Source organism: Alteromonas aestuariivivens (genome assembly GCF_003367475.1).
GTDB lineage: Bacteria > Pseudomonadota > Gammaproteobacteria > Enterobacterales > Alteromonadaceae > Alteromonas > Alteromonas aestuariivivens.
Genome location: NZ_QRHA01000001.1, coordinates 403,701 through 634,386, shown reverse-complemented (window position 1 = coordinate 634,386; position 230,686 = coordinate 403,701). Strand labels below are relative to the sequence as shown.

The following is a 230,686-nucleotide window of genomic DNA, read 5'->3' as shown; positions in this document are numbered from 1 at the left end:
GCCAGAAAAAACGGCTGTTCCTTAGGTAAAACAACCTGCTGAATTTGTCCGTTCACATCCTTGCGGGTGGCCTGCCCATCGACCATCAGATTGGCAATATGACTGGCGTTAAGGTAATCGTTCGACAATTCCGTCGGCACCTGTGTGACGCCAAACCGCGTGAAGGCGGGCTTACTGCCATCGTTGTGCCAGTAACGACTCAACTGTTCGGAATTGTCCTGCACAGAATCATGCTGTGAGGAAGTACCAGAATTCACTTCCACCCAATGACTCCAGGAATAAATCTGATCCGGCCAGTCACTAAAGTAACCACGATCCAGATAGCTGCGACCTTTATGAAAAACTTTGCCGATGCCGCTGGTAAAGTACCCATTCTGCTTCAGATACTGGGGCAGTGTAACTGTGTCGGTTAAGCTAGAATAAGCCCTGAAATGTCTATCATGCTGATAATAGCCAGACACATGGGGCGGCACTCCTGTTAGCAGTGCGGTGCGGGAAGGTCCGCATAAGGGCGCGGCACTGTACGCGTTGGAAAAGGTTACTCCCTGGCGGGCCAGTTCCTGCAGATTTGGAGTCAGCCGCCCAATCACGGACTGGCGAACAGAGTCATCCGGGTACACTTTGCGCAAAAAGCTGGTTTCATGATCCCCAAGAACCGTGTTGTAAACATTGAGGTCGTCTACCGCGATGAACAGAAAATTGGGTTTGTCGGTGGCGCTTTGCGATGACAGTTGCTCCTGGGAGGTTGGGCTGGCACAGCCTCCAATGACCAGACCTACAGACAATACAAAGCATTGAATACGAACTATAAAATTCACATCAACTCCTTCACAAACACACTTTTAGTGAGGCCTGAAATGCACACCGGGGCGTTAAACCCCGGTGATTTTCAGGATGAGGCGCTTAGAAGAAACGCCAGTAAATAAACAAGGTAATCCCCAGAACGGCACCGGTATGAATCACATCCCAGATATCTATACCGGCTCTCACTTCGCTTTTAAGTTCTTCCGGCATGGTCTGGAAAGTAAGGCCCTGAAGATCCTCCGTTTTGGCCTGAGGCGTAAACAGGCTGATCAGCACCATAAGTGCACACACCAGAATGAACAGGCTTACACAGATGTACAGCCAGTTGGCGTTGGCGTACCAGCCCAAAAGCGGTATGTGCGCTAACTGGTCAGCGAAGAACGACATCACCAGCCTTGCCATTCCCAGAATAAAACCAATCACCAGGCCCCAGAAACCGGCGGCTTCAGTGATTTTCTTGCTGCAAATTCCTAACAGGAACACCGCTGCAATCCCCGGAGCAATCAAAGCCTGAACCTGCTGCAGATACTCAAACAGATTGGCCGACAAAGCCAGCATAAGTGGGATCCACAGCATCCCCAGCACCACAATCACCACTGTGGCAAGCCGGCCGATGTGCAGAAGGTGTTTCTCGGACGCTTTGGGATGAAACTTCTTGTAGAAATCGATGGTAAACAGAGTCGCCGATGAGTTGAACAGGGATGCCAGTGACGACATCAGGGCGGCCAGCAAACCACCAATTACAATGCCTTTCACCCCAACCGGTAACAGCTCAGAAACCAGCGTTGCGAAGGCCGAATCGGAAGAATCGTAGGAAATCAGCCCTTTTTGCTGCAGCGCAAAGGCGATCATTCCGGGCACCAGAAAGATGAACACTGGCAACAGCTTCAGATAACCGGCGAACATGGTTCCGCGACGGGCTTCTTTTATCCCCTTGGCGGACAACACACGCTGAACAATGTACTGGTCGGTACACCAGTACCAAAAACCAATAATGAAAGAACCGAATATGACGCCCGGCCAGGGGAATTCCGGATCATCCCAGGGGCGGATAAGGTGCATGTTGGCGGCATTCAGGCGCTCTACTTCAGCCCAGCCTCCAACCTTGTCCAGGCCTACCCACAGGATCACAATGGAGCCAATCAGCAATACCGGCGTTTGCAGCACAGATGTCCACATGATGGCTTTCATGCCCCCCAAAACGGTGTAGATACCTGTCACTACCACCATACCGATGGCGGCAACCCAGAAAAAGTCAATTCCCCAGATGGTGTCGATACCCAGCAACGTCTGCAGAACCAGCGCACCGGCATACACAGTCACCGCCACTTTGGTCAACACATAGCTAATGATCGAAACGGCCGCCAGGAAGGTTCGCGTGCGTTCGGAAAAACGACGGTGCAGGAATTCAGGCATGGTGTATACGCCGGAGCTCCAGTAAAACGGCACGAAAACCCAGCCCAGTAATAAGATGATATAGGACTGCAGCTCCCAGTGCGCCAGCGCCATTCCTGACGATGCACCGGCACCGGACAGGCCAACCAAATGCTCTGAGCCAATGTTCGAGGCAAAAATCGACGCCCCTATCGTCAGCCAGGTGGCGTTGCGCCCGGCCAGAAAGTAATCGGTGGTGTCTTCCTCTTTCTGGCGCATGGAAAAATACACCACGGCGACCAACAGGGCAAAGAACCCAGCCAGCACCGCCCAGTCAACAGAACTCAGTTCAATCATAAAATACTTACCTTATTGTCATTATTCTCTAGTCACGCCCTGCTGCACCGGCAGACGGTGTCCAGCGAGGATCAGGGACATGGGCCTTATCCATGAACGTTGCAATCCGCGCCACAATCTCAGGATTCTGCCCGGCAATGTCCAGCTGTTCCTTGGGATCGTCGACCACATTGAATAGCTGGATCGGGCCGGTGTGGAACGGTGTACGAATGGCTTTGTAATCGCCATAACGCACTGCCTGAATGCCACCCATTTCGTAAAATTCGAAGTACAGCATTTCGTGTTGCTGCTGGGCTTCTTCCTGGCCGGTCACCACTGGCAGGAAAGAAACACTGTCGAGATTGGCTGGCGCCTCAACGCCTGCGGCTTCGGCGGCAGTAGCCATCAGGTCACCAAAGTAACCGATATGATCGGAAACCTTGCCGGCAGGCACAATTCCCGGCCCCCAGGCAATAAACGGCATGCGGATGCCCCCATCAGTCAGCGCCCGCTTGGTACCGCTGAACGGGCCAGACGAATTAAAGAAGTACGGATCGTTGCCGCCTTCCTCATGCGGGCCGTTATCCGAGGTGAAAATCACCAGTGTATTTTCCGCCAGGCCTTGCTGTTCGAGTGTATCCAGAATCTGTCCGACCCCTTCGTCAATACGGCTGACCATAGCCGCGTAGCCTTTGGCGGGTTCCGGCCAGTCAAGATCGGCGTATTGTCCGTAGTCATCAATTTCCATTCCGTGGGCCCAGTCGACCTTCTCAGCTTCGTTATTGGCGTGCGGGGAAGTCAATGAAACGTATAGGAAAAACGGCTTTTCTCCGGCATTCTGAATGAACTCAACCGACTCCTGATAGAACAGATCGCTTGAATTCACCTTGCGGTTTTCCGGCCTTACCACACCGCCGTGGAACGACATATAACCAAAGGGTGCAGGCTCAACAACGTTTGGCAATGGCACTTTTTCCTTGTTGCGCCACAGAAAATCCGGGTAGTGATTGTGGGCATGAACCTGGTTCAGGTAACCGAAGAAATAATCAAAGCCCTGGTCATTGGGTAGTCCGGTATTGCCATCATCCCCAAGCCCCCATTTGCCAATCAGTGCGGTTTGATATCCGGCATCCTGAAGCAACTCGGCCACAGTAAAATCATCTGGCACCAGGGTTTGAATGGTTTTGTCTGCGTTCCCTCGCACCGGTGTATGGCCCATGTGCAAACCGGTCATCAATACCGAACGGGACGGTGCACATACGGTGGTACCGGCATAAAAATCAGTAAACTTCATGCCCTGCTGGGCCATTTCGTCCAGATTGGGCGTTTGGATTTTCTGCTGTCCGTACACACCCAAATCGCCGTAACCCATATCGTCTGCCATGATCCAGACAATATTCAGCGGTTTGTCGGCAGACGTTTCTGAAGCGGGTTCGTTTATCGTCGACTGGCTGCACGCGGCAAGGCTGACTGCCCCAGCCAGCAGGCACAACCGACCTATTAAACTGTAACTGTTCATGTACTCTCCTTATTCTTCGGATGCCAGTTGACGACGCTTGCGGTCAGGGCTCATATCACTGGTACTTACCGGCCAGTTGGGATGGGGGAAATGGTTCGCGTCCATTATCGCGGCAAACTGCTGCACCAGTTGCGGATGCTCGGCAGCCACATCATGGGTCTCACCCGGGTCAACGCTGAGATCATACAGTTCGATTGGACCGGTTTTCAGCGGTAATCGAATAGCCTTCCACTTACCCTGCCGCACGGCCTGGGAAGACCCGTGCAGATGAAACTCCCAGTACAGATAGTCGTGTTGCTCTGTTTGCTCTTGCCCGAGCAATTCAGAAGCAAAGCTGATGGAATCGAGGTTGCCAGGCAACTGCCCGTTGGCCAGTTCGGCATAGGTTGCCATTACATCACCAAAGTAAGCCATGTGGTCGCTGGTGCGCCCGGAAGGTACCAGACCGGGCCCCCATGCAATGGTGGGCATACGAATGCCACCTTCGTACAAATCACGTTTGATTCCGCGCAATTCGCCGTTTGAATCGTGGAAATCCGGATCATTGCCGCCTTCTGCGTGCGGCCCGTTGTCACCGGTAAAGATTATGATGGTATTGTCTGCAATTCCCAAAGCTTCGAGCTTCTCAACCACCGCCCCCACAGAGTTGTCGATATGACGCATCATGGCTGCATACCCCTTGGCGGTTTCTGGCCAGGGTTTATCAGCGAATTCACCATAGTCCGGCACTTCAAGGCCATGGGCCCACTCCACCTGATCAGCTTCATTATTGGCGTGGGGAGAAATAAGTGAATAGAACAGGAAGAAGGGCTGATCCGAGGTCGCACTGCGCTCGATAAACGACAAGGCTTCTTCACGCAAGCGCTCGTCTACGTATTCGAAACGCTCTTCCTCGGGCGTCACGGTGCCCTCAAAATCAAATTTGTAGCAATAGGCACAATCCACTTTTTTGGGCTTGTTGTTTAACGGCACCTGTTCATCATTGCGCCAAAGGAAGTCAGTAAAATGATTGTGGGCGTGGACGTGGTTCAGAAAACCAAAGAAGTAGTCAAACCCTTGCTTATTAGGATGACCGCTGTCATTGGCCTCACCGAGTCCCCACTTTCCGACCAGTCCGGTTTGATAACCGGCATCCTTGAGCACTTCGGAAACCAGGATTTCCTCGGGTTCAAAACTGCGCCCTTTGTAAGTCTCGTTGCCTTGTTCGTCAGTCAGGGTCATAAAATTCGCGCGCACTGGTGTGCGACCGCTGTGCTGACCTGTCATCAATACGCTTCGAGAAGGAGCACAAACGGCAGAGCCTGCATAAAAATTGGTAAACCGGGTCCCCTGCGCGGCCAATTGATCCAGGTTGGGGGTACGGAAATGCAGCTGGCCATTGACTGACAGATCGTTAAAACCAATGTCATCCGCCAGAATAAAAACCAGATTCGGCTTTTCATTTAGAGAAGAAACCGTTTGCGTGCTAATTTGTTGGTTCACAGCCGACTCAGGCTCGGCGGAACAAGCCGAAAGAACGGAGGTTGCCAGCAACCATAAGCCGACCATCCGTATGCGGTTTTGCCCCATTTCAGGTGCTCCCTATATCACATCATTAAACATATCTTTAAAGATATTATATTACAATTAACTCAGCAACCATTATCTGTTACCGGAATGTAAAAAATCGGGAGTTCCAACAACTACCTGAAAGAATAACCGCGAGGCTAGCGACGCAGAGAGCGGCATACATACCTGAAGACCGCGCCCAGTCTCCCAGTACGCCGAAAACCATACGCAGCGCTAACTGAATAATACGCAAGGAGATACTAAGTTAATTACTACCCTGTGTACAGGGGAGGCGGGTGACCGTTGCGGCATGTCGGAAAGAAACTTTCTGATGCTCCTGAGAGACCCGCTTGAAAAGCCTGCAGTGAACGGGTGTTATCTGGGGCGATCACTTTGGCATCAAACCGTTAACAAATGGCTGGACGTCAGTAAAAGTATTTGTAATATTATATCTCATTTTAAATTTCCAGCGTGGGATAACGGAGTCGTCATGCAAGAAATCATCAGCCTGCAACTTACCGACTGGGGTTTTTTCTTTGCTTACTTTTTGATTATTAGTCTGGTTGGCTACCTGGCCGGCCAGCGCCAGAAATCGGCGGTTCAAACCAGCACAGAAGACTATTTTCTTGCCGGTCGCTCGCTACCCTGGTATGTGGTGGGGTCCTCCTACATTGCAGCCAACATCAGCACCGAACACTTTATTGGGCTGGTCGGGGCTGCGTTTATCTACGGCATTGCAGTCGCCACGGGTGAATGGAGTACAGTCATAGCCTTCACCTTCATGGTGTGGATCTTCATTCCCTTTTTGTTCTCCGCCAAGGTATTCACCGCACCTGAATTTCTGGAACGTCGCTTCAACCGTCAATTAAGAGTATTTTTTGCCACGGTTACGGTTATTGCCAACGTGTTTGCTTTCCTGGCCCCGGTTATCTATGGCGGAGGGCTGGCGTTGGACGCCATTCTGGATATCAACAGCCTGATGGGCTGGGAACCCGGCCCCCAAGGGCGTTATGTCGCTATTGCACTCATCGGCATCCTGGCCGGGATCTGGGCAATCTGGGGTGGGCTAAAGTCCGTCGCCTGGATGGATTTTATAACCATAATGGTGATGATCATCGGCGGTACTTCGGTGACCGTATTTGGATTACTGGCTCTGGGTGACGGAGACGTGCTGAATGGGATCAGCGTTATGCTGGAACGTAACCGCGCTGAAACGGGTATCTGGTCTAGTGCGGTCAGTCATATCAGTGAGGAAGCGATTGGAACCTCCGGTTATGACAGGCTATCTGTGATCCAGCCACTCACCCACCAACTGGTACCCTGGACCCACTGGATCCTGAGTTTCTTTTATATCGGGCTGTGGTACACAGTCATTAACCAATTTCTGATCCAGCGGGTGTTTGCGGCCCGGGACATGTACCACGCCCGAATGGGCATTACCTTCGCTGGCTACCTGAAGCTATTGTTGCCGTTTATCGTGGTAGTTCCCGGCCTGATTTACTTTGCCATGCACCCCCAGATCATACTGGGCGGCAGCAGCATCAATGACATTCGCCAAACTGCCGACCAAACCTACGTTGCGCTGGTGTCAGAGGTTATCCCACTTGGCCTCAAAGGGTTGCTGATAGCGGCACTGTTTGGAGCCATTCAGTCAACCGTAAGTGCCGTGCTGACTTCAACCTCAGCGGTGATTACTATGGATTTCTACAAGCGTTTCTACGCACCTGAGGCAGACGAAAAATCACTGGTCAAACTCGGGCGTGTCACCACCTTTGTGCTGCTGGTCAGTGCAATTGCACTGGGCATCTGGCTAAGCACGCAAAAAATCAGTTTGTTTGCCTACATTCAGGAACTCTTTACCTTCTTTGCCCCACCGTTTTCAGCGGTCTTCCTGCTAGGCACCTTTTGGAAGCGCCTTGGAGGTTCAGCGGCACTGATAACCGTCTGCAGTGGCTTTGCTTTTGGTATTGGCATTAAAGTGCTGGTCAACACCGGCTCGGCGCCGGACATTCTGATCCCGTATGCAAATCAGGGGGTCATCAATTGGTTGTTCTGTATGTTTTTGTGTGTGGCTCTGGGCAAACTGCTTGCACCTGCCCGCCCGGAACAGGTAACCGACGACCTGACTTTCAATATCCATGGTCTGAATATTCGTGAAGGACTGGGTAATCGCTGGTACAACAGCGTCACTACATGGTCAGGTCTCTGCATCCTGCTGATGCTCGGTTTTATTGGTTTATTCTCTGTCTATCTTTGATGCAAATTATTATGAAATCACATTTTAACTCTCGATTGGCCAGCACCCCGCCGATGGGCTGGAACAGCTGGGACGGGTTTTCCGTTACCATTAACGAACAAGAGATGCGTGAGAACGCAAAATTTATTGCCGAGCACCTTAAGCCTTTTGGCTGGGAATATGTGGTTCTGGATCTGGGCTGGTATGCACCCGGCGCCGATCGCTACAACTACAAGCAGGATGATATTCCGGTAGTCATCGACGAGTTCGGCCGCTTTTTGCCTTGCCCGGAGAAATTTCCCTCATCAGCAAATGGACAGGGATTAAAACCCCTCGCCGACTACGTGCACAGCCTGGGCCTTAAGTTCGGCCTGCATATAATGCGCGGCATTCCCCTGCAGGCGGTGAAGCAGAAAACCCCGGTCAAGGGCACACGGGTCACTGCTGATCAAATTGCCTACGACCGGGAAAACTGCCCCTGGTTTAACAGCATGCAAACCCTGAATTTTGCCCTGCCGCAAGCCCAGGCCTACTACGATTCTATTTTTGAACTCTACGCCCAATGGGGTGTTGACTACATCAAAGCCGACGATGTCAACGCCTGGCATGAAGTGCATAACAGTGACGGTTCCCCGACCGGAACAGGCTCCCCGTACCGGGTTGATGACATTGAAGGTATTGCCTCAGCGATCAAGTCCTGCGGGCGGGACATGTTGCTCAGCCTGTCCCCCGGTGGCCCCGAAACAACGCTCATCAATCACCTGCGAAACCACGCTAACCTGTGGCGTATTTCAGCAGATTTCTGGGATGAATGGGGATCCCTGAAAAAGCAGATGCAGCGCTGCGCAATTTGGGCACCGTTCGCCATCAGCGGACACTGGCCGGATGCGGACATGTTGCCGATTGGGTTCATGCCAAGAGGCGAATCGGGTGAGGCCAATCGCCATTCCAACTTCAACGAGGCCGAACTGCATACCCTGATGACCTTATGGTGCATCTGCCGTTCTCCGCTCATGATTGGGGGCGATCTGCCTCGCAGCCGCGCGGAGATTCTGCCGCTGCTGACTAATTCGGATGCCATCAGCGTGAACCAGCATTCCACCAACAACCACCGGCTGTTTTCCCAATCCGGCGGTGAATTCTGGTTTGCCCAGAGTACCCTTACCGATGCCGCCTATGTCGCCATACTCAATACCAACGACATACAGCACACGTTTACATTTGAATTCAGCGCCCTGCCAGGCAAACTTCGCCAGAGTGCGCAGGATGTCTGGCAACGCTACAGCGTGAGCGCCGACAATCAGCACGTAAGTGTGACTCTGGGCGCACACGATTCGGTGCTGTTGAAACTGGCCTGATATGGCCAGACCGCCTTACCGGCTCTGAAACTCCTTCCAGGCCGGTAAGGCGAAAAATTAAGTCAAAAACCCGCCGCAGCAAAAAGCTGCGGCTGCTTTTCTCAGTTGCACAGGGGGTTGTACTCAGTTAGAGGCAGAGTATCCCGGGTAGCTAATGGAGCTGCATCAAACCAGTCAAATCCGGCCCAACTGCCAGACAAGCTCCCAGTATGAAACACGCCCGCGTAAGCACCAATAAATCCACCACTGTGATTGGTACTGATAGCATCCACACTTTGGAGTTCACCAAGCGGTTGCAAACTTTGCCTGTCTTCACCGAACAGAAACTGAATGTCATCACCGGTCAGTTTTGCCCACAGCTGAACCGAGGGCTCGCGGTAATCGGCACTAGCGACAACCGTCTCAGCCAGTTGCTTGCGATCTGTGTTGTAGGCTCGTATCAGGCGAACACCGCCGACAAACCGTTCCAGCCGGTAGTGAAACCGATCGTTTTGGTACAGGGTCAGTCCTGCCGCCTCATGCTCTGCTTGCGGCTGAAAATCCAGTTGAGTGCCAAATTGCTGATAGTGTGAAGTAATGCGCTGAGCTACCAGCGCCGGATTGTCCTGCTCGGTTAACGCTACAGGCTTGGCTTTCAACAGCAACTGACCGTCACTGATACGGTAAAAATCCGATTGTGGGGTACGCAAGAAATTCCAGTGCAGCGCCAACTCGGTGCCATCAAACTCGTCTCTGTGGTTTTTTACCCACATCTCGGGTTCTAAATCCGGGCGTTGCTCACGCAAAAACACCCGCCCGAATCCGGGATTAAAAATTGGCGTGGTGCCCTGCCAGGACACCGACGTCAGAAAAGTCTCCCTGCCAAGATAATAATTGCCGTTGGAACGGGGCCTCACACCCAACATAACTGCCCACCAGTCTCCATCAGGCGTATCTACCAAATCAGCGTGGCCCAGGGTGGTAATTTGGGCGTCGTTGCCGAGGTGACGATGGGTCAGAACCGGGTTAATTTGCTGCGGTTGATAGGGACCGAGCAGCTTATCAGATTCAAACACCGTTATGGCATGTGAGTTCCAGGTTCCCCCTTCGGCAATCATCACAATGTATTTGCCATCCCGGCGATACAAATGGGGCCCTTCAGCAAAACGGGCATTCTGAGCGTGGCCGTTCAGCAAAATGGTTGGCTCACCGGTAAGATAGCCAGTCTCAAGGTCAATCGGCTGAATGTAGACTCTGTCTTCGGTTGGCCATTTACGGGGCCCGCCGATGCTTTCATCATGAGTTGTTCCCAGATAGTAGGGCTTGCCATCATCGTCCCAAAATAAAGTGGGGTCGATGCCTTTGGCGCCCTTTATCCAGACAGGTTCCGACCAGGAGCCCGCCGGATCTTTGGCGGTAACAAACAGATTGTTACTCTCATGCTCACTGTTCTGGCATTGTTTACAGGTCACCACCACGTAAAAAAGGCCGTCTTGATAGCGAATGGTTGGCGCCCAAATCCCGGAGGACGGCCGGTTTTTTACCATATTCAGTTGGGACGGGCGGTTGAGCACATGGCCTATCTGACGCCAGTTAACCAAATCCTTACTGTGGAAGATTGGGACACCGGGAAACCATTCAAACGAGGAGTTAACCAGATAAAAGTCGTCTCCAACACGCACGATGGAAGGATCAGGATGAAACCCAGGCAATACCGGATTTTCAAAGCAAACCGAAGGCAAGGTTTCATTTGCTTCAACCGGCAGCAAACATGCTGCCATTAGAGCACCAACCCCTGCCCATCGGGCCACTCTCACACAATGTCTTCCAAAACCTATCACGGCGGCAATCCTTTATTCTGGCCTTATAGTTAATATTGTATTATATATAACATATCATTAACCTTTTCAACCTGATTGCATGTGCATGCTGGCTGCGCAGAAACCACCATTGGAATAAAGATCATGAGAAGATCGCTGCTACATTTCCGGGCATGTTGGTCAGCCTGCTTGCCTTTCTGTTCGTTTTCAAAACGGAGCCGTCTGGCCTGGCTGGTCGTGGCCTTACCGTTAGCCACACAGGGGGCAGACTGGCAGCCACTGTTTAATGGCTGCGATCTTGAGGGCTGGGACGCGATTCTTATCAAGCACCACCAAGCGGACGACAGCGCAGAAAATTACTTTAAAGTGGAAAACGGCGCCATTCATGTGTACGCCGGTAAGGAAAATGGCAGTGCCCAGCCGTTTGCGGCATTGGTGAGCAAGCAGTCCTTTTCCCACTATCATCTGTCACTTGAATACCGCTGGGGTGTAGCCAAATTTCAGCCAAGGGTTGAACTTCTGCGTGATGCAGGCCTGCTCTACCACGTGCATGGCCAGGGAAGGCCCGCCTGGCCTCTGAGTGTGGAAAGTCAGATCCAGGAGGGAGAAACCGGCGATACCTATACCATTGGAACCCAGGTCAGCGCCTGGCTGGACCCGGGGAGCCATACACCGGCTGCTAACGGTCAGGTGGCACACTACAGCTACCTTCCCCACGCCGTCGAGCAACGCTGGATTGCAACCGGTGTAGCCGGGAAAATCCTGCGCATTCGACATAATCAGCCGTCTGAGGTATCTGGCTGGAACCGTCTCGAAATTATCGTCGAAGGCGATAGAGCTATTCATAGGGTCAACGGCATTACCGTAATGCAGATTGCGGATTTTCGGCGCTGGGATGATTCAACACAGCAATGGGCCCCACTCACCTCGGGCAAATTGCTGCTACAAGCTGAAGGCGCAGAGGTATTTTATCGCAACATACGAATACGCTCGCTGCCTACATCGGGGCAGTAAGCTCAGTAGCAGAAACCTGCGACACGCTTATTCACAGGCACCGGTAATGCTTTGAATTAGCCCATATAACCGGGTTATTGGAATGAAAAATCCTCACCATTCTTCGCCCTGCTCATTCAATAAGGCCGCTGCGGTGAGGAAATGCGCGGTGATCCACAAAACTGTCCATTCCTCCGAATATCCACCCCGAAAGGTGCCAGGGTCTGGCTGCGCTCCGGCCAACTTGATATTGTGTTTGCTCTGCACAAAGTTGGTGTGCTGGATCTGTTCACCCTGCTCACCGGTGGGAGCAATCAATTGCCCGCAACTGAGATACATCACCCGGGCCAGTTGTTGCAGCCTGGCATCGTTGGTCAATTGCCCCAACCGATTGAGCCAGGGGGTGGTCAGCACACCGTAAACATCCAAATGCTGGTTTTGCGGCGACACTGCCGTCCAGCCTGTGGATTTGAACCCCTGATCGGAGAGTCGCCCGGCTGGCATGGGGATGTCCCACACCACCGTGTAGCTGAGCATAACTTCCGCAGCATGCTGTGCGTATTCCAGATATTGCTGCTCACCAGTTAAATCGTAGACCGCCATGAATGCCTGAAACCCGGCCCAGGCCCCTTCCTTGTCCTCACCTTTGGCATCCAGGGTTCCGCCCCAGTAGGGTTCATCCATACTCAAATGACGCTTGGCGTAATGGTCAGCTGCCTTTACTGCCGCCAGCCCAAGCTCTTTGTTGTCAAACAGTCGTGCCCCTAATGCAAGCGGCGCTACTAAAAAACCTTCATTGGTAGACAACGGCGACCACTGAGGCTTAAGAATATTTTGCGCGTGCCATTGAGCTCCGCGTAAGAAGAATTGCTCCCATTTGGCCGTATCTAGCCCCTCAATCTGCCGGCCAGTTTCGATGGCCTTGGCAAACATATACAGCGCCTGGCCCTGCGAGACATGGTCATAATGAGACCATTTGCTATCATCAACAGCGTAACGCAAGGCAAAGCCCTGATTTGGGTCAAACGGGGCCTGGGTCAGAAAATCGAGCGCCTGACGCCCCTGCTCTATCCAGTCCTGACGTCCGTGCGCTTTACCCAGTGCGAGCAGGTAATAGCCTGGTGCATCAGACTGGCCGGCCCAGCCCATGACAATCTGGCGCCGAAACTGATGATCAAACATATTGAACCCGCTGTACCCCTCGCCCTGCATAAAGCGCTTTTCACTGAACGCCAGTTTGGCGCCGACTACTTCGTCAAAGGTCGGGTAACGGCGGGTGTCAAAGGGCTGAAAAATATCCATTGAGGTATACATGGGCAACCGGAATCCACTTCCTGGCTGGGCAAAAGTGTCAGCCTGAAGGTAGTAAGTTTTTTCAATCACATCGCCGGGCCTTACCTGCATGGTGGCGTTAGGATAGGGCGCGTTTTCCTTTTGATACAACTTGACGACGTCAGCTGTCCGGTTGAAGCCCACCGGCCCGGACAACAGGCGAATTTCACTGTGCCCGGCTGCGGTAGCGGTACCCAGCGACCACCATAAATCGGCCCGGTTACCACGCGCTACGGCAGAAGGCAGTGAATGCACCGCAGCTCCTGCGTAGTGCTCCTGCTGTGGCCATTCAAGATAGGCAAAGGGCATGGGAAAACGATGCTCTTCAAACTGCACAAACTCTCCGGCCTGCTGACTCATGTGCGCAATCCGGGATGGGTCCATTTTCTTCGCAGCCGGGTTACCGTAATACACCAGCCCGGGCAAAAATGTCTTGGCCTGCGCCGAAGGTGACTGCCAGCGTACACTCAGTACTACCTGTTCCAGGGTATGGGTCCCCTGCCACTCGAAACGTCGGATACATTTGATCCTCTGCTCCTGGGGTTGGCAACTGTCTCGCAATAACCAGTTGCCACCTTCCATCTCAAGCCGCCCTGCGTAGACGGTCCAGTCCTCATACTGACTGACTTCGCTGATTTGCGCATGCAGGAAATTAAGCTCGTCCAGACCACCGGCGTTCACGCCTACAGACCAGAAGCCTTCCCGCGGAGCCTGCAACATCGGAATGTCCTTCTGCATCAGTGTCAGACGGCCCTCTACCTGATCAAGCTGCAGTTCCGATGTACCATTGGCCCCTGCCGCAAACAGTGCAGCCCAGGTTAACAGCGCAATACGCAATTGGCTTCTGCTCATCGAAAGGTTACTCCCTGAATATTTCGCGCCTCCAACGGCTCGAGGTCCTCAAGACTCTGCAGCGGCTCACCTTCAACTGTCACATTGTCAAACACCATACCATCTATAATCTGCCCCCCGCTCAGTACATTCACTACATTCTCGTAGCTGGGTGATTTGGCAAAATGGATGTCCTTAAACGTAATATTCTGGTAAGACACCTTTTCAGATCGCGAACCCAGATAGAATAAACGATTCACCTGCGCGTCAATCACAATGTCCTCAAAATGCTTGTTGCGCACCGTGTATGCTCCGCCCGTCCGGTAAGTTCCGGCAAATACGCCCCGGTTGGCGCTTACGGTTTTCACATCGGGCCGTGGCACACCTTCAGGTGCGCCGAGCATATCCAGGCCGGTATCGACCGTGTTGTCCCACTCTCCGCGCAAAATGTTGGAGCGGCGCACATAAACGGTTGCGTCATTATCTGCTTTCAGCCCCCAGCCCAGCTGAAAGGCCGCGCCGTTGACCATACCCCAATACGAATTGTCTTCAATCAGCCCCGAACTGGCATAAGTGGCGTCGTCATTAACCCGCATAAACGAGCCTCGTTTGATATGACCGTGAACGCCATCACTGGAAAAGCGCCAGCCAAAAGTTTTGAGATTTTCATTCAGATAGGCCCAACCCACGCAAAAATGGTAAGGATGGGCCACCAGCACACCTTCAAAATAGCTGCGCGGATCATCGTCTCCCTCATTCGCCTTAAATGACAACAGGGGTCTGACCCACTCACCTTCAGGGCTGATGTAGGACGGGTAACGGTCACGCCAGCCTGGTGTAGACTTTGCGAACGGCCAGCGCGAACCTATGATCATTCCCCGGCCGGTAACCTTGAAACCCGGTTTGCGGATATCCACCCGACCGTCAATGATGGTGTTCTGGGGAATGTAAAGGCCATCCCATGGCGAGTTGGCGTCTACAAGCAGGCGATTAAGTTCATCCAAATAGGGCGACTTTTCATTGATAACCCCGGCGGGCAACACCAGAATTTTTCCTGCCGGAGGCCTGGAAGGGGGGTTCAGAAAAAACATCAGCCCATCCTGCAGGGCGTCGGTGTCTTTTTCAGGCGGGTTCACTTCCACCAGCACATGTCGGGTTACCTCATACGGGTCCAGTTCGAATTCCACCCAGTCCTGCCCGGATTGACGGCTTTGATGCATTTCCTTATAACGACTGGGTTTGAGCACCAGTTTTCGTACTTTCTGGCTGCCCAGCCATTCCACCCTAACCCGTAAACGCACGTCGGTGTCTACCTGGGCAACGTGTACAGCGGTATTCTTGTGTTTGGCGGGCAGGGTTTCCGGGTCAACGTAATCCGGCCACAGCCGATAGGTAGCCGTTTGGTGCAGTTCAGCCTGCCAGGAAGCGGGATCGGAAGCCGGTTTGACCAGCACCCGGTAGGTATCGGAAATTTCCACTCCCCGGGGGTAGTCTTGTGCCCCGGGCACAGGGGTAAATCGCTGTAGCTCCTGACTACAAAGAGGCATTGATATTAACAGGCCGACAAGGCCCATCATCAGCATCCGTTTCATGTATTTTTCTCCTGAGAGACAAGACCCATTTGAGTCAAAATTTCATTCAGACTAAGAGACTCGGCGGTACCAGGAAACGGCAAGGACTGCAGCTCCCAACGCTCAAAAAACTCGGCCGATTCAGCGGGCGCGAGGGTATAGGCAGGGCTGAGGGGCTCAAGCTCGGCAACCGAACGGCCCTTAAAATTGGTGTTGTAGTAAAGCGAGTAACGGCCTTCAGCGGGCATGACATAGTTCCCATCGGCAAACACCGGATAGCTGCCGGAAAACATCAATCCATTTGGGGTCCAGTAGTAATGCTCCGGGGCAAGTGAATCGAAACCAAATTTAAAAAAGGGCGGTTGCCCTTTAACCACCAGATAGTCATCGCTGCGCAGTATATTCGGATCTCTGGGGAGCGTAGATATGTTCCCGGCATGGTCCCGAACTACCACTCCGCCGTCAAACAGATGGCCTTTTTTGAGCGCTTTGACAAAAATTCCACCTCCCTGTGCCAACGGGCGGCTCCAGAAATGGGCTGTTTGTTCTGCCGCGCTTTCGTTGCGCATGCTGAACCGAATGGTAAGCCCACTACCCTGCTCATCGAGCTGATATTCCCGGGTGAGCCGAAGCCCGCGTTGCGGGTCATAGCTGCTGACCAGGCGAACATGGCGATCGCCCAGTATTTGCGGTTGCCAGGCTCCGTATATAAGGCGGGCACGATCAGGATGGTTCCGGGTATCTCCAACATCAAAGCGGCCACCACCGTTAAACGGTGGTGCCTGCTCACCACTGGCTAACTTTTCAGGCTGTAACTGCCAGCCATATTCACCGGGCTCCTGCTGCAACAGTTCCACATTATTGAGCGCGTAGCTGACGAGCTTGGCGCCAAAATCCGGCGCGATGTGCACCCGGGTAGAATTATTGTGTAGTTCGATTAGGTTATCGTAACCGTAGCCGCTCACTTTGCGCACGCCTTGGGGGCAACGAAACTCAATTCTTTCGGTATGCCTGAATTCAAAATTGGCTAACGTTCGCGCTGTCTCGGCAGTAAGGCATTCGCCGTTCATTCTCACATTATCAAACAGGATATCGGTTATTTTTGCCTCTTCACTGAAACCCACTATCCGGTTCACCACATCCTTCCCAGCCTTGAACTCTATATTGCGAAAGGTGACATTCTTGATGATGTGAGGCACATCATTGGGCTGCAGATTCACAAACACCTTGATGGGGTTTTCAATCACGATATTCTCGAACAGATAGTCCTTCTGAACCTTAACCTGCCCTCGTAACGCACTGCCTCTAAGATTGAACACCCCCTGGTTACGGCCGTCGTGTGGCCACTCGCCATGCAGAATGTCGACATTTCGCACCTCAACATCCTGGGTATCAATGGTGGTCCACGCCCACTGAAAGCTGCCACCGTTGGTCAGGTGCCAGATCACCAGGTTATCAATCTGCTGATGGTCCCGGTACAGCTTGATGGCATCGTCGTTGGCCCAGACAAAACTGTTGCTGATTCGGGTATTTTCATACCCCACCAACCCATCGTTATTGAAGCGCCAGCCTCCGGGTGTTTTCACCCAATGAATGTCATTGTTCTTTCCCAACAGTCGCACCGCAAAGGCCGAAGGCTGGGAAATGATGATACCTTCTACGGTTATGTCCCGGGTATCACCCGATGCCTCCACCATATGAAACTTGGTGCTGCGCTCACTGCCCTCTCCAAACATGCGCCCGTCAAGATGACCACGCCCGTACACCCGGGAACCATTGTTAGCAGCATCGTTAAAATGGATAGCCCCATGCACAACGGCGCCACCTGCAAGATAAATATTTTTAACATGACCTTTGGGGTACCAGTTCCCAATGTGATGAGCCACCGGTTCGAAGCGCACCGTATGGTAGTCTTTTGAAATCCCATTCAATCCTTCCAGGGTACAAGGGGCACAGCTGTAGACCCCGGCGGCTGTCGGCTCGGGCACATCCTGTTCCAATGGGTCGGCAAACAGCAGCAAACCATTCTTGTACCCTTGGGCCCCCATTTCCACCGAGTACTGTCCCGGCTCAAACAGGGTAAATGAGATTTCACGTTCTGACCGGCGCTGAACGCTCACGTGTTTACGGGTAGGTAAAACAGTGACAGGTCCGGACGTGTCACCAGGCAGGTTTGTACGCAGTGTTACCGTAACTTCGACCGGTGCCCCCATTGAAAAATTCGCCCATGAGATGGAGTCGTTTGCTACCGGTCTGTTGCGGTTGTTGGTTGCACCGCCGTTTGAGCGGCTCATGTACACGATCAGTGAACGGGATACCTCCCCCTGCCGGACCTCCACTTCATAGTAGTCAGAGGCTGGTAACAACTCGCTGGTGTTGCCAGCCGGATACGTCACCAGATTCCCGGTCGCTGTCGCCATAAACGGCGCGATCAATGCAGACAACCACAAGCAGGCGTAACTCAGTGTGCGCATACGTCCTCCTACTTATCCAGCAGAATATCACCGTCCTGATCGGACAGGCTGACTACCTGAATGGTTGTTCCTGAAGCCTGCGAACGATAGGTCTGGTTAAGCTCCAAAGTTACCGCTCCATTTCCCTGTGGATTGTATATAACCAGGCCATTTTCAAACTCTCGTGTCACCGCGCCATTAGGCAAAACCTGCATGGTACTCACAGGCTTACCCAGTGACGCATCCCAAAAGCCATACCAGTCGTGCATATGGTCTGGAGTGGGTAGCGGATTGGGATCGGCAAACAGTACATAACCGTCGCTATGGGTGAGGCCCAGCGTGGTCAAGGCTCGCATTGCCTGATCATCACTGCGCGCTCCCCAGGCTTCCAAAGCATTTATGGTCGGCTTACGGAAATTCTGCTCGTAATAGCTAAGCGCTTCGGCCATCGACTCCCAGCTGCACAACTTTTTGGGATTTTCCGGCGTGCGGCCGTTCGGCGCACACTCCATAAAGGCCCCGTTGATGTAATCCTGATACTGCTTACCTTTGTCGATTTCATCGTGAATGTTGACCAGAAGTAACCCTGCCTCGCCCATGTGTTCACGAACCTGCCTGACAATCGGTAGGTAGCCACTCCAGTCGAGCATTACGCCGTCGTAAACTCCGGATGCCATAACTGCTTTGGCCTGCTCCCCCAGACGTTTTTGAAAATCCGGATTTTCATAGTTGAGCATGTAATAAGGTTCCGGGCCGCCATCCCAGCCCAAGACCCGATTCCCCTGATCATCCCGTGCCCAGAAGTCGCTGTCCTCCGGTAAGTAACTGCCGGGGGCGTCGCGCCAGCGTATTTCAAACAAAGTGACCAGATTGGGATTTTTGTCGTGCAGATAGTTCAGATTCTTGCGCGCTACTGTCAGTGTTTGCCGGGTAAACCCGGTGGCCAGCCCGGGATACTGATGATCCCACTCAAGCCCAATCACCAAGCGGGTTCCAAAGCCTAACTGACTTACCGGCTCTTCCCATAACAAACTGTGCTTTGCCGCATTGTCCAAAAACTGGCGCTGCTCTGTGTCCGGAAACGCATGGGGCATGTCCAGCGGGTTCCAGGCCTGAAAAATGGCCGGGTACTGTTTATCTGCTACGCGCTCAGATATGGATTTTGGTAACACTTGCTCCGATGCATGAGCACTCTGCCCAAGCCAGGTGACCGCGTGGTAGCCTGCAATAGCGGCGCAGATTGCCACCGGCACCAAACCCATTGTTTTTTTGCCAAAGATATTCATCTTAACCTCATTAAGAAATCTGTGTTTGCCACCGGTGAAAGATGGAGCATCGATTAAATATTAAAGTGATATTATAATACTTTTAATTCGATAACAATAAAGTAACAAGTGTGCACTCAGGTTTCGTGGAAAATCAGTAAAGTGTATTAAACGGGGAGTGGGCCCGGCTCAGAGCCCGGCAGGTTTTAGGCCAAAACCAAGGCTGGTCGAAGTTGCGCTGCCAGTGGCTGACAGCGCAACATGCGTACAAAGGATTATGGAGTTTAAGAACAGTGTGATGACTGGCGGATTAAATCATTCCACCGTCGACAATAAAGTTCTGTGCCGTGCACATGCGGCTGTCGTCGGAGGCCAGAAACAGTGCCATTGCAGTAACGTTTTCTGGTTTTACAAACTCATGCAAACACTGCTCTGCCAGAATGCTTTCGCGGGTAGATTGGTCTGCCAGGTTTGTTTCAATTTGCCGCTGGGTCATTACCCACCCCGGGATCAAAGTGTTGACACGAATACCATCGTGCCCCATGTCCCGGGCAAGCCCTCGGGTTAAACCCTCTACCGCGGCTTTTGAGCTGGTATAACCGGGCATTCCACCATATCGGGCGTACCAACTGATTGAACCAAAGTTGATGATGGACCCGCCACCGGCTTCCCGCATGCCAGAATAGACTGCCTGCGCAGCAAAAAAGTAATGGCGCAAGTTCAACGCCACACGCTCATCCCAGTACTCAACGGTTACCTCACGAAAATCGTGACGTTCATCGTGGGCGGCATTGTTGAGAAGCACATTGACAGGCCCCAATTCGGCAATGACCTGTTGAATGGTTGATTGCAAAGCAGCGACATCCACCAAATCACAAGGGAAAAAAGCCAACTTGCTGTGGCTGCCATAGCGTGTGGTCAAACGGGCGTGCAACGCCTCGCCGTCATCATTTTTTCGATCCAGAAAAGCTACGTTTGCCCCCTGGCTGAAAAAGGCTTCAACCAGGTTGGCGCCAATACCCGACGCACCACCAGTAACAAGCACAACTTTGCCTTCCAGGCTAGGGTATCTATTGGTCAGATTCATTACGATTTTTAACAAACTACATAACTTTGCACATCATATTAACGTAATGACTTTAAATGTCATTAACTAAATCGACTTGAAATTAAGGGTGTCTCCATGTTAACGGGACAACAGAATCAGCCAGTCTTCGTCTGCGTTTTCCGGTGGTTTTCCCAATGAAACACGCTCGCCGCCTGACACGCGCTTAACATTACTTTGGCGCAGGACACCGCCGTTTCGAGGGTCGAACCACTGTACCTGAAAGGTGCCAGAATCGACGCTTAAATCCAGAGTAGCCTGGCCTCCCTGAGGCAAATACACCAGGTACATCTCGTTTTCAGCACCCATTGCCCAAGCAATTTTGTCGGGATGGTTCACCGCCGCACGTGCGTCAAGATTACGCATCCGCTGCAGTGGGATCTGATGCCGTTGAAAAAATCCGATGGCCGTTGCCGCGTAGTCCCAGGAGCGGTCACGACTGCGAAAATCCTCTGCCAGCAAATCGTTCTCAGGTAACCGATAACCAAAATAATACTCTACCCCGGCTCCACCTGCCATCAGGTTGCCCCACAACGTCATCTTGCGAATGTCATGCAGGTTGTACTGGCTGTCACCTTCCTTAACCCAACCGTCAAAGCCCTGATAGCCCGGGTCCGGTGGGACTCCTGCTCCGGCCGGGTTTTGCTCATCGTTTGCCACTACCCACGGCTTCCCTGCTGCTTCAGATGCATCCACCCAGCGTAAGGTCTGACGGTGTGCCGAACGCCAATGATTTTGCAGGGAAGCACCGGTCAGAACCGACTGGGCTCCAAGCAACTGAAGGTAAACCGATTCCTGCTGGGAAGGGAATGAGTGGATCACGATTAGATGGTCGTACGGGTCCAGCTCTTTAAGATAAGCTGCCATATCACGCTGCTCTTGATAGCTTTGGGTATTCTCCTCACCCAGATTCCAGTTCAGCGCCAGATGATGGCCAAAACGGGCCACCAGTTCACGTAAATACAGCTTACGCTCAATACCCAGTTTGCCTGCATCAAGGGCTTCAGGAATGATTCGCGGTTTTTTGGCCGCCCCATGACGATGATCATCACTTTCGTTTTCCTGCAGTTTGAAGTGCAGGAACAGGCCACGTTGCTGGGCATGAGTGAATACCATGTTCCACTGGTCCAGCTTGGATACATCAAAGTGCAACTTGCCGTTGCGTTCAACATACGGCCACACGTTGTCGCCATCCCCTGCCGCGTTATACGTCAGGAACGACAAGGCATTAAGCCCTTTGTCAGCCAGATAATTGAGCGCCCCTAAAAGGTTCTTGCCTTTGTCACCCTGCCAGCGCAGATCATCGGCTTTGGCATCCTTGGCATGTGGCTGCCAGGTTTTCAGCGGCAGATTGGGCTTCATACCCAGGCTGTTGTCAAAATCTTCGTAGGCCAGCAGTGTCTCGGGTGCATCGGTACCAGCTTTGATAAAATACTCACCGCTTCCAGCGTGGCGAAGGTAGCGAGCGCCAACATATTCCAGACGTCCCTTGGCCCGAAAATCCCGCCCCTGTTTATCAGTCGGTTCAACTACAAAAATACCGCTCTGGCCCTGATACGGCACTACATAATCCCCAACTGATGGCTCTATTGCAGCGTTTTCTCCCCGCACAAAGGAAACCCTGTAGAACCAGCGCCCGGCTTTGTCAGGGGACAAATGAGCCCGCCACAAAGTACCGGATTGAGCTGAACTCTCAGCAGCGTTGCCATCAGCGGCAAAGTAGCCGGGTACCGTGTAGCTCGGAACTCCAGACTCATGGCTGAAGGTTACTGACATCCGGTAATCCAGAAACGGGTTTGGTGTCAGGTCCATTTCGTGGGCAAACGGGCCACTCAGGTTAAGCGTGACCGGGTGCCACTGCTTCAATTCGCCGCTGATGGTCACTTCGCCGTTTCCATCGTCCATTCTGGGCAGCTGCAATTGCGGGCCTGCTTCGATTTCCTGTTGGGTACGTATAGTCTGGTAGCTTACGCTCTCTTTGCCCGGGTCCTTGTCCAAGGGTACAAAACGCAGCTTGTCCCACAGAGCACGGCTGAATCGCTCGCCATCGAGCGTGTCATTTTCAGCTCGCAGCGTGAAGCGCTCACCCTCATTAATTTCTACCGAACGGAAATGAGCCACAAACCGGTCACCTACCTGGGTGGTTTCGACTGCCACAGGAACCGTAAATTGCCCAACCAACCGGTCAGCAATTTTGAGGGTAAAATAGCTCTGCCCGCTCGGCTCTCCCACCGTATGCAAATATATGTCAAACCGACCATTTCCGGCCGGAACCACAGACTCGATAGCAGCATGGTGCCGCTGATCCGGAGCTACGCCGATTCGCCCCTGGTCCATAGTATGAAAACCACTGCCCTGAACCATTAAATCAGTTGCTTGTACGGTGAAGTCCCCGCTATCAGGAACTGCAGCCTTTGCCGCAGTAAAAATTGAACTGCAAAAAATCAGACTGACAATCAGCTTGGTCATCAGGGCAACTCTCAATGAATTAACAAATGGGTAACCAGTTTTTCAAATTTCATTTTGTAATACAATATTTTTATTTTACAATCAGCACCAATTATGATGACAGGTATGGGGAATCCAATATTCACCCGTGGCACCAAGGCAGTCATTAATAACCACAGGAATCTGACATGAAAACATTGATGTTACTGATTGCAGGCACACTGCTTACCTTGTCGGCCCTCGCCAACCCACCTCCGCCCAACATCCTGATGATATCAGTCGATGATCTGAACCACTGGGTAGGTCACCTGGGGCGCAATAATCAGGTCAGAACGCCCAATATTGACAAGCTGGCTGAACGTGGCATGAGCTTTCACCGAGCCTATGCGCCATCTGCCATTTGTAATGCCACCCGAACGGCCATGATGAGCGGCATGCGCCCGAGCACTACCGGGGTGTATGAAAATGGCCGGGACTGGCGCTCCATTATCGGGCCTAATCGTTCTTTGCCAGCGTTTTTCAAACAACAGGGCTATACCGTACTTGGCGGTGGCAAAATTTTCCACAATGACAAGGTGATCCGCCCGCAGGAGTGGGACAACTACTTTACCCGCAGCCAAATCAAGCACCCCTACCAGTTAGAAGGACAGGATCTCGCAGATGCACAACTGGCAAACCAGAGCCGCACCAAACGCTATACCGTCGGCGAGATGAGCATTGCGGAAGTCAATGAAGGCGACGATGCTGTGTGGGATTACCATGTCGCCCGTTGGGCTGCAGAGCAAGTTGGACTTGAGCACGACAAACCGTTTTTTATCGCCGCCGGTATTTTTCGCCCGCACCTGCCCTGGCATGTACCCAAAAAATATTTTGACATGTACCCGCTCGAATCTATTGAGTTGCCTCCTTATCTTGAGGACGACCTGGATGACCTGCCTTATCCGCCCAGCAATGCGAGCGAGCACGACATGGTGTTGGAGCAGGATGGCTGGAAGCAGGCCATTCGCGGATATCTGGCTGCCATCACCTACGCGGATGTGCAGGTTGGGCGAATTCTGGATGCACTGTTCAATGGCCCAAACAAAGACAACACCATTGTGGTGCTTTGGGGCGACCATGGCTGGCATCTGGGTGAGAAACACCGCTGGCGCAAATTCGCCCTGTGGGAAGAATCCACCCGTACTCCCTACATTTGGTATGTGCCGGGTGTAACCCAGGCCAATTCATCCACGCAGACCGCAGTGGATCTGCAGAGCCTTTGGCCAACCCTGTCAGAACTCACCGGCAAGGCAGCTCCAGACTTTGTTGAAGGGCACAGTATTGTGGATTTGATGAAGACACCAGACAAAGAATGGCGCATACCAGCCATCACCACACAGGGTTACAACAACCATGCTGTGCGCTATGGCCCTTATCGCTATATTCGTTACGACAAAGGTGGGGAAGAATTTTATGATCACAGCTCAGACCCGTACGAGTGGCATAACCTGGCAGGCAGTGCTGAACAGCGGCCCCAAATGGATGAATTTCGCGCTTGGTTACCCCAGGTCAACCGGCAGAATGAAGAGGGCCAAAGCCTGTTTGGCGGCGAACAGCGTTACAGCGGCCTGAAGCCCACCGGCCTGACAAAAGGAGAGGATTCAGGCAAAACCGACTAAGCCACGGTTAAGTGACTTTTTACTGAACCTCCGTGAGATTCATTGCAGTGTCATAACACTATCCGGGAAACGCGCTATTCTTTTTGCTGTGTTCTCCCGGATACTCAAGGCACCTGCCCCATGAACGCTTACGACCCGAATTTTCTTGACGGATTTAACCTGCCACTGCCTTCCTTTGCCCCGCATCTTCAAGCTGACATTGTTGAGGACCTCGATCTTACCGGTGCCATCATCGCTGATTACGTCCACTATTCACTGGCAATGAACGGTGCCGAAGAGCGCCGCTCACCGGTATTTGTAGCCCTCAACATCGACCAGAATCTGCTGAAAAAAACCAACAGAACGGACCGATGGCGCATTGACCCAAGGATCGCGCCAGAGTTTCAGCTCGACAATGCCTATTACCGCAATAACGACTGGGATCGCGGCCATATGGCCAGACGAACCTCGGCAGCCTGGGGGGCTAATACCCCGGAAGCCCAACGAGCGTCCAACGAAACCTTTTACTACACCAATGCCTGCCTGCAACACGCAAACCTGAACCAGGACGAGTGGCTTGGCCTGGAAGACTGGGTTTACGCACTGGAGCTCGACAAAGACGGTAAAATCACCTCCTATTCAGGCCCTTTCTATGCTGACTACGATCGTTCCGTACACCCCAGTGGTCAGCCTCTGGCACTGGTACCTGCGGGCTTCTTCAAAATCGTCTGCTTTGTCAACAAGCAGGACAAACTGGAAGTTCGGGCTTTTATCATTTATCAGGATGAAAAAGCACTGGCCGACAAATCTGGCCGAAAAAAATACAACAACCAGGTTTACCAAACCACAGTGGCACAAATTGAGGAGCTGACAGGCCTGCAGTTTGAACCTGAGGTATACCACGCAAACCCCATGAAACATTGCACCAGGCCAACCAACACCACATCGGAAAGAACCGTAAACGGTGAACCGGTGCTGGTTCCGGAAATGATTGAGGTTGCCAAACCTTCAGACATACAAAACGAGATTTCCGCCAGGCAAACCATTAAGGACGATGTTGTGGATATTTTCATCAGCGCCGCACTGGTAAACCCCAGGGGTAAAGACAGGGGCAACGAATGGATAGCGCTAATCAACCTCGGAGCCGAGGATGTGGACCTTACCAACTGGACACTTACAGACAACCAGGACCATCCTGTTGCGGTTGGCAATGTTACCCTGGCCCCCGGCGAATCGGTTGTTATTAAGCAACTGGGCAAGATCCAGTTGGGCAACAACGGGGATGTGATCAAGCTGTATGACGATCAGGGAGCCAGAATTGACTGGGTTAATTACACCGACAAGATGGTAAAACCCGGAGTCCCGGTGTTGTTTCTCTCGCCCCGGGACACCCTTGACCTCAGAGTCTGAAGTCAGTTTCCCTGGCTCGACAGGCAACGGCCAGACACATTTAGCTCCGGCCTAGGCCCGACATTAACAGTAACATCAGTACAAACACCACACCTTGAAACAATACATAACGCATACTTTTCATGTTTCACTCCTTGATGACAATTAAGCCGCACTCTGTGCGGCTTAACCAGTCGACGGCCTGTCAAATCAGGGCTGATATTCAAACCAGTCGAATTCCGCATGACTCGAAGACGTCACACCGTTAGCACTGGCGTACATACCAACCATCGGGCCGTTGAAACCACCAGCGCTGTCATCGCTGGTATAACTGGCGTCAACATTTTCAGCCATTACTTTTAGTGCAGATTCAGATTCTCCCACATAAAAAGTCAATGCATTGCCGGTGTCTTCGACCTTAATCACCGCATCAGCCGGTTTGTAGGGAATGCTGGCCAGAACGTTTACCTCGCCATCATTTACGGCGGTCAACTCCAACGAATTGGCCTTTTTTGCCACGCTGTAGTAATGCTGGTAATCGCGGTAAATCACCAGCCCCGCTTCCTCATTTGCGTTTTCAGAGCTGAATTTCATCTTCAGCGAAGCCGTATACTGGGGATGCTGGATCCGTCTCACCAGCATTGCTGGCTGCTGAAATTCCTGCCCCAGCTGATCGGGTTTCAGGGTGATGCTCAACATACCGTTATTCGCCTCAGCCCAATCCTGCGACTGCGCGCGTAATCGATTGTACTCTTTGCGCAAACCAGCCTGGTCAAAGTCATCTCTGGCTGACTTGGTATCAAGCGGAGTCCAAGGCAGATTAGGACGAACTTCTTCCAGTTGCAGTAAACCTACCCCTGGATTAAACACCGGCCAGCCATCTTCCCAGCTGACCGGAGTCAGAAACGATTCTCTTGCCAGGGGAGACAAACCGTCAAACCGACGCTTACCCAGCATTACCGCATACCAGTCACCATTCTGGGTTTCTATCATGTCTGCATGGCCCGTAGAATGGATGGCACTGTTGGAACCCAGATGACGATGAGTCAGCAAAGGGTTCTTGTAATTTGCAACGTAGGGGCCGGTTACCGATTCGCTGCGGAAAATGGTGACCGCGTGGTCCTCTCCGGTTCCACCTTCCGCCACCATCAGGTAGTAATAGCCATCTCGTTTGTAGATATGCGGCCCTTCAGTCCAGCGGGCATTCACAGCATGGCCGTAGGTAAGCTGCTTTTTGCTGCCGAGCAGCTTGCCGGTTTCCAGATCAATTTCCTGGATCCAGATCCCGTTTGCGTTTATCCAGTCGGCTTTGCTTTTATCCAGGATCCCGGTTCCAGTGTAATAAACTTTTCCGTCATCATCCCAGAACAGTGAAGGATCGATTCCACGATCCCCTTCTATCCAGACTGGCGCACTCCACTCCCCCGCCGGGTCCTGGGTTTTTACATAAAAATTGTCGCCACACTTTACACAGGTGGTGATCATGTAATACCAGCCATCGTGATAACGCAATGTGGGGGCGTAAATACCGCGGCTTTTTTCAACCTCATTGAGGGCCGACAAATATTCCGGTTTTGAAACCGCATAATTGATGAGTTCCCAATTGACCAAATCCTTGCTGTGAAAAATTGGCACAGCCGGAAACCATTCAAAACTGGAAGTAGCCAGATAGTAATCATCGCCGACCCGAGTAACGGAAGGATCGGGGTGGAAACCAGGAAGAATCGGGTTGCTGAAAGTTTTTTGCACGTCGGTTTCCGCGCTGTTGCCCAGCGCCGATGCACTCGTCAAAGCCCCAGCGACAATAACCATGGTTGCCAATAATCTCATTAAATACCTCCGTATTCGGTTTACGTCAGCCGGAAATGTGGGGGATAAACTCCACCCAGCCCGGTTTGACTGATATCAAGTTCAAATAATTTTCCGGCATCGGGAAACGCCTGTTTTTCCGATGACGACATTTTCAGAGTCGACGTTGTCACATACAACCGGCCCGGACTGCTGGCAACAAAGGATGTATTGGTCACATAGGGCGCGGGAAGTGCAATCCGCAGGTCCGGTGTTCCATCAGGCTGAAATCGAACAATACCGCCGCCTCCCCACTGAGCCACCCACAATCCGCCCTGATCATCCACGGTGAGGCCATCGGGGTAGCCCATTGTTTCGGAAAATCGGGCAAATACTCTTTTACCTGTAATATCGCCCTGCTCTGTTATGTCAAAGACGTAAATCAGCCGCTCGGTTGAGCTGGCGTGAAACAGACGGTTGGTTCGCGCACAGTGCGCCGGGCCGTTGGTGACTGTATAACCGGTATCTTTTATCTCAGGCGACTTTCCACGCCCAAGAAAGTACAGACTTCCAGTGGGTTTTTCCTCATTGTCATCCATTGAGCCAAACCAAAGGTTTCCGTAGTGGTCGACAGTGGCATCATTGAGGCGGTTGTGCCCAGGTTCGTCCGCGAGCCTGCACCAGGGTTTGCTTTCGCTGCTGTGGGTATCCAACAAACAGAGCCGGGATTGAAAACCTGCGAGCAACTGTTCAGATTCGGTTTCCACCACCCAGCACAGGCGCTCAGCTGTAGCCAATGTTTCAATGCGCTGGGACGCCAGGTCCATCCAGTGCAATTTGTTTCCAAAAATATCAACCCAATAGAGGCGCTGATGGCTACGATGATAATACGGATTTTCTCCCAGAAGGCAGGCGTTACCCAGGGCTCGAATGGGGACTTCCCAATGTGTAAACTGACTCATATCTTTTTAATAAAATACTGCGGCTATACCGGCCAAAAAGGCGACGGTCAGGATCAGAGGTCGTATGATATTGCCATCTATCCTGCGATTAACAAACCGTGAAAGCCACCAGCCGAACAGCACCGCAGGTGCACAAAGTAAAAAATTAATCAGATCATCGGTGGTAGCGTATCCTGAAACCGCCAGCCCCAGGGCACCGGCTGCATTGATGTAGATAAAGAAAACACTGAGATTGGCCTTAATGGTGTTACGGGATTCCTGTTGGTACAACAAACCCATCGGCGCCCCTCCGGCTGACGTAAGCGTCCCCATTACTCCCGACAAAGCCCCCACCCAAGCACTGGCCTGGTTGGTGACTTTGGGGCGAATTCCAATCAGAGAAAGCAGTACGGCAACAATGATTATGCAGCCAAACAAAAAACGATAGGTCTGATGGTCAATATAGACCATCGCAACACTTGCCAGAACTACGCCCGCCGTACCTCCGAGAATGGCATAACTGACCTGGCGTTTTTCAACGTGCTGATGGTGCCGCCACGCAATAATCAGAGTAATCAGCAGTGCATTAAGTATCATGGGCACCGGCACCAATTCGGGAGACAGGTGCAACAAAATGGGTGCACAGAGTAACCCAAGCCCAAATCCAATGGTATTCTGTAGTACTGCGCCCAGTATGAGAAGCAGATAAATACTTGCCCACTCTAGCAAAATCGTTGCTCACTTGTTTTTATTGTTAACCAGATGCGGGTCAATCCGCCTTTACTTAATGTATTATAATATCATTAATATTGTCAATGTTTTGTAAATGTCTGAGTGGAATGAGTTTAATACTATTGACTGCCTTATGCTTGAGCGCCCGACAAAGGCGCGTCAGCAGTGGGTTGAGATCCAGCCAGTTAGCCATTCCGGCCCCCCAGAGATTCCGCCCAGATATTGGGTTTAAACGCGGCAAGCCGTTTCTTCACCTCAATAAATTCGGCCTTATCTGCCAGATTGCGGAATTCGTGAGGGTCAAGTTGCAAGTCATAAAGCTCCTCGCTGCCATCGGGGTACTGGATATAACGGTAACGATAGTCCCTGGCTGAATATACGTTTTCCCCATAGGTGGTGATTGCCGGGCGGGCCCACAGTTGTCTCGGCTTTTCCAGCAACGGCCGAAGGCTTTCACCATCAAGCTTGTGAGCCGGACCAGCGAGCCCAGTGTAGTCCAGAATAGTCGGGTAAAAATCAATGTTGCTGACAGGCTGAAGCACGTGCTGCCCTGCATTATGATGGCCGGGTAAACGAATTAGCGCGGGGATATGAGCGGAGCGTTCCCAGACTGTTGCCTTTTCGAAGTGATTTTTTTCTCCGAGATGAAAACCGTTGTCAGACCAAAACAGCACCAGGGTGTTGTTGGCGTAGGCACTGTTGTCCAAGGCTTCAATCACTCTGCCCACATTCCAGTCAGCAAAGGAAGTCGCAGCCAGATAACCGTGGAGAATACGCCGCCAGTTGTCAGTGTTGGCAGCGCCCGAACTTTGCCAGCGTTGTCCCCAAATCTGGCTGAGTTTATGGCCATAATACGGCACATCATCCAGATCTTCGCTTCTATAACCGGTTGGAAGCTGAATCTTTGCCGGATCATACAAATCAAAGAAGCGTTTGGGTGCAGTAAAGGGCGTGTGGGGGCGCCACAGACCATATACGGCCATAAATGGTTTTTCATGTGACTGCTGAAAAAAATCAATCAGTCGATTTGCGTTAACAACGTCGGGAAAGTCCTCATCCGGCCCGGACCACTCCTGAACACCCCAGAATTTTGCCCCCACGGTATCCGCCGGCTCGTCCCGACCCGCAATGCGGTGGGCTTCCTCGGGATAAGGGCCAAATCCACCATGGAAAGGCGCATTATCCCAGACGTTGGCTTCTCTGCCCTCGTTCAGTTTGGCGTGAAACAGCTTTCCGGCCCCCAACGTCATGTAACCGTTGCGCTTAAACAGTTCCGGCAAGGTTTCTGTAGTTTGCAAACGTCCCTGTCGCCAGGGATCCGCGCCGTTCAGGTACGCACCGGTTGAGTGAGGATAAAGGCCGCTAAAAAACGCTGCCCGGGAAGGACCACATACGGGGCTGGCAGTGTAGGCATGATCGAGAATCAGCGACTGGCGAGCCAGCGCATCCAGTGATGGCGTCACTACCCCTGGATATAACTGATTAAAACTCCAGTCGTTTTGGTCATCCGTAATGATGACAACCACGTTTAAAGGTTGAGCCCCGGCCGATATCGAAAGCAACATGAAGATGGCGGCCAGTACACCACCAAAAGCGGCATTGTGGCCTTCAGGCCTCGGCCCCCTCCGACTGGACAGGGCCAAGCCGTTAACAATGTGCGGCCAGGCTGCCGCCGCTGGAACTGGTATGCTGCGAACAGGCTCCACTTTCTTCTCCTTGATGCACTTCGATCACGGTTGTTCCACCAACAAGTCTCGCTCGCTAACGGAAGTCACCTGCCAACGCTATTCCCGCAGACGGGAAGAAAGCAAAAGCACCGCAACCCAATTCCGGTCAATCGTGAATTTGTAATATAATAATTATTAAAGTGCAAGTCACAAACCCAACATATCGCTAACATCTGATGACTACGAATTTTTGCGCGGGTGTGTGATAAAGAAAGTGGGCGTCAGGCCCAAGGCACCAGGATGCGCTTTTATGCCAGCGCTTCCAGGGCCTCATTCAGCTGATTGACAGGAATAACCTGCATGCCAGGTATGGGTTGTTTGGGAGCATTTGCTTTGGGCACGATGGCCTTTTTGAAACCATGCTTAGCGGCCTCACTGATGCGTTCCGTACCGTTGGGAACCGGGCGGATTTCACCGGCCAGGCCAACTTCGCCGAACACGATCAGGTCCCTGGGCAGTGACTGGTTGCGAAAACTGGACACCATTGCCAGCAATAGCGCCAGGTCTGCGCTGGTCTCGGCCACACGCACACCACCCACCACGTTGACAAACACGTCCTGATCATTCATTTGAACGTTACCGTGGCGGTGCAGCACCGCCAGCAGCATGGCGAGACGGTTTTGCTCCAGCCCAACTGCAATGCGGCGGGGGTTTGCCATTTGCGAATAATCCACCAGCGCCTGGATTTCCACCAGCAATGGCCTGGTGCCTTCCCAAATAACCATCACGCTTGAGCCGGGTGCCTGATGCTCGCCGCGACTCAGAAATATCGCCGACGGATTACTGACTTCCTTCAGGCCCCGCTCCGTCATCCCAAATACCCCAAGCTCATTCACCGCGCCAAAGCGGTTTTTGTTGCTGCGCAAGGTGCGAAATCGGCTGTCGCTTTCCCCTTCCAGCAGCATTGAGCAGTCAATGCAGTGTTCAAGAACTTTGGGGCCAGCCAGGTTACCTTCCTTAGTGACATGGCCAACCAAAAACATCGCAATGTGATTCTGCTTGGCAAAACGGGTCAGATAGGCTGCACTTTCCCTTACCTGCGATACACTGCCGGGTGCGGACTGCACATCAGCAACATGCATGACCTGTATTGAGTCGATCACCATGATTTTTGGGGATTTGGTCAGCGCCAGCTGACAAATGGTTTCCACATTGGTTTCCGCCAGCATCATCAGTTTGTCGTCCGGCAAACCCAGTCGGCGGGCACGCATGGCAACCTGTTGCAACGATTCCTCACCAGTGACATACAGTGCACTGTGCCCCTCGGCCAAATGGCACATCACCTGCAAAAGGAGTGTACTTTTCCCTGCCCCGGGGGAGCCTCCGATGAGCATGGCTGATCCTGGAACGATCCCACCACCCAATACTCTGTCCAGCTCCTTTAAGCTGGAACTGAAACGGGGCAAAGCCGCAAGATCTATGGTGTTCAGTGTCTCAATCTTCGCGCTGGTTTGCCCTGCATATCCGGACAGCCCGCTTTTGGCAGCCGTTGCTGGACTTACCACATACTCCGAAATGGTATTCCAGGCTTTGCATTCACTGCATTGCCCCTGCCAGCGCGGAAATTCTGCACCACAGTCCGAGCACACGTAAGCGGTTTTGCGTTTTGCCATAATCGTTTAAAAATTGTAAATTGCTGAAAGTTGGGTATTCTACACTTCTACCAGAACGAGTTCATGCTGTTCTCACACAACAGTTTTCCCTGGTTACTAAATCCACAGTTGGTTTGGTCGATAACAGTTAAATGGGTGTTGATTGGGGTTTGTCCCCCTCCAATTAGAGATGTCATGAGTCACGACCTGCAGCAGTACGCAGCGATCATCGAGAAACTGAAGTCTGTGGTGAAGGAACCGGAATTTGATCAGGTTCTCACCCAACTGACCACAGATTTGCCTCGTGAAAAGCGCTTTCTGATTAAAATGGAACTTAAGCGTCTGGCCCGCCCCTGCATGCGTTCCGTTGACCTGCGAGGCCAGGTGGACGGAGACTGTCAGTTATACGAACATCAGGGCATTCGTCATTATCTGGATGCTGTCGCCCTTGAGGTTTTTGAACAACAGATTCGGCTGTTTGGCTATTACTGCTTTGGTGTCTATGAAGCCATGCAACACACCGAAAACAATTTTCGGGTAATGCGTGATAAAGCACTGGAAACGGAAGAAACCAAAAATCCGGATAGAACTGCAGCTACCCTCGAACGCTATGACGTACCCCAGCTCAACATGCTGGATTACGCTACACGTCAGCACGAACGTATGAACTTTGCCGTCAGCATTGAGGTGGTGAGCGAGGGCGGGGTCAAGGTGCGGGGTAACACCGTGGACATTTCCACCAGCGGCCTGAGGATAAAAACGGGCCAACATCATCTGTTTCAGCCCGGCGAACACGTGCAAATTCTGTTTCGTGGCCTTGAAGATGAGTTCTCCCTCGACAAAAAAAATGGCATTGTCTATCAGGTGATAAAAATCATTCCTGGGGAAGACGTCCAGTACCTGCAATTAAAGCGGGCCACTGAGTTCGCCAATGGTCCGTTTGATCGCTTTCTGGAAAACTTTATCCATGGCAACAAGCGGCGCTACAAGGTCAATATTTCTAACACCATCGAGGCCATCGTCAATAAATCGATGGAACAGTGTTTTTCGCCGCTCTCACCAGAACTACCGGTGTTCATTGACGACACTGACGGAACCTTGTCGCCCCGGTTTGCCATGTACAACACTGTTAACCGCGACATTCTCTCTTACTGGAGCGATGAAACCGAGGAACTCCGGCTGGGTTATCTGCTGAATCCAAATAGATTACTGTGGCTTAAAAAGCGCCCTGAAGGACAACGTCAGACCTTTGTTTACTGCTTCAGCCATCTGCAAAACGAAAAGACCTATTTTTACTCTGCCACCAGCGAAGAGCTTATACAAAAGGATATCCTCAAAAAGGTCTTTCTTGGGTTTGGCTCGCGCAAAGCCAGCTGGCGAGTATTTAAGCTGTCAATGACCGAAATGCAGCCTGAACAGGCCCACAGCCCCCTCTCCATTCCCGATTCTGTGGGCAACAAAATCAAACGGCAGAATTCACCACCATCCCCCCGACTGATGTCCCGGCTTAAAAACCTGGGTTTAATTGTACACATTTGCGATGTAACCAGCGAAGAAGGTCAGGAGCGCTACTCAGAAAACAAATTTAACCGCTCCAGCCTCAGTCATCTGCGCCTTTTTGGTCACCCACGCAACCGACCTCCGGTCAAGATTGAAACTTTTCGCTATAAATTTGAAGATCAGCGGCTGGAAACCCGTTACCTGCTGCGTTCAAAAATCACCCTGGAGGCGCTTGAAAGCGGGCAGAAACTCGGAGGGATCAGTGAAGACATTTCCATCAGCGGGCTGAGAATTGAATTAAACGGCGAATACCGCGGTGACATTGACAGCCAGGTCGCCATCGGTTTTCCCGCCCTTCAGGCCATGACGCAGCAGCACCAAATCATGGACATGCAATATCAGGTTGTCCATTACAACCGGGATAAAAACATTCTGCACCTTAAAGCCGTTCCGGGTAATGCAGGCCAGAGCGCAAGGCACTTCTTCGAAACGCTTATCAAGCAGAATCGAGGTGCATTGAAACCTTACCCCGATGAAGAGGAAATTCCGGGTATGGGCCACGCCTTGCGATGTATCAATGCGCGCAATACCCCTTCAGTAGCGTTCGCCATGAGCAAATCCGGCCGCCATTATGAGCCTCAGGGAGGCATTGTCGGCCAGCATGAAACGAGACTGCGACGGTTGCTCAGCCACTTTTCCGAACCCGGCAGAATGAACCTGGAATTTATGTATCGTGACCGTAACCTGGACGCGCCCTTTATTCAGCAAGGGGTTAAACAGGTGCGTACGGAACACCAGGTAGTACGCCGTGAAGTATTTATTGCCTTTGACCCTTCACAGAAAGAAAGCCGGCTGGCGATAATGCCAAGATTTACCCAGCGTTTTCTTTCTGACGACCTAAAACAGAATTTTATCCGCGAGGCATTGCATCGGGGAAATTTTGTTGCCTTGCACGTCGTTCTGGCCACAACCGGAAAACCCGATTTGGAAATGCTGCTGACAGAAATCAATTACGTCAGCGTTTACGCCATTCACAGGGCCAAAGAACTGGAAGAAAAACTCTGGAGCATTGCAGCCTGTGCGCATCTGGTGGACATCACGGATGAGGTACTCATGCGCTACCGCTACGACAGCCAGACCATTCAGCGCAATCGCAAACTTGCGGGTACATCGGACACCGAAATACTGCCACAAATCACCGGCGCAGACGCCTGACTTCGCCGGTCAGCAGTTGAGGTAGTAAAGCAAGCCCTGCAATCCTGTATATCGAATGGCGACATCGGCCTTTTCATTCACTATGGGTTTGGCGTGACAGGCCACTCCAAGCCGGGCGGTTTCCATCATCAGCAAATCGTTCGCGCCATCGCCCATTGCAATAGTCTGGGAATCAGCAATCTGCCATTTCTGCTGTAATTCCTGCACCGTTAAAGCTTTAACCTTAGCGTCAACAATGTTTCCAAGTACCCGGCCGGTCAGATTGCCATCCTGCACTTCCAGAGTATTGGAACGGGCTTCATCCAGGCCGAGACGCAGGCACAGATAATCGGCAAAATAGGTAAAACCGCCTGAGGCGATGGCCACCCGCCAGTTGTGCTGTTTGAGTACAGCTATCAGCGTGGCGACACCGGGCATCAATGGGATTTGGTTACGGATCTGTTCAAGCTGGGCCACAGGTACGCCTTTCAGACACGCCACCCTGGAAATCAAACTCTCGCTGAACGCAAGTTCTCCACGCATGGCTTGCGCTGTAACCGCAGCAACCTGCTCACCCAGGCCGGCCAGTTTGGCAATTTCGTCAATGCATTCAATTTGGATCACGGTCGAATCCATGTCCATAACCAGCAGGCCCGGCTCTGTTAGCAAAGGAGAATCATTCACCACTGCAATATCAGCGTGATAGGTTTCCGCTACGCTTCCGAGCGCCTGTTGCAAACCGCCCTTTCGGGTCTGCCTTACCGGGGCGCTCACCACAGTATCGCCAAATCTCTCGCTGAATGGATGTTTAACCAGTGGACCGGCCACGCACCAGGATTGCAGAGCAGTGAAAATCCCCTCGAGTTGATGCAGGGTAAGTGCCTGCGCCGCAACCACAATACGAGGCATTGAGCCTTTTTCTTCAACGCGGGGCTGAACCATCCAGCCCTGCGCCGTGAAGCTTAAGGATTCATCTTCACGTTGCAGTAATCCGGATAAAAAAGACGCACTATGATACGAGGGAGCAGCACTATCAATCTTGGTCACAGCGATTTGGTTTCCATTTACATCAAAATTACCCGCCATCCTAACGAATCTTTTCCGCTTGGGAAATAACCCCTTGGCAATAATCACCAATTCACTTAAGGTGAAGAGAGTCAAGGCATTCCTGATCCCTATCACTGTATAGTATGGTGCACAGTAAATCTGACACGACGACAATGACGCAGGCCCCTGGCATCAGTTCAGCGGAAGCCAGTGCGGACGAGCGACGAAATTTGATCTCGGCCACTCACAGTGGCTACCGGGCGGTAAAACGCATCTTTCACACCGTAGTGCTAATCCTGACCTCTGTATTAATGGCGTATGCGTTGCTTATGTACCAGCAACAACAAAGCAACTGGCTGGAATTTGAATCAAAGCAAACCGGCCAGATCCTGGCCAGTCAGTACAGCCGTATCATAGCCCCCAGTGTTGCCAATTCGGATTTGCCTGCACTGAACAACCTGCTTGCCATACTGACACGGGAGGCCAGTGTTAAGGAGGCCACGGTCTATGACAGTCAAGGTATCGTGCTGGCTCCGGCAGAAAACACGGTATCGATGGTGAGTGAGGCCTACCTGAGCACTAAACCACCGGTCACCCACGTTGCAGACATTAAAAACAGCAGTGACCAGGTAATTGGCTACTTACGCATTCTAATCGACAGCAGTGTAGTGCTGGATCCACCAATTCATTATGAGCAGCTACGCACCCGCATTACCGCCGTCGCGGCGCTAATCGCGTTTATTCTGGGTGTATATCTGACCCGGGGGTTCTACAAGATGCGTCACACTCTGAGTTTTAAGGCAAACCGTGTATCTGCCCGAACGTTTTACCGCAAAACTCTGAACAAGCGGCAGTAATTGTCAGTGGTTTGGCGGATGATTTCCTGCTCTTCCACGCCGCTCAACTGGCTGAGGCTACTGACCACCTGACTCAGAAACTCAGGGCTGTTGCGCTGCCCCTGTCGGCCGCACATTGGCATATCCGGCGCGTCTGTCTCCAAAAGCAGATGCTGTAACGCCAGCCGGCTTATAGTGTGTCTTGTTTTTGCGGCTCTCGCATAAGTTATGGTTCCACCTATCCCGAGCAAAAAGCCTTTCTCAATAAATGCATTGGCAACCTGCTCACTGCCTGAAAAAGCATGCACCACTCCCCCTTGGTCAAAACCAGTTTTGCGGATGATGGAAAGTAATCTGTCCTGGGTTTTGCGGTGATGAAGGATGACCGGCAGTCCACAATCTTTAGCCAGCAACAATTGGCGCTCAAGCCAGTGTTCCTGTTCCCTTGCAGGCATTTTAACCGTTGCATCCAGGCCAATTTCACCTACTGCCAGCACTGAGGGCTGCACTGCCTCAAATTGCCGTTGCAATTGCTCAAAGGCATCGTTCGGCTGAAGATGCAGAAAATAGGGGTGGAGTCCCAAAGCCAAATCCACTTCAGGATAGCGCTGGGCTACAGAATACTGGCGATGCCAGCGACTGACTTCGGTGCCCGGTAGCATGAATCGCTTGACGCCCTGCGCCAGACTGGCCGCGATCACCGAGTCCAGATCATTGTCAAAATCAGGAAAATCCAGATGGCAATGACTGTCAATCACAGAAGTCTGAACCTTAAGAGATCACGGCATCAGCCGTTGTGCCTGCCAGAGGCCGTTGTCCTGAAGGTTATATTCAAAGCGGTCGTGCAGGCGGTCTTCTCCACCCTGCCAGAATTCGATCTGATGGGGCACGACTCGATACCCACCCCAAAAATCCGGAACCGGTAACTCCCGGTTGGCGAATTTCTGCTTGAGCTGATGAAACTGGGTCATCAGCAATTCACGGGTAGAAATGGGCTGGCTTTGTTTGGACGCGTATGCGGCAATCTGGCTGTCTTTAGGGCGGGACAGAAAATAACGGGCATTCTCTGCTGCACTCAAACGCTGAGCCTTGCCACAAACCCGCACCTGCCGCTCCATGAAATGCCAGGGGAAATGTAACGATATCCGATTGTTAACCGAGAGTTCCCGGGCTTTACGGCTGCCCAGATTGGTGTAAAACACAAATCCGGACTCAGACACATCCTTAAGCAACACAATGCGCTGCGAAGGCTGGCCGTCTGTGTCCACTGTAGCCACAGTCATGGCAGTCGGGTCTGGTATTCCGGTGTTGATAGCATCTTCAAGCCATTGCCTGAAAAGCGTAATGGGGTGGTCTGTCAGATCGGCCTCTTTCAGGCTGGACAGAGAATATTGTCGCCGAATGTCAGATATCGCCATGTTGTCTCCCTTGCCGGGCAAATACAAAATCAGTCTTCGCCGTAGCCCAGTGATCGTAACGCGCGCTCATCGTCCGCCCAACCCTGTTTGACTTTTACCCACATTTCCAGAAAAACCTTGGTGTCAAACAGCCGCTCCATATCCAGCCGGGCCTGTTCCCCCATGGTTTTCAAGTGCTGACCACCCTTACCGATGATCATCCGTTTCTGCGATTCACGTTCAACAAGAATCAGCGCGTTGATTCGAAATACGCCATTTTCGGTTTGCTTGAACTGTTCAATTTCTACGGTGGTCGAATATGGCAGTTCATCGCCGGTAAAGCGCATGAGTTTCTCGCGAATGATTTCCGCAGCCATAAAGCGGCTAGAGCGATCGGTAACATAGTCTTCAGGAAAGTAAAATTCACTTTCCGGCAAGGAGTCCATAACCAGCTTGCGCAATACATCTACCTGCTTGCCCTGCTTTGCACTGATGGGCACAATCTGCTCGAAGTTATGCTTTTGCGACAACTCCTGCAAATGATCAACAAGGGATTCTCTCTCTTTGACCTTGTCGACCTTATTGATGACCAGATAACAGGGAAGATTCGCGCCCTTCACCTTTCGCAGCACCATTTCGTCGTCTTCGGTCCAGCGTGTACCTTCAACCACAAACAGTATCAATCCGACTTCTGCCAACGAGGAAGACGCCGCCCGATTCATGTAACGGTTAATGGCCCGCTTTTCGTCCTGGTGCAAACCGGGGGTATCCACGTAAACGGCCTGACGATCATCTTCGGTGTCAATACCCAGAATACGATGACGGGTGGTTTGTGGTTTGCGCGAGGTAATACTGATTTTTTGCCCTAAAAGGCAATTCAATAGTGTGGATTTGCCCACGTTGGGGCGCCCGACTATGGCAACCAGACCACAGTGGGTTCCGACCTCATTTGGGAGCATGTTCTAGTTTCTCCAAGGTCAATTGTGCCGCATGCTGCTCAGCTTTGCGGCGGCTGTTGCCCTGCCCGCAAACCGGGCTTTCCAGCCCCTCTGCGCTGCATTGCACTTCAAATGTCTGCGCGTGATCCTTACCGGAAATATTCACCACTTCATATACGGGCAACGGCAGCTTACGGGACTGAAGATACTCCTGTAACCGGGTCTTGGCGTCTTTTGGATGCTCATTGGGATCAAGGCGGCGAATTCGCTCATTCCACAATGAGAGGATAACGCCACGAACCGTGTCCAGCCCCGCTTCAAGATACAGCGCGCCAAGAATGGCTTCAACCGCATCGGCCAGAATTGAACTGCGCCGGAACCCACCGCTTTTCAGCTCCCCGGGACCCAATTTCAGTAGGTCCCCGACCCTGGCTTCCTTGGCAAGCTCCGCCAGCGTATCCCCTTTCACCAGGGTGGAACGCATACGCGTCAGTTTGCCTTCTGGCACATCCGGGAAGCGCTGGTAGAGCGCTTCAGCGATGACCATACCCAGAACAGCATCGCCGAGAAATTCCAGTCGTTCATTGTGGTTTTTCGCCGCACTGCGATGCGTCAGCGCCTGTTGAAGCAATTGATCATTCTTGAATGCGTAGCCCAACACCTTATGCAGTTGAGCATACCTGTCGATACCATTCATTAATGAATGCCACCCACACGACTGAAGCGCACGCCTGTTGGCACCCAGGATGGAAGCCAGCTGTCCGGCCCCCGCTCAAATTCAAAGCTGATCCAGATAGCGACGGCTTTTCCTACCAGATTATCATCGGGTACAAAGCCCCAGAAACGGCTGTCACGGCTGTTATCACGATTGTCGCCCAGGACAAAATATTGCCCTTCGGGGACCACCCATTCATTGCTGCGGGTCCCCGGCTGAGTGTAGTAATTGGACGGATGGACGTCACGCATTGGGTGACGCAAAATGTCATGGCTCACATCACCCAGCTTTTCGGTGTAGCGCAACAGCGGCGCCATATCCTGAACAAACTCACCCCGGGCCTGAAATTCTGCCGGTACCGGTGTTAGCTTGGGGCATTCGGATTGCTGCAGGCCCTGGCATTTTGGCTTGATGTAAATCTGCTTATTCTGATAAATCACGGTGTCACCCGGTAACCCTACCACACGTTTAATGTAGTCAATATTGGTGTCCTCCGGGTACTTGAATACCACTACATCGCCCCGCTGTGGTTCACCGGTCTCTATCATTTTACTTCTGAATACCGGGTCTTTAATCCCATAGGCAAATTTCTCAACCAGAATAAAATCCCCTACCAACAGCGTAGGCATCATTGAGCCAGAAGGGATCTGGAACGGTTCGTATAAAAATGAACGTAATACCAGAACAAACGCGATGACCGGAAAAATCTGCTGGGCCGTGTCGACCAGATAAGGCAACTCGGCGGGAGGGTCGATGGCTGAACTGCTGCTTCCGGAACCGATAGCCTGAGCCACTTTCGCACGGCGCTTAGGCGCGAAATAGAGAGAATCCAGCAGCCAGATCAAACCGGTTGCCAGCGTCAGCACCACCAGCAGTATAGAAAAATAGTTAGCCATTACTTACTCACCTTGAGTACTGCCAGGAACGCATCCTGAGGTAGTTCAACATTACCAACCTGCTTCATACGTTTCTTTCCTTCCTTTTGCTTCTGTAGCAATTTTTTCTTACGACTGACGTCACCACCATAACATTTTGCGATAACGTTCTTACGCAGCTGTTTCACCGTACTGCGGGCAATCACATGGTTTCCGATTGCCGCCTGGATAGCGATATCAAACATCTGGCGAGGAATCAGTTCACGCAGTTTGTCGACCAGATCACGGCCCCGTGACTGGGAATTCTCCCGGTGAGTTATCACCGCCAACGCGTCAACCCGTTCACCATTAATCAGAATGTCTACCCGCACCATGTCGGAGGTTTGGAAGCACTTGAAGTTGTAGTCCAGTGACGCAAATCCGCGGCTGGTCGACTTAAGGCGATCGAAGAAATCAAGCACCACTTCCGCCATCGGCAGTTCATAGGTCAGCGCCACCTGCTTGCCGTGATACGCCATGTTGGTCTGCACACCGCGCTTTTCAACACACAATGTGATCACATTTCCAAGATAATCCTGTGGTACCAGAATATTGGCTTCCACCATTGGCTCACGAATCTCGGCAATGTCGTTCACTGCCGGCAGTTTTGAGGGGTTATCCACCTCAACAGTTTCACCCTTGGTGGTGAGTACCTGATAAACCACGGTAGGTGCAGTGGTGATAAGGTCGAGGTCGTATTCACGCTCCAGACGCTCCTGGATAATTTCCATGTGCAGCATACCAAGGAAACCAATACGGAAACCGAAACCCAGTGCTGCTGAGCTTTCCGGCTCATAAAACAGTGAAGCGTCATTCAGGCTCAGTTTGGCCAGCGCGTCACGGAAATCCTCGTAATCGTCGGAACTGATTGGGAATACACCAGCATAAACCTGCGGCTTTACTTTCTTGAAACCCGGTAATGGCGTTGTGGCCGGCTGCTTGGCCAACGTAATGGTGTCTCCCACCGGTGCCCCATGAATTTCTTTAATGCCGGCTATGATGAAACCCACTTCACCGGCCCGCAGTACACCGGTTTCCAGCGCTTTGGGAGTAAATACCCCCACTTTATCAGCCTGGTGAACCTGACCGTTGGACATGATTTGGATACGATCTTTAACGTTCAACTGGCCTTCCATGATACGCACCAGTGACACTACGCCCTGATAATTATCAAACCAGGAATCAACAATCAGCGCGCGCAAAGGAGCCTCGCGATCTCCCTGGGGAGGAGGGATCTGATTAACAATCACTTCCAGCACGTCTTCAATGCCCACACCGGTTTTGGCCGAGCAGCGCACTGCGTCAATAGCGTCAATGCCCACGATATCTTCAATTTCTTCGGCAACACGTTCTGGCTCAGCCTGTGGCAGGTCGATTTTGTTCAGTACCGGCACCACTTCCATTTCCATATCAATGGCGGTGTAACAGTTTGCAAGAGTCTGGGCCTCTACACCCTGGCCTGCGTCCACTACCAGCAAGGCACCTTCACAGGCGGCCAGCGAGCGGGAAACTTCGTAGGTGAAATCCACATGTCCGGGAGTATCGATAAAATTCAGCTGGTAGGTCTCACCATTTTTTGCGTTGTAATTTAACGTTACACTCTGTGCTTTAATGGTGATCCCACGCTCTCTTTCCAGATCCATGGAATCCAGCACCTGCTCCGCCATTTCACGCTCTGAGAGCCCACCACAATGCTGAATCAGGCGGTCGGACAGAGTAGATTTTCCATGATCAATGTGGGCGATAATACTGAAGTTACGAATGTGCGATTGTTGCATAATGCTGGAAATAACCTGCAAAGAAAGTCAATTAATATTACCTTGCTCGGGCAAGGACAGAGCCTGTCGCCGGATTGCCGGCACGTTGCGGGCCATATTTGGGCGGCAAAGCGTGCGGATTTTACCTATTTATTGCCCGAAAAGCGAATGGACTTGCACCCCGGCAACCAGATTCTGGAAACCTGGGTGATTACCGCGTCAGGTCTGAAGCTGCGTTTGAGACTGAAGTGTTAAGCAATACTGGCTGGAAGCGACTTTTGTCCAGTTTTTTCAGGTGACCTGAAATAAGTACGAACCCAGCAAGGGTAACAAGCGCGCTGCCCAATAACACCCACAGCTCACTCGACAGTCCCAGCGTAGGAAGCCAACTGTTCAAAATCATTGCACTGAAGAGAAAAATCATCAGCGGCACAAGGTATAACCATGCGGAAGCCGAAACCAGCCCAGCCTCAGGTAACCCAATTTGAACCATATCTCCAACTTTGACCGGAACCGGTGTGGACACAGTCAACTGTTGAACTTTGGGAGCCAGTGCCCGGGAGATAACCCCGCTACCGCAATCACTCTGCGCCTGACAGGAACTGCAGGTGGTTTTAATGGCAGCCTCAACCGTTACCCTGTCGCCACTGACGGCGACGACCCGGGCTGACTCGGTGATCATTCCCCTTCCCCTTTAAGGCGCAATGAAGTAGCGATGGCATTGGCAGTTTTCAGTGGTATTTCACCCACTACCGTTACCTGTGCCTGACCATCAGTCAGAGTCAAAAAGGTGTTCAGTTCGTGTCGCAACACCAAATCGCTGCCCAGCGCCTCTGCCGCAGACTGAACGTAAACCGACACATCAACCAGCCCATCACTGAACATCTTGTACTCCACGACCTGACCAGTCAAAGCCAGTCGGCGTATATCCCGCCGCACTTCTGTCATACCGCTGGGTAAATAATCCACCTCCCACTGATGCTGACGGGGTTGTTTAGGCACAATCGCCATCGGTCTGGGTAAAGACGCCTGGTTTACACTGGTAAAATAGGCCGGCGGTTCTTCCTGTATTGACAGGGAGGTAATTTGAATCTGTTCCAGCAGGCTGCCCTGAAGGTCAAGCATATTGAGCTTGAGTGGCATACCGGTGGCTTCGTCCAGCCACAGCTGATAGCTGAAACGACTGTTGTCACGACTGACTATTCGCAATTGCTGGGCCGGACGGCCTGCAATCCGGGCCCTACCCACCAGCACAAACTCGTATCCGGTTCGCAGGGAATCCGGTGCGTACAGAAGCTCGCTGGGAATTGGGCCATTGATTACCGGTGAGTGCAGACTATAAGGCGGGACATCCGGTTCAAACACGCTCACAACATTCCCGACCCGAATCAGCTCACGGCCGGGCCCGTTCTGTAAGCTCAATTGCTCCATGGTTAGCCCTTCTTCCATCACTCCGTGACGCCACAAAAAAGGAATGGTTTCCTGTCCGGCGCGACTTTGAACCAGGGTGGCCTGAAAATTGAGTTGCCGGGTGGCATGGGTAAGCCTGAGCAGCCAGTCACGGGCGGTCATAACCGGACGGCTGGCCACTCCCTCTTCGGTAAAAGGTTCTACCGGTGCAGCCTGAGATTCACTGACAACAGAATCGGGGTAGTCCGCTGTCTGAGCACCAATGGGCAGTGACAAGGCCAAAAAACTGGCGGCAAAGAATTTACTGCCACGCAAAAACACATGTACCAGCCGGTTGAGGGCTGGTACACAAAAACAAAGTGGTATATTCATTAAGACTACTTGGGTTGGTCCTGCTGCTGATGTTCTTCCGCAGCGGCACTCTGTTCTTCCGCCTGCTTCAGTTGAACCTGCTGTTCATGGTCCGCTATCAATGCATTGATTTTGCGTTTTTTCTCCAACAACAAAGCCATGTCATTGCGTGGCAACGCCCTGGTTTGCTCCAAACTTACCGGAGCCAGGCCCCCCTGCGGTCCAACGACAGTAGGTGCAGTCAAAAACGGCTCTTCCGGGGTTGGCTGATGATTGTATTGCTGAACCCCCAGAATAACTGCTGCGGCAACTGAGGCTGCCATGGCAAACTGGCCAGACTGTTTGAAAAACGGAACAATATTGCTCACTACAGGTACGGCTTTCCAGCCGGATTTCCTGGGCGCCATAACCGTAGGTTCATCAGCCAGCGCTGCAGCTACACTGGCAGTAATGTCCAACTCGGGTAAAACAGACGCCTCACCACGCAGGCCATTACGAATGACATGATAACGGTGCCACTTGGCCTTAAGCAGAGCGTCCTCTTTGATTGCATCAATGATGTCACTGCCATCTGTCTCGCCGTCCATAAAAGCAGACAGTTTTTCTTGCTGTTGCGTCATAAACCTTTTTCCTGATCCTTCGATCATTTACCACCTTAACACAGCCTGTTAGGGTTCTTCATCTGCAAAAAGTTCCAGATTTTTTTGATCAACTTTCCAACAATGGCTGTATAACCTTGTCGATTGCTTCACGGGCACGGAAAATCCGTGAACGCACCGTCCCTACCGGGCAATCCATTACACTGGCAATTTCCTCATAACTCAGGCCTTCAATTTCCCTCAATGTAATTGCCATTCTCAAATCATCCGGCAACTTTTCCACCACCCGAAACAAGGTGGCTTCGATCTCTTCAGACAACAAGCTGCGCTCTGGCGTGGAGTGTTCCTTGAGCGCATCACTGCCTTCATAGAAATCAGCCTCCTGCGCGTCAACATCTGTAGCCGGAGGCTTACGCCCCTGGGCAACCAGATAGTTCTTTGCACTGTTTACTGCGATTCGGTACAGCCAGGTATAAAACGCGCTGTCGCCCCGAAAATTGGGTAACGCACGATACGCTTTGATGAAGGCATCCTGAGTAACATCCGCAACATCACCGGTATTTTTCACATACCGGGATACCAAATTCATGACTTTGTGTTGATAACGGGTTACCAGCAGGTTGAAGGCATTCTTGTCACCACACTGAACTCGTTCCACTAACTGCTGATCGGTAATCTGCTCGCTCATTCGAGCCATTTCTCCTCTACTGCCTACTTCTCAATAGCTCATGCAAGCAACGAGATAGACTGTGTGACTGCTAAAAAGTTCGCAACAAATTGGCATATATAGGTAAATTCACTCTCGGAATGCAATTTTGCCCATTGTGTTTTGGCGGCCATCCTTTAGACTTGCCGAACCTTAGCTAAAACTGTAATCGCTAAACAATACATGAAATCAGTGGCTTCTTCACTATCTTCCAGGGCAGCGTCTGCCATTGAGCACCGTTGTGATGTACTGATTATCGGCAGTGGTGCCGCCGGGCTCAGTCTGGCGCTCAAACTGGCCGATCATTGCCAGGTTATAGTTCTCAGCAAAAGTGATCGCAATGAAGGGTCTACCCGCTACGCGCAGGGGGGTATTGCCGCCGTCTTTGATGAGCAGGACTCCGTAGATGCCCATGTCAGCGACACGCTCAATGCCGGTGCAGGCCTGTGTGATGAAGCCGCCGTTCGGTTCACCGCCGAGCGGGCCAAAGACGCCCTCAACTGGCTTATCGGTTATGGGGTGCCCTTTGATACCGAAACCGACGCTCAAGGGGAACAGCGTTTCCACCTTACTCGGGAAGGCGGCCACAGTCACAGACGCATTCTCCATGCCGCCGATGCGACCGGTGAGGCATTGCAGATTACCCTGAACGATGTGGTGTCTGTCCACCCCAACATTCACTTTTTTGAACGCTACAACGCCATTGATTTAATTGCTTCCAAGGAAAACCCCGGCAGCTGTACAGGTGCGTATGTCTGGAACCGGCAGAGGGAACAGGTTGAGGTGATCCGCGCCCGTTTTATCGCGCTGGCGACCGGGGGCGGCAGCAAGGTCTACCAGTACACCTCCAATCCGGACGTATCCAGCGGTGATGGAATTGCTATGGCATGGCGGGCGGGCTGCCGGGTTGCGAATATGGAATTCAACCAGTTCCACCCTACTTGCCTGTATCACCCACAGGCGCGCAATTTTCTAATCACTGAAGCCTTGCGCGGTGAAGGCGCCCATTTGTGTCATGCCGACGGTTCCCGCTTTATGCACAAATTTGACGAGCGAGGTGAACTGGCTCCCCGGGATATTGTTGCGCGGGCCATCGACTATGAAATGAAGCGCATGGGCGCAGATTGCATGTATCTGGACATCAGCCACAAGCCTGCGGATTTTATCGTAAAACACTTTCCCAATATCTATCGGCGTTGCCGGGCGCTGGGGATCGACATTACCCGCCAGCCTATCCCGGTCGTCCCTGCCGCCCATTACAGTTGCGGTGGGGTGATGACCGACTTCAATGCAAGGACCGATCTCAATAACGTATACGCCATCGGAGAAGTGGCATACACCGGCCTGCACGGTGCCAACAGAATGGCCTCAAACTCCCTGCTGGAATGTGTGGTATTTGCCTCTGCGGCGGCGGAGCATATTATCCCTCAACTCAGCACTTCCGGCCAAGAGGAACCCATTGCTCCGTGGGATGAAACCCAGGTCAGTAACTCAGATGAAGAAGTCATTATCCAGCACAACTGGCATGAATTGAGGCTGTTTATGTGGGATTACGTTGGCATAGTGCGAACCAACAAACGCCTGGAACGCGCCATGCGCAGGATCCAGCTTCTGGAGCAGGAAATACAGGAATATTACGCCCACTTCAAGGTTAGCAACAATTTGCTGGAGCTTCGGAATCTGGTGACTGTCGCCGAATTGATCGTTCGGTGCGCAATGAACAGAAAAGAGAGCCGGGGCCTGCATTTCAACCTCGATTACCCTGACACCCTGGATTCGGCTGAACCCACAATACTCACTCCAGATAGAAGAAGGGCCCGGATAGCTCCGGGATCGTTATCAACCTGAGATAACCGGAACTGTTCCGGCAATCGTCATCAACGATCGAAATGGGAAAGCGACCCCACCAGATGAGTTGTTACGCGCTTGGAATCCGTCAGTGCAAAATGTAACGGTAACGCTACCTGCGACTTATCCCGCAACAGCTTACAGCTTGCCGGCAGAAATAATGGCCGGCGAAATTCACAGTCCAGTGCAACATTTCGGTGAGCAACTGACATGGCAGAATCCAGCGCCGAGTAGCATCGGGCCAGACTCCACATACCATGGGCAATGGCACGCTTAAAGCCAAACATTTTTGCACTGATACGGCTCAGATGTATAGGGTTGAAGTCACCGGATACTGCAGCATAACGGCGACCGAGATCCTGACTGGCATCAATTTCTGCCACGGTTGAATAATCGGCAAACGCGTCTGACTGGTGTGTGGCGCCCTTCACTTTGGGAGCGACATGTGGTGCCGGAGTTCGCACCAGATATATTCCGGACGCTTCATAAACTGTATTTCCGCTCTGTTCACCGCTGACGACAACTTCAATGTCCCAGCCTCTGGCATGAGGCACCACCGAACGATAATAGGCGGTTAGTCTGACTGCTTCCTCAAACTGGCAGGCTCGCCATTGGCGGATACGATTGGCCCTGTGCACCAGCCCCATGACCGGAAACGGACTGTTCGGTGCAGTCAGGCACTGGATCTGCAAAGCCATGGCTCGCATCTGAAAATAACACGGGTGAGTGTGTTTTTCAGAAGACCAGCCGACCATTTCACAGTACCGCTGATAATGCTCAGAGTCCGGCGTCACTTCCGCACTGAATTTTTGTTCAGGAATCGGAGGCGGTTTGAACTGATTCAACTGCTGCGGGTTCCCGCGTTGAAAAAGACTGCGCAGATAAAGAGCTATCATAGAAACATTTCCTGTTCCGGTAAGCCCTGCAGGCCATATATGATTCGGGCGACTCTTCGGTAGTCCGCTTCACTGCATTCCCCTTTGAGGAGCCACCAGGATTTAACTCCAACAGTGGGCTGATAAACCACCATATGCAATGCCAGAGGTGTCACCCGGCAATTTTTATGAAGACAACCACCAGGCATTTCTACTGGCTTGTTATCGATCATCAACGTTTGCCATGCACCATTTTCAGCTAGCCTGAAGACCATTGAGCTGGGACTGGCTGACACACCTTGCCAAATTCCAAGCGCCACGGCAAGCCCCAATACCATCGCAAAGTAACACCAGGGGTCCAGCCAGGTCCAAACGGTATAGAGGTATAAGGGAAAGTTTATTGCCAAAAGTAACGGTGGGATCAGGAATGTCCATTTCCGCCATGCTGAGGGAGTATAGACAATCCTATACTTTGACACGATTTAGAATGATCGCGACCATCTCTGCCAGCTCGGGATCTTCGCATTTCTGATGCCCCATGAACCAGGCAAACAGATCCGGATCGTCACAGGTCAGCAGACGTTCAAAAGTTTCCTGCTGTTCATCGTCAAGTTGCTCAAACGCCTCATCCACAAAAGGCATAAACAGCACATCAAGTTCAAGCATACCCCGGCGGCACGCCCACTTTAAACGGGCTAATCTTTTTGGTGAAAACATGATTCATCACATCCAGTTTTTTTATAGCGGCACTATACCACGGGGGCAATCGTTGGATCACTGCCCTTTTTTACAGACTCGCGCCCTTAATAACCGGAAGAGAAACATAATTCTCAGCCTGACCTTGCATCCTGCCAATCTTCCCCCATGTTATCGGACATTGGCTTAATTCGGAGAACAACCTATGCCACTGCCTGCGGGACTGGACCGGTTACCAGACAATCTGGTGATTGAACTCGATCACTATGGCGTTATCAAGTTGGAAGGCGAACAGCAGGATGAATTTCTGCACGGTCAGCTGACCATCAACATCAAAGCTCTGCCGGATAACCAGGCCCGTCGTGCTGCACATTGTGATTTCAAAGGCAAAACCTGGTCACTCTCCGTGGCTTGCCGTCATGAAGGCGCGCTGTTGCTCTCCATCAATGGCGATGCTTTGCCGCACTCACTCGCTCAGTTTAAAAAATACGGTGTGTTTTCCCGGGTGGAAATCACTGACGAAAGCACACACTGGGCGCAATACTGTGTTTCTGGTCCTCTTGCTTCAGAATTCATTAAAAATTCATTCGGTTCCCTGCCCCAAACACCTTTAGCGCTGGTGCAAGGTGCATTGGGACTGGCGGTGAAGCTGGAAATGGCTGATTCACACTGGCTGCTTCTCCTCAATCCCGATGGAAAAAAAGCATTCGATGAATATTGTTTAGTAAACAGCCTGGAACTGTTCCCTTCTGAAGTTTTTGAGGCCTTGTCAATTCAGGCAGGAATTCCCTTGGTTAGCGGCCCCAATATCAATGAATTTGTCCCGCAGATGATGAATGTTCAGGCCCTTAATGGCATCGATTTCAACAAAGGTTGCTATATGGGGCAGGAAGTTGTCGCCCGAACCCGATACCTGGGGAAAAACAAACGTGCAGCCAGGATCTTCAGACTCTCCCAGGCGACAAATATCAGCCCGGGTGATATGGTAGAAATGCAACTGGGTGAAAACTGGCGCCGCGCAGGAACCGTGATCAGAAGTGCTGAACTGGGAGCGGAAAGCTGGTTGCTGGCAGTTTTGCCCCTGGAGGCAGAGGAAACAACTTGCTTTCGGCTCGCACAGTTACCAGATGTAACACTTGAAAAGGTGGCTTTGCCCTATTCCATTGACGAGCCAAAAGCACCAAAATCTGCCGGTTCCTGAAAACCTCAACCCGATGAATTACGCGCCAAAAGGCGAAAAAAATTAGGATTTACTATGACCATTACCCCGAACAGTGTGGTAACACTGCACTATAAAGTGTCCTCTGAAGATGGCACCGAACTTGATTCGTCATTTGGCAAAGACCCAATGACCGTATTGCTGGGCCGCCGATTTTTGATTGAAGGGCTGGAAGAAGCACTGCAGGGCAAGCAAAACGGCGAATCGTTCAGCGTCACGGTTGCACCGGAAAAAGCCTATGGAGAACGAGTTGATCAACTGGTTCAGGCGGTGCCCAAATCCATGTTCGAGGGAATGGAAGTAGAAGTCGGCATGTCATTCCGTGCTACCACCGAGCAGGGTGAGCAATCTGTGATGATTATTGATACTACCGATGAAGAAGTGGTGGTAGACGGCAACCACCCACTGGCAGGGCTGCCACTCACCTTTGAGGTGGAAATCGTCAATGTTCGCGAACCCACTGCCGATGAACTTGCTCACGGACACGCCCACGGAGCTGACGGATGCGGTCACCATCACTAATGTGACCTGCACGGGCTGAACGGCACTGCCGTTCAGCCCGTGTGCTTGAAGTCAGCTACTAAATGGCGTCTTCGCCCTGCTCCCCGGTGCGGATACGATAAGCACTTTCCACATCGTAAACAAATATCTTACCGTCACCAATTTTACCAGTTCTGGCTGAATTCTGGATGACCTCAACGGCCTGCTCGACCAAATCATCCGCAAGAATCATTTCCACTTTCATTTTCGGCAGGAAGTCGACCTGATACTCAGCACCACGATAAAGTTCGGTGTGACCTTTCTGACGCCCAAAGCCCTTCACTTCCGTAACCGTCATTCCCGCAATTCCCACTTCAGCGAGGGCTTCGCGTACGTCATCCATTTTGAATGGCTTAATAATGGCTTCTACTTTCTTCATTGCAGGCTACTCATCATAAATGGTTGGAATGGGAACCCGCTTATGCTGGGTCCGTTGATAAATGTACAGCAGCTTTTCTTCCACTTCAGCCGGTACCGGCTTACCTTCCAGAAAATCATCTATCTGGTCGTAAGTCATACCCAGTGCCTGCTCATCAGCTTTCTGGGGCGTAAGACTTTCAAGATCAGCCGTTGGGGCCTTGTGAATAATTTTTGCAGGCGCTCCCAGATGCTCAGCCACCTGGCGAACCTGACGCTTACTCAACCCAAACAAGGGAGCCAAATCGCATGCTCCATCACCATATTTGGTATAAAACCCGGTGATGTTCTCCGCTGAATGATCCGTACCCAATACCAAACCATCCACCATGCCAGCGATTTCATACTGAATCACCATCCGGGTTCGGGCCTTGACATTGCCTTTGACAAAATCCTGCTTCGCAGCGTCGTCCGGCAATAACCCTGCTCCGGCAAGAGACTCACAGGTTGCTTCATGAATGGCATCGGCTCCTGGCTTAACATTCACTGTAACCGACTGACTGGGCTGAATAAAATCTACAGACATTTGCGCATCCGCTTCATCTGCCTGCACGTCAAAGGGTAATCTGACAGCGACAAACCGATACTTTTCATGATGCTCCTGATTGAGTTCATCTACAGCCAACTGAGCCAGACGACCCAGTGTACAGGAATCTATTCCTCCGCTGATGCCCAAGACCAGAGCGTTAAGCCCGGAAGCTTTGAGCTGTTGTTTTATAAAAGAGACCCGGCGAGCCACTTCATACCCGACATCAATGGAAGGTAAAACCTTCATCTCCTGAATAACGTCTTGTTTCTGCATCATTAAGTCCAATAGTTAGTGATGGCGTCCTGATTTAAACAGAGTTTACGCTATTCGAGTAAGGCCTGTCAGCAGGAGGAAGAAAATTCCCGACAGGCGCACCTGAGAGCGGCGTGATTGCCCCCTAGGCATTATTGTAAATCCGGAAGAAGCCGGATGAGTTTACACAAGGTACTAAGTCATCTAAGTTTAGGCCAATGCCCGGGTAAGTACAGGTAATCAGTCAAAAATTTTCCTTCTCCAGCCCTGCATAACCTGACGCAACGCCTTAACGTGGCCAACAATCGGCAGGACTCCGTTGCGCCTGATGATTCATTGTAATGCGAGTACAATGGGCCGGAACCGCTCCGGCAACACCAGTCGCCACGAGGGTAAAACTGTGCTCGGTCAAATTTTCCAGATTCCACTGAAATCCGGGCAACTGTACGCTGGGCAATGCTGACTTTTCAGCGTACCGGCCCGTTTGCAAATAGAAATTTTGCTGGGAAGCGTATATCTCCATCATTTTTAACTGGGTTTCGTGCAAACGGCCCGATTGGAGCTGACTCCGGTAAGCAGGTACTGCAACCCCGAACAAGATCCCACATATGGCAACCGCAATGAGCAATTCCAGCAGTGTCATTCCCTGTGTTTTTTGAGTCATGATGGATTCCTTACCTTTGGCCAGCTTACACCTTACTCTCACTGCAGTTAGGCTGACATCAGACTAACAAGTGGCAGGCTCGGTTACTGCCGGACTCAAGGACGGATCCTATGGCCCAAAGAGGTCTGACTCTGATGGAATTGATGATCACCCTGGCACTGACAGCCATTCTGCTTATGACGGCCATACCCTCCTATACCGACTACCAGCGTAAACAGGCGCTGCGAGGCTCCTTGTCGCAACTTTACTTCTTGTTTCGCAAAGCTCAGAACCTTGCCCTGGCCCACCAAAAACCCGTTTATGCCGTTATTCAAACTCAAAACAGCTGGTGCATTGGCCTTACAGAGGAACCCGATTGTGACTGCCGGGTAGAACGGCATTGCCAGGTTGAGGGGGAATCCTGGCAGGTCAGTGCGCCTGCTCCGATGCGGGTCACGCTGGATTCCCTGACTTTTGCCAACCACAGAACCCGGTTTGATCCGGTTCATGGCCGGGCTTATGGCTATGCAGGAACCCTGATTCTCAGTGATGGCCAGCGAAAGGGAAAAATCGTCATCAATAACCTTGGCCGGGTAAGGATGTGTATGAGCCAGGGGCTGCTGGGAGGCTACCCGTCATGCGACGCCTGAGTCTGGGTTTTACTCTTACTGAATTGATGATTGCCTGCGCGCTGGGGCTTGGAATGTATGCAGCGGTGATCAGCTATTCAGTAAAACTGATGCAAAATCATCAGAAACTCGCTGAACGTTTGCAACTGGAAGAAGAACTCAGTGCCCTGACCGATTCGATGCAACGGGAACTGAGAAGGGCGGGATACCACGGTACCATTACCAGCATGATGGCGCCGGACTCCAATTGGCCTGATAACCTGTTTGCAAAACATACCCGAATTGAAGCACATGCCCAGGAAGCTCCAAACAGTTGCATCCTGTTCAGCTATGATGTCAATCATAATGGTTCACTGGACACAGAAGATCCCAATGAGCAGATGGGATTTCGTCTCAAAGACCGTGCAGTAGAGTTGCGTCAGAATGGTTTGGGTTGCCAGGCGGGAGGTTGGCATGACCTGACCAATTCCCGTATTGTTCAGATAGAGGAGCTTTCATTTTCGTTGCTGCCCTACTCTCCCTCTGAGGGCAGCCTGCTGACCATCCGGGTGCAGGCTTCGCTGAAAAAGGCCCCCGCCATTTCACACCTCAGGATCCTTTCGGTAAGGATGCGCAATGTACCGGTATGACACAGTTCCCCGGGGAATGGCTCTGCTGATCCCGATTATCCTACTATTGGGGGTAAGCGTCAGCAGCGCACTGATGGTGAGTCTGGCTCTGAATGACCGGCTGCAAAGCCAGAATAATTCCGTAGAAATTGAAACAGCCCGTCAGATGGCACAAAACCAGATTGACTCACTCAAACTCCGGCTCAGTTCAACAACGGACTGGCAGCAAAATCTGACTGCCGATGAAATATCAATGATTGAATCGATAAACAGCTTCCAGATGCAACAGGCACAGTTAACCCTGGCTACATTATCCTCCACCGGAACCGGCGCATCTGGAAGACTTCAGGCCGCAGTCACCCAGGCTGTCCTGCACTTGCCAATATTGCTCAACCGTCCTCCCGCAGCACTTATTCTCACCACTGAACCTGCCGCTTCTGCCGGATTTGAGCTCGCTGCGGAAACAGCACGGTTGGCATTGTGGAGTTCACAGCCCGTCAGCTTCGCCACCGGCAACCGCTTCACATGCAGCACAGAGTCACTCCGCCTGACATTATGTCAATCACAGGCGCGCTCTGGACCGCTGTTAGTAAGTGGGGATGTGATTACCTCTGATGTGCATGCGCCTGACGATGTTATCGACTATCTGTTTGGGGTCCCACACAACGAGATGGATTTACTCAGACCACTGGCCCACCGGTTTTACGAAAACGATTGTCCAACTGAACAGGATGGCGGGTTCATCTGGGTTACCGGAAACTGCAGCTTGCCAGCGGACACCCAATTGGGCAGTGAACAGGAGCCCGTTTTGATTCTGATCAAAAACGGGAGCCTGGAAATGCAGCAGGGGGCGGTGATTTTCGGCTTGGTAGTCAGTCTTCGCCACGATTCAGGCTTTAGCTATGGATTGTCCATGTCTGTGAATGCGAAGATCAAAGGTGCACTGCTCGTCAATCATTCAATGTCCGAAGACTCAGCCATCACGATTGAGTACGCCCCTGACCTGTTAGCGAACTTGCAAAACCACCCTGACTTACAACGACTGTTACCACTGCCCGGCAGCTGGAGAGATTTCCTATGACCATACCTCATCATAAAGCAGGAGGTTTCAGTCTGATTGAAGTCTGCCTGTCAGCCTTGCTGGTAACCTCTGGAGCTCTTGCCGGGGTAAAACTTACCCTGGTATTTCACGCCAGCCTGAACAGCCTGCATGAGCGGCAATTGCACTATCAGGTGCTCACCTCGGAGTTACATCGTCTGGAAATATTAAGGCAACAGACCTTTAATACAGGACTTCCCTTCGTGCCTCCGGCAAATGATATCCCACTTTGCCCCGATGCCTGTGTGGTTAGCAGTGAGTGGGCACATCCGCGCTTAAGTGTGACTTTGTCCTGGCCTTCCGCCGCAGGATCCGAGCTTGAATTGACACGGGAACGAACAATCACCCACACTGCATTTGAACGTCCTGAATTGTGGTTTCAAGTCAACCAGTGGGTCGCTCCACAAGTAGGGCAACCCGGCCTGTAAGACACAAAAAAAGGCCACCAGAAATCCCTTTCTAACGGCCTTTGGCTTAGTTCACGTCACTTGCTTTATCGAACCAGTTCAACAACGATGCTGTAATCCTGATTCGAGGTATCGGACAGTCCTTCACCCAATACTAATTTGTCGGTTTCCACTACACTTCCGTCAGGATAGCGAATGGAGATAGTGGTGGTGTAACCCGGTACGCTGAGAGCAAAGTTCACGCTGCCGGCCCAGTTTTCAGACACGTTACTGCAACTGAAGAACGGCGTGGACTTCCCTTTTGGAATGGTGATCGGGCAACTAAACTGGCTCGGGGTATTGGTAATTGTGATCAACGTCAGATCCACATAGGTAGACCTTTTATCATTGTTGGTTTCACAAGCCTCAGTAATGCCATCAATGGTAATCAAACAGTTGATGTTACCAATCAGGGCATAAAACTTTTCAGAGGCCGACTTACTGTCTACGGTAACCAGCATGCTGTCATCAAAAACAGCGTTATCTACTTCCTTCTGGGAAATCGCCCCGGTTCCGGTAATACTGCCGTTGTACGCCATACCGCCGACGGTTACCGTTGACGTTCCGTCAGTAATGGCTTCAACCCTGCCCCGGCTGTAGGTTCCGTAGAAGTCGTTGGATGGGTCGAGAATCGTCTGAATGTCCTCGTTAGTTACCGTTGCAACCGTCTGTGTATCAGAATCCCATTCAGTCAGCAGCGTAAGATTGACATCGTAGAACGGGGCAGCTGCTTTCCAGTCAGCTTCACCGGAACTGATCATGGATCTGAGTTCTGTCAGATGAGAAGACTTCATGCGGTCGAGGTAAATACCCCTGGATATCAACTGGTAGCCACCCGGCGTAACGGTAATATTGCGGTCTGTTGGTTTTGCCGGCAACGAGTTGCCCTGTACGGCTGCTGATATGACGGCTTCGGTGTAGGTACGATAATTATTCAGCGTGGTTTCAGACAGCAGATATTTGTCAGAAAACTGGATGATGTCGATCAGTTGCCAGTCCGGATAAATTTCAAAGTATCCATCCACTCGCTTAAACCGACACACTTCATCGTATGGGTCGCCAACGTAATCCGCATCAACAAAGCTTCCGTCGGCCTGACGCTTGTAATGCTGATGGGGTGAGCCATTTTCATCGCGGAAATACTGTTCTTCCGAGATCATCGTCGATGTGTCATGGTGGTCACGACAGCAGGCAGTGCACTGGGCTGGCTGCTGGTTGTCAGCCACCACACCGTAAGCTTTGGTAACTTCCTTACCCGGTTCAACTGTGAGTTCGCCATCTTTCAATACCGTCATATGCGGCGTTTTGGCTTTTCCCCAGCCTCCGAGCTTACAGGAGCAGTTTACGGTTAGAAAATCTTCCTGCTCCAGTTTGTCAGTCTGTCCGGGCAAGTCTATGTAACGAATGGTTTCAAACTGAACAATATTGTTGTCGCCTTGATTATCTATCTCAGGTACGGGTTTGCTGGTTTCAATACTTTCACCATTTCCCAGTTCGTATGAAATCACATCCGGTGCCTCTCCGGGGGTATAAGCCACTTTGGGAGTGGTTTTGGCACCATCGGTTTCATTCACTGCCTGGAAGCTTCTGGATGCAGGAACTGGTGCGAGGCTGCCCTCGACAGTCACCGATTTCACCTCGCCTTCCAGGTCTGTCCACTGAATAGTGACTGCTACCTGCTTTTGACTCGAAACAGTGGGAATGTTCAACGGCAGTCCAGCGTCCCCTTCATCCAGCCAGGTGTCGGCATCACCGTCGTTGTCGGTATCAACGAAGTACTTATCCAGTATGGTCCAGTTGCGGGTAAACTGGTGAGTGCGACCATTGTCGGTGCCAACCGCTACCGTCAAATCACCTGCCGGTAAAGTGCCCCCCAGATTGTCGTCAATGTCGTTGTAGGCCAGTTCCCCGGCCGTGACCTCCAAAACGTCAAAGCGGCGAAGATCATCGAGCTTTTCTTCAGCTAACTGAATGGCAACTGCACGCAAATTCAAGGCTGCATCACTGCGCATGAACTCACCCTGCAGGGTAACAAATCCGGTGACCCCCAGCATAACAATCAGTGCGGCGATCAATACTTCAATTAACGTAAATCCACGGGATTTTTGCATGTGATACCTCTTAAAAATCCTTCCAGCTGCCAGGCACCCTGGCCACGCGCAAAAAGTCTTCGTTTTCGATTAATTCAGCCACTATTTCAGCGTCATAAACGGCGTTATAAGTACCGTTGGCGTGCCCTACAGGGTGGTTTGAAACCACCACACCATTTACTTTTGCTCCACCTATCATATTCATTTCGAAATCTGCAGTGGTTGTGGGTTTACGAAAGGAAAACACCATTCCATTAATTTCCGCTCCCCCGTTCATGGTCAGATCACCATCGGTTACAACTAGAATTACCGGGCTATCCACTGCACCGACAACCACGTTTGAATTCAGTGTACAATCGCCGTCTACCCATATCATGCCCCTGGAGGTTGCGCCCAGGCTGGAACAGTCAGACAAGTGCAGATTGGCATCAGCACGCAAACTTGCCCAATCCTCAGTGGGGTAATTAAACAGATATTCCATGAGATCCGGCGGGAAATTGGTGTCGTTATCCAGGATGTCCAAATCCTGAAATCCTTTTTCAGAGTAAGGCGAACCGCTGCAGTTACCGTCGCTGAACTCCTGCAGCCCGCAGGTAGTGCCGCTACCGTTTTGCATATCCACATCCAAATCGGTCCAGATAGACAAAGGCACCCCTTCTCCGCCTCCATTGGGATTGGCAACAACCTCAAAATTACCGCCTACATCCAGACCGCCCGCTACGATAAGGGGAACATCCGGCGGGTTAGCCAGCAATGAATATTGCAGCGCCTGTTCGCTCAGCGTGACCGTGGAAATGCCATCCGGAGAGTCTGCGACCGATGTTAGCGTGATCAGTGTCATGGTGGTGGACTCCCTGGTCACGGACTGCCGGTTACCGGTGACAGTGAAACTTCCCTGCTCTGGCAGCACATCGGTGATGGCACTGCCATCCCAGTCGGGGTCTTCGCCCAGCCAGCCAAGTGCACGGGCAAGGCCTGCCTCCGCAACGGAAAACGCCAACTGGTGGCTTTGGGTATTGAGCAAAATCTTGTGCTCAAAACTCTTAACTCTGCCGGCATAGAGGGTAACCAGTAGCGCCAGCACCAACAGCAGTACAACGGTAGTCAGTACCACCATGCCCCGTTGAGATGAAGGGCGAATCATTAGGGAGCCATTAACCATCGAAATTCCTTACCAGAAAAGAATGGGTGTATTGACGGGAAATTTGGTCTTTGGCCACCAGCTCAGCCTGCAGCGTAATGGTCATTGTGGTGGTGGTTACATTGCTCTCAACAGTTTCAGTGAGCGCAAAATTCAACCCTGTTACATTGATAACCCCAGAGTCGGTGAGATCTAACCAGTCGGTTGCCTCGCAATCACTGCCATTCTGACGCATTTCAATCTGCTGGTTATTCAGCCGATATCCAAAACTGTCGCCATTGACACCGCCATCCAGCACGCCATCACCATCAGCGTCATAGGAGAACAAAACGCAACTGTCCGCCGCTTCTCCTGTGAATTCGCTCACCTGAAGGGAATCTGAAAATGCGGATGGGCTGCCTGCGGGATCGGCAACAGTCGCAACAGTCGCGCCGGAATACCCAGCCCGTCTTATATCACGCTGCATCAGCGACAACACAGAAGAGACTTCCTCATTCAGCCGGGCACTGGCAATCAGATTGGCGTTAGTGCCGATGCCATAGCCGATGAGTGAGGCAACCGCAACCAACGCACTGGCCCCAAGTGCCAGTGATATCAGCAATTCCATCAGTGTCACACCGGTTTGTTTCGCCATTTTTAACATGCCTGATAGGTCCCCACATTGCCCGCCACCACGCACACGTTTGCACGCCCGACATTATTCAGCTGAACCCGGATTTCGCGATCACCGTCTGACAGTTCGATACTACCAGCGCTGCCCAGAGACAGGCCCCGAACACCATCAAAGGTGGCCTGGTTATTGGCACCAAAATTGAGGTTTTGCATGGTAATGCTGGTATAGTCATCGCCCCGTATGACTTCTTCAACGCCGTCTACGGTACAGGAATTCGCGGTGCCGCAATCGCAGTCACCCTGGTCAGTAATGCCAATGCACCAGTTGGTGCCACCGGAAAAATCCACCACTATGTCATTGGATTGTCGTACTGCATGGCTGCGGGCCTGTTGAAGGGTGTAGTAGCTGGATTCGGCCGCACCTTTAAGGACCAGATTTTTCTGTGCTGTAATTATGGAGGGAGCACCAATGCGAACCACAATTGCAATTATGGCAATGGTTATCATCAACTCCAGCAATGTGAAACCTTGCTGCCTATGGCAATGCATCATTACCTATACCTTCGAATAAATCATAAAACCTTACCACTTCCCAATTTCACCTATCATGAATCAGGTCTTCGAAAGTGAAACACGTAACACTTACGAAGTTATAGTAAGCGATTATTTTTTTAACCGACGTATTGGAAGTGATCATAACGTATGAAGCATTCACACCTGGCAACAAAGGAAAAAGGTTTTACTTTAGTGGAACTTATGATTGGGGTGTTGATTGTGGGCATTCTTGCCGCGATCGCCATGCCTTCTTATCAGAGTCAGATGCGGGAGTCGCGACGAAATGACGGCCAAAGCGCATTGATGCAGTTAAAAATGCAACAGGAAGCATATCGGCTGGAAAACAACAGTTATGCAGCAACTGCCAATTTGGCACTGCCAGCTTCCGATTATTACACCTTCACAGCGGGTGACGTTACTGCTACTACCTACACGCTAACCGCCACAGCCAAGGGCAGTCAGACTGACGATACCGGCTGTACCACGCTGACCCTTGATCAGTCGATGAACCGCACTCCGGCGCAGTGCTGGCGCTAGGGCAAAAAAATGGCGCCGAATTCAGCGCCATTTTTGTTCCATACCGGTTAGCTAACCTGCCGAATTCGCAATTCCTTGGGCACGGCAAACTCAACATTTTCTTCCCGCCCAGGGCGCTCGCTGGCTTTTACCGCACCCCATTCCATCAACCGTTCGACAACTCCCTGCACCAGCACTTCCGGTGCTGATGCACCGGCAGTTACGCCTATGTGTTCAACACCGTCCAGCCATGCTTTCTGAATACAGTTGGCGTCAGCAATCAGGTGTGCCTGCGCCCCAACCTTTTCAGCCAGTTCACGCAGGCGATTGGAGTTGGAACTATTCTGTGCTCCTACCACCAGCAACACCTGGCAATCGGAAGCCAGTTCCCGCACAGCATCCTGGCGATTCTGGGTCGCGTAGCAGATGTCATCTTTACGCGGACCATGAATATCCGGAAAACGTTCGCGCAGGGCATCAATCACATCGGCAGTATCGTCCACCGACAAGGTTGTCTGGCTGCAATAATACAGTTTGGCCGGGTCCTTTACTTCAAGACGTGCTACGTCTTCAATAGACTCAACCAGATAGATGCCCCCTTGAGGGTTATCGTACTGGCCCATGGTGCCTTCCACCTCAGGGTGTCCAGCGTGGCCTATAAGAATACATTCCGTGCCGGTTTTGCTGGCACGGGTAACTTCCATATGCACTTTGGTTACCAGAGGGCAGGTTGCATCAAACACTTTCAGCCCACGACTGCTGGCTTCATTTCGCACCGCCTGGGAAACACCATGAGCAGAAAAGATCACAATGCTGTCATCCGGCACTTCATGAAGTTCATCCACAAATTTGGCGCCGCGCTGTTTCAGCCCGTCGACTACAAAACGGTTGTGAACCACCTCGTGACGCACATAAATCGGCGGCTTGAACATCTCTAGCGCCCGCTCAACAATGGTTATAGCCCGATCTACACCAGCACAAAAACCACGGGGGTTGGCCAAATGTATTTGCATCGATATGCTCCTTACTCGCCTGTAATCAACCGGGCTAGGCCACTGGTTGGTTGGATGGACCCGTGGAACTGACATCCAGGATTTCAACATCGAAAATCACCGTCTGCCCGGCAAGTGGATGATTAAAATCGACGGTTACAGAATCGCCGGCAATACTGCGGATAATCCCCGGCACTTCCGAGCCGTCCGGCTGCGAAAACGCCAGAATCATACCTTCTTCGATACCGAGCTCAGATCCAAAACGGCTGCGATCCATGTGATGAATATTGTCCGGGTTCGGCATGCCGAATGCGTCATCCGCATTCAGCGTAAATGCCTTTTTCTGGCCCTTTTTCAGGCCAAGCAAACAGGCTTCAAAATTCGGCGTCAGGCTGCCGTCCCCCATCACCAGCTTGGCAGGCTTGTTGTTCACTCTTGTGCTGTCGGCAGCGGAGCCATCTTCCAGCTTGAGGTCAAAATGCAAAAGCACTTCGCTGTTTGACCCTATCACATTTTCAGACTCAGTCATTCCCGTACTCCTCTTTGTTACAGCTTGTCCGAAGACGCCTGAGACGGGCTGGACTCGGAAGGCTCGTTATTCCTGAACAGATCCACAAGCAGCAGGGCGGCACCGATGAAAATGGCGCTGTCTGCCAGGTTGAAAGCCGGCCAGTGCCAGTTACCAACGTAAAAATCCAGAAAATCGATGACATACCCATGAACCAGGCGGTCGTAAACATTACCCAGGGCACCACCAAGAATAAAGTTAAACGCCACCGGTAATAAGGTTTGCTCGCGGTTTGTCCCCTTGAGCCACCATAAAATCAGCCCACTAATAGCAAACGCAATTATGCTGAAAAACCAACGCTGCCAGCCATCCGCGTCATGCAGAAAACTGAAAGCGGCACCGTAATTATGTACATAGGTCAGATTGAAAAGTGGCATCACCTGAATGGACTGGTACAGGTGCATGGCATCCACCACCGCATACTTGGACCATTGATCAAGAATGAAGACCACTAACGCCAGCCACAAAAAACGCAGGCCGGTCTGCGACAACAACTTAAGCATAATGGCGAACTTCTCCGCTTCCGTCTACGTTGGTAACACAGCGCTGACACAGTTCAGGGTGTTCGGTCTGTGAACCCACATCTTCACGATGATGCCAGCAACGCACACACTTGGCACCTTCACTCTTGGACACTTCCAGCCACAGCCCTTCAACTTCGGTAGCCTGTGCCGAAGCGGGTTTATCGGCGGCCTTTCCGACCACCGCCGCAGAGGTAATCAACACAAAACGCAACTCATCCTGCAGACGGCTCAGAGCATCATAAAGTTCACCCTCGGCATAGAGGTTAATCTGCGCTTCCAGTGAGCCTCCGAGCTGCCCGTCCTTTCGGGCCTGCTCCATCGCCTGGTTAGCCGCGTCTTTAACCGCCAGGATTTGTTCCCAGTAGCCATCATCAAACTGGCTGTCTGAAACAAAAGCGCTAAAACCGTCGTACCAGCTTTCAGTAAACACGAACTCACTGCGTTCGCCTGGCATTTCCTGCCAGATTTCCTGGGCAGTGAAACTGGTGATAGGCGCCATCCAGCGTACCAGAGCCTCTATAATATGATAAAGCGCAGTCTGGCATGAGCGCCGCGCAACACTGTCCTGTTTGGCGGTGTACTGGCGATCCTTGATAATATCAAGGTAGAAACTGCCCAGCTCAATGGAACAGAAGTGGGTCAGCTTTTGCGTCACCACCAACAGGTCATAACGCTCAAACGCTTCCACCAGTTCCTGTTGCAAAGTGTTGGCACGAGCGACAATCCAGCGGTCCAGCGCCACCATATCGTCCTGTGCGACCACGTCTGAAGCTGGGTCAAACCCATTCAGGTTGGCCAACAGGAAGCGCGCCGTGTTGCGCAGTCGGCGATAGGCATCAGCGGCACGTTTCAATATTTCATCCGAAACCGCAATTTCACCACGATAGTCGGTAGAAGCCACCCACAGGCGCAGAATATCAGCGCCCAGTTTGTTGGTAACTTCCTGAGGCGCAACCACGTTGCCCACCGATTTGGACATTTTCTTACCGTGGGCATCCACGGTAAAACCGTGAGTCAGTACTTCTTTGTAAGGCGCATGTCCGTGCATGGCAGTAGATGTCATCAGTGACGACATAAACCAGCCGCGATGCTGATCAGAACCTTCCAGATACAGGTCGGCACTGGCAGGCAGGTCTTCTCTGCGGTCCACCACAAAATAATGGGTTACACCGGAATCAAACCACACATCCAGCGTATCCAAAACTTTTTCGTACTGGTCCACATCGGTATCCAGCAATGCTGAATCATCCAGATCCCACCAGGCCTGAATTCCGGCTTTCTCGACTTCCAGTGCCACCTGCTCTATCAGTTGGGCGGAATCAGGATGCAATTCACCCGTTTCCTTGTGGACGTACAATGGAATTGGCACACCCCAGGTACGCTGGCGGGAAATACACCAATCCGGACGACCTTCAACCATTTTTTCGATACGGTTCTGGCCCCAGTCAGGGATCCATTTGGTCTGCTTGATTTGTTCCAGTGACGACTCTCGCAAACCTTTTTTGTCCATGCTTACAAACCACTGTGGCGTAGCACGGAAAATTATCGGGGTTTTGTGCCGCCAGCAGTGCGGATAGCTATGCTCATAAGCGACATTCAGCAGCAGGTTGCCACGCTCAGCCAGGGTTTCAATAATGGCATCATTGGCCTTGAACACAAACTGACCGGCGAACAGCGGCGTGTTATCCAGATATACGCCATTATTGGCTACCGGGTTATACACTTCGATGTTGTAACGCTTACCTACGTTGAAGTCGTCAACACCGTGCGCGGGTGCCGTATGCACGCAGCCAGTACCTGACTCGGTGGTAACATGCTCGCCCAGAATCAAGGGAACCTGTATATCCAGAAACGGATGATTTACTTCAAGGGTATCCAAAGACTGCCCCAGACAACTGGCTACCTCATTAAAATTGTTAGTGCCATATCGCTTCATACAGCTTTCCAGCAGATCCTGGGCAACAATAATCCAGTCTCCGCTGTCTTCCAGTTCCACCAGCGCATAAGTGAGCTCAGGATGCAGGCTGATGGCCCGATTCGCCGGGAGCGTCCAGGGTGTGGTGGTCCAGATAACCACTGAGGTCCTGTGTTCGGCCAGATGCTGTGGATCCACACCAAACGCCTGGGCAATGGCTTCCACATCGGCAACCGGGAATTTCACATCTATCGCTGGTGAAGTTTTGTCTTTATATTCTACTTCGGCTTCAGCCAGCGCCGAACCGCACTCGGTACACCAGTGCACGGGCTTAAAGCCTTTTTCCAGATGCCCGGATTCGACAATTTTCCCTAACGCACGAATGATGTCCGCTTCAGAGCGGAAATCCATGGTCTTATAGGGGTTATCCCATTCACCCAGCACCCCTAGGCGCTTAAAGTCGGCCATCTGGCCATCAATTTGCTTTTGAGCGTATTCACGACATTTCTGGCGAAACTCGGCCGCAGTTACCTTTTTCCCGGGTTTGCCAACTTTCTTTTCAACCATCAGTTCTATGGGTAAGCCATGGCAGTCCCAGCCCGGTACGTACGGGGCGTCGAAGCCTGACAGGGTTTTGGACTTTACGATAATGTCTTTGAGGATCTTGTTCACCGCATGACCAATGTGAATATTGCCATTGGCGTAAGGAGGACCGTCGTGCAGAATAAACGGCTTGCTGCCCTGCCTGGCCTGGCGAATGGCCTTATACAACCCTTTATTCTGCCAGTCTTCGAGCATTTTTGGCTCCCGCTGGGCCAGATTACCGCGCATGGGGAATGGCGTTTCGGGGAGGTTTAATGTGGCTTTGTAATCACTCATAAAATTGTTCTATCCGTCCACTTTGTCAGGATTACCTGAGGCTGCATGGGTGCAGCACTTACTTCACTATCTCAAACACCTGCCGCGCCTGATGGGCGTCGAGCTCAATTTGATGTTTCAATTCTTCAAAAGAGGCAAACTTTTGCTCTTCACGTAATTTTTTAACCGGCCGTACGTCAATCAGTTGGCTGTACAAACTGCCTGCATAATCAAACAAATGCACTTCCAACTGAGTACGAACACCGTCTACTGTCGGCCTCGCTCCGACATTGGCAACACCATCAAAGCACTGCCCCTGAACTTCTGCTCTCACAGCGAATACCCCCTTAATTGGGGCCTGACACCGCTTTAACAATACATTAGCGGTGGGAAAACCAATGGTGCGACCTTTTTTATCGCCGTGAATTACCCGCCCGCAAATCGAGAACGGCCGCCCCAGCATGCCTTGCGCTTTGGAAAAATCCCCAAGGGCCAGTGCCTGGCGAATTTCGGTAGAGCTGATGCGGCAATCCTGCATACGAAAACTCTGCGTGCTGACCACGTCAAAGCCGTATTTCGCGCCTGCCTGCTCCAGCATGTCAAAGTTCCCCTGCCGTCCACGACCAAAATGAAAATCGTCACCCACCACCAGAAACTTAACGCCCAGACGGGCGACCAGCAAATCTTCAATAAAGCGGGAAGCAGACTGGGCAGCAAATGCACGGTTAAACTGAACGCAAAGTAATCGATCAACGCCTTGGGCTTTCAACAGCGTATATTTGTCCCGCAAGGTACTAATGCGCGCAGGTGCCTGCTCAGGCGTGAATACTTCCTCAGGCTGAGGCTCAAACACCATAACGGTGGCAGGCAGGCCCAGTGCCCTGGCCTGCCGGATAACATTGGCCAGTACCGCCTGATGGCCCAAATGCACGCCATCAAATTTGCCAATCGTCAACACACAACCACGATGTTGCTCGCGGAGATTGTGAAGACCCCGTATTAATTCCACCTGATGCTCTTGCCTTTTTGCTGCTGCCAGTAACACAAAGCTGGCGATTATAAACGACCCGCCGCCTAATACCAATTGTTGACCGGGCCTTTCTCAACCAGCCGGCATCATTCCTTCACAATATTCGGCCAGGCAGCCTGAATTTGGTTGCTATCCTCCCACCGTACGGAAATGTCTGGGGCGGGTACCCAGTAAAATCACCACTCCGGAAAAAGTGACAACAGCCGCTACGATAACCAAAACCAAGTGGTATATTTTGCCGCTTAAATCCAGTAACTCAAAAGGCTCTGTTCCATACACCCACAGGATCACTGCAGCCATTGCAGCACAGGCTGCCACAATGCGTACAACAAACAAAATTGTATCCCTGCTGGCCCGGAATACACCCTGTTTGTGCAGGGTAAAATACAACAGCCCTGCATTGAGCGTTGCCGACATACTGGTGGCCGTCGCCAGACCTATATAGCCATAAGGTATTGCCAGGACCAGATTGAAAACCATATTGGCAACCATACACCAGATACCGAATTTGACCGGCGTCCGGGTGTCCTGGCGGGAGTAGAACCCGGGAGCGAGTACCTTCACCAACATGAAACTGAGCAATCCGAACGAGTAAGCAATCAGTGAGTAGGATGCCATTCTGGCGGTTTCAGCAGTAAAAGCCCCTCGCTGGAAAATCACCGTCAGGATTGGCTCGGCGAGCACCGCCAGCCCGACGGCAGCGGGTAGCCCCAGAAAACATACCATGCGTACCGCCCAGTCCATGTTACCAGCAAACGCTGTGGGGTCCTTGGCCACATGATTGCGTGACAATGTCGGCAGGATAACGGTGGCGATCGCAATCCCGAACAGACCCAAAGGAAATTCCAACAGACGATCCGAATAATAGAGCCAGCTGATTGAACCGGTCATCAGAAAACTGGCGATAAATGTGTCAAACAGCAAATTTATCTGCCCCACGGACACCCCAAACAATGCCGGTATCATAAGAGTGCGCACTTTTATAACCCCCGGGTCGCGCCAGCCCCACCGGGGCTTGACCAGTAAACCGGCGCGATACAGAAACGGCAACTGAAAACCCAACTGGACAATGCCGCCCACAAATACTCCCCAGGCCAGGCCATAAGCGGGTTGTTCCAGGTGGGGTGAGACAAATACGGCAAAGGTAATGATGCAAACGTTCAGTAACACCGGCGTAAATGACGCCACTGCAAATTTATTCAGGGTATTGAGAATGGCACCGGAAAGGCCGGTCAATGAAATAAATGCCAGATACGGAAACGTGATTTTAAGCATGGCGGAGGCGAGGACAAATTTCTGCCCGGCCGGGTCGTCGTCCAGCCAGGCCAGAAACCAGCCGGTTCCAAATAACGCTGCCAGTACCGGTGACGCCAAAACGCCCAGCAGCGAAACCACAAACACAATCGCGCCCAGGGTACCGGACACTTTGGCAACAAATTCCCGCAAATGCTGCTTGTCGCCTTCGTGATGCACTTCCGTTAGTACCGGTATAAAAGCCTGCGCAAATGCCCCCTCGGCAAACAGGCGGCGCAGAAAATTGGGAATTTTGTTGGCGAAGAAAAAGACGTCAGCGGCGGCTCCATCCCCCATAAGGCGGGCCACAAACACATCGCGAACCAGCCCCAATACCCGCGAGACCAATGTCATGACACTGACAATGATCCCGGATTTGATTAACTTCCCTGACACACGACCTCTTTGCTTGCTGCTTGGTGATAATGACTTTAGCCAACCATAATAGCCGATTGCCCGGCCCGGTGAAATCTCCCACTGTGGCGATTTTAGCCGCAAATTAAACGCTTTTACGAAATCCGCCCCGGAACCTGCATCTGATAGCTCCGTTCTGTTATACTCCGGGCATTTCGGGGCAAATCTGCGGATAAATTGAAATTGGCTTCAGACGCCAAAAACGTTTGACATTTGGCCGATTGGTAGGCACAATCCGCACCCTCGTTTTTGACATGAATTTATTTTGGGAGTTACACCTTGGCTAACATTAAGTCTGCTAAGAAACGTGCAATTCAAGCCGAAAAGCGTCGTCAGCATAATGCCAGCCGCCGCTCCATGACTCGTACAAGTATCAAAAAAGTAGTAGCGGCCATCGCTAAAGGCGATAAAGAAGGTGCTCAAGCGGCACTGGCTGCTGCCACTCCGATTCTTGACAGAATGGCTACCAAGGGTTTGATTCACAAGAACAAAGCTGCTCGTCATAAGAGCCGCCTGGCTGCGCAAATTAAAGCGCTGTAAGCCTGTCGGCTGCACTTATTTTGCAGCAGTAAAAAAAGCGCCTTTGGGCGCTTTTTTTGTGTCTGCTGTCATATTCACGTCAATAAATTTTCATTCAATTGTCAACAAACTGACTCACCTCCTTCAAGCTTCCTGACTAGATTGGCCTTCCAATGATGCAAATTGGGAAACGCCAACATGCAAGACACTCACTTTCGCGCTTTATGGCTGTCTGACATTCACCTGGGTCATAAAGACTGCAAAGCCGAGTACCTGCTGGATTTTCTGGATCGGCTCAGCGCCGATACCGTTTATCTGGTCGGCGACATCATCGATATTTGGCAAATGTCCAGGCAGTTCCGCTGGCCGGAAGCACACAATCAGGTTCTTCATCGACTGATGAAATTAAGCCGGCAGGGCACGCGTGTGGTATACCTTCCTGGTAACCACGACGCTCCCCTGCAACGTTATTGTGGAATGGAGTTCGGCGAAATCGAACTGCATCGGGAATACGTTCATACTACTGCGGCCGGAAAACGTTATCTGGTACTGCATGGTGACCAGTTCGACGCTGATGTTACGCTAGGCAAGCTTCACCGCTTTATGGGCGACAAGGGCTACGAATGGTTGCTGTTCGCAAACCGTTGGTACAACCGCCTGCGCGCATGGAAAAAAATAGCTACTGGTCGCTGGCCGGATACCTTAAACAACATATCAAAGGCGCCAATCTGGCCATAGCTCGTTTTAGAGAAGCCTGCTGTAAACGGGCCCGCGTGATGCAACTGGACGGTGTGATATGCGGCCACATTCATCACCCCGAAGACTGCTATCACAATGGTATCCATTACATCAATGACGGCGACTGGATAGAAACCTGTTCCGCACTGGTTGAGGATGCAAACGGCAACCTCAACCTTATTCATTGGATGGACCCGCACTGGCAACAGAGCATTCCGACCACCAAGGCGATTCACAGTATCGGCTCCCGGGCGGCATGACCATTTACCTAACATGACCTGTAGCACCTCCCATAAGTGCATGACCAACAAAAATAACCAGAGAAAGCCATGTTTACCGTAGAAGACGTACTCAGCAAACATTACCCGAATGTAGCGAATAACCCGCTATTGTTCCGCCCCTTGTCCTTCGCTCTGCGACATCTGTTGCACGAACGGGAAATTTGCGAATTCGGTAAGGCCTATCCTCATTACGAAGGCATCGATTTTGTTGAGCAGGTATTGGATTATTTCAATGTCAGCTACTCCATACGCGACATTGAAAAGGAACGCATTCCCAGTGAAGGGCGGGTTGTGATCATAGCCAACCATCCACTGGGTTCGCTTGATGGGCTGGCACTCATCAAGCTGGTCAGTGAAGTGCGCCATGACCTCAAAGTGGTTGCCAATCAGATGCTGATGACCATCAAACCGATGCACAGTATGTTGTTGCCGGTAAACACTTTACATGGTGGTACCCACAAGCAGCACCTCGATGCCATTCATCGTCATCTTAACCAGGATGGCGTACTGCTGATATTTCCTGCCGGTGAAGTCTCCCGTCTGCGCCCACAGGGTGTGCGGGATACCCATTGGCATACAGGCTTTCTGCGCATTGCCAGGGTAACCAAGTCACCAATCCTGCCTGTCCATATCGACGCCAAAAACTCACCGCTGTTCTACAGTATTTCCATGCTCTGCAAACCGTTGTCCACTTTGCTGCTGGTGAAAGAAATGTTTCGGCATAAACGCCGTCACCTGCCCATAAGAATTGGTGAAATTATCCCGTTGCAGTCCTATCAGCAATTGCCCTTTGAGCTGAAAGATCAGGTCAAGCTGTTCAAGCGACACCTTTACCGCATCGGAAGTAACAAAAAAGGCATATTTACTACTCAGGCCCCAATCGCGCTGCCGGAAGACAGGAAGTTACTGACCGGAGCAATCAAACAAAGCTGTGAGCACCTCGGGCAGACTACCGACGGCAAGCACATCTATCTGTATCAGCACAACTCCAGTTCCCCGATAATGAGAGAAATCGGGCGTTTACGGGAAATTGCATTTCGGGCCGTCGGTGAAGGCACTCACAAACGACGAGACATTGATCCCTATGATTCGCACTATTTCCACCTGATCCTTTGGGATGACAAAGCATTGGAAATCGCAGGAGCCTACCGCTTTGGAAACGCGGCAACCCTGACCGCAGCGGGCCACCCCACCGGATTGTACTCTGCCAGTCTGTTTCATTACCCACAACAGGAAAATAGAGAACTGTTCGAGTCCGGCCTCGAGCTTGGTCGCAGCTTTGTGCAGCCAAAATACTGGGGAAAACGCAGTCTGGACTACTTATGGTTCGGAATTGGCGCGTTCCTGAACCGATACCCGCACTATCGCTTCCTGTTTGGTGCGGTCAGTATCAGCAACGCCTACCCCCAACCTGCGAAAGACCTGCTGGTTGAGTTCTACCGCTGCTATTTTCCGGCCAGATTCGGCGCTGCTTCTGCCCGTGCCCCCTACCAGATAACTTCTCCTTTGCTGCCCATCTTCCACGGCCATGACTACAAAAGCGAATTTGCATTGCTCAAGCACCTGTTGGCAAACATGAAAGTGAACGTTCCTACGTTGTATAAGCAATATACGGAAATTGCGGAACGTGGCGGTGCGGCGTTTTTAGATTTCAGCGTAGATGCGGGGTTTAATGACTGTATAGACGGATTGATCGTCGTGGACTTACACGCGCTCAACGACAAAAAGCGTCAACGCTATCTGCAGAACCAGACCTCTTAGTCCAGTGATTACCCTGTTCACCTCTGATTTTAACGTGACTGTGATATGCTGTAGACCAGTCACATCAACTCAGGAGTACCGCATGCCTGGCAATAAGCTTACCGCGGCATTAATTTTTGTTTTTTTCTCTGCCGTCGTTATTGTAAGTACCGCATTCTTCTGGAACGAAGCGCGAAATGAGATTAAGTATCTGTGCAAAAATTTTGTTCCGGGTATATCAATGAATAACGTGGCCGAACAACTCCAAACGGCACAACACGCCACCTATTCCCTGACCCAGACGTCCAAAGGCACATCCATTGTCTTCTCCAGCCCGATACATTTTCACTTCTATAAGTGCGTCATCGAACTGGATGCTAACAACGTAGTCAACAGTGCAAGGCTATACTGATCTCTGAATGAATTTCAGGGCGTGACATCATTGCGCTAACCTCCAGCAGATTGTTGCTTTGCTGACTCCCTGAATGCATCGCAGATCAGGAGCTTTTTAATGAGTGAAGAACAACAGGCCCCCCTACTGTGCCATCGGAACTTGAGTGTTCAACACGGTTGTGACTTCCCGTCTCTGCAAGACAAGTCTGAATATAAAAAACAGTTAAAGTTGTGGCAAAAAAGGCTGCTGCACGTTCAACAGGCCTACTACCATCAGAAACGCCGCGCGATTATCGTATTTGAAGGCTGGGACGCTTCGGGGAAAGGCGGGGCCATTCGCCGGGTAACAGAACATCTGGACCCAAGAGGATACCAGGTGCATCCCATTGGGCCCCCAAGTAAGGAGGAACAGGGCCGGCATTACCTTTACCGGTTTCAGACTCGGCTGCCGTTACCCGGAAGTCTGTGCCTATTTGATCGCTCCTATTATGGGCGGGTATTGGTCGAACGGGTGGACTCGCTAGTCACCGTGGACGCATGGCAGCGCGCCTATCGGGAAATCAACGAATTTGAACGACTGCTAATTGATGACGGAGTTAAAATCATCAAATTATTCCTGCACATCAGTGCCGGGGAGCAACTGAAGCGGTTCGAGGAGCGGCTGCACAATCCGCACAAACGCTGGAAGTTAACGTCCGAAGATCTGGTAAACCGCGCCAAACGTGACCAGTATATCGAAGCCACTGACCAGATGTTTGCGTTGACCGATACCTTTCAGGCACCCTGGCAACTCATCCCTGCGGAACACAAGTGGTTTGCCCGGGTAGAAGTTCTAAAAACTCTGGTTAGCCGGTTAAGTGAAGGCGTTACGGTTGAACCTCCGCCGATTGACGAACGGGTGGTCGCCATGGCGGAGTCACAGCTAGGCATACGAAGGCCGCATAACTAACCGGTGAAGGCTCACAGATTGTCTGCACCGGCGGTTAAAACTCATCCAGAACGTCAATGATTTCGTGGGTGCTCTCAAGCAAACGGATAACTTTGTCATCCACTTCGATGGCAATTACGCCTTTCTCATGATCCCGAAAAATCACATTGCCAGCTTCATACACTGACTGGTCCAGCCTTTCCCCCTTGTGCAGCTTTTTCTGCCAGCCTGGTGGCAGTTCCTTCCCTTTCTGGGCTTTTTTATGTAAGCCTTTTGGCAACTTTTCCGCTTTGTGCGGCGGTTCACTGAGCACTGGAGTACTGAATACACCCAAAAACACCGACAACAAAACTATTCGACTCAATTGCATAACTTCTCCATTGATAGTGCAGTATTTATTTGCCTGATGACAAACCATAATGACAGTATAAGTTGTCGCAATGAATCACATGGTTATAAGATGTAGTACAAACGAGTGAAATTGGATGCCAATACCGTTGGCCCAAACCCGTGATGCAAATAAAGGTGGCCGGTGCTTAAAATTATTATTCTTATTCCTCTCATCCTCTGCGTACTGTGGTTTGCTTATCTGAAAATGAACCAGTATAGCGTGGCACAAGGTAAGCAGGGATTTACATACATTTTGGTGCTGTCTTTGGTGATCGGTGCTTTCTACTCTCTTATGCTGTTTCTAACTCACTGACCCCAGAACAGGAACTGATTTGAACAAACCCGAAAAATGCCTCAATCACCGTTAAACAGGGCATAAAAAAAGGTGCTGAATTCAGCACCTTTTCAAATCTACGTTACAACGACGCTTTTACAGTTGCTCGGAGATCGAGATGTCCGCATCTGCGCGCAAGGCGGCAATGTAATTTTCATAGTCACTTTGGCTGTGCTGCATGGAAATACGCTGGCGCAAACCAGTTTGCTGAGCTTCTTCCATTTCGGCTGGCGGGTTAATCTTTAGCAGTTCTACAATTCCCACATCACCAGATGCCAATGGGCTGATTTCAAGGCTATTGCCAGCTTCAGGAGCCAGTCGGAACAACGCAGATACCAAGGCTCTTGGAACCTCGCTGGTGTTTCTGGTTACGGCCTCAGCGGTTTGCCAGCTCAAATCACGTTCGGCAAGCAGCGCTTCAGCATCTTCACCAGCCTGAATTTTTTCGACCAGTGCAGTTGCCCAGTTTTCTGCTTCCTGCTGGGCTTTTTGAGCACGTAGCGTAGCCACTATGCCGTCTTTTACTTCTTCAAGTGCCTGAGTGCGCTGAGGCTCATGGGCTACTACGCGCATAACCGCCACCTGGCCGTCATCCAGCTCAATCACCTCACTGTTAACACCTTCTTCTATCAATTCAGGTGAGAAAGCGACTTCAATGGCTTGCGGCACATTGAGTGGCGCTGGCGCACTTTGGCGGGAGAAAAGGCCTGTCTGCTGAATACGACCGTCTATGGCACCGGCCACATCTTCCAGCGTGTCCGGCATTTCAAACGCAATTTCCGCCATGGTATTTTGCAGCTCGTAGTAGCGTTCCATGGCTTTGTCAGTCAACAGAGTGTCGCGAATTTCTTCACTCACAGATTCAAGCGCGGTAATTTCCTCCGCCTTGATATCGGTCAGTTTAATGATATGAAAACCAAAATCAGAACGCACCACGCTACTGACATCGCCAACCTGCGCCAGGGCAAATGCGGCTTCGTCAAAAGCCGGATCCATCTCGTTAGCTGAAATGAAATCCAAATCACCACCGTTTTCAGCACTGAATGCATCGGCTGAATTCTTCTCGGCAACTTCGGCAAAGTCGGCGCCGTTATTGATTTCCGTCAGTAATGATTCGGCCTGCTGTTTAGCCGCCTCTTCATCATCACCGAACTCTACCAGAATATGGGAAACACGACGTTGCTCAGCGGTACGATAGCGATCCAGATTGTTCTGGTAGAACTCGGCTATGTCTTCATCTGTCACCTGCACATCGTCTTTCAATTCATCTGCTCTCAGAAGTACAAAAGCAACATCGACCAATTCGTCCGTATCAAACGCCGTGAGATTAGCCTGATAATAATTAAAAATTTCGTCATCCGACACAGTTACCTGTGCTTCAAACGGGCCGGATTCGATGGTCAGGTATCGTGCATCACGGGTCTGCGACTGCAATTGATATGCCTGGTCAATTTCTCCAGGCAATGCGAAAGCGGTGGCGCTAAGGCCGCGGGCCAGTTGCTCACGGGTCATCTGAACACGAAGATAATCTCTGAAATCACTGGGCTGAAAGCCACTTTGACGCAAAACAGCCTGATAACGCTCATTGTCAAACTGACCTGCATACTGAAACTCAGGCATTTGAACAATAGTTTGCTTGATTTGCTCATCACTGACACGCAAACCCAGATCGCGGGCCTTTTGCTCGATCAGTTTTTCGTTGATCAGCCGCTCAAGGACATTACGACGAAACTCACGAGTGTATCCCTCGCTGGCAAACAGGCTGGCGACGGCTTCTCCGTACTGGGATTCCATCCGTGCGCGCTGATTTTGATAGGCGCGTTCCAGACTGCTCAGACTGATTTCTTCACCATTGACAGTGGCTGCCGCTGAACTTCCTGATGAAGTCAGATAACTGCCTACACCGGCAAACACGAAACTCAATACAACCAGGCCAATAATGACCATGGCCCAAGGGCCTTGAGAGCCTTCTCTGATTCTTTCTAGCATGACTCGATTTCAACTCCGTTGCTTACAATGAAGCGCCTGGGTACATTTCCCGGCCCTGGCATGATTGCCGACCGCCCCAGACAAAAATAGGGCCGAATTATAGCTTATTCCTCAACACAAAGGCGAAAGTTTTACCTCCCGCTACAGTATGAACAGGTTAACTAAGTCCTGAAAATAAAACCCTATTTTTCACTATGGCCAACTTAAACGCGAATAAGGCATTGAAGAGGGAGGATTTGCTCCCAACAGATAAAAAGCGCTTAAGCTAAAGACCTGTGCACAAATAAAAAAGGCGATGGCATAGCCATCGCCTTTTTCAGGTATAAGTAGCTTAGTTACAAGCGTCTTTCAGAGCTTTACCAGCTTTGAAAGAAGGTACTTTAGCTGCGGCAATTTCAATCGTCTCACCAGTTTGAGGGTTACGACCACTGCGAGCAGAGCGCTCACGAACCGCAAAGGTTCCAAAACCTACCAATGCAACCTGGTCACCATCTTTCAGAGCGCCAGTTACTGCGTCGGTGAATGCGTCAAGAGCGCGTCCAGCAGCAGCTTTAGAAATGTCAGCACCAGCAGCGATTTGGTCGATAAGTTGAGACTTGTTCACTATTATAATCCCCTTCGATTGTTATTATACTATCTGTCCGCACTACTCTCGTAGATTGCCCGGACTTTATAACAAGCTTGAATAGTTACATCAAGCCACATGTTACAGTTTGTTAATTTTTAGTAGGTTCGCCACACCCCTTGATATACAAGGCTTAGAGCGAGTACTCAGCTAAGGTATCACAACTCCTGCGACTTGGAAGCCCCAAATTTAAAAAAAAATGGTAAAAGCCGCACCTAATGGTTATTTTTTATACAAATTAACGTAAAAAAAAGCTGCAACCCTTTAAAAAAGCGAGTTGCAGCCCTGCTGTCCGGGTTTAAACCGCACCCACAACCTGGAACGACTCTACCGGCTCCTGCAATGCTATATCCAAAACCTCATCAATCCACTTAACCGGGTGGATGGACAGATCCTGCTTCACGTTTTCCGGAATTTCCTCCAGATCCCGCTCATTTTCCTTAGGTATCACCACAGTTTTGATTCCACCACGATGAGCGGCAAGCAGTTTCTCTTTCAAGCCACCAATGGCCAGCACTTCCCCACGTAAGGTAATTTCCCCTGTCATGGCAACGTCGCACCGAACAGGATTTCCGGTTAGAGAAGAAACCAGCGCCGTACACATTGCAATACCAGCAGAGGGGCCATCTTTCGGTGTCGCACCTTCGGGTACGTGCACATGAATATCGCGCTTCTCGTAAAAGTCTGCATTAATGCGTAACTTCTCCGCACGACTGCGCACTACGGTCATGGCAGTTTGAATGGACTCCTGCATAACATCACCCAAAGAACCGGTGAAAGTCGTTTTCCCTTTACCTGGCACCGCCGTGGTTTCAATCGTCAGCAAATCTCCGCCCACCTGGGTCCAGGCCAGGCCAGTGACCTGACCAATCTGGTTGTCCTTATCGGCCTTGCCATAATCAAAGCGCTGCACGCCCAGAAAGTCCTTCAGATTTTCCTGAGTCACAACAACTTTGCTTTTATTCTTCGACAGCAGAATGTCTTTTACCGCTTTCCGGCAGATTTTTGAAATCTCACGCTCCAGACTGCGTACACCGGCTTCGCGAGTGTAATATCGAATGATTCCGATAATCGCAGACTCGGTAATATCCAGTTCATTCTTTTTAAGGCCATTGCGTTCCATTTGTTTGGAAATCAAATGACGGGTAGCAATATTCAGTTTTTCATCCTCGGTGTAGCCAGACAGACGAATGACTTCCATCCTGTCGAGCAGCGGCCCGGGAATATTCATGCTGTTCGAGGTAGCAACAAACATCACATCTGAAAGGTCATAGTCCACTTCCAGGTAGTGGTCGCTAAAGCTGTTGTTTTGCTCCGGGTCCAATACCTCCAACAGTGCGGAAGCCGGGTCACCACGCATATCGGAAGACATTTTATCTATCTCATCCAGCAGGAACAGCGGGTTCTTTACTTCCACTTTAGCCATTTTCTGGATCAGTTTGCCTGGCATGGAGCCAATGTAGGTTCGGCGATGTCCACGAATTTCCGCTTCATCCCGCACTCCCCCCAAGGCCATGCGCACGTATTTCCGGCCCGTTGCTTTTGCAATCGACTGGCCCAATGACGTTTTACCCACACCTGGTGGACCTACCAGACAGAGAATGGGGCCTTTCAGCTTTTTCACCCGCTGCTGTACTGCCAGATATTCGATGATCCTTTCTTTGACCTTATCAAGACCATAGTGGTCGGCATTCAATACCTGTTCAGCCCGCGCCAGGTCTTTTTTCACCGCGCTACGCTTGTTCCAGGGCACCGAAGTCAACCAGTCAATGTAACTGCGCACTACCGTCGCCTCAGCTGACATGGGTGACATCATCTTGAGTTTTTGCAATTCGGCTTTGGCTTTGTCCTCTGCTTCCTTGGGCATTTTAGCATCGGTGATTTTTTTGGTCAGAGTCTCAAATTCATCCGGCGCTTCATCCAGTTCGCCCAATTCTTTCTGGATGGCTTTCATCTGTTCGTTGAGGTAATACTCGCGCTGGCTTTTCTCCATCTGCTTTTTCACACGGGTACGAATTTTCTTTTCTACCTGCAGCAGATCAATTTCGCCTTCCATAAGTGCCATCAGGTATTCCAGACGTTCATTGACGCCCTTCATTTCCAAAACTTTCTGCTTCTCGGCAAGTTTCAGCGGCATATGGGCTGCCATTGTGTCAGCCAGTCGGGCAGCGTCGTCAATACCATTGAGAGAGGTCAGTACCTCAGGCGGGATCTTTTTGTTGAGCTTAACGTAACCTTCAAACTGCGATACCGCGGAGCGGATGAGTACTTCCTGTTCACTTTCTCCCAGCGGTTCGTCACTAATACGGCTTACCTCTGCAACGAAATAAGGTTCTGCCTGTGTGTAGCTGGCCACTTCGCCACGCACATTCCCTTCGACCAAAACCTTAACCGTCCCATCCGGTAACTTCAGTAACTGCAAAATGGTAGCAATCGTACCAACTGTATAAATGTCTTCATTTTCCGGTTCGTCAATGCTGGCGTCTTTCTGGGCAACCAAAAAAATCTGCTTGTCGTTTTCCATCGCAGCTTCCAGGCAACGGATGGATTTTTCGCGACCGACAAACAGTGGTATGACCATATGGGGGTACACAACCACATCCCGAAGTGCAAGGACGGGAATTTCTATGCGATTTTCACGCTCAACTGTCATACGTGTTCTCTATTTGTTAGTTATGTCGATGTATATGGGGATGGCGATTCAAAGTTCAAACCAATTCTGAGTACTGGGATCCTTTCTCTCTTCAGAACCTATACCATTATCGAAAAGCCAGACCAAGGCAAGTCATTCAGGAATTACGGGCACAAAAAAAAGGCCCTCAGGCCTTTTTTGGTTAAATTTCAGACTACTCTGCAGCAGCCTTTTTGTCATTGCTGGCGTAAATCAAAATAGGGTTAGACTCACCTTTGATAACGGTTTCGTCAATTACCACTTTGGTCACGTTCTCCATGGACGGTAATTCATACATGGTATCCAGCAAAACGGCCTCAACGATAGAACGTAACCCACGGGCACCGGTCTTGCGCTGCATGGCCTTTTTGGCAATAGCATGCAGGGCGTCTTCACGGAACTCCAGTTCAGTATCTTCCATGTTAAACAGCGCTGCATACTGCTTGGTGATTGCGTTTTTCGGTTCACGCAAAATCTGAATCAAGGCTTCTTCGTTAAGCTCTTCAAGGCTGGTTACCACAGGCAAACGACCGATAAATTCCGGAATCAAGCCATACTTCACCAGATCTTCCGGTTCTACCTGCTTAAACAGTTCACTGATGGCCTGTTTAGAGTCCTTGGATTTAACCTGCGCACCGAATCCAATACCGCTGCCGATGTGTGCACGCTGCTCAATCACTTTGTCCAGGCCGGCAAATGCTCCACCACAAATGAACAGGATCTTAGACGTGTCAACCTGCAAAAACTCCTGTTGAGGATGCTTACGGCCTCCCTGGGGCGGAACAGAAGCAACCGTACCCTCAATCAGTTTCAGCAAGGCCTGCTGAACCCCTTCACCGGAAACGTCGCGGGTAATAGAAGGGTTATCTGATTTGCGTGAAATCTTGTCGATCTCATCGATGTAAACAATGCCTCGCTGGGCTTTTTCCACATCGTAATCGCATTTTTGCAGCAATTTCTGAATGATGTTTTCAACGTCTTCACCCACGTAGCCGGCTTCGGTCAGTGTTGTAGCATCAGCCATGGTGAAGGGAACATCCAGCAAACGGGCCAGCGTCTCGGCTAACAGGGTTTTACCACTGCCGGTAGGGCCGATCAGCAGAATGTTGCTTTTACCCAGTTCAACTCCGTCATGCACGTCACCATTGCGCAACCGCTTATAGTGATTATAAACCGCGACGGAAAGCACCTTCTTCGCATGCTCCTGACCAATCACATAGTCATTCAGATGTGCATGGATTTCGTGGGGCTTGGGAAGTGCGTCCTGTTTTTGCCTGGGCGCAATTTCCTTGATTTCTTCACGAATAATGTCGTTGCATAATTCAACGCACTCATCACAGATGAAAACCGAAGGCCCTGCGATTAACTTTCTAACTTCGTGTTGGCTTTTGCCACAAAACGAGCAGTACAATAATTTATTGTCACCGTCTCCGCTCTGTTTATCACTCATTATTCATTGCCTCTGCCTTGCCTGAACCACCAAAATTAGCGGGGCCACCCCATTGGCTCAGGTTGTCTATAAACTATACTACTTAGTAGCGGCTGCGTCAGATCGATTTGTCAGTACCTGGTCAATTAGACCATACTCTTTGGCTTCCAGGGCACTTAAAAAGTTATCTCTGTCAGTATCACGGGCTACGGTTTCATAATCCTGCCCAGTGTGCTGTGCCATCAGACGGTTCAGTTTCTCTTTGATAGACAGGATTTCCTTGGCGTGAATTTCAAAATCAGAAGCCTGCCCCTGAAATCCACCCAAAGGCTGGTGAATCATCACTCGCGCGTTAGGCAGACAATAACGCTTACCTTTAGCCCCCCCTGAAAGCAAAAATGCTCCCATACTGGCCGCCTGGCCTACGCAAACAGTGCTCACATCTGGCTTGATGAAATTCATGGTGTCATAAATTGCCATGCCGGCCGTTACCGAACCACCAGGGGAGTTAATATAAAGATAGATATCCTTTTCCGGATTTTCCGCTTCCAGGAACAACATTTGAGCCACAATCAAATTGGCCATATGGTCTTCCACCTGGCCAACCAGGAAAATGACGTTCTCTTTCAGTAATCGAGAATAAATATCGTAGGACCTTTCGCCTTTGGACGTCTGCTCGACAACCATGGGGACCAAAGCGTTCTGTGGGTCAAATGGGGTATGTATCATAGCTACCTTGGATTCTTAGCGTTAAAAACAAAAATGCTCGGAGGGCTCCGAGCATTTAAGCAGTTGCTGACAGGTTAAGTCAATCAGGCAGTGAAAAATTACGCCTGTTTGTTCATAACCTCGTCAAAACCTTTGCTGACTTCCTGAGTTTTGGCTTTTTCCAATACCCATTCAATCGCCTGCTCTTCCAGAGCCACGTTTTGCATTTGCTGCATCAGTTCCTGATTATTTTTGTAATATTCAATAACTTCCTGTGGATCTTCATAAGCAGAAGCGGAGGTTTCGATCAGTTCGTTAACCTTGTTTTCGTCAGCTTTCAGTTCGTTAACCTTGATGATTTCACCTAACAGCAGACCAATGCTAACACGGCGCTTGGCATTGTCAGCAAACAGTTCCGCTGGCAGTTCCGGCAGGTTCTGACCACCGCCCTGCTGGCTGAAACGCTGCTTGGCCTGCTCACGCAGGGCGTTAACTTCCTGGTCAATCAGTGCCTGAGGAATATCAAATTCGTTTTTCTCAAGCAGCTTGGCAATTACGTCTTCTTTAACTTTGGCTTTCAAAGTCTGATCAAGTTCACGCTGCATGTTCTTGCGAACTTCAGTTTTCAGCGCGTCAACGCCACCTTCGTCAACACCGAACAGTTTGGCAAATTCATCATCAACTTCTGGCAGTTGCTGGCCTTCAACCTTTTTCACGGTAACGTCAAAAACGGCATCTTTACCTTTCAATGCTTCGGCGTGGTAATCTTCAGGGAAAGTCACTTCGACTTTCACTTCTTCGCCAGCTTTGGCACCCACCAGTGGCTTTTCGAAACCAGGAATCATTCGGCCTTTGCCCAATTCCAGGGTGAAGTCTTCTGCTTTGCCGCCGTCAAATTCTTCGCCGTCAATTTTTCCAACGAAATCAATAACGATACGATCATCTTTCTTGGCTTTGCGCTTAACTTCTTTCCAGCTGGCGTGCTGCTTCTGCAGAGTTTCCATCATGCTATCGAGGTCAGCATCGGTAATTTCAACTACCGGCTTTTCAATTTCGATCTCATCAACACCCTTAACTTCTACTTCCGGGTAAACTTCAAACGCAGCCACAAATTCCAGGTCTTCGCCATCCTGATCTTTGGTCAGTTCGAATTTTGGCATACCCGCCGGGTTAATTTTTTCCTGCACGATAGCCTGATAGAAATTACGCTGCATAACGTCGCCAGCGATTTCCTGACGGACTGCCTGGCCGTAACGCTTTGCGATTACACTCACTGGCACCTTGCCAGGACGAAAACCATTAATGCGCTGTGTTTTCGCCAGTTGCTGCAAACGGGATTTAACCGCAGAGTCAATGGACTCAGCAGGTACGGTAATAGTAAGACGGCGTTCTAAACCCTGGGTCGTCTCGACTGAAACTTGCATTGTGTTACCTCAACTTGACGCCTTATCAGACGTTTATATTCCCCTCCCTGCCCAGCCAGGCTCTTCGCCCACCACAACCGGGAGAGAGGCATAATTCAACGATAATAAACCGCTGGTATAAACCGTAGGTTAACTACATTGGTTAAAAAAAGACGCAGTAGTATACAGTCAGCACTTTGCTGAGTCGAGTATATTTATGCATTGACAACTGTCTCGCCCTGTAGGTAAATAACAAACTGTTTACATGAAACTCACGCGTTGTCTGACAACGATTCCCGCGAACGCTTAGTAACCTCATGCAGTTAAGGATGAAACGTGCGGCCAGTAGATGTATGTCAAGCGCACCTTGAGAACATTCGATTTTCCGCTAATGCGCTGGGCGCGGTGCTGGAATGTCCAGCCCTTTCTGCTCACCATCCACGATTATGGGCCCCGCCCCACATACCTCAGCCCCCTGTGTGTGTGCGTGTGGAGTCGCTGCTTTATAAAGCCGAGGAATACTACGTTTCCCCATGCAAAAATTACCGTTTTTACCGCTGTCAGGATAATCTGCTGCTTGTTGAGATAGGCCAACAGGCGCCACCTCGACCCAACCTTGTCAAGGCAGAGGAATATCCGCATTCCAGGCGCCAGACTCCGGCACAGCATACTTCATCCAGGCCATGCTGGCTGTGTCTTACTTTTGATGGCCCTCCGCCAGGGTGGCTGCTAAGCGGCATTGATCATCCGGAATTCGCACACCAGCGGCAAAATTTTTTGCGCCTGCTCGACACTCATACCCAGCTTCTCAGGCTGATGGTGAGCCACAACAGTCTGCTTTCAGATCCCCTTACGCAACTCAACTCCCGTGTAGTACTGCAAAGTGAACTGGGGTTATTGTGTGAGCATCATTCAGTGGGGCTGATAATGATTCACTGTCGGGACTTTCACAGCATTAATCAGAAGTTTGGCCATGCAGCCGGTGACCGGGTTATCACGGAAATTTCAGCCCAGCTCAAACGGGTTACCCGCAATGAGGACCTGCTGTGTCGATTTGGCGGAGCCCTGTTTGGCGTGGGTTTGCCGGTAAACCACGCCGATGAAACTGAACAGGTTGCCCGCAAGCTCCAGGACAGTCTTCAAAGCCAGCAATACCTCGACAATGCCGTCTCACTTTGCTTCAGCACGGGACTGGCTACCCTTATGTTTGACGAGAGCATTAAATCAAGCAGCGAGAAAGCCGGGATCCTGATTTCACGCGCCGACCAGGCCCTCAAGGCGGCCCAGCAACAATCTGAGCCTTCCATTACCAGTTGGAAAAGCGGACACTTTTCCCTGGAAGCGACACAATTTGGTTATTTAGGCGGAATATTCACCGCCGACACCGTGACCGATTACCGCAATATGTTGCTGTTATGGGATATATCTTCAATCATTGCTGACGAGAATGACTTCCAGGCGTTACTGCAACAGGTCATCCATCGTTTGGCACAAACCTTTGATTTTCATATTGCAGGGCTTTACACCCCCTCGCAGCACCCCGATTCCCTGTTGCTTTATGAAATCAACAATAATGATGAAGCGGTTCCTTTTGCTGCGGAACATGCGCATCATCACGCAATACTTGAGTCTCTGACCTCAAATCTCACCCAGTCTCAGCAAATTGCAGAATTCGAGGATAACGACGTGATTGCCGTGCTGATCCCGTTAAGCATGGAAACCGAAGACTTCTTCTATTTCAGAGCTCACCCCAACCGCTTCAGTGTTACCCAGGACACCAAAGTTCTGCTTTGCGGACTGACCCGGCAAATGGGTAAGGCATTGCGGCGAGCCCGGCTGGAAGCCCAGTTCAACAAACAACTGGTGACCCAAAAAGAACGCCTGCAAACTGAGCTGGAAGAACTGAAAGAAAATATCAAATCCAGCCTGATGGTGTTTCGCTCTGAGTCCATGCATCATCTGATGCGTCAGGCCAAGCGCGCCGCACTTACCGACACCACAGTGCTGATTTTGGGCGAAAGTGGAACCGGCAAAGAACGCCTTATGCACGCCATACACAAATTCAGCCCACGACGTGAAAAACCTTTTGTGATTGTGGATTGCGGTTCCATCCCGGAAACCCTGATTGAGTCTGAATTATTCGGTCATGCCAAAGGAGCTTTTACTGGTGCGCAAAAAAGTAGCCGCGGAAAATTCCAGGAAGCGGATGGAGGCGTTCTGGCACTGGACGAAATTGGCGAGTTGCCTCTGGCGATGCAAACCAAATTACTGCGCTTTGTTCAGGAAAAGCATTTTACTCCCGTGGGCAGCCACGAGTATATCCGGGTTGATGTAAAAATCATTGCAGTAACCAACCGGGATCTGATGCATGAAGTGCAGCAGGGGCGTTTTCGCAAAGACCTGTACTACCGGCTGAATGTAGTCACCCTGCACTCACCGCCACTGCGCGAGCGCAAGGAAGACATACCGCTATTGGCACGGCATTTTTTAAATCGCTACGCCAAGCAGTACGATAACGAGAATAAATTTCTTTCTGAACAGGCTCTGGCCAAAATGCAGCAGTACGATTGGCCCGGAAATATTCGTGAACTGGAAAACAGACTGATGCAAGCCGCATTGCTCACCGACACCCAGGAAATTCGTTGGCAGGACCTGAATTTAGATCCACAGACTGCAGCTACGCTTCCCTCCAACTCAGATAATCCAGCCCTTTTTACTTCAACAAACCACTTTCCACCGCCAATCCCATCAACGGGGAAAACGCAGGAAATACAACAGGCGCCCTGTGATGTGGCTGCTGGGTTCTCACTGCCGGAAGCTGACTCTCAAGCCTGCCTCACCAAAGTCAGTGAGGCACTGAAGGAGGTACTTCAGCAGATACAAAGCAGCGCCGTATTCTTCCACTCACCCGTTGGAATCTGGCTGGAGGACGAAATCCTCCAGCAAACCTTTGTTCAGCAGCAAGGTAATGTGAAGGCCACCGCCATTCAGTTGCATATGTCACAAAGTACAGCGCGTCGCAGGATTGACAAGATTGGTCAGAATGGAAGCGATCGCCCGCCGGCCTGGGCTGAGGTTCAAAAAGCCCTGGCTCCCATAGCCCAAGGCAAGTGTATTATTGACGGATGCTTGGACACCCTGAAATTGTGCCTGTTGCAACAATTACTGGCGTCCAACCCCAGCTCCATGTCACTGGCAGCGGAAATCCTTGGTGTAAGTGAGCCCACACTTTACAAATGGAAAAAAAAGCTCACTCATAGACAGCAGAATAATCCGGTCTTCACTGCCAAAGCCCTGAACTGATTCAGCTAACAAGTTTGCCGCTATTTGCCGTTTTATAGAGCCGGGCAGGCCGAAATTCGCGTTTTGTGAGGTGTAAAACAGGTGGCCGCCTGCAATGCAGGAAGGGGCCGGCTGTACAGATACCCCTGATAAAAATCGCACCCTTTGGCCTGCAAAAAGGCCAGTTGCGCGGGCTCTTCAACACCCTCGGCAACCACATCGAAATCCAATCGGTTCGCCAAAGCAAGTATGGCTTCAATAATTGCCAGGTCAGGCGCATTTTCCGCAATCTGAGAAACAAATGATTTTTCGATCTTGAGCGTATCGATTGGCAAATGCTTAAGGTAACTTAATGAAGAGTAACCGGTTCCGAAATCGTCTATCGCAAGGGTGATCCCCAATTCCTTCAGACTTTTAAGCCGGCTTATATTTTCATTCACATCACTCATAATAATGCTTTCGGTCAGTTCCAGCTCAATAAAACTGCCGTCAACGCCATAAAATTTCAGCGTATTAGCGACTTTCTCAACGAAATCCGACTTAAAAAACTGCAATGCCGACACATTCACCGCCACCCGCTGACAGTTCACCCCCTCAGACAACCAGGTTCGAATCTGCCGACAAACCTGAGCCAGAACCCAGTCCCCCAGCATCGCGATCAAGCCCGACTCTTCCGCTATGGGAATAAATTCATCCGGAGGAATAAAGCCAAATTCCGCATGTTGCCATCGGCACAAAGCTTCCATACGCGTCACATCACCGGTGCTGGCGTTAACCTGCGGTTGATAGTGCAGGGAAAACTGGCCGCATTCCAGCGCTTTACGCATTTCCGATTCCAGTAGTAAGCGGGTTCGGGCCGCAGATTCCATATTCGGGTTATAAAATGTGATTGGATCCCCCGGGCAGGATTTTGATGCGTACATCGCCTGTTCGGCTTTGCGCAACAAGGTATCCACCTTCTCACCATCTTCATAAAAGACTGCCACACCAATACTGGCCGACATCACCATCTCGTAACCGTCTAACACCAATGGAACAGAAATCGCTTCCAGCAATCGGTTAGCAATTGACAGCAAGGTACTGACCTCACTCACCCCATCTATGTATAACGTAAATTCATCCCCCCCCATTCGGGCCAGGATTTGTTGCGACTGCACGTGGCTGACATCGCGCATAATCATGTCGCTGTCGCGGATCACCGAAGCCAGCCTGCGCGCCAGCACTTTAAGAATATAGTCACCGGTCTGGTAATCAAAGGAACTGTTGACCCGTTTGAAGTCGTCCACATCCACCAGCATCACTGCGCCACCGATACGTTGATCCGAGGCCTGTTTAAGACATTGTTCAAACTGGTATTTGAAATGTCGTCGATTCAACAGACCGGTTAGCGAATCAATATGGCGGGTGTCTATTTCTTCCACTTGCGGGGACTGCTGATGCCGGGTCCGGGCACACCTGAGCATCTGTTCAATGCGAAAGCCCAACGCCGAAGGTGACCCGTAATTGAGGGCATAAAATTCTGAGGCTCCACTTTCCCGCAATGCCTCAATGGTGTTGTTGTCAGCCTCGTCCACCAGCATCAAAACCGGCTGTTCAGCGAAACCACGCTTACCACGGATTTCACGGCAGAATGCAAATCCATTGCCATTGAATGCCTGATCAATCAATACCAGCGCAGGATATTCCCCTTCGAGGTAACTTAAGGCTGTTGCTGCGCAGAAGACATGCTCAGCCTCCCAGTTTACCGGCGTGCTCAGTAACGCAGCGAGTTCCCTGCAGGTTTTACTCGCACAAATCAGAACCTTAAGTGAGTTACCGCTTTGCTCAAATCGCATAGGGATCCTTGTGGTAATCGGCTTATTCGGTGGCAACACTTTTCAGACAGCTGCGCTGACGCACCCTGATGTAACGCTTATCGACGCCTTCCTGAAGATGATGCGTCAGGGTATTCATCACACTTAATGGCACTTCGTCGTTGCTTTGCACCAGACCGGTCCAACAATTACGCCCCGCTTCCTTGGACATGTACAGAGCGCTGTCAGCAATCAAATGCACCTGCTCCCAGGTAAGCGCCTCCGGACAGTGATGGGAATAAGGGAAACAGCTGTAACCAATCGAACTGGACAGATACATTTTTTGTTTAAGGCCAATATCGAAGCCATGATTAGCGATGGCCTCACGTAGCCGTTCTGACAGAATCTCCACTTCCCTGAGTGACTGAATCTGACCAATCAACAAAAATTCATCGCCTCCCCATCGGATCACTGTATCGGCACTTCGTGATACCTCCCTCAGTAAATCGCTGACCTGCATGATGACCTGATCGCCTGCATCGTGCCCAAAGTTGTCGTTAATAGGCTTGAATCCATCGAGATCAAACATCAGGAAGAACAGCCTAGGCCCTTCTGTTGCGGACACTTTGCCGGCTTTTTTGGCCTTGTCAAACGCCCGCATTACCCGGGAAGTCTGCTGCTCTATGATATTGTTAAGGTAACGGCGGTTATGCAAACCGGTAAGCTGGTCCGTCACACTGGCGTTCAGCAGCCGTTTGTTGGCCTCACTCAGTTCACTGGTGCGCTTGGCGACTTCAAGCTCCAGTTCATGACGATAGTTGGCTTCCTTGGTTAGTTTGCTCTGGTAGGAGCGGTACAACCAAAAAATCATACCCAGGATCAACAGGCTGTAGATGGTGTAGGCCCACCAGGAATACCAGGGAGCAGGCAATACCGTTAATGCGACGTCCGCACCCTGATGGTTCCATACCCCATCGTTGTTGGAAGCTTTTACCTTGAAAACGTAATTGCCCGCCGGCAGGTTGGTGTATGTTGCCTTGCGGATATCTCGGGCTTCAATCCAGTCCTTATCAAACCCCTGCAATTTGTAGGCATACCTGTTGTTGCTGGGTGAAGCGTAATCCAGGCCGGCAAACTCAAATGCAATCAGGTAATCCTTGTGGGAAACCTCCACCCGCCCCTGGCGGCGCTGCAAAGCATCCAGCGACTCAATCTCATTGAGTCGCTGGAACTTGGTTAAAACCACCGGCGGCACATGGGAATTGGGAGAAATGTCCTTAGGATAGTAAGCCGTTACACCATTGGTACCACCGAAGTAAAACCGTCCTTCCCGGCTTTTGTGGTAGGCCCCTGCGTTAAATTCGTTGCCCTGCAAACCATGGGATGAGTCGTAATTCAGCAGCGAACGTTCTGACGGATCAAATTTGGTCATCCCCCGGTTGGTACTCATCCAAAGCATGCCATCCTGATCTTCCAGAACCCCGTAAACCACGTTACTGGGCAACCCGTAGTGGCGGTTGAAACGTTCGAATTCGTAGCGATGATTGGCCCGGTTGCTCGCGCTAAGCAAATTAAGGCCTCCGCCTTGCGTACCAACCCACATATTGCCTTTGCTGTCTTCCAGAACAGACCAGACTACATTTGAGCCCAGTGAGTTTGGAACGTCTGGATCATGATTAAGTCGAAACGATGTTTCCGTGGCCGGGTTAAAAACGTTCAATCCACCATCCCAGGTTCCCACCCACAGCAGTCCACGGGAATCACGGGTTACCGATAACACCTTGTTACTGCTGAGCGACTGGGGATCATTTGGATCATTCTGGTAGCGGATAAAGCGGTCATTTCTGGCATCGTACATATTCAGGCCGCCGTTGAAAGTAGCAACCCAGAAATTATCGCCTTCAGCGTGCTCAAAGGCAGTAACCCCGTTTGCACCCAGGCTGTAGGGGTCAGAATCCGAAAAGCGATAATGACGAAATTCACCGGTTTGGCGGTTCAGACGGGTCAGACCTTTATCCCGGTAACCGATCCAAAGTTCGTTGTCATTCCGGGAGAAAAGTGCCATTACCTTGTCACTTTGCAGCGACTGCTCCGGGTTAGCCATGTCTGACAGATACACCTTCGCGTTTCCGGTTTTGGTATCAAGAAGATTCAGACCACCCTCGTAGGTTCCCACCCAAACCTGGTCCTCACCGGCGTCCCAGAACGTATTGATGTGGTTATGGCTGAGACCTTCGCCAACCCTGTCTCCAACATGATAGTGAGCAAAATTAGCGGTAGCGATGTTCCATTTGTTCAGGCCGCTGTAAGTACCAACCCAGAAAACCCCGCCCCTGTCCTGCATGACTGAAGCTATTTTGTTTCCTGACAGACTGTAACTATCTTTGGGATCATGACGAATCGCTTCAAACTGCTGGCTAACTGGCGACCAGTTAAATAAACCGGCATCCGTCGCCAGCCACACTTTCTTGTCTCTGGATTCAAAAATATCCACCACAATCAGCCCCGCAAGGTCTTCCGGCTGGGAAAATTCGCTAGCCGGTTCCGTGGCAACCGACAGATTGATGACAGCGACCCCAGAGCCAAACGTACCGACCCAAAGCTGCTGGTTAGCGTCAACCATCAAAGAGCGGGTACGTCCGGCCTGCAACCCACTAATGCGCGCAAATTCATCCGGAGATACGGAGAGGCTGTTGCTCACGGGATCATAGCGATAAACCCCTCCATCACTGCCAATCCATAATCCGCCGGCAATGTCTTCGGTTATAGCGTGTATTTTGTTTGCCTTTTCACCCAGCGACCCGAGCATGGCGATCCGTTGTATCTGACCGGAAGCAGGATTGAATTTATTAAGCCCTGCGTCCGTCCCAAGCCAAATTCGCCCCTGCTGGTCCTTATGAATGGCCCTCACGTTATCATTGGACAGAGACGCGGTATCATTTGGGTCGTGACGAAAATTTGAAAACAGCTGACTGGCTTTATCAAAGACGTTCAGCCCGCCCCGGGTAGCTATCAGTAACAGCCCATCCTGTGTTTCATTGATGTCATAAACCCAGTCGGAACTGAGCGTATCCGGGCGCATGTCATTGTAGGAATACACAGTGAAATGATACCCGTCAAAACGGTTGAGCCCCTCCTGGGTACCAAACCACATGTATCCATCACTGTCCTGAAACGAAGCCAGCACACTTTCCTGGGACAATCCATCGACCAGCGACAGACGATCAAAACGAATATTCTGTTCGGCAAAACTGGCATTGGCCAAAAGCAATGCCAGGCCAGCCAGAACTTTTATCACTATTGAGGTAAATTTTTTTTTCAACATGGTTGCTTTCATTCACGCAAAAGGACCTGAAATATGCGTGAAAGTACTCCTTCACTAAAATGGGCAACTGATTTAGACCAACACTGTACTTTCCAGTACAGTTTGTTTATTTATCAATAAATACACTGCGTTACTACTGTTTCAAAGTCTGTATTTTGTAGCTGAAGAAACACGGTGAACGCCCCTAAACATTGGGGCGTTCCAGCTTCATTTCTGTTACTGATGAGTATCGCCGCTTTCTTTTTTCACTGTCGCTTCATCCCAGACCGAACCTTCGTTCCACACAGTGCCTTCGTTCCAAACCGTACCTTCATTCCACACCGTGCCCTCATTCCATACCGTGCCTTCATTCCACACCGAACCCTCATTCCATACGGTGCCTTCGTTCCACACAGTACCTTCATTCCAAACAGTGCCTTCGTTCCAGACCGTTCCTTCACTCCATACCGCTCCACTGTCTGACACCAGATAGAACTGACCATTTTCATCTATTTGGGTTGGGCCCTGATAATGAGAAGTTCCGGCCAAATCGGCATTGATATCCAAACCACTGTTTGCACAGCCACGCTGGAACATCAGTACAGCGTTATAGGCATCTACAAGACCGGCTCCCTGCGCGAATGGGCTGTAGGCCAGCATGCCATCCGGCGTAGACGCGGCTTTAGAACTGGACATTATGCTGCATTTCACATCGTCCGGGCTCAACCATGGGGCGTTCTGCAATATCAGCGCAGCGATACCCGCAACCACCGCCGCAGACTGGGACGTGCCAGAGATAACCTGATAGTCCTCACCAAACAAATCTTTGGTGTAATTTTGCATAATGGAGAGTGAATCAACCTTGGTACTGATGTGCCCACCCCAGGAAACAACATCCGGCTTGACAAAGCCGTCCTCTGTTGGGCCACGTGAAGAAAATGTCGTCATTCTGTCATCAGAATAATCATAGGGTGTATAACTGTCCGTGATGGCACCAACAGTGATCACGTAGGGCACGTTACCCGGCGCGGTAATGGTCATCGCCTCAGTACCGGTATTACCTGCAGAGGTCACAACTACAACCCCGGCCTGCCACAGTTTCATAACTGCCTGATTGATTGGGTCTTCCCAATAATGAGAGCGCACTTCTGCACCAAGCGACAAATTCACTACTTTGATTCTGTGAATAGTACGGTTGTTATAAATCCAGTTGAGGCCATCCAATACGATGGAGTAGGAACTGTTGCCCATGGCATCAAAGGCTTTAACGGAAACCAGATCAACGTCTGGCGCAATACCGTTAAACTTGCCGTTTGCGTTAAGACTGCTGGCGATAATGCCTGCGACGTGGGAACCATGACCATTCTGGTCATCGTTTAGCGGCATACTCTGCTGACCGTTTCTGGCATTGTATTTGGCCAGAACCCGTTGCTGCCCCCGGCTATCAGTTAGCAGGTGAGCCCCTTTAGTGCCCTGCATGTTAGTACCACTGTCCAGTACCGCCACAACCACACCGTCACCCTTCAACCCCATCTGATGCAGTTGGGCTGCGCGGGTTTGGGTTGCAACAAAATTATCCACTGCGAATTGTTGCGTCACCCCCATCGTCACAACCTTTCTGTCATCGGTCAGACGAATCTGGCTGTTCTGAGCCAGCAGTTGAGCCTGGCTTGAGGTAAGCAATGCGCTGACAGCATTGATAATGGGAAATTCCCGGGAAACTTCGCCTCCCACATGGTGGATCGCCCGAATGAGTGCATCGGCGGGTAACCCCTGAACAATATAGGATTTTTCCCCGCGCTGATTTTCGACCACCGGCGGGGTGACACTTGCGGCCGGTACGCTTTCGTTAACGGTTGCAGAGCCATTCATCAAGGTAGCTGAAATTCCATACGCTATGGTCAGCGCTGCAGCCAACAGTGTCTTACAGGAATTACTGAACGTCATAGTAATACTCCGAGTTTTCATCCTTTGAACTTCACTGCTGAGTATTTGCACAGCTCGTGCCAAGTAAACCAAGTAAACGCAAAGCATTGTTTTTATTGATAATAATTAAATATCTCACCATAAAACATGAGATTGGACTTAAATTATGAAACCCGTTCGCGCAAATGTTTAATTCATTTTTTAAGTCAAATTAATTATTCTGATCCCAATTTTTAAGTCATAAGCAAGCTCAGGAACTAAGCTGAAATTAAATCGCACTTTGCCATTGGCATGCTGTCTTTTCCCGTGCTAGCGTGAAACCATCCTCCACGCAGTAATCGGTACCATGCAGTATGCGCAAGAGACATTTAGCCGGATTGCTTACCGTGGGTCTGGGAGTTGTTGGCGCCACGGTGCTGATGCGTTCACAACAACCAGCCTACGCTCCCAAACAGATGCCTGAGCCACTTTCAACAGCATCGTCCACCTCAAAAACCCTGCAACCGTCAGTGCTATCAGCCCTGCCGGACCAGGTGCCGGGATTTGAAGCGATGGGATTAGAACTTATGGGTATTGCCTACAGTTCAGACACGGCACGAAGCAGCGCACTGATAGCGTACCAGCAACAGAGGTCTCTCTATTCTATTGGCGATGAAGTGGCAGATAGCGGTGTCATTGTGCGCGCGATAGAACCCCATCTCGTGGAAGTGAGCTACCATGGCCGGACCTGGACGCTGAGGCTGAGTCAGGGGCAGCACCAGCCTGACGAAAGTTCAGAAAAGTCCCAAAAGAATAAACCTGTCGGTGAAGCCCAGGAAATTGGTAATCGGCCGCGCAAACTCGAACACATTGTGCGCCCGATACCCGGGGGTGATTCCAATCAGGGGCTCGGCGTTATGCCCGGCGTAAACCCGGCCCTGTTTGCCAGTGCCGGCTTCCTTCCAGGCGACACACTGCTTACTGTGAATGGCCTGGATGCTGATGACCCCACCCTGGCAGAGGCCATAGATAGCGCGGTACGCGTTGCCCATACCCTGAAATTTGAAGTGTTGCGCAATGGACAGAGAGTCGCGCTGTTTCTGGACATTCCTTCCGAAACACTGAAAATTCTGTGAGGTAATTTAAAAATTTACGATCAAGATTTTTGGGATAAATTGAGAATATCGAATGGTCGGTGAGACAGGATTTGAACCTGCGACCCCTTGTACCCAAAACAAGTGCGCTACCAAGCTGCGCCACTCACCGAACTGAAAATTGGTATATCTGACGAGTCAGGAATACGCAGACGTGGTGCGGAAGGAGAGACTTGAACTCTCACGCCGTGAAGCACTGGAACCTAAATCCAGCGTGTCTACCAATTCCACCACTTCCGCAGGAAAGTGGGGTGGACGATGGGACTTGAACCCACGACAACCGGAATCACAATCCGGGGCTCTACCAACTGAGCTACGCCCACCACAGGGAGTATGCAAAACGCATGCTTGACCCGTCTTTAACCGGCAACCAGCGTTGCAAGCTAAAGTGTAACATAAAGCACGTCTTTGTCAGACTGCTTATGTACCCGGTTCAATCCGCCTGACCCGCACGTGGCGCGTCCGGCAGGATTCGAACCTGCGACCCACGGCTTAGAAGGCCGTTGCTCTATCCAGCTGAGCTACGGACGCTCGACGAATCTGCGTTTGCAAAATGGTCGGTGAGACAGGATTTGAACCTGCGACCCCTTGTACCCAAAACAAGTGCGCTACCAAGCTGCGCCACTCACCGACTCTGTAACGGCGTGAATTTCACTACCGCTACGGGGGGCGCATATTACCTACTTGCCCTAACCTCGTCAAACACTTTTTTGAGCAAAATACCCAAGCGCTCACAAAGCCATCACATTGCTGCTTTTTGCGCCACTTTGTACTTCCGGTAGCAGAGTCCCGGCAATTCCATCAACTCCATGGGCAAATATGCGTAGATTGATCAGCCTGATACTTTGCGATGACAGTAAGTTATGAAACAATACGCACCTTTGCTTAGCTTTGTCAGACACAAAATACGCTATGACCGCTCATCTGATTGACGGCAAACTGATTGCCAAACAAGTTCGCCAACACGTTGCCTCCTATGTAGATTCGCTTAAAGAAGCAAAGAAACGTCCGCCTGGCCTCGCCGTAGTGCTGGTCGGCAGCGACGCAGCCTCACAAGTTTATGTAGCCAACAAGCGCAGAGCCTGTGAAGAGGTGGGCTTTGTATCCCGCTCCTATGACCTGCCCGCCGACAGTAGCCAGCAGGCGTTGCTTGAGTTGGTTGACACTCTGAATGAAGACCCTGAAATTGATGGGATCCTGGTACAGTTACCCCTTCCGGCCGGGCTCAATGCCGAACAGATTCTCGAGCGTATTCACCCGCACAAAGACGTGGATGGGTTCCACCCTTACAACATTGGCCGCCTGGCCCAGCGTATTCCGGCTCTGCGCCCCTGCACGCCTAAAGGCATCATGACCATGATTGAGGCTACCAAGCGCCCGGTGAAGGGCTTGGACGCAGTCATCGTTGGTGCATCCAACATTGTGGGCAGGCCTATGTCACTGGAATTGTTGCTGGCGGGCTGTACAGTTACCACCTGTCATAAATTTACCCAGGATTTGAAGGCCCACGTCAATCGAGCCGACCTGCTGGTAGTGGCGGTAGGCAAACCCAATTTTATTCCGGGAGACTGGATCAAGCCCGGCGCAATTGTGATCGATGTGGGTATCAATCGCCTCAACGATGGCAGCCTGGTAGGGGATGTGGACTTTGAACGCGCAAAAGAGCGCGCAGGCTGGATAACGCCGGTTCCAGGGGGCGTAGGCCCAATGACAGTTGCCAGCCTGATTGAAAACACGCTGGAAGCGTACGTCAAATATCACTCATGAACACAAACCGGGTGATTGAAGCTACGCGCAAATGGCTGGATGACGTTGTCATTGAGCATAATTTTTGCCCGTTTGCGCGTTTTGTCCGACACCCGGAGCGTATTCACTATGCCGTTTGTCAAGAAGCCAGTGATGAAGCGATATTGACTCAGCTGCTGCAGGAGTGCCAACGGTTGGACGAACAGCCAGGCATAGCAACCACCCTGCTGATGGTTCCGGCCGGTTACGACGATTTTGAAGGCTACCTGGATCTGCTGACCATTGCCGAGCAGTTTCTCCATAGCTGGGGTTATGAAGGTATCTATCAGCTGGCAAGCTTTCACCCGCGCTATGTATTCGAAGGCGAACCAGAGGATTCGCCCGGGCATTTTACCAATCGCGCACCCTACCCCACCTTTCACCTGATACGTGAAGCCGACATTGAACGGGCATTGCAGGATTACGGTGATCCGGACCAGATTTACCAGCAAAACATTGCACTGGCGGAAGAAAAAGGCTGCCCGTACTTTCAGGCGCTTCTGAATGGGTGCCTGAACCCGTCCGGCAAAAAGTAGCGTTTTCGACAGCATGCTACTCAAAGTTTCTTACAATAAAAAACGCCCGATATCAAAACCGATAGCGGGCGTTTAATCTCATTAAAAAAGAGCCCTTACTGCTCAGGCTTTTCCACTAAATCGTCCAGCGCTTTTCTGAACGGCTGGGCCTGAAAATCCGAAAGCAAAAACACCCAGTCACTTACCCAGTGCCCTGAATCCGGCGTATTAAACCAGATTCGGAAGCTGCCACTTTCATCGGCATTACTGAGGTGGCCAAATACTTTGCTGCCATCTTTGAGCGAGAACGTCACTGCGGAATGCGGCTCAGCGTTATCCCACTCGCTGTCTGCAAAAGGCGTTACCCTCTGGTAGCGAAATTCCACCAAGTCGGAAACCGTTTGCTCAAGCACCCCGGGATAGACCAGTGTCTGTTCCTGGTCAATTGGTTCCAGTTGCCAGCCTTCCTCGCCATCATCAGAGCGCTTAATAGTGAAACTCCCGCCCTGATTCTGGAAGAGCACAGAATCAATGTCTGGAGCCGTAAACGGCAAAACTTCCTGCTGCAACCAGTCACTGGCAGAATCCGGAACCGTGATCACTCCGTCCAGCAGACAACTGACAGCGCTGTCCGGCAGGCGGGCATAGTTACCCAGACCGTTGGAAGCAACATTGCCCAGCAGCACCTGCCACTCACTGTCCCCTGCAGACAGCGAAATCTTGACAGACTGCGCATCGTCCTGCGCGAGAGACTCCACCCCTAATCGGGCATAATTCTCAGGCTTTCGAGTTTTATACTCAAGAATATGGGCCTCGCTTAACTCGCTGACCAAATCCGATAACGGCGCTATATCCACCGGAAATGTACGCTGAGTATCAAGATGGGTTGCCAGCCACCTCTCTCCCTCGCGACGCGCGCTGAACAGGGTACCGGCCGCATTCTCAATCCTGATCTGATCGATGTTCAACGCCTGCGGTGCCAAACCCTCCAACAGAAGTTGTTGCGCATTCGCCTGAACTGTTGCATTGCTGCCAGTCAGGGAGCGGGCACTGTCATGGCCTCCCGAGTTCAACCAGAACCCTGCGCCAACCGTTGCGGTAACCAGGCCGGTAAGAACAAGAACACGTACACTCATAGCGCTTCTCCCCGATATTCCTTGCCTGCCCGCCGCCTAAACAGCTTGGCCAGCCCAAACAACACAATTACCAGCAATAATGGCGCCACGGCGATATTGAGAAACTTGAGCCAGTTTCCCAATCGGTCGATGTCACGTTCCAGCTGGTAGCGCACATCCCGCAGTTCCTTGCGTATTGCAACCCGCTGTTCAACAAATTCGTCAATGGCGGCCTGCTGCTCCTGAGTCAGTACCAGCGCCCCACCCTGCCCTGGCTGGCTCTGCAACTGGGCAAGCTGTTCCTCGGTTTGTGCGAGTTGAGCCTGTAAACGCTCTTCCTGCTCACGGAATCTGGCTTCCGCCTGTAATTCCAGACTCTGAACCCGGGTAAACGGGCGGGCAAACGTCCCCCGGCTGCGAACGCTGATCAGTGCATTGCTACCGGCCAGGTTTTCCGCCGCATTGGTGACAAAATCACCGTTATTGGCAAAGGGCGTAAATATTGTCTGGCCGAAGAAGTTGCTTTGCTGAACCCAGAATCGGTCCGCCAACCAGTCTGCGTCTGATACTAGCACCAGGTTTAACTTGTCCGTTGCTGCAACAAACTCAACATCGTCGTCCATAGCCTGCTCAAACGCCGAATTTGCTGAGCCGGTCACCCGGGCTGCAACCACATAACTTTGAGGTGCCGCTCCAAGATTACGCTGAAGTTGCTCCGGGTCCTGGGTCTGGGCATACAGGTCTGCTGGCATCAGGGTTGCGTTGTCCGAACTGCTCGCCAGAGTCTCCAGCTTCAGTTGGCTTTTCGCCGCAAGCTGAATGGCCCCCATGGAAGCCCCATTAATCGATTCAAGGTTCGCGGTAGTAACATCTTCGCGGTTGAGGTTTTGCGAAGTCAGCCCCAGAATTCCCGGGTGCATCACAATGCCGCCGCTTGGCGCACGAATGTCCAGCCCCAGCTGGGCATCCAGCACTACCTCTGGCAACACTTCCACGCCCCATTTCTGCAGCATGGGTAACTCAGACTGATTTGCGCCCATGGAGCCCATCATCGACATGGGATCAGACTCATAGTGCGGGTCAACGAACGCCAGGATCCGCCCCTGGTGCATGGCAAACTGGTCCACCGCGTATGCCAGCGACTCAGATAACCCTTTGGGGTGGGCCAGAATCACCACATCCGTGCCTTCTGGCAGGTCAGATTGCGAACTGCTGACCACCTGCACATCGTAAAGCTGAGCCAGCTGCTCATAGAAAACCATGGCCGGACTGAACTGACCTGTCATAGGGTTTTGCCCACCGGTCACGGGAAGATCGGTAACCAGAGCCACAGTCACCGGCTCAGGGTCACTGAGCTGGTAAATCAGTTTGCTGATGTCGTACTCCAGAAACTGCTCTTTTTGCGGGTCAAAAAACGCGATGGAAAAATGATCATCCAGTGCATTGGTTCCGGCCAGGCCAAAATAAATGGCTTCGCCAACCGGGCCGATGGTGGCACCGGTCAGGCCCAGCTGATTGGCCTTGTCCTCGGCTTCCGAGAACGGCTCAGGGTCAATCACTTCAAGTCTGACTTTACCATTGGATGCCTGTTCATACTCTTCCAGCAAGCTGCGCACCCGATCAGCGTAATTGCGCAGGCTGGTCATGCCCTTTGAGGTTGAATCGGAAAAGAAATAATACAGAGTGATGGGCTCGTCCAGTTCACCCAGCACGTCCTTACTGCCCTGCGAGAGGGAATACACCTGATTTTCGGTCAAATCTGCCCGCACCGTACTGAGCAGTTGATTGTTAACTACTACCAGGCCGGCAAAAAGCAGCACCAGTAACACCAAGCTGAAAATTGCAGAAGTCTTTTTCATGATCTCAATCAGCCTTTTTCTGTTCGATAATGATCAAACTGGCGTACAACCAGATAACGACAGACAGCACGAAATAGCCCACATCGTTAAGCGCCAGAACCCCTTTAGCCATTGCCTCAAAGTGTGTCAGGAAGCTGAAGGAGGCAACGGTATCGATGAGTAAATTCCCTGCCCAGGGCTGCAATGCATCCACCACCATGGAAGAACCACTCAGCACAAACAGGAAACACACAACCACGGCCAGAATAAAGGCCACCACCTGGTTTTTGGTCAGTGCCGACATACACATGCTGATGGCAAGAAAGGCTCCGGCCATCAGCCAGCTGCCCACATACGCCGCCACAATGATGCCATGGTCCGGATTGCCAAGATAATTGACCGTCAGCCACAATGGGAAAGTCAGCACCAGCGCCAGCCCCAATACCGCCCAGGCGGCAAGAAACTTGCCCAGCACCGCTTCCCAGATGCTGATTGGCAGGGTCATCAATAATTCAATGCTGCCGGACCTGCGCTCTTCCGACCAGGTGCGCATGGCAATCGCAGGTACCAGGAACAGGTAAAGCCAGGGGTGAAAATTGAAAAATGGCAACAGGTCAGCCTGGCCACGATCGTAAAGATTGCCGATGAAGAAGCTGAAAACACCACTCAACATCAGAAATATTGCAATAAACACATACGCCACCGGAGTAGCAAAAAAGCTGGAAAACTCCCGCTTGGCTATGATCCACACATTTCTCATGCCGCTGCCTCCTCGGTAGTGATACTGCGGAATACTTCGTCCAGGCGCCCCTGCTCCACAAACAGTGAGTCCACCGGCAGTTTGCGATGCTGCACATAGTCGGTAACCGGGCCAAGAATGAACTGGCCGGATTCCGGGAACAGGGTCACTTCGCCGCTGACTCTGTCCACTTCCATGTCGGCAACCCCTTCAATTTCGGCCAGCCCGGAAATGTCGGCGGCGTAACTCAGCTTCATGGTCACTGCATGATAATAGCGGGAGCGTTGCTGAAGTGCCTGCGGTGTGTCGTCAAATTTAAGTTTACCGCTGGCGATGATCATCACCCGGTTGCACACTGCGGTAACCTCTTCGAGTATATGAGTCGAGATGATTACTATCTTGTCCCGTGAGAGAGCCTGGATAAGACGGCGAACCTGATGTTTCTGATTGGGGTCCAAGCCGTCAGTGGGTTCATCCAGAATCAGGATCTTGGGGTCATGAATTATGGCCTGAGCCAGCCCAACGCGGCGTTTGAAGCCTTTGGAAAGGTTCTCTATCGGGCGATTGAGCACCGATTGCAACTCCACTTTCTCAATGACTTCTTTCAGACGTTCCCGGCGTACGTCGCCTTTCAGCTCCCGCACTTCGGCAATAAAATTGAGGTAGCCGAATACTGTCATGTCGCCATAGGCTGGGGCACCTTCAGGCAGGTAGCCAATCGATTTCTGAATCATTTTTTGATTTGAATCTAACGACTGGCCGTCAAATTCGATAGTACCACCCGTAGGCGTTAAAAAGCCTGTAAGCATTTTCATGGTGGTGGATTTACCCGCCCCGTTCGGGCCGAGAAAGCCGACTATGTCACCGGACTGGATTTCAAAACTGAGGTCATCCACTGCGGTGAACTGGTCAAACATTTTGGAGAGATTTTTTACGCAGATCATAAGCGTCCTAATACGATCATGTTGTTGTTTAATTCCAATGCAATACCAGAAAAAACGTTGCCCCTAAGGGGCCACACTCAGTTATAGTGACATAGTGAAAAAATTCAATCACCTAAATGCGCCCAAATGGCCGGTTGAGTAAGACAGGGAGCAGTCAACCGCCCGCCATAGAAACAGGACTTGCCAGTACGCTATGCCCGATACCAATTTTGCCATAACACCAATTGGCAATATCACCACCCCGTTCAGACAGAAATTCGCCATTCCCCGCCAGCCGAACCTGGCCAGCGCCAAAGGCACTGTCCGTTTTGCGCCGCAATTTAACGACGCAAACTGCCTGAAAGGCCTCGAGGGCTACAGCCATCTGTGGCTGTTGTTTGTGTTTCACGCCACCGTCGAGCGGGGCTGGAAGCCCACCGTAAAAGCACCGCGGCTGGGCGGTAACGCCACTTTGGGGGTTTTTGCCAGCCGCAGCACCCACCGGCCCAATGGGATTGGCATGTCTGTAGTACGCAACCTGGGCCACCAAATGAACCGGGGGAAGCTTGAGCTGCTGGTTGAGGGGGTTGACCTGCTTGATGGTACCCCCATCGTCGACATCAAACCCTATATCCACTACGCCGACGCCCTGCCCCACGCCACGGACGCGCTGGAAGACTACGCCCCACTGCCCAATCGGGCGGTAGAAATTGCCTCCACAGCCAAGGCAGATTTGGCAGTACTGGCGCGCCGCTATCCAGACCTTCCGGCGCTATTGGAAAAGGTGTTGCAGCAGGACCCCCGCCCGGCCTATCGCCAGTTTGACGACAACGATGACAAGGAGTACCGGGTGGCACTCTATGATGTGGATATTGCCTGGAAGGTGCAGGAAGGCCGGATCCTGGTCACAGGCTTTTCCCCCTTCCCCAACAACTGACTATTAGTGCTTTGTTGCCTTTGGGGTTACTGCTAGAATACGCGGGTTTTAATTTTTGACCCCTGATAAGGAAGATAAGCCGTAATGCGCACTAGCCAATATCTACTGTCGACGCAGAAAGAAACCCCATCTGACGCGGAAGTCATCAGCCACCAGTTGATGCTTCGTGCCGGCATGATCCGTAAACTGGCGTCGGGCTTGTATACCTGGTTACCCAGCGGCCTGCGGGTACTGAACAAAATTGCCGATATAGTGCGCGACGAAATGAACAAAGCCGGGGCAATTGAGGTTTTGATGCCTGTGGTACAGCCCGCCGATCTGTGGGAAGAATCCGGGCGCTGGGAAGAATACGGCCCGGAACTGCTGCGCATTAAAGACCGCCACCAGCGCGACTTCGTACTGGGCCCCACTCACGAGGAAGTGATTACTGCGCTGGTACGCAATGAAATCAGCAGCTACAAGCAGTTGCCGTTGAACCTGTACCAAATCCAGACAAAATTCCGCGACGAAGTGCGCCCCCGCTTTGGCATAATGCGCGGCCGCGAATTCACCATGAAGGACGCCTACAGCTTCCACATGGACAGCGACTGCCTGGATAAAACCTATCAGGCCATGTACAAAGCCTACAGCAACATTTTTACCCGCCTGGGGCTGGATTTCCGTGCAGTCATTGCCGACTCTGGCGCCATTGGTGGCAGTGTGTCGCATGAATTCCACGTTCTGGCCGCTTCCGGTGAAGATGACATCGCATTCTCCAGCGGTTCCGACTACGCCGCCAACGTTGAAATGGCCGAAGCTATTGCTCCAGAGCAGACCGCAGTAGCATCCGGTCAGCCAGCGAGTGAGAAAGCCGCCACGCAGCAGTCTCTCGAAGCCTTCTGTGAAGAAAACGGTGTTTCCCTAGCCCAAGCACTGAAACTGGTAATGGTAAAGGCGCACAGCGAAGACGAGCAGAACAGCGACAACTGGGTGGTACTGGCACTGCGTGCGGATCACACCCTCAACGAAGTCAAAGCCGAAAAACTGCCCGGCATTGCCAGCCCGTTACAGATTGCCAGCGAAGACACGGCCGCCGCGTTACTGAACTGCCCGCTGGCGTTTGCCAACCCGCTGGCACTGGAGCTGCCGCTGGTGGTGGATCACAGCGCAGCGGCGCTGGTGGATTTTGTCTGCGGTGCCGGCAAAGCTGATACCCTGCTAACCAATGCCAACTGGACGGACAAACCCGAATCCGCCGATATTCGCAATGTCGTAGCCGGTGACCCCTCTCCGGATGGCAATGGGGTGCTGGACATCAAACGCGGAATTGAAGTGGGGCATATTTTCCAGCTCGGCGACAAATACTCCAAAGCCATGAACTGTGGCGTACTGAGCGAGTCGGGCAAGCACCAGACTCTGACCATGGGTTGCTACGGCATTGGTGTGTCACGCATTGTTGCCGCCGCCATTGAACAGAATCACGACAAATACGGCATTATCTGGCCGGATCCGATCGCACCTTTTAAGGTAGCCCTCATCCCCATGAACATGCACAAATCCCAGCGCATCATGGAAGCGGCTGAGCGAATTTACGCTACTCTGACCGCCCAGGGCGTTGAAGTGTTGTTTGACGATCGCAAAGAGCGCCCGGGTGTGATGTTTAATGACATGGAATTAATTGGTATACCTCACAGTATTGTTATCGGTGAGAGAAATCTGGACAATCAACAGGTCGAATACAAAAACCGCCGCAGCGGTGAAAAACAATTGCTGGATATTGAAGCAGTCAGCGACTTTATCGCGTCTTTATAATTACACTGCATCCAGACCCTGTTGAAGTTTACGGAGGACACATGCAGTTAACCTTTTATGGCGTTCGTGGTTCCATTCCCACTCCCGGAGCCGATTTTGTCCGCTATGGAGGCAATACCGCCTGTGTCCATATCTGTCTGAGTGACGGTACCGACATCATCCTTGATGCCGGTACCGGTATCCGCCTTCTGGGCAACCAGTTAATCAAGAAACAGACCCCCATCCATTTACTGCTGACCCACAACCACTGGGATCACATTCAGGGCTTTCCGTTTTTTGCGCCTATATACCAAAAAGACCGGCCCATTATCATTACACCCGGGCAAACCTCTTTGCCCGAGTATGATCAAATCATCAAACAGATGCAGGGTTCGGTATTTCCGGTTCCATCCTCGGCACTGACATCAAACATCGAACTCAACGTCCTGCCCGAATCCCAGGACAGCTGGCAGGTGGGCAGCGCGACCATTTCACGTTTACCAATGAACCACCCGGGTAAAGGCAGTGCATACTGCATTCGCGACGGCAAGCGCAAAATCGCGTACATGACGGACAACGAACTCTACCCTCCGTACAAGAAGGAAACCGACTTTCTGACCTTTGTGGAGTTTGCCCGTGACGCCGATCTGATCATTCATGACGCCCAGTATATGCTCGCTGACATGCCAACCAAATCCGGCTGGGGGCATTCGGTCGCCGAAGAAGCGGTCAAGCTGGCTATGGCCTGCAATGCCAAGCAACTAGCCCTCTACAGCCACGACCCGGAACGCACCGACGATGACATCGACGCCATCGTTGAGCATTGCAATGAGTACATAGAAATTGCAGAATCAGAACTAACCCTTTTTGCCGCAGCCGAAGGACAAACGCTGCAATTCTGATTTCAGGAACCCCCATTGAACAAACTCCATGTGACTTTCCTCGGGCTTTCAGTATTGCTATGCCCGCTCCTGCTCTGTGCGCAGACGACCTCCGGTAAGGAAGATAATGATACACTTGAACCCATTCCGGCACCTCGTACTTCCGGTATGTTGTCGTCCCGCTACGAGTCTGAAAACAGCTCTGCGATTAACCCCTTTGCCTTAACTCAGTATCAGCCCAACTACCTGTTGCCCATCAGCTATGTGACCAACCCCAACTCCATCGGCAATGCGGCGCTGACACCAGACAATGTGGATAACCAGGAAGCCAAATTTCAGCTTAGTGTAAAACTGCCACTGTATTTAAACCATCAAAGCGCCAACGGTGTGTATTTTGGTTTTACCCTGACTTCCTTCTGGCAACTGTATAACAGCGAAGTGTCCAAACCTTTCCGCGAAACCAATTATCAGCCAGAACTGTTCTATTATCGGCGTGCCGACATTTCCTTTTTGGGCCATGAGTTCAATTCTGTGCAGCTGGGCTTCAATCACATGTCGAATGGCCAGAGCGGAGAACGTTCGCGAAGCTGGAACCGCCTTTTTGGCTCCATGGTATTCAGCGACGAAGACAGCCTGTATTACCTCAAAGCCTGGTACCGCATACCGGAAGACGAGAAAACCACCCCGGACGATCCAACTGGCGACGACAACCCGGACATTTCCGATTATTACGGTCGGGCAGAGTTCGGCTACGGCACCCGGTTTGGCGATGTCAAAATGATTGCGCTGCTGCGCAATAACATGGATTTTGAATCCAACCGTGGCAGCATTGAACTCAATTTCAGCTACCCCATTTCCCCACGTTATGAGCTGCTGCTTCAGTATTTCAACGGCTACGGCGACTCATTGATTGATTATAACCGCTCGCAGGAGCGCATTGGCCTGGGCGTACAGATGGTGTTTCTATAACTAACTGTTCCTAAGAGGGAGACATGGGACTAAAAAGAGTTAAATGGCAAGACCCGCCGCCAGAAACAACTGCATATGCACCTGCACCAGCGCGTCAATGTCCCGCTGATACCCGCCGCCAATGACACAGGCTGTTGACAGTCTTTTGCCCCGACAGGCGGCCAGCACCATGTCATCTCTCGCCCTTACCCCCTTAGTCGTGACCGCCAGTAACCCCAGATCATCATCCTGGTGTATATCCACGCCAGCGTCGTATATCACCGCGTCCGGTGCGTAGTGGCGAAACGCAAGATGCAAGGCTTCATCAAGGGTATTCAGATACTGTTCATCGTCTGTGTCTTTAGGCAACGGAAAATCCATATCGGAAACCTGTTTACGATGGGGGAAATTTTTTTCACCGTGGAGGGAAAGGGTAGCAATAGCGGGGTTGTCGCGGCACAAATAGGCGGTACCATCGCCCTGGTGCACATCACAGTCGATGATCAGCACTCGCTCGACACCTGGCTCAGCAAGCATTTCATGTGCCGCCAGATACAAATCGTTAAACAGGCAAAAGCCAGAACCATAATTATCAAACGCGTGGTGGTAACCACCGGTTAGGTTGAGCGCCAAACCCTGTTTTACTGCAAGTTGGGCAGTAAGACAGGTGCCTCCCACCGCCGTAAGACTTCGTTTGATGAGTTGCTCAGACCACGGAAAGCCAATACGGCGCATAGCCTTGGGGTCCAGTGTGCCCTGCAGGAGACTGCTTACATAGCTGGAACAAAAGTGCGTGTTCAGTTGCGCTGGCAAAATGGGGTTTGGCCGCACAAACTGACTGTCGGGTACGCCAAGCTTTTCCAGCTGGTCCCGGATTCCCTGATATTTTTCAATCGGAAACCGGTGCCTGGGCGGCAAAGGCAACTGACTATAAATAGGATGGAAAACCAGCGGTGGATTGACAGTCATAGCGTTCCCGATGTATCAGCCTTACTTTGAAACCTTTTCAGGTCATAAACATGATCCGACAATCAGGCCTAGCTGTCGGATCATTGCAGCAAGTGTGTCAACCGGGTACTAGCGGGTCAAGGACTTCACCACTCTTTCAACATTGCCTGCCATGTCCTGCATCGACATAGCTAAATCATTTCGACTGGAAAGTTCATGGTAACGTTCAGCAGATTCAATCACTTCTCGCGTCAACGACTCCACTGTGGACAAAATCGATTCCTGCTGATCAGCGGCCTGATTCAGCGCCACAACCACAGCAGCAGTTTCCTTGATGTCCTCGACAACACGATTCAGTACCTCCAGCGCCTGACTGGCTTCGGTGGCATTCTCTTCAGACAGCGCCTTGCCAGTCTGCATTACCTTTACCGCGTCTCTGGCTTCCTGCTCAAAGCTGGAAAGGATGTTATTGATTTCTTTGGTTGATTGTTGCGTTTTGGCCGCCAAAGCCCTGACTTCATCAGCAACGACTGCAAAGCCGCGCCCGTGTTCTCCGGCTCTTGCTGCTTCGATGGCCGCATTTAGCGCCAGTAGATTGGTTTGGTCGGCAATCTCATTAATCACATTGACCACTTTTAAAATGTTGGCACTGCGGCTTTGCAATTCGGTGACAATATCCGCCGACTCGGTAACCGTAGTAGCCAATTGTCTGAAGCCCCGGTTAGCCTGTTCAAATGTTTGGTAGCAGGTCGCTACGTTACTTTCTGAACTAGTTGTCGCGGCCCCAACCTGATCAGTTATAGCTACCAGACTCTGAACAATCTCGCGCAGCTTATCTGTGCTGGAATCCAGTGACCGAGACGTATTGCGTTGTTCAAGCGCACCGTGTTCAATAGACTGGCTGACTTCGTTGAGACGCCCCACCGACGCATTCATATCCCGCTCGGCTTTTTGCAAAACTTCCACGGTACTTTGCAGTTTGCCCTGCAACGCACGGGCTGAATCGGCCAGTTCTCCCAACTGATGATGGCTGCTGTAATGCAAAGGCCTATCGTAGCGATTATCCGCAAGCGCACCAATGCAAGCGGTAATTTGCCTCACGGGCTCAATCACCTGACGACGAAGTAGAATAACGACAAAAACGATACTGGCAATTGACAGGCTGATGGAGGCCAGCAGTAACAGCCAAAGAGTTTTTCGGGTTCCATCACGCAATGAGGAAAACGCCTGGGATGACTGCTCTGCTATCATTTCAGCCACCGAGCTCAATAACCTGGCAGGTTCACGGTCAATTCCCTTCACAAAGGCATCGCCAACCTTAGGGTCGAATTTTGAATCGACATAAGCCCGATAACCTTCTCGGTACTTATCCGCCATCAACTTGTGTGCCTGCCTGAATTCAGTCATCAGGGATTTCGCTTCGTCGCTGACCATGGGGTTTGCCGATAACCTATCCAGGGACAGGCCTATTTTGGCTTCCTGCTGTTGAAACCGTTTCCAGTATTTTTCACGCGCCTCTTCGTCATAGCCACGCAGCAGAACGTTCTTCCATTCCTGAACCTGGGTCTTAAAATCGCTGAGTGTTTCGTTTACATCGCGTTCAGCTTGTACCAAGGTATTTTTAAGTTCATCAAAGTGACTCAGCAGAGAAAAGGATTTGTAGATAGACAACGCATTCAAAACAATCAGAAGGGTAAACGCAGCAAGCACGGGGGTTATGACCAGCTTGCCGATACTGTTAAATTTCACTGTACGACACCTCAGCAAATACATCTTAAGACGGCAATTAAACACGTTTACTGTGAAAGTGCAATGACAACAGGGTATAGGGTTTCACACATAGCCCAGCCCCTTATACTGATCAGATCAGAATTCAAAACCTTCAAGCACCACTTTGCCGCACGCCTTACCCGATTCGAGTATTGTGTGAGCCTTAATCAGGCCCGGAATACTGATTGCGCCGAGGTGCTGGCCAAGGGTAGTTTTGATTGCACCTTGTTCAACTAGATCAGCAACCCGCGAGAGCAGGTTATGCTGTTCCTGCATGTCGTCAGTGTTAAACAACGGGCGGGTATACATGAATTCCCAGTGCAGTGACAGACTCTTGCGTTTCATCAGACCGATGTCCAGCGCGCCCGGATCATCAATCAGGGCCAGCTTACCCTGGGGTTTCAGAGCGTTGACACAGGCAGTAAAGTGTTTGTCAGTATGAGTCAGGCTGGCAACGTAATCTACCTCTGCGATATCCAGCTTTGCCAGTTCCTCGTCCAATGGCTTAGCATGATCAATCACATGGTGGGCGCCCAGCTGTTCAACCCATTCACGGGTTTGCGGGCGGGATGCGGTGCCAATCACGGTTAACCCGGTAAGCTGACGGGCCAGCTGAACCAGTATCGACCCCACCCCACCTGCAGCACCAATAACCAGCAATTTGCCGTCACTACCGGGACTCACCCCCAGCCGACTGAATAATAACTCCCAAGCAGTAATCGCGGTCAGCGGCAAAGACGCCGCTTCGGCATCCGACAGGGATTGAGGAGCTGGTCCCACTATTCGTTCATCCACCAGGTGCAATTCGGCATTGGTTCCCTGGCGGGAAATATCGCCAGCGTAAAATACCCGGTCACCGGGTTTGAATAAGCTCACTTCACTGCCAACCTGCTCTACAATGCCCACTGCGTCCCAGCCCAGAATTTTAAAACTTCCCGGCTCGGCACTCACGTTACGGCGTATTTTGGTATCCACCGGGTTGACGGATAATGCCTTTACCCGCACCAGCAAGTCCCGGCCTTTAGGGACAGGATCTGGCAATTCCATAACATTAAACGAATCTGCCGATAGTTCTGGTGTTGCCTGCTGATATCCAATTGCGCGCATAAAAAGTTTTCCGGTTATATTTGGGTAGCGTCCCAGAGCGCTGAATAACTTCTGCTTACTACCCAGTGAATGAAAACACTATAATGGCACACCCGCATCATTTACCAAAAAAGAGCTGGCCCTATTATGCTCAAATTACTTTCCTTATTGATGGCACTGAGCATCTGTGCAGGTGCATTGGCAACAGAGACAACGACGCAACTGCCATTGACCTGTGAAGACTTCGATTGGGGCGATGTCGAAACCCTGGTTCAGCCCTATCTGGACGATGACGTGTATGTGGCACTGGTGATGCAAAGCCAAAGTTCTGAATACCACACATCGGCCGCCGCTCAGCAGGTCCTTAACGAAGAAACTCTGCCAGAACCAATAATACGTCTGCTGACTGCCCTAGTTGATGCCAGGTGCTGACTTATTTTTTTGTACAAAAAAACCCAGCATGTCAGCTGGGTTTTCTCTGATGACGCCAGGAGCTATTCCCACTCAATGGTCGCCGGGGGTTTACCGGAGATGTCATACACTACCCGGGAAATGCCGTCGATTTCATTGATAATTCGGTTAGACACCTTGCCCAAAAAGTCATAAGGCAGGTGTGCCCAGTGTGCGGTCATAAAGTCGATGGTTTCCACTGCCCGCAGTGACACAACCCAGTCGTACTTACGGGCATCGCCCATTACGCCTACCGAACGAACCGGCAAAAACACCGTAAAGGCTTGACTGACTTTGTGATACAGGTCAGCGTTGTGCAGTTCTTCGATAAAAATGGCATCGGCCCGGCGCAGCAGATCGCAATAGTCCTTCTTGATCTCGCCCAATACCCGAACGCCCAGACCCGGCCCCGGGAATGGGTGGCGATAGAGCATGTCATAAGGCAAGCCCAGTTCCAGGCCAATCTTACGCACTTCGTCTTTAAACAATTCACGCAGTGGCTCTACCAGACCCATTTTCATGTCTTCCGGAAGACCGCCCACGTTGTGGTGCGACTTGATCACATGGGCCTTACCGGTTGCAGAGCCAGCAGACTCAATCACATCCGGATAGATGGTGCCCTGAGCCAGCCATTTGGCACTGGTAAGCTTATTGGACTCTTCGTCAAAAACTTTGACAAACTCATTGCCGATTATTTTGCGTTTGACTTCCGGATCCTCATGACCTTTAAGTGCGGCCAGGAATCGCTCTTCGGCATCCACCTTAATGATATTCAGACCAAAATGGTCACCAAACATATCCATTACCTGCTGACCTTCGTTCAGGCGCAGCAAACCGTTGTCAACAAACACGCAGGTCAACTTAGGGCCAATGGCTCGGTGCAACAGCATGGCGGTTACCGAAGAGTCTACCCCACCGGATAACCCCAGGATCACCTCATCACTGCCCACCTGCTTTTTGATGCGCTCTACGGCGTCCTCGATGATGGCGCCCGGTGTCCACAGTTTTTCACAGCCACAGATTTCCTGCACAAACTGGGAAAGGATCCGCATGCCCTGGCGGGTATGGGTGACCTCCGGGTGGAACTGAACACCGTAGAACTGTTTGTCTGTATTCTGCATTGCCGCATGCGGGCACGAAGGAGTCTGGGCAACGGTTTCAAACCCGGCAGGAATCGGCATGACCTTATCACCGTGGCTCATCCACACATCCAGATAGGCGTTACCGTTGTCGCCAATGTGATCTTCAATGTTGGCGGTCAGAGGGCTGGGCTTGACAATTTCAACCTGGGCATAACCAAACTCACGTTTGTCTGAACCCTGCACGCTGCCACCAAGCTGTTCAGCCATGGTTTGCATGCCATAGCACACACCCAGCACCGGCACACCAGCCTCGAAGACATACTGAGGCGCCCGGGGTGAGCCCGCTTCGGTCACCGACTCCGGACCACCTGAAAGAATGATCCCTTTCGGATTGAACTCGCGGATTTGCTCTTCGCTGACATCCCAGGCCCAAAGCTCGCAGTATACGCCAATTTCCCTTACCCGACGGGCGATAAGCTGGGTGTACTGTGAACCAAAATCCAGGATCAGAATACGGTGGTCATGTATGTTTGTGGTCATGTTTTTACCTAAGTATTAAAAAACACAAAGGCTGGTGAATAACCAGCCTGTTGGGGAATGTTGCTACGCGGGTTTTACCCTAAACGGTAATTTGGCGCCTCTTTGGTGATGCTGATATCATGCACGTGAGACTCACCCATACCGGCCGAAGTTACCCGTACAAATTTTGCCTGGGTACGTAAATCATCAATGGTCGGGCATCCGGTTAACCCCATCGCAGAGCGCAGGCCACCCATCTGCTGATGGATAATATTGGCAATTGGGCCTTTGTAGGCAACCCGCCCCTCAATGCCCTCGGGTACCAGCTTCTCGGCATTATTCGGGTCCTGGAAATAACGGTCGGAAGAACCATGGCTCTGATTCATCGCCCCCAGAGATCCCATTCCTCGGTAGGATTTGTAATAGCGGCCCTGGTAAAGTTCCACTTCACCGGGTGCTTCTTCGGTACCGGCCAGCATGCTGCCTACCATCACACAGCTTGCACCTGCGGCCAGGGCTTTGGCGATGTCGCCCGAGAAGCGAATACCGCCGTCTGCAATCACCGGAATTCCTGTGCCTTCCAGCGCTTCAACTGCATCAGCAACGGCGGTAATTTGCGGTACGCCGCAGCCGGTTACAATACGGGTTGTACAGATGGAACCCGGACCAATTCCCACCTTAACTGCATCCACGCCTGCTTCGGCCAGGGCTTTAGCACCGTCACCGGTAGCCACGTTACCAGCAATTAACTGCAGCTCAGGGTATTTTTCACGAACACCTTTAACCCGATTAATAACCCCTTGAGAGTGACCATGGGACGTGTCAATCAGCAAAACATCCACACCGGCTTCAACCAGCAAGTCGATTCGCTCATCGGTACCCGGGCCTACCCCCACGGCAGCACCCACCCGCAAACGGCCCAATGAATCCTTACAGGCGTTCGGCTTGCTTTCCGCTTTCTGGAAATCTTTTACGGTAATTAACCCTGTGAGTTTGAATGCGTCGTCCACCACCAGAATTTTTTCAATCCTGTGTTCATGCATCAGATTCAGGACCTGCTCAGAATTTGCCCCTTCCTTGACGGTGACCAGGTTTTCTTTATGGGTCATAACTTTTTTGATTGGCAGGTCGTGACGATTTTCAAAACGCATATCACGGCCGGTTACAATACCAATCAGGTTGTTGTCTTTGTCGGTGACCGGGAAGCCTGAATAGCCCAGCTTTTGGCTTAACGCCAAAACTTCGCCGATGGTGGCATCTTCGAACACAGTAACCGGATCGGAAACCACACCACTTTCGTATTTCTTTACTTCACGAACATGCTTGGCCTGCATTTCAGGAGTCATATTCTTGTGAATGAACCCCATGCCCCCTTCCTGCGCCAATGCAATGGCCAGACGGGCTTCAGATACCGTATCCATTGCTGCGGATACCATAGGAATATTCAGGGTCACACCACGGGTAAGACGAGTCTGCAGATTAGCAGTATGAGGAAGCACCGTTGAGTGGCCGGGAACCAGCAACACATCATCGAATGTAAGGGCTTCTTGGATGATTCTGAGCATGCAACAACACCTATTAGTCGGGGGGTTAATTGCGGCGCAATTGTAGTGTTTTTTAATAATCAGGTAAACTCTATTCGCATTAAACTTGAGGTTTTTTTAGTAATGTATCAAATGCCATCGGGATCCACCCGGACTGGGTCGACACTGCCTTCTGAACTGTCGTCTGCCAGCCAGCGACAAATTCTTACCGTAACCAAGCTGAACCGCCTGGCCAGAACCATTCTGGAAAGCGAGATCGGACTGGTGTGGCTGTCGGCAGAAATTTCCAATTTTGTCTGTGCCGCCTCCGGGCACTGGTATTTTACCCTCAAGGACCAGAAAGCCCAGGTTCGTGCAGCCATGTTCCGCAACACCAATCGCTTGATTCAGCAGCGTCCGAAAGAAGGCGACAAGGTTCTGGTGCGCGCTTCAGTAGGTTTGTACGAAGCCCGTGGCGACTACCAGCTGGTTGTGGAGCACATGGAAAGCGACGGTGAAGGACAGCTTAAACAGGCTTTCGAAGCGTTAAAAGCCCGTTTGTATGCAGAAGGCCTGTTCGATCAGGCCATCAAACGCCCGCTGCCACGAAGCATCAACAGGATTGGTATTGTTACCTCGGCATCAGGCGCGGCCCTGCACGATGCTCTGACAGTGCTGGCCCGTCGCAGCCCGGCTACAAATATCATTGTATACCCCTCCATGGTGCAGGGAGAGAGCGCAGCTCAGCAACTCATTCAGGCGCTTCATACCGCCAACCGTCGCCAGGAAGTGGATGTGATCCTGCTAACCCGGGGCGGTGGCTCACTGGAAGATTTGTGGTGTTTTAACGATGAGGCGCTGGCCAGAGCGATTCTGGCTTCCGAAATTCCGGTAGTCAGTGCAGTAGGCCATGAAGTCGACGTGACCATAGCGGATTTTGTCGCAGACCTGCGCGCCCCTACCCCCTCGGCCGGTGCAGAGCTACTCAGTCAGGACCAAAGCCACCAACGCAACCTGTTGGCCGATTGCCGAAAGAAACTGCTGCGAAGTTTTAAGACTCTGTTGCAAAGCCAGCAACACCGATTACAGATACTTTCCCAGCGTTTACGGACTGTTCACCCGGCAAACCGTATTCAGGCACAAAACCAGTCGCTCGATCGGTTACAAATCGCACTGTACCAGGCCATGAAATCGAGGTTAAGCCTTCATCAACGCCAATTCGAGCGTGCCACACAAAAACTTACATACCACAATCCACAACGTCAGCTGGTGATACAAAAGCAACGTCTGACAACGTTTGAACAGCGCTTGTCACGCCAAATTAAGGCACTACTGAATGAACGCAAGCAAAATCTGGCGGGTCAGGTTCACTTGCTGCAATCCGTCAGCCCGCTGTCAACGCTAACCCGCGGATACAGCATTACCTTTAAAGAACAGCAGCCGTTAACGCGTTCGGACCAGGTGAAGGTTGGAGATACCATTACCACACGATTAAAATCCGGACAAATAATAAGCGAAATCAAAGGCATAGAGGGCGATAACAAACCCTGACCATGACGCCCGAAAAGGGCTTTCCTGCACAAGTTTGTTTGCCTTTTATGTTTTCTAGTACTTTGAAAAATAACGGTTGTTTGGCATAGCCGAATCCGTCAAACTGTCTTAATGAATTCGCAGGGGCAGTTCGGTGAATAAACTACTAGCAGCAGTCATCCTCTGCCTGACCGGATGTCAGGCGCACACCGTGCTGCCTGGGTCCTCTGTCGGCGCTGTCGCCTCTGTCAGTGCCGGCCCAACTCCCGAAACGGCTATCGCGGTCTATTCAACCTACCTCAGTGAAGACGTCAGTAAAGCCTGTGCTGCCTTGCAGGAGCACAAAAGCCCCTGTGAAGAAGACGCAATTCAGCCCGACACTTTTTTGTCTGTGCTGATGCAGGAGGAACAATTTTCGCAGGTCGTGGCTTCAGGCACCGAACAAGACTATGAATTGCTGATCGCTAACCAGGCAGCCGTTGTCGATACCTCTGCCTGGTGGCAGCGCAGCGTCAAATTCATCACTGCCAGTACGACTCCCCTTCCAACTGAATTTCATCTGTTTACTGAAGTTACCCTGCAGTGGCGGGGCGTTGAAATTGACAGTCAGCTTATCCGCACGGTAGCTGACAGCGAATTTCGTCAGCATCAGCAACACCACGCACAGCAGATACTGGAGCTATGGCTGGACACAGCAGAGCAGAGGCACCTTTTCAGTGCTGAGTATCTTTACCGTTCGGTAAAGGCCAGTGACTACCTCACGCAAATGAGATTACCTGATCACATCGAAAATTTTACCCAATCAGATACCCAGCTATACCGGGATCCGTTCAAGGGCGTTATTAGCCGCTACGTGCACCCAGCTTATGAAAATGCGTTGCTGGACATTTCAGTGTCGCCCATTGTTGCGCCGCTGACTCAGGATACCCATAAAGTGTTGTGGGAGTCGCTTGAAAAAGAACACCGGGACGCGGAATTAATCGCCAGGGCCAGAGGGCTTGAATTGAAAGTGGACAGCCCAATTCAACCCACCGCGCTTAATATGAATTGCGCTGGCTGCGATGTGGGATTTATGTTGGCGCTGAGTGCACAGTCCGCGGATGAAGAACCGTTGTACGCCACCACCTATGTATTTCGCCAGCATGATAAAATCATCAAGCTGAGTGCGACTTTCCCGGCAACCGTCGCCGATGCACTGGTTGCCGAAGCTATGCCACAAATTCACGTACCAACGGAATCCCCTTTAATGTCGGGGCTACGTAAACTGCTGGAGAAACAATCCCTTCCTGGTGAGTCCTGAAAACCGGCCGTTACTATTTCTTTTTGCTGTGAAACGCCATCATGCGGCGGCGCTTGCGCTGTTGAGCCAGGGTGAGCTGATTCTTCTTGCCCTCAAACGGGTTACTGCCCTCACGGAATTCAATCTTGATGGGCGTGCCCATTACGTTCAATGCCTTACGGAAATAATTCATTAAATAACGTTTGTAGGCATTGGACAAATCGTCTACCTGATTACCGTGGATAACGATAACCGGCGGATTGTAGCCCCCGGCATGGGCATATTTCATTTTCACCCTGCGCCCTCTTACAAGAGGTGGTTGGTGATCGTCCTGGGCCATCTCCATAATTTGCGTCAGCAAGGAAGTATTCACCCTTCTCGTCGCACTGGAATAGGCTTCAACCACCGATTCAAACAGGTTGCCAACGCCGGTTCCATGCAACGCAGAGATAAAATGCAGACGGGCAAAATCGATAAACCCAAGGCGACGATCCAGTTCCCGCTTAAGCTCGTCCTTCACATCGGTACTCAGGCCATCCCATTTGTTCACCGCCAAAACCAGTGAACGGCCGGAGTTAATAATAAAGCCAAGCAGGCTCAGATCCTGGTCACTGATGCCTTCTCTGGCATCTATCACCAGCAACACCACATTAGCCTCTTCAATGGCCTGCAGGGTTTTCACAATCGAGAATTTTTCGACCGCTTCAGATACCTTCTTGCGCTTACGGACACCAGCGGTATCGATCAGAATGTATTCACGCTCATCGCGGGTGAGTGGAATGTAAACACTGTCCCGGGTCGTACCGGGCATGTCGTACACCACAACCCGTTCCTCGCCCAGAATACGATTGGTCAGGGTCGATTTACCTACATTCGGCTTACCCACAATGGCCAGCTTGATGGGCAGATTCTGCAACCGTTCCAATTGTTCTTCGGCATCCAGTTCCTGATGCCCCTGTTCAGGTTGGGCGAGCATATCGGGGAAGGCTTCGGACAATGGCGACAACGCTTTTTCCATCAGCTGGCTGACTCCTCTGCCGTGAGCCGCTGCTATCTGATGGATGTGGCCAAGGCCCAGCGAGTAAAATTCAGCACTTTCGCTGTCACCGTCAATGCCATCAACCTTGTTGGCAACCAGAAACACGGTTTTGTCCAAACGGCGAAGATGGTCTGCGATACCCTGATCGGCAGGCAGCAGACCGGCGCGGGCATCCACCAGAAACAACACTACATCGGCTTCATCGATGGCCAGCAGCGACTGCTGCGCCATCTCGGCATCAATGCCCGCTTCATCACCGGTTATACCGCCGGTATCGACAACAATAAACTGTTGCTGCTCAAAATTGGCCTGGCCGTATTTCCGGTCCCGGGTTAAGCCAGGATAATCCGCAACCAGAGCGTCACGGGAATTGGTCAGGCGATTGAATAAGGTCGATTTCCCCACATTGGGCCTTCCGACCAGGGCAACAACTGGCAACATGTAGCATGTCCTAAATGATAAGCGGATTTGCGGGCGGTGAGTCGCTCGCTAACTGAAACTTTGAAAAAGAAGTATAACTGCATTCCCGGTTGCCGTCAGCTTTGTCGGGCAACCGGGTGAGTAGCGGATTTATTCGGGCACAGTGATGCGTGCAACCACACCATCACGGGTAATGGCGACCACGTCATTACCCACTTTCAGGGGTGCCACATAGACAGATTCGTCTTCATCGTCACTGCCCAGTTCAAGCTGCGCAACAATTTCGCCGGTTTCCTGATCAAGCCAATGCAGATAACCCCAGTGATCTCCAACCACAATGTACTTTCCAACTGGCTCGGCGGCTGTAAGCGCACGTTTTTTCAAACTGCCCTGTGACCACAACTCTACGCCGTTTCGGCGATCCAGTGCATAGACGTTGGAATTATTGTCAACAACAAACAAGCTGTTGGTACCCAGAGCAATGTTGCGATATGAAGCGTATTCCCGCTTCCAGATCAGGCGTCCGCTTCGAAGTTCAACTGCGGCCAGAGAACCATCGTAAGACACAACATACACAATGCCACCGTAAACCAGTGGCGCGCTGTCAACGTCGACGATACGTTCAAGTTCAGTCGCGCCGGCAGGCTGGGTAATGGCGGTTTCCCAGGCCAGCAATCCATTTTCGGTAATATTGACCTGCAGCTTGCCTGAAGGTGTCCCCACCAAAACCCCACCATTGGCGGCTGAAGGGGCAGAAATACCCCGCAGTGTCAGTGGCGGAACGTCAGTTTCATGGCTCCATAACTGTTCGCCGGTATCAGCGTTGAGTCCAATAAGGACTCCAGCCCCGGTGTTAACCACTAAAATATTCTGATCGAGAACTGGTGCTGCCAGTACCTCTCCGGCAACCCTGGCTTCCCAGACCAACTCGCCATTTTCAGCACTGAGCGCCAGTACCAGACCATTTTCGGTACCCACAAACACAAGATTGTTGCCGGCGGATAACCCGGCCAGACGGGCTGAATCTCCACTATCCCAAAGGCGACTGATGAAATCCAGTGAGCCTGTGTCACGGAAAATCGCAAAATCCTGCTCCCACACGGTTTTACCGGATTCGGGATCCAGCGCAACCACCTCTCCGTGTCGATCCGCAACAAAAATCCTGTCGTAGGCAAACACCGGGCGCAAGCGCGAATAATAGTCATCAATGCCGTCACCGACACTGACATCCCAGCTCACACGTGGTTCAAATTTCGCTTCAATTGGCTTCAGCCGACGGATTTCAAGTTCTTCGTCGTCAGCAAACCAATCCGATACTGTGCTACAACCGGTTAATGAAACGGTGAGCAGCAGGCATAGTCCCAGGGCACGACTACTGCGCCCCTGGCTTTCACGGGATAATAGAGACAATGTGAAGACCTCTTTGATTAAGAACCGGATGTAACGGACAGGTTATCCAGTTTCATCTGCAATAAAGGGTTATTGGCCGCACTTTCCAGGGCACTGGAGTACGCCATTCTCGCATCGTCTACCTTGCCCTGACGGCTGTAGATGTCACCTTTCAGTTCACTTAGCTGAGCATCGAACGCACTGTCGCTGACACCTTCAATGGTAGCAAGTGCATCTTCCAAAGACCCTTGTTCAACCTGTACGCGGGCCAGACGGATACTGGCTAACGCCACAATGTGTGGGTCTTCGCTGCTTTCGACAACCGACTTCAGATGCGCAGACGCACCTTCAAGATCGCCATTGGTTACAGCTTGCTGAGCCGCTACCAGACCGGCGATGTGCCCATAACCATTGTCATTATTGTTGGCAATAAAGGCTGTCAGTTTGTCGCTGCCTTCCTGCTCAATAGACTCAACAGCCTGCTGATATGCCGCAGATGCCGCTTCCTGTGCTGCCATCTGGGATTCAGAATAAGCTCGCCAGCCCCACAGGCCACCCAGACCAACCACCGCACCAACGATGATTGCGGTGCCATGGTCTTTCCAAAATCGCTTTATCGCTTCAACTTGTTGTTCTTCTGTAGCGAACTGTTCCATTACTTTACCTCTAACACTGTACTTGCCGGGTGAAACGCCGAGCGTCTCACCTGTAAAATTAAACTGTTTATTCGCCGAGTAAACTTTCCAGATACCCAGATAACTGGCCCAATGCCATTGTTGCCTGCTCAGAGCCATCCCGCAGCGGCTTTATCACCACCTGCTGGTTCTGGCTTTCTTCATTGCCCAGCAACAACGCCACGCTGGCTCCGGTTTTGTCTGCTCGTTTGAGCTGCTTTTTCAGGTTACCACCACCGCAGTGCATCATAATCCGAACTTGCGGCAAACTGTCGCGCAATTCCTCGGCAACGCCCAAGGCATAGGACTGGGCTTCGTCACCCAGTATACACACATAAACGTCTGCACTGCTGCTATCCTGCTGATCGCCCTGTAAGGTCGTCAACAGCAGCACCAGCCTTTCCATACCCAGAGCAAAACCCACCGCAGGGGTCGCCTTGCCACCCAGTTGCTCAACCAGGCCGTCATAACGGCCTCCGGCACAGATCGTGCCCTGAGCGCCCAGGCTATCTGTCACCCACTCAAAAACGGTGCGGTTATAGTAATCCAGCCCCCGAACCAGGCGCGGATTGACTTCATATTCGATACCCGCTTGCGTCAATCGTTCACACAACTGGGAAAAATGTTGTCTGGATTCGTCGTCAAGATGATCAAGCAGCGACGGGGCATCAGCGATGGCTGCCTGAACCTGCGGATTCTTGCTGTCCAGCACACGCAATGGATTGGACTCCAGACGGCGCAGCGAGTCCTCATCCAGCTGGTCAGCCCGGGCCTTCAAAAAGGTCACCAGAGCATCCCGATACGCTTGCCGGGCTTCATTTGAACCTAACGAATTTATCTGCAGGCTCACCTTGTCGGCAATACCAAAGGCTTTCCAGAGCCGGGCACTTAACAGGATAACTTCCAGGTCAATATCCGGACCATCAAGACCATAGGCTTCAACACCAAACTGATGGAACTGGCGATAACGTCCCTTCTGCGGACGTTCGTGGCGAAACATGGGCCCAAGGTACCACAGGCGCTGCTGCTGATTGTAAAGCAAACCATGCTCGTTGCCTGCCCGCACACAACTGGCGGTACCTTCGGGGCGCAGGGTCAGGCTGTCACCGTTGCGATCCTCGAAGGTATACATTTCCTTTTCGACGATGTCTGTCACTTCACCGATGGAACGCTTGAACAGATCGGTGCTCTCAACGATGGGGGTACGGATTTCCTGATAGCCATAATTGGCCACAACCTGCCTGAGAGTCGATTCAACACGCTGCCAGGTACCAGAGATTTCTGGCAGGGTGTCGTTCATTCCGCGAATAGCCTGAATTGTTTTAGCCACCTGAATTTCTCATGCTGCAAATAGAATAAAAGCCCGGCATTATAGGGGCTTTGCGAATAAACAACAATGCCGGGCAGCCCGGCATTGTTTTCAGTCTTTCACGGTTACCGGGATTTGCCTCGACTGCTCGAGCAAACCGGCTTTGGCCCGGATGCGTTTTTCCAGTTGTTCAACCAGGTCGTCGTTGGCAAGACGTTCTTTCTGACGTTTGCCATCCAGATAATAACCACTCATATTGCGCGCACCGGTGAGGCCCAAATCAGATACTTCCGCCTCACCCGGGCCATTGACCACACAACCAATAATCGAAACGTCCATTGGTGTGAGTACGTCTTCCAAACGCTGCTCCAGGGCATTGACTGTTGCGATTACATCAAATTCCTGACGCGAACAACTCGGGCAGGCGATGAAATTGATGCCTCGGGAGCGAATACGCAGGGATTTGAGAATATCGAAACCCACCTTAATTTCTTCCACCGGGTCGGCAGCCAGGGAAACCCGTAAGGTATCTCCAATTCCTTCTGACAACAGCATGCCCAGACCGATGGCGCTCTTTACCGCTCCCGCACGCTGACCACCGGCTTCGGTGATACCCAGATGCAACGGCTGATCTATTTTGTCGGCCAGCAAACGATAGGCACCTACGGCTAAAAATACGTCAGAGGCTTTTACGCTGACCTTGAACTGATCAAAATTCAGCTTGTCGAGAATGTCCACATGGCGCATGGCCGACTCAACCAGTGCCTCCGGAGTCGGCTCACCATATTTTTCCTGCAGATCACGCTCCAGCGAACCGCCATTCACACCAATGCGAATAGGCAGGCCTTTGTCCTTTGCACAATCAACTACTGCGCGGATACGTTCCATGTTGCCGATATTACCCGGGTTAATACGCAGGCAATCAACGCCATATTCAGCCACTTTAAGCGCGATGCGGTAATCGAAATGAATGTCGGCTATCAAAGGTACGTCAACCTGCTCGCGAATGGCTTTGAAGGCCTCGGCGGCGTCCATAGTGGGTACGGATACCCGCACAATTTCACCACCCACAGCAACGATACGGCGGATCTGTTCAACCGTGGCGGCAACATCAGTGGTTGGCGTGTTAGTCATGGACTGGACTGCAATCGGAGCACCGTCTCCAATCGCAACCTTACCCACGTAAATCCGGCTGGATTTACGTCGTTTTATCGGACTTTCTGCAAACATGTCTATTCCTGAATGGGCAAGCTGAATCGCGCTGTGCGACCTTTCTGAAACGAGGATATATCGACGGGCTCGCCATCGTAAACAATGGCAACATCATTAGGTGCACCAAGCGTCACATCAAACGGAGGCACCCCTCGAACCGTCATTATTCTTCCGGCCTGTTTAACACCATAGGCAATAGGCTCTCCGTTCGCGTCCTCAATATTTACCCAGCAATCTGCGCCAAAAGTAAATGTCACCTCAACATTGGGTAAATCAGCGCTCTGTACTTGCGTATTACTGGCCTGCGTAGGAGCGTCCGTTTGTGCCACTTCATTTTGCCCGGGCGCTATCGACGAATTTTCCTCCACAACTGGCTCATCCTCAAAACCCGACACTGGTGATGACGTTTGCGCAGCCTGACTCAATTCGGCCACAGGCGGCTCTTCAACCAATGTATCTTCAAACTCCGGGTTCAACGCCGGATCGGAACCGCTTTGAGGCAACGTCTGCTGAACTTCAGGTTCAACCGGGACGGAAGCCGATGGATTTGGAGTGACAAGGCTGGTTTCCCGGGGTTGACTCAATCCATCGTCCCGGGACTGCTGATACCACCAGAGTACCACCCCGGCGACCAATAAAAACAGGATCCCGTAGGTGACCATCATCCATCGGTCATCATGGGCCTGCTTGGCAACCCGCTTGGAAAAGCTCTGCAGCTTTGCCGGAGACTTGGGCGCATTGTGCAGGGTTTCAAATTCGTCCAGCAACAGCTTGTCATCAAGCCCTAACAATTTGGCATACAGGCGAATGTAACCTTTGGTAAAGGTTACGCTGGTTCTTTCATCGAGCCTGTCTGCCTCAATGTCAGCTATCTGGCTTACTTTTAAAAATAACTTTTCAGCCACAGCCTGCTGGCTTATACCACGCTGCTCTCGGGCAACTCTGAGCCGCGTACCCGGGCTGGGTGGCGGCGGGCTTTCCGCTTCATCTGTCTGTTTGTCTTCAAATTCCATGTCGATTACCTAATTATTCTGTTGTTCTTGCGGTACCAACCATAACTTCATCCCCACTTCGATATCGCTGGGGTCTTTCAGTTCGTTCCACTGCTGGAGGGTAGATATTTTCACGTTGTACTTTACTGAAATACGGTACAGATTTTCTTTAAGCTGGACAATATGGAACCGGGGGCGCTCAGCAATCTGCGGGCGATTCATATCCGGCAATACTGCTTCCCGCTCTTCCTCATTGGCCTCAGCAGGCACTGGCAAATCTGCAGTGTCTACAACCAGTTCCGCCGCTTCTTCAGGTTGGGGCTCGGCGTCTTCTGCAGTCGTTAACTCTGCCTGCTCTGGATCCTCACTTGCGGGCAGGACAGACACTGATTGTGCATCTGACGTCGTTGCTTCGACTGCATCATCGGTAGCAGAGTTCACTTCAGTTAACGCTTCCCCCTCAGCTTCACCCGCAATGCCAGAATCGACTGCTGGCTCGGCGGCCTGGCTATCCAATTCCGGATTGGCCTGCGCCAGTTCTGTAAACGGTTCTGGCTCCACTGACGCTCCAGGCTGTTCAGACTGAACCGATTCTGATACCTCACCCGTGCCACTGGCCGGTGTTAAGGCCTCGGGCGCTGCCTCGGGTTCAGCCGGTTCCTGCCCGGCCAGAATTAACGCTTCATCTGCAGCTGATTCTGCTGCCGGTTTAACCAGAGTTGCAGCCTCACTTGCCAGCTGGCTCGCCTGCTGGCTTACCTGCCGGCTGGGCACCTGGGTAACCACAGCCGACTTGGATTTTCTCACCGCTTTGGGTTCAGGCTGTGTACTCAGTGCTTCCCGATAGGCAGCCGCCTGAACGCTGGTTGGATACATCGTCGTCAGCATTTGCCCATAATTACGGGCCATCTCCCAGTTCCCCTGCCCCTGCGCAATCAAAATTGCCAGCCTCAGGCTGTCCGGAGATACCCTTCCTGCCCTTTCATAACGCTTCAGGGTCTGTGCTGCCAGTTCCCACTGTTCAGTGGTGGCGTATAGATCTGTCAGCAAATACAGGCTTTTGGCGCGCATTGGCTGGTGGTTAAGCGCACTTTTAAAATATTCAATGGCATCATCCAACTGCCCCTGGCCCTGGGCACACAATGCCATGTTCTCATAGGTTTCCGCCGAGTTGGCGTACTGCTGGTTATTGACTGCTTTGAGGAAATAGTTCTTGGCATCGGAATAGCGCCCCTGCTGGCACAGAAATGCGCCATAGCTGTTGGCGATATCCGGATTGGAAGGTTCCAGCTTTAGTGCATTCTGGTACGCTTCTTCCGCCCTTACGTGCTCGCCTACCAACTGATAATAGTAGGCCAGAGAATAATGAGAGTCGGCCATACGCGGGGCAAACTCAAGTGCTTTATCAAGATTTACCTTAGCCTGAGTATAGTTACCATTTTTAAGGTAGGTCAGCCCCAGAGAGATTCGGGTCCTGGCAGCTTCCTGCTGATCAAAACCATCGCTGGAAAAGCTGCCTGGCTGTGGCTGGCTAACGCACCCTGCTATCAATAAAGCACAAGCAATAATGCCTAATCGCATGAGACTCTTACCTCTTGGTCGTCATTTAGTTATTGTGCCATTTTTACCGATATTGCTTCACCCTTCATCTGTTTTTTCAACAGTCGTTTGGTTCTGTCAACAACATCGCCCACCAACTGACCGCATGCCGCGTCGATATCGTCACCGCGGGTTTTGCGAACCACTACGGTAAAACCATATTCCATCAGAACCTTGGCAAACCGGTCAATACGTGAATTGCTGGAGCACGTATAGGGTGACCCTGGATAGGGGTTAAACGGAATAAGGTTTATTTTACAAGGCGTATCCTTAAGGACTTTTGCCAGTTCATGAGCCTGATCGGTACTGTCATTGATGTGTGACAACATGACATATTCCACCGTTACCTTACCCTGGTTAGCGCGGGATTTGGCCAGATAGCGTCGCACCCCGGCGAGGAAAGTCTCGATGTTGTACTTTTTGTTAATAGGTACAATCTCATCACGCAGTTCATCGTTAGGTGCATGCAGTGAGATGGCCAGTGCCACATCAATCTGATCACCCAGCATATCAAGCGCAGGCACGACACCGGAAGTACTCAGGGTAACCCGGCGCTTTGAGAGGCCAAATCCGAAATCGTCGAGCATGATGTCCATAGCAGGAACGACATTTTTCAGGTTCAGCAATGGCTCTCCCATCCCCATCATCACGACATTGGTGATAGGTCGCTTGGAAGAATCCTTGGACAGGCCCAGAAAAGTTGCCACCCGCCACACCTGACCTATGATTTCACTGACACTGAGGTTGCGGTTGAAACCTTGCTGGGCAGTAGAACAAAAAGTGCATTCGAGTGCACAGCCCACCTGGGAAGACACACACAGAGTAGCGCGTTCAGTTTCCGGGATCCACACGGACTCCACTTCCTGGCCGCCTTCCAGGGCCAGGGCAAACTTGATGGTACCGTCACTGGCTTCCTGGTAATAGGCAATTTCCGGGGCCCTGATTTCACAACACTCAATAAGCTTGTTGCGCAAATCCTTGTTGATGTTTGTCATCTCGGCAAAGTCACTGACCCCATGCTGATAAATCCATTTCATAACCTGATCTGCACGAAAAGGTTTCTCGCCAATGTCCTTAAAGAACTCACGCAAGCCTTCGCGATTAAGATTTAACAGATTAGTTTTGGTCATATACCTTTGGCCTTGTTGACTGCTGTTCGGCTGCTGGTAAGTCACCGGCAGGACCTACAGCAAAAATAATGCGCCAAACCCCGGGGTTTGGACTGTGTTTTTCAATCGTTAACTGACTGACCTTCGTCAGCGAAAAAGTACCGCTGATGCGTGCTTACTGACAAGACAAAAAATCAGCAGCGGATTATAGCACAGCGCACTGGTCTGACAAACCGGCCACCTCTACTCTGGGTTTACGCGAAAATCCCAAAAAAAGACATCACGGGGCCCGTCAGCAGGTACAAAAAAAGGAGCGTTGTCGCTCCTTCTTTTCGAACCTGTGCGACTTAGCGTGTACGCGGGCAGATTTCTTCTTCAGAGAAGAAGTAAGCGATTTCGCGGGCAGCAGATTCTGGCGCATCAGAGCCGTGAACCGCGTTCTCGTCGATGGAAACCGCGTAGTCAGCACGCAATGTGCCTGCAGCCGCTTCTGCAGGGTTGGTAGCACCCATGATTTCACGGTTTTTCACTACTGCGTTTTCGCCTTCCAGCACCTGAACCATAACCGGACCGGAAGTCATGAAATCAACCAAAGCACCGAAAAAAGGACGCTCTTTGTGTTCAGCGTAGAATCCTTCAGCCTGTTCTTTGCTCATGTGCAGCATTTTGGATGCAACGATGCGCAGGCCAGCAGATTCAAAACGGTTGTAAATTGCACCGATAACGTTCTTAGCTACGGCATCAGGCTTGATAATAGAAAAAGTACGCTCAAGAGCCATTTTTCTGTCTCCATTTAGATAGTGTGAAAATTTTTGGCCGCGAATTATAGGCAATTCTTCACTGCTTGACCAGAGATTTGGCAGCTTCCCTGCACCTGCGCTGCCCGCCACTTTATCTTTCGCCATACAAACGTGGCAAGTGTTATTAAAACGGGTCGGATGAGCACGACTGTGCCGTCAATTAATCGAACGGCGTGCCAGTTCCTGGATTTTTGCCACAATGGCGCGCAAACCATTGCCGCGGGTGGGAGTAATGTGACGTTCCAAATCCAGTGCCTGGAAGTAGCCTTCAATGTCGAAGTCCAGAATCTGCTTTGGGGTTTTATTGTTATAGGCAGCCAGCACCAGTGCCAATAACCCTTGGACAATCACAGCGTCGCTGTCCACATCAAAGCTGACTAACCCGTTTTCAATTCGGGATACCAGCCAGACACTGCTCTGGCAGCCTTTTACCAGCCGGTCAGGTGTGCGCTCATTTTCGGCTAAACCCGGAATGGCTTTGCCCAAATCAATGATGTATTGATAGCGCTGTTCCCAGTCATCAAAAAACGCCAGATCGTCAACAATTTCTTCACTGCTCGGCAATTGCATGGAGATTCCTTTTCTTGACTAAAAAAACAACCCGGCTTCAAGCTGGGCTTCTTCGCTCATCCTGTCCCGTGACCACGGCGGATCAAACACCAGTTCAACCCGGACCATTTTCACGTTTGGCACCATGCCGACACGGTATTCCACATCGCCGACCAGCACCGGCCCCATGCCGCAGCCAGGAGCTGTCAGCGTCATATCGATGTTGACGGTGTGTGAGGGCTGGTCAACAGAGACTTTGTAAATCAGGCCCAATGAAACCAGATTGATGGGGATCTCCGGGTCGTAGATGGTTTCGAGCGCCTCCCAAACCTGCTTCTCATCTATCCCACCACCCTGTGGTGGGGTGAAATTCAGCGCCTGGGGCTTGCGGCCAATAGCATCGGCGTCAGTACCGTCGATGCGATACATATTGCCTCGCCATGTAACCGTATAATTGCCGCCCAAATCCTGAGTGATAGTGACAAACTCACCCTCCGGAATGGTTGTAACATTGCCAGCCGGAACCCGGCGTGCCGTACAGTCACGCTCTGTGACCACCATTTTCTGAGTCATTGGATTACTTTCAGCCGACGTTAAAACTTTCACCGCAGCCGCATTCGTCCACGACATTCGGATTGTGGTATTTGATCACACCGTTGACGCCTTCCATCACGTAATCAATCTCGGTGTTGCGCAGCAGATCAACAGCATCCTCTGCAACCGCGACCGTTAACGTCGGGCTCGCTGCAATGATCTCATCCCCCGCTTGTGGCGCATCGGCAAAATCCAGCACGTATGCATAACCGGTACAGCCGCTGAGCTTGGTGGAGAGGCGAATACACTTGCCAGGCTGGGAGGACAGTTTCTTTTCAAAATGCTTAATTGCACTGTCTGTAAGGGTGACGACAGACGTGCTCGGAACGAAGGTTTCAACAGTCATAATGCCTCCTGTTACGCCAACATCATTTTGGCTTTGCGAAGGGCGTCAAACAGACGGTCCACTTCTTCCAAGGTATTGTAGATAGAGAAGGATGCGCGGGCGGTGCCGGGTATCCCCAAACGTTTCATTAATGGTTGGGCACAATTATCGCCGGTGCGGATGGCCACGCCCTGACGGTCAAGAATAAAGCCCACATCGGCAGGATGGCTACCTTCCAGCAGGAAACTCATCACGCCAACTTTTTTCGCTGCAGTGCCGATCAGCCGGATACCGTCGAAACATTGCGCCTGCTCCATCGCAGACGCGAGCAGTGCCTGCTCATGGGATTGCACGTCTGCACTATTGAGCTGACCAAACCACTGCACCGCCACACCAAGGCCAATAGCACCGGCAATGTGGGGAGTGCCAGCTTCAAGGCGGTTCGGCAACTGCCCCCAGGTGGATGAAAGATATTCCACATCGGCAATCATCTCGCCGCCGGTCTGCCATACCGGCCACTCATCGAGCACCGCAAATTTGCCCCACAAAGCACCGATGCCGGTGGGAGCGAAAATCTTATGGCCGGAAAACGCGTAGAAGTCGCAACCAATTTCCTGCACATCCACGTCACCATGAGCGATGCCCTGGGCTCCGTCAACCAGTACCCAGGCGCCCACCGCCTTAGCTTTGGCGGTAAGTTGCCTGATGGGGTTAACCGTACCTAACGCATTGGAAACGTGAGGAAATGCCACCAGGCGGGTACGCGGGCTCAGCAGGCTGTCAAAGGCTGCCAGATCCAGTTCACCATTATCGTGAATGGGCACCACTTTCAGGAGGGCGCCGCTGCGTTTGCAGGCCTGCTGCCAGGTCACCAGATTAGCGTGGTGTTCCATCTCGGTCACCATCACCTCATCGCCAGTGCCCAGTTTCTGAACCAGGCCGTTCGCCACGATATTAATGCTTTCCGTGGTGCCGCTGGTCCAGATGACCTCTTCGCGGCGATTGGCGTTGATAAATTGCGCCACCCGGTCCCGGGCCAGTTCATAGCGACGGGTCGCCTCATCGGAAAGATGATGGGCGCCACGATGCACATTGGCATTGCAGTTGGTGTAAAAATCAACGAGTGCGTCGATCACCACCTGTGGCTTTTGCGTGGTGGCCGCGTTGTCCAGATAAACCAGCGGTTTACCGTCAACCTGCTGACTGAGAATTGGAAACTGCGCCCGCAGCGCCATCACGTCAAGGCTCATTTGACCTCCATCATCAGGAAGCGCTCACTGAGCTTGGGTAACAGCCATTCGCTGATGGCTTTGTTCGGGATCTGATTGACCAGTTCCTGAATGAATCCGAAATTCAGCATCACCAGCGCTTTGCTGCGGGAAATGCCTCGAGTCATCAGATAATACAGGGCTTTTTCTTCTATTTCGGCAACAGTAGCGCCGTGAGCGCACTTTACGTCGTCAGCGTAGATTTCCAGCTCAGGCTTGGTATTGATCAGAGCCCGACGGGACAACAGCAAATTTCGGTTGTTCAGTTCGGCCAGGGTTTTCTGCGCGTCGCGGTGAATGTGAATGCGGCCATTGAACACCGCCCGGGCACGATCACCCACTATCCCGCGGGCATTCTCTTCGGTGGTGCCGTTGGGCATGGCATGTTCAATCGTGGTGTGCAGATCAAACAACTCACCTTCTGCCAGCAGATAAATGGCATTGAGCTTAGCGTTGGCATGCTCTCCGGCGTGGATCACATCCACGTCCAGACGACTCAATTCGCTGCCGTAGCCAACCAGGGTGCTGTTGAGACTTGATGCATTGTGAAGCTTAAAATGGCAGCCACCGATGTGTCGCGCGCTGTCGCTGAACATTACCATACGGTAGTGTTCCAGATGAGCGTTGTCGGCAATGCAGTATTCGGCAAACAGAGTAGAAACGCTGCTTACGCTGCCTTCTCCCTGTTCCATTACTCTAACCGATGCACCCTCACCCACCCGCACCAGAATGCGGTTGTGGGTATCGGCGTCCTCATCAACCTGATTGATGATACGTATAACAGGTTCAATCTTTGCTCCGGCGGCAACATCCACATACACGCCCTGCTGACAGAGAGCGTCGTTCACCAGGCCAAACACATGATGCCCGGGCTTAATGCTGCCAAACAATTCTGCGATGGCTTGCTGCTGTAGAGCATTATCCGGTGCCAGGCTGGTTATAGTCAGCCCCTCAGGCAACGACAACGCAGCTAAATTGGTTACCAGTTCGCCGTTTACAAACACCAGTTCAATGGCATTCAGGCCAGTGATGGTCTCAACGCTGCTTACAGGTGTATTGCCTGCGGAAGGTGCCTGAAACTGGCGCTTTTCCAGTGACGATAGCGGCGTAAAACGCCAGGACTCGTTACGGCGCCCCGGCCAGCCGTTCTGCTGCAATTTTGCGATGGCCTGTTGTCTTACAGGTTCCAGGTAATCAGTGACCTGTCGGGCCTCATCAATGACCTGGCTCAGCCATTGACTCATGCGTCCACCTCTTCGTATTTTTTACCCAGAAATGCGTAACCGCTTTTCTCAACTTCCAGTGCCAGTGATGCGTCGCCACTTTTGACAATCTTGCCATCGGCGAGAATGTGCACGAAGTCGGGTTTGATGTAATCCAGCAGGCGCTGATAGTGGGTAACCACAATAAAGCTGCGCTTGCCGTCACGCTGACTGTTAACGCCATCGGCCACTACCTGCAATGCGTCTACGTCAAGGCCGGAATCCGATTCATCCAGAATGCACAGCGTCGGCTCTGCCAGAATCATCTGCATGATTTCGTTACGCTTCTTCTCACCACCGGAGAAACCTTCGTTGACACCACGCTTGAGAAAATCCAGCGGCAAATGAACCTGCTTACAGGCTTCTTTGGCCTTCTTGAGGAATTCCGCAGCAGTCAGTGGCTCCAGCCCGCGCTCTTCACGCATGGCATTAACCGACTCTTTCATGAATTCCATATTGCTTACGCCTGGAATTTCAACCGGATACTGAAACGCCAGAAACAGGCCTGCGCGGGCGCGCTCTTCCACTTCCATTTCCAGTAAGTCGCTTTCGTTAAAGGTAACGCTGCCTTCGGTAACTTCATAACCTTCGCGGCCGGACAGCACATAGCCCAGGGTGGATTTACCGGCACCGTTGGGGCCCATAATGGCGTGCACCTCGCCTGGGTTCACTTCCAGGTTCAGGCCTTTGATAATGTCTTTGTCTTCGACGCTGGCATGTAAATTTTGGATCTTAAGCATTGATTACCCCACTGAACCTTCAAGACTAATTTCGAGCAGCTTGCCAGCTTCGACGGCAAATTCCATTGGTAGCTCTTTGAATACTTCCTTACAGAAACCGTTGACGATCATCGACACGGCTTTTTCGGTATCCAGACCCCGTTGCTGACACAAGAACAACTGTTCGTCGCTCACCTTGGAGGTGGTGGCTTCGTGTTCAACAATGGCGGTTGGATTGCGGCTTTCGATGTACGGAAACGTGTGCGCGCCGCATTTATCCCCAATCAGCAGGGAATCGCACTCGGTAAAATTTCTCGCCCCGTCGGCTTTCGGCCCCATTTGCACCAGGCCCCGATAGGCATTGTTACTGTGCCCGGCAGAAATCCCTTTGGAGATGATGGTCGATTTGGTGTTTTTACCAATATGAATCATCTTGGTGCCAGTGTCGGCCTGCTGACGGCCACGGGTCAGGGCTACGGAATAAAACTCGCCCACACTGTTGTCGCCTTTAAGCACACAACTGGGGTATTTCCAGGTTACCGCGGAACCGGTTTCCACCTGGGTCCAGGAAATCTTGGCACTGGTGTGGCACACACCCCGTTTGGTTACAAAGTTGTAGATACCACCCTTGCCGTTTTCATCACCCGGGTACCAGTTCTGGACGGTAGAATATTTAATGCTGGCATTATCCATGGCCACCAGTTCCACCACCGCAGCGTGCAGCTGGTTTTCGTCTCGCTGTGGCGCAGTACAGCCTTCCAGGTAGCTGACGTAACTGCCTTCGTCGGCCACAATCAGAGTGCGCTCGAACTGACCGGTGTTCTGCTGGTTAATACGGAAATAGGTAGACAATTCCATCGGGCAACGAGTGCCTTTGGGAATATAGACAAATGAGCCGTCAGTAAATACGGCACTGTTCAGGGCAGCATAGAAATTATCCGCTCGTGGCACCACGGTTCCAAGATACTTTTTAACCAGTTCCGGGTACTTGTGCACGGCTTCAGAAATTGGGCAGAAGATTACGCCGGCCTCTTCAAGCTTGTCACGAAAGGTGGTCACAACGGAAACGGAATCAAACACTGCATCTACCGCTACACCTGCAAGCATTTCCTGCTCATGCAGAGGAATACCCAGTTTTTCATAGGTTCGGAGCAATTCAGGATCTACCTCATCCAGCGACTTGGGTTTGTCCTTCATACTTTTGGGCGCGGAATAATAGGATATGGCCTGAAAATCAATTTTCGGGTATTCAACGTGTGCCCACTCGGGCTCTTCCATTGTCAGCCAGGTACGAAAAGCCTTCAGGCGCCATTCCAGCATCCACTCCGGCTCATTCTTGATGGCCGAGATTCTGCGGATCACCGATTCGTCCAGGCCGCATTCGAAGGTTTCAGACTCAATTTCAGAGGTGAAACCGGCTTCGTATTTTCTCGATAGCGCCTGTTCGATCTGTTCACTCATGTTGGGATCTCACTCATTTGCCTGCTACGTCTGATGCAATTTATTGGGCTTCGACCAACACGGACTCGTGGTCGAATAATTGCCTGGTTGAGAGCCTTCGCCCCGACTTAACAGTCTTTGCCCCCAGGCAGCATCAGCGTTTTTAAATTGGTTAAATTGTATAATACCTGACTAATTCACTCAAGTATTAGCCCCTCCACCGCCGTAGCGATGAGGTTACCACCCTGTTCAGAGGTAATTTGCGGAGGAGTGCGAAAGGCCAGCCCAAAAAGCGCGCCGGATCATGCCCTAAAGTGGCCGATATTTCAACGCCAGTCCCCGTAAAGGGTTCCTCCCGAACCGGATAACGTTCAGCACTTGGGCAATAAACGCTAACAGCTCCGCCGCAACCCTTTGACTGCGTTTACGACTTTTCCAATTGCACAGTCGATATCTGACCCGGTGGTGAAACGCCCGACACTGAAACGAATACCGCTGTGCGCCAGTTCAGCTTCCCGCCCCAGCGCTTTAAGCACAAAAGACGGTTCCAGACTGGCCGCATTGCAGGCTGAACCGGAAGATACCGCAATATCGCCAAGTGCCATCATCAGGCTCTCTCCGTCCACCCCGGCAAAACTCACGTTGAGGTTATTGTATATGCGCTGTTGCGGGTGACCATTCAGCACCACCCCATCGAGCTGCTGCAGACCACTCCACAGTTTGTCACGCAAGCCACGCAGTCGTTCGGACTCCTGTGCCATATATTGCCCGGCCAGCGCAAACGCTTCACCCAGCCCAACCAGTTGGTGGGTAGGCAAGGTACCTGAACGCATCCCACGCTCATGCCCGCCGCCATGAAGCTGGGCACTAAGATGCACTTTAGGGCGACGACGCACATACAAAGCACCAACCCCTTTCGGGCCGTAAATTTTATGCGCCGAGAAAGACATCAAATCAACATTGAGCTCATTCAGGTCTATTGGCAACTTGCCCGCGCTTTGCGCTGCATCGACATGAAAAAGCACACCCCTTTCCCGACACAGTTCGCCAATGGCGGCAATATCCTGAATAACGCCAATTTCATTGTTTACGTGCATCAGTGAAACCAGAATGGTATCCGGGCGAATGGCCTGTGCAACCTGGCGTGGATCTATCAGCCCCTCGGAATCTACTGGCAGATAGGTCACATCAAAACCTTTAGTTTGCAGGTAGGCGCAGCTGTCCAGCACCGCCTTGTGTTCCGTATTGGCGGTAACAATGTGTTTGCCTTTGTCACAATAGCGCTCGGCCACACCCTTAATCGCCAGATTGTCAGACTCTGTCGCCCCCGAGGTAAACACGATTTCACGGGGGTCACAGTTAACCAGTTCGGCAACCTGGCTACGGGCCACATCCACGGCTTCTTCGGCCAGCCAGCCGGCACGATAGGTTCGGGATGCAGGGTTTCCGAAGTTACCGTCGATGGTCAGGCAAGCCATCATTTTATCGGCAACTCTTGGGTCAACCGGCGTCGTAGCAGCGTAATCGAGATATATGGAATTACTCATTGTTAAAGTCACTTTAAAGCTGAATGCTGACTTCGATATCCTGAATGGCCTGATTGATGGCCTTGTTTTTATCCTGGCGCCCGGCTACGTCCTGTACATCACGCTTAGCCATTAGTTCACCCAATGTAATTGAGTCCAGAAACGCACTGATGCGATCGCTCAAATCCTGCCATAAGCTGTGGGTTAAGCAACGTTCACCACGCTGGCAGTCCGCATGGCCCTGACACCGGGTGGCATCAACCAGTTCGTCCACTGCGCGAATGACTTCACCAACCGCAATTTTTTCAGCTTCCCGACCTAGCAGATAGCCACCACCCGGACCACGCACACTATCAACCAGTTGCTCTTTTCGAAGGCGGGAAAACAGTTGCTCAAGATAAGACAGGGAAATTTCCTGGCGCTCCGATATGTCCGCCAGTGGCACCGGACCTCGGGTAGAATGGAGTGCAACGTCCAGCATTGCAGTAACTGCATAGCGCCCTTTTGAGGTTAATTTCATGGTTCTTTCCTGCCATCCAAAAACTGGCGGAATTGTTCCATACCCGACTAAAATGGTCAAGTATAAGACCCTTGAATTTAGTCAGGTATTATTCCAGTGTCTGCACGATTTTTCGAGGAACTTTGCCTGTGGGAGACCCGCCTGTGTTGGGGTCATATTTTGGGATCGTAGTTTTCCGGGGCTTCCCTGACCGACTCTGGCACTACAGGAGACAAGCCTGTATCGATAAAGTCCTCTGCCGACAAACTGTGCAGATTATCACTACAGACGTCCCCTCCCAGAGTTTGTATGACCTTGCACATTTCCTCTACTTTGGCGTCCATCGCATGCATGTGCTCAAGCATTACGCCCATGGCATTGGCAACCGGGTCAGGATTGTCCGGCGAAACTGCATACGCATCGAAACCGTACTTGCGGGCAATTTTATTTCGCTGCTCTGACTGCAGCACCCCATCTCCTTTAGATGGCGAGGTAACAATGATCCGGCCAGGTATACCTACCACGGTAGCGCCTGCAGGAGCGTCTTTTACTACCACAGAATTGGAACCAACCTTAGCCCCCTCACCAATCTCAATCGGGCCAAGCACCTTTGCCCCGGCACCGATAACCACATTATTGCGCAAGGTCGGATGGCGCTTGCCGGCTTTCCAGCTGGTGCCACCCAGGGTAACCCCATGGTAGAGTGTGACATCGTCGCCTACTTCAGCGGTTTCGCCAATTACCACCCCCATGCCGTGATCAATGAAAAAACGGCGCCCCAGCGTTGCTCCCGGGTGAATTTCGATACCGGTTAACCAGCGACTGAAAGTAGACAGACTGCGCGCCAGCCACTTCCAGTTATGACGCCATAATTTGTTGCTCAGGCGATGCAACCATACTGCATGCAAGCCCGGATAGTTTGTCAGAACCTCAAACGTATTGCGTGCAGCGGGATCCCGATGAAAAACCGCCGCAATGTCCTCTTTCATACGTTCAAACACGATGGCTTACTCTTTGATGGATTTATCAACAGACGACAGAATACCACGCAATATATTCAATTCCTGCGCCTCCGGCCGGGCACGATTAAACAGCCGTCGTAACTTGGTCATCACCACACCGGGATGATTTTTGACAATAAAATTGGTGTTTTGCAGGGTGCTTTCAAGGTGCGTATAGAATCGTTCAAGATCATCGCTCAGCGGGTATTCAGGTACCGATTCACCGCCCTGCTCACCGGCCTCCAAATAGGCCATGCGGATTTCGTAGCACAATGTTTGCACTGCCGCAGCCAGATTCAGTGAACTGTATTCAGGATTCGCCGGTATGCACACGTGAAAATGACACTGCTGCAACTCTTCATTGGTTAACCCGTTGTTTTCACGTCCAAACACCAGAGCCACCGGATAATTGGCGACCTCAGCTATCATCTTGCGACCGCAACTTCTGGGTTCCAGCATTGGCCAGGAGTGGGTGCGGGAACGGGCTGATGTACCGACTACCAGGCCACAATCCGCCACTGCTTCCTGCAAGGTTGCCACCGTTTTGGCGCTGGCCAGTACATCACCGGCACCGGCAGCCAGGGCACTGGACTTTCCGTCCGGAGCCTGTACCGGATCGACCAGATACAGGTTACTGAGTCCCATGGTTTTCATGGCCCGGGCCGCTGAGCCAATGTTGCCGGTATGAGAAGTATTGACCAGCACAATTCGAATTTGGTTGAGCATAAGATATGGATGTATCGCATTCTGGATGGCTGCGGATAATAGCACAATCCACCTTAAGGAGGCTATTTCAGCAGGGGCAAATCCCGAGCAAGTCAGTAACTTATGAGCACGGCCCGATTTTGCGATTGCATATTTTTTCCCCTTTGTTAAACTTCGCGCGTTTTTCGACGCAATGAACCTGGCTATTTTAGGGGTTCGCGTCATTTTCTGATCTTTTACAATTGGTGGTAACCATGCATCCGATGCTGAATATTGCGGTGCGCGCTGCGCGCGTGGCCGGTACAATCATTGTCCGCGGTTTTGAAAACCGTGACGATCTGGTCAAAGAATCCAAAGCGGCCAACGACTACGTCACGCAAATCGACAAAGAGGCCGAAAAAGCCATTATTCACAAAATTCAGCAGTCTTACCCAAACCACACATTTTTGGGTGAAGAAAGCGGAGAAACGTCAGGCAGCGAAAGCGATTTCCAGTGGATCATCGACCCTCTGGACGGTACCACCAATTTTATCAAAGGCATTCCACATTTTGCCGTGTCCATTGCTCTGCTTTACAAGGGGCGCCTTGATCAGGCTGTGGTCTTTGACCCCATTCGTGGCGAGCTGTTCACTGCAAGCCGTGGAAACGGTGCCCAATTAAATGGCTACCGCATTCGTGTTACCAAGCCACGGGACCTGAGCGAGACGGTTCTGGCCACAGGCACTCCATTTAAAAACAAAAACCAGTTCGGCGAATTCGCCCTGAGCCTGAACAAAATTTTCCATGAATGTGGTGATGTTCGCCGGGCTGGCAGCGCAGCATTGGATTTGGCCTATGTAGCCGCTGGCCGCTATGACGGGTACTGGGAACGCGGCATTAAAGCATGGGATATCGCAGCCGGAGAACTTCTGGTGCGCGAAGCCGGTGGTCTGGTTACCGATTTCACCGGTGGCAACGACCCCCTGTTTAAAGGTGAGGTTGTGGCCGGCAGCGTTAAGGTATTACAAGGTTTGGTTAAACACCTTAAGTAATACAATGCGCTCCTTGGGAGCGCGTCCCCCCTCCGAATGTCTAAACTGACAGCCTTTTAATGTTCTATCCAAATCTTTTGGATACCGAGGTAATAAAAAATCCGGTGACAGGCACCGGATTTTTTTGAACTTTAGAAACACTCAAAGTCACGGAAGTGGATCAAGATCCTCACCTTCCTTCTCTACCTGCACAGGCATCAGGTCTTCCTTGCTTATGCCCAGGGCTAATGCCACAGAGCTGGCAATGTACACAGAAGAATAGGTTCCCACCACTACACCAAACAGCAATGCAGTTGCAAAACCGTGGATCAGGGCCCCACCTTTAAAGAACAATGCTACCAAAACCAATACCGTGGTTAATGAGGTGATGATGGTGCGGTTGAGTGTTTGTGTAAGGGAAATGTTGATGATTTCAACCGGCTCACCCTTACGGATTTTACGGAAATTTTCCCGGATACGGTCTGACACCACGATAGTATCGTTGAGCGAGTAACCGATCACCGCCAGCACCGCTGCCAGAACCGTCAGGTCGAATTCCAGTTGCAGCACAGAGAATAACCCAAGCGTGAGGATCACGTCGTGTACCAGAGCCGCGACCGACCCCAGTGCGAAACGCCATTCAAAGCGCATTGCCACATAGACCAGAATACAAATCAGGGCTACCAGCATTGCCAGCCCGCCCTGTTCAGTAAGTTCATCGCCAACGTTGGGGCCAACAAATTCAATGCGTCGCATATCAACATCACTGCTGTCCGCACGTAATGCATTGAGTACCTGGTCACCAATGGTATTGGCATTCACGCCGTCACGGGGCGCAATGCGAATAAGCACATCCTGACTGCTGCCAAAATTCTGGACTATGGCGTCCTCAAAATCTGCCGAGCCCAGAGCCTGACGGATTTCACTCAGATTAGCTGGCTGTGCGTAGCCCACTTCAATAAGGGTTCCGCCAGTAAAATCCAGCCCCCAGTTGAGTTTGTTCACGCCCAGCGACACCAGCGAGCCCAGCATCAAAACGGTCGACAGTACCAGCGCGGGAATGCGCAGGCCCATAAAGTTGACGGTGTCGGATAATTTCAATAATTGCATGATATCGCCTCTCAAATCGCCAACTTATTTACTTTACGCCCACCCCATACAGCATTCACAACCACACGGGTGACCAGAATGGCAGTAAACATGGAGGTAGCAATACCAATCATCAGCGTTATCGAGAAACCTTTGATCGGCCCGGTACCCACTGCAAACAAAATCAGGCCTGCAATAAATGTAGTGATGTTGGCATCAAGTATGGTTGAAAAGGCACTGTCGTAACCAAGATGGATAGCCTGCTGCGGGCTTCGGCCATCGCGCAGCTCCTCACGGATACGCTCGAATATCAGTACATTGGCGTCCACTGCCATACCCACGGTTAACACAATGCCCGCCATCCCCGGCAAAGTCAGGGTGGCCCCCGGGATCATCGACATAATTCCCACAATCATCACCAGGTTGGTAACCAGCGCAATGTTGGCAACCACACCAAATGCCTTGTAATAAATCAGCATAAATACCAACACCGCTGCCAGACCCCACATAATGGCCTGCATACCCAGTTCGATGTTTTCCTGACCCAGGCTTGGCCCCACGGTGCGTTCTTCTACGATTTGAATTGGCGCAATCAGTGCTCCGGCACGCAACAGCAAAGACAAATCCCGGGCTTCCTTGGGGGAATCTATACCTGTGATTTGGAACTTGCTGCCCAGCTGAGCACGAATGGTTGCGACATTAATGACTTCCTCATGGCGCTCAAACACCAGCTTGCCATCTTCGTTGCGCTCTCCGGTGGCCTTGTATTCAATGAAAACCGTTGCCATGGGCTTGCCGATGTTACCGCGAGTGGCGCGGGACATCTTGTTACCGCCCTCCGAATCCAGCGTAATGCTTACGTTCGGCAGGCCATACTCATCAACCCCACTGTTGGCATCGATAATGTGGTTACCGGTCAGCATGATACGCTTTTCAAGCAACTGCGGCATACCGTTGCGATCTTCAATCACCTGTGAACCTGGAGGTACCCGACCGTTAACGGCATCGCGTACATCGTTGTCCTGGTCCAGCATGCGGAATTCAAGGGTGGCAGTAGCGTTGAGGATTTCTTTCGCCCGCGCGGTGTCCTGAATACCCGGCAGTTGCACTACAATGCGGTCTGCGCCCTGCTTCTGAACAAGAGGTTCCGCCACGCCCAACTGGTTAACCCGGTTACGGATGATGGTGATGTTCTGCTTAACCGCGTAATCGCGGATTTCCTGCAATTTTGATTCTGAGAACGTAGCCCGTAACACCAATCCATCCATCTCGGCATAGGTCAGATCGCGATTACGGTTGCGCAGGAAAAACTCCGCCTTTTCAAGCGTTTCCTGATCACGGAATGTGATGTCCAGGTGCCCGTCGCGCTCACTCACTGAGCGGTAACGCAGTTTTTCTTCACGCAATGCTGTACGAAAATCGTTTTCTGCGTCTTCCAGTGATTTTTCAATCACCTCAGTCATGTCCACTTCCATGAGGAAGTGCACACCACCACGCAAATCAAGGCCAAGCTTCATTGGGCTACCACCCAGATCTTCAAGCCATTGGGGGGTGTCCGGGGCCAGGTTCATGGCGACAAAATAATCCTGCCCCAGAGCCTGCTCGAGGCTTTCTCGGGCCAGTAACTGGGAATCGGAGTCGTTTACACGAACCAGAATTTGTTCATCTTCAAATTCAACCCGCTTAACGCCGATATTGTGTTGTTGCAGGGTCTGTTCAACCTGCCCGACCATGTCGGCAGTAACAGTGGCATTGCGGCCTGCGGAAATTTGTATGGCGTGATCTTCACCATATAAGTTTGGAAGGGCATACAGGGTGCACAGGCCAATAAGCACCACCACTGTCAGGATCTTCCAGATGGAGTTCTGATTTAACACGGGGTCATTCCTTGTTGCCGACCGGAAGCACCCCGGCCGGCCAAAACACTTAGATGGACTTCATGGTGCCTTTGGGCAACACAGCAGTAACGGCGGATTTCTGGATAACAATGTTGTTGCTTTCGTTCAGTGAAACTTCAACAAAATCTTTCTCTTCGGAAACTTTGGTGATCCGGCCAACCAGACCACCCTGGGTTAACACTTCGTCACCTTTGCTCAGGGACGAAACCAGAGCCTTGTGTTCCTTAACGCGCTTGGCCTGTGGGCGGTACAGCAAAAAGTAAAAGATCAGACCGAACACTGCCAGCATGATCAGCATTTCAAATCCACCGCCCTGTTGTGTGCCACCAGCGGATTGTGCGTAAGCGTTCGAGATAAATAAGCTCATTGGTTTTCCTCTTTGATTTTCTTTGTAATTATAACGCCGGTACTGGCATATCTTTTTGTGCGTAGAAGGTCTTTACAAACTCATCCAGCTCGCCTGCAGCGATGGCATCCCGCAATCCTTGCATTACCCGCTGGTAATATCTGAGATTGTGAATGGTATTGAGTCTGGCTCCCAGTATCTCATTGCACTTGTCTAAGTGATGGAGATATGACCGGGAATAATTTTTACAAGTGTAACAATCACAATTTTCATCCAGCGGAGAGGTGTCGTTGCGATGTTTGGCATTGCGGATTTTAATTACCCCTTCAGTAACAAACAGGTGGCCGTTGCGTGCATTGCGGGTTGGCATTACACAATCAAACATATCAATACCCCGACGCACTGCCTCAACAATGTCTTCGGGTTTACCCACGCCCATCAGATATCGGGGCTTGTCTGCAGGAATTTGTGGCGCGGTGTGCTGAATGATGCGGATCATGTCTTCTTTCGGCTCACCAACCGACAGACCGCCAATGGCATAACCGTCAAACCCTATCTCTTCCAGGCCGGCCAGCGAAATATCCCGCAGGTCTTCATACATTCCCCCCTGGATGATACCGAACAGGGCTGAGGGATTTTCACCGTGCGCATCTTTGCTGCGTTTGGCCCAACGCAGTGACATTTCCATCGACAGCCTTGCTTCCTGCTCGGTGGCAGGGTAAGGCGTACATTCATCAAAAATCATCACGATGTCAGAGCCGAGATCGCGCTGCACTTCCATAGACTTTTCTGGAGTCAGCAAGATCTTCTCTCCATTGATGGGCGAGCGGAACGTCACCCCTTCTTCGGTGATCTTACGCAGATCTCCAAGGCTAAATACCTGAAAACCACCAGAATCGGTGAGTATGGGCTTGTCCCAGTGCATGAAGTCGTGCAAATCACCGTGCTGGCGAATAATGCCGGTTCCCGGGCGCAACATCAGGTGAAAGGTGTTGCCAAGGCAAATATGGGCACCGCTGTCGGCCAGTTCTTCCGGAGTCATTCCCTTTACGGTTCCATAGGTGCCCACAGGCATAAAGGCTGGGGTTTCGACTACGCCCCGTTCGAAGACCAGGCGGCCGCGTCGGGCAGCGCCATCGGTATTTAACAACTCAAATTGCATGAAAATGGCTTTCCAAAGGTTGAGCGCCAGGGGCTGATTGCGAACACTTCGCGCAATTGTAACCGCCGGAGCCATGAATAAATAAAATTGGTCGCGATTATACCAGTTCCAGCACGCAGATCACCCATTGAACAAAAAACCTGTGTCATGAGTATAAATCCCGATAATTTTCTGACGGCTTCCACCCAGTTGCTATACTGAGCAGAAGTCTGAAGCTGATAAAGACTCCGTTTTCTTTCAATATCCTGCGTTACGGTCTCAAGGAGACATCACAATGCATTATCGGAAATTGCGGCTCCTCTCCCCTCACAAATTTTTCTCGCTGCTGTTTGCCCTGCTGCTCACCGCAGCCCTGACAGGCTGCGAAAAGCAGGAAACCCCCAAGGTGGTTTCAGCGCCTCCATCGGTCAGCGTATTCACCATTGCTGCCCAGGAAATTGGCACCTACCGAGAGTATGTTGCGCGCACCGAAGCGTCCAAACAAACTGACATTATCGCCCGGGTTGAGGGAGAACTAGTCGAGCGACATTTTCAGGAGGGGGATTATGTAGACGAAGGTCAGTTGTTGCTCAACATCAACCCCATCGAATTTCGCTCTACCGTTGCAGAGGCCGAGGCCACGCTGAACAGCCGCATTATTGAAGTTGAAAGCGCAGAACGGGACTTAAAACGTGGGCGCGAAATCGCTGGAGAAGGGTTTATTTCTGCCGCAGATCTCGATCGCCTCGAATCCCGCGCTTCACAGGCCAAGGCCGGGGTCGAAGCCGCCAAGGCGGCACTGGCGAAAGCGCGTCTGGATTTGGAATACACTGAAATCCGTGCGCCCTTTGCCGGGCGAATTGGCCGCCTCGCCTACGACATCGGCAGCTATGTTGGGCCATCCAGTGGTGTACTTGCCGAACTGACCGCCATCGACCCGATTTTTGTAAATTTCCAGATTGAAGAAGTGGATTATATAAACTACGTGCAACACCATCAGGATGAAGCTACCGGCATCAAGGATCCTCCTTTCGACCTGACCGTAGCATTGCCAAACGGCACCCGACTGGATGTGAAAGGAAAACTGAATTTTTCCGATACCAAAATTAATCAGGGAACGGGTACCGTTGACCTTAGGGCCGAGTTCCCGAATCCGAACGGGCTGGCCGTACCCGGCATGTTTGTTACTCTGATAGTGGAAAGCCAGGTCAAAGATTCCCAACCTATTGTCCCTCAGATGGCCGTTCAAAACAGTCAGCAGGGTTACTTTGTGCTCGTGGTCAATGAACAAAATGAGGTGGCCACCCGAATTGTCACTCTGGGTCGAAGAGTTCATGCCATGTGGGTGGTCGAGTCCGGGTTGGAAGCCAATGAACGCGTAATCATAGAAGGCCTGCAAAAGGTTCGCCCCGGCACGGTAGTCGTGCCTGTGGAGAAAAAAGTAGACCCCATTACCGGTGCGGTATCCGAAATTAACAGCTAACCGAGGTCGCCATGATAAGCCAAACGTTTATAGAGCGCCCAAAGTTCGCGCTGGTGATTTCAATTGTTATCACGCTGGCCGGGCTGATTGCGCTAATCCAGTTGCCGGTGAACAAATACCCGGAAGTCACCCCACCGCAAGTTAGGATCACGACCACCTTTCCAGGCGCTTCAGCCCAGGTAGTGGAAGAGTCGGTCATCCGGCCCATCGAGGAACAGGTCAATGGGGTGGAAGACATGATGTACATCACTTCACGGGCAAGCTTTAACGGTGTGGCAGTGATCAACGTAGTGTTCAAAGTTGGTACCGACAGCGACATAGCCCAGGTAAACGTGCAAAACCGGGTTGCCCTGGCCGAACCGCGCCTGCCTCCTGAGGTAAAAAAGCAAGGCATCTCAGTTAAAAAACGCTCAAGCAACATGCTGCTTGGCGTCAATCTGTTTTCTGATCGTGAAAACATGAATTCCATTTACCTGAGCAACTACGCCACTAACTTTTTGACTGAACCTCTGGGCCGTTTGCCCGGCGTTGCCGAAGCCAAAGTCATGAGCAATCAGCAGTATTCCATGCGGATTTGGTTAAACCCCGAGCGCATGCAGGCCCTGAGCCTGACCGTTGCCGATTTGCAGGCCGCTCTGAATGAACAAAACGTGATAGTTGCCGCAGGAAAGCTGGGGTCCCCGCCCACTCCCGAAAGCCAGCAGTTTCAGTACACCATCCAGGCCCAGGGGCGGCTCGACTCAGTCGAGGAATTTGAAGATATCATCGTCCGGGCCAACCCGGACGGTAACTTTGTCCGTCTGGGTGACATTGCCGACATCGAGATCGGCGCCTACAACTACGGCATCACTTCCAAACTCAACAAGCAGGACACCGCGTTTCTGGTCATATACCAGTTGCCCGACGCCAATGCCACGGAAGTGGCCAAACTGGTTAAGGCGCGGATGAAGGAACTGGCGGCCAACTTCCCAGACGGACTCGAGTACACCATTCCCTATGACAGCACCACCTTTATTGAGGTGTCCATAGAAGAAGTGGTGCACACACTGTACGAAGCAATCATCCTGGTTATTCTGGTGGTTTTCCTGTTCCTGCAAAACTGGCGTGCAACATTAATCCCCTGTATCGCAATTCCGGTTTCTCTGATCGGCACCTTCGCCTTCATGCTGGCAATGGACTACTCAATAAACACCATCACGCTTTTTGGACTGGTGCTCGCCATTGGGATAGTGGTAGACGACGCCATCATAGTAATTGAGAACGTGGAGCGACTGGTTCACGAGAACCCCACTCAACCCATGGCTCAAACCGTCAGTCAGGCAATGAAAGAAGTTAGTGGACCGGTGATTGCTACCACGTCAGTGTTGCTGGCGGTGTTTGTTCCGGTCTCCTTTATGCCGGGCCTGACCGGAGAACTGTATAAACAGTTTTCCATTACCATTTCAATTGCCGTACTGATTTCCGCCGTCAATGCACTTACTCTGAGCCCTGCCCTGTGCGTTATGATTCTGAGCGAAAAAACCCTTAAGCCAATGGCGTGGTTGCGGCCGCTGGAGAAATTCATTCATGCGCTGACAGGCAAATATACCTCAGTGGTAAAAGTGCTGCTGCGCCGCGCGGCCATCTTCACCATTCTGGTGGTTGTCATCTTCGGAGGGACCGGCTGGCTTTCCACCCAGGTACCTACTGGATTTATTCCGGACGAGGACCAGGGCTTTTTCTTTGTCGATGTACAGCTCCCGGATGCCGCTTCTGCCAACCGCACCAACCGGGTGATGGAGAAAATTGCTGATATTGTGCTGGAAGAACCCTCAGTTACCGATTTCATCTCAGTTGCCGGTGTCTCGCTGCTGGCTGGCGACGGCTCCAACAACGGTCTGGGTGTTGTGGTTCTGAAAGACTGGGAGGAACGCCTCGATCCGGCTGAATCTCTGCCACAGATTATTGGCCGGCTGCAAAGCCGAACCTGGGCACTGTCTGAAGCGTCTATTATGATGTTTAACCCGCCCGCCATAGCCGGCCTTGGCACCAGTTCCGGGTTCGACTACCGATTGCAGGATACTGAAGGACGTTCTCCTTCAGAGTTAGCCCAGGTTATGAATGGTCTGATATACGAAGCCAATGACCGGCCGGAATTAACCCGGGTTTTCAGTAACTATCGCGCCAATGTCCCTCAATACATGCTTGAGGTGGACCGCAACAAAGCCAAAGCACAGGGAGTCGCGCTCACCGACATTTACGCGACCTTGCAGACTCAACTCGGGGCCCTGTACGTGAACGATTTCAATCTTTACGGCCGGACATACCGGGTAATGTTGCAGGCCGCTCCTGAATTCCGCCTGCAACCGGCCGACCTGCAAAATTACTTTGTACGCAACAGCAATGGTGACATGGTCCCCATCACCAGCCTGGCAAAACTTGAACCAATACTTGGCCCTACCGCCATCAACCACTTTAACCTGTATCGCAACGCAGCAATCAAGGGTGAGCCCAGTCCGGGCTACTCCAGCGGCGACGCCATTCGCGTCATGCAGGAGCTCTCTGCTCAGTTACCTGCGGGCTACACCTTCGAATGGGCAGGGCAATCCAAGCAGGAACTGGAAGCCGGTAATCTGGCACCAATTCTGTTTGGCCTGTCGGTGATATTTGTTTACCTGTTTCTGGTCGCATTGTACGAAAGCTGGTTAATTCCCTTTGCGGTGATCCTGGCCGTACCCCTGGCGGTGTTCGGTGCCATGCTGGCGCTCTATTTCACCGGGCTGCCGAATGACATTTACGCCCAGGTAGGTCTGGTGTTGTTGATTGCCATGTCGACTAAAACTGCCATACTGATTGTGGAGTTTGCCATGATGCAGCGCAAGGCAGGCATAAGCGTGTTCGAATCGGCGCTCACAGCAGCAAAACTGCGCTTCAGAGCCGTATTAATGACGTCACTGGCGTTTGTATTCGGTGTATTGCCACTGGTTATCGCAACCGGCGCGGGCGCGGGTAGCCGGGTGGCTTTGGGAGTCCCGGTAATGGCCGGCATGATCTCGGTCACTATTCTCAGTACACTGCTGGTGCCGCTCTATTATCTGCTGTTTCAATCGTTGCGTGAGTGGCTGAAAAAAGACAAAGCCGCTGCAACTGAATGATGCAATTAGCTGCTCTCAAAGCCCGCTAATGTGGGCTTTGGATCAGGCCTTTTCAATAAACATGCTGTCGCCATAACTGAAGAAGCGATATTCCTGCTCGATCGCCTGCTGATAGGCCGCCATTACCTTTTCCCGCCCGGCAAAGGCGCTGATTAGCATCATCAGTGTTGATTCAGGCAAATGGAAATTGGTGAACATGGCATCCACCACTTTAAAACGAAAACCCGGGTAAATGAAAATGTCGGTATCGGCAAAAAACGGCAGTAAGGGTTTATCACTGTTCTCTGCAGCTACCGCGGCTGATTCCAGTGAACGAACTGACGTAGTCCCCACGGCAATTACCCGCTTACCAGCGGCTTTGGTAGCCAGTATGGCGTCCACCACCTCCTGCCCCACCTCTGCATATTCGGCATGCATTTTATGCTCTTTTATGTTGTCTACCCGCACTGGCTGGAACGTACCCGCCCCGACATGCAAAGTAACAAACGCCAGATTCACGCCTTTTTTTCGTAATGCGGTAAGAATATCATCATCAAAATGCAAGCCCGCCGTAGGCGCAGCTACAGCTCCGGGTTTTTGATTGTAAACCGTTTGATAGCGTTCCTTGTCCGAACCTTCGTCAGGCCGGTCAATGTAAGGGGGCAACGGCATATGTCCGAAAGACTCCAGAATCGACAGCACCGGTGCGTCCCCGTCAAACTGCAAATGGAAAAGAGCTTCCTGACGCCCCAGCACAGTCACATCTACCTGCTGCTCAAGAATCAGTTTTGTCCCCGGTTTAGGTGCCTTACTGGCCCGCACGTGTGCCAGCACCGAATCGTCCGGCAGAATACGTTCAACCAATACTTCCACCTGCCCCCCTGTAGCCTTATTACCCAGCAAGCGTGCCGGTATCACCCGGGTGTTATTAAAAACCAGCAGATCCCCTTCCTCTACCAGTTCGAGCATATCGGTAAACTGGCGGTGAAAAACATCACCTGTTGCGCCATTCAGATGCAACAGGCGGCTGGCGGTGCGCTTTTCAGTGGGGTATTTGGCAATAAGATGTTCAGGTAATTCGAAACTGAAGTCGCTTAATTTCATGATTTTCTTACTGATTTTAGTTCAATGGAACGGCCGGCTCCGGAACAGTCCGGTACTGGCGAAAAAACTCGCAGGATTTTACCCTATCGGAACAAAGAATGCCCGTGGAAGGCACAATGTTAGTTTACGAGTGCGTCAGGCATTCTGATCCAAATCGACCAGGATCTCCTCAATGCTCTCACAACTTACCGCCCGGGCATTCAACACCATCAGGATCTGCAGAAACAAATCCGCCCCCATAATGCCCTTATTCACTTTATTTCGCAGATTATCCGCACTTTGTACTATACCAATCTCCGCCAGCCGGTCACTGAGTGCCTGGTATTTTACCCCGCGCACCGACATTTCCGACTTAACGACACGTTGAACTACCTGACGCCAATTATTTCCACTCGCCATAAAATCACCATTTGTGAGTTATTTTTTACAAAAACACACTTATTTACACATTTGGAGTATTTGAATTATTGACGATAACCCCCATGTCTGTCTACACTGATTTTGCGATTGTTGGCGGGCCCGGCATTTTATCGCTACAGTGAGGCTCGACATGTTCGCTTCTAACGTAAAGGAGATAGGTTATGGTTTGGGATCTGACAAAATTGGAGTCCCTGTTAAAAGAGTATGACGATTTTGTCGTCACCCGCGAAGAAAACTGCCTGCTGATTGCCAATCAGGATGGTATTGATGCCTGGCTGGCAATTAGCGGGGAACAAATTTTGGTTGAAAGTCTGTTGTTCAGCGCTGCACAGGTAAAAGACAAAGCGGCACTGGACCACGAAATACTGTCAACCCACATGGTATTCCCCCTTACTACAGTGGGCATATCCAACATTGGCGGAGAGGAATACTACACGGCGTTTGGTGCTTTGAGCGCCCATTCAAAAGCCGAAACCATCGTCATTGAAGTGGAAACACTGTTTCAGAACGTAGCGTCCTTTCTGGATGCTTACGAACCCCATCTTAAATAACGGCAATCATCTGAGGAGAAGCCCATGTCTGTTTGGAAAAAACTCATCACTGCAGTAAAGGGTGGCGCCACTGAGGCAGCCGAAGCGGTTGCTGACAGCCAGGCCATCCGTATCCTGGAACAGGAAATTCGTGAAGCTAAGGAAGAATTGCGTAAGTCTGACCATGCCCGCACGCAGATCCTGGCCAAACGTAAACTGTCTGAACAAAAGATTGAAAGTTATAACACTTCCATAACGGAATACGAAAATCATGCCCGCAAAGCGATAGACACTGATCGCCAGCTGGCATTGGACTGTGCCCAGAAAGTCTCCGACCTCAAAGCGGAGCGTGAACAGGAACAAAACTACCTGGACCAGTTCCAGCAATCCGAAAAACAGCTGGCACACAATATTCAGCAGGCCAAAGCCAATCTGCGTCGTCTGGAGCAACAGGTAGATATGGTTAAAGCCACTGAAAGTGTGCAGAAGGCGCAGGTAGCCGTGTCATCCCGCCATATGGGTGCCAACAGCAAAATGAAAACTGCCACCGAATCACTGGCTCGCATTCAGGAAAAGCAGAAGCTGAAGAACGCAGAGTTGCAGGCAGCTGAGGAACTGGCAGCTGAAGATTCCAGCGGCGATCTCGAAAAGCGCCTGGCTGCGGCTGGCATCAAGGGCGGACAAAGCTCGGCTGATGACGAACTGAGCCGTATTCTGGGCAGTTAAGTTCCGTTCAGGGGGCAATGCCCCCTGATTTTTCATATTTGCCATCTCTTTGATAAAAAAGGCATACTGCTCAACTCCCGATAAACAGGGATTTTTAACGACGAGCGTGCTTGCACTATGACAACCTGGATCCGCATTCGAAAAATTGTGCAACGTTACTTTGCCGATTTACGCTGGTATACCATTGCACTAACCACTTTGTTTTATACCCTGAGCAGTTGGGGGTTGTTGTATCTGGCTGGTGAACAGGCGCTGGTATCACAAATCGATTTTATCTACTGGCTTGCAGTCACTGCTTCTACCGTAGGCTATGGTGATCTTTCTCCGGCAACGCCAGCCGGCAAAATGGTAGTGGCGTTTTACGTGATCCCGGCCGGATTGAGTATTTTTGCAACGGTAATTGGCCGCATCGCCGCCTGGGTGGGCGTACAGTGGCAGAAAGGATTAATGGGTATGACAAGTTTAAATGTAAAAAATCATATTCTGGTGATTGGCTGGAATGGGCAACGCACCATGTTATTGCTCAACCTGCTGTTAAAAGAGCGGGACGCACTGCCCAACAAACCTGATATTGTTCTTTGTGTCAGTGCCGACATCACCAACCCTATGCCTGGCAAAATCGAATTTGTGCATGTCAAATCTTTCAACAAAAATGAAGACATGGACAGGGCCTGCGTTGCCGATGCCGCAACCATACTCATTGATAATCCACAGGACGACGTCACACTCACCACCGCACTGTATTGCAGCAATCGTAACCCCGAGGCACATCAGGTGGCTTACTTCACCGACGACAGCCTGGTACCGCTGCTACAACAACACTGCCCGCAGGTTGAATGTACTCCGAGCGTAGCAGTAGAAATGCTGGCGAAAGCCGCATTTGACCCAGGCTCCAGCATGCTGCATCACGATTTGATCAGTGTGGATGAAGGCCAGGCCCAGTTCTCCGTTATCATACCGGAAGGCACTGCTCCCATACTGGCCGAGCGGCTGTTCATCAATATGAAGCGTTACTACAACGCCATTTTTATCGGTTATGCGCCAGGGGCTGCCTACAAGAAAATGGTGGTAAACCCCGCTATGGATGTAAAACTGTCACCCGGCGATTCGGTATTTTATATCGCAGACAAACGGTTCGGCCTGTTTGATTGGAGCCAACTGGGGGAATAATCATGTTCAGTAAACTGTTTGGAAAAAGCAAAAAACCTTCCGGCCCCAAGGCCCCCGAGGTAATGGGGTTGTATCTTGGCGGTTCCTTTGAACTGGATGATTTGAAGCTGCGCCTGCTGGAGCCGGAACTCACCATTTCCCAGGCCGCCCGTTCGCAACTCATTCAGGCAGTGGGGCAGGCACCGTTGGACACTGGCGGCACGCTGCTGCGTTTTTATACTGATGACGACGCTTTTTTGCAGGTTGTACTGGATGGCGGGCTGAGCGAAAACCACATTACCGATGTGAAGCTATGGCATTTTTACGAAACCAAGACAATCGGCAGCGATGCCCAGTGGAAGGAATGTTTAGCCTCTCTGATTTCACAGCCTACCTACCAGTTGGAAGGGCATACATACACCCGGGTGTGGAATGCAGTTGGCAATGACTCCCCACCTGTTGCGGTAACCGAAACCACGTATGAAGAAGACGGTGATATCAGCACCACCGATCAGTTTATGATGCTCTACGAGCGCCCTGTTTCCGGTGATCGAACTGAATCCCTGCTTATCGCAGGCGAGGAAAAAATCGTTGGTAATAACGCCGACCGTTGCCTGGTCATCAGCACCGGCTTTGACATACAACCCGCAGACATAACAATAAACGGATAGAGGACCCATAATGGATACAGTATTGAATTCTCTGGCAGGCCTGCAAAGCTTTGCTGTGTATTTTGGTATCTCGATTGTATTTTTATTTATTTTCAAGGTGGTTTACGCCTTTGTCACCCCCCACGACGAATGGAAGCTGGTAAAAGAAGAGAAAAATGTCTCGGCTGCGGTGGGTTTCGGCGGGGCGCTAATCGGCTTTGCCCTGGCGCTGTCCGGGGCAGCATCCAATTCGGTATCGATTATTGATTTTGCCATCTGGGGCCTGGTAGCGATGCTGGCGCAATCACTGGCATTTGCTCTGCTGCGTTTCACCTTTATGCCCAAAATAGCTGAGCGCATCAACAACAACGAGGTGTCTGCCGGGATCATGCTGGCCGCAATGTCCATCGCGGTAGGACTGCTGAACGCCGCCTGCATGACCTACTGATAAAGGGGTGTGGCAATGACGAATCAAAAACGTACCCGCTCCATCAACCTCGCGCAAATGCGCAAAGGTTTTGCCCTCAAACCTTTGTCCGTGGGCATTGCCGGTATATTGTTGTCTGCCTGTGCCGACGACCGCCAGGAAGCTAAAATTTACACCTCGCTGGAAGACTGTACCCGCGATAATCCGGGTGCTACAGCCCAGTGCGAAGCGGCCTATAAAACCGCTTTGGACGAAGCAGCCCGCACCAGCCCCCGTTTTAACAGCGAATACGATTGTGAATACGAGTTTGGTGCCAACCAGTGCCGACAGGCGGAATCCGGTGGCAGCAGCTTTTTTGTGCCCTTTATGGCCGGGTATATGGTCAGCAGCCTGCTATCGCCGAACCGATACTATTCCCAGCCCATTTATACCTCGTATTCACCCTATTCACCGTTCCGCTCACGCTGGATCAGCGCCGACGGCTATGTGTTTGACGGCGACATTCGCAAACGCGATTACCGGGTTTCTCCCGACGTTTACAAACCCAAACCCACCGTAAACCGCACCATCAACCGGGGCGGCTTCGGCAGCAGCGTGCGGGCCAAATCCAGCTGGGGCAGCAGCAGTCGTTCCGGTGGCTGGGGCGGCTAGCACATGCTGAGGGTGACCAGTATTCCCAGGCCTGACTGGAAGAAACAGGCGGCGAAATACGGCTTTCATTTTCATACCCTGTACGGTGAACCGTACTGGGATGAAAGTGCTTACTACCAGTTTACACTCAAGCAGATTGAACAGGATTTGGAAGACCCTACGGCAGAGTTGCACCAGATGTGCCTTGAGGTGGTGGACTGGGTAGTTCGCGACGAGCGCCTGTTAAAGCAATGCCAAATCCCTGAAGCGCACTGGGAAGCGGTGGCCAGTTCCTGGCACCAGCGCCAGCCCTCGCTGTATTCCCGTCTTGATTTGGTTTATTCCGGCCAGGGGCCAGCCAAACTGCTGGAAAACAACGCCGATACCCCTACTTCATTGTACGAATCCGGTTTCTGGCAGTGGTTGTGGCTAGAGCAACAAGTGGATACCGGGCACCTGCCACGCCAGGCAGATCAGTTTAATTCCCTGCAGGAAAAGCTTATTGCCCGTATGCAGGAAATCGCCCGTCATTACGGTATCAACCAAATGCATTTTGCCTGCTGCAAGGGCACCGAAGAAGACAGGGGCACAGTGCAATACCTTCAGGATTGTGCCATTGCCGCCGGGTTGCAAGCCGATTTTGTATTCATTGAAGATATCGGCCTGGCCGACACCGGCGTGTTTACCGATCTCAGTGATCACCCCATCACCGAGTGCTTTAAGCTGTACCCCTGGGAGTTCATGTTGCGGGAGGATTACGCTGATGCCTTGAAGGGTGCAGCAGTAAACTGGATTGAACCGCTCTGGAAAACCGTATTGTCGAACAAGGCGCTGCTGCCCCTGCTGTGGCAACGGTTCCCTAATCACCCTAACCTGTTGCCCGCGTTCTTTGAAAATGAGCTACCCGCTGCGTTGCCTGAAACCGGTTCTGGGCAATGGATCAAAAAACCGCTGTTTTCCCGTGAGGGAGCTAACATCAGCATGCTCAACAGTAAAGGGGAGCTGCAGAGTCAGTTATCAGATGGCCCCTATGGTGAAGAAGGCTTTATAATCCAAGCGTATGAACCACTCCCCCGGTTCGACGAAAATTACACGCTGATTGGCAGCTGGCTGGTCGACAACCAGCCAGCGGGCATTTCAATTCGGGAAGATACCTCCCCGATCACTCAGGACTTGTCCCGCTACCTGCCCCATATCATCGCCTGACAATCTAAAAACACCCTACTGCCGTGATGCCCAACGGCCAATCAGAGCGCGTTCCTCGTGGGTCATCCGGGTAAGATTGGCCAGAGGCATGTCTTTGCTGACCACTGCACGACTGTTTATCAGCGCAGCAAACTGCCTGGCCTGCGCAGGCGTATCCAGCACCAGCCCGGCCGGTGCGCTGTCAAACAGCTGTGAGCTGGGGTTTTCACTGTGGCACTCGGTGCAACGCTGCTCAATAATTTGCCACGCCCGCGAATCTGAAACGGGATCATCTGAAGCCGCGGAGCTTTGCTGCGACCAAGGCGCAATGGCGAGGATCACAACAAAAAATGCCCCGATACCACTCACCAGTACTGCGGGTTTGTAGATGCCACGGTTTTTCAAATTAAAGAAATGGCGGATCCACATGCCCACCACAAACAGTGCTATTAACACCAGCCAGGCCATTTCGTGAGCATAGGTAAAGGCAAAATGATTGCTGAGCATAATAAACAATATGGGCAGGGTCGCATAATTGTTGTGAATGGATACCTGCTTAGCCCGCAATGAGAACGATGGGTCCGGCTGTTTACCGCTGCTTATCATGTCCACCATGTGGCGCTGGCTTGGCATGATCACATGGAAAACATTGCCTGCCATACAGGTACCAATCAGTGCGCCGACATGAATATACACCGCCCGGTCTGAAAACAGATCATCGATACCCCAGGCCCACAGACTCAGCAACCCCAGTGCCACAACGGTAAACAAACGGCCACAACCGAGCAAAGGTGTTTTACACAACACGCGGTATATCAGGTAACCCAAGGCGATACTCAGCACCGAAAGGGTGATATCCCAGGCCTGCTGCAAAGCCGACTTGGAAGGGTCGATCAGGTACACATCTGCACCAACGTAGTACAGCAGGCTAAACAATAAGGCTCCGGATATCCAGGTGGTGTAGGCCTCCCATTTAAACCAGTGCAGACGCTCGGGCATCTGCCCCGGGCCGGACTGATACTTGGCTATTTCGTAAATGCCACCGGCATGAATGGCCCACAGGTCGCCACCGATACCCTGTTGCTGTTTCCACTGGGGTGGTTTAGTCAGGTTGTTGTCTAACCAGACAAAATAAAAAGACGCCCCTATCCAGGCGATCCCCGCCACAATGTGAAAAAAACGGAACACAAGGTGACTGACTTCAAACAAATAATTTTCCATTACATCCACTCATTACATACATGTACCGTACCCGTTTATGGCGCGGTGCGAGCTCGCGAATTGCACCGTAACAACCTAGGGCCTGTTGATCCTTGGTGTTCAATTTTGCAGTGAATTGTCGTGCATTTATGCAAGGCAGAGGCTGTGAAGTGCAGTCATCTGCATGAACAGCCACTAACGAAGTAGAAAAACGCGACAAACCCTGCCCTTCGGGTTCACTCTGAGTGCTTCCAGGGCTGCGTTGTTCGCTGACTAAGCTTCATGACTCTCGCCTTGCCCTGAAACCACACACAGAGAGAACAAATTTCGAACAACAAGGATAAACAGGCCCTAGCATTCCGTGGTGCGTCCAGTCGCTTCGGGGTTGTGAAGATGGGCCGCGGCCCACTGACGGGCTTCAGCTACCGCATTGAGTATGGCTTCCGGCGTGGCCGGCGTACTCAGTGAAGGCGCAAAGCGATAATCAGTCAAACTGGCGAGCGCGTTTCGTATTGCACTCCACACACTTATTCCCAGCATGAACGGAGGCTCCCCCACGGCTTTCGACTTAAATACGCTGGTTTCGGGGTTTTCGGAGTCATACAGACTGACATTAAACTCCGCCGGTGTATCGCCGATTGCCGGGATTTTGTAAGTCGCCGGCCCGGCACTGGCCAGCGAACCGTCTGCATTCCAGCGCAAATCTTCGGTAGTCAGCCACCCCATACCCTGAATGAAGCCCCCTTCAATCTGACCAATATCGATGGCCGGATTAATTGAATTGCCTACGTCATGCAATATGTCGACCCGGGTGACGGTGTTTTCGCCGGTCAGCAAATCAATCTCAACTTCGCTAAGCGCCACGCCGTGGGAGAAGTAAAAGAACGGATGGCCTTCGGCTTTATCCCGGTCATAATGAACTTTGGGTGTGGCGTAGAAGCCGCTTTCCGATAGAGAGATTCGGTTTACATAAGCCAGTTGCGCCAGTTCAGAAAAATCCATTTCTCCCCCTGCAAAGTAAACCCGGCTACTTTCAAAGCGAACGCTGTCTGCTGGAACCCTGTGGTGGTCAGCCAGAAATTCCACCAGACGCTGTCTGATGGTGTTAGCCGCATTGAGGGCCGCCATGCCATTCAAATCTGTTCCACTGGACGCAGCCGTCGGAGAACTGTTAGGCACCTTGTCGGTACGGGTTGCGTTGACCAGTATCAATTCGGCATCTATGGAAAAGACCTGTGCAACAATTTGCGCAATCTTGGTATTCAGCCCCTGGCCCATTTCGGTACCACCGTGGTTGACATGTACAGAACCATCGGAATACACCAGCACCAGCGCGCCCGCCTGATTAAGATGCTGCAGGGTGAAGGAAATACCAAATTTCACCGGTGTCAGCGACAGGCCCTTTTTGATCAAAGGTGACAGCTGATTGAACATAGTAATAGCTTCCCGGCGCTGCCAGTAACGTGCCTCGCTTTCAACCTGGGCAATCATGTCAGCCATCACAAACTGCTCAATCCGCTGCCGATAGGGTGTTAAATCCCGCCCCGGCCGGTAAAGATTGCGCTTGCGCACCTTGAGTGGGTCAATACCCAGATGATAGGCAATGTCATCAACAATCTGCTCTGCTGCCATCATACCCTGCGGCCCACCAAAGCCGCGAAATGCAGTATGGCTGACGGTATTCACGCGGCAGCGGTTGCCATTGATGCGGGCATTAGGGTAGTGATAGGCGTTGTCGGCGTGAAACAGCGCCCGGTCTACGATGGCGTCAGACAAATCCGCCGAATAACCACAATACCCGTTCAGTTCAATGTCTACCGCTTCAATCAACCCAGTTTCATCGACCCCCACCTGATAGCGGTTGAAAAACGGGTGTCGCTTACCGGTAATTCTGAAATCGTCCCCGCGGGCAAGGCGGATCCGAACGGTTTTACCGGTCACGTGTGCCGCCACCGCCGCCATACACGCCCAAGCGGCAGCCTGGGTTTCCTTGCCGCCAAACCCGCCGCCCATGCGGCGCATTTCCACGGTTACATAGTTAAACGGGCGATTCAGGACCTTGGCGACCAGGTGCTGGATCTCCGCCGGGTTTTGGGTTGAGCACTGCACAAACATGCCACCATCTTCGGTGGGTGACGCTATGCTGATCTGGCCCTCAAGGTAAAAATGCTCTTGCCCGCCAATGTGCATTTGCCCGGAAATACAATGACGGGCATTGACAAGCGCCTGTTGCACATTGCCCTGTTCCAAGGCATGGGGAGGCCGCACCCAATCCTGCTGCTTGATGGCCTGGTGAATATCCAGTTGCGCTGGGCTTACCTCATATTCCACCTGCACCGCTCTGGCGGCTTTGCGGGCCTGCTCATAACTGGTGGCGACGATCAGTAACAATGGCTGGCTGTGAAACTCAACGTTCTGCTCAGCGAATAATGGGTCACCCTTAAACACTGGCCCTACATCATTCAGGCCGGGCACATCAGCGGCGGTAATAATGCGTACCACCCCGGGCATTACTGTAGCTGCGGAAGTGTCCATCGTCACAATGCGGCCGCAGGTAACACCCGCAAGTACCGGGTAACCAAACAAGCCATCCACCGGCGGCGATTTATCGTCCAGATAGGTTGCCGAACCGCACACCTGCTTGATGGCACTTTCGTGGGGAATGGAACGGCCCACCTGGGCCATCGCTTTGGCAGAATGTTCAATTTTAAAGTGCCGCATGCTGGATCCTCGTGACCGGAGAAGGATTGACATTGTCAATGCGGGCCTGCTGTTCAAACCAGATTCGGGTAAACAGATTGCGGCTTACCTGCAATCGGTACTCCGCGGAGGCCCTGACATCAGACAGTGGAGAAAAATCCTGCTGGATATGTTCGCCAGCCGATTTAAGGGTATTCAAAGACCATGGCTGCCCCTCCAACGCCAATTCAGTATGATGCGCTCTGGCGGGCACTGCAGCCATACCACCAAACGCACAGCGGGCGTTTTGAATCTGCTGATGTTCCAACTCAAAGGCAGCCACCAGACACACCGCCGAAATGTCATCCTCAATGCGTTTGGAAATTTTATGGCAGGCCAGGTGCAATCCGTCCGGACGTAGTGGCAAATGGAAACCAACAATCACTTCGTCATCTGCCAATTCGGTTTTCCGGTAGTCAACAAAGAACTGTTCCAATGGCATTCGCCGGCTACCGCGCAGGCTCTGAACTTCAATCTGTGCCTGCAAGGCAATCAGAAGCGGTGCAGGATCACCAATCGGAGAAGCATTGCCGATACTGCCCCCCAGTGTACCGCCGTTACGAACCTGACAGGATCCCAATCGTTCAAACAACTCCCGGGTCTCCGGATAAATAGAGCAGAAGTCGCCCACAAGCTCACCGTACGTCAGAGCAGAGCCAATAAAAGTGCCTGTATCCGTGTGTGTGAAGCGTTTCAGGGCCGTACACTGACTGACCGAAATTAAGGGCTCCGCACACTTCAACTGCTGACTGTATTCCAGCGAAAGATCCGTCCCTCCTGCGACAAAACGAGCGTCAGGGTAATCGTGTTTAAGCTGCAAAAGTTGCCCGAGATCCTGTGGCAGAAAAAAGCAGTGGCTCCCACTGGTTAATGAAGGAACCTCAGTATGTTTATCCAGTCGTTCGAGCAATTGTGCTGGCGCCAGCCAGTCTGAGCTGACTCTGGGGTAAGCAAAACATCGTTGAGCTGCATTCAGAATGGGTTGATAACCGGTACACCGACACAAATTACCGCCCAATGCATGGATGACCGTGCGCTTACCCGGATACTGTGAATGGTTGAGGTACAACGCCAGCAAGCTCATTACAAAACCGGGAGTGCAGAAACCGCACTGGGAGCCGTGACATTCCACTAGGGCCCGTTGCACCGGGTGCAGGTCATCAAAAGCCTGTGCAGCAGGGCTTAACGCCTCTATCGTGACCAAGTGCCTGGCGTGCAAATTACCGATTAGCATCAGACAGGCGTTGACACTCCTATAATGCCATTCACCATTCTGGTACTCTCCTACCACCACCGTGCAGGCACCACAATCACCTGATGCACAGCCTTCTTTTGTGCCGGTTTTCCCCTGGTGAATACGCAGCCAATCCAGAATGCTTAGATTTGGTGCAGCAGTGGTCAGCTCGATGTATTCATCATTGAGCATAAACTGAATCAAATGCTCTCCTCCTATGCCATCAAACACTAATAAACAACAAGTCAGGTCAAAATGGACGGCATCCATTAATTAAAACCCGTTCAGATGGTCGGGTTCCTGCACAGTTCGTACCAAGCTGACCATTCGGTCAATATAATGACTTAAAACATCCATACCATCCATCAAGCAAAGTACAAAAATCCTAAAAATAACTGCAGTTACCTAAACCACTTCTTAACCTTCATTGAGGAAGGAATCAATTTATATGTATCAAATTTAATTGACCGATTGGTTATTTAAGACATGATTCTTGCAAAGAAACAGGGTTTAAGCGTGTTGATGTACACAATAACCCCTAGGAACTTTATGAACTCTTTCCGACTGATAAAAACCAGCCTTGTTGCAAGCGCTGGCGTGTTTTCATTGCTCGTGGCGTACAACAACATGGTGGACTACGGTTCCAATTTTGCCTTTGTTCAACATGTGCTGACCATGGATACCACCTTCGAAGGAAACCAGCTGACCTCAAGGGCGGTGGAAAACCCGTTTATCCATCATATTTTCTACGCTTTGATCATCACTGCTGAAGCCCTTACCGGTACTTTATGTTGCATCGGTGCATTGCAATTGTGGCGCTACAGAGCGGCCCCGGCCCAACAGTTCGTGCTGGCAAAGGGGCTGGCGAGCTGGGGATTGACGGTGGGGATCCTGCTGTGGTTCAGCGGGTTTATGACCGTAGGTGCGGAATGGTTTCTGATGTGGCAATCGAGCACCTGGAACGGTCAGCAGGCCGCATTTCGGTTTATTGTTGTGCTGTTTCTCACCCTGCTGTTTCTGCACCAGAAAGACAGTGATTAAAGCGAAACCTGATTTGTCGCGCCGCTACTATTTTTGAACAATGATTCTGCACCGGCGAACTTCTTTTGCCACAGTTTGGAGCAACCGAAGGATCACATTGGTGCAGAATCTAAATCGATCGGTCAGGATAACCAAACATGAAAAGACTCCTTATAAAGCCATGAATAACAGACTTTATGAATCGTAAAACCCGCCACACACCAACACCAAACCATATACACTGACCAATCGGACAGCATTGGCACCGATTCTGCATCGTCGGTTATATGGAACGTTTTCGTTCGCTCTGTTTGAAGTCAAGTTAACCGTACATGGACATCGATATGTTGAAGAAATCATTGCTAGCAATTAGCTGTATAGCCTGTATCCCACTCGCGACCGCCCAAACGGTTGAGCAGAGTGCCAGCGTGCAACAGCAAATTAATCGTCAGGCCGCTGCCAGCCAGGTGAAAATTGACAACTTGTCCGATAAGCAGGCCGCAGCCCTGCAACAATACCGCTCAGCCATCCAGCGGGCCGAGAGCCTGGAAATTTACAACGCCCAGCTGGAAAAACTGGTTGCCTCGCAGCAACAGGAAATGACTTCAATCAAAGCGCAGACCGAGCAGATTGATCAGATTGAACTGGGTGTGCTGCCACTGATGGTTAAGATGGTGGATACCCTGGAAAAACTGATTGACGCTGATGCGCCCTTTTTACTCCATGAACGCACCAGTCGGGTTGAAAATCTCACCCAACTGATTGACCGTGCTGACGTTACCGTGGGTGAAAAATACCGTCGCATTATGGAAGCCTACAACATCGAAATGGAGTACGGAAAAACCATCGAAGCTTACAATGACGAGCTGGTAACCGCCAACCAACCCCGCTCTGTGGATTTTCTGAGAATTGGTCGCCTGGGGCTGTATTACCAAACTCTGGACGGCAACGAAAGTGGGCGCTGGAACCCCCAAACCCGCAATTGGGAGACTTTACCCGGTGATTATCGCCGGGCCATTCGTGATGGCCTGCGGGTTGCCCGCAAACAGGCTCCACCCGAGTTGCTTACCCTAGCAATAAACAGCCCCAAGTAATTCAACCGAGTCCAAGGTATCAAAATGAAGATGTTAAACCCATTTGTTCGTCTTAAATCCCTCGCTCACCTGTCTTTGGCCGGTGTACTGATTGCGGCACCGGTTGCAGCTCAGGAAGATCCACTGGCCGATTTGCTGAACACCGTCAAATCCGATTTAAAAGCTGAGAGTGCGCACAATCAACAGCGCGAAGCCGAATTTATCAGCTCCTATCAACAGCAGGTTGAACTGCAAAAAGCCGCTGATACCCAGCTGGCCAATCTGGTCACAAAGCGGGAACAACTCAAAAACCAGTTCGACCTCAATGAGCAGGAACTGACCGAACTCAACACTCTGCTGAAAAACCGCGTGGGTGACTTAGGCGAACTGTTTGGGGTGTTCCGGCAAATGGCCGGTGACGTGCAATCCGGCCTTTACGACTCACTGGTGTCACTGGAAATGCCGGAGCGGCAACAGGCCATCCAGACCCTGGCCAGCCGTACCGAAGTGCCACGTATTGAAGAAATGACCCAGCTCTGGACCCTGATGCTCGATGAAATTGCCGCCAGTGGCAAAGTCTCCCGCTTTACTGCCGACGTGGTCAAACCCAATGGCGAACACTACCAGTCGGAGGTGACCCGGGTTGGTACATTTAACGTTGTCACTGATGATCTGTTTTTAAACTACCTGCCGGAAAACAATGAACTGGTTGAGTTTGCCCGTCAGCCGGAAGGCTACCACCGGGATACCGCCGCCGGTCTCAGCGCCAGCCAGAATGAACGTGTCGCCTTTTCAATTGATCCGTCCCGCGGTGTATTGCTGGGGCTGCTGGTGCAATCTCCTACCCTGATGGAGCGAATCGAACAGGGTAAAGAAGTCGGCTATGTGATCCTCGGCCTGCTACTTGTTGGCATGCTGCTGGTTCTGAGCCGTTTCTATGCGCTTAAGCGTTTAGGCAGCGGTATGAAAAAGCAGATGGCTGACCTGGACCAGTTCAACAACGACAACCCGCTGGGCCGCGCGCTGGGTGTGTATTACGAAAGCCGCCATTTGGAAGTGGACGTGCTGTCGAAAAAGCTCGACGAAGTGATCCTCAAAGACATCAACGAATTCAAAAAAGGCCTGCCAGTACTCAAAGTGCTAGCCGCTATTGCTCCGCTGATGGGCCTGCTGGGTACGGTAACCGGTATGATTGGTACCTTCCAGGCCATTACCCTGTTTGGTACCGGTGACCCGAAGCTGATGGCCGGAGGCATCTCCCAGGCACTGGTTACTACCGTTCTGGGTCTGGTGGCGGCCATTCCGCTGCTGCTTTCACACAGCTTCCTGAGCAGCAAAGCCCAGGGCCTGACCAAAATTCTCGCCGAACAGGCAGCCGGAATGATCTCTTCTCAGGCTGAAAAAATGGCTGCCCCCAGGGAGAAGCAACATGCATGAGGTAATGATGCTGATGCGTGACTTTCTGGACACCGGAGGCAGCGTGTTATGGCTGATTCTGGGCGCTACCATCCTGTTGTGGTGGCTGATACTGGAACGCTTCAGCTACATCTACCGGGATTTTCCGCAGGATTTTAAATCCACGGCCGCCCGCTGGGAACAGCGCCGGGACAAAAGCTCCTGGTACGGCAACAACGTGCGCAAGCAAATGATTTCCGAACTGGACTGCCAGCTCAGTACCAACATGAAAATCATCCCCAGCCTGGTGGCATTGCTGCCAATGCTGGGCCTGCTCGGGACGGTTACCGGCATGATCCAGGTGTTCGATGTACTGGCTGTCACCGGCTCCAACAACCCCCGTTCCATGGCGGATGGCGTAAGCGCCGCCACTATTCCGACCATGGCAGGGATGGTTGCGGCACTGACCGCGATCCCGGTGATGTCGATTCTCGACAGACGTTACAAAAAAGCACTGCGGGACGTGCACGACACATTGGCCCCCCAGCACGGCTAAGCATCGCAGTGCGGATTATTTACAGGATTTAAATTATGAATTACGAGAAATACGCAGAAATTGAAGAGGAAAGCCAGGTAGACATGACGCCCATGCTGGATGTGGTCTTCATCATGTTGATCTTTTTCATCGTAACATCATCTTTTGTACGGGAAACCGGCGTAGACGTGACCCGCCCGAATGCTGAAACCGCCGTTGCCACCGAAGCCGGTGGCGTACAGATTGGGATCAGCAGCAACAACGAAATCTGGATAGACAAGCGCCGCATAGACCCCCGGGCAGTGCGGGCCAACGTTGAAAAAGCGCTGGCAGAGAACCCAGGCGGTGCGGTGGTGATTGTTGCTGATGAAGGCTCCAACACCAACATACTGATCAAAGTGATGGACCAGGCCCGACTGGCGGGAGCCGCGAATATTTCTGTTGCCGCCAAAGGCAATGACTAAGGAGGGCGCCATGCTCAATCGATTTGTCACCTCCTTTATCGTTGCAACAGGCATCGGCTTAGTCCTGTTCTTTTTAATGGAACTGATGATCAAACCGGACGATGAGTTGTTCAATAAGAAAAGCGATACCGCCTATCTTAATTTTGTGCGGGTCACAGTCAGTGAGCAGAGTGCCAAACAAAAGGACCGCCAGCTTCCTGACGAGCCCCCGCCGCCTGAACAACCTCCACAAACCCCGGATGTAACCACCAGCGACAATGCCGCCAGCCAGTCGGTGCAGCCATTGGCGATGAATTTGCCCAGCCTGGACATGCCGCTGAGCGGTGGTGACGGCCCGTTTCTGGGTGCCCCGGGTTCACTGACCGGCGGCGTGGCTGGGTTCGATTCCGATGTGATCCCGGTGGTGCAGGTTGCGCCGGTTTACCCACGCAACGCCAAACAGGCCAAAATTGAAGGCTATGTAAAAATGTCCGTCTCAATTCGCCCTGACGGCACGGTGGCCAACGCCAAAGTGATTGAGTCCAATCCCCGCCGTCTGTTCGACAAAGCGGCGATCACTGCCATGATGCGCTGGAAATTTCGCCCCAAAATCGTCGACGGGCAACCGGAAGCACAAACAGCAACTCAGACCATTGAGTTCACCCTGGCAGACAGTTAAGGAGACACATCATGAGACCTAAATTAGCAGCAAAGGTCCGTGCCCCGCTGGCAGCGTTAGCTCTGCTGTTACTTGGCACCAGTTCCCCTCTCAAGGCGGAATCCATTTCTCCGTCGACTTATAAAAAGTTGACTGAGATTCAGGAATTGATGAGTAACAACCAATTGAGTGATGCCGTTCAGGAACTTAAAGCGCTGGCTCAGGACCAGGAAGAAGACAGCCTGTCTAACGCCATCGTGCTGCAGACCTGGGGATATGCCGAGATGGCCAGCAACCGCTACCCGCAAGCGATAGACAAGTTTCGCCACAGCCTGGCCCTGAACAAGCTGCCGGAAAAAGCGTCGTTGAACATCCGCTACATGATGGCTCAGCTGTACGCCGGCTCAGGTGAGTTTGCCGAGGCCCTCACCGAAGCGGAAATCTGGTATCAGGCTTTGCCCGAACCCAAGCCCAATGACCATATGTTTTTGGCCAACATCACCGCCCAGCTCAAGCAGTACGCCAAAGCGGAGGGCTACGCCCTACAGGCCATTACCCAAGCTGAGGAAGTCAAGGAATCCTGGTACCAGTTACTGTTGGCGGCTCAGTTTGAACAAAAGCATTACCCGGATGCACTGAAGACCCTCAAACAGATGTTGTCCCGCTGGCCTGCCAGCAAAACTTACTGGGAACAACTGGCCAGTGTACACATGTTGCTGGAACAGGAAACCGAAGCGTTAGCGGTATTGCAGCTGGCCTGGAAGCAGAACTTTCTGGACCGCGAATCCAGCATTATATCGCTGGCACAGCTGACCGTTTCACAGGGTTTACCGGAACCGGCTGCCAGACTGCTGGCTGCCGCCCTGCAAAAGGAACTGATCAGCCGCAATGAAAAACACCTTGGTATGCTCGCCGGCGCCTGGGAGCAGGCCAGAGAAAAGCCCCGGGCTGTTACTGCCTATGGCGAACTGGCGCAACTGGCTGATGACGGCGCACCGCTGCTCAAACAGGCCCGACTGCTGATTGAACTGGAACGCTGGCAGGACGCCCAACAGTCGCTGCAACAAGCCCTAGATAAAGGTTTAGACAAAGCTGACAAAGCCTGGCTTCTGTTGGGTATAGCACAGATACAATCCGGTCAGTTGGAAACGGGCAAAGCCACATTACAAAAAGCACGGGCGTTCAGTTCGGTAAAAAGTCAGGCCAATGCCTGGATCAACTTCGCCAGCCAGAGACGGGAGTATGAGAATTGGAAAAGCTCAAAAAGCTGAGCCCGCGGGTGGTCCTGATCCGTCACGGCGAAGAACCCGAGGATGACCGGCTTATAACCTACTTTCGTTACAAAGGCATTGAGCCACAGATCATGCGCCCCTGCTTTGGTGAGTCACTTGGCGAGGTGGATGACAGCGTAATTGCAACCGCATTGTACGGCGGTCAGTACAACGTATTTGAAGAACACAAGCACCCGTTTCTGCACCAGGAAAACCGCTGGATACGCCAGTGCCTGGATAAACAGGTGCCAATGCTGGGCATTTGTCAGGGTGCCCAGTCAATTGCTCGGGTACTGGGCGCCGAGGTTGGCCCCAAATCCGGAGAGCCGTTTGAGTTTGGTTATTACGAGCTGACACCGGCTAATGCCGCTTGCAACCTGTTTCCCCCTTCACTGGTGGTGCCACAGGCGCACTTTCATGAATTTCAGTTGCCACAAGGTGCGCAATTGCTGGCAAAAAGTGCGCTGTTTGGCCAGCAGGCATTCCGGTACGGGCCCAGTACCTATGGCTTTCAGTTTCACCCGGAGGTAACCATACCCGCCTTTCGGCGCTGGCAGTTCAGTAAAGCGCATGTATACGGGCGCTCAGGGGTTCAGGACAAAGCCACCCAGGACCGGTTGATGCAACAGCATGATTTCGCCGTACACCGGTGGTTTATGGGGTTTCTCGACGGGCTGTACGGTGAGGCGGTAGCGCAGGCTCTGGCGGACTAGTCCGCCATGGCCAGCAGTTCAATTTCCACTTTGAATTCTTCGCGGGTAAAACCGGATACGATGATGAGGGTGGAAGCTGGCGGAGTCAGCTCACCAAAGTAAAGGTCGCGGGCTTGCATGTACTCTTTCATGTAGGCCCGGTCAGTCACGTAGGCGGCCAGATGTATCACGTCCTGGCGTGACATATTACCCTCCTGCAGGATGGCATCGAGATACTGAAAAATCAGCTGGGCCTGCTCAAAAGCAGACTCGGGAATGGAAAGATCACTGGCCAGAGCCAGCTGACCGGAAGTTTTCACCAGGCGCCCTTTGGCGGGCACTTCCACGCCGTGGGAGTAACGTCCAAAAGGTGCGGGTAAAGAAGCGGGATTTAAGGGGGTCATAACATCTCTTGACTGCAAAAATACTCGGTGAACGTTAGTAAAACATATTTATTTTAGTTGGGGAATGAACTTTTAAAATATTGATTTAATTAACATTAAAATCTTTTTCACTCTTCTGGCACAAGATAAAGAGCCTCGACCAGATGCGTCCATCGCCGTCTGTTTGCAAAAATAAAACAAGGCCAACACCATGAAGTCATCAATACGCACAAACCGCAACAGGCAGTTTCACAGCGCCTCCAGGCTGAGATCCCGGATACGCCGCTGCCGGACGTTGTATTTCTACCAATTGCGCGGAGGCTCGCAATGACCCGGACCCTGCTATTGAAGAATACGCGCATACCCGCAGCATTCATTCGCCAGCCAGAAGGGTTTGGCGGTGAAGCTGATGGTGACTGCCTGCGCGGTGACCTGATTATCCAGAATGCTCAGGTCTGGCGCTTTGCTGGCTCAGATGAGCCGGTGAGTGCCGATGAAACCTGTGATTTAAACGGGCAACTGATAATGCCACGCCTGACCGAAGTGCACGCCCATCTGGACAAATGCCACACCATTGATCGCCTTGGTGCGGTGGGTGGCGATTTGATGCAGGCCATCGAGAGCATGGCCGCCGACAAACACCAGTGGACCGCCGAAGACGTTTACCAGCGTGCCAATCAGGGGCTGGAAGAGCTCTACCAGTCCGGCTGCCAGCTGGTGCGCACCCATGTGGACTGGAGCGAGGATGACACACCTCCTCTCGCCTGGGACGTCATAAAACAACTTGCCCAACAATGGCAGCCCCTTCTCACAGTTCAGTATGCAGCCCTCACGTCACTGGATTTGTTTAACGATATTACGATGGCTACCAGAGTAGCCGCGCGAATTGCCCGGGACGGTGGCGTACTCGGCACGTTTGTCTTCGCCCAGGACGGCATGCAGGAAAAGCTCACAACCCTGTTGCAACTGGCTAACCGCTTTAAACTGAATTTGGACTTTCACGTAGACGAAGGTCTGGCTGCCAACCTGACCGGACTGGAACAAATCGCAGATGCGGCTATTGCCAGTAATTACCAGGGCCATATTCTGTGCGGTCACGTGTGCAGCCTGATGAATCTCAATGGCCGGCCGTTGCAGACAGTTATCGATAAAGTTCGGCGCGCCGGCATCACCATCGCCGCCCTGCCCACCACCAACCTGTACCTGCAAGGCCGTACTTCCGGCACGCCGGATCGGCGCGGAATTACCCGTATCAGGGAGCTCAGAGCCGCTGGCGTACCCGTCACCATTGGTTCTGACAACGTTCAGGATGCATTCTGCCCGCTGGGCCAGCACTCGCCTATGAATGCATTGTCTCTGGCCTGCCTGACTGCCCACCTGGACCCGCCCTTCGCGGACTGGCTCAGGGCTATTACCACCGATGCCCAACGGGCACTGGGCGTTGCGCCCACCTATACAGACGGTGCACCGCTGCAGCAGTTGCTGATCAGCTCGGCTACCAGCACCGCCGGACTGGTGGCCGGAGGCAACGTCCGTTGCGTTTTGCTCACCGATTATTTGAACAAATTTGCGACAACAGGAATTTCACATGTCTAATGCAAGCTACGCCATCTCCGGAAAGATCAAGATAGACTGGCAACAGTTCCAGCAGGATCTGAATGGCATAAAGGTTCTCAGCAAACCCGCTCAGGTCAAAAAGCATTCGCGGGACTTTTTCTGGTACAGCCCCATTCTCGAGCGCCAGCTCAGTGATCAGTTCGCTGATATTGTGGTACAGCCACAAACCCAGCAAGAGCTGCTGCACTGCCTCGAGGTAGCCTACCGCTGGGACATGCCGATTGTGGTACGCGGCGGCGGAACAGGCAACTACGGGCAGGCTGTACCCCTGGCAGGCGGAATGATTATTGATGTGAACGCCATCAACCAGATCCTCGAGATTGGCGAAGGCTATGTGAGGGTCGAAGCCGGCTGCAACATCGAACTGCTGAACCAGACACTTAAACAACAGGGTTACGAACTGCCGGTGTTCCCCTCTACCCAGAATATTGCCACGGTAGGGGGATTTGTGGCCGGTGGGTCTGCCGGAATTGGTACCATGAACAACGGTCCGCTGCGGGAAAAAGGCAACATCATTTGTCTTAAGGTTTATTCAGTGGAAGCGCAGCCCCAGTGCCACTATTTCGAAAACGATGACACCCTGCTGGTGCATCACGCCTGGGGCATCAATGGTGTGATCACCGAAGTCACCTTAAGGACCGTGCCCTCCCGTACCTGGCATAACTGTATTGCGACCTTTGACACCTACCCTGAAGCTTATGAGGCCGCCCTGGCGATTGCCAAAAACCCGCACATCGAATGCAAATTGCTGTCGGTACTGGATCACCGCTACCGCACTTACTTCACCGCTCTGGATGGGTATGTGCCCACCGGTAAAGCCCTGATGGTGACTATGGTGGATGATCGTGAAGTCGACGCACTGCAGGCCGCCATAGAAAACCACAAAGGGGTGCTGGAACTGTCGATGACCAACGAACAAATTCGTGCCGAAGGCTTACCGCTGGTTTATGAGTTTTCGTATAACCACAGCAACCTGCAGGTACTCAAAGCCGATAAAGCCATGACCTATCTGCAGGTGTCCTTTCCACAACCCCTGACCGTGGAAAAAGTTCGGGAAGTGCATGAACTGGTCAAAAAGGAAGTATTCCAGCACCACGAATTTGCAGTGCTCAATGGCGAACTGATTTCATTCGATGTACCGATCCTGCGCTACACCACGGACGTGCGCCTGTACGAAATCATCGGCACCTACGAAGCCTGTGGCTGCCCGGTTGCCGACCCGCACAAATACCAAATTGAAGCGGGCAGCATGCACAACGCCAATTTTACCCACCTGGCCTGGAAAAAACGCCTTGACCCCAAACAACTGCTCAACCCAGGCAAAAGTATGGCATGGGAGAAGGTCAAAGACATGACGCCAGAACAAATTGAAAACCTTAGCGAAATTTAACTTCAGGGGACGAAAATGACTCAGTTAAACAAAACACCCTTGAAGGTGAAAAGTATCACGCAGGAAACCGCCAGTATCCGAACCATCAAACTGGTGCGTGCTGATGGCGGCGAATTGCCCGCGCCACCGGCCGGATCCCACATCATGCTGCACCTGCCGAATGGTTTGGTGCGTCAGTATTCCCTGACCAATGCCCAATCAGAAACCGACGCCTACCGCCTGAGTATTTTGCTCGACGAGCACAGCCGCGGTGGTTCCGCCTATTTGCACCAGCAGGTTAATGTGGGAGATGAACTTGTGGTCTCCGGCCCCAAGAGCCAGTTTCCGCTGGTACTGGGGGCGGAAACATCGCTGCTAATAGGCGGTGGTATTGGTGTTACGCCGTTGCTGTCGATGGCCAAAACCCTTCACCAGCAGGGGCAGAATTTTGAGCTGCACTATTGTGCCCGCCACCAGCGGGATGCCGCGTTTGTCAAACAACTGCGCAACTGCGAATTTGCCGACAGAGTACATTTCTATTTCAGCCGCGACCCCGATGGCGAGCGCCTGAATTTTAACACCTTGCTGCACGACATCGTTGCCGGTCGTCACCTGTTCTGCTGTGGTCCGAACGCGATGATGGATGCCGTTGCACAGGCTGCCTCCCATTGGCCACGAGGCTCGGTTCACTTTGAAAAATTCAAAGCCGACAATCACCAGGTGTACGAGGATATTCCCTTCCAGCTGGTACTGGAACGTTCCAATAAAACCTTCACGGTGCCGGCGGATAAATCCGCTCTGGACGTACTGCACGACAACGGTTACGACATCGACAACGTCTGCGGTGAAGGAATATGTGGCGCCTGCCTGATCAATGTGGTGGATGGCGAGGTGGAACACCGCGACGGAATCCTGTCGGAGGATGAAAAATCCGCCAACGACATCATGACCCTGTGCTGTTCAAGAGCCAAATCAGACACCCTGGTGATTGAACTGTGACCCCACCCGTACCCTGCTCACCCACGGCGCCACAGGGCAGCTCCGACCCGTTGAATGTGCGGGTATTGGTTGGCATTCTAATGCTCACCGCTTTGCATGCGTTTAACGAGCTGGTGCTGGTGGTGGCGATGCCGAGCATCCATACCGAGTTAGGTGGCGAGCAGTGGTACGGGCTGATGATGGGCGCTTATGTGGTTGCTTCAATATCCGGCATGATTTGGACTGCCAAAGGCCTCGATAGCAAAGGCGCCACAACGGTGCTGGCCATTTCACTGTGGTGCCTGCTGGCCGGCCACATTCTCGCCATTATCAGTTGGGACGTGGGCAGTTTTGTGCTGGCCCGAACCCTTCAGGGCATTGGCGGAGGCATCAGTCTTACACTTGCCTTCGCCTTGGTAAAACTGTGTTTCTGTGCCACCAGCCGCCCACGGGTGCTGTCCATTGTGGATATTGCCTGGGTGATCCCGTCGCTGATCGCGCCGGTCATTGGCGCCTGGTTACTCGAAGTTGCCCACTGGCGCTTCATTTTCGCAGTACAGTTAGTACTGCTCGCACTGAGCGTGCTGATTTTCAGGGGCCAGTTGAACGGGTTGGGCCCAGAGTCCCACAACACTCGCGGTAACCCACTCAAAGAACCCTTGCTGATGGCACTCGGATTGGGCCTGATGATTTATCTGCTCGCTACCCCATTCGGCTGGCACTGGTCCCTGCTGTTGCCAGCAGCGATGCTAAGTATTCGGGTTACCGCCACTAACATGCCGCAACAATGGTGGCTGGCCCGGGAGCCACTGTCGATTTCCGTGTGCATTACGCTGGCTTGCTGCACCATCTTTTTTGGCCTGCAAACCTATTTTCCTCTGTATCTGACCCAGGCCCTGCACACCGACAACCTGCAGGCCGGCGTGGTACTGACTCTTGCCAGCCTCGGCTGGTTGAGTGGCTCAAACGTTCGTGCCCGCCTGTTGACCGGATTGGGGCAAATTACCTGTTTATGGCTGGGGTTCTCAGTGCTGTTGCTTGGTCTTGCTTGCCTTGGGGTAATGATAACCCTGCACTACGGGCTGGCGGCGGCCTATGCCGGCTGGTTTGTCGGCGGTTTAGCCATGGGGATCATCAACAATGCGTGCAAAAGCTTCGCCGTCAACAGTGCCGGACCCCATACGCCGGGTCAGATTGCTACCGCCATTTCACTTGCCACCAACATCGGCATTGGTTTTTCCATCGCTCTGGGCGGCGCAATCAAGAACAGTGTGGCGGCTCAACCAAGCGGCATCGAGCAGGCCATATTCCTCCTATGGCTGGTCTCAGGTGCCCTGACCCTGTGCTGCTGGGGGCTGTTGTCCTTCGCCTCACTTCGCCAATTTCGCAATAAACGTAATCACTCTCAACAGGAGCCACTCAGTGACTAGATTCCACCTTGGCAAGCAGGCGCTCATCAGCCTGGCCGCCAGTCTGTCGTTTTCCTTGCAGGCCGCAACCCAGTTGTTCAGCAATGCCACCATTGTGCCGGTGGACACCGCTCAGCCGGAGCACTTTAAGGGCTACCTGTTGATAGAAGATGAACGCATTGTCGAGCTGGGCGCAGGCCAGTATAGCGGTGCCATCAAGCCGGATTCGGTGATTGACGCACAGGGCAAAATTATCCTGCCCGGTTTTGTATCCGGTCACAATCACCTGTGGCAAAGTGCATTTCGTGGCATCGCCCAGGATCAGGAATTGCACGGCTGGTTGCAGGCCCTGCACCGGACGTACGGGCAATATTTCGGTAGCGGCGACTTTTACCACTTTACTTTGCATGGCGCCCTCGACCAACTCGCCCACGGTATTACTACCTGCTATAACCACTCACAGCGCCTGGCTTCCGGTGAGCAGGATTATCTCGAAAGCCTTACTGCTTCACTGGATTCCGGTCAGAATACGGTGTTTGCCTACAACCCGGATTTGAAACTCACTGACAGTGAGGTTGCACGTAATTTCAACACACTAGTACAGCGCTATGCAGATGAACGCCAGCCCCTCAACCTGATGGGCTTTTCACTCAACGCGGTAGCCAATTTTTACGCCACCGAACGGCTGGGCTTTGAATTGTCGCTCGCGCGACAGCACAATATCACCCTTCAGTACCATTATCTGGAACCGTTTGAGCAAGCGGCGCAGGACCGGCTCAAGTGGCCACTGATGAAGCAGGCCGGTGCCGCCGCCGACTTTGTTTCCTTCGCCCACTTTGTGCATCCTGATGAAAGCATACTACAGGATATTGCCCAGGCCGGTGGGGCAATGATCTGGAACCCGCTGTCCAACGGCCGTCTGGCCTCCGGGTTGCCGGATATTCCCAGGTACCTTAAGACAGGGCTGAAAGTAGGCATGGGGGTTGACGGTGCCGCCAGTGCCGACATTGCCGACCCGTTCGAAAACATGCGAATGGGCCTGTATGCCATCCGCATGAAATATCAGGATGCCGAAATCCTGGACCCCATGACCATGTTACGCCTGCACACTCTTGAAACGGCCAAGGTGCTGAAAATAGACCATCAGGTTGGCAGCCTCGTAGCAGGCAAGCGGGCTGACTTTTTAATACTGGATACCCGCTCGCCTTTATCCGGCCCGGTTTTTGATCCGGCATCACATGTTGTCTTCTCTCTTAATGCCAGTAACATCGAAGCAGTGTATGTGAACGGTGAACGGCTGGTACACCGGGGCGAAAGCACCCGATTTGAAGAACAACCTCTGGCTGCAGAAGTGGCAGGTCGAATTGGCAGAATTGCTGACTTGGCCCGGGACGCCTTGGCACTGGAATAGTCTGAAGCGGTGAGCCCTGCCCACCGCATTCTCTTCAATTAAGCTTTCCGCTCGACTTTCTGAACGCCTTGCCAGTCAGCCCGGCTGCGGATCCACTCCAGCGGGTACTCCGCCACATCTTTGATGATGTTGGCCAGACCTTTGGCGTAGTGATCAGTGTAGATTTTGCCCAGCTCGGCGGTTGCCAGGGTTGCATCCCCGGAACAACCGCAGGGGTGCAGATCCTGAGCCTGCCAGCCAACATAGGTACTGCCAATAATGCGCAGGTGTTCAAAGCGGGCTTCGACGTCCTTGAGCAAGCCTTCAAAATTTTGTGCATGCTCCATCTTGACCAGGTCCGGGCGCAAATGCAGCACAATCGATGTTTCAACCTGCCCCGCATGTATGCCATGACGCCGCTCGTCGTCAGGGATCCCTTCAGCTTCAGGTGAACCGCAACTCCAGCCGCTGGCACCAACGGTGAGCATGTCGAATTTTATCCGCAGTTCACGACAACATATCTCCATAATTTGCGGCTGGCCGCCGTGGGCATTGAAGAATATCAGCTTTTTGATACCGGCTTTGGCCACACTTTCCCCTATCTCCATCCACACATCCAGCAGGGTGTGGGCGGTGTGGGTAATGGTGCCTTCAAAACAGCTGTGTTCGGTGGATTTACCAATCTCTGAAGTTGGCATCAGCAAAAGGTTGATGTCATCCGGTACAAGCTCGGCGGCCAACTGACACAATGACTCGGCGATCAGGGAATCGGTCGACATGGGTAAGTGTGGGCCATGGGGTTCAATTGCCCCCAGGGGCAACAGGGCAACGGTGTTGTGAGGGTCAAGATTTTCAAAATCCAGTGTTGAAAGATCTTTCCAGAGTTTTAAGGCCATAAAACGATTTCCTGCTCCATGAATTCCGGGCGGTACCCGGATTGAATTTCGCTAAAAGCGACAACAATTGATTTTTTATTAGAGAGTAAAAAACAATCTCCGTCAACGACATCCTGTCTGCATGGTCAAAACAAAAAACACAACTACCTCTTGCATCACCAATGGGCATGCTACGCTCTCAATTAGTGCAAAATAGGGGTGAATTCACTTTAAAATCCAATAAATAGGCAATATAACCCAAAAAAACATATCTTACCCATCCTTATTCAAACCCCTCAGCATGACCAAAAAACGACCTTATACTAAAAATCCTGTCCAATTGGTTAGCAATGGTACGAATCGTGCAAATCCGGCTGCAGTACATGTAACTGTGCTGTCACAACGATAGCTTTTGCCACCTTGGACTGTGTTTTGGAGATGTATCAGTGAAAACCTATAAATCATTAGTGGCGGTTGGATTAACCGCCGCGAGCTTGGGGATACAAGCTCAGGAAAGTGAAGAACCCGTCGTACTCGACACCTATGTCACCGAAGAAGTGTCGGACGACCTTGGCCTGCTGCAGGCTGAGCCGGTCAGTTCGGTATTCGGTTTTGGGAAATCCGTATTGGAAACCCCGCGTTCTGTCAGCTCAGTGAGTAGTGAATTCATCGAAGAATTCAACATCAGCAGCATTAATGATGTGGCAACCTTTGTACCCGGTTCCTTCACTACCTCTTTCTTTGGTGTGGCAGGCTCACTGGACATTCGCGGTACCGCCGGTGACAACTACTTCCGTGGTGTAAAACGACTGACCAACGACGGAACCTACCCAACGGCCATTGGTGCCAGCAACCGTATTGATGTGATCCGCGGACCAATGTCTCCGATTGCCGGCCCAAGCCGGGTGGGTGGTGCGATGAACTTTGTCCCCAAAACCGCCCGCGCCGAAACCGGTGCATACCTCGACTCAGCAACTGGTAAAGTCAGTTACACCACCGGTTCCTGGAACAAGAACCAGCTGAAAGGTGAACTGGGCGGGCCATTGTCACTCGGTGAACAGAAGCTGGGTTATTACGTTTATGGTGAGTTGGAAGACTCTGACAGCTTCTACAAAAACGATTACACCAAGCAAACCCTGCTGCAGGCCGCTTTCAATATGGACCTCAGCTACGCCACCCGGATAGAATTCGGCGGTATGTACCAGGACTGGAGTGGTCACGAGAATGGCGGCTGGAACCGGGTAACCGCTGATTTGCTGAGCAACGGCACCTACATTACCGGTCAGCCAGCGTTTACTCCGGATGACACCAACAACAATGGCATGATCGACGATGCCGAATTTGTTGCCGGTTTTGTAGACAGCGGCACCAACTATGACGGCACCAACTGCTGGGCCGGCCTGCAAATGTGGTGTGGTGGCGGTACCGTTGACCCATCCACCATCATTCCGGCGTCCATTCCAGCGCAAAACTCTATTATCAAGGGCGATACCATCAAACTGGATGGCCGTAACGTTCTTATCGACCCGAATGATTACTACGATACCGAAGTCACCACCCTTTATCTGGACCTGATGCACGAAACGGAAAGTGGCTGGAGCATCACCAACAAGCTGTTCTTTGAAAGTGTACAAAGTGAAGCGATGATCTCCTACGGCTTTGCAAAAGCCGGTGACACCTGGGGTGTGGAGAACCAGCTGATTTTCGCCAAGCAGTTTATGTTTGATGGCGTGACCTCTGACATTCAGGTATCGCCCTCCATCCGTCACGTAGACGCATGGGGTGCCAACGATTACATCCATGAAGTGTTTGACCGTGTGGATTTGAGCGTCGGTTACAACGAGAGCAGCTATGTGGCTACGCCGCTGAACAGCGACGACCTGTGGGGCACCAACAACTACAACAAGATGACCCAGCTGGGCTTTGCGTTCCTGGCCGACAACAAGGTGGGAGACAACCTCAGCATTTTGGTCGGTGCCCGTTACGACTACGTGGACATTGAAGCCTCTGTTGGCGAAGTGACCGACATTCATAACTTCGCCTACGACCCAAGCTCGATTCCGGACATTTTTGACGCAGCACAAACCGACACCGACGGCGGTTTCTCCTATAACGTCAGTGTGTCCTATCAGCTGCCGGGCGGGTTTATTCCTTACGTGACCCTGGCCGAGCAAACCACCATTCTGACCGGTGTGCATGACACCATTGACCCTGCCATTGTGAACTCCGGTGACTGGCTGGGTAAATCTGAAATGGCGGAAGTCGGTGTCAAAGCCAACTGGCTGGACGGCCGCATCTTCTTCGCAGTAGCCGGGTTTGATCAGGAGCGTGTTCAGGTCAACGGCAACGCTGCAGCCGGTGAGTCCAACGAAGCCATTCGCTCCAAAGGGGTTGAGATGGAACTGCGTTATCTGGTTAGCGACAACCTGCAACTGATGGCCAGTGCCGCACAAATGGAAGTGGTGCATACCGCTCTTAACGGCTCCAAGTTCTCCTTTATTGGTGCCTCAGACGTGCCGCAACTGGACCCAACCCTTTACTGGGGTGGTGCCCTGGACGGCATGGTGATCGTGGGCGACAACCCGGATCGCGGTGGTATTCCTGAGCAGGCGTTTAACCTGTCGGGCCGCTACGCGCTGTCGGATGAACTGAGTGCCACGCTGAGTTACTCCTACGTAGGTGAAGTGAACGCCTCTCCTACCGAGACGCTGCAAATCCCATCCTATCAGCTGTTAAACGGCTCGGTGAGCTACGACACACCGACCTACCGCATTGCGGTAGCCGTGAACAACCTGTTGGATGAAACTTACTTCAGAGCCAACTTCCCGGGGCTGTACGGTAACCTGAGTATTCTTCCTGAACGCTCAAGAAGCTTTACTGCCACCTTCAGTTATAAGTTCTAAGCCAGACGCCCCCGGTTAACCCAGTTTACCGGGGGCATATTTTTATAAAGAGACGCTTTATTATTGATATTTTTACCGTCAGGCCAGGAGAGTTTTGATGCCTAACCTAACCGCTGCCACCGCACTGAGCGATTCTGAGGAGATTCGCACGGCCGACCCCGCCGTTTCCATCCAGGGTCTGTACAAACAATACGGCAACGGGCCTACTGTACTGAACAACATTAACCTTGAGATTGCCGAAGACGATTTCATCGGGCTGATTGGCCCCAGCGGATGCGGCAAATCCACCTTACTTAAATTACTCGGCGGCCTGGAAAGCAAAACCAAAGGCGATATTCAGTTTCTGACTCAGCAAACCAGCCCTCGCCCCAAAATGGGTTTTGTGTTCCAGGATGCCAACCTGATGCCCTGGCTGACCGTCATCGCCAACGTCATGCTGCCACTGGAACTCAACGGTGCCAGCAAACAGGAAGCAGAACGCAAAGCCATCCAGCTTATCGAAATGGTCGGCCTTGGCCATGTAAAAAACCATTATCCCCGCCAGCTTTCCGGCGGTATGCGCATGCGGGCGTCGATTGCCCGGGCGCTGACCATTGAGCCGCAGTTATTGCTGCTCGACGAGCCCTTTGGTGCCCTGGATGAGATGACCCGCGACGACCTCAACGAAGAGCTGCTGAAACTGAAACAGCTGCAGGCCTGGGTGGGCGTATTTGTGACTCACTCGGTCACTGAAGCGGTATTTCTGTCTTCCCGGGTTTTGGTGATGTCCGCCAACCCCGGTGAAATATACCGCGAAATCCCCATTGACCTGCCGTTCCCGAGAACCTCTGAAACCCGCAACTTGCCTGAATTTCAGCAGAAGGTCGTAGAAGTCAGCCAAACCCTGCATGAACTGAGGAATTTAGCATGAACGCAACCGTATCCCGAATTTTTCCGCCGGCCATTGTGGGAGTCTCACTGATTGCCATCTGGTATCTGGTCATCTACCTGTTCGACATTCCCATTTTCCAGTTGCCCGCCCCTCACGACATTATTGAAGCAGGCAGCCAGGAACAATCCACCCTGATATCCGGTGCCCTGCAGACCACCTTGGCCTGCCTGATTGGCTTTTTCACTTCTCTGCTTGGCGGGGTACTGATTTCTGTACTGTTGGCCTACAGCAGCTGGGCGTACAAAGGGTTTTACCCCTACATTTTGCTGCTCAAGATGATGCCGGTTATTGTACTGGCTCCTATTATCATTCTGTGGTTTGGCCAGGGGCTGGCCAGCATTACCGTGATCACCTTCCTGATCTGCTTTTTCCCGATAGTTGCCAACACCACCATGGGGCTGTGCTCTACCGACAAAAACCTGGTGGACGTGTTCCGGGTCTACAACAGCAGCGCCAGAGACGAAATGCTCAAACTGCGTATTCCATACGCCATGCCTTACTTCCTCACCGGCCTGAAGGTTGCCGCAGCGCTGACACCGATTGGTGCCCTGTACGGCGATACGGTAGCCGGTATGGGTTCAGGCTCGGACGCCGGCTTAGGCTTTGTGGTGGTGGTGTTCAGCTCACAGCTTAAAATTCCGGCGCTCTATGCGGCAGCCTTTACCGCCTGTTTCATCGGCTTTTTGTTCGTCAGCCTGGTGAACATTCTGCATTGGCGCTTGCTGCATAAATGGCACGACTCCTACGCTCAATCCAATTAAAAAGGCGGTTTAAATGATGAGAAAACTACTGATTATCGCGTTGACCCTGACTGCAATAGCGGGCTGTGGTGGAAACAAAGCCGATGGCCCGCAACTTGAAAAAGTGCTGTTGATGACCGACTGGTATCCGCAGCCTGAACACGGTGGCTTCTACCAGGCACTGGCCAAAGGGTATTACGAACAGGAAGGGCTGGAAGTCGAAATCCGTTCTGGCGCCAACATGCGGGACATTCGCTCTCCGGTTGCACTGGGTCAGGTGGATTTTGCCATCGGCACCAGTGACACTACGCTGATCGGCATTGGCCGCGGGCTGCCGCTGGTTGGTCTGTTTCCTTACTTTCAGCACGACCCCCAGTGTGTGATGTTCCACCCGGAAAACAACGTTGAGACCCTCAACGATCTGGATGGCCGCACCGTCATGCTGCAGTCATCGCTGTCGTACACAGAATACATGACCAAAACCCTGGGCATCAAAATGAATCTTATCCCGCTGGATTTCTCGCTGGCCCGGTTTGCCACCGATAAAGACTTCATTCAGCAGTGTTTCGTGACCAGTGAGCCCATTCACCTGGCCAATCAGGGTGTTGAAGCACAGGTAATCCTGCTGTCCGAATCCGGCTTTGACCCTTACCGCCATATCTTTACCAGCCAGCAGACACTGCAGCAACGCCCAGAGGTAGCCGCCGCGTTTAAACGGGCTTCAATCAAAGGCTGGCAGGAATTTGTCGAAGGCGACCCGGCTCCAGCACTGACACTGATCAATCAGCTTAATCCGCAACAAACCCCGGAGCTGATGGCCAAAACCCTACGAGCAATCAAGCAGTACCGTCTGGTAAAAGGTAATGACGCACAAGGCGATCAACTCGGGCAATATCAGGCGACGCGGTTACAGGCACAGTACGAACAGCTCAACAAGCTGGGTTTACTGGATCTGCCGGTCAGCTGGGACTCCTCCTTTCAGTATTAATTTTTAAGGCGTAAACCTATATGCGTCAGACGCTGCATCAGTTACGCGTCATTCTGCCCTGCTACGGTTTTTTGTATCTGGGCAACGGCCTGTTCTCGACACTTCTGAGTGTCAGGGCAAGCATTGAAGGCTTCGCCATGGTAGCCATCGGCATTATCATGGCGGCCTACTTTGCTGGGATCCTGCTCAGCGCCTGCACAGCCAGGCTGTTTTTACCCCATTTTGGCTTTCATCGCGGCTTTGTGCTGTTTGCCTTACTGCTGGTGTTGTGCACGATGTCCTTCCAGGCATTTGTCGATCCCGCTAGCTGGGCTGCATCACGCTTTGTGGCGGGGTATTGCGTTGGCACCATTCTCATCATTACCGAAAGCTGGATCAACAGTAGCGCAAACAATGGCAATCGTGGGCGGGTACTGTCGGTCTACATGGTGGTCAACAACCTGGCGCTTGGCTGTGGACAATTGCTGTTTTCAATCGGTGACCCCACCGGTAACCAGCTATTTATGCTGGTCAGTTCCCTGTTCATTCTTGCTTGCTTTCCACTGCTGGCGATGACCGACAATACCCCCAAAACCTTTACCTTCAAGCGGTTTGCACTGATTGAGGTATTTAAAACCGCACCGCTGGGCATGGCCTGTGCTTTGATGGCGGGGCTGTTAAACGGTTCGTTTCTGAGCCTTGGCCCTATTTATGCGCAAGGGTTAGGGCTGAATTACGCAGAAGTCGGCCAGTTTATGGCACTGGTGTTAATTGGAGGGCTGCTGTTGCAATGGCCCATCGGCTGGTTATCAGACAAGGTTAACCGTAAGATGATTATGCTCAGCGCGGCGCTGTTATCATTGCTTGGCAGCCTGCTGTTGGTTACATTCAATTTACTCAATATCAGTCAGATGGGCTTCGGCTTCAGCCTGGCTGCACTGTTTTACGGTGCAGTCTCCATGACCCTGAGCCCCATCGGCTCGGCTTACGCGAACGATTTGTTCAGCAAAGATAAGGTGTCCCACGTGGCCAGTACCGTTTTGTTCAGCTATTGCGTCGGGGCCATTTCCGGCCCCATTCTGGCGTCACTGGTTATGGAAGTGATTGGCAGCGTTGGCCTGTTTATCAGTTGCAGCGTATACCTGGCCATTTTTGTGCTGATAGTGTGCGCAAGCCTTTGGGGTAAACGTACCAAATTGCTTGCACTCCCTCCCCCACTCACACAGGTTACTTAAATCCATCTATCTGCCCCCGCTCAGAAACTTGTGGATGTTCTGAGCGGAGCGGCACAACTGATTAACTTTTCCTAAGTATGAGTCATTCACTATTGCCCACCACTCAGGGGGAGTGGACTTCGTACATATACAGTTGCTTAGCCCAGCGCCCGTTCTACCAGCTCTCGCATGCCGGTTTGCATGCGTGCCATCAACGCCGGTTTGTCCAGCCCCATTACTTCGCCGTCTTCAACCACCTGCCGGCCATCCACAAAACTGGCTTTTATGTGCACCGGCTCGCCCGCCAGCAGGGGGGCTTCCAGCGCACTGTGCATACCGTGGTAGCGATAGTGGCTGAGATCGTAAAGCACTAAATCGGCGGCCTGACCAACGGCAATTTCGCCGATGTCATTTAAGCCCAGCAGTCGCGCGCCATTCACACTGCCCCAGCGCAAGCAGGTATCCACCTGCGTAGCGTCCGCGCCATGCAGGGCCCGGTGCAGCAGCCAGCTCAAATTCAGTTCCTGGATCATGGAACCAGACTCAGCCGAAGCCGAGCCGTCCACGCCAATCGTTACCGGCATGCCAGCATTTTGCATTGCCAACACCGGTGCAATACCACTACCAAGCCGGCAGTTGGAGGTTGGGCAATGGGCAATACCCGTGCCGGACTCGCCCAGTAAACGAATGTCTTCGGCACTGGTGCACACCAGATGTGCAAACCAAACATCCTTGCCGAGCCAGTCGCAGGACTGGGCGAACTCCACCGCGCCCATAGCGTATTTCTGTTGGGCCTGAATGTTGTCAAATTCGACTTCCAGCAGGTGAGAATGCAGTTTCAGACCATGCTCTCTGGCGTAGGCTGCGAAAGCTTTCAAATCTTCCGGTGTACAGGAATGCACAATTGAAGTAGGGGCAACCACTAACTGGCGCATGGGTCGGGCACCGCTTTGGTGATAGCGACGACGGCTGGCGTCAATCCGATGTAACGCCAAATCAAGGGTTTCAGGCACAATGTTGTTGTTGAGCAGGCCTTTGTGGCTGCCCTGAACGGTTGCACCACCACGGCACAATACCAATCTTATACCCAGGTCTGACGCAGCCTGCCACAATGCGTCTTCCAGTTCAGCGGTCGATGCCTGGTGGTACAGGTAGTGGTGGTCGGCGCAGGTGGTCACACCGGAACGCAACTGTTCACTGAGCCCAATCAGCGCCGCATCGTACATCAACTCAGGGGTAAAATGGGGCCAATAGGTGTAAGGCACACTGGCCAGCCATTCCCCTAACCCCTGATTCAAACCGGCTTTGACCCCTTTCAGTGCTGACTGAGCCAAATGATGATGGGTGTTGACAAAACCCGGGTAGATTACACAGTTGCTGGCATCCACCAGGGTTTCATCAGGCCTGATCGCCAGTGAATGGCCGATTTCGGTGATCACGCCACCACCAATACGAATGTCGGCTGCATGTTGGGTACCCGAAGCAATGGCACGGGCATTTTGAATTAAGTAGTTCATCTTGACCTTAATGAAAAAGGAGCCCGGAGGCTGTGATTCTGCCGGAGAACGGTTGCAGAGCCACAGCCCAGGGCGGGACTTACCCCTTCCACCCTGCAACAAGTGGACCATTCGGTCAGGATTGCATAAAAACGAATAAAACCTATATAAAACATTATCTAATAAGCGGTTTTCCCAGTCATCAAAATAGAAACTAACCCTATGGTCTGCACTGAACAACCTCAAAGGCGCACTGCATTGGTGCAGATTGAGTCGATTTTGGGCTCCTTTATGTGTCCAGCAATTGCTTATCCAACTGATTTAGCATATTTTTTTGTTTTTTGGCACAGACACTGCTTTCTCGTCAGAACATTCTTTAGCTTTGAGTAGAAGCGGAAAGATCCTTTACCTCATGTAATGTGATCATGGTCATTGCTCAATAACAAACGAGCACGTCTGCGTGCTGTCAGCCCGTGAAGCGTTGCTTTAAAACGATGCTTTTGGGGCCAGCCGTGATTCGTTTGTTCATCAGTAGGAGCATTCTATGATACGAAAGACACTTAACACCGTGGCGCTTTCAGCCGCCTTATGCCTGTCAGCCTTGCCTTCCCAGGCCCTTGAAACCGTGGTTTATCAACTGGACTGGTTACCCGGAGGCGACAAAGCCCCTGTCTATGTTGCTCAACAGAAGGGCTTTTTCAAAGAGTTGGGGCTTGAGGTTAAGATAGCCCAGGGCAAAGGCTCAACGGACGCCATCACCAAGATTGCCGCCGGCCATGCAGACGTGGGCCGTTCCGACATAGTGGCACTGCTTGCCGCAAAAGCCAGCAATACCATCCCTGTAACCGGTGTAATGAACGTGTTCTCAGAAGCGCCATACGCATTTTTCACTGTAAAAGGCCGAGGCGTAGAAAGCATTCAGGACCTGGCCGAAAAGACCGTTGCGTCTTCTCCGTTCACTTCCTCCAATCTGTTTTTCCCCTATGTGGTGACAAAAAACGGACTGGAAGAAAGCGGCATCAGGCACGTAAAGGCCAATCCGGGCAGCCTCGCGCCCATGCTGTTGCATGGCCGCACTGATGCGATTACCTCCTGGGTAACCGATACCGTCACCATTCAAACCGAAGCGGAGAAGATCGGTCTGCAGGTCAATATTTTTCCCTGGTACGGCGCCGGGCTAAACATCTATTCATCGTCAGTGATTGCCAATGACCAGTTTCTAAAAGACCGCCCGGATGTGGCCAAACGGTTCCTACAGGCGTTGAAGAAGGGCATGATTTACACTTGGCAACACCCCGAAGAAGCGGGCGAAATGGTCCACCAGGTCGTTCCGGAAGTGGACCCGGTTGTGGCTGCCAATACCATCATGTCGATTCGGCAACTGGTACATAACCCTTCCAGCGAAGCCCATGGTCTGGGAAATTTTGAAAAAAATAAACTGGCTGAAACCTGGCGTCTGATTGCTTTGGCACAGGACATTGACCCCGCAAAGCTTGACCCCGAAAGCGCCATTTCCCGTGACTTTGTGGAGGCTAACTGATGCAGCCCTATGTAAGCCTGAAAAACGTCAGCCACAGCTACCCCACCGATAAGGGTAAATCGGTTCTGGCCCTGCAGAACGTCAGCTTTGACATTGAAAAGCACCAGTTCGTTGCCGTGGTCGGCCCTTCCGGTTGCGGTAAGTCGACACTGCTGCGCCTGCTCAGTGGCCTGATGATGCCCACCGAAGGACAGGTGAACATATTTGGCACTGCGGTGACCGAACCCCGTGATGAAATAGGCATTGTATTCCAGCAACCCACATTGCTGCCCTGGCTTAATGTCACCGAAAACGTGGTGTTTCCGGTTAAGCATAAAACCGGCCGGGTATCTTCCCAAACCCGCAGCCAAGCACAAAAGATGATTGAAATGGTTGGCCTTGCAGACTTTGCCAAACGCATGCCGAATGAACTCTCTGGTGGCATGCAACAGCGGGTAGGTATCGCCCGGGCGCTGCTGATGGACCCGGAAATTTTGATCATGGACGAACCCTTTTCTGCGTTGGACGCACTCACCCGGGAGGAAATGGGTTTTGAACTTCTACGGATCTGGAATGAAAGCCCCAAAACAGTACTGTTTATCACTCACTCCATCACCGAGGCAGTATTACTGGCCGACAAGGTACTGATCATGAGCCCGAGGCCAGGCCGCTTGTCAGCGCAGATTGATATTCAACTACCCAGGCCACGCAGTGCTGAAACCATACACGACCCGGCCTTTGCCACCTACGCGAGCGAAATACGCCAGCACATCTATCATCCGCATAAAGCAGGCGAAGATAGCAAGGCATCGGTGACGGCGATAAATAAAAAACTGGTCAACCTGTGAGGCACGCTCAATGACACACTTTTCCGCTTTAAACCGTTACCTGCCCGCACTGACTTTACTCATGCTGCTGCCCGCCTGGGAAGTGATATGTCGCAGCTTCGACGTACCGGCTTACCTGTTTCCTTCGCCGTCACTGATATTTGAGTCCTTCATGGAAGTGGAGCCCGCCCGTTGGCTGGAGCATCTGTGGGCAACATTACGTGTGGCCCTGCTCGGTTTTGGTCTTTCGCTAATGATAAGCATTCCGCTGGCCATGCTGATGGTCAATTCCCAATATCTGTCTAAAACCCTGTATCCATTTCTGGTTATTGTGCAATCCACGCCGGTGGTGGCGATTGCACCGCTGCTGATCACCATGTTTGGCTCCGGTGAAGCTCCAAGGCTGGCGATCACCTGCCTGATCACCTTTTTCCCGCTGGTGGTCTCGGCCATGACCGGCATGCTGGCCACACCACCGGAACTGATTGACCTGTCACGCTCACTGCGCGCCCCCAGATACAAAGAAGTGCTGGCCATTCGCCTGCCCTATTCCCTGCCGCACATATTCAGTGGCATGAAGGTAGCGATCACCCTTTCGATCATCGGTGCGGTAGTAGCCGAATTTGTTGCTGCCGAACAGGGGCTGGGTTACTTCATCCAGTTTTCTACCTCGTTCTTTAAAGTTCCGCAGGCATTTGCGGCGCTGATATTTTTATCCCTTATCAGTCTGGCGTTGTTCAAGCTGGTGCACTGGATCCAAAGCTACTTCTTTGGCTGGACCCTGACCAAAGGAAAAGCGTAACCCTCACTCACAGGAGTATAAGCGGCAAGGTTTGAGATAATCTGGCATTGCTCCAATTGCTATCACAACTGGAGATAACCATGACAACAAAGCAACATTACAGCCTGGATGAGCTCAATCTGGAAACCCGGATTGGCGGTATGGGCGTTGAAAATGATTGCACTGAAATACCATTGATCGATTTCAGTGATTTTGAAAACCGGCGTCAGCACATCACCGAAGCCCTGTGGCAAGCCGCCACTCAGGTTGGTTTTTTTCAGGTTGAGAATCATGGCATCACGCTGGATACCATCAAGCAGACCTTCGGCATTGCCGAATCCTATTTTGCCCTGCCAGCGGAAACAAAAGCGCTCAATGCACGGCCAAAGGGCCAGAACGTCGGCTGGGAATTTATGACCCAGGTGCGCCCTTCCACCGGCACTCAGGACCAAAAGGAATCCTACCAGATCACCCTGCCCCACATGGCCTCGCTGTGGCCACAGGAGCAGGTACTAGCGGATTTCAAATCAATAACCCTGGCATTTGAGCAGCAGGCCTGGGCACTGGGCATGAAGATTTTGTCCTGCTTCGCCGACAAACTGGGTTTTGAACGGGATTTCTTCACCCGTGCCCACGATCGTTCCAGCCCGGAGTATCAGTCCACATTACGGCTGTTGCACTACCTGCCACTCCAACAACAAGGCGTGGATGCCGGCTTGTGGCGAGCAGGTGCGCACACCGATTTTGACTGCCTGACCATGGTATTTCAGAAAACCGGGCAGGACGGGCTGCAGGCCTGCGCTGGCAAGGATGCGCAAGACGCCTTGAGCTGGACCAGCGCCAAGGCTCAGGATGGTATCATTACCTGTAACATCGGTGACATGCTGATGCGCTGGAGTGATGATAAGCTGAAAAGTACCCTACACCGAGTCAGAATGCCCCGGGAAGGCGAATACCAAGGCTCACGATATAGCCTGGCGTTTTTCTGCCAGGCCAATAAAGATATGATCATTCAGGGGCCGGAAAACAAGTACCCGCCTATCAGCGCTGAGGATTACCTCAACCTGCGTATTCAGGCAAACTTTGCAAAGTAGTGGTTCGGGGGGCTAACCAACGGAATGTTTAGCCCTAACCACATACCATCCCCGTCTTTTGATCAATTCAATTCGGGCACTTCCAGCCCCAGCCCGGTGAGTATCACCTTGCTGATGGATTGGGTGATGGATTCAATATCACTGTCTTCATACTCCAGCTTGTTCTCGAGAATGAACACCTCGGTCTGATAATCTGCGTAGTACTGAGTTGATGACCAGATCATGTACAGCAGGTGTGATGGGTCAACCGGACGTATCTTACCGGCATCAATCCAGGCCTGAATAACCGTAATGATGTTGCGAAACCACGGTCGGGTCTGCTCTCGCAAATGTGCGCCTAAATGTGGCGCGCCGCGAATGATTTCTGTGGTAAACAAGCGGGATTGAGCCGGAAATTCGCAGGACACCCGAACTTTAAACCTGATGTATTGATACAGCGCCTGTGCAGGTTCATCCTCTGCGCTCAAATCCACCAGGCCAACGCCCCACCCGGACATGATCCGTTCCAGCACCGCGGAATAAAGATTTTCTTTATTTTTGAAATAATAAAGAACATTCGCTTTAGGCACTTTGGCTTTCGCGGCAATCAGGCTCACACTGGTTCTGTCGTAGCCCAGCGTAGAGAACAAGGCTTCGGCTGCGTCGAGCAAAAGAGTCTGGTTTTTCTTGCGCACCAGCTCTTTTTTGTTCATCTTTACAGAAGTACCTTCAGTATCCATACACACTTCGCCCATTAATAACAGATTACAAACTCAATCATAGCAAGACTAACCGAATGGTCAACTAATTACACAATCAACAAAACTCCATTCCAACACCACACCCAGGAATCCATAAATATTAATAACTTATATTCTAATAAGCATTACAAATTAAACTTTGACCGATTTTGCACTCCTGTGGTGAACCAGATCAGGATTACAAAACGTTACAAACTAACCATTCAAAGCCCCCCTTTACATTCAATTAGGGCTTCTATCACCGCCTCAGCGCCGATATGATTGGCTTTAGATCGGCGTCCTAAGCCGCATTACGGGCGTTCTGAAAGCCAATTGTGCTCAACAAGGTACAGTCAGTCATTGATGATGAATCAAACCCCCACTTTAAAAAAACAGCTCCGATTTCTGACAACCGTTGCCATGCTGCTGATTGGGGTTGAATTCATCAACCTGCTGTCAGTCAATAGCCTGAATCATTTTGGACTGGTTCCCCGTGATGTTTCGTCGCTACCATTCCTGTTTACGGCGCCCTTCGTGCACGGGACACCTCAGCACCTAATTGCCAATCTGATTCCACTGTTACTGTTTATGTGGCTGGCGCTGCAATGGGGTACCCGTACCTTTTGGCTGGTCACGCTGTCGGTGTGCCTGATTGGCGGGCTGGGCGTTTGGTGCTTTGGCCGCAGTGCAGTGCATATTGGAGCCAGTGGTATGGTGTACGGTTTTTTCGGATTTCTGCTCATTGCCGGGTTCCGCAGCCGAAAAATTCCCTACATCGTTATCTCTGTTCTGGTGGCGTTACTCTATGGTGGCTTGCTGGGTGGCCTGCTCCCCACCCGGGAGTTTATTTCTTTTGAGTATCATATATTCGGATTTATTGGCGGAATAATCGCAGCCTGGGCTTGGGGCAAGTGAGCAGATTTCGTATAATTTAGCAGTTCAAAGAAGTGAAATGACCCCATGAATTCAGCATCGGAAGTAAAATCGCAACAAAATCAGGGCTTTTTAGGTAACCTGGCGTTTAATATTATCATCCCTGTGGTGATCATGAGCTACGCCAGCTCTGAAGATTACCTCGGACCAGCGTGGAGCATTGTCGCTGCGCTCAGTTTTCCTGTCGCTTACGGGCTTTGGGATTTACGCAGTTCGGGAAAAATAAACGGCTTTTCCATACTAGGTATTGTCAGTGTTCTGCTGACCGGTGGCATCAGCCTGCTGGAACTCCCCGCGGAATACATCGCCATCAAGGAAGCTGCCATTCCGGGTGCCATTGGTCTGGCCGTGCTGGCTACCCAATTTACCCAGAAACCACTGGTGAGGGTGTTAATACTGAATGATCAGATTATTAACTGGGAGGCCCTGAATAAAGCCCTGGCGGTAAAGAACAGGCAAAAACAGTTTGATAAAAAGGTAGCTGTCAGTTCCTACATCGTGGCCAGTTCGTTTTTTCTATCGTCTGCACTCAATTACGTACTGGCAAAAATGATTCTGGTCAGCGAGCCCGGAACCACCGCCTACACCGAGGAACTTGGAAGAATGACGGCGCTCAGCTATCCCGTAATTGTGATCCCAAGCATGGTGCTGCTGGTAGCAGCTTTGTGGTACCTGTTCTCGCAAATCAGCAAAATAACCGGTGAAGAGTTGGATAACTTCATCAACCACTGATTATTTCCCACACGGTTCAGCCGCTCGGGCTGGGCTTTTTTGAGGGTAAACACGTACGTACAGACATGCTTACCCTCCACAGTGTCACCAAACAGTTTCCTCACCAGCCTCACCCCATTCTGAACAGGCTGGATTTTTCGTTACCCCAGGGTCATTCAGCCAGCATACAGGGGCCTTCCGGCAGCGGGAAATCCACACTTCTGACCTTGATTGCGGGTTTCGACAAACCGGATTCCGGTGTGATCAGGCTCAATGAACTGATGCTGAGTGACATGGATGAACACGCCGCAGATAAATTCCGGCGCCAGCATCTGGGTATGGTTTTCCAGGCGTATAACCTGCTTGACTGTTTCAATGTGTGGGACAACGTCACATTTACCGCCCGCCTTAAAGGCAACTTCACCCCTAATTATGCTACCGAACTGCTCGGCAAACTGGGGTTGAGCGATTTGCGCTTACGCCCGGTAGCTGAATTATCCGGCGGGGAACAGCAACGGGTTGCCATCGCAAGGGCGTTGTGCCACAAACCTACGCTGGTGCTGGCCGACGAACCCACCGGCAATCTGGATGAAGAAACCGCCGCACAGGTTTCCAGACATCTGTTTACGCTGTGCAATCAAACCCATACGTCGCTGGTTGTCGTCACGCACAACCAGTCTGTCGCCCAACTGGCGACGAAGCAATGGCAACTACTGCATGGCCAGCTGGTTGCCAAATAAAGCTGCTCAGTGGCAGCCTTTCCGACTGACAATGCTTACCTGCGTGGCACTGAACCGCAAGCACCCGTGGACAAGCATTCTGGTCTTTGTCGCCATCGTCATTGCCAGTTCAGGCCTTGTCATGGTGCACCTGATTAATCAGGGAGCCAGCGAGCAGTGGCCGGACAACAATGCGGCCTGGATTGCTCCGAAATGGACAGTCGAATCTTCCGGCAAATTGCCCCTGACCCGTGAAGATTATGCCCACTTACGACGGGCTGGCTTTCACGAACTGGCTGCGTTTGTACACTATACCGGACCATTGTATTTTGAGCACACTGGCTCAACGCCTTCCGGGCTCAGCCTGCTGGCCGTAGACACTGCAGCACTGCCCTGGAAGCCGGCCTCATTTCCTGTGTTCTCGCCGTTAAGCGAGAAATCTGCACGAATATGGGCTCACCCTCAAACTGCCAGGCTGATAGAGGAACAAAGCCTGTTAACGGATGACGCCGCCCCACTCCCTGTACTGGAAGTCAGCGCCGCTTCACTTCCAAAACACATGTTGGTCATGGACATCGCAGACTTTTTTACCGCTAGCCGAACCACTGAAAAGTACCCTCTGACAGGCCTGGCAGTCACTTCTTCCCTGCCAGAATCACGACAACGCGCACTCAGGAATCTATTGCCAACGCATTTACAATTGAAGCGGTCTTCCACAATTGAATCCGGTGGCACTTTGGGTGACAGCTTTAAACTCAGCCTTTGGGCATTGGGTGTTCTGATGATGGTAGTTTGTATGTTCATCGTGGTTAATGCACTGCATCTGATGCTGCGCTTTCGCCTTTATACATTGCTAAAACTCCGGCAACTGGGAATTGGTGTCACAACACTGTCAACCTCTGTCACACTGGAAATGCTGTTTCTCGGCCTTACGGCCAGTTCCGTCGGCATGGTACTTGGCATCCTGTTAACCCAACAGCTCGCCCCAGGCATAAACCAGACATTCACCAATGTGCTTGAAACCAAGTTTATCCTGCTGCCCATCAATCCCTGGCAGCTGATGTCCATAACCTGGGCAGCAACCGCCCTGGTCATTACTGCAATCACTTATGTGCCTATCCGACAACTGCAGCGAAACCTCACTGGCCGGGGGCCAGGCAGGCAAAGGCCCGCTGACCGGTGGCTCAAAGGAGCAACCGTTCTGCTGTGCTCAAGCGCCCTGCTGACAACTATACTGGCGAAATCACCGGCCTGGGCCCTAATCTCAATCGCACTCACCCTGCTGGCCGGTACAGGGGTGATGCTGCTTTTCATGCCACATTTATTGAAACTATGCGCTCAATTCATTCCCGCAGGTTGGCCCCTGGCCCACTGGTCAATCGCGAGTACACTACAATTGAGCAAGCAAACACGCCTTGCCGTGTGTGCTTTTTTTATCGCATTGACCGCCAACATCGGAATGACCGTGATGGTGGACAGTTTTCGACAGGCCACGGACTCCTGGCTGCAGGCTCGCATTATTGCCCCTTTCTATCTGGCAGCCCCATTGCCCGTCACAGAACCTCCCCCAGCTGGAATATCGCTATTTGAACGGCTTCAGGCCAGCGCGATTCACCGCGGGCACTCTGTTGAGCTACGAAGTTTACCTGCAGACTCACGATTTCAGTCCAGCGTTCAGATTGAGCCTGATGGCGGAGTTGACTGGCCACGCTTTGACACAGGAGAACAAGCAGTGATCAACCAGCAACTTGCGTTTCGCTTCCACCTATCTGCGGGTGACAGCTTGCCGATGCAATTGAACGACGGAACGCACATTTCTCCTGTAATCGGTGGCATTTATGTGGATTACGGAAATCCCAATTCGCAGGTGTTGTTAAATGCCAGGCTGATTGAGTCCAGCCGTGACCCGGTATACAGATACGCTATATGGTACGGTACACCAGCCACGCTGAACGACTTAACCGAGTGGCTAAACCACGCCGCTCCTGGCGGAGAGCTGTTTGATTCAGAGGCTCTGCGAAAGCTGTCCATGGAGGAGTTTGAGCGGACCTTTGTGGTTACCAATCACCTCAACATCATTACCCTGGCGGTGGCGGGACTTTCGTTTATGATTTCGGTTGCCCTGCTTGGGCAACAAACCTCAGCGCAACTTTCTCTGCTTCGAAGCCTGGGCGTATCAACCCTGAAACTGCGCCTTTCGGTGCTCATTCAGTACGGTACACTGTGTCTGTTCGCCGCCCTGATGGCAATGCCTTTTGGCCTGCTACTCTGCTGGCTGCTGATTAACAAAGTCAACCGCTATGCGTTCCACTGGATTTACCCTGTCAGCGTTGACTCTGCGCTACTGATGCAGGCCATACTCACCAGCATCGGCATAATGCTGATGGTGCTTTGTATTCCAGCCGCTCGCCTGAACGGGCGGTTAGATCTGCGTAACACCAGGGTACTGTAATGAAAAATCATGCAGTTATACTGCTTTGCCTGTTTATGTTCAGCTGCAAACCGGCTGATAGTCCACCACCAGAAAACTCACCCATACGGTCGTATGATTACGCTCAGGTTACTCTCAACCGTCCACTGCAACTGCCGCAGGATCACGCGGCTCATCCAGACTACAGACTTGAATGGTGGTACCTGACTGCCAACCTGGAAAATGAGTCTGGTCAGTTGTTCGCTCTGCAATTCACACTATTTCGTTTTCGAAACCCCACACAGCGCAATTCCAACTGGAGTGATGATCAAATCTGGATGGCTCATGTCTCGCTGCATAATCGGGATGAGCACTGGTTTGAACAGCGGCTGGCAAGAGGGGCAGTTGGCAATGCCGGGCAAACCCAAAACCCATTTACACTGTTTGTCGACGACTGGAACTGGGTGAGTGACCTGCCTGAAACCCCTTTTCCGGCTACGCTCACAGTCACGCTATCAGACTCAGTGAAATTCCGTGCAAGGTTGATCACGCAAGGCAATTACATCCTGCATGGAAACAGCGGTTACAGTGAAAAATCTGCAAACGGAAAATTACGTTCCTATTACTACAGCCAGCCTTTTTTACAGCTTAGCGGGCAAATCAATCTTCACGGGCAAACCCACCAGGTAAATGGGCCGGGTTGGTATGATCACGAGTGGACATCGCATCTGATGCAGGCCGGTGCAAATGGCTGGGACTGGTTTTCCCTGCACCTGGATAACGGCGCAAAGCTGATGGCGTTTCGTATGCGTATGGATGACACCAATGCCCACCTGAGCGGCACTCTGATCACACCTGATGGAACTGTACTAAAACTGGATCAACAATCACTGCAGCTTACCCCCAAGGAATTTGAACAGGTCAATAACAAACGTCTTCCCACACGCTGGCGTCTGAAGGTTGTCGAAAAAGATATTGACGTCGAACTTGTCAGGTTTAAGAAGAACCAGTGGAATGAAGGGGTTTATCCGTATTATGAGGGCGCAATATCAGTATCCGGAAGCCACAGCGGGCAGGGGTTTATGGAATTAACCGGATACTGAAAAACCTATTGCCTCATGCATTCCACCTGCCCCAGCGGTTCACTGCATGAATCGGGATGTGCTACTGACAATGCCAGTCTGATTTAAAGTCGCAATCCCTACTGCCGTTAACAGGCTCTGATAAAGCGCCTGGTGACGCCCCCTGAAGCAACGTAAAAATGCGCTTGGCAATATCGGTATTATCCAACTGGCCGGCAAACTGGCTGCTACCCGCGCCAACTGCAAACACTTCCACGTCTACACCAGTATGGCCACCGGTCGTCCACCCCGTATTGGTACGGGTATCCAGCAGGGTCTTTATTGCCTTATGTGCCGCCTTTACATCCTTCTGTGCCGCAAGCTCAACCGATAGCTGCCGCTCTTCGTCCGTCAGTTCAAATCCCAGCTGGTTTGCCAGATAAACCGCCGGTTGTGACTGATTGACAAGTTCAGTAGCGATGGCTACAGCCGACCCTTTCAGCCCACGAAGGTACTGTGGCCGCCACTCATAAACCCCATTGGCACCAACGGTCAGGCCCCCGGTGCTATGATCGGCAGTCAGCAATACCAGTGTATCCGGGTTCTGGCTGACATAATCTTTAAGGTATTCCATTGCCAGGGCCAAATCGTGCATTTCCGCCATGGCTGAGCCAATGTCATTGTCATGACCCGCCCAGTCTACCTGGCTGGCTTCGACCAACAAAAAGAAACCACGTTCATTTTCAAGATGCCTGATGGCGTGTTCGGTTAGATAAGCGAGACGATTCTTGCGGGAATCATCCAGCACCGGAGGCAATCCTACGGGCGCGAAAAGGCCCAGTACTTTCGACCCGGCCGGAAGAGTAGCCAGCTTATTGTAGGTATCAACGTACTCATAGCCAGCATCAATGAACTGGGCGACAATATCCCTGTCCTCCCGCTCAAAATAGGATGTTCCTCCTCCCAGCATCACATCCGCAACAAATTCGCCATTTACCTTGTCGTCGTAATAGCTGTCAGCAATTTCATTATAATTTTTACGGCTTTCGTTATGCGCCAGATAGGCGGCCGGAGTTGCGTGATTAATTTGCGACGTAACGGCGACGCCGGTGCGCATACCCAAAGCTTTTGCGCGTTGCAAAACCGACTCAACCGCCACCTTGTTCTCATCCACGCCAATCGCACCGTTGTAGGACTTCACTCCACTTGCCAAAGCCGTCGCCGCAGCAGCAGAATCCGTGACATAACCGGACACATTGGCCGGATAAGTGGAAGCATTGCCCACCAGCATTCTGTCCAGTACCACCAGTTCAACCTGTTCTGTACCCGGATCGTCCATGTAATTGCGGTACGCAGTGGTGTAAGCAGGCCCCATTCCGTCTGCAACTACCATTATGATGTTCTTTGGCTTTTGGGGCTGTTCTGGTTGACCCGTCGAGGCAACCTCAGGCGACACGCACCCCTGAATAAGCGCAGCGCCAATGAGCGCCGAAAGGGTAATTCTGAGTTTCATAATTACATCCCTGATTTTCAATTAACATAGTGTAAAGCAGTGTTCTGGCTGGCTCAAAGTTAAATGCCAGAAAAAGCCGAAAGATTCTGTTTCGGCTTTTACCGAATAGAGCAGATTACACCAGACATTCACTGAAACTATATTGGGCCTTGGCGGATGCTGATAACAATCAGCCCCGTTACAATAAGTCGCCCTAGTTTTCGGCCTGCCCATTCCCGTCCCAAATCTTCAATTCAGACAATAGCTACAGAGCTGGATTGGCCCGCCCAAGTTGCCACTGCGGTCATTATCCCACCAAAACAAACATTCACCAAAACTATGCTACGGATACATGATTATATATTTACGTTATTTTACTCGCACGCCTACTATGAGATGAAACCGGACGACAATGACTGTCGAACAATACCCTACACAACTGAAAAACCGGAGATCGCTCATGTCAAACTACCAGCAGGACATTGACACCATTGCCACCCTCAAAGCGGCCAAAGACGGAACCTGGGATGGGATTAATCCAGACTATGTTGCCCGAATGAAGGCGCAAAACCGCTTCAAAACCGGTCTGGATATCGCCCGCTATACTGCGGCAATTATGCGCAGGGATATGGCGGAATATGATGCAGACAGCAGCCAGTACACCCAGTCTCTGGGATGCTGGCATGGTTTTATCGGGCAACAGAAAATGCTCTCTGTAAAGAAACATCAGGGAACGACTGATAAACGTTACCTGTACCTTTCCGGCTGGATGGTTGCCGCTCTGAGATCCGAGTTTGGCCCGTTACCGGACCAGTCAATGCACGAAAAAACCTCAGTCCCAGCCCTGATTGAAGAGTTGTACACCTTTTTGCGCCAAGCCGATGCCAGGGAACTCGGCGACCTGTTCAAACAACTGGATGCGGCCAAAGCAAACGGAGGGGATGTTGCTGCCATCCAGGCTCAAATCGACAACTTTCAAACTCATGTCGTACCCATAATTGCCGACATTGATGCCGGATTTGGCAACGAGGAAGCCACCTACCTGCTGGCCAAAAAAATGATCGAAGCCGGAGCATGCTGCATCCAGATTGAAAATCAGGTTTCCGACGCCAAGCAATGCGGACATCAGGACGGCAAGGTTACCGTACCCCACGAAGATTTTCTCTCCAAAATCAACGCCGTCCGATACGCCTTCCTGGAACTGGGCGTTGATGACGGTGTAATAGTAGCGCGCACCGATTCACTGGGTGCCGGGCTGACTCAGAAAATTCCGGTTTCCACCCAGGAAGGAGATCTGGCCTCACAATACAATGCCTTCCTGGAAACCAGCCCGGTAACGTCACTTTCCGACATCAACGAAGGCGACATGATTCTTAAACTGAACGGCCAACTCGCCAAACCGGTCCGTTTGCCCAACGGATTGTTTAAATTCAAAGCCGGTACCGGGTTTGACCGCGTAGTTCTGGATTGCATCACTTCACTGAAGCACGGTGCAGACCTGCTGTGGATAGAAACAGAGAAGCCGCATGTGGGCCAGATTGGTGACATGGTTCGGGCCATTCGCAAGGTGGTACCGGATGCCAAACTGGTATACAACAATTCTCCATCCTTCAACTGGACGCTGAACTTCCGTCAGCAGGTTTTCGATCTCTGGCAGGAAGAAGGCCGCGACCTGACCGGTTACGAGCGCGCCAACCTCATGTCAGCCCAGTATGATGAATCTGAACTGGCAATTGCAGCGGACGACAAAATCCGATCATTCCAGCGCGACGCTGCCCGCGAAGCCGGTATATTCCACCACCTGATCACACTGCCCACCTATCACACCGCAGCATTGTCTACCGACACGCTGGCCAAAGATTATTTTGGCAAGGAAGGCATGCTGGCCTATGTGCACGGTGTTCAGCGCCAGGAAATCCGCCGCGGGCTGGCCTGTGTCAAACACCAGGCGATGGCGGGATCGGATCTGGGCGATACCCACAAGGAATACTTCTCTGGCGAAGGCGCTTTAAAAGCAGCCGGTGAAGACAATACCATGAACCAGTTCAACCTGTAACTTTACCCCTCTGAAGCACTTTGGCTCCCTCGTGGAGCCTTTTTTGTCAGACTTTCTTAACGTCAGACTTCATTGGTTACCATTGCCTGCCAATTATTCACACTATTTATTGGCAACGTGGAACAAATCCGGCTGCGGTTTTGCTTCACCTTCACCTAATTTCCTGTATGTTGTAGGTAACTACCGTCTTCTGACCTCTTCAGATGAGATAAACCTAACACTAAAGGCCTATCTGACTGTGAGTCATTTCACCGGTACAATAGACAAACTCAATAATCATTATTTAGGGCATTAAACAAATGAATATCGCAAAGGTGGACCTTAACCTGCTGGTATACCTGGATGTACTGCTCAGGGAAGGCAGCGTAACAAGGGCCGCCAACCAGTTAAGCATTACCCAGCCAGCCATGAGTAACGGACTTAAGAGACTGCGGGATTTGTTTAAGGACCCTCTGCTGGTGCGCACCAGTGACGGCATGACGCCAACCAAGCGGGCACTGGAATTACAACCTGTGATCCGGGACGTCCTCAGTAAACTGGAAAGCTCCATCCAACCGGAAACCGACTTCGAACCGGCCACCAGCAACCGAACCTTTCGTATCATGACCAGTGATTACGCAGAAAGTACCCTGCTGCTGGAACTGCTCGGCAAGTTAGCCCGGCTGGCACCCAATATTACCCTGGATCTGATCACGCCAAGCGACGTTACCTTTCACGACGTAGAGCAAGGTAAGGTCGATATGGCCATTAACCGATTTGATGAATTACCGTTATCGTTTCATCAGAAAGTCATTTGGTACGACACCTTTAGCTGCGTAATGAGCGCAAGTCACCCATTGGCGGAAAACTGGGACCTGGAAGGCTACCTCAGTGCACAGCATATCTGGGTCAGCAAGACCGGTTTTGGTGTCGGGGTGGGGATTGACCCGAATGAAGTACAGAAGCTGGGCTGGGTAGATGCGGAACTGACCAAGCTGGGCAAGCAACGGGACATCCGGGTGTTCACCCGCCACTATCACGCTGCACTGCAGATTGCAAAAACCCAGAACCTGATTGCCACCCTGCCCAGCCGTGCTGCCCGGATCTTCAAGGATGATCCCGGTGTAGTGGTAAAAGAGCCGCCCTTTGATATTCCCCCCATCGCTCTGAAAATGGCCTGGAGCGCGCTACTTCACCATGATGCCGGCCACATATGGCTGCGTCGACTCATCGCGGAAGTAGCTGAAGAGTCCGCAACAGACTAACCCCCTTAACCATTCGCAATATTTATGGCAGAGATAGAAACCATAAATTAAAAATACGCCAGAACTGTCTCTACACTGGAATTAAATACGCCAGCATAGAGGTTAACATGCAAGGATACATTAATAGAGGAAAGTTACTGGTTGCGGAAATTCTCGACCAGTTTCTTAATCAGCAAGCGTTACCAGGTAGCGAAATCGAGCCCGCGGTATTCTGGCGGGGTTTTGAATCCCTCCTCGGCGATTTTGTGGAGCCAAACCGGGCATTGCTGACCCGCCGGGATGACCTTCAGCAGCGGATAGATGACTACCACCGGGAGGGGCATCCGGTCTCAGGGCAAATTTACCACGACTTTCTAAAAAAGATTGGCTACCTGACTGAGCAACCGGATGACGTACAAATCACTACAACCGGGGTAGACGCCGAAATTGCCCGCATGGCCGGCCCCCAGCTTGTGGTTCCCATCAATAATGCCCGCTACGCACTCAACGCGGTTAACGCCCGGTGGGGTAGTCTCTACGATGCATTGTATGGCACCGACCTTATTGGCGATGACAACGGAGCTGAAGCCGGAAACGGCTATAACCCGGCACGAGGCCAGAAGGTTATCCAGGCAGCCAGAACCTGGCTTGATACCCTGCTTCCCCTAAAACAGGGCAGCCACGTAAATTCTACTGCCTACCAGATTACAGATAATGCAATTCGTATAGTACTGGACGACTCTGCACACACTGAACTGGTAAACCCCAGCCAATGGCTCGGGTATCAGGGAGACAGGGAGAATCCCCACACCCTGCTCTTCATCCACAATGGCCTGCATTTCGAAATTCAGCTCGATGCTTCTCATCCGATTGGTAAAAGTGATCCCGCAGGCATCAAAGACATCATTGTGGAAGCGGCTCTGACCACGATCATGGATTGTGAAGACTCGGTTGCCGCCGTGGATGCCGAGGACAAAACACTGGTTTACCAAAATTGGCTTGGCCTGATGAAAGGTCACCTGCAACTTGAAATGGAAAAAAATGGCAGGACAATCATCCGCAAGATGAATGATGATCGGCATTACACGCCAAGCCAGCCAGGAAATCCGGAAGACAAGCTCGTTTTGCCTGGCCGCAGCCTGATGTTTGTGCGCAACGTCGGCCACCTTATGCACAGCGACGCCATACTGTATGACGGTAACCCTGTCCCTGAAGGCATCATGGATGGAGTGATCACTGCATTAATTGGCAAGCACGACCTGCTTGGCAACAGCAGAGTAAAAAATTCCCTCAAAGGCAGCATCTACATCGTCAAACCCAAGATGCACGGTCCGCAGGAAGTGGCCTTTGCCAATGCCCTGTTCGACCGAATTGAACGTTTGATTGACGTACCGGCCAATACTCTCAAGATGGGGATAATGGATGAAGAGCGGCGCACCAGCGTCAATCTCAAGGCCTGTATCGAGGCGGCAAAGAGCCGCGTTGTGTTCATCAACACCGGATTTCTGGACCGCACCGGTGATGAAATCCACACCTCTATGCTGGCAGGGCCATTTGCCTGCAAAGCCGATTTGAAATCTTTGCCCTGGTTACTTGCGTACGAAAAAGCCAATGTGGCCACCGGGCTTAAATGCGGGTTGAGCGGCAAGGCTCAGATAGGCAAAGGCATGTGGCCAATCCCCGACCAGATGGCCAATATGATGCAAAGCAAACTCGCACACCCCAATGCTGGCGCCAGTACGGCCTGGGTGCCCTCACCTACAGCGGCGACACTGCATGCCCTGCACTATCATCAGGTCGACGTATTTGACGTACAGAAGAAATTGGACCCAATGTACGATGGTCTTGAGGACATCCTGAAAATACCGTTGCTCAGTAACCCCTCTGCCCTCTCCGGTGCACAGATCCAGCGGGAACTGGACAACAATGTCCAGGGCATACTGGGGTACGTTGTGCGTTGGGTTCACCAGGGAGTCGGCTGTTCAAAGGTGCCGGACATCAACAACGTCGGGCTTATGGAAGACAGGGCAACGCTGAGGATTTCTTCCCAGCATATCGCAAACTGGCTGGCCCACGGGTTGTTGTCGCAACAACAGGTCGAAGAGTCGCTGGAGCGCATGGCACTGCTGGTTGATAAACAAAATGAAGGTGACAGTGACTACATTCCTATGGGGCCGGAACTGAATGAGTCGATTGGTTTTCAGGCTGCCAGGGATTTGATCCTGCTGGGCCAGGAACAACCCAACGGATACACAGAACCCTTGCTGCACGCCCGTCGACGGGAAATGAAAGCACACCTGACAGGTAACAACTGAGAGACAATCCAGGCTGTGGCCCCGCTATTCTGGCCACAGCCTGATTGATAATCACACCTTGTAAAACGCGCGATACCAGTCAACGAATGCCTGTATGCCGGTTTCAATTGAAGTAGTTGGGCGATAGCCAGTGTCCTGCACCAGTGCTTCAACACTGGCGTAGGTATCCGGTACATCCCCGGGCTGCATAGGCAGCAATTCCTTCTGCGCTTCCATACCCAAGGCCGTTTCCAGGGTTTCAATAAATTTCAGCAGGTGGACAGGAGTCTGAGCGCCAATATTGTAAACCTTCCACGGAGCTCTGCTGGAGGACGGGTCAGGCTGTTTACCGGACCACTGTGGATTGCTCTGGGCAACTGAATCAAGACTACGTACCACTCCCTCGACAATGTCATCAATGTAGGTGAAATCACGATGGTGATTGCCATAGTTATACACACTGATTTTATCGCCTTCGAGAATGGCCTTGGTGAACTTGAACAAGGCCATGTCCGGGCGCCCCCAGGGGCCATATACGGTGAAAAAGCGTAACCCGGTTGTGGGCAGCTGATACAAATGGCTATAGGTATGAGCCATGAGTTCATTGGCCTTTTTGGATGCAGCATAAAGGCTAACCGGGTGGTCCACATTATGCTGTTCGGAGAAAGGCATGATTTCGTTAGCGCCATAAACCGAACTGGAAGACGCGTACACCAGGTGGCCTACCTTGTTGTGGCGGCACCCCTCCAGAATATTCATAAAACCGACCAGATTGGCGTCAACGTAAGCGTGTGGATTTTCCAGCGAATAACGAACCCCGGCCTGGGCGGCAAGATGCACCACCCGATCAAACTGATGGGTTTCAAACAAATCAGCCATCCCGCTGCGATCCTCCACACCCATTTTCACAAAGCTGAAATTGGCAGCAGATGGGCTGGATTCAAGTTTCTTCAGACGGGCAAACTTCAGGTTTACATCATAATAGTCATTGATGTTATCCAGACCGACTACGATGTCCCCCCGATCCATCAGGTATTGTGATACCGCGGCTCCAATAAAACCGGCTGCACCGGTAACAAGTATTTTCAAAACGGTTCCCTCTTCAAAGAATCAGCTTTCGTAGTGGTATTTACCCATCACCGACGACACAAGAGCCCGATAGCTTTTCGTGGCGGCATGGGGCAGAAGAATTCGCAGTGGCATTTTGACCCAGTGACCACGCAGATACATCAGCGACTTTGCAATCCTGGTGCCAAACGTGTCCACCAGTGGGTGGGTGGGCATCACCGCTGGTGCAATAACGCGTTTCACCATCCATTCTCGCCCACGCAACTGCCGGTTGAGTGTTTCACTGGCTTGGTCACAGTATTCGGTTCCCAATAAATACTGCCTCAATCTCAGCGCAAAACACACTTCAGTTCCAAATCCCAACTGCTGTGATAACGCAATAAATTCCATCAATTCAGGTTGAGAAAACTGCTCTGCAAGGCAATGAATATCCCATACATCCCGACAGGCTTTTTCATAGTCTTCGTTAAAAAACAGGTGAATGATGCAATGCAGCAAGCGAAATTTCAGGTTAAAAATGGTGTATCCCGAATCAGTCTGTACAGTGTTGTCAAACAGTGTGACAGTTTCAATGCGCCTGCCGGTTATCGGGGGTAATACAGTATGGTGCAAATCCAGGGTGGTTCCCCGCTCGGGATGAACAAAAGGCGGCAACTCATGGCTCCATTGCCGATAGTAACGATCATCATAATCGGTGACTTCCTTGGCCTTCCAACCTGAGTTTAGCAGAGCCAGTTCAGCCCGTCGCAACTCACTTTTGTCCACCATGACGTCAATGTCAGACATCAGCCGTCCGCGATGATTGGAATCCTCTGCCAGCACGTAACCGGCACCTTTCAAAAATACGGGGTGACACCCGGCCCCAGCCATCAACTCATGCAACAATTCCACTTCATGATGCACCTGATGCTTCTGCCGTTGATAATAAGTCACCGCGGAATGCAGGTGTCTGCGGGCATATTCCGATAACTGCTCCAGATCGCCGGGTTCAAACAAACCTGCAAAGGTCGCCAGCATATCATTGGCACGCAGTATTCTTAACGCCCGCTCCCATTCCTGCGGTTGCCATTCAAGGGCTTGCCGGGGGGTCAGTAACCAGTCAAATAACGCTCTTGCTTCGGATTTCATACCAGCGTTTCCAAAAAATCGCCGATCTCATTGACGTTACTGTAACGAAGGGCAAAAAACTCAGCACCCTGCACCAGCTTAAACAGGGTCTCAAACCCCTGCTCACCGAGGGTACTGTAATTAAAACTGTTGCGCACAAGTTGCGCAAAACCCTGGGACTGATTTAGCGGCAGAATCTCAGTCCTGGCACCACCAACGTATTTGGGGCACGCCACGGCCACCACACTGGCCGGGCCAAAGTGATCAAACTCAGCCCGGGAATGTACCTGCACATGGGCAATGGCACCTTTTTGAGTGCCTTCGGTGGTACGGGAAAAAACGGCATTGGGAAACTGGCTGTGTACGACTTTAATTGACTGGTTTTTCAGCGAAGATGCCCTGTGTACCGCACTCACTGTCGCAGAATTCAAATCCACAATTGCCATCTCGTCGGAATACAGGTGCCACCCATTCAGCCCCAACAAGGTTGCCAGTGTGCTTTTCCCCGAGCCTTGAGCTGCAGGAAAGATAATTGCCTTGTCGTTCTTTACCAGCACTGAGGAGTGAATCAGTAACCGGGTATGGTCATAGGAAGCCACACACCAGTTCATTCCCCATTCAATGGAAGGCAGACATTTGTCCTTGGCAATAGGGTTAAAAATGCGCTGATTGTCGACATTCAGTACCCTTTGCGGGCGAACCAGTGTTCGAAGCCAGGAGGTTGATGTGAAATCAAGCTGAAAATCCACCGGTTTTTCAGGGGAGAGATTCACACTGTCGCCATACATGCGGCTCAGTTCTGAGTAGCAATATTCCGGAGCTCCGGATACGCGAAACCGGTAATGCCCGGTATCAATGATCACGGCTGCCTCCGTCTACCAGACCCAAATCAACAAGGTCTGACAAAAAACCGTGGGCATCCTGATTTTGCCCGCACTGTGACTGCAACCAGTTCCAGTCGACCTCACCTGAAACCGGGTCGGCCTTGAGTTGTTCAACAAAAGGGTTCTGAATAAACTGGGTAGTAAAAGTATTGCGGTTAAAAACAACAATACCGGAGCGATCCGGCATTGTTTTAATCACGATGTGCGAGTACAACAAATTACTTACCTCATGTCAGATTAACGAATAATCTAACAAAGACGCACGTTGGCGCAACGTTTAATTACCGTGTCTGGTTCGGGTTGGCACTGCCCGATGATGGCTGACAACTTAACGGCGCGCTTGCCAGTTCTGTGAGTGAACCTTTAGGTGAGCTTTCATACTTGTAAGTACCGGTCAGGTAGCTTTCCATGGTTAACCCTTCAAACGAGCCGGTTGGGTACCCGTAAGAACCATCACTGCTGCGGGTGCCCATATTCACACACATGCCCGCCCAAACCGCGTTCATCAGTTCATCCAGCGTTGGATACAACAATGTATCCCAGGTTGCCAGGCCGAAATAGCAGTTCAGATAAAGTGCAGACAAATCCATCTTGGAATTGCCGGTATCGTCCTTACTGAAAACTTCCGCAATATTGAATTGCAGTTTGGGGATGATTCCTCCATCGCCCAGTGTAAGTGTTGTCGCAGCGAAAAACGCCTGCAATTGATCATAATAATGATCATAAACGCAGTCGTTGGCCGGCCACGGAACCGTGAACAGCTTGGTCAGCTTATCGCTTTGCAATCCGCCGTTCGTATCCCTTCCCCCAGATCCATTTACAAATTTCTGCCAGGAGCCAGGAGACCAGCCACCACAAATATCCGGCAGGGAACAGGTTAACGAAATAACCCGGGATCCACCGGAAATCCCCGACGCATTGCATGCGCCCCAAACGGATTGAGCGGGCAGGCTGGAAACAACTGTCCCAACAGCTACCTTTTTGACAAACGATCGACGTCCATTTTCAAACTTTGACTGGCTCATGATACACCCTATGAACTATATGCTGCCCTTAACTTAGCAATAATCAGGCCTCAAATTCAAGTTATTGATTTTAATCGAATATATAAAAAACCATACTGTCCGGAATTTAGGAATGTTAAAAAAGCTGACACCCTACCCGGCGTTTGCTTTATTCATTAGTGCCCGTAAATGCTTCACGGGTACGGCATAACTAATCCCGCTGGGGCTGGATAGTGCACTCTCTTTTGCGTCACGAACGATGACTTTGTTCATAACCCCAATCACTTCGCCACTTGAAGGTAAATACACCGGGCTACCTGAATTTCCCGGATAGGCTGTGGCATCCAACTGGTAGATTCGTTGCGATTGCCCTAACCGCTTCATCATAGTTGCAGTAAGTTGATCAGTATTGTAAACCGGTATGGCATCCGGGGTAACAGCGGCAACCATACCTTTATGAGTCGCTGGATACAGGCCAAGAACCGAGCCCAGCGGAAAGCCGGTAAAAGCGATGTCACTTCCGGGTTTGAGCATTTCATCGTCTACCAGCCTGAGCGGTGACAGTTTGATGGGCAGTTTTAGCAGGGCCAAGTCGTGTACAGGATCTATTTCACTTATTTCCACAGGGTGCTGTAAAACATGATCTCCTGTACCAGTAAGTACAACGTAATACTGCACGACTTGTGGATCCAGCAACTGATCAACAACATGATAATTTGTGGCAACCCAGGTACCGTCTCCGACTACAAATCCGGTACCGAGAACCTTTGGCGCACTGTGATCCAGGGGCGAGTGAAAACCGATAGCAACGACACTCTCAGTGACCTTCTCAACCGTATCAACCATGCCGGCCTGTGAGGGAAATGACGCTAAAAAGCAGGTAAAAAACGCGAAGTATAAGTTAAATGTGGCAGAAATTCGGGTACTTACAACTTTCATATTTCACCTTGTTCTGTTAGCTTGAACGCTCCTTATCGGCTCCATAGTAGCACGTAAACTCGAAAAGGAATGGTTTTCAGGTGGATTTTCTAAAAGCTCTGGCGGTATTTTTTATCTCCCCGTTCAATGTCGCTGTGTTTCTCACTGCCGCCGGATTTATTGCACAACGCACAGAGCGAACTCGTGCAGCAAAACGGTGCTGGCTGGCCGCTTCGGTTATTGTGCTGATATTCTCACAGCGTTATGTAAGTGATGTTCTGCTATACCCGCTGGAACATATGCCAACTCTGAATAAAGCGGATAACATCAAACCCGAGCTTATTTTTACCCCAGGCTGTTACTTTAATACCGAGGGTGATGTCAGCACTATTTCCCGCTGGAGCGAATGCTCCTTACAAAGACTGGTTCAGGCATCAATACTTGCCCGCCGCCATGACGTCCCCGTTATCGTAACCGGGGGGCATTTTCTTGCAGACCGTGACGTTTCCTACGCACACCAGGCTGAAACATTTTTACTTGAGCTGGGGATGAACGAAAATAAAATTAAAACGGTAGGTAAGGGCACCACCACCCAAACTGAAATCGATGCCATCGGCCCCCTCATCAAAAACAAATCCGTTATGGTGGTTTCCTCAGCAACCCATGCAACCCGGCTTAAAATGATGATGGTGAAGGAGGTCAGGGAGTATTACTTCTATCCGGTGGATTTTCACAGTAGTGGTAAACTAAAACCTTATATATCATTACCTTCAATTGATGCACTAGAAAGTAGCCGTAGCGCCCTTTATGAATATGTGGCTATACTCAAGGCTATCGTGCTTAGCTAACTATGCCAGCGATTGGTTAAACGTCAGGACACACCAAGGACAATGAAAGCAGTACCCTCAAACGCCACAGGAATGTTGCAGGATGCAAATGACAACCGCTGGCTTGATCAGTTAACCCGGCTAATTGGTAAGCGCTCAAAACTCGGAAAATTGTTGGATGGCTACAGGCAACTGAAAGAAGCCAACGACATTTGCAGCCATTTCTCCCGCTATTTGCAGCCGCTGATTGCCAGCAATGAGGACCTGAAAAGTCAGGTCTTTCAGATCCGGCACAATGTCTACTGCAATGAATTGGGCTTTGAACCCATCAGGGAAAACGGAGAAGAAACCGACGAATTCGATCGTTACGCCAAATATTGCCTGATAGAACATCTCAATACCCAACAGTACGCGGGCACCGTACGCATCGTTACGCCACAAAAAAGCGATGACAAGCTTCCAATTGAAAAATACTGTCTCGATTCAATTACTAATGCGTCTTTAAATCCAACCAATTTTGCCCGCCAGGATATTTGTGAAGTCTCACGTCTGGCGGTACCGAATGTGTTCCGCCGACGTCAGATGGACCGGTTTGCCGGTGCCGCAACCGGGGCGATAAACTATAGCACCTACTCTGAAACCGAATTGCGCTGTTTCCCGTTTATCGCCGTAGGGCTTTACTTCTCAGCTGCAGCACTGGCCATGCATGAAAACATCAAGCATGCATACGTCATGATGGAACCCAGACTGGCACGAAGCATGGGGTTTGTCGGGATCCGGTTTGAACAAATAGGTCCGGTAGTGGACTATCATGGCAAGCGTGCGCCCTATTACATTAACCAGAAATTACTGTATAAAAGCCTGACACCCGGATTCAGAGTCATGCTGGAGCACATTCAAAAGTCGATAGAATTGTCGGCCCGCAACCAATAGAGCAGTACCAAATCACCGTTATGTTCAATTACGAAGATGCATTTTCCCGCAACATTGGCTGGTTGACCGCCAAAGAGCAGCAGATCCTCAGAAACAAAAAGGTAGCCATCGCCGGTGCCGGAGGTGTGGGTTTTGAGCATGCGGTCACTCTGGCACGATTGGGGATCAGTCGCTTTGCCATTGCCGACTTTGACGAATTTGAAGTTCACAATATGAACCGCCAGGCCGGCGCTTTCATGTCTACGGTGGAGCAGCCCAAAAACTCGGTACTGGCCCGCACTCTGCGTGACATTAATCCCGAATGCGAAATAAGTGAGTTTCCACTGGGTATCCATGCCGACAACCTGGATGACTTTTTGCGCAACGCTGACCTGTTCATTGATGGTCTGGATTTTTTTACTATTGATATCCGCGAACGGGTATTTACCCGCTGCCATGAAAAAGGCATTCCCGCACTCACCGCAGCCCCACTCGGAATGGGTGTGTCTCTGCTTACCTTTATGCCGGGCAAGATGTCGTTTAATGATTACTTCGACATGAGCGAAGTTTCCTCGCTGGAAGAAAAATGCATCAAATTTCTGGTCGGGCTGTCGCCATTTATGCTTCAGCGCCCTTATCTGGTTGACCCAACAGCCGCCAATTTCCGGGAGCACCGAGGCCCGTCCACCCCAATGGCAGTGAAACTTTGCGCCGGTGTAACCGCCACAAACGCTCTCAAAATTCTGTTGAAGCGCGGCAAAGTGCCAGCGGCGCCCCACGGCCTTCATTTCGATGCCTACCGAAATAAATTCAAACGCTCGTATCTGCCGTTCGGCAACCGTGGGCCACTGCAAAAGCTCAAGTACCGGATAGCCAAATCTATCGTTCTCAAAGACTGAAGATGTTGTCAGACTTTTTTACAGACCGGATCCATGTCAATCGAGCAAGCTTAGATAAACCATTGAAATTAAATGAGTTTTAAAAGTTGGCAAGATACCTGCTTTACTGATTGCGAATTGCCCAATTTTGTTTCATGGAGAATAGAAATGAAGAAGTTACTGCTTACACTTGCTTTGAGCTCTGCACTGTCTGCCGGCGCTATGGCAAGCCCAATTACACTTGACCCAACTATGGATGGCGACCTTTCTGACGCAATCGTGTTTGATGAGTTGGACTTCCTGCAAATGTACCCGTCATCGTACTACGTTGACTCCACCCAGGACGGCTTTGTTAACAACGGCGAATTCGTTTTCGACTTCGGCAACAACGTTAATCTGGGAGCCTACTATCTGAACAATACTCAGATTGGTGGTTCAACGTTCTCTGGCAGCTACTCTTTGGTTGCCGATTACCTGTTGGTTGGTACTGCAGTAGCAACTACTCAATCAGAAGTTGCACTTGCAACCATGGCTGCAAACGTTGGTTTGTCAGTTGAAGATTACGTTGTTGCAGTAAACACAGCGACTATGGGCTGTACTGTTACCGACATCTTCACAGCCCCTGTGTGTGCCACAATCGCAGAAGCGATGAGCAACGATGGCATCATCGACGGTGACTCTGACGAAATTCTTTACGCCAATATCACTGATGGTCTTTTCAACCTGTTTTTGACCGACGATATGGGTAACCGCCTGGCTCTGGCTGGGTCATTTGATGTTAGCGGCCTGGACAGCGAAACCAGCGGCGGTTTGTTCACTCTGAACATTCTGGGCGAAACCATCCAGGCAGCGGAAGACCTGCTGTATGACCAGTACGGTAACTCTTTTGCAGACCTGGTTGCTGACCCTGACGCAACTAACCCAACCATTCGCGTTGATACCAACATCGACCAAAGTGTTGGCAGCTACAGCGAAGTCCCTGGATCATTGCAGAGCGTAACTGTTGGTGACACCAACCTGGCAGGTAACGGTGATGCAGGTCAGCTGTACTACTACACCAAAGACGATTACAACGCTTGGGACATCACTGCAGAAGCCAACGGCGCTGGTTGTTCACTGCCTGATACTGACATCCCATTCGGTGGCTGCTCAGGCCTGATTGGTGACCCATCTGCCGCTGACGACAAATGGGACGAACTGAAGCAACTGATCCGTGACGCCGCAGGCTGTGCCGGCCCGAACGCAAGCTGTGAGTTCGACCTGCTGGCACGCCAAACCGAAACCGACGCCAGTGCTTCCATCGAAGCCAGCTCTCCGGGTTCTCTGCTGCTGTCTGGTCTGGCTCTGCTGGCTCTGGGTCTAAGACGCAGATTTGCATAGTCTTTTACCAGCACATTTGTTAAGTTAGGAGCCGAAGTCGGCTCCTTTTTTTTAGGTTGTAGTCATGTATCGAATTTGCAGTACCCTGTTGTTAACCTCCTGCCTTGTCGCCTGTGGTGGCCAGAGCAACGAAGAAAAACTGTCATCGGCCCAACAAAAGCTGATAGATGCTCCCTCCGAATCCATTATCCTTGCCAAAAACGTTCTTGCAGAACAACCCGATAATATTGAAGCGCGGCTTTTGCTGGCTCAGGCTGAGCTCCGTATTGGTAGTTTCGCCTCCGCACGCAAAAACTTTGATGATGTCTATGCGGTTGCAAAAAGCCAGTCAGCGCTTGAAGGTATGCTAATAACGGCAACGTTGCTGGAAGAATTCAATTCAGCACTTGAACTGCTGGACCAAACTCATGGGCCGCTTACTGATCAGGCCGCCGCGTTTGCCATTAACGCAGCCCTGAACCTTGACCGGGCCGAGAAGGCCGACAAACTTGCCTCCACTCTTTCAGATTTGAACAGCAGCTACGCCGCCTTAGGTTTAGCGTTCAATGCCGTAGCACAAAATGACGTTCAACGGGCGCAGAGGTTGGCCAGCCAGGCCATCGCGCTGGATAAAAACAATGCGGATGCCCATCTTCTAAATGCCATGCTTACAGAGCGCCAGGGCAATTTTCCCGCGGCATACGACGCTTACGAGTCATACCGGCTGCTGCGTCCAAGAGACAACCGCTCGCTGGTATTGCTGACCCGTTCTGCTTTACTGTCAAACAATCTGGAAAAAGCTGAAAAGTATGCCTCCGAAATACTGGGAGTATACAAAACACACCCGCTGGCAAATTACGCCAAAGCAGTATTCCACTACCAGAATCAGCAGTTGGAACAGGTTAGTGAATATTCCCAGTACGTAGTGAACGACCCCCGACTGGGTGAGTCAGCACGGGTATTGTCCGCTGCCGCTTCTTTTCGTTTAGGCAACTATGAATCTGCACTGCAAAGTCTGCAGCCTTTGGTGGGCAAACTGTCACGCAATGAAGCAGGTAACAATCTGCTATTGGCGCTGGCAGCCAAACTTAAAGACACTGCACTGCTTGAGAAGATGACTCAGCAGGTATTTCAGAGCAGTGAAAAACTGTCTGATGAAGAAATTCTGAGCGCTACCTCGGTCAAATTTGCTACCAGCGGCGAAACCGAGCTTTCCGGGCAGTTTTTAAAAGAGTTGGCGTTGTCCAACCCCTCCTCTGCGTACACCCACCTATCCCAGGGAATATTGGCAAAACTGGAGAACAACCAGTCCAGTGCGCTTGATTCCCTTGAAAGAGCCTATCAGGCTGATTCAGAAAACCCGCAAATCGCGGTGCTTTACATCCAGTCACTGCTGCAGGCAAAGCAATTTGACAAAGCAGACGAAGTCATTAAAGGTGCCACGCTGTCTTCACCGGCTTTCAAGAGCAACCTCAGAATGCTCAGCGCCATCGGCAAAGGCAGTAATGCCGAAGCCCGCCAACTGGGGCTGGAAGCACTGAAACACAATAATGCCAACCCATTGTCCATTACTCTGCTGGTAAACGCGTCCGAATCACAAGCTGACATTGAGCAGGCGAAAAAGGCGCTTCAGGGCAAAGAAGATCTGCTTACCATGCTGGTTGGCCAGTTGATCCTTCAGAATAAATTTGAACTCGGTGCATCGCAAATACTGAATGAAAACACATTCAGCCCTGAGCACAGCGCCGGGCTGGTAAGTTACCTGTCACAACAGGAAATGCACAAGGAACTGGTAGGTTTCGTTGATGGGCAGGCAGTTCTGCTCAAGCTTCCCGAACAACAAAAGGGCGAGTACCTGCATGCCCTGGTTGCAACAGGCGAAGTTGACCGCTTCGAAACTACCGCATTGCGCCTGATTGGCAGTGAACCAGTCTCCGGTAGTGCGTTTAAGATGCTCGAACGCTACTACAAAGGCTCTGGCGACAGTGAAAAACTGACCAACCTGTTTGCAGGCGTACCGGAAGCCTCGTACTCCTTACAGCAAAAGGAAACCCTGGTTTTAAGCGCTTTGCAGAACAAAAACATTAACGAAGCACAACGCTTGCTCAGCCTGATAGACGGCGAAGCCCATCCGGATGCCGTTACCGGTCTGCAGGGTGCCATCGCTGCTTCCTCCGGAGACTATAAGGCGGCTGCCAGCCATTACATCCAGGCCTATCGGCTTAACCCAACCACGCGATATGCGGTTAACAGCATCGACAGCCTGCTCAAAAGCTCTCAGCCCAGGGCAGCCATCAACCTCGCGAAAAGTCATGTGGAAGCTAACCCCAGTGATGATACGGTGAAAATGATGCTGGCCACGCTGGTCACCGGAACAGAGCCTGAATCCGCCATGAGCCTGTATGCCAGTGTGGATCAATCCCTTATGGCCAGAAATCCGGTTTCACTGAACAACTATGCCTACCTGCTGGCCAACAAAGGTGAACTGGAACAGGCGCGGGTTTACATTGAACAGGCTCTGAAACTGGCGCCAGACAACGCCAATATCATGGACACCAAGTCCATGATTGACGAACTGTCAGCCAAGCAAGGGTAACTCATAACGAAATGAGCTCCATCTCCGCTCATTATGCTCCAGCCATCGCTCCTGAGGATTACTCTCAGGCGATGGCTGAGTTATCTGAACGCTACGCGCCACCTTCCCCTTTTCTTACCCGGCACTGGTTTGAATGCTGGCTGAATTCGCTTGATCACTGCGTTGATATGGTGCGCTTTTTTCAAAATCAGACACTGGTTGGCGTGGCATTGTTTTCAGTTAAACGCCGGGGGCCGGGCTGGCTGCCTCTTGCCCGCGCACACCTTAATCAGGCCGGTAACATTCCCTGCGATCAGGTTTGGATTGAACATAACCGCATTCAGTGTGCCGAAGAATACCAGAAGGGCTGTTTTCAGGCTCTGATGGAGCTGATATTCCAGCACTTATACGTCGCTGAACTTCAGGTATCAATGACAGATTGTTATTCCGAATGGCTGGCTACCCTCCCCACAGGGCTGCATGAGCACCAGACTGTGCAGGCGCGAATCGCCCGACTGCCCGCCAATGGCGACATCATTGCGACACTTTCCCGCAATACCCGCCCCCGGGTTCGCAAAGCGTTTAAAGAACTGGAGATGGCCTTTGGCACCATCCACGTCTCAGCAGCAAAGTCTTCAGAGGAAAAACTGGCCTGGCTGAACGAATTGGGCCACTGGCACCGGGCCAGATGGCAGGCCACAGCGGAAGGCAGCGGATTCTCGAACCCCCATTTTATCAGGCATCATAAAGGGTTACTGCATTCCGCCCCTGAACTGACGGATGTAGTTCGGGTTGCAGCCGGCGAAGTCACAATTGGCTTCAGCTACAATCTGCTGATGGGCAGCCAGGTGTATTTCTATTGCTGTGGGATAAACTACGCTATAGCCACCAGACACATCAAACCCGGTTACGTCCTGCATTGTGCGATAATGGAACACTACGCCCGCCAGGGGTTTGAAAACTACGACTTTCTGGCCGGAGACAGCCAGTACAAACGCTCACTGGCTACAGCTCACTACAGCATGCACAGTGTTACCATATACGCCCCAAACTGGCGTGGTAAGCTGCTTCAGGCCCTTGTGAAATTGAAACGGCTAATATCAGGCTAACGCTTCACGCTGGCTTGTGACGTTTTTGTTTCGCCTCGCATTTTAATAACTTTGGCCGGATTTCCACCCACTATGGCACCCTCCGGCACGTCGTTAACCACTACCGCCCCCGCCGCCACCACGCTGCCGGCACCAACGTTTGCCATGACCAGCGCGCCATTGCCCAGCCAACAATTTTCACCAATGGAAATCTTGCTGAAAACACCGCCCTGATCTTTGATAGGGGTATCCGGATCATCAAAGTTATGCTGCCCTTTTCCGCTCATAATGTGCACGCCACTGCCTACCAGGGTGTTGCGTCCAATCGAGCATTTGCCAATATTGCATTGTGGGCCGATATAACAGCCTTCGGCAATCTCTGTGTCCTGCTGTGAAAACAGGGTAAGAAAGGAAATCACCGCATTCGGTGCACAGTGGGTCAGCGTAAAACGGTAAAATCCGGCCCGCAGATAGGTGCCGCATTTTCCGGGCAACAGCGAAAGCAACTGGCTGAAACCAGCCAGCAGCGAGTCTTTGTTTACAACCAGCGCCAACAGCCGAAAGGAAAGCCACAAAGGTGCCGTTGCAACCGCACAAAGGGTAAACAAAATCTGTTTCAAGCCGTTTTTCATAGCTCAGCCAACGCCTCTTCCAATGGTCGCAACTGCTGTTCCCAGCTGTAAGTCTCTGTCAGTTGTTGTAATGCACACTGTGCCATTTCAAGTGACTGGGTGCGGTTCTCGCAGCTTTTAATGCAGGCCTCGGCAAACCCGTCAGCATCGTCCACAATGGTCATACAGTCTGAATGGGCGAACCCAATTCCTTCTGCGCCCATTGAAGTTGTCACAATGGGCACACCGCAGGCCGCGGCCTGCAAGACCTTGTTCTGCACACCCCGGGCAATGCGGAACGGAGCCACAAAAACGGTCGCGTTGTGAAAATAAGGCAGAATATCGTCGACAAAACCGGTGACCTGAATACTGGGGTCCTGTGCCAGCGCCTTAACTTCATTACCAGGGTTCATTCCGGCAATGGTAAATACAGCGCCAGGCAAAGCCGCCTTCACCGACGGCCAGCACGCCTGAACGAACCACACAACCGCATCCACATTTGGTTTGTAATCCATGACACCGGTGAACAAAAAATGGGGCCTGGTGTGATCAGGCGCTTTTTCAGGCGGGTAAAAGTCGTCGAAAGCCATGCCGTTGCCTAACACCTGAACCGGTTTGGCGTGTGAAACCTTGGAATGGAACAATGATACTTCGTCCTGAGCAATCAGAAATGTGGCCGCGAAAGATTGGTTGGCCCGCTGTTCCAGCCAGCGTATTCCGCTGGATTCACGTTGATATACCCAGGTCAGCGGCCAGTTGGCACGCTCGGCGTACTGGCGCCATTTATCCGAGTCTACATCCATAAAATCCAGCAGGACTTTGGCGCAATTCGGATTGGGAGTGGCGTTAAACACATAAAAACCGAGGCTGGATGCGGTTAACAGCATGACATCCACACTGGAATCCGCCAATAACCTCGCTACGTGCTTCTGCATTGCCGAAGTGTAAAACGCTCCGACACTCAAAGGCTGGTTATGCAACAAGGCCCACAGATAGCGTTTCCACCTTGCTGAAAGACGTTCAGTCACAACCCTGACATTCAACTGTTGTGCCAGCGCCCGGGCGTCCTCCTGATCCTGCGCAGATTCAGTAAGTGAGTACACCTCAACCTGATGGCCCAATTCCACCAACCGCCTAATCTGATGGTAACTTCGCAGTTTCTCGCCTTTATTTGGCGGATAGGGCACCCGCTGTGCCAACACACAAATTTTCAAACAGCCACCACTTTCACTTCTTAGTGCGTAAATTCTGAATCCCGCCAGCATGTTACGACGACTTTCAGACCAGGTCAAAAGTCTCGCACCGTTGCAGGACGGGCATCGGCGCGGATCAACAATTGGCAATTCACACAAACTCAGATAAAGTAACCTGGTTGTAATCAGTTCACGGAAGAAGTATTCAGCCCCCATGACGACGCCAGTATTTTCAGTTGTAAATTCGTCATCCTGCGACACCGTAAATGGGCGATTCCGGACCGGCATACCCTGCCCCAAGGGTTTATGGCAGGCAACTGATGCACTCCAACTCAGCACAACCGCAGGCCCTTTGGTCGACGCCTGCTGCAGCGTAACCGGATTGTGGCAGGATGGCTCGGTACGATGGCTTGATATCGAAGGCACCCTATCAGTTGGTGCCAACGCCCAAGAAGAAATTTTCATCTCTGAAGCGAAACCACAGCTAACGCCTTTGATCTGCCCGGTCACGCAATCTGACAGCAGTTGGGAAATTAAACTCGACAGCGGCGATTGCATCAGCATTGACCCGAACAGTTTTTTACGCCTGGAAGTTTCAGCTGGCATCCGGCTTGATAGCGAGCTAACCACACAAGCAGGGTTGGCCGAAGTCAGGCTGATTTCCAGCCAATATGAAACCCGTCAAAACGGCCATCGCACGGTAGCGGTAAAACTGTTTCAGCAGGCCAGTGCGATTACCGGTGGCAAACCCGTGTTGCTGCAAGCGGAAATTACCATCATGCTGTCCACCGGCGACCTGTTCGCTACTGTAACAGTGAGTAACCCCAGTGCAGCAGCCCATCCTGATGGCAAGTGGGATTTGGGCGACCCTAATTCCATACTGATCGAGCAATGGAGCCTGAGCGCTGAGGCTCCCGCACTGGCGATATCGCTGGACACAAGCGAAACACCGATAAAGTTGGAAGCTGACACCGACTATTGCCTCTATCAGGCTTCCAGCGGATACGACAACTGGCAGAGCCCTGCACATGTTGATAAAAGTAACCAGGTTTCGCTGCCGTTTCGCGGCTTTCGCTGGCACATCAACAACCAGCTACAAAGGTGCAAAGACCACTGCCAGCCAGCAGTTACACTCATCAGCAACAGGCATAGCCCGGTACTCAGCGTTGACCAGTTCTGGCAAAATTTCCCGGCATCTGTGAGCGGTAACGGCCAGAAAATGCAAATCAGCCTGTTAGGGTCACGGCAAGCTCCGCTAACCGAATTGCAGCCCGGCGAACAGAAAACCCGCGATTTTTCACTTACTGGTCAATACCAGACTCCACTTAAAATCGTACTCAACCCACAGTGGACGGAACAATCCAAGGCCGTATGCTGGTTTCATGCGCAACAGCACTCAGCCCCCCTGCATGCTCTTATCCAGCAAGGTGTTAGCGGCGAACATAGCTTCTTCGCCAAGCGCCTGGACATTGACGAATTTGGCTGGCGACATTTTGGCGAGCTGTACGCCGACCACGAGAAAGCCCTGCAGCCTGACGAGACGTATTTTATTTCCCATTACAATAATCAGTATGACCCATTGTATGGGATGCTTTATCAGTACCTGCTAACCGGCAAGCGGCAATGGTTCACACTGGCCAACGATCTCGCCCGACATGTGGCCGATATAGACGTATACCATACCTGCCAGGACAAACCTGAATATTCCGGTGGCCTGTTCTGGCACACCGACCACTATGTGCAGGCCCATACTGCCACTCACCGCACCTATTCTGAGCATCAGCCAAAGGGCGTATATGACGACCATGCCGGCGGAGGCGGGCCGGGTGGGCAGCATTGCTACACCAATGGGTTGCTGTTGCATTATTATCTGACTGGATCGGCTACTTCTAAACAGGCTCTGCTCAGCATATGTGACTGGATTGAGCGTTACTACGAAGGGGACGGAACCCTGGTTGCTACCCTTATGGGGCTGAAAAACCGCCATGTACCCGGCCTCAGAAATATTTTGACCGGCGCCTATCCGCTCGACAGAGGAACCGGCAATTATCTCCAGGCACTAATGGACAGATACGCCCTGCTCGGCCAGCCCGGTGACCTTGCCAAATGCGCTCACATTATTTACAACACCATTCAGCCGGATGAAGACATTCAAAAGCGCCAGTTGGATAACATCGAAGCCAACTGGTTTTACACCGTTTTCCTGCAGGCCGTTTGCCGCTTTATCAGCATTAAAGAGCAAAACCAGCGGAATGATTCCAGCTACCGCTATGCTGTCGACGCCCTGTGCCATTACGCACGCTGGATGTCGGAAAACGAATACGCCTATCTCGACAAGCCGGACATTCTCGAATTTCCCAACCAGACCTGGAGCGGCCAGGATTTGAGGAAGATCTGCGTATTACGTTTTGCCAGCCATTATTTGCCCGAAGCAGAAGCCAGTAAGGCGGAAGCCAAGGCAAAGACCTTGCTTGAAACCGTTCAAAAGCGCCTGGGTGGATCCGGCGAATCCACTACCACCCGGGTACTGTGTTTAATGATGCAAAATTACGTTTGGATGGGCTATCAGCATACCCCTGCTCCAATGCCATTGAAGGACAGCTACCCTGAGGATGATGCCCTATACCGCCCAGCCCTCCGGCAGGTGCTGGCCCGCACCCTCCGGAATTTTTCCCTGCACCATGAGCGCCGGCAATTGAGCAGGCGCTTTCCACAACTTCCGGCCTGGGTGGGCAAATCATGAAAAAATTAATCAGTTTCGTCATCCCCCACAAAGGCCGCGAAGCAATGCTGCTACAAACGTTGCACAGTATTGCCGCCCAAGCTTTCGACCTTGAAAAAATGGAGGTCATTGTGGTGAGCCAGAACAGCGAAATCTCCGACGAACTGGCGCAGCTAAAACAGCAACTGGCATTAACTGTAGTGTTCAATGAGCCGGACCATACCATCTCCCACTCCCGCAATTTGGGTGCCCGCCAGGCTCAGGGCGAATATCTGGCGTTTCTGGACGCCGACGTGGCACTGTCTGCAAACTGGAGCGAAACCATGCTCGGCGTTGTCAGCCGGGATGATGATATTGTGCTTGTCAGCGCCATGCAGGTGAACGGACCTGATGCGCCCTCACTGGAGCGAATTCGCACCGCATTGAGTAACGCAGAACTGGATACTGAAGTGGCCTTTTTACCCGGCCGTAACCTGTTTTTACACCGCGACACCTTTTGGAAGGTCGGCGGCTTTCCTGAGCACCTGCTCACCTGCGAAGATTACTATTTTACCGACAGGGTCAATCAGCTCGGTAACCTGTTTTATACCTCAAAGGCCAGCTACGTTCATCTTGGTGAAGACAAAGCCTTCATTCCGATGTTCAGGAAAGAGATCTGGCGCGGCCAGTCCAATCTTAAATCCTTGTCTGGCCGACGCATCCCATTGCGCGAATGGCCGAGCTTTGTCGTGCCCATCGCGGTATTAAGCTGTTGGCTGCTGGCGATTATTTGCCTGGTGATTTCTGAGCCCGGCTTCGCTACACTGGCATTCGTTGGTGGGATTTTGCCCGTTATTGTCTATGCCTTGCGATTAACCCGTCTGGCCAGAGGCGACGTTGGCTGGCCCCAGTGTATCAGCTTTTATTTGTTGTATTTCCCTGCCCGGGCAATTGGAACTGTGGCAGGGATCAGGCAAAACATTGGCACCAATTCACATAAGTAGGGATCATGAAAGTTTTACAGTTTATATGTTCAACTGGTTTTTATGGTGCGGAACGCTGGGTACTGGCGCTGTCCAAACATTTACCGGATTCGGTAACCAGCGAACTTGTCGTTACCCAGGAGCCCGGCACGGAAGAGCTGGAACTGGTAAAACAGTTTGCCCCCATTGGCACTACCCACCGTCTGGCAATGCAAAACCGCTTTGATGTTGGTGCCGTTGGGAAACTGGCTGCACTGATAAAAGAGCGGCAAATCGATGTGCTGCATACCCATGGTTACAAATCGGACATCATTGGGGTCATGGCAGCCAGAAAAGCTGGGATCCCCTGTGTGGTCACTCCCCACGGTTTTGAAAACGCCGCAGATATCAAACTTCGTGCCTTTATCTGGCTGGGCTGTCTGGCCATGAAGTACGCCGCCAAAGTGGTGCCTTTGTCCCGCCAGTTAATGGAAGACGTCAAAAAATTCAACATCCCTGCCAGTAAACTGGCCTACATACAGAATGGTGTCGATCTCTCCGAAGTGGAAGCGGTGCGGTTGACCAAACAGCCCAAACCCGATGAGCAGGTTAAAACCATTGGTTTTGTTGGCCAGATGATCAGCCGCAAAAACATTCACGCCATTCTGGACTGCTTTGATACTCTTTATCGCAAACGTCAGGATATCCGCCTGGTGCTGCTTGGCGACGGTGATGCGCGCCCCGCACTGGAAGAATACTGCACCACACTTAACAGCAGTGCGGCGATTGAATTTCTGGGGTTCCGTAATGATCGCCTCGCTTTATTGCGGGATTTTGACCTGTTCGTAATGACCTCCACCCTGGAAGGCATTCCGCGCTGCCTGATGGAGGCCTGCGCAATGGAGATCCCGGTTTCAGCCTACAACATTGCAGGCGTTGATCAGCTGATCACCAACAAAGAATCCGGGTTACTCGCCACCCTGCATGACCAGGAGCAATTGCAGAAAGACTGGGAATGTCTGCTGGATCAGCCCAAATACGCTGCGCAACTGGCCACCAACGCCAGAACGTTTGTTGAAACCCATTTTTCGGCTCAGCGTATGGCAAACGAATATTACGAATTGTTCCGCGAGCTGGCAGAAGAGCAAGTTGATGCCTAAACCCGACGTATTGTTTGTCCTTACGGTAGACACCGAAGAAGAATGGCAGTGGAACGAGGCTTTTCCGCGCGACAACTGCTCGGTACAAAACGTACAGCAGTTGCCGGCATTTCAGCATCATTGCCGGAATCTGGGTATTCGCCCAACGTATTTTGTAGACTACGCCGTGGCTCAGGACCCTGAGGGAATGGCCCATCTGGGCGATTTTGTCAAAAACCGCGAAGCAGAAGTGGGTGCTCACCTTCATCCATGGTGCAACCCTCCGTATTTTGGGGAAACCACTGAAGTCGAATCCCATGTCATCAACCTGCCCGAAGAACAGGTAATTCAGAAACTCGACAGCCTGACCCAAATCATCAGCCAGAACATCGGCGTCGCCCCGCGCTCTTTTCGCAGTGGTCGCTGGGGCATCAACGCCCGGACCCTGCAACTTCTGGCCGCTCGGGGCTTCCAGGTGGATTCCAGTGTGTATCCTTTTTACCGCAACGAGTTTTTCAGCTGTGAGGGTGCGCCAAACCGCCCCTACTGGCCCAGCACAACAGATGCACTGAGTGAAGGAAGCCAGCGTAATATCATGGAAATCCCTGTTACCGCGGGTTTCAATCACAAGCATTTTTCACGCGCAGCAGGCTTGCACAATACGTTGTCTTCTCCCGCGCTGGCTTGGACAAAACTGGTGGGGGTGCTGTGGCACACCCGACTGCTGCGCAAGCTTTATTTAAGCCCGGAACTTACCTCCGCGCAGGACATGAATACCCTTATCGACACCAGCCTGGCGAACCAAAGCCCGGTTATTCATATGTACCTGCACAGTTCCAGCCTGTTGGATGGTGCCACTGGCCTGCTGGATGTGCAGGATGCCTTCACACGCATCTGTAAGCGCATTGCTGCTTCGGTGGCTTACTTACAAACCCGCGCCAACGTGCGATTTTGCACCATATCAGAGGCCTCGGTACTGCTGCGCCAGTCTTCTGAGCATCCACCTCAACACCTCAGGGAGGCGGAAACAGCGTGAATAATCCGACTGATTTTTACTTAAAACCAGCAACGCCCACCGATTCTATAGCGTGGAACGCCTATGTAGCTGCAGATCCACTCGCAACGCCCTATCACAGGTTCGAGTGGCAACGGGCGGTCAATCAGGCTTACGGCCATCCCATTGCCGGTTTGATGGCGCTCAGCAAATCCACCAATGCGGTGGTTGGTGTGTTGCCGGCAATACAGATGAACATCCCGTTCGCAGGCAGAAAAATCTGCGCTCTGCCCTACTGTGATGCAGGTTACGGGCTGGCAGACAGCCCTGAAATACTGGCCGCTATGCGAAATGGGCTAATCGAATTCAATCAGCGCCAGTCCGGCAAGTATGTTGAAATCCGCGATGTCACCCAGACGCCGATGGACTCCGGCGCCATGCAGGGCCAGAAAGTGCGGATGCTGTTAACGCTGCCCGAAAGCAGTGAAGCCCTGCTGGCCTCCTTCAAATCCAAGCTACGCAGCCAGATTCGTAAAGCGGAGAAAAATGGCCTTACCGTCAGTCTGGGTACCCAAAGCGAGTTTATCGAGGCGTTTTATCAGGTTTACGCGCGCAATATGCGCGACCTGGGCTCGCCCGTGCACAAACAGGCCTGGTTTGAGCAAATTATCCGGCATTATGGTGACAACGCGCTGATCAGCGTGGTGTACAAGGGCGAACACCCAGCCGGCGCCGGACTGATCCTCAAAAATGGCAGTTCCGCCTGCATTCCCTGGGCATCCACCCTGCGTGAATACAACCCGCTGGCGCCCAATATGCTGTTGTACTGGTCGTTACTTGAGCATTGCGCCGATAACGGCATCAGGCTGTTTGATTTTGGCCGTTCAACCTATGAAGAAGGGACGTACCGGTTCAAAAAGCAGTGGGGAGCAGAACCGCAACTGCTGTTGTGGAAAAAATTTAACCACCAGGCACAACCACTGGCTGACTCGGGGCGCGAAAGCGGCAGCGGCTCACTCAGAGCAATGGTGGAAAATACATGGCGCAAATTACCCTTAGGCTTTACCATAAAAGCCGGCGCATTGATCAGGCCTTATATCAGTTTGTAGGAAGCAGTTAAGATGTGTGGCATAGCAGGATTCAGCCAATTTAACGGTTTGGAAGGAAATGAAGCAACGCTCGAAGCGATGGGTCAGGCCATTTACCATCGGGGGCCAGATGCCGGCGGGATTTATCTCGATGACCACATCGGCCTGTGCCACCGCCGTCTGAGCATACTCGACCTCTCAGAAGCCGGAAACCAGCCTATGTATTCGGCTGACGGCAATCTGGTTATTGTATTCAACGGCGAAATCTACAACTTTCTTGAGCTCAGAGCAGAACTGGAAGCCGAGGGCCACCAATTCAACAGCCACACCGATACCGAAGTCATTCTGGCACTGTATGCCCGGGAAGGTTCGAACTGCCTGGCAAAGCTCAATGGCATGTTTGCGTTTGCCATCTGGGACAAAACCACAAAACAGCTTTTTATCGCCCGGGATCGGCTGGGCAAGAAGCCTCTCTACTACTTCAGCCACAATGGCCGCTTTGCTTTTGCATCTGAAATCAAAGCCCTGCTCACATTAAATGATATTCCCCGCGACATTCGTCTGGATGCGGTATACGATTTTTTTGCCTACCAGTACGTGCCAGACCCCAAGAGCATTTTTAAGCATATCCATAAACTGCCACCCGCCCACTACCTGCAACTGGATGCCAGTGGCATGTCCATACACCAGTACTGGGACCTGAGTTTCGCCCACACTTCCCATCTCAGTGAAGCGGAGCACTGCGAACAACTTAAGGCGCTGCTTGAGAAAGTCACTCGGCAACGCATGGTGAGTGATGTGCCTCTGGGGGCTTTCCTGAGCGGCGGCGTCGACAGTTCCGGCGTGGTGGCCATGATGGCTGAAGCCAGCGGGCAAGCGGTCAAAACCTGCACCATTGGTTTTGACGATGAAAAATACAACGAAGCCGACTTCGCCCGCGAAATTGCGGAAAAATATCATACCGAGCACCACGAATTTACCGTACACCAAAACGTAGCCGAGCGGTTGGAACACATTGTCAGCTTTTTTGACGAACCCTTTGCAGACCCTTCTCTGGTACCCACGTTCTTTGTTTCAGAGCTGGCCCGCAAGGCCGTTACGGTCGCGCTGGCAGGCGATGGCGGCGACGAAATGTTCGCCGGTTACGAAAAATACACCACCGATGACATCGAGAATAAGCTACGCAACAAATTCCCTGAATCTGTCAGGAAGACGCTATTCCCCGGGCTAGCCACGCTGGCAGGAACAATTCCTGGTTCCATAGGTAAAAAGGCCAAATCCCTGCTGACCAGCCTGAGTCACGACCCGGCTATGGGCTTCTACATTACCAACAGCCAGATGACTGACGATATTTGGCAGAGCCTGGTGAAACCCGACATTGGTCAGCAACTGCAGGGCTACCACCCTAGCCAGCTCACTGTTGATTTCTACAACCAGGCGGATGGCCCGGACCATTTGAGCAAAATTCTGTACACCGACATCAAAACCTATTTGACCGGCGGAATTCTGGTAAAAGTGGACCGCACCAGCATGGCCAACTCGCTGGAAGTGCGCGCGCCGATCCTCGACTATCAGGTGGCTGAATTTGCCGCCAAACTTCCGGCAGAGCAAAAGTACAATCAGGGTGAAAAGAAATACCTGCTCAAGGAAGTTTTTAAGCCATTCATACCCGAATCCTTGCTGTACAGAAAGAAAATGGGCTTCTCAGTGCCGCTGGCAGAATGGTTCAGAAACGAACTGAAACAAACCGCAGAAAAGGCTCTGCTGAACTCTGAAGGCGGACTGACGGAAATCTTCAGCCAGTCGGCGATTGAAAAGCTCTGGAACCAGCATCAGTCCGCAAAACAGGACCACGGAGCCGTGCTCTGGAGCATGCTGATGTACCAGATGTGGTGGAACAAATATGCCGCGTAGCAAGGTACTCCACATCACCTACGACATGCGTATTGGCGGTACGGAAATGGTGATCAAAAACATCATCGAAGGCACTGACCCTTCAGAATTCGACATGTCGATATTTTGCATTGAAGCCCCTCTTGGGCCCTGGGGTAAAGAACTGCAGGAAAGCGGCATTGCAATCACAACCCATGAACGGCAACCGGGCTTTGATACCAGTTTGGTAAAAACTATCCGCAAGCACATCCTAGAAAACCAAATCGATGTGGTGCACTGCCACCAATACACCCCCTGGGTGTATGGAGCGCTCGCCGCGGCTTTTACCAAGGCAAAAGTGATATTCACCGAGCATGGGCGTTTTTATCCGGATTCGAGTTCCTGGAAGCGCAAACTGGTCAACCCGCTTCTGATGAAGTTCACCAACCAGGTAACCGCCATCTCCAAAGCTACCAAGGAAGCGTTAGTCGAGTTTGAATACATTCCCAGAGATAAAATCGAAGTTATCTACAACGGCATAAAGCCGCTGGAAGTGGATATGAGTAAGGTGCCCGAAACCAAAGAAGCTTTGGGGATCCCGAAAGACGCTAAAGTACTGGGCACCATCGCCCGCTTCGACCCAATTAAAAACCATGCAATGATGCTGGATGCATTTGCCCTGGTCCTCAAGGAATTCCCTGATACCTGGCTGGTAATGGTCGGGGATGGCGATGAAAGGCAAAACATTGAAGCAAAAATTGCCAGCCTCGGTATCGGCCACAGAGTTGTTCTCACCGGCTACCAGCCCAACCCTGCGGACCTTCAGGCGGCAATGGACATCTTTCTGCTTTCATCGCTGAGCGAGGGAACTTCTATGACATTGCTAGAGGCAATGTCGCTGGGCAAACCCTGCGTGGTTACCGACGCCGGAGGCAATGCTGAAATTATTAAGAATTCCGTAAACGGCTTTGTTACCGAAAACCAGAATGAACAGCCGTTTGCCGCTGCAATCAACCAAATCATTCATAGCAATAGCCTGAGTGCAGAAATGGGCAGCAAGGCTGAGCAGCGATTCTACAATAAATTTCCTGTGTCACAGATGTCACAAAAATACTGTTCTCTGTACAGTGCGCTGAACTGATATGCCGTTCAATATCCCAACAACCCAAGCAAACATTTGCCGCTGGTTTTCAACCCGGGAGCCCGCCGTTGGTTAAGCTGATCACCATCCTGGCCATGCTGGCCGCAATGCTTTCCCTGTTATCGCTGCCATGGCTCGCACCTGGGCTGTATGCCCTGTACTCCATTCTGCAGCCCCAGTTTGTCTGGTTCTGGTCATTCGAGGGCCTGCCAGCCTTCAAGTTTTTTGCCGGTCTTGTATTGCTTTCCTGGCTCATTCAGGCGTTTAAAAGCAACATTGATTTCAGCATCTATAAACTGCCGGTAAACAAAGCACTGATGTTGCTTGCGCTGATGGTAAATCTGTCTCACTGGTTTGCGCCCTACCCCGGAGGCATCCCCGCAGATCTTTTTCAGGAACTGTTCAATACCATCATTTTATTGTATTTCGCCTGCCTTCCATTGCTTACCAATGAGCGGGCACTCAAGTTTCTGGGTTTCAGCTTCTTATTAAGCGGCGCTTATTACGGCTTTGACGCCAACCTGGCTTATTTCACCGGAGACTGGAGCCATTTTCAGTCTGGAAGGCTTACCGGGCCATCAAAAGGCGCCTACAACGACAACAATAAATTTGCTGTTCTGTTTGTCGTCTGCGTTCCTTATGTCCTGCTGGGCTTTTTCCATTTTAAAAACATTGTGATAAAAGCGACCATGGTTTTGGCGCTGGGGTTGATCATGCACAGCATTCTTATGACTGGCTCCCGGGGCGCGCTGCTGGCACTGGGCGTGGCGGTGCTGCTGTGTGCGCGAACGGTAAAATCCAAATTTTTCACCTACTCGATTATCGCCGGGTTTCTGGTTGTCGTTATTTATCAGGGCGGCAATGTACTTAGCCGATCGCAAGAGATGGTGACAAATTCCAGCGCAAGTACCCAGGAACCCATAAACCCACGGATTGTCTCCTGGCTGGTCGGTAAAGATTTGATACTCAATCACCCCATTCTGGGTGTGGGTCTGCACCGCTTTAAAATTGCTTCGGACATTGAATATCCGGGCCGCTCTCCCCACGTTGCGCACAACACACTGATCACCTTTGCGGCAGGCAGCGGGATACTCAGCGGCATTCTGTATCTGTATATATTTGTGTGCGCGTTTCGAATGCACAGACACACACAAAACAGTTCCAAGGATGAAACAATTCGCTATTACTCCAATGCTGCATTTATCGGCATGGCTGGATATTTTGTCGGTGCATTATTTTTGGATATGTTGGTGTTTGAACCCTTTTATTATCTGCTTATGTGTTTGTGCATCTGCTATTTCAACACCATACGGCACAGCGCTGGTACAAGCCAGGAACCTCTGGCGGCAACCTGAATGAGCATGCAAACCACGCTTGGAATTAACCTTTGGGAACGGAGAGGCCTATGGTCGGCAAATACAATATAACCATGTTCGCCTACAACGAAGAAAAAAACATCGCGCGTTCAGTATCGAGCGTCTTTGCCAATGTTGACGCCTCTCTGGGTTACCTGACCGTTATTGCGAATGGTTGCAGTGACAATACCGTTACGGTTCTCAATGAGCTTAAACAAAAGCAGGGGCTTGAAAAACTGCGAATCGTCGACCTGGAACTGGGTGACAAGTGCAATGCCTGGAACCACTACACACATAACCTGGCAGATGACGCAGATGTGCATTTTTTTGTTGACGCAGACGTCTGCTTTTCACAAAACAGCTTTACACAACTTGCACAGACCCTGTTGCAAACACCGGATGAAACCGTTGCTGTTGCAGGCATGCCACTTTCCGGCAGAAATCTCGATTTCTACCGCGAGCTCATCGTTGAGCGCTCCTGCTTTTTCGGAAACCTGTATGGCTTGAAACGCCAGTTTCTTGAAAGAGTGAGGGAAGACAGCTTCAGACTGCCCATAGGTCTGAACTGGATTGATTCCTTTCTGACCAAAGCGGTGAATACGGACCTGAAATTCTTTAATTACAATCTGCCCAACCGGGTGACTTACAAAAATAACGTTGGCTACGAATTCGACAGCCTCTCGGTCTTCAAACTCAGCGACATTAACCTGTATATCAACCGGATTGCACGGTATGAACTGGGCAAAATTCAGGAAATCTACCTGGAGCAATTGAGTGTTCAGGATTGGCCCGCGGATATGTATGAAATCAATTGTAAAATTGAGCAAAATTTCGTTTCCGACACCGCACACCTAGGCAAAGTAAAACGGTACCTGGTCAGAAAGCGCCTTGCGAAGCTCCTCAAAAAAGCCAGGCCAAATACCGGGGTATTAAAGAGTGCGTCAGCACAAAACCGTTGAGGTACTCAGACCTGAGTACCTCAACAATCAAATAACAGAGTTAGTTTCAAGGTAGATATTTTTGTGCCGCAATTGAAGAAAGGTCTGCTGGCCAGTATTTTGTCCGTCGCCCAGTCGTTCATCGAAAAATCTGTGGGCCTGATAAGTACCCTCGTACTGGCCAGGGTGCTGGTGCCCGAGGATTTTGGTCTGGTTGCCATGGCCACGATATTCTTTGGTTTTGTATCCATACTGGGGCAGACCGGTGGCCAGCACTATCTGCTGCGGGCCAATGACATTAATGACGACATGCTCAACACCAGCTGGACCATCAACCTGGCCCTCAAAGCGTTAATCGCTGCGGTAACGGTAGTATCGGCCCCCCATGTCGCCGACTATTTTGGCGATGTACGCCTGACACAAATTCTGTATTTTTATGCATTTACCACCGTGGTCAGCGGGTTGGAAAATCCAGGCCTTAACCTGTTGCGCAGAGAGCAGCACTTGCTGCCCATTGTGATCAACAACCTGTGCGGTAAGGTTCTCGCGGTCGCCAGTGCCATATCAATTGCGTTGATTTTCGAAAGCTACTGGGCACTGGTCATCGGGCAGTTTATTTCCATTCTGACCAAGGTCACAGGCAGCTATTTTGTTCACTCCCACCGGCCAAGATTCTGCCTGACAAATATGCGGGAACAATTTGGCTTCTCGATCTGGTTAATAGCCCAGGCCTCTCTTGGATACGGACGTACTCAACTGGATACATTCCTGGTTGCGTCCGGCTTTTCGCAAAACCAGCTGGGGCAGTACAATGTAATGAAATACATTGCCTTCCTGCCCAATATCCTGGTGCTTGGCCCGGCCACTGAACCCCTTCTCCGGCAGTTGTCGTCCATTAAAGATTCAGCCGAACATTTCAGAACCAGCCTGAATGTTTCTACCTTCACCGCATTGCTAATTGCCATTCCGGTTGCCGTTTTCTGCTACACCAAAAGCGAACCGCTGGTGGAATTGTTACTTGGTAACCAGTGGGTAGAATATGCCTATCTGTTCTCACTGTTTTCCTTGCTCATTCCGGCTTTTGTTGCCTTCCATCAGGCCAACAGGCTGATGATCATATACGGTCATACCAAGTACATATTCATTTATGAAATCTTTGCCTTTACTGGCATTTATTCCACCTTGTATCTCGCCGGGCTGGACAACCTGGTTCTGTTTACCGGCATCCGAGTTTCGCTGGAAAATGTGTTCAGTTTCAGTTTATTGATTGTAACAGTCAGCGCTTACACCGGGCCTCGCAACCTGTTTCGCATGCTGCTGCTGTTTATTCCACTGATTTTATCCGCCCTGTTCAGCCTGGAGTTCATGGCTTTGCTGCCCGACATGCCGGATTCACCGGTGATTATAGAACTAATCCTGCATGGTGGGGCCTACGCGCTGGCATACGGTCTGTTTTCGATAACCTATGTTCTGATGCTGAAAAAACACATTGGTGAATTTTCAACCCTGTATAACTATGCGCAAAAAATAGCAGGTGCTCTGGGTAACAAGGCAAGCAACAAGAGGTTCAGTGATAACAGGATACAAGCGGGTAAACAACAGGGTTGAACAATGCCCGCCGCTGCATAAAGACAGGTTTGGTTACAGAATAAAACGCTCCCGCAAAAAGGGGCCGTTCTAACAGATACATAAGGTAGTTGGCGGTTTGATGAAAAACGTATTCTTCGCTCACAGTGTCAATGTTATTGGTGGTGCAGAACGTGTCACCCTCTCTGTTATGGAGGGCGTGAAAACTCACTATCGTTGCATCATGCTGGCTCCTGATGGTGGTGAACTGGGACTCAAAGCGCAGCAGTCCGGGGCCGTTTTTGAACCCGTTAGCTGCGGCCAGGCAGAAATTTTACATCCTGTCCGCACGTTACGGCAGTTCGCCCAATATGCGCGGCTGATACGCAAATATTCACCAGAAATTGTGCATACCGGTGACCTTCTGGCTTTCAGAAGTCTGCAACCCATTTGTAAACTGCTGAAAATTCCCATGGTTTGCCACGTGCATTTTCCCTACGACAAAGGCTTTATGAAATGGGCCTTTGACCGCACATCCCCGGTTGCCAGTTTCATATACTGCAGTGAAGAGCTCAAAAGCAACCTTAGCCCGTTTCTGTCCCAATTGGTTCCGGCGGCAAGGCACACGGTGATACATAACGGCATCAACACCGAGGATTTTTCGCCGGGCAAACCCCGTAGCGAAGACCAACCGCTAAACGTTGGTATTATTGGCAACCTGCAAAAACGCAAAGGCCATGAGGACTTTCTCAATATGGCCCGAATAATTGTCCAAAAGGGGTTGCAGGTGCGCTTTCATATCATTGGCGGTGACATTCTGGAACAACCCCGTGAACCACTGCTCAAAGCAATGGCGATAAAACTCAACATTGACCAGTATGTTGTTTTTCATGGCCAAGTAAGTGATGTGAGGTCGCTGTTGGCGGATCAGGACATTATTGTGTGCGCTTCCCATGAAGAGGCCTTTCCCATTACCATTCTAGAAGCCATGGCCTGCGCCAAAGCCATTGTCACCACCAACGTTAATGGCATTCCGGAGGCACTGAATAAGCACACTGGAATACTGGTTCCGCCTCATTCGCCCGCAGAGTTGGCCGAGGGCGTCATTACCCTTATCGAACAACCTGCCCTGCGTGCAAACATTGCACAAAATGCCCGCGAAAGAGTAGTTGAGAATTTTGATCAGTCGCTGTTTATCAAACAGATCCTTAATCTGTATGAATCCACACTTGTACCAGCAGGAATATGCCACGATGCCTGACCCTAAGCCCGTTTTCAGTATCATCATGCCCGCATACAATCGGGCATCACTAATCGAATCTGTCACCAGTGCGATTTTCAATCAAAGCTACAGCGACTTCGAGTTGATTGTGGTTGACGACGGCAGCACAGATAATACTCTTGAGATTCTGGACTCCATCAAAGACAAGCGGTTGCGGGTTATTGCCAAAGCTAACTCCCGCCAAACCCAATCCAGAAGGATTGCCTGTGAGCATGCCAAGGGGCAGTACCTGGCTTTTTGCGACAGCGATGATCTATGGCACCAGGATTACCTGCAGACTCTGTTAGACGTTTTCGAACACCAACAGGCAGAGTATGTATTTACCAATTACATTGTAACTGGTGAAGGTCGGCCGCGAATCGACACCAGTAAAGATCTCGTACAACAGTGGCTGGCAGACAACAGCAATCTAGTAAGCGATTCAGTATACCACTTTGATGACCTCTACCTGGCGTTGCTTGATTATCAGCCCATATTTACGTCCTGTCAGGCATTAACCGCAGAGCACTACCGTAAGATTGGCGGTATCTCCGAAGGCATCAATAATATTGAGCGCAATACGGTGCTGACGTCTGAAGACAGCCATATCATAAGGCGCTCCGCCCTCACCAGGCAGGCTTATTTTGTCGACCGTACGCTGGTCACATTGGGGAGACAGGGTGATAACATGTCGCATTCCTTTGTGTCCAATTTACGGGGTGGGCGGTTCATTCTTGAAGATATCCTGAGCAACACAAAGCTATCTCAGCAACAGTACGACAAAACAAAAGCGGAAATCGCCAGTCACACACGGCAGATTGCCTTGCAGCTGTATTACCAGGAAGACCGCAAAAGCTTCATCAACTTCTATAAAAGCAGCAAAAAAGCGGAGTTGAGCTGGAAAAGCCACCTTCATTTTGTGCGGGCATTGTGGAGAAACGTCGTCAGTGTCGGATAAAAAAATCGCAGTGTGCTTTTTTGGTATTACCCGGTCGCTGTCTCATACCATTGCCAGCATAAAAGAGAATATTCTTGAGCACGCATCCCGGCTTGGCAATTCAGGAACCTTTGCGCATTTTTTCGATCAGGCTTACATAGACAACCCAAGAAGTGGCGAAAAATCCGGTCTGAACCGAGACGAATACCAGCTTCTGAACGCAGACAGAGTGTTACTCGAACCGCCAAAAAATATTCTATCCAATCCCAAATTCGAGGAAATCTGCCGCTTTGGTGACCTGTACGACGATAAGTATCAGTCATTACAAAACCTTTTCCACCAACTCTGGTCTTTACACTGCGTCACCAATCTGGCGATGAAATGGCAACCGGATGTGGTGATTTTTGCCCGCCCGGATTTGCGCTATCACGATTCACTCAGCCCCCTTATCGCTAAAGCACTGAAATCAAAGTCACCGATGATTCAGTTACCTAACTGGCAACACTGGAAAGGCGTTAACGACCGATTTGCTGTCGCGAACGGCCATTCGGCTATCCAGGCCTACGGCAACCGATTTACTCAGGTTTTAGACTACTGCCGCCATAACCACACACCACTTCACAGCGAGATGTTTCTGAAATACGCGCTGAGAAACGAAAAAGTGACGTGCTTTTCCCAACGGGCATCCAGAGTGCGGGTTAGCGGAGAGGTCCGCGATGAGCAATTCCAGCACCATAAAATAACCGCGCTTTATAACTCTGTGGCAAAAACATTCAATTTGGAAGCGGATAACCCCTGGCTGGCAAAATTGGCCTGGTATAGTCAACGTTTAGTATTTGGTAACCCATACAAATAGCCGTTTTCCAGATGTCTAATTCACTGCGGCAGCACAACACAGGTTTGGAAGTGTAACTGTGCTCATTCCGCTAC

193 protein-coding genes, 5 tRNA genes and 2 pseudogenes (2 of these 200 only partly in view) are annotated in these 230,686 nt (G+C 51.6%); 90 read left to right on the top strand and 110 right to left on the bottom strand.

Going from position 1 to position 230,686, the window contains the following annotated elements; genetic code table 11:
• The 4 genes from DXV75_RS02645 to DXV75_RS02630 all read right to left on the bottom strand — a co-directional run.
• Positions 1-818 carry the 5' portion of a sulfatase-like hydrolase/transferase gene (locus DXV75_RS02645; RefSeq protein WP_115591654.1) on the bottom strand. The gene continues 823 nt to the left of window position 1, outside the view, so only the first 818 of its 1,641 coding nucleotides appear in the window; the start codon lies at positions 816-818; its stop codon lies off the left edge, out of view.
• A gap of 85 nt (positions 819-903) precedes the next feature.
• On the bottom strand, positions 904-2,535 hold the full coding sequence (locus tag DXV75_RS02640; RefSeq protein ID WP_115591653.1) for a sodium:solute symporter: 1,632 nt from the start codon (positions 2,533-2,535) through the stop codon (positions 904-906).
• A 28-nt stretch (positions 2,536-2,563) separates the two neighbouring features.
• The gene (locus DXV75_RS02635) at positions 2,564-4,033 is read right to left on the bottom strand and encodes an arylsulfatase (RefSeq protein WP_115591652.1); all 1,470 of its coding nucleotides are present in this window, start codon (positions 4,031-4,033) and stop codon (positions 2,564-2,566) included.
• A 9-nt stretch (positions 4,034-4,042) separates the two neighbouring features.
• Positions 4,043-5,515, bottom strand: coding sequence for an arylsulfatase (locus tag DXV75_RS02630; protein ID WP_181898330.1), 1,473 nt, complete (start codon positions 5,513-5,515; stop codon positions 4,043-4,045).
• 556 nt (positions 5,516-6,071) lie between these two features.
• Here DXV75_RS02630 and DXV75_RS02625 point away from each other — a divergent pair.
• Positions 6,072-7,838 (top strand): SLC5 family protein, encoded by a 1,767-nt coding sequence (locus DXV75_RS02625; protein ID WP_115591764.1) that lies wholly within the window; start codon positions 6,072-6,074, stop codon positions 7,836-7,838.
• Between the two features lie 11 nt (positions 7,839-7,849).
• Positions 7,850-9,175, top strand: a complete 1,326-nt coding sequence (locus DXV75_RS02620; RefSeq protein ID WP_181898329.1) for a glycoside hydrolase family 27 protein — start codon at positions 7,850-7,852, stop codon at positions 9,173-9,175.
• A 101-nt stretch (positions 9,176-9,276) separates the two neighbouring features.
• Here the strand turns inward: DXV75_RS02620 and DXV75_RS02615 are convergent, their stop codons facing one another.
• A complete protein-coding gene (locus DXV75_RS02615; protein WP_115591649.1) occupies positions 9,277-10,935 on the bottom strand; it encodes a glycoside hydrolase family 43 protein in 1,659 nt (552 codons plus the stop codon).
• Positions 10,936-11,211: 276 nt separating this feature from the next.
• Here DXV75_RS02615 and DXV75_RS02610 point away from each other — a divergent pair, with 276 nt between their 5' ends.
• Positions 11,212-11,988 carry a 3-keto-disaccharide hydrolase gene (locus DXV75_RS02610; protein ID WP_181898328.1) on the top strand — a complete coding sequence of 259 codons (777 nt, stop codon included), beginning with the start codon at positions 11,212-11,214 and terminating at the stop codon, positions 11,986-11,988.
• Positions 11,989-12,081: 93 nt separating this feature from the next.
• On the opposite strand, the gene DXV75_RS02605 is transcribed toward DXV75_RS02610, so the two are convergent.
• From DXV75_RS02605 to DXV75_RS02580, 6 genes are all read right to left on the bottom strand, one after another.
• Complete coding sequence (locus DXV75_RS02605) at positions 12,082-14,151, bottom strand: YyaL domain-containing protein (RefSeq protein ID WP_115591647.1); 2,070 nt, start codon at positions 14,149-14,151, stop codon at positions 12,082-12,084.
• Positions 14,148-15,722 (bottom strand): hypothetical protein, encoded by a 1,575-nt coding sequence (locus tag DXV75_RS02600; protein WP_115591646.1) that lies wholly within the window; start codon positions 15,720-15,722, stop codon positions 14,148-14,150. Before DXV75_RS02600 ends, DXV75_RS02605 begins: the two co-directional genes overlap by 4 nt.
• Entirely contained in the window at positions 15,719-18,175 is a 2,457-nt protein-coding gene (locus tag DXV75_RS02595) for a glycoside hydrolase family protein (protein ID WP_115591645.1), read from the bottom strand. Before DXV75_RS02595 ends, DXV75_RS02600 begins: the two co-directional genes overlap by 4 nt.
• Before the next feature lie 8 nt (positions 18,176-18,183).
• A complete protein-coding gene (locus DXV75_RS02590) occupies positions 18,184-19,440 on the bottom strand; it encodes an alpha-amylase family protein (protein WP_115591644.1) in 1,257 nt (418 codons plus the stop codon).
• A gap of 289 nt (positions 19,441-19,729) precedes the next feature.
• Entirely contained in the window at positions 19,730-20,521 is a 792-nt protein-coding gene (locus DXV75_RS02585) for an SDR family NAD(P)-dependent oxidoreductase (RefSeq protein ID WP_245953090.1), read from the bottom strand.
• A gap of 84 nt (positions 20,522-20,605) precedes the next feature.
• Complete coding sequence (locus tag DXV75_RS02580) at positions 20,606-22,993, bottom strand: glycoside hydrolase family 140 protein (protein ID WP_115591642.1); 2,388 nt, start codon at positions 22,991-22,993, stop codon at positions 20,606-20,608.
• Positions 22,994-23,160: 167 nt separating this feature from the next.
• Between DXV75_RS02580 and DXV75_RS02575 the strand changes: the two genes are divergently transcribed.
• Positions 23,161-24,630 carry a sulfatase gene (locus DXV75_RS02575; protein WP_115591641.1) on the top strand — a complete coding sequence of 490 codons (1,470 nt, stop codon included), beginning with the start codon at positions 23,161-23,163 and terminating at the stop codon, positions 24,628-24,630.
• A gap of 120 nt (positions 24,631-24,750) precedes the next feature.
• The gene (locus tag DXV75_RS02570) at positions 24,751-26,019 is read left to right on the top strand and encodes a DNA/RNA non-specific endonuclease (protein WP_115591640.1); all 1,269 of its coding nucleotides are present in this window, start codon (positions 24,751-24,753) and stop codon (positions 26,017-26,019) included.
• 189 nt (positions 26,020-26,208) lie between these two features.
• Here the strand turns inward: DXV75_RS02570 and DXV75_RS02565 are convergent, their stop codons facing one another.
• From DXV75_RS02565 to radA, 5 genes are all read right to left on the bottom strand, one after another.
• Positions 26,209-27,828, bottom strand: a complete 1,620-nt coding sequence (locus DXV75_RS02565) for a glycoside hydrolase family 43 protein (RefSeq protein WP_115591639.1) — start codon at positions 27,826-27,828, stop codon at positions 26,209-26,211.
• Positions 27,829-27,848: 20 nt separating this feature from the next.
• Positions 27,849-28,748, bottom strand: a complete 900-nt coding sequence (locus DXV75_RS02560; RefSeq protein WP_115591638.1) for an SMP-30/gluconolactonase/LRE family protein — start codon at positions 28,746-28,748, stop codon at positions 27,849-27,851.
• 6 nt (positions 28,749-28,754) lie between these two features.
• Positions 28,755-29,456, bottom strand: coding sequence for a sulfite exporter TauE/SafE family protein (locus tag DXV75_RS02555; RefSeq protein WP_115591637.1), 702 nt, complete (start codon positions 29,454-29,456; stop codon positions 28,755-28,757).
• A 188-nt stretch (positions 29,457-29,644) separates the two neighbouring features.
• Positions 29,645-31,165: a sulfatase gene (locus DXV75_RS02550; RefSeq protein ID WP_115591636.1), complete on the bottom strand. Its 1,521-nt coding sequence runs from the start codon at positions 31,163-31,165 to the stop codon at positions 29,645-29,647.
• A gap of 269 nt (positions 31,166-31,434) precedes the next feature.
• Entirely contained in the window at positions 31,435-32,799 is a 1,365-nt protein-coding gene (gene radA / locus DXV75_RS02545; protein WP_115591635.1) for a DNA repair protein RadA, read from the bottom strand.
• Positions 32,800-32,862: 63 nt separating this feature from the next.
• Here radA and DXV75_RS02540 point away from each other — a divergent pair.
• Positions 32,863-34,695, top strand: a pseudogene (locus tag DXV75_RS02540) (PilZ domain-containing protein); the annotation flags it as partial.
• A gap of 807 nt (positions 34,696-35,502) precedes the next feature.
• Here the strand turns inward: DXV75_RS02540 and serB are convergent.
• Positions 35,503-36,519: a phosphoserine phosphatase SerB gene (gene serB / locus DXV75_RS02535; RefSeq protein WP_245953089.1), complete on the bottom strand. Its 1,017-nt coding sequence runs from the start codon at positions 36,517-36,519 to the stop codon at positions 35,503-35,505.
• A 173-nt stretch (positions 36,520-36,692) separates the two neighbouring features.
• Between serB and DXV75_RS02530 the strand changes: the two genes are divergently transcribed.
• Positions 36,693-37,376, top strand: coding sequence for an AhpA/YtjB family protein (locus tag DXV75_RS02530; RefSeq protein WP_181898327.1), 684 nt, complete (start codon positions 36,693-36,695; stop codon positions 37,374-37,376).
• Here the strand turns inward: DXV75_RS02530 and DXV75_RS02525 are convergent.
• The 10 genes from DXV75_RS02525 to rpoE form a co-directional block, all read right to left on the bottom strand.
• Positions 37,346-38,113 (bottom strand): TatD family hydrolase, encoded by a 768-nt coding sequence (locus tag DXV75_RS02525; RefSeq protein ID WP_115591632.1) that lies wholly within the window; start codon positions 38,111-38,113, stop codon positions 37,346-37,348. The two genes, DXV75_RS02530 and DXV75_RS02525, sit on opposite strands and share 31 nt — an antisense overlap.
• A gap of 21 nt (positions 38,114-38,134) precedes the next feature.
• The gene (pdxH, locus tag DXV75_RS02520; RefSeq protein WP_115591631.1) at positions 38,135-38,773 is read right to left on the bottom strand and encodes a pyridoxamine 5'-phosphate oxidase; all 639 of its coding nucleotides are present in this window, start codon (positions 38,771-38,773) and stop codon (positions 38,135-38,137) included.
• Positions 38,774-38,802: 29 nt separating this feature from the next.
• Positions 38,803-39,711 carry a GTPase Era gene (era, locus tag DXV75_RS02515; RefSeq protein ID WP_115591630.1) on the bottom strand — a complete coding sequence of 303 codons (909 nt, stop codon included), beginning with the start codon at positions 39,709-39,711 and terminating at the stop codon, positions 38,803-38,805.
• Positions 39,698-40,387, bottom strand: coding sequence for a ribonuclease III (rnc, locus tag DXV75_RS02510; protein ID WP_115591629.1), 690 nt, complete (start codon positions 40,385-40,387; stop codon positions 39,698-39,700). Before rnc ends, era begins: the two co-directional genes overlap by 14 nt.
• Positions 40,387-41,301 carry a signal peptidase I gene (gene lepB, locus DXV75_RS02505; RefSeq protein WP_115591628.1) on the bottom strand — a complete coding sequence of 305 codons (915 nt, stop codon included), beginning with the start codon at positions 41,299-41,301 and terminating at the stop codon, positions 40,387-40,389. The genes rnc and lepB overlap by 1 nt, the downstream gene beginning before the upstream one ends.
• Positions 41,301-43,097 carry a translation elongation factor 4 gene (gene lepA, locus DXV75_RS02500; protein WP_115591761.1) on the bottom strand — a complete coding sequence of 599 codons (1,797 nt, stop codon included), beginning with the start codon at positions 43,095-43,097 and terminating at the stop codon, positions 41,301-41,303. The genes lepB and lepA overlap by 1 nt, the downstream gene beginning before the upstream one ends.
• A gap of 190 nt (positions 43,098-43,287) precedes the next feature.
• Positions 43,288-43,758 (bottom strand): SoxR reducing system RseC family protein, encoded by a 471-nt coding sequence (locus tag DXV75_RS02495; protein WP_115591627.1) that lies wholly within the window; start codon positions 43,756-43,758, stop codon positions 43,288-43,290.
• Positions 43,755-44,858 carry a MucB/RseB C-terminal domain-containing protein gene (locus DXV75_RS02490; protein ID WP_115591626.1) on the bottom strand — a complete coding sequence of 368 codons (1,104 nt, stop codon included), beginning with the start codon at positions 44,856-44,858 and terminating at the stop codon, positions 43,755-43,757. The genes DXV75_RS02495 and DXV75_RS02490 overlap by 4 nt, the downstream gene beginning before the upstream one ends.
• A gap of 5 nt (positions 44,859-44,863) precedes the next feature.
• The gene (locus DXV75_RS02485; protein WP_115591625.1) at positions 44,864-45,457 is read right to left on the bottom strand and encodes a sigma-E factor negative regulatory protein; all 594 of its coding nucleotides are present in this window, start codon (positions 45,455-45,457) and stop codon (positions 44,864-44,866) included.
• 88 nt (positions 45,458-45,545) lie between these two features.
• Positions 45,546-46,124 carry an RNA polymerase sigma factor RpoE gene (gene rpoE / locus DXV75_RS02480; protein ID WP_115591624.1) on the bottom strand — a complete coding sequence of 193 codons (579 nt, stop codon included), beginning with the start codon at positions 46,122-46,124 and terminating at the stop codon, positions 45,546-45,548.
• Between the two features lie 201 nt (positions 46,125-46,325).
• Between rpoE and nadB the strand changes: the two genes are divergently transcribed.
• Positions 46,326-47,990 (top strand): L-aspartate oxidase, encoded by a 1,665-nt coding sequence (gene nadB, locus DXV75_RS02475; RefSeq protein ID WP_115591623.1) that lies wholly within the window; start codon positions 46,326-46,328, stop codon positions 47,988-47,990.
• Positions 47,991-48,019: 29 nt separating this feature from the next.
• Here the strand turns inward: nadB and DXV75_RS02470 are convergent, their stop codons facing one another.
• From DXV75_RS02470 to DXV75_RS02460, 3 genes are all read right to left on the bottom strand, one after another.
• Positions 48,020-48,886, bottom strand: a complete 867-nt coding sequence (locus DXV75_RS02470) for a MaoC/PaaZ C-terminal domain-containing protein (RefSeq protein WP_115591622.1) — start codon at positions 48,884-48,886, stop codon at positions 48,020-48,022.
• A complete protein-coding gene (locus DXV75_RS02465) occupies positions 48,883-49,098 on the bottom strand; it encodes a hypothetical protein (RefSeq protein WP_147291786.1) in 216 nt (71 codons plus the stop codon). Before DXV75_RS02465 ends, DXV75_RS02470 begins: the two co-directional genes overlap by 4 nt.
• Before the next feature lie 232 nt (positions 49,099-49,330).
• Entirely contained in the window at positions 49,331-49,582 is a 252-nt protein-coding gene (locus DXV75_RS02460; protein ID WP_115591620.1) for an FAD assembly factor SdhE, read from the bottom strand.
• A 184-nt stretch (positions 49,583-49,766) separates the two neighbouring features.
• Between DXV75_RS02460 and ygfZ the strand changes: the two genes are divergently transcribed.
• Together ygfZ and DXV75_RS02450 are read left to right on the top strand one after the other, a co-directional pair.
• Positions 49,767-50,762, top strand: coding sequence for a CAF17-like 4Fe-4S cluster assembly/insertion protein YgfZ (ygfZ, locus tag DXV75_RS02455; RefSeq protein WP_115591619.1), 996 nt, complete (start codon positions 49,767-49,769; stop codon positions 50,760-50,762).
• Positions 50,763-50,816: 54 nt separating this feature from the next.
• Positions 50,817-51,302, top strand: coding sequence for an FKBP-type peptidyl-prolyl cis-trans isomerase (locus DXV75_RS02450; RefSeq protein ID WP_115591618.1), 486 nt, complete (start codon positions 50,817-50,819; stop codon positions 51,300-51,302).
• Between the two features lie 58 nt (positions 51,303-51,360).
• Here the strand turns inward: DXV75_RS02450 and DXV75_RS02445 are convergent, their stop codons facing one another.
• The 3 genes from DXV75_RS02445 to DXV75_RS02435 all read right to left on the bottom strand — a co-directional run bounded on the left by DXV75_RS02445 (position 51,361) and on the right by DXV75_RS02435 (position 53,182).
• Positions 51,361-51,699, bottom strand: a complete 339-nt coding sequence (locus tag DXV75_RS02445; protein ID WP_115591617.1) for a P-II family nitrogen regulator — start codon at positions 51,697-51,699, stop codon at positions 51,361-51,363.
• Between the two features lie 6 nt (positions 51,700-51,705).
• The gene (nadE, locus tag DXV75_RS02440; RefSeq protein ID WP_115591759.1) at positions 51,706-52,539 is read right to left on the bottom strand and encodes an ammonia-dependent NAD(+) synthetase; all 834 of its coding nucleotides are present in this window, start codon (positions 52,537-52,539) and stop codon (positions 51,706-51,708) included.
• A 268-nt stretch (positions 52,540-52,807) separates the two neighbouring features.
• The gene (locus DXV75_RS02435; protein WP_115591758.1) at positions 52,808-53,182 is read right to left on the bottom strand and encodes a type IV pilin protein; all 375 of its coding nucleotides are present in this window, start codon (positions 53,180-53,182) and stop codon (positions 52,808-52,810) included.
• A 110-nt stretch (positions 53,183-53,292) separates the two neighbouring features.
• Here DXV75_RS02435 and DXV75_RS02430 point away from each other — a divergent pair, with 110 nt between their 5' ends.
• Genes DXV75_RS02430 through DXV75_RS02415 form a run of 4 tightly spaced genes read left to right on the top strand, consistent with a single transcriptional unit; the run spans position 53,293 to position 55,925 of the window.
• Positions 53,293-53,811 carry a GspH/FimT family pseudopilin gene (locus DXV75_RS02430; protein WP_115591616.1) on the top strand — a complete coding sequence of 173 codons (519 nt, stop codon included), beginning with the start codon at positions 53,293-53,295 and terminating at the stop codon, positions 53,809-53,811.
• On the top strand, positions 53,799-54,419 hold the full coding sequence (locus DXV75_RS02425) for a hypothetical protein (protein WP_115591615.1): 621 nt from the start codon (positions 53,799-53,801) through the stop codon (positions 54,417-54,419). Before DXV75_RS02430 ends, DXV75_RS02425 begins: the two co-directional genes overlap by 13 nt.
• Positions 54,406-55,479 (top strand): hypothetical protein, encoded by a 1,074-nt coding sequence (locus DXV75_RS02420; protein WP_115591614.1) that lies wholly within the window; start codon positions 54,406-54,408, stop codon positions 55,477-55,479. Before DXV75_RS02425 ends, DXV75_RS02420 begins: the two co-directional genes overlap by 14 nt.
• Entirely contained in the window at positions 55,476-55,925 is a 450-nt protein-coding gene (locus DXV75_RS02415; RefSeq protein WP_115591613.1) for a hypothetical protein, read from the top strand. Before DXV75_RS02420 ends, DXV75_RS02415 begins: the two co-directional genes overlap by 4 nt.
• A 65-nt stretch (positions 55,926-55,990) precedes the next feature.
• Here the strand turns inward: DXV75_RS02415 and DXV75_RS02410 are convergent, their stop codons facing one another.
• From DXV75_RS02410 to DXV75_RS02395, 4 genes are read right to left on the bottom strand one after another with little or no spacing between them, the layout of a single operon-like run.
• Complete coding sequence (locus DXV75_RS02410) at positions 55,991-58,054, bottom strand: prepilin-type N-terminal cleavage/methylation domain-containing protein (protein ID WP_115591612.1); 2,064 nt, start codon at positions 58,052-58,054, stop codon at positions 55,991-55,993.
• A gap of 10 nt (positions 58,055-58,064) precedes the next feature.
• Positions 58,065-59,195 (bottom strand): hypothetical protein, encoded by a 1,131-nt coding sequence (locus DXV75_RS02405; RefSeq protein WP_115591611.1) that lies wholly within the window; start codon positions 59,193-59,195, stop codon positions 58,065-58,067.
• Positions 59,188-59,808, bottom strand: coding sequence for a prepilin-type N-terminal cleavage/methylation domain-containing protein (locus DXV75_RS02400; protein WP_115591610.1), 621 nt, complete (start codon positions 59,806-59,808; stop codon positions 59,188-59,190). The genes DXV75_RS02405 and DXV75_RS02400 overlap by 8 nt, the downstream gene beginning before the upstream one ends.
• 2 nt (positions 59,809-59,810) lie before the next feature.
• Positions 59,811-60,338 carry a GspH/FimT family pseudopilin gene (locus tag DXV75_RS02395; protein ID WP_115591756.1) on the bottom strand — a complete coding sequence of 176 codons (528 nt, stop codon included), beginning with the start codon at positions 60,336-60,338 and terminating at the stop codon, positions 59,811-59,813.
• 150 nt (positions 60,339-60,488) lie between these two features.
• On the opposite strand from DXV75_RS02395, the gene DXV75_RS17245 reads away from it, so the two are divergent.
• Positions 60,489-60,878 (top strand): type IV pilin protein, encoded by a 390-nt coding sequence (locus DXV75_RS17245; protein WP_115591609.1) that lies wholly within the window; start codon positions 60,489-60,491, stop codon positions 60,876-60,878.
• Between the two features lie 47 nt (positions 60,879-60,925).
• On the opposite strand, the gene ispH is transcribed toward DXV75_RS17245, so the two are convergent.
• The 6 genes from ispH to murJ all read right to left on the bottom strand — a co-directional run bounded on the left by ispH (position 60,926) and on the right by murJ (position 68,433).
• Complete coding sequence (gene ispH, locus DXV75_RS02385) at positions 60,926-61,870, bottom strand: 4-hydroxy-3-methylbut-2-enyl diphosphate reductase (protein ID WP_115591608.1); 945 nt, start codon at positions 61,868-61,870, stop codon at positions 60,926-60,928.
• Positions 61,871-61,904: 34 nt separating this feature from the next.
• Positions 61,905-62,378, bottom strand: coding sequence for an FKBP-type peptidyl-prolyl cis-trans isomerase (gene fkpB, locus DXV75_RS02380; protein ID WP_115591607.1), 474 nt, complete (start codon positions 62,376-62,378; stop codon positions 61,905-61,907).
• Positions 62,379-62,395: 17 nt separating this feature from the next.
• Positions 62,396-62,920, bottom strand: a complete 525-nt coding sequence (gene lspA, locus DXV75_RS02375) for a signal peptidase II (protein WP_115591606.1) — start codon at positions 62,918-62,920, stop codon at positions 62,396-62,398.
• Positions 62,913-65,735: an isoleucine--tRNA ligase gene (gene ileS / locus DXV75_RS02370; protein ID WP_115591605.1), complete on the bottom strand. Its 2,823-nt coding sequence runs from the start codon at positions 65,733-65,735 to the stop codon at positions 62,913-62,915. The genes lspA and ileS overlap by 8 nt, the downstream gene beginning before the upstream one ends.
• 58 nt (positions 65,736-65,793) lie before the next feature.
• Positions 65,794-66,723, bottom strand: coding sequence for a bifunctional riboflavin kinase/FAD synthetase (gene ribF, locus DXV75_RS02365; RefSeq protein ID WP_115591754.1), 930 nt, complete (start codon positions 66,721-66,723; stop codon positions 65,794-65,796).
• 150 nt (positions 66,724-66,873) lie between these two features.
• A complete protein-coding gene (gene murJ / locus DXV75_RS02360; RefSeq protein ID WP_115591604.1) occupies positions 66,874-68,433 on the bottom strand; it encodes a murein biosynthesis integral membrane protein MurJ in 1,560 nt (519 codons plus the stop codon).
• Positions 68,434-68,730: 297 nt separating this feature from the next.
• Here murJ and rpsT point away from each other — a divergent pair, with 297 nt between their 5' ends.
• From rpsT to DXV75_RS02335, 5 genes and pseudogenes are all read left to right on the top strand, one after another.
• A complete protein-coding gene (rpsT, locus tag DXV75_RS02355; protein ID WP_115591603.1) occupies positions 68,731-68,991 on the top strand; it encodes a 30S ribosomal protein S20 in 261 nt (86 codons plus the stop codon).
• A 177-nt stretch (positions 68,992-69,168) separates the two neighbouring features.
• A pseudogene (locus tag DXV75_RS02350) lies at positions 69,169-69,968 on the top strand (UDP-2,3-diacylglucosamine diphosphatase).
• A gap of 69 nt (positions 69,969-70,037) precedes the next feature.
• Positions 70,038-71,750: a bifunctional ornithine lipid synthase OlsF gene (gene olsF, locus DXV75_RS02345; protein WP_115591602.1), complete on the top strand. Its 1,713-nt coding sequence runs from the start codon at positions 70,038-70,040 to the stop codon at positions 71,748-71,750.
• Between the two features lie 82 nt (positions 71,751-71,832).
• Complete coding sequence (locus DXV75_RS02340; RefSeq protein ID WP_115591601.1) at positions 71,833-72,141, top strand: hypothetical protein; 309 nt, start codon at positions 71,833-71,835, stop codon at positions 72,139-72,141.
• 99 nt (positions 72,142-72,240) lie between these two features.
• Positions 72,241-73,071: a polyphosphate kinase 2 family protein gene (locus DXV75_RS02335; protein WP_115591600.1), complete on the top strand. Its 831-nt coding sequence runs from the start codon at positions 72,241-72,243 to the stop codon at positions 73,069-73,071.
• Positions 73,072-73,105: 34 nt separating this feature from the next.
• Here the strand turns inward: DXV75_RS02335 and DXV75_RS02330 are convergent, their stop codons facing one another.
• The 7 genes from DXV75_RS02330 to tig all read right to left on the bottom strand — a co-directional run bounded on the left by DXV75_RS02330 (position 73,106) and on the right by tig (position 82,620).
• Entirely contained in the window at positions 73,106-73,420 is a 315-nt protein-coding gene (locus DXV75_RS02330; protein ID WP_115591599.1) for a hypothetical protein, read from the bottom strand.
• Between the two features lie 450 nt (positions 73,421-73,870).
• The gene (locus tag DXV75_RS02325) at positions 73,871-75,763 is read right to left on the bottom strand and encodes a SurA N-terminal domain-containing protein (protein ID WP_115591598.1); all 1,893 of its coding nucleotides are present in this window, start codon (positions 75,761-75,763) and stop codon (positions 73,871-73,873) included.
• A gap of 331 nt (positions 75,764-76,094) precedes the next feature.
• Complete coding sequence (gene hupB, locus DXV75_RS02320; protein ID WP_115591597.1) at positions 76,095-76,367, bottom strand: nucleoid-associated protein HU-beta; 273 nt, start codon at positions 76,365-76,367, stop codon at positions 76,095-76,097.
• 319 nt (positions 76,368-76,686) lie between these two features.
• A complete protein-coding gene (lon, locus tag DXV75_RS02315; RefSeq protein ID WP_115591596.1) occupies positions 76,687-79,041 on the bottom strand; it encodes an endopeptidase La in 2,355 nt (784 codons plus the stop codon).
• 193 nt (positions 79,042-79,234) lie between these two features.
• Positions 79,235-80,509 (bottom strand): ATP-dependent protease ATP-binding subunit ClpX, encoded by a 1,275-nt coding sequence (gene clpX, locus DXV75_RS02310; RefSeq protein ID WP_115591595.1) that lies wholly within the window; start codon positions 80,507-80,509, stop codon positions 79,235-79,237.
• A 78-nt stretch (positions 80,510-80,587) separates the two neighbouring features.
• Positions 80,588-81,217 (bottom strand): ATP-dependent Clp endopeptidase proteolytic subunit ClpP, encoded by a 630-nt coding sequence (gene clpP, locus DXV75_RS02305; protein WP_115591594.1) that lies wholly within the window; start codon positions 81,215-81,217, stop codon positions 80,588-80,590.
• Positions 81,218-81,315: 98 nt separating this feature from the next.
• Positions 81,316-82,620: a trigger factor gene (gene tig, locus DXV75_RS02300; protein WP_115591593.1), complete on the bottom strand. Its 1,305-nt coding sequence runs from the start codon at positions 82,618-82,620 to the stop codon at positions 81,316-81,318.
• A gap of 315 nt (positions 82,621-82,935) precedes the next feature.
• On the opposite strand from tig, the gene DXV75_RS02295 reads away from it, so the two are divergent.
• Positions 82,936-85,902 (top strand): sigma 54-interacting transcriptional regulator, encoded by a 2,967-nt coding sequence (locus DXV75_RS02295; RefSeq protein WP_147291785.1) that lies wholly within the window; start codon positions 82,936-82,938, stop codon positions 85,900-85,902.
• A 32-nt stretch (positions 85,903-85,934) separates the two neighbouring features.
• Here the strand turns inward: DXV75_RS02295 and DXV75_RS02290 are convergent, their stop codons facing one another.
• The 3 genes from DXV75_RS02290 to DXV75_RS02280 form a co-directional block, all read right to left on the bottom strand.
• A complete protein-coding gene (locus tag DXV75_RS02290; protein WP_115591591.1) occupies positions 85,935-87,716 on the bottom strand; it encodes a GGDEF/EAL domain-containing response regulator in 1,782 nt (593 codons plus the stop codon).
• A 22-nt stretch (positions 87,717-87,738) separates the two neighbouring features.
• Positions 87,739-90,999: a ligand-binding sensor domain-containing protein gene (locus DXV75_RS02285; protein WP_181898326.1), complete on the bottom strand. Its 3,261-nt coding sequence runs from the start codon at positions 90,997-90,999 to the stop codon at positions 87,739-87,741.
• A 216-nt stretch (positions 91,000-91,215) separates the two neighbouring features.
• Positions 91,216-92,925, bottom strand: a complete 1,710-nt coding sequence (locus DXV75_RS02280) for a S8 family peptidase (RefSeq protein ID WP_181898325.1) — start codon at positions 92,923-92,925, stop codon at positions 91,216-91,218.
• A gap of 332 nt (positions 92,926-93,257) precedes the next feature.
• Between DXV75_RS02280 and DXV75_RS02275 the strand changes: the two genes are divergently transcribed.
• Entirely contained in the window at positions 93,258-94,019 is a 762-nt protein-coding gene (locus DXV75_RS02275) for a type II secretion system protein N (RefSeq protein ID WP_115591588.1), read from the top strand.
• A gap of 53 nt (positions 94,020-94,072) precedes the next feature.
• On the opposite strand, the gene DXV75_RS02270 is transcribed toward DXV75_RS02275, so the two are convergent.
• The 5 genes from DXV75_RS02270 to DXV75_RS02250 all read right to left on the bottom strand — a co-directional run bounded on the left by DXV75_RS02270 (position 94,073) and on the right by DXV75_RS02250 (position 94,668).
• A tRNA-Pro gene (locus DXV75_RS02270) sits at positions 94,073-94,149 on the bottom strand.
• Positions 94,150-94,192: 43 nt separating this feature from the next.
• Positions 94,193-94,277, bottom strand: a tRNA-Leu gene (locus tag DXV75_RS02265).
• Between the two features lie 7 nt (positions 94,278-94,284).
• Positions 94,285-94,360 (bottom strand) — tRNA-His (locus DXV75_RS02260).
• Between the two features lie 131 nt (positions 94,361-94,491).
• Positions 94,492-94,568: transfer RNA gene (locus DXV75_RS02255), tRNA-Arg, on the bottom strand.
• 23 nt (positions 94,569-94,591) lie between these two features.
• A tRNA-Pro gene (locus DXV75_RS02250) sits at positions 94,592-94,668 on the bottom strand.
• 281 nt (positions 94,669-94,949) lie between these two features.
• On the opposite strand from DXV75_RS02250, the gene folD reads away from it, so the two are divergent.
• On the top strand, positions 94,950-95,804 hold the full coding sequence (folD, locus tag DXV75_RS02245; RefSeq protein WP_115591587.1) for a bifunctional methylenetetrahydrofolate dehydrogenase/methenyltetrahydrofolate cyclohydrolase FolD: 855 nt from the start codon (positions 94,950-94,952) through the stop codon (positions 95,802-95,804).
• Positions 95,801-96,358, top strand: coding sequence for a DUF1415 domain-containing protein (locus DXV75_RS02240; RefSeq protein WP_115591586.1), 558 nt, complete (start codon positions 95,801-95,803; stop codon positions 96,356-96,358). Before folD ends, DXV75_RS02240 begins: the two co-directional genes overlap by 4 nt.
• 95 nt (positions 96,359-96,453) lie before the next feature.
• Here DXV75_RS02240 and DXV75_RS02235 read toward each other — a convergent pair whose 3' ends face one another.
• The 4 genes from DXV75_RS02235 to DXV75_RS02220 are packed head-to-tail and all read right to left on the bottom strand — an operon-like array spanning position 96,454 to position 100,973.
• Positions 96,454-97,473, bottom strand: coding sequence for a DUF4340 domain-containing protein (locus tag DXV75_RS02235; protein ID WP_115591585.1), 1,020 nt, complete (start codon positions 97,471-97,473; stop codon positions 96,454-96,456).
• Positions 97,470-99,311, bottom strand: coding sequence for a GldG family protein (locus tag DXV75_RS02230; RefSeq protein ID WP_115591584.1), 1,842 nt, complete (start codon positions 99,309-99,311; stop codon positions 97,470-97,472). The genes DXV75_RS02235 and DXV75_RS02230 overlap by 4 nt, the downstream gene beginning before the upstream one ends.
• Before the next feature lie 4 nt (positions 99,312-99,315).
• Positions 99,316-100,050 (bottom strand): ABC transporter permease subunit, encoded by a 735-nt coding sequence (locus tag DXV75_RS02225; protein WP_115591583.1) that lies wholly within the window; start codon positions 100,048-100,050, stop codon positions 99,316-99,318.
• Positions 100,047-100,973, bottom strand: a complete 927-nt coding sequence (locus DXV75_RS02220; RefSeq protein WP_115591582.1) for an ABC transporter ATP-binding protein — start codon at positions 100,971-100,973, stop codon at positions 100,047-100,049. Before DXV75_RS02220 ends, DXV75_RS02225 begins: the two co-directional genes overlap by 4 nt.
• Before the next feature lie 193 nt (positions 100,974-101,166).
• On the opposite strand from DXV75_RS02220, the gene tsaA reads away from it, so the two are divergent.
• The 4 genes from tsaA to DXV75_RS02200 all read left to right on the top strand — a co-directional run bounded on the left by tsaA (position 101,167) and on the right by DXV75_RS02200 (position 105,509).
• Positions 101,167-101,889, top strand: coding sequence for a tRNA (N6-threonylcarbamoyladenosine(37)-N6)-methyltransferase TrmO (tsaA, locus tag DXV75_RS02215; protein ID WP_115591581.1), 723 nt, complete (start codon positions 101,167-101,169; stop codon positions 101,887-101,889).
• An 84-nt stretch (positions 101,890-101,973) separates the two neighbouring features.
• The gene (locus DXV75_RS02210; protein WP_115591580.1) at positions 101,974-103,680 is read left to right on the top strand and encodes a proline--tRNA ligase; all 1,707 of its coding nucleotides are present in this window, start codon (positions 101,974-101,976) and stop codon (positions 103,678-103,680) included.
• Between the two features lie 41 nt (positions 103,681-103,721).
• Positions 103,722-104,561, top strand: a complete 840-nt coding sequence (locus DXV75_RS02205) for an MBL fold metallo-hydrolase (protein WP_115591579.1) — start codon at positions 103,722-103,724, stop codon at positions 104,559-104,561.
• Positions 104,562-104,576: 15 nt separating this feature from the next.
• Positions 104,577-105,509 (top strand): phospholipase A, encoded by a 933-nt coding sequence (locus tag DXV75_RS02200; protein WP_245953088.1) that lies wholly within the window; start codon positions 104,577-104,579, stop codon positions 105,507-105,509.
• Positions 105,510-105,548: 39 nt separating this feature from the next.
• Here the strand turns inward: DXV75_RS02200 and DXV75_RS02195 are convergent, their stop codons facing one another.
• The 3 genes from DXV75_RS02195 to DXV75_RS02185 form a co-directional block, all read right to left on the bottom strand.
• Complete coding sequence (locus tag DXV75_RS02195) at positions 105,549-106,457, bottom strand: histone deacetylase family protein (RefSeq protein WP_115591578.1); 909 nt, start codon at positions 106,455-106,457, stop codon at positions 105,549-105,551.
• 108 nt (positions 106,458-106,565) lie between these two features.
• Entirely contained in the window at positions 106,566-108,185 is a 1,620-nt protein-coding gene (locus DXV75_RS02190; protein WP_245953087.1) for a methyl-accepting chemotaxis protein, read from the bottom strand.
• A gap of 117 nt (positions 108,186-108,302) precedes the next feature.
• Positions 108,303-109,313, bottom strand: coding sequence for a zinc-binding alcohol dehydrogenase family protein (locus tag DXV75_RS02185; RefSeq protein ID WP_115591576.1), 1,011 nt, complete (start codon positions 109,311-109,313; stop codon positions 108,303-108,305).
• A 126-nt stretch (positions 109,314-109,439) separates the two neighbouring features.
• On the opposite strand from DXV75_RS02185, the gene DXV75_RS02180 reads away from it, so the two are divergent.
• Positions 109,440-109,724 carry a hypothetical protein gene (locus tag DXV75_RS02180; protein WP_115591575.1) on the top strand — a complete coding sequence of 95 codons (285 nt, stop codon included), beginning with the start codon at positions 109,440-109,442 and terminating at the stop codon, positions 109,722-109,724.
• A 62-nt stretch (positions 109,725-109,786) separates the two neighbouring features.
• Here the strand turns inward: DXV75_RS02180 and guaA are convergent, their stop codons facing one another.
• Positions 109,787-111,364: a glutamine-hydrolyzing GMP synthase gene (guaA, locus tag DXV75_RS02175; RefSeq protein ID WP_115591574.1), complete on the bottom strand. Its 1,578-nt coding sequence runs from the start codon at positions 111,362-111,364 to the stop codon at positions 109,787-109,789.
• A 74-nt stretch (positions 111,365-111,438) separates the two neighbouring features.
• Positions 111,439-112,908, bottom strand: coding sequence for an IMP dehydrogenase (guaB, locus tag DXV75_RS02170; protein ID WP_115591573.1), 1,470 nt, complete (start codon positions 112,906-112,908; stop codon positions 111,439-111,441).
• A 111-nt stretch (positions 112,909-113,019) separates the two neighbouring features.
• On the opposite strand from guaB, the gene xseA reads away from it, so the two are divergent.
• Positions 113,020-114,417, top strand: coding sequence for an exodeoxyribonuclease VII large subunit (gene xseA / locus DXV75_RS02165; RefSeq protein WP_115591751.1), 1,398 nt, complete (start codon positions 113,020-113,022; stop codon positions 114,415-114,417).
• A 133-nt stretch (positions 114,418-114,550) separates the two neighbouring features.
• Positions 114,551-115,696 carry a hypothetical protein gene (locus tag DXV75_RS02160; RefSeq protein WP_147291784.1) on the top strand — a complete coding sequence of 382 codons (1,146 nt, stop codon included), beginning with the start codon at positions 114,551-114,553 and terminating at the stop codon, positions 115,694-115,696.
• A gap of 13 nt (positions 115,697-115,709) precedes the next feature.
• Here DXV75_RS02160 and der read toward each other — a convergent pair whose 3' ends face one another.
• From der to trmJ, 20 genes are all read right to left on the bottom strand, one after another.
• Positions 115,710-117,155, bottom strand: coding sequence for a ribosome biogenesis GTPase Der (der, locus tag DXV75_RS02155; RefSeq protein WP_115591571.1), 1,446 nt, complete (start codon positions 117,153-117,155; stop codon positions 115,710-115,712).
• A 129-nt stretch (positions 117,156-117,284) separates the two neighbouring features.
• Positions 117,285-118,544, bottom strand: coding sequence for an outer membrane protein assembly factor BamB (bamB, locus tag DXV75_RS02150; RefSeq protein ID WP_115591570.1), 1,260 nt, complete (start codon positions 118,542-118,544; stop codon positions 117,285-117,287).
• A 17-nt stretch (positions 118,545-118,561) separates the two neighbouring features.
• Entirely contained in the window at positions 118,562-119,179 is a 618-nt protein-coding gene (locus DXV75_RS02145) for a YfgM family protein (RefSeq protein WP_115591569.1), read from the bottom strand.
• Between the two features lie 67 nt (positions 119,180-119,246).
• Positions 119,247-120,527, bottom strand: coding sequence for a histidine--tRNA ligase (gene hisS, locus DXV75_RS02140; RefSeq protein WP_115591568.1), 1,281 nt, complete (start codon positions 120,525-120,527; stop codon positions 119,247-119,249).
• Between the two features lie 90 nt (positions 120,528-120,617).
• Entirely contained in the window at positions 120,618-121,736 is a 1,119-nt protein-coding gene (gene ispG / locus DXV75_RS02135; protein WP_115591567.1) for a flavodoxin-dependent (E)-4-hydroxy-3-methylbut-2-enyl-diphosphate synthase, read from the bottom strand.
• 2 nt (positions 121,737-121,738) lie between these two features.
• Positions 121,739-122,731: a RodZ domain-containing protein gene (locus tag DXV75_RS02130; protein ID WP_115591566.1), complete on the bottom strand. Its 993-nt coding sequence runs from the start codon at positions 122,729-122,731 to the stop codon at positions 121,739-121,741.
• A 9-nt stretch (positions 122,732-122,740) separates the two neighbouring features.
• Positions 122,741-124,291: a type IV pilus biogenesis/stability protein PilW gene (gene pilW, locus DXV75_RS17090; RefSeq protein WP_181898324.1), complete on the bottom strand. Its 1,551-nt coding sequence runs from the start codon at positions 124,289-124,291 to the stop codon at positions 122,741-122,743.
• Positions 124,292-124,320: 29 nt separating this feature from the next.
• A complete protein-coding gene (gene rlmN, locus DXV75_RS02120) occupies positions 124,321-125,439 on the bottom strand; it encodes a dual-specificity RNA methyltransferase RlmN (RefSeq protein WP_115591565.1) in 1,119 nt (372 codons plus the stop codon).
• Positions 125,440-125,765: 326 nt separating this feature from the next.
• Complete coding sequence (ndk, locus tag DXV75_RS02115; RefSeq protein WP_115591749.1) at positions 125,766-126,197, bottom strand: nucleoside-diphosphate kinase; 432 nt, start codon at positions 126,195-126,197, stop codon at positions 125,766-125,768.
• A 177-nt stretch (positions 126,198-126,374) separates the two neighbouring features.
• The gene (locus tag DXV75_RS02110; protein ID WP_115591564.1) at positions 126,375-126,788 is read right to left on the bottom strand and encodes a SufE family protein; all 414 of its coding nucleotides are present in this window, start codon (positions 126,786-126,788) and stop codon (positions 126,375-126,377) included.
• An 18-nt stretch (positions 126,789-126,806) separates the two neighbouring features.
• A complete protein-coding gene (sufT, locus tag DXV75_RS02105) occupies positions 126,807-127,340 on the bottom strand; it encodes a putative Fe-S cluster assembly protein SufT (RefSeq protein ID WP_115591563.1) in 534 nt (177 codons plus the stop codon).
• Between the two features lie 10 nt (positions 127,341-127,350).
• On the bottom strand, positions 127,351-127,707 hold the full coding sequence (locus tag DXV75_RS02100; protein WP_115591562.1) for a HesB/IscA family protein: 357 nt from the start codon (positions 127,705-127,707) through the stop codon (positions 127,351-127,353).
• A gap of 11 nt (positions 127,708-127,718) precedes the next feature.
• The gene (locus DXV75_RS02095; protein WP_115591561.1) at positions 127,719-128,936 is read right to left on the bottom strand and encodes an aminotransferase class V-fold PLP-dependent enzyme; all 1,218 of its coding nucleotides are present in this window, start codon (positions 128,934-128,936) and stop codon (positions 127,719-127,721) included.
• Positions 128,933-130,198, bottom strand: coding sequence for a Fe-S cluster assembly protein SufD (gene sufD / locus DXV75_RS02090; RefSeq protein ID WP_115591560.1), 1,266 nt, complete (start codon positions 130,196-130,198; stop codon positions 128,933-128,935). The genes DXV75_RS02095 and sufD overlap by 4 nt, the downstream gene beginning before the upstream one ends.
• Positions 130,195-130,956 (bottom strand): Fe-S cluster assembly ATPase SufC, encoded by a 762-nt coding sequence (sufC, locus tag DXV75_RS02085; protein WP_115591559.1) that lies wholly within the window; start codon positions 130,954-130,956, stop codon positions 130,195-130,197. The genes sufD and sufC overlap by 4 nt, the downstream gene beginning before the upstream one ends.
• Positions 130,957-130,959: 3 nt before the next feature.
• Positions 130,960-132,396, bottom strand: coding sequence for a Fe-S cluster assembly protein SufB (sufB, locus tag DXV75_RS02080; protein ID WP_115591558.1), 1,437 nt, complete (start codon positions 132,394-132,396; stop codon positions 130,960-130,962).
• Between the two features lie 371 nt (positions 132,397-132,767).
• A complete protein-coding gene (locus tag DXV75_RS02075; protein ID WP_115591557.1) occupies positions 132,768-133,922 on the bottom strand; it encodes an IscS subfamily cysteine desulfurase in 1,155 nt (384 codons plus the stop codon).
• A 13-nt stretch (positions 133,923-133,935) separates the two neighbouring features.
• Positions 133,936-134,421 carry a Fe-S cluster assembly transcriptional regulator IscR gene (iscR, locus tag DXV75_RS02070; RefSeq protein WP_115591556.1) on the bottom strand — a complete coding sequence of 162 codons (486 nt, stop codon included), beginning with the start codon at positions 134,419-134,421 and terminating at the stop codon, positions 133,936-133,938.
• A 152-nt stretch (positions 134,422-134,573) separates the two neighbouring features.
• On the bottom strand, positions 134,574-135,401 hold the full coding sequence (cysE, locus tag DXV75_RS02065) for a serine O-acetyltransferase (protein ID WP_115591555.1): 828 nt from the start codon (positions 135,399-135,401) through the stop codon (positions 134,574-134,576).
• A gap of 6 nt (positions 135,402-135,407) precedes the next feature.
• Positions 135,408-136,127, bottom strand: a complete 720-nt coding sequence (trmJ, locus tag DXV75_RS02060) for a tRNA (cytosine(32)/uridine(32)-2'-O)-methyltransferase TrmJ (protein ID WP_115591554.1) — start codon at positions 136,125-136,127, stop codon at positions 135,408-135,410.
• A gap of 233 nt (positions 136,128-136,360) precedes the next feature.
• Here trmJ and suhB point away from each other — a divergent pair, with 233 nt between their 5' ends.
• Complete coding sequence (gene suhB / locus DXV75_RS02055; protein ID WP_115591553.1) at positions 136,361-137,137, top strand: inositol-1-monophosphatase; 777 nt, start codon at positions 136,361-136,363, stop codon at positions 137,135-137,137.
• A gap of 147 nt (positions 137,138-137,284) precedes the next feature.
• Here the strand turns inward: suhB and secF are convergent, their stop codons facing one another.
• The 4 genes from secF to tgt are packed head-to-tail and all read right to left on the bottom strand — an operon-like array spanning position 137,285 to position 141,611.
• On the bottom strand, positions 137,285-138,226 hold the full coding sequence (secF, locus tag DXV75_RS02050) for a protein translocase subunit SecF (RefSeq protein WP_115591552.1): 942 nt from the start codon (positions 138,224-138,226) through the stop codon (positions 137,285-137,287).
• An 11-nt stretch (positions 138,227-138,237) separates the two neighbouring features.
• The gene (gene secD / locus DXV75_RS02045; protein WP_115591551.1) at positions 138,238-140,082 is read right to left on the bottom strand and encodes a protein translocase subunit SecD; all 1,845 of its coding nucleotides are present in this window, start codon (positions 140,080-140,082) and stop codon (positions 138,238-138,240) included.
• Between the two features lie 49 nt (positions 140,083-140,131).
• Positions 140,132-140,470: a preprotein translocase subunit YajC gene (yajC, locus tag DXV75_RS02040; protein WP_115591550.1), complete on the bottom strand. Its 339-nt coding sequence runs from the start codon at positions 140,468-140,470 to the stop codon at positions 140,132-140,134.
• 28 nt (positions 140,471-140,498) lie between these two features.
• Positions 140,499-141,611: a tRNA guanosine(34) transglycosylase Tgt gene (gene tgt / locus DXV75_RS02035; protein WP_115591747.1), complete on the bottom strand. Its 1,113-nt coding sequence runs from the start codon at positions 141,609-141,611 to the stop codon at positions 140,499-140,501.
• A gap of 274 nt (positions 141,612-141,885) precedes the next feature.
• On the opposite strand from tgt, the gene DXV75_RS02030 reads away from it, so the two are divergent.
• Together DXV75_RS02030 and DXV75_RS02025 are read left to right on the top strand one after the other, a co-directional pair.
• Complete coding sequence (locus DXV75_RS02030) at positions 141,886-143,073, top strand: efflux RND transporter periplasmic adaptor subunit (RefSeq protein WP_115591549.1); 1,188 nt, start codon at positions 141,886-141,888, stop codon at positions 143,071-143,073.
• A gap of 11 nt (positions 143,074-143,084) precedes the next feature.
• Entirely contained in the window at positions 143,085-146,207 is a 3,123-nt protein-coding gene (locus tag DXV75_RS02025) for an efflux RND transporter permease subunit (protein ID WP_115591548.1), read from the top strand.
• A gap of 42 nt (positions 146,208-146,249) precedes the next feature.
• On the opposite strand, the gene queA is transcribed toward DXV75_RS02025, so the two are convergent.
• Together queA and DXV75_RS02015 are read right to left on the bottom strand one after the other, a co-directional pair.
• On the bottom strand, positions 146,250-147,290 hold the full coding sequence (gene queA / locus DXV75_RS02020; protein WP_115591547.1) for a tRNA preQ1(34) S-adenosylmethionine ribosyltransferase-isomerase QueA: 1,041 nt from the start codon (positions 147,288-147,290) through the stop codon (positions 146,250-146,252).
• 135 nt (positions 147,291-147,425) lie between these two features.
• On the bottom strand, positions 147,426-147,689 hold the full coding sequence (locus DXV75_RS02015) for a DUF6471 domain-containing protein (protein ID WP_115591546.1): 264 nt from the start codon (positions 147,687-147,689) through the stop codon (positions 147,426-147,428).
• 182 nt (positions 147,690-147,871) lie between these two features.
• Here DXV75_RS02015 and DXV75_RS02010 point away from each other — a divergent pair, with 182 nt between their 5' ends.
• From DXV75_RS02010 to DXV75_RS01980, 7 genes are all read left to right on the top strand, one after another.
• Complete coding sequence (locus tag DXV75_RS02010) at positions 147,872-148,261, top strand: DUF2170 family protein (RefSeq protein WP_115591545.1); 390 nt, start codon at positions 147,872-147,874, stop codon at positions 148,259-148,261.
• Positions 148,262-148,285: 24 nt separating this feature from the next.
• Complete coding sequence (locus tag DXV75_RS02005; RefSeq protein WP_115591544.1) at positions 148,286-148,966, top strand: PspA/IM30 family protein; 681 nt, start codon at positions 148,286-148,288, stop codon at positions 148,964-148,966.
• Between the two features lie 117 nt (positions 148,967-149,083).
• Positions 149,084-150,136: a potassium channel family protein gene (locus tag DXV75_RS02000; RefSeq protein ID WP_115591543.1), complete on the top strand. Its 1,053-nt coding sequence runs from the start codon at positions 149,084-149,086 to the stop codon at positions 150,134-150,136.
• A gap of 2 nt (positions 150,137-150,138) precedes the next feature.
• The gene (locus tag DXV75_RS01995; protein WP_115591542.1) at positions 150,139-150,786 is read left to right on the top strand and encodes a YjfK family protein; all 648 of its coding nucleotides are present in this window, start codon (positions 150,139-150,141) and stop codon (positions 150,784-150,786) included.
• Between the two features lie 10 nt (positions 150,787-150,796).
• A complete protein-coding gene (locus DXV75_RS01990; protein ID WP_115591541.1) occupies positions 150,797-151,213 on the top strand; it encodes a DUF350 domain-containing protein in 417 nt (138 codons plus the stop codon).
• A gap of 15 nt (positions 151,214-151,228) precedes the next feature.
• Positions 151,229-151,843 carry a DUF1190 family protein gene (locus DXV75_RS01985; RefSeq protein WP_115591540.1) on the top strand — a complete coding sequence of 205 codons (615 nt, stop codon included), beginning with the start codon at positions 151,229-151,231 and terminating at the stop codon, positions 151,841-151,843.
• A gap of 3 nt (positions 151,844-151,846) precedes the next feature.
• Positions 151,847-153,028, top strand: a complete 1,182-nt coding sequence (locus tag DXV75_RS01980; protein WP_115591539.1) for a glutathionylspermidine synthase family protein — start codon at positions 151,847-151,849, stop codon at positions 153,026-153,028.
• 15 nt (positions 153,029-153,043) lie between these two features.
• On the opposite strand, the gene DXV75_RS01975 is transcribed toward DXV75_RS01980, so the two are convergent.
• From DXV75_RS01975 to xdhA, 3 genes are all read right to left on the bottom strand, one after another.
• On the bottom strand, positions 153,044-154,228 hold the full coding sequence (locus DXV75_RS01975) for a urate hydroxylase PuuD (RefSeq protein ID WP_115591538.1): 1,185 nt from the start codon (positions 154,226-154,228) through the stop codon (positions 153,044-153,046).
• Positions 154,229-154,558: 330 nt separating this feature from the next.
• Entirely contained in the window at positions 154,559-156,928 is a 2,370-nt protein-coding gene (xdhB, locus tag DXV75_RS01970) for a xanthine dehydrogenase molybdopterin binding subunit (RefSeq protein WP_115591537.1), read from the bottom strand.
• Positions 156,915-158,384 (bottom strand): xanthine dehydrogenase small subunit, encoded by a 1,470-nt coding sequence (gene xdhA, locus DXV75_RS01965; RefSeq protein ID WP_115591746.1) that lies wholly within the window; start codon positions 158,382-158,384, stop codon positions 156,915-156,917. Before xdhA ends, xdhB begins: the two co-directional genes overlap by 14 nt.
• A 345-nt stretch (positions 158,385-158,729) precedes the next feature.
• Here xdhA and DXV75_RS01960 point away from each other — a divergent pair, with 345 nt between their 5' ends.
• From DXV75_RS01960 to DXV75_RS01925, 8 genes are all read left to right on the top strand, one after another.
• Entirely contained in the window at positions 158,730-159,221 is a 492-nt protein-coding gene (locus DXV75_RS01960; protein ID WP_115591536.1) for a DUF2165 family protein, read from the top strand.
• 323 nt (positions 159,222-159,544) lie between these two features.
• Positions 159,545-160,294 carry a DUF3450 domain-containing protein gene (locus DXV75_RS01955; protein WP_115591745.1) on the top strand — a complete coding sequence of 250 codons (750 nt, stop codon included), beginning with the start codon at positions 159,545-159,547 and terminating at the stop codon, positions 160,292-160,294.
• A 24-nt stretch (positions 160,295-160,318) separates the two neighbouring features.
• Positions 160,319-161,710 carry a MotA/TolQ/ExbB proton channel family protein gene (locus DXV75_RS01950; RefSeq protein WP_115591535.1) on the top strand — a complete coding sequence of 464 codons (1,392 nt, stop codon included), beginning with the start codon at positions 160,319-160,321 and terminating at the stop codon, positions 161,708-161,710.
• The gene (locus DXV75_RS01945) at positions 161,703-162,224 is read left to right on the top strand and encodes a MotA/TolQ/ExbB proton channel family protein (RefSeq protein WP_115591534.1); all 522 of its coding nucleotides are present in this window, start codon (positions 161,703-161,705) and stop codon (positions 162,222-162,224) included. Before DXV75_RS01950 ends, DXV75_RS01945 begins: the two co-directional genes overlap by 8 nt.
• 35 nt (positions 162,225-162,259) lie before the next feature.
• On the top strand, positions 162,260-162,667 hold the full coding sequence (locus DXV75_RS01940; RefSeq protein ID WP_115591533.1) for an ExbD/TolR family protein: 408 nt from the start codon (positions 162,260-162,262) through the stop codon (positions 162,665-162,667).
• A gap of 10 nt (positions 162,668-162,677) precedes the next feature.
• Positions 162,678-163,325 (top strand): energy transducer TonB, encoded by a 648-nt coding sequence (locus DXV75_RS01935; protein ID WP_115591532.1) that lies wholly within the window; start codon positions 162,678-162,680, stop codon positions 163,323-163,325.
• 11 nt (positions 163,326-163,336) lie between these two features.
• The gene (locus tag DXV75_RS01930) at positions 163,337-164,575 is read left to right on the top strand and encodes a tetratricopeptide repeat protein (protein ID WP_115591531.1); all 1,239 of its coding nucleotides are present in this window, start codon (positions 163,337-163,339) and stop codon (positions 164,573-164,575) included.
• Complete coding sequence (locus tag DXV75_RS01925) at positions 164,554-165,288, top strand: glutamine amidotransferase-related protein (RefSeq protein ID WP_220272494.1); 735 nt, start codon at positions 164,554-164,556, stop codon at positions 165,286-165,288. The genes DXV75_RS01930 and DXV75_RS01925 overlap by 22 nt, the downstream gene beginning before the upstream one ends.
• Here DXV75_RS01925 and DXV75_RS01920 read toward each other — a convergent pair.
• Positions 165,285-165,671 (bottom strand): RidA family protein, encoded by a 387-nt coding sequence (locus DXV75_RS01920; RefSeq protein ID WP_115591530.1) that lies wholly within the window; start codon positions 165,669-165,671, stop codon positions 165,285-165,287. The two genes, DXV75_RS01925 and DXV75_RS01920, sit on opposite strands and share 4 nt — an antisense overlap.
• Positions 165,672-165,977: 306 nt before the next feature.
• Between DXV75_RS01920 and DXV75_RS01915 the strand changes: the two genes are divergently transcribed.
• The 5 genes from DXV75_RS01915 to DXV75_RS01895 are packed head-to-tail and all read left to right on the top strand — an operon-like array spanning position 165,978 to position 172,434.
• Positions 165,978-167,246 (top strand): amidohydrolase family protein, encoded by a 1,269-nt coding sequence (locus tag DXV75_RS01915; protein ID WP_115591529.1) that lies wholly within the window; start codon positions 165,978-165,980, stop codon positions 167,244-167,246.
• A complete protein-coding gene (locus tag DXV75_RS01910) occupies positions 167,239-168,657 on the top strand; it encodes an FAD-binding oxidoreductase (RefSeq protein ID WP_115591528.1) in 1,419 nt (472 codons plus the stop codon). Before DXV75_RS01915 ends, DXV75_RS01910 begins: the two co-directional genes overlap by 8 nt.
• 15 nt (positions 168,658-168,672) lie before the next feature.
• A complete protein-coding gene (locus tag DXV75_RS01905) occupies positions 168,673-169,635 on the top strand; it encodes a PDR/VanB family oxidoreductase (RefSeq protein WP_115591527.1) in 963 nt (320 codons plus the stop codon).
• Entirely contained in the window at positions 169,632-171,044 is a 1,413-nt protein-coding gene (locus DXV75_RS01900) for an MFS transporter (RefSeq protein WP_115591526.1), read from the top strand. The genes DXV75_RS01905 and DXV75_RS01900 overlap by 4 nt, the downstream gene beginning before the upstream one ends.
• Positions 171,037-172,434 carry an amidohydrolase family protein gene (locus tag DXV75_RS01895; RefSeq protein ID WP_181898323.1) on the top strand — a complete coding sequence of 466 codons (1,398 nt, stop codon included), beginning with the start codon at positions 171,037-171,039 and terminating at the stop codon, positions 172,432-172,434. The genes DXV75_RS01900 and DXV75_RS01895 overlap by 8 nt, the downstream gene beginning before the upstream one ends.
• A gap of 38 nt (positions 172,435-172,472) precedes the next feature.
• On the opposite strand, the gene DXV75_RS01890 is transcribed toward DXV75_RS01895, so the two are convergent.
• Positions 172,473-173,309 (bottom strand): creatininase family protein, encoded by an 837-nt coding sequence (locus tag DXV75_RS01890; RefSeq protein ID WP_115591524.1) that lies wholly within the window; start codon positions 173,307-173,309, stop codon positions 172,473-172,475.
• Positions 173,310-173,734: 425 nt separating this feature from the next.
• On the opposite strand from DXV75_RS01890, the gene DXV75_RS01885 reads away from it, so the two are divergent.
• The 5 genes from DXV75_RS01885 (at position 173,735) to DXV75_RS01865 (ending at position 180,064) form a co-directional block, all read left to right on the top strand.
• Complete coding sequence (locus tag DXV75_RS01885; RefSeq protein ID WP_181898322.1) at positions 173,735-176,191, top strand: TonB-dependent siderophore receptor; 2,457 nt, start codon at positions 173,735-173,737, stop codon at positions 176,189-176,191.
• 97 nt (positions 176,192-176,288) lie between these two features.
• Positions 176,289-177,101, top strand: coding sequence for an ABC transporter ATP-binding protein (locus tag DXV75_RS01880; RefSeq protein WP_115591522.1), 813 nt, complete (start codon positions 176,289-176,291; stop codon positions 177,099-177,101).
• Positions 177,098-177,883, top strand: coding sequence for an ABC transporter permease (locus DXV75_RS01875; protein WP_115591521.1), 786 nt, complete (start codon positions 177,098-177,100; stop codon positions 177,881-177,883). Before DXV75_RS01880 ends, DXV75_RS01875 begins: the two co-directional genes overlap by 4 nt.
• A gap of 13 nt (positions 177,884-177,896) precedes the next feature.
• Complete coding sequence (locus tag DXV75_RS01870; RefSeq protein WP_115591520.1) at positions 177,897-178,850, top strand: ABC transporter substrate-binding protein; 954 nt, start codon at positions 177,897-177,899, stop codon at positions 178,848-178,850.
• 20 nt (positions 178,851-178,870) lie between these two features.
• Complete coding sequence (locus tag DXV75_RS01865) at positions 178,871-180,064, top strand: MFS transporter (protein ID WP_115591519.1); 1,194 nt, start codon at positions 178,871-178,873, stop codon at positions 180,062-180,064.
• A 137-nt stretch (positions 180,065-180,201) separates the two neighbouring features.
• On the opposite strand, the gene DXV75_RS01860 is transcribed toward DXV75_RS01865, so the two are convergent.
• A complete protein-coding gene (locus tag DXV75_RS01860) occupies positions 180,202-181,560 on the bottom strand; it encodes an amidohydrolase family protein (RefSeq protein WP_115591741.1) in 1,359 nt (452 codons plus the stop codon).
• 523 nt (positions 181,561-182,083) lie between these two features.
• Between DXV75_RS01860 and DXV75_RS01855 the strand changes: the two genes are divergently transcribed.
• From DXV75_RS01855 to DXV75_RS01840, 4 genes are all read left to right on the top strand, one after another.
• A complete protein-coding gene (locus tag DXV75_RS01855; RefSeq protein ID WP_115591518.1) occupies positions 182,084-183,079 on the top strand; it encodes an ABC transporter substrate-binding protein in 996 nt (331 codons plus the stop codon).
• Complete coding sequence (locus DXV75_RS01850; protein ID WP_115591517.1) at positions 183,079-183,906, top strand: ABC transporter ATP-binding protein; 828 nt, start codon at positions 183,079-183,081, stop codon at positions 183,904-183,906. The genes DXV75_RS01855 and DXV75_RS01850 overlap by 1 nt, the downstream gene beginning before the upstream one ends.
• A 10-nt stretch (positions 183,907-183,916) precedes the next feature.
• Positions 183,917-184,687 (top strand): ABC transporter permease, encoded by a 771-nt coding sequence (locus DXV75_RS01845; RefSeq protein WP_115591516.1) that lies wholly within the window; start codon positions 183,917-183,919, stop codon positions 184,685-184,687.
• 80 nt (positions 184,688-184,767) lie between these two features.
• Positions 184,768-185,760, top strand: a complete 993-nt coding sequence (locus DXV75_RS01840; RefSeq protein ID WP_115591515.1) for an isopenicillin N synthase family dioxygenase — start codon at positions 184,768-184,770, stop codon at positions 185,758-185,760.
• Positions 185,761-185,822: 62 nt separating this feature from the next.
• Here DXV75_RS01840 and DXV75_RS01835 read toward each other — a convergent pair whose 3' ends face one another.
• Complete coding sequence (locus tag DXV75_RS01835; protein ID WP_245953086.1) at positions 185,823-186,452, bottom strand: TetR/AcrR family transcriptional regulator; 630 nt, start codon at positions 186,450-186,452, stop codon at positions 185,823-185,825.
• Between the two features lie 390 nt (positions 186,453-186,842).
• Between DXV75_RS01835 and DXV75_RS01830 the strand changes: the two genes are divergently transcribed.
• From DXV75_RS01830 to DXV75_RS01810, 5 genes are all read left to right on the top strand, one after another.
• On the top strand, positions 186,843-187,394 hold the full coding sequence (locus DXV75_RS01830) for a rhomboid family intramembrane serine protease (RefSeq protein WP_342767299.1): 552 nt from the start codon (positions 186,843-186,845) through the stop codon (positions 187,392-187,394).
• Between the two features lie 45 nt (positions 187,395-187,439).
• On the top strand, positions 187,440-188,144 hold the full coding sequence (locus DXV75_RS01825; RefSeq protein WP_115591513.1) for a VC0807 family protein: 705 nt from the start codon (positions 187,440-187,442) through the stop codon (positions 188,142-188,144).
• A gap of 65 nt (positions 188,145-188,209) precedes the next feature.
• The gene (locus tag DXV75_RS01820; protein WP_115591512.1) at positions 188,210-188,863 is read left to right on the top strand and encodes an ABC transporter ATP-binding protein; all 654 of its coding nucleotides are present in this window, start codon (positions 188,210-188,212) and stop codon (positions 188,861-188,863) included.
• Positions 188,841-191,294: an FtsX-like permease family protein gene (locus DXV75_RS01815; RefSeq protein ID WP_115591511.1), complete on the top strand. Its 2,454-nt coding sequence runs from the start codon at positions 188,841-188,843 to the stop codon at positions 191,292-191,294. Before DXV75_RS01820 ends, DXV75_RS01815 begins: the two co-directional genes overlap by 23 nt.
• Positions 191,294-192,355 (top strand): lipocalin-like domain-containing protein, encoded by a 1,062-nt coding sequence (locus DXV75_RS01810; protein WP_115591510.1) that lies wholly within the window; start codon positions 191,294-191,296, stop codon positions 192,353-192,355. Before DXV75_RS01815 ends, DXV75_RS01810 begins: the two co-directional genes overlap by 1 nt.
• Positions 192,356-192,416: 61 nt before the next feature.
• On the opposite strand, the gene DXV75_RS01805 is transcribed toward DXV75_RS01810, so the two are convergent.
• Positions 192,417-193,826: an alkaline phosphatase gene (locus DXV75_RS01805; RefSeq protein ID WP_115591509.1), complete on the bottom strand. Its 1,410-nt coding sequence runs from the start codon at positions 193,824-193,826 to the stop codon at positions 192,417-192,419.
• A gap of 439 nt (positions 193,827-194,265) precedes the next feature.
• On the opposite strand from DXV75_RS01805, the gene DXV75_RS01800 reads away from it, so the two are divergent.
• The 3 genes from DXV75_RS01800 to DXV75_RS01790 all read left to right on the top strand — a co-directional run bounded on the left by DXV75_RS01800 (position 194,266) and on the right by DXV75_RS01790 (position 199,399).
• A complete protein-coding gene (locus tag DXV75_RS01800; protein ID WP_115591508.1) occupies positions 194,266-195,861 on the top strand; it encodes an isocitrate lyase in 1,596 nt (531 codons plus the stop codon).
• A gap of 299 nt (positions 195,862-196,160) precedes the next feature.
• Positions 196,161-197,105 carry a LysR family transcriptional regulator gene (locus DXV75_RS01795; RefSeq protein ID WP_115591507.1) on the top strand — a complete coding sequence of 315 codons (945 nt, stop codon included), beginning with the start codon at positions 196,161-196,163 and terminating at the stop codon, positions 197,103-197,105.
• 107 nt (positions 197,106-197,212) lie between these two features.
• Positions 197,213-199,399 carry a malate synthase G gene (locus DXV75_RS01790; RefSeq protein WP_115591506.1) on the top strand — a complete coding sequence of 729 codons (2,187 nt, stop codon included), beginning with the start codon at positions 197,213-197,215 and terminating at the stop codon, positions 199,397-199,399.
• Between the two features lie 51 nt (positions 199,400-199,450).
• Here DXV75_RS01790 and DXV75_RS01785 read toward each other — a convergent pair whose 3' ends face one another.
• The 6 genes from DXV75_RS01785 to DXV75_RS01760 all read right to left on the bottom strand — a co-directional run bounded on the left by DXV75_RS01785 (position 199,451) and on the right by DXV75_RS01760 (position 204,380).
• A complete protein-coding gene (locus tag DXV75_RS01785) occupies positions 199,451-200,467 on the bottom strand; it encodes an NAD-dependent epimerase (RefSeq protein ID WP_115591505.1) in 1,017 nt (338 codons plus the stop codon).
• Positions 200,468-200,488: 21 nt separating this feature from the next.
• Positions 200,489-201,574, bottom strand: a complete 1,086-nt coding sequence (locus DXV75_RS01780) for a nucleotidyltransferase domain-containing protein (protein ID WP_115591504.1) — start codon at positions 201,572-201,574, stop codon at positions 200,489-200,491.
• A complete protein-coding gene (locus DXV75_RS01775; RefSeq protein ID WP_115591503.1) occupies positions 201,571-202,416 on the bottom strand; it encodes an HprK-related kinase A in 846 nt (281 codons plus the stop codon). Before DXV75_RS01775 ends, DXV75_RS01780 begins: the two co-directional genes overlap by 4 nt.
• The gene (locus DXV75_RS01770) at positions 202,406-202,624 is read right to left on the bottom strand and encodes a hypothetical protein (protein ID WP_147291783.1); all 219 of its coding nucleotides are present in this window, start codon (positions 202,622-202,624) and stop codon (positions 202,406-202,408) included. Before DXV75_RS01770 ends, DXV75_RS01775 begins: the two co-directional genes overlap by 11 nt.
• Before the next feature lie 94 nt (positions 202,625-202,718).
• A complete protein-coding gene (locus DXV75_RS01765) occupies positions 202,719-203,462 on the bottom strand; it encodes a hypothetical protein (protein ID WP_115591501.1) in 744 nt (247 codons plus the stop codon).
• A 132-nt stretch (positions 203,463-203,594) separates the two neighbouring features.
• Positions 203,595-204,380, bottom strand: coding sequence for a S1 family peptidase (locus tag DXV75_RS01760; protein WP_115591500.1), 786 nt, complete (start codon positions 204,378-204,380; stop codon positions 203,595-203,597).
• Between the two features lie 80 nt (positions 204,381-204,460).
• On the opposite strand from DXV75_RS01760, the gene DXV75_RS01755 reads away from it, so the two are divergent.
• The 6 genes from DXV75_RS01755 to DXV75_RS01730 all read left to right on the top strand — a co-directional run bounded on the left by DXV75_RS01755 (position 204,461) and on the right by DXV75_RS01730 (position 212,019).
• A complete protein-coding gene (locus tag DXV75_RS01755; RefSeq protein WP_115591499.1) occupies positions 204,461-205,207 on the top strand; it encodes a YdcF family protein in 747 nt (248 codons plus the stop codon).
• A 42-nt stretch (positions 205,208-205,249) separates the two neighbouring features.
• Positions 205,250-206,119 carry a PEP-CTERM/exosortase system-associated acyltransferase gene (locus tag DXV75_RS01750; protein ID WP_245953085.1) on the top strand — a complete coding sequence of 290 codons (870 nt, stop codon included), beginning with the start codon at positions 205,250-205,252 and terminating at the stop codon, positions 206,117-206,119.
• A gap of 20 nt (positions 206,120-206,139) precedes the next feature.
• The gene (locus DXV75_RS01745) at positions 206,140-206,997 is read left to right on the top strand and encodes a ThiF family adenylyltransferase (RefSeq protein WP_115591498.1); all 858 of its coding nucleotides are present in this window, start codon (positions 206,140-206,142) and stop codon (positions 206,995-206,997) included.
• Positions 206,998-207,144: 147 nt separating this feature from the next.
• Positions 207,145-208,356, top strand: coding sequence for a hypothetical protein (locus tag DXV75_RS01740; RefSeq protein ID WP_115591497.1), 1,212 nt, complete (start codon positions 207,145-207,147; stop codon positions 208,354-208,356).
• 64 nt (positions 208,357-208,420) lie between these two features.
• Entirely contained in the window at positions 208,421-210,931 is a 2,511-nt protein-coding gene (locus DXV75_RS01735; RefSeq protein ID WP_115591496.1) for a tetratricopeptide repeat protein, read from the top strand.
• Between the two features lie 11 nt (positions 210,932-210,942).
• Positions 210,943-212,019: a GNAT family N-acetyltransferase gene (locus DXV75_RS01730; protein WP_115591495.1), complete on the top strand. Its 1,077-nt coding sequence runs from the start codon at positions 210,943-210,945 to the stop codon at positions 212,017-212,019.
• On the opposite strand, the gene DXV75_RS01725 is transcribed toward DXV75_RS01730, so the two are convergent.
• Positions 212,016-212,630, bottom strand: coding sequence for an acyltransferase (locus DXV75_RS01725; protein WP_115591494.1), 615 nt, complete (start codon positions 212,628-212,630; stop codon positions 212,016-212,018). The genes DXV75_RS01730 and DXV75_RS01725 overlap by 4 nt on opposite strands.
• Positions 212,627-214,090 (bottom strand): TIGR03087 family PEP-CTERM/XrtA system glycosyltransferase, encoded by a 1,464-nt coding sequence (locus DXV75_RS01720; protein WP_245953084.1) that lies wholly within the window; start codon positions 214,088-214,090, stop codon positions 212,627-212,629. The genes DXV75_RS01725 and DXV75_RS01720 overlap by 4 nt, the downstream gene beginning before the upstream one ends.
• A gap of 64 nt (positions 214,091-214,154) precedes the next feature.
• On the opposite strand from DXV75_RS01720, the gene DXV75_RS01715 reads away from it, so the two are divergent.
• From DXV75_RS01715 to DXV75_RS01655, 13 genes are all read left to right on the top strand, one after another.
• Complete coding sequence (locus DXV75_RS01715; protein WP_147291782.1) at positions 214,155-216,545, top strand: hypothetical protein; 2,391 nt, start codon at positions 214,155-214,157, stop codon at positions 216,543-216,545.
• A complete protein-coding gene (locus tag DXV75_RS01710; RefSeq protein ID WP_115591492.1) occupies positions 216,542-217,507 on the top strand; it encodes a glycosyltransferase family 2 protein in 966 nt (321 codons plus the stop codon). Before DXV75_RS01715 ends, DXV75_RS01710 begins: the two co-directional genes overlap by 4 nt.
• 5 nt (positions 217,508-217,512) lie before the next feature.
• Positions 217,513-218,625 carry a glycosyltransferase gene (locus DXV75_RS01705; RefSeq protein WP_115591491.1) on the top strand — a complete coding sequence of 371 codons (1,113 nt, stop codon included), beginning with the start codon at positions 217,513-217,515 and terminating at the stop codon, positions 218,623-218,625.
• Positions 218,618-219,640, top strand: a complete 1,023-nt coding sequence (locus tag DXV75_RS01700; RefSeq protein ID WP_115591490.1) for a polysaccharide deacetylase family protein — start codon at positions 218,618-218,620, stop codon at positions 219,638-219,640. Before DXV75_RS01705 ends, DXV75_RS01700 begins: the two co-directional genes overlap by 8 nt.
• Positions 219,637-220,707, top strand: a complete 1,071-nt coding sequence (locus DXV75_RS01695; RefSeq protein ID WP_181898321.1) for a GNAT family N-acetyltransferase — start codon at positions 219,637-219,639, stop codon at positions 220,705-220,707. Before DXV75_RS01700 ends, DXV75_RS01695 begins: the two co-directional genes overlap by 4 nt.
• Positions 220,708-220,719: 12 nt before the next feature.
• Positions 220,720-222,600, top strand: a complete 1,881-nt coding sequence (gene asnB / locus DXV75_RS01690) for an asparagine synthase (glutamine-hydrolyzing) (RefSeq protein ID WP_115591489.1) — start codon at positions 220,720-220,722, stop codon at positions 222,598-222,600.
• Positions 222,590-223,699: a glycosyltransferase gene (locus DXV75_RS01685; RefSeq protein WP_115591488.1), complete on the top strand. Its 1,110-nt coding sequence runs from the start codon at positions 222,590-222,592 to the stop codon at positions 223,697-223,699. The genes asnB and DXV75_RS01685 overlap by 11 nt, the downstream gene beginning before the upstream one ends.
• 68 nt (positions 223,700-223,767) lie before the next feature.
• A complete protein-coding gene (locus tag DXV75_RS01680) occupies positions 223,768-225,054 on the top strand; it encodes an O-antigen ligase family protein (protein WP_115591487.1) in 1,287 nt (428 codons plus the stop codon).
• 50 nt (positions 225,055-225,104) lie between these two features.
• Positions 225,105-226,013 (top strand): glycosyltransferase, encoded by a 909-nt coding sequence (locus tag DXV75_RS01675; protein ID WP_115591486.1) that lies wholly within the window; start codon positions 225,105-225,107, stop codon positions 226,011-226,013.
• 63 nt (positions 226,014-226,076) lie between these two features.
• The gene (locus DXV75_RS01670; protein ID WP_181898320.1) at positions 226,077-227,600 is read left to right on the top strand and encodes an oligosaccharide flippase family protein; all 1,524 of its coding nucleotides are present in this window, start codon (positions 226,077-226,079) and stop codon (positions 227,598-227,600) included.
• Positions 227,601-227,700: 100 nt separating this feature from the next.
• On the top strand, positions 227,701-228,819 hold the full coding sequence (locus tag DXV75_RS01665; protein ID WP_115591484.1) for a glycosyltransferase: 1,119 nt from the start codon (positions 227,701-227,703) through the stop codon (positions 228,817-228,819).
• Positions 228,812-229,777, top strand: a complete 966-nt coding sequence (locus DXV75_RS01660; protein WP_181898319.1) for a glycosyltransferase family 2 protein — start codon at positions 228,812-228,814, stop codon at positions 229,775-229,777. Before DXV75_RS01665 ends, DXV75_RS01660 begins: the two co-directional genes overlap by 8 nt.
• Positions 229,767-230,612: a hypothetical protein gene (locus tag DXV75_RS01655; protein ID WP_115591482.1), complete on the top strand. Its 846-nt coding sequence runs from the start codon at positions 229,767-229,769 to the stop codon at positions 230,610-230,612. The genes DXV75_RS01660 and DXV75_RS01655 overlap by 11 nt, the downstream gene beginning before the upstream one ends.
• A gap of 62 nt (positions 230,613-230,674) precedes the next feature.
• Here DXV75_RS01655 and DXV75_RS01650 read toward each other — a convergent pair whose 3' ends face one another.
• Positions 230,675-230,686 carry the final stretch of a right-handed parallel beta-helix repeat-containing protein gene (locus tag DXV75_RS01650; protein WP_115591481.1) on the bottom strand. Its footprint extends 1,245 nt past the window's final position, so the window shows 12 of its 1,257 coding nt (coding positions 1,246-1,257); its start codon lies beyond the right edge, outside the window — the gene reads right to left on this strand; the stop codon is at positions 230,675-230,677.

What these genes read in the sequence shown, in the direction of transcription:
- DXV75_RS02280 (WP_181898325.1), bottom strand. Translation starts at nt 92,925, where the DNA reads ATGACGTTCAGTAATTCCTGTAAGACACTGTTGGCTGCAGCGCTGACC.
- DXV75_RS02420 (WP_115591614.1), top strand. Translation starts at nt 54,406, where the DNA reads ATGTACCGGTATGACACAGTTCCCCGGGGAATGGCTCTGCTGATCCCG.
- DXV75_RS01735 (WP_115591496.1), top strand. Translation starts at nt 208,421, where the DNA reads ATGTATCGAATTTGCAGTACCCTGTTGTTAACCTCCTGCCTTGTCGCC.
- xseA (WP_115591751.1), top strand. Translation starts at nt 113,020, where the DNA reads ATGCCATCGGGATCCACCCGGACTGGGTCGACACTGCCTTCTGAACTG.
- clpP (WP_115591594.1), bottom strand. Translation starts at nt 81,217, where the DNA reads ATGATACATACCCCATTTGACCCACAGAACGCTTTGGTCCCCATGGTT.
- DXV75_RS02005 (WP_115591544.1), top strand. Translation starts at nt 148,286, where the DNA reads ATGTCTGTTTGGAAAAAACTCATCACTGCAGTAAAGGGTGGCGCCACT.
- DXV75_RS02415 (WP_115591613.1), top strand. Translation starts at nt 55,476, where the DNA reads ATGACCATACCTCATCATAAAGCAGGAGGTTTCAGTCTGATTGAAGTC.
- DXV75_RS02010 (WP_115591545.1), top strand. Translation starts at nt 147,872, where the DNA reads ATGGTTTGGGATCTGACAAAATTGGAGTCCCTGTTAAAAGAGTATGAC.
- era (WP_115591630.1), bottom strand. Translation starts at nt 39,711, where the DNA reads ATGCTCCCAAATGAGGTCGGAACCCACTGTGGTCTGGTTGCCATAGTC.
- ispG (WP_115591567.1), bottom strand. Translation starts at nt 121,736, where the DNA reads ATGTTTGCAGAAAGTCCGATAAAACGACGTAAATCCAGCCGGATTTAC.
- DXV75_RS02330 (WP_115591599.1), bottom strand. Translation starts at nt 73,420, where the DNA reads ATGCAATTGAGTCGAATAGTTTTGTTGTCGGTGTTTTTGGGTGTATTC.
- DXV75_RS02240 (WP_115591586.1), top strand. Translation starts at nt 95,801, where the DNA reads ATGAACACAAACCGGGTGATTGAAGCTACGCGCAAATGGCTGGATGAC.
- DXV75_RS01665 (WP_115591484.1), top strand. Translation starts at nt 227,701, where the DNA reads ATGAAAAACGTATTCTTCGCTCACAGTGTCAATGTTATTGGTGGTGCA.
- DXV75_RS01910 (WP_115591528.1), top strand. Translation starts at nt 167,239, where the DNA reads ATGTCTAATGCAAGCTACGCCATCTCCGGAAAGATCAAGATAGACTGG.
- olsF (WP_115591602.1), top strand. Translation starts at nt 70,038, where the DNA reads ATGTTTACCGTAGAAGACGTACTCAGCAAACATTACCCGAATGTAGCG.
- DXV75_RS01730 (WP_115591495.1), top strand. Translation starts at nt 210,943, where the DNA reads ATGAGCTCCATCTCCGCTCATTATGCTCCAGCCATCGCTCCTGAGGAT.
- DXV75_RS01685 (WP_115591488.1), top strand. Translation starts at nt 222,590, where the DNA reads ATGCCGCGTAGCAAGGTACTCCACATCACCTACGACATGCGTATTGGC.
- DXV75_RS02425 (WP_115591615.1), top strand. Translation starts at nt 53,799, where the DNA reads ATGCGACGCCTGAGTCTGGGTTTTACTCTTACTGAATTGATGATTGCC.
- DXV75_RS01915 (WP_115591529.1), top strand. Translation starts at nt 165,978, where the DNA reads ATGACCCGGACCCTGCTATTGAAGAATACGCGCATACCCGCAGCATTC.
- DXV75_RS02450 (WP_115591618.1), top strand. Translation starts at nt 50,817, where the DNA reads ATGACCATTACCCCGAACAGTGTGGTAACACTGCACTATAAAGTGTCC.
- DXV75_RS01720 (WP_245953084.1), bottom strand. Translation starts at nt 214,090, where the DNA reads ATGCCGGTCCGGAATCGCCCATTTACGGTGTCGCAGGATGACGAATTT.
- DXV75_RS02145 (WP_115591569.1), bottom strand. Translation starts at nt 119,179, where the DNA reads ATGGAACAGTTCGCTACAGAAGAACAACAAGTTGAAGCGATAAAGCGA.
- DXV75_RS01935 (WP_115591532.1), top strand. Translation starts at nt 162,678, where the DNA reads ATGCTCAATCGATTTGTCACCTCCTTTATCGTTGCAACAGGCATCGGC.
- DXV75_RS01880 (WP_115591522.1), top strand. Translation starts at nt 176,289, where the DNA reads ATGCCTAACCTAACCGCTGCCACCGCACTGAGCGATTCTGAGGAGATT.
- guaA (WP_115591574.1), bottom strand. Translation starts at nt 111,364, where the DNA reads ATGACCACAAACATACATGACCACCGTATTCTGATCCTGGATTTTGGT.
- DXV75_RS01840 (WP_115591515.1), top strand. Translation starts at nt 184,768, where the DNA reads ATGACAACAAAGCAACATTACAGCCTGGATGAGCTCAATCTGGAAACC.
- DXV75_RS01985 (WP_115591540.1), top strand. Translation starts at nt 151,229, where the DNA reads ATGACGAATCAAAAACGTACCCGCTCCATCAACCTCGCGCAAATGCGC.
- DXV75_RS01955 (WP_115591745.1), top strand. Translation starts at nt 159,545, where the DNA reads ATGTTGAAGAAATCATTGCTAGCAATTAGCTGTATAGCCTGTATCCCA.
- DXV75_RS02275 (WP_115591588.1), top strand. Translation starts at nt 93,258, where the DNA reads ATGCGCAAGAGACATTTAGCCGGATTGCTTACCGTGGGTCTGGGAGTT.
- sufB (WP_115591558.1), bottom strand. Translation starts at nt 132,396, where the DNA reads ATGAGTGAACAGATCGAACAGGCGCTATCGAGAAAATACGAAGCCGGT.
- DXV75_RS02095 (WP_115591561.1), bottom strand. Translation starts at nt 128,936, where the DNA reads ATGAGCCTTGACGTGATGGCGCTGCGGGCGCAGTTTCCAATTCTCAGT.
- secF (WP_115591552.1), bottom strand. Translation starts at nt 138,226, where the DNA reads ATGCAATTATTGAAATTATCCGACACCGTCAACTTTATGGGCCTGCGC.
- DXV75_RS02620 (WP_181898329.1), top strand. Translation starts at nt 7,850, where the DNA reads ATGAAATCACATTTTAACTCTCGATTGGCCAGCACCCCGCCGATGGGC.
- DXV75_RS01975 (WP_115591538.1), bottom strand. Translation starts at nt 154,228, where the DNA reads ATGGAAAATTATTTGTTTGAAGTCAGTCACCTTGTGTTCCGTTTTTTT.
- DXV75_RS02285 (WP_181898326.1), bottom strand. Translation starts at nt 90,999, where the DNA reads ATGTTGAAAAAAAAATTTACCTCAATAGTGATAAAAGTTCTGGCTGGC.
- rpoE (WP_115591624.1), bottom strand. Translation starts at nt 46,124, where the DNA reads ATGAGCGAGCAGATTACCGATCAGCAGTTAGTGGAACGAGTTCAGTGT.
- queA (WP_115591547.1), bottom strand. Translation starts at nt 147,290, where the DNA reads ATGAAATTAAGCGACTTCAGTTTCGAATTACCTGAACATCTTATTGCC.
- ileS (WP_115591605.1), bottom strand. Translation starts at nt 65,735, where the DNA reads ATGAGTGATTACAAAGCCACATTAAACCTCCCCGAAACGCCATTCCCC.
- DXV75_RS01710 (WP_115591492.1), top strand. Translation starts at nt 216,542, where the DNA reads ATGAAAAAATTAATCAGTTTCGTCATCCCCCACAAAGGCCGCGAAGCA.
- lspA (WP_115591606.1), bottom strand. Translation starts at nt 62,920, where the DNA reads ATGCTTAAGTTGTTGTCGCAGACCGGCCTGCGTTTTTTGTGGCTGGCG.
- DXV75_RS01855 (WP_115591518.1), top strand. Translation starts at nt 182,084, where the DNA reads ATGATACGAAAGACACTTAACACCGTGGCGCTTTCAGCCGCCTTATGC.
- DXV75_RS02230 (WP_115591584.1), bottom strand. Translation starts at nt 99,311, where the DNA reads ATGAAAAAGACTTCTGCAATTTTCAGCTTGGTGTTACTGGTGCTGCTT.
- DXV75_RS02445 (WP_115591617.1), bottom strand. Translation starts at nt 51,699, where the DNA reads ATGAAGAAAGTAGAAGCCATTATTAAGCCATTCAAAATGGATGACGTA.
- DXV75_RS02025 (WP_115591548.1), top strand. Translation starts at nt 143,085, where the DNA reads ATGATAAGCCAAACGTTTATAGAGCGCCCAAAGTTCGCGCTGGTGATT.
- DXV75_RS01920 (WP_115591530.1), bottom strand. Translation starts at nt 165,671, where the DNA reads ATGACCCCCTTAAATCCCGCTTCTTTACCCGCACCTTTTGGACGTTAC.
- DXV75_RS02410 (WP_115591612.1), bottom strand. Translation starts at nt 58,054, where the DNA reads ATGCAAAAATCCCGTGGATTTACGTTAATTGAAGTATTGATCGCCGCA.
- DXV75_RS02100 (WP_115591562.1), bottom strand. Translation starts at nt 127,707, where the DNA reads ATGACTGTTGAAACCTTCGTTCCGAGCACGTCTGTCGTCACCCTTACA.
- DXV75_RS01740 (WP_115591497.1), top strand. Translation starts at nt 207,145, where the DNA reads ATGAAGAAGTTACTGCTTACACTTGCTTTGAGCTCTGCACTGTCTGCC.
- DXV75_RS02625 (WP_115591764.1), top strand. Translation starts at nt 6,072, where the DNA reads ATGCAAGAAATCATCAGCCTGCAACTTACCGACTGGGGTTTTTTCTTT.
- lepA (WP_115591761.1), bottom strand. Translation starts at nt 43,097, where the DNA reads ATGCAACAATCGCACATTCGTAACTTCAGTATTATCGCCCACATTGAT.
- DXV75_RS01725 (WP_115591494.1), bottom strand. Translation starts at nt 212,630, where the DNA reads ATGAAAAACGGCTTGAAACAGATTTTGTTTACCCTTTGTGCGGTTGCA.
- DXV75_RS01890 (WP_115591524.1), bottom strand. Translation starts at nt 173,309, where the DNA reads ATGGCCTTAAAACTCTGGAAAGATCTTTCAACACTGGATTTTGAAAAT.
- DXV75_RS02075 (WP_115591557.1), bottom strand. Translation starts at nt 133,922, where the DNA reads ATGAGTAATTCCATATATCTCGATTACGCTGCTACGACGCCGGTTGAC.
- DXV75_RS17245 (WP_115591609.1), top strand. Translation starts at nt 60,489, where the DNA reads ATGAAGCATTCACACCTGGCAACAAAGGAAAAAGGTTTTACTTTAGTG.
- DXV75_RS02225 (WP_115591583.1), bottom strand. Translation starts at nt 100,050, where the DNA reads ATGAGAAATGTGTGGATCATAGCCAAGCGGGAGTTTTCCAGCTTTTTT.
- DXV75_RS02185 (WP_115591576.1), bottom strand. Translation starts at nt 109,313, where the DNA reads ATGCGCGCAATTGGATATCAGCAGGCAACACCAGAACTATCGGCAGAT.
- DXV75_RS02485 (WP_115591625.1), bottom strand. Translation starts at nt 45,457, where the DNA reads ATGACGCAACAGCAAGAAAAACTGTCTGCTTTTATGGACGGCGAGACA.
- DXV75_RS01945 (WP_115591534.1), top strand. Translation starts at nt 161,703, where the DNA reads ATGCATGAGGTAATGATGCTGATGCGTGACTTTCTGGACACCGGAGGC.
- DXV75_RS02030 (WP_115591549.1), top strand. Translation starts at nt 141,886, where the DNA reads ATGCATTATCGGAAATTGCGGCTCCTCTCCCCTCACAAATTTTTCTCG.
- DXV75_RS02015 (WP_115591546.1), bottom strand. Translation starts at nt 147,689, where the DNA reads ATGGCGAGTGGAAATAATTGGCGTCAGGTAGTTCAACGTGTCGTTAAG.
- DXV75_RS01795 (WP_115591507.1), top strand. Translation starts at nt 196,161, where the DNA reads ATGAATATCGCAAAGGTGGACCTTAACCTGCTGGTATACCTGGATGTA.
- DXV75_RS02435 (WP_115591758.1), bottom strand. Translation starts at nt 53,182, where the DNA reads ATGACTCAAAAAACACAGGGAATGACACTGCTGGAATTGCTCATTGCG.
- tsaA (WP_115591581.1), top strand. Translation starts at nt 101,167, where the DNA reads ATGCCCGATACCAATTTTGCCATAACACCAATTGGCAATATCACCACC.
- suhB (WP_115591553.1), top strand. Translation starts at nt 136,361, where the DNA reads ATGCATCCGATGCTGAATATTGCGGTGCGCGCTGCGCGCGTGGCCGGT.
- DXV75_RS02460 (WP_115591620.1), bottom strand. Translation starts at nt 49,582, where the DNA reads ATGTTTTCACCAAAAAGATTAGCCCGTTTAAAGTGGGCGTGCCGCCGG.
- DXV75_RS01750 (WP_245953085.1), top strand. Translation starts at nt 205,250, where the DNA reads ATGAAAGCAGTACCCTCAAACGCCACAGGAATGTTGCAGGATGCAAAT.
- sufT (WP_115591563.1), bottom strand. Translation starts at nt 127,340, where the DNA reads ATGACTCAGAAAATGGTGGTCACAGAGCGTGACTGTACGGCACGCCGG.
- DXV75_RS02395 (WP_115591756.1), bottom strand. Translation starts at nt 60,338, where the DNA reads ATGATGCATTGCCATAGGCAGCAAGGTTTCACATTGCTGGAGTTGATG.
- DXV75_RS02575 (WP_115591641.1), top strand. Translation starts at nt 23,161, where the DNA reads ATGAAAACATTGATGTTACTGATTGCAGGCACACTGCTTACCTTGTCG.
- DXV75_RS02000 (WP_115591543.1), top strand. Translation starts at nt 149,084, where the DNA reads ATGACAACCTGGATCCGCATTCGAAAAATTGTGCAACGTTACTTTGCC.
- DXV75_RS01820 (WP_115591512.1), top strand. Translation starts at nt 188,210, where the DNA reads ATGCTTACCCTCCACAGTGTCACCAAACAGTTTCCTCACCAGCCTCAC.
- DXV75_RS02340 (WP_115591601.1), top strand. Translation starts at nt 71,833, where the DNA reads ATGCCTGGCAATAAGCTTACCGCGGCATTAATTTTTGTTTTTTTCTCT.
- trmJ (WP_115591554.1), bottom strand. Translation starts at nt 136,127, where the DNA reads ATGCTCAACCAAATTCGAATTGTGCTGGTCAATACTTCTCATACCGGC.
- DXV75_RS02635 (WP_115591652.1), bottom strand. Translation starts at nt 4,033, where the DNA reads ATGAACAGTTACAGTTTAATAGGTCGGTTGTGCCTGCTGGCTGGGGCA.
- DXV75_RS01815 (WP_115591511.1), top strand. Translation starts at nt 188,841, where the DNA reads ATGGCCAGCTGGTTGCCAAATAAAGCTGCTCAGTGGCAGCCTTTCCGA.
- rlmN (WP_115591565.1), bottom strand. Translation starts at nt 125,439, where the DNA reads ATGACCAAAACTAATCTGTTAAATCTTAATCGCGAAGGCTTGCGTGAG.
- ygfZ (WP_115591619.1), top strand. Translation starts at nt 49,767, where the DNA reads ATGCCACTGCCTGCGGGACTGGACCGGTTACCAGACAATCTGGTGATT.
- DXV75_RS01990 (WP_115591541.1), top strand. Translation starts at nt 150,797, where the DNA reads ATGGATACAGTATTGAATTCTCTGGCAGGCCTGCAAAGCTTTGCTGTG.
- DXV75_RS01675 (WP_115591486.1), top strand. Translation starts at nt 225,105, where the DNA reads ATGGTCGGCAAATACAATATAACCATGTTCGCCTACAACGAAGAAAAA.
- nadE (WP_115591759.1), bottom strand. Translation starts at nt 52,539, where the DNA reads ATGCAGAAACAAGACGTTATTCAGGAGATGAAGGTTTTACCTTCCATT.
- DXV75_RS01810 (WP_115591510.1), top strand. Translation starts at nt 191,294, where the DNA reads ATGAAAAATCATGCAGTTATACTGCTTTGCCTGTTTATGTTCAGCTGC.
- ispH (WP_115591608.1), bottom strand. Translation starts at nt 61,870, where the DNA reads ATGCAAATACATTTGGCCAACCCCCGTGGTTTTTGTGCTGGTGTAGAT.
- DXV75_RS02470 (WP_115591622.1), bottom strand. Translation starts at nt 48,886, where the DNA reads ATGATAGCTCTTTATCTGCGCAGTCTTTTTCAACGCGGGAACCCGCAG.
- DXV75_RS01745 (WP_115591498.1), top strand. Translation starts at nt 206,140, where the DNA reads ATGTTCAATTACGAAGATGCATTTTCCCGCAACATTGGCTGGTTGACC.
- DXV75_RS02130 (WP_115591566.1), bottom strand. Translation starts at nt 122,731, where the DNA reads ATGGAATTTGAAGACAAACAGACAGATGAAGCGGAAAGCCCGCCGCCA.
- DXV75_RS02220 (WP_115591582.1), bottom strand. Translation starts at nt 100,973, where the DNA reads ATGATCTGCGTAAAAAATCTCTCCAAAATGTTTGACCAGTTCACCGCA.
- DXV75_RS01830 (WP_342767299.1), top strand. Translation starts at nt 186,843, where the DNA reads ATGATGAATCAAACCCCCACTTTAAAAAAACAGCTCCGATTTCTGACA.
- yajC (WP_115591550.1), bottom strand. Translation starts at nt 140,470, where the DNA reads ATGAGCTTATTTATCTCGAACGCTTACGCACAATCCGCTGGTGGCACA.
- DXV75_RS01660 (WP_181898319.1), top strand. Translation starts at nt 228,812, where the DNA reads ATGCCTGACCCTAAGCCCGTTTTCAGTATCATCATGCCCGCATACAAT.
- DXV75_RS01940 (WP_115591533.1), top strand. Translation starts at nt 162,260, where the DNA reads ATGAATTACGAGAAATACGCAGAAATTGAAGAGGAAAGCCAGGTAGAC.
- DXV75_RS01980 (WP_115591539.1), top strand. Translation starts at nt 151,847, where the DNA reads ATGCTGAGGGTGACCAGTATTCCCAGGCCTGACTGGAAGAAACAGGCG.
- sufD (WP_115591560.1), bottom strand. Translation starts at nt 130,198, where the DNA reads ATGAGTCAATGGCTGAGCCAGGTCATTGATGAGGCCCGACAGGTCACT.
- DXV75_RS01960 (WP_115591536.1), top strand. Translation starts at nt 158,730, where the DNA reads ATGAACTCTTTCCGACTGATAAAAACCAGCCTTGTTGCAAGCGCTGGC.
- DXV75_RS01860 (WP_115591741.1), bottom strand. Translation starts at nt 181,560, where the DNA reads ATGAACTACTTAATTCAAAATGCCCGTGCCATTGCTTCGGGTACCCAA.
- DXV75_RS01930 (WP_115591531.1), top strand. Translation starts at nt 163,337, where the DNA reads ATGAGACCTAAATTAGCAGCAAAGGTCCGTGCCCCGCTGGCAGCGTTA.
- lepB (WP_115591628.1), bottom strand. Translation starts at nt 41,301, where the DNA reads ATGGCTAACTATTTTTCTATACTGCTGGTGGTGCTGACGCTGGCAACC.
- DXV75_RS01825 (WP_115591513.1), top strand. Translation starts at nt 187,440, where the DNA reads ATGAATTCAGCATCGGAAGTAAAATCGCAACAAAATCAGGGCTTTTTA.
- DXV75_RS02640 (WP_115591653.1), bottom strand. Translation starts at nt 2,535, where the DNA reads ATGATTGAACTGAGTTCTGTTGACTGGGCGGTGCTGGCTGGGTTCTTT.
- DXV75_RS02600 (WP_115591646.1), bottom strand. Translation starts at nt 15,722, where the DNA reads ATGAAACGGATGCTGATGATGGGCCTTGTCGGCCTGTTAATATCAATG.
- DXV75_RS02605 (WP_115591647.1), bottom strand. Translation starts at nt 14,151, where the DNA reads ATGAGCAGAAGCCAATTGCGTATTGCGCTGTTAACCTGGGCTGCACTG.
- DXV75_RS02205 (WP_115591579.1), top strand. Translation starts at nt 103,722, where the DNA reads ATGCAGTTAACCTTTTATGGCGTTCGTGGTTCCATTCCCACTCCCGGA.
- DXV75_RS02195 (WP_115591578.1), bottom strand. Translation starts at nt 106,457, where the DNA reads ATGACTGTCAATCCACCGCTGGTTTTCCATCCTATTTATAGTCAGTTG.
- DXV75_RS02615 (WP_115591649.1), bottom strand. Translation starts at nt 10,935, where the DNA reads ATGGCAGCATGTTTGCTGCCGGTTGAAGCAAATGAAACCTTGCCTTCG.
- DXV75_RS02325 (WP_115591598.1), bottom strand. Translation starts at nt 75,763, where the DNA reads ATGCTAGAAAGAATCAGAGAAGGCTCTCAAGGCCCTTGGGCCATGGTC.
- DXV75_RS01705 (WP_115591491.1), top strand. Translation starts at nt 217,513, where the DNA reads ATGAAAGTTTTACAGTTTATATGTTCAACTGGTTTTTATGGTGCGGAA.
- fkpB (WP_115591607.1), bottom strand. Translation starts at nt 62,378, where the DNA reads ATGACTGAGTCTGAAAATGTGATAGGGTCAAACAGCGAAGTGCTTTTG.
- DXV75_RS02565 (WP_115591639.1), bottom strand. Translation starts at nt 27,828, where the DNA reads ATGAGATTATTGGCAACCATGGTTATTGTCGCTGGGGCTTTGACGAGT.
- DXV75_RS02335 (WP_115591600.1), top strand. Translation starts at nt 72,241, where the DNA reads ATGAGTGAAGAACAACAGGCCCCCCTACTGTGCCATCGGAACTTGAGT.
- DXV75_RS02490 (WP_115591626.1), bottom strand. Translation starts at nt 44,858, where the DNA reads ATGAATATACCACTTTGTTTTTGTGTACCAGCCCTCAACCGGCTGGTA.
- DXV75_RS02430 (WP_115591616.1), top strand. Translation starts at nt 53,293, where the DNA reads ATGGCCCAAAGAGGTCTGACTCTGATGGAATTGATGATCACCCTGGCA.
- folD (WP_115591587.1), top strand. Translation starts at nt 94,950, where the DNA reads ATGACCGCTCATCTGATTGACGGCAAACTGATTGCCAAACAAGTTCGC.
- pilW (WP_181898324.1), bottom strand. Translation starts at nt 124,291, where the DNA reads ATGCGATTAGGCATTATTGCTTGTGCTTTATTGATAGCAGGGTGCGTT.
- DXV75_RS01835 (WP_245953086.1), bottom strand. Translation starts at nt 186,452, where the DNA reads ATGAACAAAAAAGAGCTGGTGCGCAAGAAAAACCAGACTCTTTTGCTC.
- DXV75_RS02235 (WP_115591585.1), bottom strand. Translation starts at nt 97,473, where the DNA reads ATGAGTGTACGTGTTCTTGTTCTTACCGGCCTGGTTACCGCAACGGTT.
- radA (WP_115591635.1), bottom strand. Translation starts at nt 32,799, where the DNA reads ATGGCAAAACGCAAAACCGCTTACGTGTGCTCGGACTGTGGTGCAGAA.
- DXV75_RS02405 (WP_115591611.1), bottom strand. Translation starts at nt 59,195, where the DNA reads ATGGTTAATGGCTCCCTAATGATTCGCCCTTCATCTCAACGGGGCATG.
- DXV75_RS01790 (WP_115591506.1), top strand. Translation starts at nt 197,213, where the DNA reads ATGCAAGGATACATTAATAGAGGAAAGTTACTGGTTGCGGAAATTCTC.
- DXV75_RS02400 (WP_115591610.1), bottom strand. Translation starts at nt 59,808, where the DNA reads ATGGCGAAACAAACCGGTGTGACACTGATGGAATTGCTGATATCACTG.
- DXV75_RS01850 (WP_115591517.1), top strand. Translation starts at nt 183,079, where the DNA reads ATGCAGCCCTATGTAAGCCTGAAAAACGTCAGCCACAGCTACCCCACC.
- nadB (WP_115591623.1), top strand. Translation starts at nt 46,326, where the DNA reads ATGAAATCAGTGGCTTCTTCACTATCTTCCAGGGCAGCGTCTGCCATT.
- asnB (WP_115591489.1), top strand. Translation starts at nt 220,720, where the DNA reads ATGTGTGGCATAGCAGGATTCAGCCAATTTAACGGTTTGGAAGGAAAT.
- guaB (WP_115591573.1), bottom strand. Translation starts at nt 112,908, where the DNA reads ATGCTCAGAATCATCCAAGAAGCCCTTACATTCGATGATGTGTTGCTG.
- tig (WP_115591593.1), bottom strand. Translation starts at nt 82,620, where the DNA reads ATGCAAGTTTCAGTCGAGACGACCCAGGGTTTAGAACGCCGTCTTACT.
- tgt (WP_115591747.1), bottom strand. Translation starts at nt 141,611, where the DNA reads ATGCAATTTGAGTTGTTAAATACCGATGGCGCTGCCCGACGCGGCCGC.
- pdxH (WP_115591631.1), bottom strand. Translation starts at nt 38,773, where the DNA reads ATGGCGATATCTGACATTCGGCGACAATATTCTCTGTCCAGCCTGAAA.
- DXV75_RS02180 (WP_115591575.1), top strand. Translation starts at nt 109,440, where the DNA reads ATGCTCAAATTACTTTCCTTATTGATGGCACTGAGCATCTGTGCAGGT.
- DXV75_RS02570 (WP_115591640.1), top strand. Translation starts at nt 24,751, where the DNA reads ATGAACGCTTACGACCCGAATTTTCTTGACGGATTTAACCTGCCACTG.
- DXV75_RS01865 (WP_115591519.1), top strand. Translation starts at nt 178,871, where the DNA reads ATGCGTCAGACGCTGCATCAGTTACGCGTCATTCTGCCCTGCTACGGT.
- DXV75_RS02595 (WP_115591645.1), bottom strand. Translation starts at nt 18,175, where the DNA reads ATGCGCACACTGAGTTACGCCTGCTTGTGGTTGTCTGCATTGATCGCG.
- DXV75_RS02210 (WP_115591580.1), top strand. Translation starts at nt 101,974, where the DNA reads ATGCGCACTAGCCAATATCTACTGTCGACGCAGAAAGAAACCCCATCT.
- DXV75_RS01870 (WP_115591520.1), top strand. Translation starts at nt 177,897, where the DNA reads ATGATGAGAAAACTACTGATTATCGCGTTGACCCTGACTGCAATAGCG.
- lon (WP_115591596.1), bottom strand. Translation starts at nt 79,041, where the DNA reads ATGACAGTTGAGCGTGAAAATCGCATAGAAATTCCCGTCCTTGCACTT.
- xdhB (WP_115591537.1), bottom strand. Translation starts at nt 156,928, where the DNA reads ATGCGGCACTTTAAAATTGAACATTCTGCCAAAGCGATGGCCCAGGTG.
- DXV75_RS01805 (WP_115591509.1), bottom strand. Translation starts at nt 193,826, where the DNA reads ATGAAACTCAGAATTACCCTTTCGGCGCTCATTGGCGCTGCGCTTATT.
- DXV75_RS02590 (WP_115591644.1), bottom strand. Translation starts at nt 19,440, where the DNA reads ATGAATATCTTTGGCAAAAAAACAATGGGTTTGGTGCCGGTGGCAATC.
- DXV75_RS02110 (WP_115591564.1), bottom strand. Translation starts at nt 126,788, where the DNA reads ATGCAATTGCCGAGCAGTGAAGAAATTGTTGACGATCTGGCGTTTTTT.
- DXV75_RS02290 (WP_115591591.1), bottom strand. Translation starts at nt 87,716, where the DNA reads ATGCGATTTGAGCAAAGCGGTAACTCACTTAAGGTTCTGATTTGTGCG.
- sufC (WP_115591559.1), bottom strand. Translation starts at nt 130,956, where the DNA reads ATGCTTAAGATCCAAAATTTACATGCCAGCGTCGAAGACAAAGACATT.
- DXV75_RS01700 (WP_115591490.1), top strand. Translation starts at nt 218,618, where the DNA reads ATGCCTAAACCCGACGTATTGTTTGTCCTTACGGTAGACACCGAAGAA.
- DXV75_RS01780 (WP_115591504.1), bottom strand. Translation starts at nt 201,574, where the DNA reads ATGAAATCCGAAGCAAGAGCGTTATTTGACTGGTTACTGACCCCCCGG.
- DXV75_RS01875 (WP_115591521.1), top strand. Translation starts at nt 177,098, where the DNA reads ATGAACGCAACCGTATCCCGAATTTTTCCGCCGGCCATTGTGGGAGTC.
- DXV75_RS01760 (WP_115591500.1), bottom strand. Translation starts at nt 204,380, where the DNA reads ATGAAAGTTGTAAGTACCCGAATTTCTGCCACATTTAACTTATACTTC.
- DXV75_RS01770 (WP_147291783.1), bottom strand. Translation starts at nt 202,624, where the DNA reads ATGCCGGATCGCTCCGGTATTGTTGTTTTTAACCGCAATACTTTTACT.
- DXV75_RS01905 (WP_115591527.1), top strand. Translation starts at nt 168,673, where the DNA reads ATGACTCAGTTAAACAAAACACCCTTGAAGGTGAAAAGTATCACGCAG.
- DXV75_RS01800 (WP_115591508.1), top strand. Translation starts at nt 194,266, where the DNA reads ATGTCAAACTACCAGCAGGACATTGACACCATTGCCACCCTCAAAGCG.
- DXV75_RS01995 (WP_115591542.1), top strand. Translation starts at nt 150,139, where the DNA reads ATGTTCAGTAAACTGTTTGGAAAAAGCAAAAAACCTTCCGGCCCCAAG.
- DXV75_RS02580 (WP_115591642.1), bottom strand. Translation starts at nt 22,993, where the DNA reads ATGACCAAGCTGATTGTCAGTCTGATTTTTTGCAGTTCAATTTTTACT.
- DXV75_RS01765 (WP_115591501.1), bottom strand. Translation starts at nt 203,462, where the DNA reads ATGAGCCAGTCAAAGTTTGAAAATGGACGTCGATCGTTTGTCAAAAAG.
- DXV75_RS02530 (WP_181898327.1), top strand. Translation starts at nt 36,693, where the DNA reads ATGACGCAGGCCCCTGGCATCAGTTCAGCGGAAGCCAGTGCGGACGAG.
- DXV75_RS02560 (WP_115591638.1), bottom strand. Translation starts at nt 28,748, where the DNA reads ATGAGTCAGTTTACACATTGGGAAGTCCCCATTCGAGCCCTGGGTAAC.
- DXV75_RS02495 (WP_115591627.1), bottom strand. Translation starts at nt 43,758, where the DNA reads ATGATCACCGAGTCAGCCCGGGTCGTCGCCGTCAGTGGCGACAGGGTA.
- clpX (WP_115591595.1), bottom strand. Translation starts at nt 80,509, where the DNA reads ATGAGTGATAAACAGAGCGGAGACGGTGACAATAAATTATTGTACTGC.
- rnc (WP_115591629.1), bottom strand. Translation starts at nt 40,387, where the DNA reads ATGAATGGTATCGACAGGTATGCTCAACTGCATAAGGTGTTGGGCTAC.
- der (WP_115591571.1), bottom strand. Translation starts at nt 117,155, where the DNA reads ATGTTGCCAGTTGTTGCCCTGGTCGGAAGGCCCAATGTGGGGAAATCG.
- DXV75_RS01950 (WP_115591535.1), top strand. Translation starts at nt 160,319, where the DNA reads ATGAAGATGTTAAACCCATTTGTTCGTCTTAAATCCCTCGCTCACCTG.
- iscR (WP_115591556.1), bottom strand. Translation starts at nt 134,421, where the DNA reads ATGAAATTAACCTCAAAAGGGCGCTATGCAGTTACTGCAATGCTGGAC.
- DXV75_RS02465 (WP_147291786.1), bottom strand. Translation starts at nt 49,098, where the DNA reads ATGATCGATAACAAGCCAGTAGAAATGCCTGGTGGTTGTCTTCATAAA.
- ndk (WP_115591749.1), bottom strand. Translation starts at nt 126,197, where the DNA reads ATGGCTCTTGAGCGTACTTTTTCTATTATCAAGCCTGATGCCGTAGCT.
- DXV75_RS01845 (WP_115591516.1), top strand. Translation starts at nt 183,917, where the DNA reads ATGACACACTTTTCCGCTTTAAACCGTTACCTGCCCGCACTGACTTTA.